The organism is Pectobacterium sp. HCp5_1, assembly GCF_032905925.1.
Lineage (GTDB): Bacteria > Pseudomonadota > Gammaproteobacteria > Enterobacterales > Enterobacteriaceae > Pectobacterium > Pectobacterium brasiliense_A.
On record NZ_JAUMIO010000006.1, the window covers coordinates 1 to 211,031 of the forward strand.

The 211,031-nt window shown below is 52.2% G+C and carries 172 protein-coding genes and 7 tRNA genes; 65 read left to right on the forward strand and 114 right to left on the reverse strand.

Annotation, left to right across the window (positions count from 1 at the left end):
* Positions 1-96 (forward strand): IS1 family transposase (locus tag Q3A88_RS06405; RefSeq protein WP_317177658.1); only part of this gene is annotated, 96 nt, incomplete at its 5' end.
* Between the two features lie 152 nt (positions 97-248).
* Here the strand turns inward: Q3A88_RS06405 and Q3A88_RS06410 are convergent.
* From Q3A88_RS06410 to abiEi, 4 genes are all read right to left on the reverse strand, one after another.
* On the reverse strand, positions 249-833 hold the full coding sequence (locus Q3A88_RS06410) for a putative adenosine monophosphate-protein transferase Fic (RefSeq protein WP_317177605.1): 585 nt from the start codon (positions 831-833) through the stop codon (positions 249-251).
* A complete protein-coding gene (locus Q3A88_RS06415) occupies positions 826-1,317 on the reverse strand; it encodes a YhfG family protein (protein WP_317177606.1) in 492 nt (163 codons plus the stop codon). Before Q3A88_RS06415 ends, Q3A88_RS06410 begins: the two co-directional genes overlap by 8 nt.
* A gap of 205 nt (positions 1,318-1,522) precedes the next feature.
* Positions 1,523-2,440, reverse strand: a complete 918-nt coding sequence (locus tag Q3A88_RS06420) for a nucleotidyl transferase AbiEii/AbiGii toxin family protein (RefSeq protein WP_317177607.1) — start codon at positions 2,438-2,440, stop codon at positions 1,523-1,525.
* A complete protein-coding gene (gene abiEi / locus Q3A88_RS06425; protein ID WP_039533896.1) occupies positions 2,424-2,969 on the reverse strand; it encodes a type IV toxin-antitoxin system AbiEi family antitoxin in 546 nt (181 codons plus the stop codon). The genes Q3A88_RS06420 and abiEi overlap by 17 nt, the downstream gene beginning before the upstream one ends.
* A gap of 389 nt (positions 2,970-3,358) precedes the next feature.
* On the opposite strand from abiEi, the gene Q3A88_RS06430 reads away from it, so the two are divergent.
* From Q3A88_RS06430 to Q3A88_RS06440, 3 genes are all read left to right on the forward strand, one after another.
* Positions 3,359-3,937, forward strand: coding sequence for a hypothetical protein (locus tag Q3A88_RS06430; RefSeq protein ID WP_317177608.1), 579 nt, complete (start codon positions 3,359-3,361; stop codon positions 3,935-3,937).
* Positions 3,938-4,305: 368 nt separating this feature from the next.
* On the forward strand, positions 4,306-5,088 hold the full coding sequence (locus Q3A88_RS06435; RefSeq protein WP_317177609.1) for a transporter substrate-binding domain-containing protein: 783 nt from the start codon (positions 4,306-4,308) through the stop codon (positions 5,086-5,088).
* 269 nt (positions 5,089-5,357) lie between these two features.
* Positions 5,358-5,984: a LysE family translocator gene (locus Q3A88_RS06440; RefSeq protein ID WP_110163750.1), complete on the forward strand. Its 627-nt coding sequence runs from the start codon at positions 5,358-5,360 to the stop codon at positions 5,982-5,984.
* 43 nt (positions 5,985-6,027) lie between these two features.
* Here Q3A88_RS06440 and Q3A88_RS06445 read toward each other — a convergent pair whose 3' ends face one another.
* Positions 6,028-6,510, reverse strand: coding sequence for a GNAT family N-acetyltransferase (locus Q3A88_RS06445; protein ID WP_039274311.1), 483 nt, complete (start codon positions 6,508-6,510; stop codon positions 6,028-6,030).
* A gap of 121 nt (positions 6,511-6,631) precedes the next feature.
* Here Q3A88_RS06445 and Q3A88_RS06450 point away from each other — a divergent pair, with 121 nt between their 5' ends.
* From Q3A88_RS06450 to Q3A88_RS06460, 3 genes are all read left to right on the forward strand, one after another.
* Positions 6,632-7,564, forward strand: a complete 933-nt coding sequence (locus Q3A88_RS06450; RefSeq protein ID WP_110163751.1) for a LysR substrate-binding domain-containing protein — start codon at positions 6,632-6,634, stop codon at positions 7,562-7,564.
* Positions 7,565-7,910: 346 nt separating this feature from the next.
* A complete protein-coding gene (locus Q3A88_RS06455) occupies positions 7,911-9,347 on the forward strand; it encodes a glycoside-pentoside-hexuronide (GPH):cation symporter (RefSeq protein WP_110163752.1) in 1,437 nt (478 codons plus the stop codon).
* Between the two features lie 52 nt (positions 9,348-9,399).
* Positions 9,400-10,968, forward strand: coding sequence for a glycoside hydrolase 43 family protein (locus Q3A88_RS06460; protein ID WP_110163753.1), 1,569 nt, complete (start codon positions 9,400-9,402; stop codon positions 10,966-10,968).
* A gap of 81 nt (positions 10,969-11,049) precedes the next feature.
* Here Q3A88_RS06460 and Q3A88_RS06465 read toward each other — a convergent pair whose 3' ends face one another.
* On the reverse strand, positions 11,050-11,475 hold the full coding sequence (locus Q3A88_RS06465; RefSeq protein ID WP_040032723.1) for a hypothetical protein: 426 nt from the start codon (positions 11,473-11,475) through the stop codon (positions 11,050-11,052).
* 391 nt (positions 11,476-11,866) lie between these two features.
* On the opposite strand from Q3A88_RS06465, the gene nifJ reads away from it, so the two are divergent.
* The 4 genes from nifJ to Q3A88_RS06485 all read left to right on the forward strand — a co-directional run bounded on the left by nifJ (position 11,867) and on the right by Q3A88_RS06485 (position 18,238).
* A complete protein-coding gene (gene nifJ, locus Q3A88_RS06470; protein WP_317177610.1) occupies positions 11,867-15,400 on the forward strand; it encodes a pyruvate:ferredoxin (flavodoxin) oxidoreductase in 3,534 nt (1,177 codons plus the stop codon).
* Between the two features lie 230 nt (positions 15,401-15,630).
* Complete coding sequence (gene cybB, locus Q3A88_RS06475; protein ID WP_039470919.1) at positions 15,631-16,167, forward strand: cytochrome b561; 537 nt, start codon at positions 15,631-15,633, stop codon at positions 16,165-16,167.
* Between the two features lie 21 nt (positions 16,168-16,188).
* Positions 16,189-16,986, forward strand: a complete 798-nt coding sequence (locus Q3A88_RS06480) for a deaminated glutathione amidase (RefSeq protein ID WP_110163755.1) — start codon at positions 16,189-16,191, stop codon at positions 16,984-16,986.
* Positions 16,987-17,170: 184 nt separating this feature from the next.
* Positions 17,171-18,238, forward strand: a complete 1,068-nt coding sequence (locus Q3A88_RS06485; protein WP_110163756.1) for a L,D-transpeptidase family protein — start codon at positions 17,171-17,173, stop codon at positions 18,236-18,238.
* 62 nt (positions 18,239-18,300) lie between these two features.
* Here Q3A88_RS06485 and Q3A88_RS06490 read toward each other — a convergent pair whose 3' ends face one another.
* Entirely contained in the window at positions 18,301-19,581 is a 1,281-nt protein-coding gene (locus tag Q3A88_RS06490) for an O-acetylhomoserine aminocarboxypropyltransferase/cysteine synthase family protein (RefSeq protein WP_317177611.1), read from the reverse strand.
* 321 nt (positions 19,582-19,902) lie between these two features.
* Here Q3A88_RS06490 and Q3A88_RS06495 point away from each other — a divergent pair, with 321 nt between their 5' ends.
* Positions 19,903-21,390 carry a mannitol dehydrogenase family protein gene (locus Q3A88_RS06495; protein ID WP_110163758.1) on the forward strand — a complete coding sequence of 496 codons (1,488 nt, stop codon included), beginning with the start codon at positions 19,903-19,905 and terminating at the stop codon, positions 21,388-21,390.
* On the opposite strand, the gene Q3A88_RS06500 is transcribed toward Q3A88_RS06495, so the two are convergent.
* Positions 21,383-21,757 carry a hypothetical protein gene (locus Q3A88_RS06500; RefSeq protein ID WP_014914225.1) on the reverse strand — a complete coding sequence of 125 codons (375 nt, stop codon included), beginning with the start codon at positions 21,755-21,757 and terminating at the stop codon, positions 21,383-21,385. The two genes, Q3A88_RS06495 and Q3A88_RS06500, sit on opposite strands and share 8 nt — an antisense overlap.
* A gap of 383 nt (positions 21,758-22,140) precedes the next feature.
* Between Q3A88_RS06500 and Q3A88_RS06505 the strand changes: the two genes are divergently transcribed.
* Positions 22,141-23,667, forward strand: a complete 1,527-nt coding sequence (locus Q3A88_RS06505; RefSeq protein ID WP_317177612.1) for an MFS transporter — start codon at positions 22,141-22,143, stop codon at positions 23,665-23,667.
* 123 nt (positions 23,668-23,790) lie between these two features.
* Here Q3A88_RS06505 and Q3A88_RS06510 read toward each other — a convergent pair whose 3' ends face one another.
* The 5 genes from Q3A88_RS06510 to Q3A88_RS06530 form a co-directional block, all read right to left on the reverse strand.
* Entirely contained in the window at positions 23,791-24,801 is a 1,011-nt protein-coding gene (locus Q3A88_RS06510) for an AI-2E family transporter (RefSeq protein WP_039274271.1), read from the reverse strand.
* Between the two features lie 170 nt (positions 24,802-24,971).
* The gene (locus Q3A88_RS06515; protein ID WP_110163760.1) at positions 24,972-25,919 is read right to left on the reverse strand and encodes a FecR domain-containing protein; all 948 of its coding nucleotides are present in this window, start codon (positions 25,917-25,919) and stop codon (positions 24,972-24,974) included.
* The gene (locus tag Q3A88_RS06520; RefSeq protein ID WP_233990952.1) at positions 25,916-26,440 is read right to left on the reverse strand and encodes a sigma-70 family RNA polymerase sigma factor; all 525 of its coding nucleotides are present in this window, start codon (positions 26,438-26,440) and stop codon (positions 25,916-25,918) included. Before Q3A88_RS06520 ends, Q3A88_RS06515 begins: the two co-directional genes overlap by 4 nt.
* A 348-nt stretch (positions 26,441-26,788) precedes the next feature.
* Positions 26,789-29,182 (reverse strand): TonB-dependent siderophore receptor, encoded by a 2,394-nt coding sequence (locus Q3A88_RS06525; RefSeq protein ID WP_317177613.1) that lies wholly within the window; start codon positions 29,180-29,182, stop codon positions 26,789-26,791.
* A 725-nt stretch (positions 29,183-29,907) separates the two neighbouring features.
* Positions 29,908-30,300 (reverse strand): hypothetical protein, encoded by a 393-nt coding sequence (locus Q3A88_RS06530; RefSeq protein WP_010282300.1) that lies wholly within the window; start codon positions 30,298-30,300, stop codon positions 29,908-29,910.
* 902 nt (positions 30,301-31,202) lie between these two features.
* Here Q3A88_RS06530 and acs point away from each other — a divergent pair.
* The 4 genes from acs to Q3A88_RS06550 all read left to right on the forward strand — a co-directional run bounded on the left by acs (position 31,203) and on the right by Q3A88_RS06550 (position 36,322).
* The gene (gene acs / locus Q3A88_RS06535; protein WP_110164231.1) at positions 31,203-33,164 is read left to right on the forward strand and encodes an acetate--CoA ligase; all 1,962 of its coding nucleotides are present in this window, start codon (positions 31,203-31,205) and stop codon (positions 33,162-33,164) included.
* A 126-nt stretch (positions 33,165-33,290) separates the two neighbouring features.
* Positions 33,291-33,602 carry a DUF485 domain-containing protein gene (locus Q3A88_RS06540; protein ID WP_107170383.1) on the forward strand — a complete coding sequence of 104 codons (312 nt, stop codon included), beginning with the start codon at positions 33,291-33,293 and terminating at the stop codon, positions 33,600-33,602.
* The gene (gene actP, locus Q3A88_RS06545; protein ID WP_110164232.1) at positions 33,599-35,257 is read left to right on the forward strand and encodes a cation/acetate symporter ActP; all 1,659 of its coding nucleotides are present in this window, start codon (positions 33,599-33,601) and stop codon (positions 35,255-35,257) included. Before Q3A88_RS06540 ends, actP begins: the two co-directional genes overlap by 4 nt.
* Before the next feature lie 168 nt (positions 35,258-35,425).
* Positions 35,426-36,322 (forward strand): Rpn family recombination-promoting nuclease/putative transposase, encoded by an 897-nt coding sequence (locus Q3A88_RS06550; RefSeq protein WP_317177614.1) that lies wholly within the window; start codon positions 35,426-35,428, stop codon positions 36,320-36,322.
* A 69-nt stretch (positions 36,323-36,391) separates the two neighbouring features.
* Here Q3A88_RS06550 and Q3A88_RS06555 read toward each other — a convergent pair whose 3' ends face one another.
* From Q3A88_RS06555 to Q3A88_RS06665, 23 genes are all read right to left on the reverse strand, one after another.
* The gene (locus Q3A88_RS06555; protein WP_317177615.1) at positions 36,392-38,122 is read right to left on the reverse strand and encodes a polysaccharide lyase family protein; all 1,731 of its coding nucleotides are present in this window, start codon (positions 38,120-38,122) and stop codon (positions 36,392-36,394) included.
* 327 nt (positions 38,123-38,449) lie between these two features.
* Entirely contained in the window at positions 38,450-40,579 is a 2,130-nt protein-coding gene (locus Q3A88_RS06560; RefSeq protein WP_110164235.1) for an HlyD family efflux transporter periplasmic adaptor subunit, read from the reverse strand.
* 2 nt (positions 40,580-40,581) lie between these two features.
* The gene (locus Q3A88_RS06565; RefSeq protein WP_110164236.1) at positions 40,582-41,937 is read right to left on the reverse strand and encodes an efflux RND transporter periplasmic adaptor subunit; all 1,356 of its coding nucleotides are present in this window, start codon (positions 41,935-41,937) and stop codon (positions 40,582-40,584) included.
* Positions 41,934-42,689 (reverse strand): efflux RND transporter periplasmic adaptor subunit, encoded by a 756-nt coding sequence (locus Q3A88_RS06570; RefSeq protein WP_010282272.1) that lies wholly within the window; start codon positions 42,687-42,689, stop codon positions 41,934-41,936. Before Q3A88_RS06570 ends, Q3A88_RS06565 begins: the two co-directional genes overlap by 4 nt.
* Positions 42,689-44,479, reverse strand: coding sequence for a TolC family protein (locus Q3A88_RS06575; protein WP_317177616.1), 1,791 nt, complete (start codon positions 44,477-44,479; stop codon positions 42,689-42,691). The genes Q3A88_RS06570 and Q3A88_RS06575 overlap by 1 nt, the downstream gene beginning before the upstream one ends.
* A gap of 118 nt (positions 44,480-44,597) precedes the next feature.
* The gene (locus Q3A88_RS06580) at positions 44,598-54,296 is read right to left on the reverse strand and encodes a beta-propeller fold lactonase family protein (RefSeq protein ID WP_317177617.1); all 9,699 of its coding nucleotides are present in this window, start codon (positions 54,294-54,296) and stop codon (positions 44,598-44,600) included.
* Positions 54,297-54,354: 58 nt separating this feature from the next.
* Complete coding sequence (locus Q3A88_RS06585; protein WP_317177618.1) at positions 54,355-55,986, reverse strand: Tad domain-containing protein; 1,632 nt, start codon at positions 55,984-55,986, stop codon at positions 54,355-54,357.
* A 194-nt stretch (positions 55,987-56,180) separates the two neighbouring features.
* Positions 56,181-56,795: a TadE/TadG family type IV pilus assembly protein gene (locus tag Q3A88_RS06590; protein WP_110164240.1), complete on the reverse strand. Its 615-nt coding sequence runs from the start codon at positions 56,793-56,795 to the stop codon at positions 56,181-56,183.
* A complete protein-coding gene (locus Q3A88_RS06595) occupies positions 56,788-57,339 on the reverse strand; it encodes a hypothetical protein (protein ID WP_317177619.1) in 552 nt (183 codons plus the stop codon). The genes Q3A88_RS06590 and Q3A88_RS06595 overlap by 8 nt, the downstream gene beginning before the upstream one ends.
* Positions 57,339-58,190 carry a tetratricopeptide repeat protein gene (locus Q3A88_RS06600; protein WP_039555606.1) on the reverse strand — a complete coding sequence of 284 codons (852 nt, stop codon included), beginning with the start codon at positions 58,188-58,190 and terminating at the stop codon, positions 57,339-57,341. The genes Q3A88_RS06595 and Q3A88_RS06600 overlap by 1 nt, the downstream gene beginning before the upstream one ends.
* Positions 58,191-58,295: 105 nt before the next feature.
* Positions 58,296-59,255 carry a type II secretion system F family protein gene (locus tag Q3A88_RS06605; RefSeq protein WP_110164242.1) on the reverse strand — a complete coding sequence of 320 codons (960 nt, stop codon included), beginning with the start codon at positions 59,253-59,255 and terminating at the stop codon, positions 58,296-58,298.
* A gap of 14 nt (positions 59,256-59,269) precedes the next feature.
* Positions 59,270-60,250, reverse strand: coding sequence for a type II secretion system F family protein (locus tag Q3A88_RS06610; RefSeq protein WP_110164243.1), 981 nt, complete (start codon positions 60,248-60,250; stop codon positions 59,270-59,272).
* 18 nt (positions 60,251-60,268) lie between these two features.
* Positions 60,269-61,672, reverse strand: a complete 1,404-nt coding sequence (locus Q3A88_RS06615; RefSeq protein WP_039282089.1) for a CpaF family protein — start codon at positions 61,670-61,672, stop codon at positions 60,269-60,271.
* Positions 61,673-61,732: 60 nt separating this feature from the next.
* Entirely contained in the window at positions 61,733-62,932 is a 1,200-nt protein-coding gene (locus Q3A88_RS06620) for a CpaE family protein (protein WP_014914205.1), read from the reverse strand.
* 14 nt (positions 62,933-62,946) lie between these two features.
* The gene (locus Q3A88_RS06625; protein WP_110164244.1) at positions 62,947-63,633 is read right to left on the reverse strand and encodes a CpaD family pilus assembly protein; all 687 of its coding nucleotides are present in this window, start codon (positions 63,631-63,633) and stop codon (positions 62,947-62,949) included.
* 21 nt (positions 63,634-63,654) lie between these two features.
* Complete coding sequence (locus Q3A88_RS06630) at positions 63,655-65,094, reverse strand: type II and III secretion system protein family protein (RefSeq protein ID WP_110164245.1); 1,440 nt, start codon at positions 65,092-65,094, stop codon at positions 63,655-63,657.
* Positions 65,095-65,174: 80 nt separating this feature from the next.
* The gene (gene cpaB / locus Q3A88_RS06635; protein ID WP_110164246.1) at positions 65,175-66,122 is read right to left on the reverse strand and encodes a Flp pilus assembly protein CpaB; all 948 of its coding nucleotides are present in this window, start codon (positions 66,120-66,122) and stop codon (positions 65,175-65,177) included.
* Between the two features lie 46 nt (positions 66,123-66,168).
* On the reverse strand, positions 66,169-66,720 hold the full coding sequence (locus tag Q3A88_RS06640; protein WP_014914201.1) for a prepilin peptidase: 552 nt from the start codon (positions 66,718-66,720) through the stop codon (positions 66,169-66,171).
* Between the two features lie 7 nt (positions 66,721-66,727).
* Entirely contained in the window at positions 66,728-66,949 is a 222-nt protein-coding gene (locus Q3A88_RS06645; protein WP_010285252.1) for a Flp family type IVb pilin, read from the reverse strand.
* Positions 66,950-67,263: 314 nt separating this feature from the next.
* Complete coding sequence (locus Q3A88_RS06650; protein WP_317177620.1) at positions 67,264-68,763, reverse strand: HAMP domain-containing sensor histidine kinase; 1,500 nt, start codon at positions 68,761-68,763, stop codon at positions 67,264-67,266.
* On the reverse strand, positions 68,741-69,451 hold the full coding sequence (locus Q3A88_RS06655) for a response regulator transcription factor (RefSeq protein WP_010285248.1): 711 nt from the start codon (positions 69,449-69,451) through the stop codon (positions 68,741-68,743). Before Q3A88_RS06655 ends, Q3A88_RS06650 begins: the two co-directional genes overlap by 23 nt.
* A 356-nt stretch (positions 69,452-69,807) precedes the next feature.
* Complete coding sequence (locus tag Q3A88_RS06660) at positions 69,808-71,454, reverse strand: Na+/H+ antiporter (protein WP_317177621.1); 1,647 nt, start codon at positions 71,452-71,454, stop codon at positions 69,808-69,810.
* Positions 71,455-71,732: 278 nt separating this feature from the next.
* The gene (locus Q3A88_RS06665) at positions 71,733-73,088 is read right to left on the reverse strand and encodes an NCS2 family permease (protein WP_180784829.1); all 1,356 of its coding nucleotides are present in this window, start codon (positions 73,086-73,088) and stop codon (positions 71,733-71,735) included.
* 411 nt (positions 73,089-73,499) lie between these two features.
* Between Q3A88_RS06665 and Q3A88_RS06670 the strand changes: the two genes are divergently transcribed.
* Entirely contained in the window at positions 73,500-73,916 is a 417-nt protein-coding gene (locus Q3A88_RS06670; protein ID WP_317177622.1) for a hypothetical protein, read from the forward strand.
* Positions 73,917-74,107: 191 nt separating this feature from the next.
* Here the strand turns inward: Q3A88_RS06670 and puuE are convergent, their stop codons facing one another.
* From puuE to Q3A88_RS06685, 3 genes are read right to left on the reverse strand one after another with little or no spacing between them, the layout of a single operon-like run.
* Positions 74,108-75,067, reverse strand: a complete 960-nt coding sequence (gene puuE / locus Q3A88_RS06675) for an allantoinase PuuE (RefSeq protein WP_317177623.1) — start codon at positions 75,065-75,067, stop codon at positions 74,108-74,110.
* 14 nt (positions 75,068-75,081) lie between these two features.
* Positions 75,082-75,819 (reverse strand): aspartate/glutamate racemase family protein, encoded by a 738-nt coding sequence (locus Q3A88_RS06680; RefSeq protein WP_317177624.1) that lies wholly within the window; start codon positions 75,817-75,819, stop codon positions 75,082-75,084.
* Positions 75,816-76,538 (reverse strand): GntR family transcriptional regulator, encoded by a 723-nt coding sequence (locus tag Q3A88_RS06685; RefSeq protein WP_317177625.1) that lies wholly within the window; start codon positions 76,536-76,538, stop codon positions 75,816-75,818. Before Q3A88_RS06685 ends, Q3A88_RS06680 begins: the two co-directional genes overlap by 4 nt.
* Before the next feature lie 151 nt (positions 76,539-76,689).
* On the opposite strand from Q3A88_RS06685, the gene Q3A88_RS06690 reads away from it, so the two are divergent.
* Positions 76,690-78,174: an NCS1 family nucleobase:cation symporter-1 gene (locus tag Q3A88_RS06690; RefSeq protein WP_014914192.1), complete on the forward strand. Its 1,485-nt coding sequence runs from the start codon at positions 76,690-76,692 to the stop codon at positions 78,172-78,174.
* 66 nt (positions 78,175-78,240) lie between these two features.
* Here the strand turns inward: Q3A88_RS06690 and lpxP are convergent, their stop codons facing one another.
* Positions 78,241-79,164, reverse strand: coding sequence for a kdo(2)-lipid IV(A) palmitoleoyltransferase (gene lpxP / locus Q3A88_RS06695; RefSeq protein ID WP_205568889.1), 924 nt, complete (start codon positions 79,162-79,164; stop codon positions 78,241-78,243).
* Between the two features lie 376 nt (positions 79,165-79,540).
* Here lpxP and Q3A88_RS06700 point away from each other — a divergent pair, with 376 nt between their 5' ends.
* A complete protein-coding gene (locus tag Q3A88_RS06700; protein ID WP_110164355.1) occupies positions 79,541-80,611 on the forward strand; it encodes a DUF1176 domain-containing protein in 1,071 nt (356 codons plus the stop codon).
* Between the two features lie 324 nt (positions 80,612-80,935).
* Positions 80,936-81,631, forward strand: coding sequence for a hypothetical protein (locus tag Q3A88_RS06705; protein WP_039496950.1), 696 nt, complete (start codon positions 80,936-80,938; stop codon positions 81,629-81,631).
* Between the two features lie 576 nt (positions 81,632-82,207).
* On the opposite strand, the gene Q3A88_RS06710 is transcribed toward Q3A88_RS06705, so the two are convergent.
* From Q3A88_RS06710 to xerD, 9 genes are all read right to left on the reverse strand, one after another.
* Positions 82,208-82,687, reverse strand: a complete 480-nt coding sequence (locus Q3A88_RS06710) for an Hcp family type VI secretion system effector (RefSeq protein WP_110164356.1) — start codon at positions 82,685-82,687, stop codon at positions 82,208-82,210.
* Positions 82,688-83,732: 1,045 nt separating this feature from the next.
* Positions 83,733-83,806, reverse strand: a tRNA-Gly gene (locus Q3A88_RS06715).
* Positions 83,807-83,887: 81 nt separating this feature from the next.
* Positions 83,888-84,571 carry a LysE family translocator gene (locus Q3A88_RS06720; RefSeq protein ID WP_233989636.1) on the reverse strand — a complete coding sequence of 228 codons (684 nt, stop codon included), beginning with the start codon at positions 84,569-84,571 and terminating at the stop codon, positions 83,888-83,890.
* A 132-nt stretch (positions 84,572-84,703) separates the two neighbouring features.
* A complete protein-coding gene (locus Q3A88_RS06725) occupies positions 84,704-85,459 on the reverse strand; it encodes an AraC family transcriptional regulator (protein WP_233989634.1) in 756 nt (251 codons plus the stop codon).
* A 282-nt stretch (positions 85,460-85,741) separates the two neighbouring features.
* Positions 85,742-87,259 carry a lysine--tRNA ligase gene (gene lysS / locus Q3A88_RS06730; RefSeq protein ID WP_317177626.1) on the reverse strand — a complete coding sequence of 506 codons (1,518 nt, stop codon included), beginning with the start codon at positions 87,257-87,259 and terminating at the stop codon, positions 85,742-85,744.
* Between the two features lie 8 nt (positions 87,260-87,267).
* Positions 87,268-88,366, reverse strand: a protein-coding gene (gene prfB / locus Q3A88_RS06735; protein WP_100068784.1) for a peptide chain release factor 2 whose coding sequence is annotated in 2 segments (ribosomal slippage) — positions 87,268-88,290 and positions 88,292-88,366 — 1,098 coding nt in all. Because the reading frame shifts where the segments join, the coding sequence is not laid out codon by codon here.
* Positions 88,367-88,471: 105 nt separating this feature from the next.
* Positions 88,472-90,232, reverse strand: a complete 1,761-nt coding sequence (gene recJ, locus Q3A88_RS06740) for a single-stranded-DNA-specific exonuclease RecJ (protein WP_317177627.1) — start codon at positions 90,230-90,232, stop codon at positions 88,472-88,474.
* Positions 90,233-90,238: 6 nt separating this feature from the next.
* Positions 90,239-90,955 (reverse strand): bifunctional protein-disulfide isomerase/oxidoreductase DsbC, encoded by a 717-nt coding sequence (dsbC, locus tag Q3A88_RS06745; protein WP_010279866.1) that lies wholly within the window; start codon positions 90,953-90,955, stop codon positions 90,239-90,241.
* A 137-nt stretch (positions 90,956-91,092) separates the two neighbouring features.
* Entirely contained in the window at positions 91,093-91,992 is a 900-nt protein-coding gene (gene xerD, locus Q3A88_RS06750; RefSeq protein WP_014914181.1) for a site-specific tyrosine recombinase XerD, read from the reverse strand.
* Between the two features lie 311 nt (positions 91,993-92,303).
* Here xerD and Q3A88_RS06755 point away from each other — a divergent pair, with 311 nt between their 5' ends.
* From Q3A88_RS06755 to Q3A88_RS06765, 3 genes are all read left to right on the forward strand, one after another.
* Positions 92,304-93,632, forward strand: coding sequence for an MFS transporter (locus tag Q3A88_RS06755; RefSeq protein ID WP_039282120.1), 1,329 nt, complete (start codon positions 92,304-92,306; stop codon positions 93,630-93,632).
* A gap of 161 nt (positions 93,633-93,793) precedes the next feature.
* On the forward strand, positions 93,794-94,312 hold the full coding sequence (gene fldB, locus Q3A88_RS06760) for a flavodoxin FldB (RefSeq protein WP_110163509.1): 519 nt from the start codon (positions 93,794-93,796) through the stop codon (positions 94,310-94,312).
* A 28-nt stretch (positions 94,313-94,340) separates the two neighbouring features.
* Positions 94,341-94,664 carry a hypothetical protein gene (locus Q3A88_RS06765; protein ID WP_317177628.1) on the forward strand — a complete coding sequence of 108 codons (324 nt, stop codon included), beginning with the start codon at positions 94,341-94,343 and terminating at the stop codon, positions 94,662-94,664.
* A 65-nt stretch (positions 94,665-94,729) separates the two neighbouring features.
* Here the strand turns inward: Q3A88_RS06765 and rlmF are convergent, their stop codons facing one another.
* The 3 genes from rlmF to sdhE form a co-directional block, all read right to left on the reverse strand.
* Positions 94,730-95,665, reverse strand: a complete 936-nt coding sequence (rlmF, locus tag Q3A88_RS06770; RefSeq protein WP_110163508.1) for a 23S rRNA (adenine(1618)-N(6))-methyltransferase RlmF — start codon at positions 95,663-95,665, stop codon at positions 94,730-94,732.
* A gap of 68 nt (positions 95,666-95,733) precedes the next feature.
* Complete coding sequence (locus Q3A88_RS06775; protein WP_010301815.1) at positions 95,734-96,108, reverse strand: protein YgfX; 375 nt, start codon at positions 96,106-96,108, stop codon at positions 95,734-95,736.
* A gap of 19 nt (positions 96,109-96,127) precedes the next feature.
* Positions 96,128-96,394: an FAD assembly factor SdhE gene (gene sdhE / locus Q3A88_RS06780; protein ID WP_005971623.1), complete on the reverse strand. Its 267-nt coding sequence runs from the start codon at positions 96,392-96,394 to the stop codon at positions 96,128-96,130.
* 235 nt (positions 96,395-96,629) lie between these two features.
* On the opposite strand from sdhE, the gene ygfZ reads away from it, so the two are divergent.
* A complete protein-coding gene (ygfZ, locus tag Q3A88_RS06785) occupies positions 96,630-97,631 on the forward strand; it encodes a tRNA-modifying protein YgfZ (protein WP_317177629.1) in 1,002 nt (333 codons plus the stop codon).
* 190 nt (positions 97,632-97,821) lie between these two features.
* Here ygfZ and trhA read toward each other — a convergent pair whose 3' ends face one another.
* A complete protein-coding gene (trhA, locus tag Q3A88_RS06790) occupies positions 97,822-98,469 on the reverse strand; it encodes a PAQR family membrane homeostasis protein TrhA (RefSeq protein ID WP_317177630.1) in 648 nt (215 codons plus the stop codon).
* 430 nt (positions 98,470-98,899) lie between these two features.
* Here trhA and Q3A88_RS06795 point away from each other — a divergent pair, with 430 nt between their 5' ends.
* The 4 genes from Q3A88_RS06795 (at position 98,900) to Q3A88_RS06810 (ending at position 104,276) form a co-directional block, all read left to right on the forward strand.
* Positions 98,900-99,508 carry an HD domain-containing protein gene (locus tag Q3A88_RS06795; protein WP_014914174.1) on the forward strand — a complete coding sequence of 203 codons (609 nt, stop codon included), beginning with the start codon at positions 98,900-98,902 and terminating at the stop codon, positions 99,506-99,508.
* 54 nt (positions 99,509-99,562) lie between these two features.
* The gene (locus Q3A88_RS06800) at positions 99,563-100,567 is read left to right on the forward strand and encodes a LacI family DNA-binding transcriptional regulator (RefSeq protein WP_317177631.1); all 1,005 of its coding nucleotides are present in this window, start codon (positions 99,563-99,565) and stop codon (positions 100,565-100,567) included.
* A gap of 209 nt (positions 100,568-100,776) precedes the next feature.
* A complete protein-coding gene (locus tag Q3A88_RS06805) occupies positions 100,777-102,921 on the forward strand; it encodes an alpha-galactosidase (RefSeq protein WP_317177632.1) in 2,145 nt (714 codons plus the stop codon).
* Between the two features lie 92 nt (positions 102,922-103,013).
* A complete protein-coding gene (locus Q3A88_RS06810) occupies positions 103,014-104,276 on the forward strand; it encodes an MFS transporter (RefSeq protein WP_317177633.1) in 1,263 nt (420 codons plus the stop codon).
* A 45-nt stretch (positions 104,277-104,321) separates the two neighbouring features.
* Here the strand turns inward: Q3A88_RS06810 and Q3A88_RS06815 are convergent, their stop codons facing one another.
* The 5 genes from Q3A88_RS06815 to Q3A88_RS06835 all read right to left on the reverse strand — a co-directional run bounded on the left by Q3A88_RS06815 (position 104,322) and on the right by Q3A88_RS06835 (position 109,463).
* Positions 104,322-105,629, reverse strand: a complete 1,308-nt coding sequence (locus Q3A88_RS06815) for an ABC transporter substrate-binding protein (RefSeq protein WP_110163503.1) — start codon at positions 105,627-105,629, stop codon at positions 104,322-104,324.
* Entirely contained in the window at positions 105,622-106,710 is a 1,089-nt protein-coding gene (locus Q3A88_RS06820; RefSeq protein WP_317177634.1) for an ABC transporter ATP-binding protein, read from the reverse strand. Before Q3A88_RS06820 ends, Q3A88_RS06815 begins: the two co-directional genes overlap by 8 nt.
* On the reverse strand, positions 106,710-107,534 hold the full coding sequence (locus Q3A88_RS06825) for a phosphodiesterase (RefSeq protein ID WP_317177635.1): 825 nt from the start codon (positions 107,532-107,534) through the stop codon (positions 106,710-106,712). The genes Q3A88_RS06820 and Q3A88_RS06825 overlap by 1 nt, the downstream gene beginning before the upstream one ends.
* A 161-nt stretch (positions 107,535-107,695) precedes the next feature.
* Positions 107,696-108,601: a carbohydrate ABC transporter permease gene (locus Q3A88_RS06830; RefSeq protein WP_317177636.1), complete on the reverse strand. Its 906-nt coding sequence runs from the start codon at positions 108,599-108,601 to the stop codon at positions 107,696-107,698.
* Positions 108,591-109,463: a carbohydrate ABC transporter permease gene (locus Q3A88_RS06835; RefSeq protein WP_205559090.1), complete on the reverse strand. Its 873-nt coding sequence runs from the start codon at positions 109,461-109,463 to the stop codon at positions 108,591-108,593. Before Q3A88_RS06835 ends, Q3A88_RS06830 begins: the two co-directional genes overlap by 11 nt.
* 526 nt (positions 109,464-109,989) lie before the next feature.
* On the opposite strand from Q3A88_RS06835, the gene Q3A88_RS06840 reads away from it, so the two are divergent.
* Positions 109,990-110,937 carry a hypothetical protein gene (locus Q3A88_RS06840; RefSeq protein ID WP_317177637.1) on the forward strand — a complete coding sequence of 316 codons (948 nt, stop codon included), beginning with the start codon at positions 109,990-109,992 and terminating at the stop codon, positions 110,935-110,937.
* Positions 110,938-110,947: 10 nt separating this feature from the next.
* On the forward strand, positions 110,948-111,577 hold the full coding sequence (locus tag Q3A88_RS06845) for a LysE family translocator (protein WP_317177638.1): 630 nt from the start codon (positions 110,948-110,950) through the stop codon (positions 111,575-111,577).
* 172 nt (positions 111,578-111,749) lie between these two features.
* On the opposite strand, the gene gcvP is transcribed toward Q3A88_RS06845, so the two are convergent.
* From gcvP to gcvT, 3 genes are all read right to left on the reverse strand, one after another.
* Positions 111,750-114,620 (reverse strand): aminomethyl-transferring glycine dehydrogenase, encoded by a 2,871-nt coding sequence (gene gcvP, locus Q3A88_RS06850; protein WP_317177639.1) that lies wholly within the window; start codon positions 114,618-114,620, stop codon positions 111,750-111,752.
* A gap of 118 nt (positions 114,621-114,738) precedes the next feature.
* Positions 114,739-115,131 carry a glycine cleavage system protein GcvH gene (gene gcvH, locus Q3A88_RS06855; RefSeq protein ID WP_233989630.1) on the reverse strand — a complete coding sequence of 131 codons (393 nt, stop codon included), beginning with the start codon at positions 115,129-115,131 and terminating at the stop codon, positions 114,739-114,741.
* A gap of 247 nt (positions 115,132-115,378) precedes the next feature.
* Positions 115,379-116,494 carry a glycine cleavage system aminomethyltransferase GcvT gene (gene gcvT / locus Q3A88_RS06860; protein ID WP_233989629.1) on the reverse strand — a complete coding sequence of 372 codons (1,116 nt, stop codon included), beginning with the start codon at positions 116,492-116,494 and terminating at the stop codon, positions 115,379-115,381.
* Between the two features lie 565 nt (positions 116,495-117,059).
* Here gcvT and fucO point away from each other — a divergent pair.
* Positions 117,060-118,211 carry a lactaldehyde reductase gene (fucO, locus tag Q3A88_RS06865; RefSeq protein ID WP_233989639.1) on the forward strand — a complete coding sequence of 384 codons (1,152 nt, stop codon included), beginning with the start codon at positions 117,060-117,062 and terminating at the stop codon, positions 118,209-118,211.
* 43 nt (positions 118,212-118,254) lie between these two features.
* Here fucO and Q3A88_RS06870 read toward each other — a convergent pair whose 3' ends face one another.
* From Q3A88_RS06870 to budA, 3 genes are all read right to left on the reverse strand, one after another.
* Positions 118,255-119,718 carry an alpha/beta hydrolase gene (locus Q3A88_RS06870; RefSeq protein ID WP_233989628.1) on the reverse strand — a complete coding sequence of 488 codons (1,464 nt, stop codon included), beginning with the start codon at positions 119,716-119,718 and terminating at the stop codon, positions 118,255-118,257.
* Positions 119,719-119,852: 134 nt separating this feature from the next.
* Positions 119,853-121,532 (reverse strand): acetolactate synthase AlsS, encoded by a 1,680-nt coding sequence (gene alsS / locus Q3A88_RS06875; RefSeq protein ID WP_317177640.1) that lies wholly within the window; start codon positions 121,530-121,532, stop codon positions 119,853-119,855.
* Between the two features lie 21 nt (positions 121,533-121,553).
* Entirely contained in the window at positions 121,554-122,336 is a 783-nt protein-coding gene (budA, locus tag Q3A88_RS06880) for an acetolactate decarboxylase (protein ID WP_205559097.1), read from the reverse strand.
* A gap of 129 nt (positions 122,337-122,465) precedes the next feature.
* Between budA and Q3A88_RS06885 the strand changes: the two genes are divergently transcribed.
* Both Q3A88_RS06885 and Q3A88_RS06890 read left to right on the forward strand, forming a co-directional pair.
* Entirely contained in the window at positions 122,466-123,368 is a 903-nt protein-coding gene (locus Q3A88_RS06885) for a LysR family transcriptional regulator (protein ID WP_317177641.1), read from the forward strand.
* A gap of 105 nt (positions 123,369-123,473) precedes the next feature.
* The gene (locus Q3A88_RS06890; RefSeq protein ID WP_039496905.1) at positions 123,474-123,764 is read left to right on the forward strand and encodes a DUF1435 domain-containing protein; all 291 of its coding nucleotides are present in this window, start codon (positions 123,474-123,476) and stop codon (positions 123,762-123,764) included.
* 135 nt (positions 123,765-123,899) lie between these two features.
* On the opposite strand, the gene Q3A88_RS06895 is transcribed toward Q3A88_RS06890, so the two are convergent.
* From Q3A88_RS06895 to Q3A88_RS06910, 4 genes are all read right to left on the reverse strand, one after another.
* Positions 123,900-123,986 (reverse strand) — tRNA-Leu (locus Q3A88_RS06895).
* Between the two features lie 61 nt (positions 123,987-124,047).
* Positions 124,048-124,134 (reverse strand) — tRNA-Leu (locus tag Q3A88_RS06900).
* A gap of 75 nt (positions 124,135-124,209) precedes the next feature.
* A tRNA-Leu gene (locus tag Q3A88_RS06905) sits at positions 124,210-124,296 on the reverse strand.
* A 103-nt stretch (positions 124,297-124,399) separates the two neighbouring features.
* Positions 124,400-125,305: a LysR family transcriptional regulator gene (locus Q3A88_RS06910; protein WP_317177642.1), complete on the reverse strand. Its 906-nt coding sequence runs from the start codon at positions 125,303-125,305 to the stop codon at positions 124,400-124,402.
* Positions 125,306-125,418: 113 nt separating this feature from the next.
* On the opposite strand from Q3A88_RS06910, the gene Q3A88_RS06915 reads away from it, so the two are divergent.
* Entirely contained in the window at positions 125,419-126,411 is a 993-nt protein-coding gene (locus tag Q3A88_RS06915) for an aldo/keto reductase (protein ID WP_039462289.1), read from the forward strand.
* Positions 126,412-126,429: 18 nt separating this feature from the next.
* On the opposite strand, the gene rsmC is transcribed toward Q3A88_RS06915, so the two are convergent.
* Complete coding sequence (gene rsmC, locus Q3A88_RS06920; RefSeq protein ID WP_233989625.1) at positions 126,430-127,473, reverse strand: 16S rRNA (guanine(1207)-N(2))-methyltransferase RsmC; 1,044 nt, start codon at positions 127,471-127,473, stop codon at positions 126,430-126,432.
* Positions 127,474-127,632: 159 nt separating this feature from the next.
* Between rsmC and Q3A88_RS06925 the strand changes: the two genes are divergently transcribed.
* The 3 genes from Q3A88_RS06925 to Q3A88_RS06935 all read left to right on the forward strand — a co-directional run bounded on the left by Q3A88_RS06925 (position 127,633) and on the right by Q3A88_RS06935 (position 129,140).
* Entirely contained in the window at positions 127,633-128,046 is a 414-nt protein-coding gene (locus Q3A88_RS06925; RefSeq protein WP_039462294.1) for a DNA polymerase III subunit psi, read from the forward strand.
* The gene (gene rimI / locus Q3A88_RS06930; protein WP_014914153.1) at positions 128,015-128,458 is read left to right on the forward strand and encodes a ribosomal protein S18-alanine N-acetyltransferase; all 444 of its coding nucleotides are present in this window, start codon (positions 128,015-128,017) and stop codon (positions 128,456-128,458) included. The genes Q3A88_RS06925 and rimI overlap by 32 nt, the downstream gene beginning before the upstream one ends.
* 202 nt (positions 128,459-128,660) lie before the next feature.
* Entirely contained in the window at positions 128,661-129,140 is a 480-nt protein-coding gene (locus Q3A88_RS06935) for a discoidin domain-containing protein (RefSeq protein WP_317177643.1), read from the forward strand.
* A gap of 196 nt (positions 129,141-129,336) precedes the next feature.
* Here the strand turns inward: Q3A88_RS06935 and deoD are convergent, their stop codons facing one another.
* The 5 genes from deoD to Q3A88_RS06960 all read right to left on the reverse strand — a co-directional run bounded on the left by deoD (position 129,337) and on the right by Q3A88_RS06960 (position 135,685).
* The gene (gene deoD, locus Q3A88_RS06940; RefSeq protein WP_010300039.1) at positions 129,337-130,056 is read right to left on the reverse strand and encodes a purine-nucleoside phosphorylase; all 720 of its coding nucleotides are present in this window, start codon (positions 130,054-130,056) and stop codon (positions 129,337-129,339) included.
* A 47-nt stretch (positions 130,057-130,103) separates the two neighbouring features.
* Positions 130,104-131,327, reverse strand: coding sequence for a phosphopentomutase (gene deoB / locus Q3A88_RS06945; RefSeq protein ID WP_039502140.1), 1,224 nt, complete (start codon positions 131,325-131,327; stop codon positions 130,104-130,106).
* A gap of 89 nt (positions 131,328-131,416) precedes the next feature.
* Positions 131,417-132,745 (reverse strand): thymidine phosphorylase, encoded by a 1,329-nt coding sequence (gene deoA / locus Q3A88_RS06950; RefSeq protein ID WP_317177644.1) that lies wholly within the window; start codon positions 132,743-132,745, stop codon positions 131,417-131,419.
* A 160-nt stretch (positions 132,746-132,905) separates the two neighbouring features.
* Positions 132,906-133,685: a deoxyribose-phosphate aldolase gene (gene deoC, locus Q3A88_RS06955; protein ID WP_317177645.1), complete on the reverse strand. Its 780-nt coding sequence runs from the start codon at positions 133,683-133,685 to the stop codon at positions 132,906-132,908.
* Between the two features lie 521 nt (positions 133,686-134,206).
* Entirely contained in the window at positions 134,207-135,685 is a 1,479-nt protein-coding gene (locus Q3A88_RS06960) for an amidohydrolase (RefSeq protein ID WP_317177646.1), read from the reverse strand.
* 187 nt (positions 135,686-135,872) lie between these two features.
* Between Q3A88_RS06960 and Q3A88_RS06965 the strand changes: the two genes are divergently transcribed.
* Positions 135,873-136,172 carry a GIY-YIG nuclease family protein gene (locus Q3A88_RS06965; protein ID WP_039462328.1) on the forward strand — a complete coding sequence of 100 codons (300 nt, stop codon included), beginning with the start codon at positions 135,873-135,875 and terminating at the stop codon, positions 136,170-136,172.
* Positions 136,173-136,196: 24 nt separating this feature from the next.
* Here Q3A88_RS06965 and Q3A88_RS06970 read toward each other — a convergent pair whose 3' ends face one another.
* Complete coding sequence (locus Q3A88_RS06970; RefSeq protein ID WP_317177647.1) at positions 136,197-136,739, reverse strand: N-acetyltransferase; 543 nt, start codon at positions 136,737-136,739, stop codon at positions 136,197-136,199.
* Positions 136,733-137,257: an SCP2 domain-containing protein gene (locus Q3A88_RS06975; RefSeq protein ID WP_205547528.1), complete on the reverse strand. Its 525-nt coding sequence runs from the start codon at positions 137,255-137,257 to the stop codon at positions 136,733-136,735. The genes Q3A88_RS06970 and Q3A88_RS06975 overlap by 7 nt, the downstream gene beginning before the upstream one ends.
* A gap of 356 nt (positions 137,258-137,613) precedes the next feature.
* Between Q3A88_RS06975 and Q3A88_RS06980 the strand changes: the two genes are divergently transcribed.
* The 3 genes from Q3A88_RS06980 (at position 137,614) to Q3A88_RS06990 (ending at position 140,678) form a co-directional block, all read left to right on the forward strand.
* Positions 137,614-138,609, forward strand: a complete 996-nt coding sequence (locus tag Q3A88_RS06980; RefSeq protein ID WP_014914135.1) for a peptidase U32 family protein — start codon at positions 137,614-137,616, stop codon at positions 138,607-138,609.
* Positions 138,610-138,620: 11 nt separating this feature from the next.
* Positions 138,621-139,499 (forward strand): U32 family peptidase, encoded by an 879-nt coding sequence (locus Q3A88_RS06985; protein ID WP_317177648.1) that lies wholly within the window; start codon positions 138,621-138,623, stop codon positions 139,497-139,499.
* 165 nt (positions 139,500-139,664) lie between these two features.
* Complete coding sequence (locus Q3A88_RS06990; RefSeq protein WP_317177649.1) at positions 139,665-140,678, forward strand: luciferase-like monooxygenase; 1,014 nt, start codon at positions 139,665-139,667, stop codon at positions 140,676-140,678.
* A 66-nt stretch (positions 140,679-140,744) separates the two neighbouring features.
* Here Q3A88_RS06990 and cptA read toward each other — a convergent pair whose 3' ends face one another.
* The 13 genes from cptA to Q3A88_RS07050 form a co-directional block, all read right to left on the reverse strand.
* Positions 140,745-142,463: a phosphoethanolamine transferase CptA gene (gene cptA / locus Q3A88_RS06995; protein ID WP_110163485.1), complete on the reverse strand. Its 1,719-nt coding sequence runs from the start codon at positions 142,461-142,463 to the stop codon at positions 140,745-140,747.
* 530 nt (positions 142,464-142,993) lie between these two features.
* Positions 142,994-144,898 (reverse strand): DEAD/DEAH family ATP-dependent RNA helicase, encoded by a 1,905-nt coding sequence (locus tag Q3A88_RS07000; protein WP_110163484.1) that lies wholly within the window; start codon positions 144,896-144,898, stop codon positions 142,994-142,996.
* Entirely contained in the window at positions 144,891-144,968 is a 78-nt protein-coding gene (gene yrbN / locus Q3A88_RS21890) for a protein YrbN (protein ID WP_099606227.1), read from the reverse strand. The genes Q3A88_RS07000 and yrbN overlap by 8 nt, the downstream gene beginning before the upstream one ends.
* A 104-nt stretch (positions 144,969-145,072) precedes the next feature.
* A complete protein-coding gene (nlpI, locus tag Q3A88_RS07005; RefSeq protein ID WP_010279700.1) occupies positions 145,073-145,957 on the reverse strand; it encodes a lipoprotein NlpI in 885 nt (294 codons plus the stop codon).
* A 140-nt stretch (positions 145,958-146,097) separates the two neighbouring features.
* Entirely contained in the window at positions 146,098-148,218 is a 2,121-nt protein-coding gene (gene pnp, locus Q3A88_RS07010) for a polyribonucleotide nucleotidyltransferase (protein WP_039496887.1), read from the reverse strand.
* Positions 148,219-148,467: 249 nt separating this feature from the next.
* Positions 148,468-148,737, reverse strand: coding sequence for a 30S ribosomal protein S15 (rpsO, locus tag Q3A88_RS07015; RefSeq protein ID WP_010279698.1), 270 nt, complete (start codon positions 148,735-148,737; stop codon positions 148,468-148,470).
* A 122-nt stretch (positions 148,738-148,859) separates the two neighbouring features.
* Positions 148,860-149,804, reverse strand: a complete 945-nt coding sequence (gene truB, locus Q3A88_RS07020; RefSeq protein ID WP_110163483.1) for a tRNA pseudouridine(55) synthase TruB — start codon at positions 149,802-149,804, stop codon at positions 148,860-148,862.
* On the reverse strand, positions 149,804-150,202 hold the full coding sequence (gene rbfA / locus Q3A88_RS07025; RefSeq protein ID WP_010279693.1) for a 30S ribosome-binding factor RbfA: 399 nt from the start codon (positions 150,200-150,202) through the stop codon (positions 149,804-149,806). Before rbfA ends, truB begins: the two co-directional genes overlap by 1 nt.
* Before the next feature lie 74 nt (positions 150,203-150,276).
* Positions 150,277-152,976 (reverse strand): translation initiation factor IF-2, encoded by a 2,700-nt coding sequence (infB, locus tag Q3A88_RS07030; RefSeq protein WP_110163482.1) that lies wholly within the window; start codon positions 152,974-152,976, stop codon positions 150,277-150,279.
* Between the two features lie 25 nt (positions 152,977-153,001).
* Positions 153,002-154,531 (reverse strand): transcription termination factor NusA, encoded by a 1,530-nt coding sequence (gene nusA, locus Q3A88_RS07035; protein WP_010279687.1) that lies wholly within the window; start codon positions 154,529-154,531, stop codon positions 153,002-153,004.
* A gap of 21 nt (positions 154,532-154,552) precedes the next feature.
* Positions 154,553-155,005, reverse strand: coding sequence for a ribosome maturation factor RimP (gene rimP, locus Q3A88_RS07040; protein WP_010279686.1), 453 nt, complete (start codon positions 155,003-155,005; stop codon positions 154,553-154,555).
* 218 nt (positions 155,006-155,223) lie between these two features.
* Positions 155,224-155,300, reverse strand: a tRNA-Met gene (locus Q3A88_RS07045).
* Positions 155,301-155,610: 310 nt separating this feature from the next.
* Positions 155,611-156,225, reverse strand: a complete 615-nt coding sequence (locus Q3A88_RS07050; RefSeq protein WP_039282236.1) for a response regulator transcription factor — start codon at positions 156,223-156,225, stop codon at positions 155,611-155,613.
* A 432-nt stretch (positions 156,226-156,657) separates the two neighbouring features.
* Between Q3A88_RS07050 and Q3A88_RS07055 the strand changes: the two genes are divergently transcribed.
* Genes Q3A88_RS07055 through Q3A88_RS07065 form a run of 3 tightly spaced genes read left to right on the forward strand, consistent with a single transcriptional unit; the run spans position 156,658 to position 158,193 of the window.
* A complete protein-coding gene (locus Q3A88_RS07055) occupies positions 156,658-157,251 on the forward strand; it encodes a DUF2589 domain-containing protein (RefSeq protein ID WP_110163481.1) in 594 nt (197 codons plus the stop codon).
* Complete coding sequence (locus Q3A88_RS07060; RefSeq protein ID WP_317177650.1) at positions 157,244-157,705, forward strand: lysozyme; 462 nt, start codon at positions 157,244-157,246, stop codon at positions 157,703-157,705. Before Q3A88_RS07055 ends, Q3A88_RS07060 begins: the two co-directional genes overlap by 8 nt.
* Positions 157,706-157,761: 56 nt before the next feature.
* Positions 157,762-158,193 carry a hypothetical protein gene (locus Q3A88_RS07065; RefSeq protein ID WP_104212546.1) on the forward strand — a complete coding sequence of 144 codons (432 nt, stop codon included), beginning with the start codon at positions 157,762-157,764 and terminating at the stop codon, positions 158,191-158,193.
* A 230-nt stretch (positions 158,194-158,423) separates the two neighbouring features.
* On the opposite strand, the gene Q3A88_RS07070 is transcribed toward Q3A88_RS07065, so the two are convergent.
* Positions 158,424-161,522 carry an amino acid adenylation domain-containing protein gene (locus Q3A88_RS07070; protein WP_317177651.1) on the reverse strand — a complete coding sequence of 1,033 codons (3,099 nt, stop codon included), beginning with the start codon at positions 161,520-161,522 and terminating at the stop codon, positions 158,424-158,426.
* A 324-nt stretch (positions 161,523-161,846) separates the two neighbouring features.
* On the opposite strand from Q3A88_RS07070, the gene Q3A88_RS07075 reads away from it, so the two are divergent.
* The 8 genes from Q3A88_RS07075 to Q3A88_RS07110 all read left to right on the forward strand — a co-directional run bounded on the left by Q3A88_RS07075 (position 161,847) and on the right by Q3A88_RS07110 (position 176,327).
* Positions 161,847-162,476, forward strand: coding sequence for a DUF2589 domain-containing protein (locus Q3A88_RS07075; RefSeq protein WP_110163478.1), 630 nt, complete (start codon positions 161,847-161,849; stop codon positions 162,474-162,476).
* 131 nt (positions 162,477-162,607) lie between these two features.
* Positions 162,608-164,119: an amino acid adenylation domain-containing protein gene (locus Q3A88_RS07080; RefSeq protein ID WP_110163477.1), complete on the forward strand. Its 1,512-nt coding sequence runs from the start codon at positions 162,608-162,610 to the stop codon at positions 164,117-164,119.
* A gap of 10 nt (positions 164,120-164,129) precedes the next feature.
* Positions 164,130-164,402: a phosphopantetheine-binding protein gene (locus Q3A88_RS07085; protein ID WP_010279676.1), complete on the forward strand. Its 273-nt coding sequence runs from the start codon at positions 164,130-164,132 to the stop codon at positions 164,400-164,402.
* A 98-nt stretch (positions 164,403-164,500) separates the two neighbouring features.
* Positions 164,501-164,773, forward strand: a complete 273-nt coding sequence (locus Q3A88_RS07090) for a hypothetical protein (RefSeq protein ID WP_233989615.1) — start codon at positions 164,501-164,503, stop codon at positions 164,771-164,773.
* A 141-nt stretch (positions 164,774-164,914) separates the two neighbouring features.
* On the forward strand, positions 164,915-170,416 hold the full coding sequence (locus Q3A88_RS07095) for a polyketide synthase (protein ID WP_317177652.1): 5,502 nt from the start codon (positions 164,915-164,917) through the stop codon (positions 170,414-170,416).
* A 77-nt stretch (positions 170,417-170,493) separates the two neighbouring features.
* Positions 170,494-174,567, forward strand: a complete 4,074-nt coding sequence (locus Q3A88_RS07100) for an amino acid adenylation domain-containing protein (protein WP_317177653.1) — start codon at positions 170,494-170,496, stop codon at positions 174,565-174,567.
* Between the two features lie 64 nt (positions 174,568-174,631).
* Positions 174,632-175,258: a hypothetical protein gene (locus Q3A88_RS07105; protein WP_039515149.1), complete on the forward strand. Its 627-nt coding sequence runs from the start codon at positions 174,632-174,634 to the stop codon at positions 175,256-175,258.
* Positions 175,259-175,310: 52 nt separating this feature from the next.
* Positions 175,311-176,327 carry an NADP-dependent oxidoreductase gene (locus Q3A88_RS07110; RefSeq protein WP_317177654.1) on the forward strand — a complete coding sequence of 339 codons (1,017 nt, stop codon included), beginning with the start codon at positions 175,311-175,313 and terminating at the stop codon, positions 176,325-176,327.
* 62 nt (positions 176,328-176,389) lie between these two features.
* Here the strand turns inward: Q3A88_RS07110 and Q3A88_RS07115 are convergent.
* The 6 genes from Q3A88_RS07115 to rlmE all read right to left on the reverse strand — a co-directional run bounded on the left by Q3A88_RS07115 (position 176,390) and on the right by rlmE (position 182,005).
* Positions 176,390-176,476: transfer RNA gene (locus tag Q3A88_RS07115), tRNA-Leu, on the reverse strand.
* Positions 176,477-176,500: 24 nt separating this feature from the next.
* Positions 176,501-176,833 carry a preprotein translocase subunit SecG gene (gene secG, locus Q3A88_RS07120; RefSeq protein WP_014914113.1) on the reverse strand — a complete coding sequence of 111 codons (333 nt, stop codon included), beginning with the start codon at positions 176,831-176,833 and terminating at the stop codon, positions 176,501-176,503.
* Positions 176,834-177,082: 249 nt separating this feature from the next.
* Positions 177,083-178,420, reverse strand: a complete 1,338-nt coding sequence (glmM, locus tag Q3A88_RS07125; protein ID WP_010302570.1) for a phosphoglucosamine mutase — start codon at positions 178,418-178,420, stop codon at positions 177,083-177,085.
* A 7-nt stretch (positions 178,421-178,427) separates the two neighbouring features.
* A complete protein-coding gene (gene folP / locus Q3A88_RS07130) occupies positions 178,428-179,261 on the reverse strand; it encodes a dihydropteroate synthase (protein ID WP_039282270.1) in 834 nt (277 codons plus the stop codon).
* A gap of 117 nt (positions 179,262-179,378) precedes the next feature.
* The gene (ftsH, locus tag Q3A88_RS07135) at positions 179,379-181,319 is read right to left on the reverse strand and encodes an ATP-dependent zinc metalloprotease FtsH (protein ID WP_317177655.1); all 1,941 of its coding nucleotides are present in this window, start codon (positions 181,317-181,319) and stop codon (positions 179,379-179,381) included.
* Positions 181,320-181,375: 56 nt separating this feature from the next.
* The gene (gene rlmE, locus Q3A88_RS07140) at positions 181,376-182,005 is read right to left on the reverse strand and encodes a 23S rRNA (uridine(2552)-2'-O)-methyltransferase RlmE (protein ID WP_012773268.1); all 630 of its coding nucleotides are present in this window, start codon (positions 182,003-182,005) and stop codon (positions 181,376-181,378) included.
* 143 nt (positions 182,006-182,148) lie between these two features.
* Between rlmE and yhbY the strand changes: the two genes are divergently transcribed.
* Positions 182,149-182,442, forward strand: coding sequence for a ribosome assembly RNA-binding protein YhbY (gene yhbY / locus Q3A88_RS07145; RefSeq protein WP_010283039.1), 294 nt, complete (start codon positions 182,149-182,151; stop codon positions 182,440-182,442).
* A 128-nt stretch (positions 182,443-182,570) separates the two neighbouring features.
* Here the strand turns inward: yhbY and greA are convergent, their stop codons facing one another.
* Positions 182,571-183,047 (reverse strand): transcription elongation factor GreA, encoded by a 477-nt coding sequence (gene greA / locus Q3A88_RS07150; protein WP_010283037.1) that lies wholly within the window; start codon positions 183,045-183,047, stop codon positions 182,571-182,573.
* A 268-nt stretch (positions 183,048-183,315) separates the two neighbouring features.
* Here greA and dacB point away from each other — a divergent pair, with 268 nt between their 5' ends.
* Positions 183,316-184,749 carry a serine-type D-Ala-D-Ala carboxypeptidase gene (gene dacB / locus Q3A88_RS07155; protein ID WP_010283036.1) on the forward strand — a complete coding sequence of 478 codons (1,434 nt, stop codon included), beginning with the start codon at positions 183,316-183,318 and terminating at the stop codon, positions 184,747-184,749.
* Positions 184,750-184,818: 69 nt separating this feature from the next.
* Here dacB and cgtA read toward each other — a convergent pair whose 3' ends face one another.
* The 4 genes from cgtA to rplU form a co-directional block, all read right to left on the reverse strand.
* Positions 184,819-185,991 carry an Obg family GTPase CgtA gene (gene cgtA / locus Q3A88_RS07160; RefSeq protein ID WP_039282291.1) on the reverse strand — a complete coding sequence of 391 codons (1,173 nt, stop codon included), beginning with the start codon at positions 185,989-185,991 and terminating at the stop codon, positions 184,819-184,821.
* Between the two features lie 259 nt (positions 185,992-186,250).
* Complete coding sequence (locus Q3A88_RS07165; protein WP_010283031.1) at positions 186,251-187,213, reverse strand: DMT family transporter; 963 nt, start codon at positions 187,211-187,213, stop codon at positions 186,251-186,253.
* A gap of 89 nt (positions 187,214-187,302) precedes the next feature.
* Entirely contained in the window at positions 187,303-187,560 is a 258-nt protein-coding gene (gene rpmA / locus Q3A88_RS07170) for a 50S ribosomal protein L27 (RefSeq protein WP_005971498.1), read from the reverse strand.
* 19 nt (positions 187,561-187,579) lie between these two features.
* Positions 187,580-187,891, reverse strand: a complete 312-nt coding sequence (gene rplU, locus Q3A88_RS07175) for a 50S ribosomal protein L21 (RefSeq protein ID WP_010283026.1) — start codon at positions 187,889-187,891, stop codon at positions 187,580-187,582.
* A gap of 256 nt (positions 187,892-188,147) precedes the next feature.
* Here rplU and ispB point away from each other — a divergent pair, with 256 nt between their 5' ends.
* Positions 188,148-189,119, forward strand: a complete 972-nt coding sequence (gene ispB / locus Q3A88_RS07180) for an octaprenyl diphosphate synthase (protein WP_010283025.1) — start codon at positions 188,148-188,150, stop codon at positions 189,117-189,119.
* A 78-nt stretch (positions 189,120-189,197) separates the two neighbouring features.
* Here the strand turns inward: ispB and Q3A88_RS07185 are convergent, their stop codons facing one another.
* On the reverse strand, positions 189,198-189,572 hold the full coding sequence (locus Q3A88_RS07185) for a DNA-binding protein (protein ID WP_010283015.1): 375 nt from the start codon (positions 189,570-189,572) through the stop codon (positions 189,198-189,200).
* A gap of 250 nt (positions 189,573-189,822) precedes the next feature.
* Entirely contained in the window at positions 189,823-190,209 is a 387-nt protein-coding gene (locus Q3A88_RS07190; protein ID WP_205604985.1) for a DNA-binding protein, read from the reverse strand.
* Positions 190,210-190,396: 187 nt separating this feature from the next.
* Here Q3A88_RS07190 and Q3A88_RS07195 point away from each other — a divergent pair, with 187 nt between their 5' ends.
* The gene (locus Q3A88_RS07195; RefSeq protein ID WP_010283012.1) at positions 190,397-190,660 is read left to right on the forward strand and encodes a helix-turn-helix domain-containing protein; all 264 of its coding nucleotides are present in this window, start codon (positions 190,397-190,399) and stop codon (positions 190,658-190,660) included.
* 69 nt (positions 190,661-190,729) lie between these two features.
* On the opposite strand, the gene mdh is transcribed toward Q3A88_RS07195, so the two are convergent.
* On the reverse strand, positions 190,730-191,668 hold the full coding sequence (gene mdh, locus Q3A88_RS07200; protein ID WP_014914106.1) for a malate dehydrogenase: 939 nt from the start codon (positions 191,666-191,668) through the stop codon (positions 190,730-190,732).
* Positions 191,669-192,137: 469 nt separating this feature from the next.
* Here mdh and argR point away from each other — a divergent pair, with 469 nt between their 5' ends.
* Positions 192,138-192,608: a transcriptional regulator ArgR gene (argR, locus tag Q3A88_RS07205; RefSeq protein WP_010283010.1), complete on the forward strand. Its 471-nt coding sequence runs from the start codon at positions 192,138-192,140 to the stop codon at positions 192,606-192,608.
* A gap of 112 nt (positions 192,609-192,720) precedes the next feature.
* Here argR and tsaD read toward each other — a convergent pair whose 3' ends face one another.
* The gene (gene tsaD / locus Q3A88_RS07210) at positions 192,721-193,734 is read right to left on the reverse strand and encodes a tRNA (adenosine(37)-N6)-threonylcarbamoyltransferase complex transferase subunit TsaD (protein WP_039274184.1); all 1,014 of its coding nucleotides are present in this window, start codon (positions 193,732-193,734) and stop codon (positions 192,721-192,723) included.
* A gap of 227 nt (positions 193,735-193,961) precedes the next feature.
* On the opposite strand from tsaD, the gene rpsU reads away from it, so the two are divergent.
* From rpsU to rpoD, 3 genes are all read left to right on the forward strand, one after another.
* Complete coding sequence (gene rpsU, locus Q3A88_RS07215) at positions 193,962-194,177, forward strand: 30S ribosomal protein S21 (protein ID WP_001144069.1); 216 nt, start codon at positions 193,962-193,964, stop codon at positions 194,175-194,177.
* A gap of 154 nt (positions 194,178-194,331) precedes the next feature.
* A complete protein-coding gene (dnaG, locus tag Q3A88_RS07220; RefSeq protein ID WP_110163469.1) occupies positions 194,332-196,086 on the forward strand; it encodes a DNA primase in 1,755 nt (584 codons plus the stop codon).
* A 153-nt stretch (positions 196,087-196,239) separates the two neighbouring features.
* Positions 196,240-198,075: an RNA polymerase sigma factor RpoD gene (gene rpoD / locus Q3A88_RS07225; protein WP_014914103.1), complete on the forward strand. Its 1,836-nt coding sequence runs from the start codon at positions 196,240-196,242 to the stop codon at positions 198,073-198,075.
* Positions 198,076-198,172: 97 nt separating this feature from the next.
* Here rpoD and mug read toward each other — a convergent pair whose 3' ends face one another.
* On the reverse strand, positions 198,173-198,676 hold the full coding sequence (gene mug / locus Q3A88_RS07230) for a G/U mismatch-specific DNA glycosylase (protein WP_039282307.1): 504 nt from the start codon (positions 198,674-198,676) through the stop codon (positions 198,173-198,175).
* Between the two features lie 140 nt (positions 198,677-198,816).
* Between mug and Q3A88_RS07235 the strand changes: the two genes are divergently transcribed.
* A tRNA-Ile gene (locus Q3A88_RS07235) sits at positions 198,817-198,892 on the forward strand.
* Between the two features lie 75 nt (positions 198,893-198,967).
* The gene (locus Q3A88_RS07240; RefSeq protein ID WP_110163468.1) at positions 198,968-199,327 is read left to right on the forward strand and encodes a YebF family protein; all 360 of its coding nucleotides are present in this window, start codon (positions 198,968-198,970) and stop codon (positions 199,325-199,327) included.
* 20 nt (positions 199,328-199,347) lie between these two features.
* On the opposite strand, the gene Q3A88_RS07245 is transcribed toward Q3A88_RS07240, so the two are convergent.
* Positions 199,348-200,250 (reverse strand): LysR family transcriptional regulator, encoded by a 903-nt coding sequence (locus Q3A88_RS07245; RefSeq protein WP_039496857.1) that lies wholly within the window; start codon positions 200,248-200,250, stop codon positions 199,348-199,350.
* Positions 200,251-200,431: 181 nt separating this feature from the next.
* Here Q3A88_RS07245 and Q3A88_RS07250 point away from each other — a divergent pair, with 181 nt between their 5' ends.
* Together Q3A88_RS07250 and Q3A88_RS07255 are read left to right on the forward strand one after the other, a co-directional pair.
* Positions 200,432-201,196: a type 1 glutamine amidotransferase domain-containing protein gene (locus Q3A88_RS07250; protein ID WP_039282323.1), complete on the forward strand. Its 765-nt coding sequence runs from the start codon at positions 200,432-200,434 to the stop codon at positions 201,194-201,196.
* 295 nt (positions 201,197-201,491) lie between these two features.
* Positions 201,492-202,880 (forward strand): 6-phospho-beta-glucosidase, encoded by a 1,389-nt coding sequence (locus Q3A88_RS07255; protein ID WP_317177656.1) that lies wholly within the window; start codon positions 201,492-201,494, stop codon positions 202,878-202,880.
* A 73-nt stretch (positions 202,881-202,953) separates the two neighbouring features.
* Here Q3A88_RS07255 and Q3A88_RS07260 read toward each other — a convergent pair whose 3' ends face one another.
* The 7 genes from Q3A88_RS07260 to Q3A88_RS07290 form a co-directional block, all read right to left on the reverse strand.
* Positions 202,954-204,633: a sulfatase gene (locus Q3A88_RS07260; RefSeq protein WP_039548149.1), complete on the reverse strand. Its 1,680-nt coding sequence runs from the start codon at positions 204,631-204,633 to the stop codon at positions 202,954-202,956.
* Between the two features lie 56 nt (positions 204,634-204,689).
* A complete protein-coding gene (locus Q3A88_RS07265) occupies positions 204,690-205,913 on the reverse strand; it encodes an anaerobic sulfatase maturase (protein WP_317177657.1) in 1,224 nt (407 codons plus the stop codon).
* Positions 205,914-205,987: 74 nt separating this feature from the next.
* Complete coding sequence (locus tag Q3A88_RS07270; RefSeq protein WP_110163465.1) at positions 205,988-207,718, reverse strand: sulfatase; 1,731 nt, start codon at positions 207,716-207,718, stop codon at positions 205,988-205,990.
* Positions 207,719-207,792: 74 nt separating this feature from the next.
* Positions 207,793-209,709 carry a beta-glucoside-specific PTS transporter subunit IIABC gene (locus Q3A88_RS07275; protein ID WP_233989603.1) on the reverse strand — a complete coding sequence of 639 codons (1,917 nt, stop codon included), beginning with the start codon at positions 209,707-209,709 and terminating at the stop codon, positions 207,793-207,795.
* 316 nt (positions 209,710-210,025) lie between these two features.
* Complete coding sequence (locus tag Q3A88_RS07280) at positions 210,026-210,388, reverse strand: DUF305 domain-containing protein (RefSeq protein ID WP_110163463.1); 363 nt, start codon at positions 210,386-210,388, stop codon at positions 210,026-210,028.
* A gap of 70 nt (positions 210,389-210,458) precedes the next feature.
* On the reverse strand, positions 210,459-210,908 hold the full coding sequence (locus tag Q3A88_RS07285; protein ID WP_317177659.1) for a GGDEF domain-containing protein: 450 nt from the start codon (positions 210,906-210,908) through the stop codon (positions 210,459-210,461).
* A 1-nt stretch (position 210,909) separates the two neighbouring features.
* Positions 210,910-211,031, reverse strand: a 122-nt coding sequence (locus Q3A88_RS07290) for a hypothetical protein (protein WP_317177660.1), incomplete at its 5' end; no start/stop codon positions are given.

Genomic DNA, 211,031 nt, shown 5'->3' on the forward strand with positions numbered 1-211,031 from the left:
CGACTGAATCGTAAAACTATCGGGTACTCAAAATCAGTGGAAATGCATGACAAGATAATCGGCACATTCATCGAACGTGAACATTATCTGCAATGACCTGATCTACATATTGAATACGTGACCAATACATTAATACATTAATACATTAATACATTAATACATTAATACATTAATACATTGATTAGTAATAACAAAACCCCAGAATGAAGAGGGTGAGCAGTTTTGTGAAAAATCTTTTTATTGGGATGTCAGAGAATACTTTTCTCAAAAATATCGACTAATGGTCGAGTATTGCCGTGGTATCCCGCCACATTAGCCGCTAACCATTCCTGAACGCCGATATTTTCGAAAGAGACACCATAGCCACAATTGATAATCATATGCTCGAACAATAGACGCTGAGAACGCCCATTGCCTTCCCGAAACGGGTGAATCACATTCAAATCTGAATAGTATTCAGCTAACTGAGTTATTAGTGCTGGACGTTCAAGGCCTTGTAAAAAATCATCATTGGATAGCTGCGTAAAAATTTTATTGGCTTCAATTTCAATACGGGATACGGTGCAAAAACGTGTTTGACCTTTAGAAATATCGATACGCCGTATTTCTCCTGCCCAATCGAATAAATCTCCGAATATTTTCCCGTGCAGACCACACCAATAATGCAGATCGTAAGGCGGTTCTTCAAATTCAATATCAAGAACGGCCAGCTCGGATAGTTGACGCTCCGCATCGTCGAATTGACTGTCATCGTTGATGCCGAGCTTATTTATTAGAACATCGCTATCAGGGTAGATATAAGGATCTTGCCCTGAGCCGTATTTATCAGACATAACCACCCGCTTTATACATGGCAATCAGGTTTTTTCTCAGCGCTTCCCTTTCCTGTTTGTCAGCGGGAAGTGGCGTATCCTCAACGCTGAATCCTTCAAGACGCATACTGTCCCGATAGTTTTTGAGTTTCACCTGATTGTAGTAATCACGCTTTTCTTCCAGCGTCACCATACGTGGGGATCGCGTTTTGTCTGGCGATGCTTTTGTCGTGATTTTCCGGTGCTGTTTAAATATCGACAAATCGGTATTTTTCAATTTCTCGATCAGCCTTTCCCCGTCGCCAAACACGCCCCATGACGAGATAGACAAGACTTGCCGTTTGCCATTTTTCTCGCGTGATATGCTGATATCCATCGTTGACTGGAGCGTGTTTAATACGTCCTGTACTTTTCTTTCAGAGATGCCTGTAGCGGTGACGATAGAGTGCGTATTAGGGGAATCTTCTTGTACCAGAGCCGCGAGTACCGCCATTTCATAGCGCATGTGCTTTCACCTTTAATCCGCATATATATGCGATAAAGAGTACCACAATTGCAGCTGGCAGTATCTTACCTGCATTGGTGATAAGTGACTTGTCGCCTGTTCACTCACTGTTAACCACTTAACCTGCTAAAAATAAAGATAAAAAATGAAAGGTGAAGAGAGTGAACAGTTTTGTGCAAAATCTTTTTATTTTGGCTACTGATGCTTACATGACGAACGGTACTTTCCCGCCCTCTCCTTTTAACGCTTGCTGTAACGCACTTAAGAGTGCTTTTAATTCGCTGCTTAAATATTGGCTAAAAGCCTCACGCCCTAACGTTCTATCAAATATTGCTTGTGGCAGGAATCGCCGCATTTCAGCGCTAAAGCGACCATCCCCCACAACCTGATCGATGCTCTGTATGCGCTGTGCCAGTAGTTCATCATAATTAGGAATGCGGTAATCCTGTACTTTCTTACGAATCAGATCGATATCATAAGTCGCGTTTTGCTGGATCAGCCACGGCAAGTCCCACACGTCACGATAGCGGGTATATCTGGTAGTGGCGACAAGAGAAACCAGTTTGTCGCACATCACTTCATTCAGCGTTTCACACATGACCAGCGTATCGGAATAACCATCGGGTAAAACCTCATAGTTACGTTTTAGCGTCATCGGCGTTCGGGTATAAGCCGGGATATTGGCGATCTCAATTTTGATCCGTTGCCTTGGCATATCGCGTTTTTCCGGTGCAGTGGTCACGGATACCTGCCATTTGTCGATGCGAACGTCCTCATAACCGGGTTCATTCCGCAATTCATTTGGCTCTTTCACGTTGACCTCAAGGCCGTACCGATTCCCCAGATAATCTTCAATACAGGCTTTCATGTTCTTCAAGTCGGCACCAGAAAACGCAACACCGCCGGCGAAATCCAAATCTTCACTGAAGCGGTTTGCGCCATGGCAAAGCCTCAGCGAGGTTCCGCCTTGAAAAGTAAGCTGCTCCAGCAAGCCTGCATTATCCAAACAATAGAGGATGTCGTAGTGCAAAAGCTCCTTCTCCACCACATTGCGCAAACCTTCAAGCTCGGATGATTCCACCGCTTTGCTGACCAATTCGGCAAAGTTAACTTTCTGATTCATGATGTAGCTCCGATTCGTCAATCAGGTGGGTATTGCGCCCAACGCGGCGTAAATCCCTCACGGCAGTTTTCTTCGTTGCTTGCCGTAACGGGGAATTGCCAAAATAGGTATCCTGCAAAATCTGCTCTGGTGGCCGCTTGGTATGGGTAAATTCAATCACCCCAAAAGGCGTTTTATGTTCTTCGGAACGTCCGGTGGTCATCACCGTGATCCGGTCAATCGGTATTTGAGAAATCACGCCATATTCAGACAAGGCGGATTCGAGGCTAAGATAGTTATATTCACCACGGCGTAGCGCTAACACGATGCGCTCAAGCGTATAGGCATCTTTGCTTTTGGCATGGTTATAAACGTACACACCGCGAATCGCACGGGTAAGAATGCCATCTTTTACTAAACGATTTAGCCCGGCATTAAACGCTCTGGGCGTATCTTCATGGAAAATCTTGGCTAAATCGCGGGAGGTGAAGACATAACGCCCTTGCTTATCGAAAGCATTTAAACGCTCAATAGCAGTGATCCTGTCCATTCATAAGTCCACATGAAAACCACATAATTGTGTTATTCACGTATACTTGAATAGAAGCCATCCGTCAAGTCTACGCCAAAACCACTAAAAAGTGACATTCACGTGTACTTATCAAAAGATTGTCATAGATTGAGGTAACAAAAAGGTGGGATTCATAGGGTGAGAACGTTAGCAAAAACCCCTATCACTTTTCTGCATTGATATACGTTTAGGCCTATGAAAAAAGTCTGAACTCAAACCTAAATATTTAATATCAATTATTTACGTTAATCATTCAGATTCCCCCTGCCCAAATGCCCGAACCATAACAAGCAACCGAGTTGATCCTTTACGCCATCAAGTCATGTAAAATACCAACAAAACACGCTATTGATACAGGTCATGGATAGATGCACCGTCTCTATAAAAAAGCGATAACCTATTTGTTGTCGAAGGATTTTCTCGTTACTCTCCTCGTCTTATCCATCATACTATCTATTTTCTGGTACATGCTTTGGGCTTCGCAGCTGTCACGTCGTACGATACTGATCGAGACATTTCCAGAACTCACTATCTACCTTACGTTTGGGATCGTGTTGGGGCTTATCTTTGCTGGCCGGGCGCTCTACTCTCGATCGGTAAAGAAGAAACTAAAGCACACATTCGAAATGTTTTTCGGAGGCTTCGTGCTGGGGTTTCTTTCCATCGTGAATATTTTTGACGTGTACGTTTATTTGTTCCCCGATGAGGTGATTAGTTACACATCCGACTATAAAATTGTTTTTCCTGGGCCATCCACAGGAAAAAGTAGTCGTTGCGAAGCCGGCATATGGGTTAAAGATGTCCATACTGGGCAATTTAAACAACTATGCACCAACAGAGAAACCCTGTTCAAAAAAAGGCGGCAGGGAATGGATGAGTTATGGATCACCGCGCGAGTCAATAAACTCGGTACGTATATTGTCGATTATCGATTTACCTACAAATAGCACTCACCTTCAAGGTCGCCAATTCCACCGTATTATTGGTACATTTAGTAAGGTTAATAAATTAAAATATCGGAAACTCGCTCAGGTCGATTTTCGGTCTGCAATGAACATCAGCACCCCGCCAAAATGAAATCATCTACTGGAATATATTTCCTGTTTACACGCTTGGACATCACCGATAGCGCAATCTTACATTCCGAAAGCAAATAATAACAATTGGTTATAATTTCAAGTGTAAATTAACGTCAGTTTTTCAAACGTGGGCTGGATGACGATGAGCGATCCAATTTACGTCCTATCACTGGTGATAATACGAATACCGAAATGTTGATATTCATTTTATACGACTAAAAAGAGGTGTTACTGCTATGTTCAGAAAATTATCTCTCCTGAAGATCGTTGTCATTTTTGCTATTTCACCCTTTGCATTTGCCAAATCGGACATACTGCGTATCGGCGTCGATTTAACGTATCCCCCTTTTCAGAGCATGGATAAAAATGGTAATCCATCGGGGTTTGAAATCGAGGTAACCGATGCCATCTGTGAATCGGTAAATGCAAAATGTGACTATATCGTCAACACATTTGATTCTCAGATTGCCGCCCTTCTCGCCAAAAAAATAGACGTCATTGCACCACTTGGCGTGACACGCAAGAGAAAAGAATCGATAGCTTTCAGTGACTATGTTTTCCACGTTCCCACCAAACTTGTCGCAAGGAAAGAATCCAATCTTCTTCCCCAGGCTGAGTTGCTGCGCGGGAAAAATATCGCGGTACAGCAAGGTACCATTCAGGAAGCCTACGCCAATAAATATTGGCTACCTGCCGGGGTGATTGTGAAAAACTATCCCGATCAAGAAGCCATTTATGAGGATTTACAATCAGGAAGAGTGGAAGGCGCACTGTGTCCGTCGGTTGCCGTCGCGTTTGGATTTTTAAAAACCCCACAGGGTAAAGATTTTGAGCTAAAAGGAGCGGAAGTCACCGATGCGGATTTATTTAGCCTCGGTTCTGCATACGGTATACGCAAAGACGATACGGAAACAAAACAGCTCATCAATCAGGGGCTGAAAGATATCGTTCAAAAAGGCATATATGCAAAAATACAGAAACGCTATTTTGGCGATATCGATTTAAGCGTGAAGGAATAATATCAGGCACGGTTTACTGATTATTTTCATGCTCAACGGATCTCCCGGCCCATCATAAGGCCGGGGGTGATTTCGTCGAAATGCCCCGTTTATTGCTGTACTCCGCACCAGTGTCAGCAACAGAATCTTAATGAAAGAGGGCGAGCGCCATTAGCCCCTTTTCTGTTACTATCACGCGTTGGAAAATATCGATATGTATGTGAATATATATCGCATCACATCACCGCTCTCAATCACGCTTTCACAGTGAACTACACGCAGGAGAAATCATGAGCCTTCACCTCTGGCTGGCTTATACAGGCATCATCATCGCCCTGATTGCCATTCCGGGCCCATCAGCCTTGATCAGCATGTCGCACGGTTTACGCTACGGCGCTTCACGCGCAACCGCAACCGTACTCGGCGGCGTCAGCGCGGCAATGATATTGATGTCCTGTTCAGCACTGGGGTTAGGTGCCATTCTCGCTGCGTCAACCACCGCATTCATCGCATTAAAAATTGTTGGTGCGGTTTATCTCATCTGGTTAGGAATCGCGTCATGGCGATCCAAGGATATGAGCACCGCGGAGCAGGACACACAGGAAGCCTCGGCTCCGGGCTGGTTTCCGCTATTTCGCAAAGGCTTTCTGGTCGGGATCAGCAATCCTAAAGATCTGCTGTTTTTCGCCGCGCTCTTCCCCAATTTTATCGATACCAGCGCCCCGCACGCCTTACAGCTCGTCATTCTCGCTGTGACCTGGGCGGTCTTCGATTTCAGCATCATGTTTATCTATGCCTGCACCGGCCGTCGTTTATCGGGCCTTTTCTCCAACCCGCGCCGCATCAAGCTGTTTAACCGCTCGACGGGCGGGATCTTTATTCTGGCAGGCACCACGTTGGCAGCGTCAACACGTTAATTGACTGGCTCCTGCTGCCGTCAGGTCAGCAGGAGCGACACCGTTACGATGCCGTGACAAAATCAGCGATCCCCTTCTCGTCCATCCGATAGCGGACCCACTCATCCTGCGGCTTCGCACCAATGCTCTTATAGAAATCGATCGCGGGTTGGTTCCAGTCCAGCACGCTCCATTCCAGCCGCCCGCACTGTCTTTCCTGTGCAAGACGCGCAACCTGCTTCAGCAGCGCTTTTCCCGCTCCCGCATTACGATACGCCTGCGCAATGTAGAGATCTTCCAGATAGATGCCGTATTTTCCCAGCCAGGTTGAGTAGCTCATGAAGAAAATCGCATAGCCGACAGGCTTGCCATCAATTTCGCAAATCAGCGTTTCAGCCGTCGCGCCCTCACCAAATAACGAGCGCTCAATATCCTCAAGCGAGGCCAGCACTTCGTGGCGCGCTTTCTCGTACACGGCAAGCTCGATAATTAAATCCAGAATCACGCTCGCATCTGATTTCTGCGCGGGGCGGATGGCTATATTCATAAAGGCTGGGTTCATAACGTCTTTCTTCTCCGGTGCTAATTTTCCAGTGCTAACCATGACCAAGGCTTGCCATGCTACCGGATTAAAAATACTGTATGAACTGCATTCTCTACAGCGACTGATGAATATCATGCATCTGGATTTGCGGCGTATCGATTTAAATTTACTGGTGGTATTTAACGGCGTGTACCAGCATCGATCCGTCGCCGCAGCGGCAAAAGAGCTGGCGATGAGCGCATCGGCGGTCAGCCACGCGCTGACGCGCTTGCGCAATACGTTTTCCGATGAGCTATTTTTTCGGGTTGGCAATACCATGCATCCGACCGTAGTGGCGGACGACATCGCGGAGCCGATCGCAGAAAGTCTGGCGCTGCTGACGCAAGGTCTGACGCCGCGTCCACGCTTTAATCCCGCTCGCAGCACGGAAAGTTTCACCTTTTCCATCACCGATTACACTGCGTTTTCGGTGTTTCCTACCCTGATGGCACACATGGAAAAGCTGGCACCCCATATCAAATTCAATCTGGTTTATTCGCCGCAGAAGGTCGCGATTACGGATTTACTGGCAGGGAAAATCGACTTTGCGTTAGGGTTCACCGACATGACGCAATCGGAGAACAGGGAAATTGAGGAGATAGACTGGATTGAAGACAGCTATGTCATCATCACCGCCGCGGATTATCTGTCAGGTAGGGCGCTTACGCTGGATGATTATCTTGATGCCCGGCATCTTGTCGTGACGCCCTGGAATGAGTCCCGCGGGGTGATTGACTACGCGCTAGATAAGCTCAACAAAAAGCGTCATATCGCACTAAAGACGCCATCCATGATGAGTGCGCCGTTTATCATCGCCGATTCAACGCTGATCATGGCATTACCCCGCAACGTCGCGACAATCTTTGCGCAATTCCTGCCGTTGCGGATTCACGCCTTGCCTTTCACCGTGCCACCCTATCGCGTGAAGATATACAGTCATCGCCGCAATAGCCGTTCGGAAGCCAGTCAGTGGATTAAAAACCTGTTACACAGGCTGGTGGCACATCCCATTAGCTAGCCTGATGCACTACCATCTCACACGGCTATAGCCACGTTTTCACCTCAATAACGAACCTAGAGAAACGCCCGTAGAGAGTTATTTTCCCGATAAATAGATCCGCAAGATAACTTGTCATACAGGTAAATCGACAAAAAAACAAATTAATCTATTGATATATAATGGAAAAAAACTCCGAATATCTTCTGCCTCACGCTATTTTCCCTGTCATTTTTTTGTGACCTGTCTAACACATACCAAGAAACGTAACCTTCTTAATAAAATCCGCAATAGTTAATCCCCACCAAGGAGATAACAATAGCCGCGAGCCTGGCAAGAAGTTCCTCAATCATCTTTGGAGTTTCCAATGACCAACAATAATAAGCTGAGCGTTGCGGAGAAAATCGGCTTTGGCATGGGTGATGCCGCCTGTGGCATCGTCTATTCTTCCGTAACCATGTTTCTTACCTACTTTTATACGGATATCTATGGCATCTCCGCCGCGGCGGTGGGGGTTATGTTCCTGGTGACGCGCGTGCTGGACGCCATCGTTGATCCTCTGATTGGCATCATTGCCGACCGTACCAAAACCCGCTGGGGGCATTTCCGTCCGTGGCTGGTCTGGTTTGCCGTCCCCTACGCCGTGATTGCCGTACTGGCCTACACCACGCCGGAACTGAACGGCACAGGTAAACTGGTTTACGCCTACATCACCTACACGCTGCTGATGCTGTTCTACACGTTTATCAACATTCCTTACTGTTCGCTCGGCGGTGTCATCACCAGCGATGAAAAGGACAGAATTTCCGCGCAGTCTTACCGCTTTACCATCTCCTCAATGGCTGGGCTACTCGTATCGGTCGGCACGCTGTGGCTGGTCGACTGGATTGGCGGTACCAACAAGCAATTGGGCTATCAGGGCACGATGATGATCATGGGCTGTCTGGCCGTCGTGATGCTGTTTTTCTGCTTTTTTACCACTCAGGAACGCATCAACCCCGCTGTAGATAAAAATCAGAACGTCTGGGACGATGTCAGAAACCTGCTGAGCAACGATCAGTGGCGCGTAGTGGCCATCATTACGTTCTTTTCCAGCATGGCAGGTGTCATGCGCGGTGCGGCGACGCTGTATTACGCAACCTACCTGATGATCGGGCCAGAGCAGGGCAGCGCCGCCGGAACGGCAATGAAATCCGCCTTTATTACCACCAGCGTCGTCGGCACCATTATTGGTGCAATGATGGCGGGCTACTTTGGCAAGCGCTTCAGCAGCATAAGCCTGTTCAAGAACATTAACCTGCTGCTGGTGTTTGTCGGCGTCATCCTGTTTATGGTGCCGCCACAGTGGCTGGCGGTCGTCTTCCCGCTCTACTTTTTGATCGGCTTCTTCCACCAAATGTATCAACCGTTCAAATGGAACATGATGGCGAATGCCGCCGATTACGGCGAATGGAAAACAGGCCGGAGAATTACTGGTCTGTCATTCTCCGGCAACCTGTTCGCACTGAAACTGGGTATGGCGGTTGCAGGTGCACTGGTCGGCTTTTCACTCGGCTGGTTTGGCTATGTTGCGGGTTCCCCCACACAAACACCGCTCGCCACTGCCGGTATTATCGGCTTGCTGAGCATCGGGCCATCGCTCTCCTATCTGGTTCTGTATTGGCTGGTACGCTTTTACAAGCTGGACGATAAGACGATGGAAAACATTCAGGCTGATTTGGCAAAACGTCACAGCACATCTGACCGCGCGCCGGAAAGCGAGCTTCCTGTCGATCAAGGCCTGACGCCAAAAGGCGCAGCCTGATCGCAAGACCTGCGGGTAGCACGCTGCCCGCCTTTACTATCAGGATTATGATATGAGTACAGCACATTCTCCCTGGAACCCAGATTTGGGCAACGGGCGTTATAAGAATCCGATTTTATGCGCCGACTATTCCGATCCTGACATCGTGCGCGTGGGTGACGACTTTTACATGGTGTCGTCCAGCTTTAACCACCTGCCCGCGCTACCGATCCTGCATTCTCAGGATCTGGTGAACTGGACGCTGATCAACCACGTATTCAGCCGATTCGATCTGCCAGAATACGAACATGTTCAGCCAGGCAAAGGCGTGTGGGCACCCAGCATTCGCTATCATGCCGGAAAATTCTGGGTGTTTTTCAGCACGCCCGATGACGGGATCTTTATGTCGCAGGCTGACGATCCCAAAGGCGAATGGAGCACGCCACATTGTCTGAAACAGGCGAAAGGCTGGATCGATCCCTGCCCGTTCTGGGATGACGACGGCACCGCCTGGTTAATCCACGCCTTCGCCTTCAGCCGCAGCGGTAAGAAACACCTGCTGCAACTGTGCAAGATGGCAGAAGATGGTCTTTCCCTGCTTGATGAAGGAAGGATCGTTGTCGATGGACGGGCAACACAGCCAACCATTGAAGGGCCAAAACTGTATAAGCGCAACGGCTGGTATTACATTTTCGCTCCAGCGGGTGGTGTTCCTACAGGCTGGCAAACCGTGCTGCGCGCACGCTCGCTGGAGGGGCCGTGGCAGAGCCGGATCGTACTGCATCAGGGAAGCACATCGGTTAATGGCCCGCATCAGGGCGGCTGGGTCGAATTAGAGAACGGTGAAAGCTGGTTTGTCCATTTTCAGGATCGCCATTCCTATGGTCGAGTCGTTCATCTACAGCCAATGCGCTGGCAGGACGACTGGCCGCTGATCGGCGAACAGCATAATGCGCAGGGAGTAGGTCAACCCGTGCTGGAAGCAGATAAACCTCACGTGAGTTCCTCCGTTAGTGTGCAGCAGCCCCCCACTTCCGACGATTTCTCTTCGGCTACGCTGGGGCGACAGTGGCAGTGGCAAGCAAACCCTGACGAGCGCTGGCTGGCGCTTATCCATCCGGGGCTTAAGCTGTTCTGTCAGCCGATGCCTACCCGTGGAGGTGAGCCTTCCTGGTATGACGTGCCTAATTTGCTGATGCAAAAATTTCCGGCCGAGGAATTTGAGTTCACCACTCAGCTAACACCCGTTCTGGAACAGGTTGGCGATCGCTGTGGCCTGATTATTTATGGCGAGCGCTTCGCTTTCCTCGGTATTGAGAAAGGCGAGGAAGGTCTTGAATTAGTAACCGGATTCGGCTGGATGAGTGATGCACAGCAGTTGGAGCAACATCAGAGACATCTGGCGGTGTTGCCCGAAAATCAGAACATCACCCTGCGTGTCACCGTGCAGCAGAACGCGATTTGCCAGTTTTCCTGGCGGGGCGATAACGGGGAATATGGTGTGCTGGATGATAGCTTCGCCGCAGGTCCGGGCAAGTGGGTAGGCGCTAAAGTGGGGCTGTACGCGCTGACGACAGCATCAGGAAATAGCGGGAGCCATGCTCGGGTTAAGGCGGTAAAAGTCGCCGCTATCGAGCAATAGCACGATAGCGGCTATAGGAAAATTACGAGTCTGGCTGTCTACTATTATTCGATACTGTTCTGGTATCGAATAGCCCTGGTATTAAATGCCGAGAGCGTCAGCAACCTGCTCACTTTCCGCTTTGGAAAAGCTCGCGTAGGTCAGCGCATCAAGCAATGCGGCGCGATCGATCGTCGGATAAATCTCTGGGCTCTGTAAAAGCTGGCCGATTTCCTGAACGGTGAGTTGGGGATAGATGGCGTGTGATGCAACGGCAATGTCGCGAGCGGCGTAACACAGTTTGCGTAAAATCACCGCAATCTGCTGGTGCGTTATCGCTTCCTGATACACGGTATAAAGCACATCGGCGATTAATGTCGACGTCAAAACCGAAATACGGGACACATCACCGGCTCGCCCACCCAATGCCTGAAGAATATGTTCGACGGCCTGTTCTGGCGTTTTTCCCTGCGCCTGTTGTGAAGCCAGTACGGAAACCAATTTATTTTTTATTTCATCGTTTGCCATCGTTCGGTTCCTTCATACATTGATTACAGATGTTATTTTAGTATAAGCACGCTACCTGTCATGGCTGTAATGAGCAAACAAAATCATGCAGCGATACCCTTCAATGGGTACAAAAAAACATCAATCCGCACCGAGGTGTATAATAACAACGCACATCTTTAGGAAACGCGGGCTGTCCTTCATACGAACACCGCGCGTAGAAGATCGCTTGAAGTATGACGGGGATAAAACATAGTTTGATACAACTCCGCCAACATCGCTCCACCCTCTTTTTTCCTGAAATGCGATAATCCTCCGATAAAAATCGTATTTTCGTTTATGCCTAATCATTTTCATCGCCCGAAAAGACCATGTAAAATGAAAGGCTTAGTGAGCAAGAAGGCTATAAGTCATGATCACCACCGACGGTAACAACGCAGTCGCCTCCGTGGCCTGGCGAACCAATGAAGTCATCGCCATTTATCCCATCACACCCAGTTCCAGCATGGCTGAACACGCGGCCGCCTGGTCGAGCGACGGCGGGCTGAATATATGGGGAGATACGCCCCGCGTTGTTGAAATGCAATCGGAAGGCGGCGCGATCGCTACCGTCCACGGCGCATTGCAGACGGGCACACTCGCCACCACGTTCACCTCATCGCAGGGTCTGCTGCTGATGATCCCCACGCTGTATAAGCTGGCCGGTGAACTAACCCCGTTTGTCCTGCACGTCGCAGCCCGTACGGTTGCGACCCATGCGCTTTCTATCTTCTGCGATCACTCGGATGTCATGGCCGTGCGCCAAACCGGTTGTGCCATGCTGTGCGCCAGTAATGTGCAGGAAGCGCAGGACTTTGCCCTGATTTCGCAAATTGCCAGCCTGAACAGCCGTCTGCCGTTTATCCATTTCTTCGACGGTTTCCGCACTTCACACGAAATTAATAAGATTGAGCCGCTGAGCGATGACGTGATCCGCCAGCTTCTGCCACAGAAATCCATTGATGCACACCGTGAGCGAGCACTCACACCGGAACGTCCGGTGATTCGTGGTACCGCCTCTAACCCGGATACCTTCTTCCAGGCGCGCGAAGCCACCAACCGCTGGTATGACGCGGCTTATGAGCATGTTGAGCAGGCGATGAACGATTTCGCCGCCGCCACAGGACGCCAGTACCAGCCGTTTGAATATTACGGTCACCCGGAAGCGACCAAAATCGTCGTCCTGATGGGATCCGGCGTCGGCACCTGCGAAGAAGTCGTCGATACGCTGTTGATGCGCGGCGAGAAAGTCGGTGTAGTGAAAATCCGCCTGTATCGTCCGTTCTCCGCCAAGCATCTGCTGGCCGTCATTCCGCAAACGGCGAAGAGCATCGCGGTGTTGGATCGCACGAAAGAGCCGGGTGCGCTGGCAGAGCCACTGTATCTCGATGTGATGACCGCGCTGGCAGAGGCGTTCTCTGCTGGTGAGCGTTCACTTATGCCACGCGTGATTGGTGGCCGTTATGGCCTGTCTTCCAAAGAATTTACCCCACAGTGCATACAGGCGATCTTTAATGAGTTAGCACTTGCCAACCCACGACCGCGCTTTACCGTGGGGATTTATGACGATGTCACCAATCTGTCGCTGCCACTGCCGGAACAGCATTTTCCAAGTAGCGCATCACTCGAAGCCCTGTTCTACGGTCTGGGCAGTGATGGCACCGTTTCTGCGACCAAGAATGCCATCAAAATAGTCGGTGAAACCACGCCGATGTTTGTGCAGGGCTACTTTGTCTATGACTCGAAGAAAGCCGGTAGCTTGACCGTTTCCCACATGCGTGTGGGTCCGCACCCGATCAACTCAGCCTACCTGATCGATCAGGCCGATTTCGTTGCCTGTCATCAGTGGCAGTTTATCGACAAGTACAGCATGGTCGAACGACTTAAGCCCGGCGGCGTTTTCCTGATCAACTCGCCGTATACCAGCGACGATCTGTGGCACCGTTTGCCGCAGGAAGTGCAGGCAGGGCTGAACCAGCGCAATGCCCGCGTGTACTGCATTAATGCCGCCAAGATTGCCCGCGAGTGTCATCTGGGTGCGCGTATTAATACCGTCATGCAGATGGCGTTCTTCCATCTGTCACAGATTCTGCCGGCCGATGTGGCGGTGGAAAAACTGCGTACCGCCATCGCCAAGAGCTACGGCAGTAAAGGTCAGGAGCTGGTTGAACGTAACTGGCAGGCGCTGAGTGCCACATTAGAAGCGCTGGCAGAAGTGCCGCGGGAAGCCGTCAACCCAGACAGCCCGCAGCGCCCACCGGTGGTTTCCGACGCCGCGCCCGATTTTGTTAAGACCGTCACGGCAGCGATGCTGGCTGGCCTGGGTGATACGCTGCCCGTCTCCGCCCTGCCACCCGATGGCACCTGGCCAACCGGCACCACCAAGTGGGAAAAACGTAATATCGCGGAAGAGATTCCGCTGTGGCAGCCACAGCTTTGTACACAGTGTAACCACTGCGTCGCTGCCTGCCCGCACTCGGCTATTCGCGCCAAAGTCGTCCAACCCGACGCGATGGAAAATGCACCTGCTTCACTGCAATCGCTGGATGTGAAAGCCCGCGACATGCGCGGCCAGAAATACGTGTTGCAGGTTGCCCCGGAAGACTGCACTGGCTGTAACCTGTGCGTGGAAGTTTGTCCGGCCAAAGACCGTCAGAACCCAGAAATTAAAGCCATCAATATGGAATCCCGTCTGGATAATCTAACGGCGGAGAAAGAGAACTTCGATTTCTTCCTGCAATTGCCGGAAATCGACAAATCCACGCTGGAACGTATTGATATCCGCACTTCTCAGCTGATTTCGCCGCTGTTCGAGTACTCTGGTGCCTGTTCCGGCTGTGGCGAAACGCCGTACATCAAGCTGCTGACGCAGCTCTATGGCGATCGTCTGCTGGTCGCGAATGCAACGGGCTGTTCATCGATTTATGGTGGTAACCTGCCTACCACGCCGTGGACTACGGATGCCAACGGCCGCGGTCCGGCCTGGGCTAACTCGCTGTTCGAGGATAACGCCGAATTCGGTCTGGGCTTCCGCCTGAGCGTCGATCAGCACCGCCAACGTGCCGTGCGCCTGCTCAACAAGCTGGCACCGCAACTGCCGCCAGATCTGGTGAATGCGTTGCAGGAAGAGTCTATTGTGCCCGACCTGCGCCGTCAGCAGATTGAACAGCTACGTGGGTTGCTGGCAACCATCAATGATAATGACGCCAAGGTGCTGGCGAGTGAAGCCGACCACTTTGTCGATAAATCTATCTGGCTTATCGGCGGTGACGGCTGGGCGTACGACATCGGCTACGGCGGACTGGATCACGTCATGAGCCTGAGCGAAAACGTCAACGTGCTGGTGCTGGATACGCAGTGCTACTCCAACACCGGCGGTCAGCAGTCCAAGGCGACGCCGCTGGGCGCGGTCACCAAGTTTGGCGAGAAAGGCAAACGCAAAGCGCGTAAAGATCTCGGCATCAACGTCATGATGTACGGGCACGTGTATGTTGCGCAGATCTCACTGGGCGCACAGCTGAACCAGACAGTGAAAGCGATTCAGGAAGCCGAAGCCTGGCCGGGCCCGTCGCTGATTATCGCGTACAGCCCGTGTGAAGAGCACGGCTACGATCTGGCATTCAGCCACGATCAGATGCGTCAATTGACGGCAACGGGCTTCTGGCCGCTCTACCGCTTCGACCCACGTCGCGCCGAAGAAGGGAAAGCCGCGCTGGTCACCGATTCTCGTCCGCCATCAAGCAACCTGAGCGAAACGCTAATGAAAGAGCAACGCTTCCGCCGCCTGAATAGCATGATGCCGGAAGAAACCGCGCAGCTCTATGAAGAAGCGGAGCTAGATCTGCGTCGCCGCTTTGACTTCCTGACGATGATGGCAGGCAAGGCGGAGAAAAACCCACAGGAATAATCGTTCCCCCCAACCGGCTTCGGCCGGTTTTTTTATGCCGTACCATCCTTACAGGCTGTTACGTTTGCCCCCTGTCAAAACGGGGTTGAATACAGAAGAATCCAGCGCGGATAGTCCAGTTTGTCAGGCACGGTAAAGAGGGGCTGACAAGACGCAAGTTACCTTATATTTTATGAGATTATTCGCTCGTTACGGTGTCAAACCGCTCTCAACGTCGCAGAGGACGAAACATGAAAGGAAAGTTCGCACCATCGCAGATTGCATTGCACTGGCTGGTTTTTCTGTTGCTCGTTGTGACTTATGCCACCATCGAGCTACGCGGATTTGCTGAACGCGGTTCGCTGCTGCGCACCGTGATGATGGTGACGCACTTTAGCTGCGGCGTAGCCATACTGGTTCTGATGCTGGCTCGCCTGTTCTTGCGCCATCGACATACTTCTCCGGCCATTACGCCAGCGCCATCTCGTTGGCAAAGTGCGCTGGGTTCGCTTACCCACGCCGTTATTTACCTGCTGTTTATCACGCTGCCGATACTGGGCGTTGCCTCGCGCTATTACAGCGGTCGGGACTGGATGCTTTTTGGTATCGGCATGCCAACCGCCGCGACACCAAATTTCGACCTGGCTGAAACGCTGATCGGCTGGCATGAAACACTGGCACCGTTAGGATACTGGCTCATTGCCCTGCATACTGCCGCAGCCCTGTTCCACCACTATGTTATGAAAGACAACACGCTGCTGCGCATGATGCCAGCCAAGCGCGATTAATCGGGCCACAAAGGAGCAAGCATGAAAGTCGCACTGGGGCAATTCGCCGTTGACCGCGAGTGGCAGCAAAACGCCACAACCATCACTGAGTTCATGTCGGCGGCACAGCAAAACGGTGCCGACCTGCTGGTGCTGCCCGAAGGCGTGCTGGCTCGCGATATCACCAATCCCAACATGGTGCTCACGGCTGCTCAACCGCTTGATGGCCCGTTTATCTCGCATCTGCTGGAAGCCAGTAAAGGCAGCAATCTGACGATCATGCTGTGTGTGCATATCCCGAATGGCGAAGGGAAAGTCTGGAACACGCTGCTGGCACTGCGTAACGGCGGGATCGTTGCGCAATACCGGAAGCTGCATCTATACGATGCGTTTTCTGTACAGGAATCGGAAAACGTACTGCCAGGCGAAGACGTCCCGCCGCTGTTGACCATCGCCGGGTTGAATGTCGGACTGATGACCTGCTATGACATCCGCTTCCCTGAGCTTGCTCGTCGCTTGGTGCTGGACGGCGCAGACGTACTCGTTCTTCCCTCCGCCTGGATTAAGGGGCCGCTGAAAGAAGCGCATTGGGAATTATTGGTGCGCGCCAGAGCACTGGAAAACACGACCTATCTCGTCGCCGTTGGCGAGTGTGGCGTCAAGAATATCGGCAACAGCATGGTGGTCGATCCTTTAGGCGTTGTCGTGGTTCAGGCGCCGGAAGCACCGGCTCTCATCTATGCCGACATTGACCCAGAACGACTGGCGTATGCCCGTCAGATTCTCCCAGTACTGGCTAATCGCCGCTTTCAAAAACCCACGTTAGACGGGGAAAATTGAGTCGTGGTTCACTCTACGCTGCTTTCTTTCTCATTCGTGCGCCAAAAAGTGTGATTAGTTACACATGTTGTTTCCCTCAGAGGCCATTCTGCACATATAATGCGCATCCGGTCGTCATGGCGACCCTAGCAGACCAGCCTCCTGATTCGGGGGGTGCATTTACCACTCAAATAAAGAAACGAAAATGAGTATTCGCGCGATCTTTACTTTAGTTCTTGCAGCCGCCGCATTCAGTCAGGCCGCTTTTGCCGTTGTTTATCCTCTGCCTGCGGCTAACAGCCGACTGGTAGGCGAGAATATCGAAATCACCGTACCGGAAGATAGCACACAGCCGTTGGAACATTTTGCAGCACAGTTCCAAATGGGCCTGAGCAACATGATGGAAGCCAACCCAGATGCGGACGTTTACCTGCCGATTCCCGGCAGCAAAATGGTCATTCCTCATCAGTTGATTCTGCCAGATGCACCGCGTGAAGGCATTGTCATCAACAGCGCAGAAATGCGTCTGTACTACTATCCGAAAGGCTCCAAGACCGTGGTCGTGCTGCCAATCGGCATTGGTGAGTTAGGTAAAGATACGCCGATTAACTGGACAACGTCTGTTCAGCGTAAGAAAGCGGGCCCAACCTGGACGCCAACCGCGAAGATGCACGCAGAATATGCAGCACGCGGTGAAACCCTGCAAAAAGTTTTCCCGGCTGGCCCAGATAACCCAATGGGGCTGTATGCCCTGTACATCGGTAACCTGTACGCGATCCACGGCACCAACGCCAACTTCGGTATTGGTCTGCGCGTAAGCCACGGCTGCGTCCGTCTGCGTGCCGATGATATCAAGTACCTGTTCAACAACGTTCCGGTCGGTACTCGCGTTCAGTTCATCAATGAGCCAGTAAAAGCCACCGTTGAGCCAGATGGCTCACGCTATGTTGAAGTTCACAATCCGCTGTCTCGCACGGTAGAAGAATTCCATTCTGATTCTCCGGCACCGATCAGCATGACGCCAAAAGTGAGCAAGGTTCTGGCCGACGCCAGCGTGAACACCAGCGAAGTCGATCAGGTAATCCAGAGACGTTCTGGTATGCCGACCAAAATCAATGGTCTGATCGAACAAGCCACGCCAGCCATTCCGGTTGAATCTGTTGCGGCACCTGTTGCACCAGAAGCACAGCCGCAAGATAGCCTCAATGCCGTGCAAAATGCCGCACCGGCTGAAGTACAGACGACGACCGCAGCTGACGCTAACCGTTCGTAATCGCGATGACGCGTTGGAAACTCATTCAGGTTTCCAACGCGTTTCTCTACTATCCCTACCGTTTACTTTTTCTGTGAGGCTTCCAGCGCCTGCGCCACATCAGCGATGATGTCGTCAATGTGCTCAATGCCGACCGAAATTCTGACCAGATCCTCACTCACTCCTGCTTTAGCCAGCTCTTCCGCATTCAACTGCCGATGCGTGGTACTTGCCGGATGACACGCAAGCGATTTGGCATCGCCAATATTCACCAGTCGTAAAATCATCTTCAGCGCATCAATAAAATGTCCCCCTGATGCTTTCCCGCCTTTAATGCCAAAGCTGATAATCCCAGACGCCTTACCCGAGGTAATTTTTTCGCAGTTTGCTTTATAAGGGCTATCCGGCAACGCGCCATAGTTCACCCAGGTAACCAGCGGATGTTGATTCAGGTAGCCCGCCAGCGCTTCCGCATTGCTGCAATGGCGTTCGATGCGCAGGCTGAGAGTTTCCAGCCCCTGCAACAGCAAGAACGTGCTATGAGGAGGAAGCGCCGCACCGGTATTGCGCAGCGGCACCACGCGGCAGCGCCCAATATAGGCCGCCGGACCGAAAGCGTCGGTATACACCACGCCGTGGTAAGACGGATCGGGCTCATTCAGTAACGGGAAACGCGCTTTGTTCGCGACCCAGTCGAACTTGCCGGAATCGATAATCGCACCGCCGATTGTGGTGCCATGACCGCCGATGTATTTGGTCAGTGAATGGACGACGATATCTGCGCCGTGCTCAAAAGGCCGGCACAGCACGGGCGTCGCCACTGTGTTATCAACAATCACTGGGACGCCGTGACGATGCGCAATCTCCGCGATTTTGGCAATATCGACGATATTTCCCGCCGGATTCCCGATAGATTCACAAAAAACAGCGCGGGTGCGCTCATCAATCAGCGATTCCAGCGTCGTAAAATCATCAAAAGAGGCCATTCGTACTTCAACCCCCTGACGCGGCAGAGTGTGGGCAAACAGGTTATAGGTGCCGCCATACAGTTGGCTGGTGCTGACGATATTGTCCCCAACCTGCGTGAGCGCCTGAAGCGAATAAGTAATTGCAGCCATACCAGATGAAAGCACCAACGCGCCAATGCCGCCCTCAATGGCCGCCAGCCGCTGTTCCAGCACCGCATTCGTCGGGTTCATGATACGGCTATAGATATTGCCCGCCACCTTCAGATCAAACAGATCGGCGCCGTGCTGCGTGTCGTCAAATGTGTAAGAGGTCGTCTGGTAAATCGGCACGGCTGCGGACTTCGTTGTCGCTTCAGATTCATAACCATGATGTAGCGCGAGGGATTCAAGTTTCATCTTACGGGCCTTTTTGTTGATCGTTGGAGTGAGGAAAATATCCAGACAAAATAGCAGACAGCGATCGGGAAACGCACTTGATGATGTAGAAGAAATGGAGATAAGTTAGTAAAAACAAGACTAAATTTCAGCGTTACATTATTACGCTGAAGCCTCCTCACAAAACCGAGCTCCACCGCTGAACCGAATCTGAAAAAGCGATAAAATTTGCGCAGAGAAAAAAACGTGCGCACCGTAACCTATCTGCGCGTCACGTATTGCACCGCCTGCAAATCACAGCTACTTTTAACGTTATAAATCCCCCCACCCGAAGCGCAATAAATGACTGATAAAATAAAAAATATCGCTACCTGCGAATTGCCTGCTAGCGTCCAATTCCCCCACTACGATCGTAAGGCGCTGAAGCCACGCATCGTCCATATCGGTTTTGGTGCTTTCCATCGCGCGCATCAGGCACTGCTCACCGATCGCGTACTGAATATGGTGGGAGGAGACTGGGGTATTTGTGAAGTCGTGCTGTTCAGCGACGACACCATGATCACGGCGCTGCGCCAACAGGATCATCTGTTTACCGTGTTGGAAAAAGCGGCGACGGAAAATCAGCCAATTGTTGTCGGTGCCGTGTGTGAATCGTTACATGCCAAAGTAGAAGGCATTGGCGCTATTATTGAGAAACTCGCCGCGCCCGAAACCGCCATCGTTTCCCTGACGATTACCGAAAAAGGCTATTGCATGGACGGGACGAGCGGCAAGCTGGATCGGACCAACAAGCTGATTCAGCAGGATCTCATCGATCCTCGTCATCCAGCCTCAGTGCCGGGGTTGCTGGCGGAAGCGCTGCGCTTGCGCCACGAACGCGGGATTGCGCCGTTCACCATCCTCTCATGCGATAACGTGCCGGAAAATGGCAAAACGGCCAAAGCCGCCGTGCTGGAATCGGCTGGGCTCAACGATCAGAGCTTGATCGATTGGATCGAGGCTAAAGTTTCTTTCCCGAATACGATGGTGGATCGCATTGTCCCTGCTGCGACGCCAGAAGCGTTGCAGGAAATTGCCGATCACCTTGGCGTCGCCGATCCCTGTGCGATAGCCTGTGAGCCCTTTATTCAATGGGTGATCGAAGATCATTTCACTGCCGGGCGTCCTGAGTGGGAAAAAACGGGCGTGCAACTGGTGCATGACGTACTGCCGTTTGAAGAAATGAAACTGCGTATGCTGAACGGCAGCCACTCGTTTTTAGCCTATCTGGGCTATCTTGCCGGTTATGATCACGTCAGCGACTGTATGAATGACGAGAACTATCGCCGCGCCGTGTCTCATCTCATGCTGCTGGAGCAGGCACCGACGCTCAGCGTGGTGGATATCGACCTGAAAGATTATGCCGTTCAGCTGCTTACTCGTTTTTCCAACCCCGCGCTCAAGCATCGAACCTGGCAAATCGCGATGGATGGTTCACAAAAGCTGCCCCAGCGCATGCTGGAATCGCTTCGCTGGCACGTGCGTAATGGAGGGGACTATCGCTGTCTGGCATTAGGCATCGCTGGCTGGATGCGTTATGTCAGCGGAAAAGATGATGCGGGCAACCCTATCGAGATCCGCGATCCGCTGGCTGATAAACTCAGACAGGTCGTTGCGGAAACGTCAGATAGCGCAGAGCGAGTCAGCGCGTTTCTCAATATTCGTTCTATTTTCGGCGAGGATCTATCAGCAAACCACGATGTCTTCAACGCTATCGCACAGGCTTATCTGAAGCTGCGCGATCACGGCGCAAAGAACACCATGGCCGCACTGGTACAAGACTTTAAATAACGATAAATCCAAGCAGCGCAAGGTATAACGCACTCTGGACACCCAGCACCAGAGTGCGACTTTTCCCCTTTGTTTCATCCAGCCACGGCAGCGATGACCAGCTCATTCCCCCACCGATGACCGCGATCACTAACATCGCCACGGCAACCAACCAGACAAGCTTGTCCAACAGCGAATTGGGAAACAGAATTTGTAGTGCGGAAACGATGAGAAACAGCGTAACGCAACGCAATACCCCGACCAAAATACCTGCACGATCTCTCAGCCCACGCGGAGCGGACGAAGGCAACCACGCCTGAAAAGCAAACAACCCAACCACAGCAATAAAAATCACATAAATAATGGCATAGACCAGCAAATGACTCACGTTACGGCTCCTGATGAGGGAATACGATAAAGTAAACTGGGCGGGATGATGACGACATTTCCTCTCTGCGGTCAATGCGTTATTTCACATCACGCTATCGATTTGTGGGGTAGCGCCCACTATCACTTCCTCGCCAATCTGCACGCGCGCCGCTTTTCCGTAATAAATCTACATATCTTGTAAATTAAGAACACAAATGCACGATCAAAAAATTATAAAAAGCAAATTAAAATATCTTATTTCATGATCTGTCTGACAGATCGTCATTAAAAGCGCGCTAAAGCGTGATCGTCAGTTTACTTTCTTTTCAATAGAGCAAATGATAAAGAAATGATAGTTCAATAGAACTGAAATATTGTTTCATCTTTGTAATTAGGCTGATCATGAATAAACCAATCTCTTTTAAACACACGTTCTGCTACGGCAGCGCGAACCTGCTTGGCAGTGGCGCGCTTGCTATCAGCGGCGCATGGCTGATGTACTTTTACACCACATTCTGTGGGTTAACATTGGTTCAGGCTGCTGCTATCTTCTCCGTTGCCAGCATCATCGATGCGATCAGTAACCCCATCATGGGATACATCAGCGATAACTTCTACAACACCCGAGTGGGTCGCCGATTTGGCCGCCGCCGCTTCTTTATTTTGCTGGGTGTCCCGCTGGTTCTGGTCTACCCCATGCTATGGGTTGAAGGCTTTGGCTTCTGGTACTATCTGGCGACGTACGTGCTGTTCGAGCTGATTTACACCTCGATCATGGTGCCGTATGAGACGCTGGCTACCGAGATGACCTCTGACTTTAAACTGCGCTCTAAGCTGACAGGTTCTAAAGCCATTTTCGGTAAAATCGCCAACTTCCTGGCAGCGTTCATTCCTGGGCAGTTTATTGCCATCTACGGTAAAGATTCAGCAACACCATTCTTCTACACCGGTCTGGTCTACGGTGCCATTATGTGTGCGGCGATGATCGCGCTGTATATGACATCCTGGGAACGTCCGGTCAATGAAATCGTCCGTGAAAGTACGTCCAGCCTGTGGCAAGCGATGAAAAAGCTGAGCGTGGATATGGTTTCCACCTTCCGTCTGCGTATTTTCCGCAAACATCTGGGGATGTACCTGTTTGGCTTCGGCGCTGAGTGGCTTTTCGCTTCCGCGTTCACCTACTTCATCGTCTTTGGTCTGAAGCAGAATACGGCGCTGGTATCACACCTCAATAGCTTCAGCTCGATTATGCAGCTCATTTCTACCGCAGCCTTCATCGGTATCTGCGTCAAAATGGGCTTTGCGCGACCATTCCGTTTGGCTCTGATGGTGGTGATTGTCAGCGTGATCGCGTATGCCGCGCTCTATTTCGCTAACTGGTCAGAAGACATGACCATCTTTGTTCTGTTCGCGATTACCGCCGTATTTGGCCTGAGCACGGGGGGGATCTACTACATTCCCTGGACGGTGTATACCTTCCTGGCCGATGTGGATGAAGTTCTGACTGGGCGTCGTCGTGAAGGGATTTACGCTGGTGCCATGACGTTTGCCGGTAAAATGGTTCGCTCTGTGATTGTCTTCGCGATGGGCTGGACGCTGAGCCAATTCGGCTTTGTCTCCGGGCAGTCAGTGCAGCCGGAAACTGCCGTACAGGCGATTGTTGGCGTGTTCTCGCTGGGTGTTATCGGTCTTGCGCTGGTTGCGATTTACTACACCACGCAGATGAAGCTGGATCGTAAAAACCACGCCATTCTGTTGGAAGAGATTGCACGTATCAAAGCGGGCGGCGCGATTGCCGATGTCCCACCTCATGCTCGTGCTGTCGCAGAAGAGCTGACAGGTTGGGAGTATGAGAAGTGCTGGGGTAACAATCCATTAGGCGTTCAGTCAGAAGAGGCTAAACCGCAGGTTGCTACTGCACAGCATTAATTGAAGACGTTCGTTTATACAGACGTTTATTGAAGACAGGTATCAGGTAAAAACAATCAGCCCAATCTCGTATTGGGCTGATTCATTTAGCGCACCGTGTCTTGATTAACCAATCGGGCAGGATTAAATCAACGCAGCTTCTTTCAATTCACTTTTCAGATAAGCGTAATATATCGGGGCTGCAATCACACCGGACAAGCCAAACGCCGCTTCAAACACCAACATCGCCAGCAGGATTTCCCACGCGTGCGCTTTGATCCTCGTCCCAACGATTTGGGCATTCAGGAAGTACTCGAACTTGTGAATCAGCATCAAATACACCAGCGCGACCAGCGCAATAGGCAATGAAAGCGATAAGCCAGACAGGAAAACGATCGAATTGGAGATCAGGTTACCAATCACGGGTAGCAGGCCGAAAACGAAGGTAAGCACCACCAGCGTTTTGGCAAACGGCAGATGGACGCCACACAGCGGCAGAGCGCCAAGAATGAAAATGGCAGACAGCACCGTGTTAACCGCAGAGATTTTCACCTGAGCGAAAACGATGTTGCGGAACGAGGCCGACAGCAGCGAAACCCGACGGAGTAACTCCGCTTTGAGTAACGGTTTTTCCGTATCTTTATCGACGTTATAAAGCGAGACAATCGCGCCAAGCACCATACCAATCAGCATCGTCACAAAGCCATGTAGAAAACTTTTCCCCATATTCTGCAACATCACAATATGCGCCTGAACCCATTGCAGCAGCTCGTGCTGGAGCTCTTCAATACTGACTGGCAGATACCCCGGTAAGTAATGGACGATCTGCTGCTGAATATCATTGAGGATATAGCCAATGCGCACATTGAAGGCCGCTGTATCCTTCATTTCCTGCATCAACAGCCCGACCAGGCTGCCAAACAACAGGCTCAACAGGCTGACGACCAACGTGCTGATCACCGCGACCACAATCCAGCGGGCGCGCTTACCGCTGATGACCCGTTGAAAATAGGGCGTCAGTAAATTCACAATTTCATACACCAAAAAACCGGCGATAAAGCAGGCCAGCAGGCGTAAAGGCAGCAAGATAAGCAGGCCACCCATAATAAAGAAAAAGCTCAACAGGCGAGCTTGTTTCAGATTCAGTAACTGCATGATGACATCCCGTATGAAGAGGCAACACCGAGGGTACTCTTTGTGGAGTATGTTACGCCTTTTTCAGTACCAACAGATTGATATATATGCGCCAGATTGACGTCTACTCTGCGAGTGATAACAAACGAGGGATATTTTTGGTGTTTTACCAACGAAATACCCGCCGTGTTTTAGCTCGGACGGATATCCACCCACCAGGAAAAACGCCGGGTCACCTTCACTGGCAGCGTCCGCGCAACGGCGTCAAGCAGGCGATCGGTTTCATGTAGCGGAAAAACGCCCGAAATCCGTAGCATCGTCACCGCAGAATCAACATGAAAATAACCGTGGTGATAGCGGGCAATTTCATTAACAAGCTGTCCTAACGGCATGTTATCCGCGACCAGTTGCCCTTTGCGCCAGCTCTGGCGGAAATTCTCAACGGGCGCGGGTTCACTGCTCCTGTCATGGGTAAAGATAACCTGCTGCCCTGCCGTCACGCGCTGCGCAGCGGGTACCGCCGTTTGTAGCAAGACCTCACCGCTAAAAACGGAGAGGACGCTGTGGGCGGACGTATAGCGCAGCGCTAATTGGCAGGAATGCGCAGAAGCAGTGAGATCGCCGTGGGGCGTGGTCAACCGGGCTGCGTGAGCCGTTCGGTTGTCCAACATCAATTCACCTTTGAGCAATTGAAACGTCAGCGGCTGAGACAACGCAGGGTTGCCCTGCTGATTCAATGCCGAATCCGTATTGAGCCAGACGGTCATCCCCGTTTCGATGTTGAGCTCACGCGTTTCGCCCGTTCCCGTGTGGTAATCCGCCGCATAGCTTTCCCACGGCAGGCTAAAGCCCACGCCTCCGGTAAGGCTGGCAATCGCCAACAGTTTGAGCATGCGCCGACGTTCTCCACCCCGCTTGCTCAGCACCGAAGAAGCTAATTGGCTGTCTACCGCATGGAAGCGGGCGTGAATCTGTTCAACCTGCTGCCAGGCAAGTCGATGGGTGTCATCCTGATGTAACCATCGCTGCCATGCCTGACGCTCGTGTTCGGAGCAGTCTTCGTCATACAGCGTGGCATACCACTCAGAGGCGGCATGAAGAACATCTTTCGGAATAGAAGAAGTAATAGAGGAAATCATAAGTCCTGACACAATAGACAATTCAGCATTGCCTGTGCCATATATTTTTTCACCATCCGCTCGGAAACGGCTAATTGTTCAGCAACCTGCCGATAGGTCAAGCCATCAAGATGCACGAGCAAGAATGCCTGACGCACTTTGCCCGGCAGCGTCGCCAGCATTTGGTCGATGGCCATCAGCGCATCAACCACCATAGCCTGCTGTTCCAGCGAGGGAGAAAAAGTAAACTCCTGCTCTGCCAGCACCTGAAGATAGGCATTCTCGATGTCTTTACGTCGCCAGTGATTGACCACCAGCCCGTGGGCAACCGTCGTTAGCCAGGCACGCGGTTCACGAATGCGATCGGCCTGATGCAGGCAGATCAAACGTAGAAACGTATCCTGAGCCAGATCCGCAGCCTGCTGAGAACACCCCAAACGCCGACGCAGCCACGCCTGTAACCAGGCATGATGGTCATGATAAATCTGCTGAACGGTTAAGGTTTCAGGCTGATTGGGGCAGACAGCGGCGGGACTCTTCACGGTATTCGCTCAATGTGACAGCAATGAAATGATTTTCATTATCATTAACAGCAAAGTCAACGACTATTCGCGGTTATCATGCTGATTACGCGAAAAAGGAGGGGCTACATGTCGTACATGCAAAAAGAAAGAAGCCCGAGGGCTTGAGGTTGCTGACAAAGTCTGTTGAGCGGTAGTAACGGATAGATCGTAAAGACGCTATAAATACATCCATGTACGCTCGGATTGCGCCATCCATGGCGCAAACGCTTTACTCTTCTATTCCGTTACTCCCGTTTTCGTTCAGAAAATAGGTTTGTCAACAGTCTGGAGCCCGAGGGCTTTTTTAGTGAGAGTCGAGAAGGAGGATTACCAGCGATAGCTGACATTCGCGCTAACGTTCCGGCCTTCACCGTAGTAGCACCAATAGTTACAGGCGCTGACATACTCACGGTTTGTCAGGTTGGTTGCATTAACCTGCAAGCGCCAGTCTTTGCTGAAATCATAGGCGATCATCGCATCCCACAGCGTATAAGCCGGAACCTTCATGTCCGCTGAATTGGCGATGTCACCGTAAGAGCTGCCCACATAGCGCACACCGCTGCCAATACTTAATCCTTCCAGCTTGCCGTTAAAGGCATAAGTCGCCCAGCCAGACACGATCTGTTCAGGCAGGCCCGGTAGGCGTTTACCCACTTCACCGACAGAACCGGATTTGGTCGTCTCCACTTCGTTGTACGTGTAGTTTGCCGTCAGCGTCAGACCGGTGTAAACCTCACCACTGAATTCCAATTCAAGGCCGCGTGAACGCGCTTCACCCGCCTGAATAGTCAGATTAGGGTTTTTAGGATCCGTCGTTTTAACGTTTTTCTGTTCCAGATTAAACAGGGCAGCAGACGCATAACCGTTAAAGCCTTCTGGCGTATATTTCACGCCAACTTCCGTCTGGTGGCCTTCTTCCGGTACATAAGGACGTTGGTAACCATCGCGACCCGACACCGGCAGGAACGATTCCGAGTAGCTGACGTAAGGGGAAATACCGTTATCAAACAGGTACATTACCCCAGCAGTCTTGGTAAATTTGGTATCGTCGGTCCGAGTATCCGCGCCTGATGAAAAATTACGGTCGCGAGACTTCGCCACGTCGTAACGTCCACCCAGCAGGAAGATCAGACGCTCGTCATACTTAATCTGGTTCTGGACATAATACCCGGTCTGATGGCGTCCAGAGCGGTGAGCGAACAGTTGGCTATCTGGTGACGTGTAGTTGCCGTAAACCGGGTTAAAAATATCGATAGGTTGGCCAAAGGAGTACAGATTCCCATCACGGCTTTGCGTATTGGCACGGCGGTAGTCGAACCCAAGCAGCAGAGTATTTTCAATATCTTCCCACTGCCATTCGCCAACGAGACGGTTATCGGTAGCCCAGTTTTGTGCAAAACCGTCACGGTAGGTCAACCCACGATTGGCTAATCGATCGCTCACAACATTCGTTACCGGATCGGTATACATGCCCAGCGCATAAGCATTGCGCAGATCCAAATTCAGATAGGAATAGTTCACATTCTGGTGGAACGTCCAGGTATCATTGAAATGATGCGTAAGTTCATAGCCCAGAGTGAACTGCCGGGTATCGTGCCGGTTCATCCCCGGTTCGCCCAGCGACGTTTTATAGCCGACTTTGCCAAACGGCGTGCCATGTAATGTCCCGTACGGCAGCTTAAAGCCGTTGGTCGTGTCGGATTTCGTATCCATGTAGCTGGCTAACACGGTCAATTCCGTGTCTTCTCCGAGGAATGTGACGCTCGGTGCCAGATAAAGGCGCTTACTCTTCGAGAAATCCATCTCACCCGAGGTATCACGCGCTAGCGCAACAACCCGATATAGCACCGAGCCGTCATCATTTAACGGACCTGCGCTATCGACAGCCAGATGGCGATAATCGTTAGAACCATACTCCAGCTCAACTTTCCCCTGCGGTAAACGCGTTGGTCGTTTGGTGATGACGTTAACCAGACCGCCCGGCGGATTTTGCCCGTACAAAACGGAGGCAGGGCCTTTCAGAACTTCGATACGCTCGACGCCGAACGGCTCAATCTGCTGACCGTAGAACCCATCTTCATTCAGCGTCGCCAGACCATTCTGGAATCGTGACTGATCGCTAAATCCACGAATCGTCACCCATTCGGCTTTATTGTCCGGCCCGTATGGCGTCGCGAGAATACCGCTGCTATAGCGCAGCGCCTGATCGATCTTTTGCGCACCGCGCTCTTCGAGCTGCTTCTCCGTCACAACCGCAACCGCACGTGGCGTCTCTGAAATCGGCACATCCAGCTTCATTGCCGTATTCGGTGGAGCAGTAACGACGATCCGATCGTTTTTAGCGGTAACAGGTGCAGAAACGGGAACGGGATCACTCGCCGTGCGCTGCACTAGCGTCACGCTGCCATCGGTACTGTACTGTGCGCTTAGGCCGCTATTGCTGAGGATCTGCTGGAAGCCCTGCTCAACGCTGTAGTACCCCTGCAACCCCGCACCGCGCTTACCCGCCACGACAGCCGGATCGTAAGACAATAATACGCCAGCCTGCTGAGCAAATTGATTGAGCACCTGATTGAGCGGGCCCGACGACACCGTATATTGCTGGACAGGTGCCGCAGACGCAGCATAGGCCGCCGCCATTGGCAGCACTGAGGCAAACGATGCCCCAAGTACCCCGGCACGTAAAGTACGCGCCAATAGGTGGGTACGGAATTTAACCATTATTTATCCCCTATCGCATAAGAAATGCATGTTTTCAGAAGCCATGCCAATTGAGGGAGTAAAAAGGGGAACCAGAAATCGAAAAATAATTAAAGTAATCCGTTATCAATCAGAAATATTAGGGAAAATACGTTGCCGCTATTGGTAAACCGATACGGTGATTAATAAAAAACTGACGTCGATTTTTATGAAAACGTGCTATCGGCGATAAGCGCTATATCAGCTAAGCTGCATCAATAATTAGACGATAGTCTACTTATTCATTTGTCAGCCTTTCGGATTCAACACGCTAAAAATAAAGAAAATTTACAGAGCTTATTGCCAGCGTTTAATAACACATAATTTCTAAGGGAATAATGTATGAACAGATAGAAAGGAATGGTGAATAGACAAGAGGAAAAGCTGGATGATATCGAAACGTTTCGCTGTTTATTTTAAAGAAGCATATTATATGCAATAAAATAGTTAACTCTCTATTTTTCTTAATTTTAACATCGTCGTCGTTAATAAAGCATGCCCTTCATTCTTCATTCACAAAAAACTAGTGCGACGTTATCGTTCTACTGGCCGTCAGCGACTATTAGAGAAATCGATTACTTGTTGAGCAAACGATGCTAACTCAGCCGCAGCAGCGTTACTAATAATAATTTTTCTTTTGTCGTTATTTTCCACTGGAAAATACACATCTCTAGTCTTCCGGCCAGATAATCTCCGATTATTCAAGCTTATGACGCTAAGTTCGTCGAAGGCTCAACCGCATCCTGGTTTAGGATCAGCAGAGAAAGCACCCGATTTTCAACGTTCAGCTTCGAAAAAGACAGCGTACTGAGCTGCTTTTTGGTAAAGCCATCAGACAACAAATCCGAGACCACGCGCGTACTCAACATGTTGGAATTCGTCATAAAATCGTGATAGGCAAACTTCACGTTGATGGGTAGTACATCATCAATTGAGACGGGCGTATTCATTTCAGCACGCAATCCAAAATGAGCGTTGAAGGCGGAATTCGCACAGACGACCTTACATTTCTCGTCAATCACCGCCACTGCACGTCTATCATTCTGAACTGGTTGAGAAAGCATGCCTAAAATCTCATTCCGGCCAAATATCAGACTCATTGTTTCCTCTGCATCATGCTATGTAAAAAGATATCTCACAGCGCGCCGTGACACCACGGCGCACCATTGATAAGCAATCAACCTACCGGAATTTAAAAGGTTTCCGGACTAATAGTGTTCTTCCCCACCCCAGAAAATCACTTAATGAAAATAGTGAATTTCGCTAACCGGAACCGTTTACACGTTCTCAGGCTACCGGGGCTCAAACAGCTGCCGCCTTACTCAGCGTCAGTGATGTTGGGTATATCTATGTTATTTATTTTTGGAAACCGGATATTTCTGAATCAGACACAAAAAATAACACTTCATTTTTCTTTTTCAGCGGCTAGCACACGGCATCTTTACGCCTTTTAGAGAGGTTCCACATCTGTGCTGTGCAACCCACCTAAAGTGTAGATTATTCACACTTATCTGTCCGTGGATAATCAGATAAGCCTATTTCATTAATAGTCTACATATAATTAACAACTGGAACAAAATTTCAACACGTAAACCACTGATGAACGCGCTAAATAGCTGGCCCATGTAGGAATATACTCTGAACAGGATTTTTACTATCGGCTGAATAAGCGGGATCTTTATGCCTTTTGATCGTAAAGGGCGATCAAAAACTTGATAACAATAGATATAATCTATTGAAAACAATGAATTGATCGTTTATTGCATTATAATAGCAGCGATAATTTTGCTGGCTGTCATATTGTGACACACATCACTTGTCGCGTTTTGGCTAACGCGAAAAAAACTGCCTGCTTTCTGCACCAAAAGACTATCTTTTAAGTAACGCCTCACTGCTTTTCCTGCATTGCGTGATCAATCGCGCAAAAAAGAAACAAAGATAACAGGTTAACTACAATTAACGATTATTTGACATAGCATTAACATGTTTAAGGAGAAGCGCTATGACACAACATAATAAACACGCTATTCCCGCTTCAATTGCGGAAAATGCCCTGATAAATGCCCAACAATACAAAAATATGTATCAGCTGTCCGTTGACGACCCCGACGCCTTTTGGGGCGAGCAAGGAAAGATCGTCGATTGGATCAAACCCTACAAAACGATCAAGAACACCTCATTTGACCCCGGCCACATCAGTATCCGCTGGTTTGAAGACGGTACACTCAATGTGGCAGCAAACTGTCTGGATCGCCATCTGGCCGAGCGTGGCGATCAAACCGCCATCATCTGGGAAGGTGATGACGCGACAGAAAGTAAAAAAGTCACCTACCGTGAACTGCATCAGTCCGTATGCCGCTTCGCCAATGTGCTGAAGTCGCAGGGTGTCAAAAAAGGCGATGTTGTTGCTATTTATATGCCAATGGTGCCGGAAGCGGCGGTGGCAATGCTGGCCTGCGCCAGAGTCGGGGCGATCCATTCGGTGATCTTCGGGGGCTTCTCTCCCGAAGCGATTTCCGGACGCATCATCGACTCCAGCGCCAAACTGATCATTACAGCCGATGAAGGCGTACGCGCCGGACGAGTGATTCCGCTGAAGAAAAATATTGATGAGGCGTTAAAGAACCCTAACGTCACCACCATTTCCAGCGTTATCGTTTTCCGCCGTACGGGTAAGATCGGTGAATGGCAGGACGGGCGCGACCTGTGGTGGCACGATCTGGTTGAAAAAGCAGACGATCATTGTCCGCCAGAAGAGATGAACGCGGAAGATCCGCTCTTTATTCTTTATACGTCAGGCTCGACCGGTAAACCCAAAGGTGTGTTGCACACCACTGGCGGCTATCTGGTTTATGCTGCGCTGACCTTCAAGTATGTCTTCGACTATCATCCCGGCGACATTTACTGGTGTACGGCGGACGTTGGCTGGGTCACGGGGCACAGTTACCTGCTTTATGGCCCACTGGCATGCGGTGCGATTACGCTGATGTTCGAAGGGGTGCCAACGTGGCCGGACGCCAGCCGCATGGCGCAAGTGGTCGATAAACATAAGGTCAACATCCTCTATACCGCTCCCACCGCGATCCGCGCACTGATGGCTGAAGGTGATAAAGCGATCGAGGGCACATCGCGTGAATCCCTTCGGATCATGGGTTCCGTCGGTGAGCCGATCAACCCAGAAGCCTGGGAATGGTATTTCAACAAAATCGGCAATGGCAAATGCCCTATCGTCGATACCTGGTGGCAGACAGAGACGGGCGGCTTCATGATCACTCCCCTGCCGGGCGCGATTGAGCCGAAAGCCGGCTCCGCGACACGCCCATTCTTCGGCGTACAACCTGCACTTGTCGATAACCTCGGCAACCCACAGGAAGGCACCGCGGAAGGCAATCTGGTCATCGTGGATTCCTGGCCGGGTCAGGCAAGAACCCTGTTTGGCGATCACGATCGTTTCGAACAAACTTATTTTTCCACCTTCAAAGGCATGTACTTCAGCGGCGACGGCGCGCGCCGTGACGAAGATGGCTATTACTGGATCACGGGTCGCGTTGACGACGTGCTGAACGTTTCTGGGCACCGTCTGGGGACGGCGGAAATCGAATCGGCGCTCGTTGCCCATCCCAAGATTGCCGAGGCCGCCGTGGTCGGCATTCCGCACCATATGAAAGGCCAGGCCATCTATGCCTACATCACGCTGAACCACGGCGAAGAGCCATCCAGCGAGCTGTATACGGAGGTTCGCAATTGGGTACGCAAGGAAATCGGTCCGATTGCTACACCGGACATCCTACACTGGACGGATTCATTACCCAAAACACGCTCCGGCAAAATTATGCGTCGTATTTTGCGTAAAATCGCCGCCGGTGACACCAGCAATCTGGGGGATACCTCAACGCTGGCCGATCCTGGCGTCGTCGAAAAACTGCTCGAAGAAAAGCAGGCTATGAGTACCGCCTCTCAATAACCCTCTGACCCGCCACTCTCTTCATTCCCGTAAGCCATGATGTGGCTTGCGGGAATGTGGGTGGCGATAAATCAGATGGTGAAGGTCGCGGTAGCACTCAACCCTACAAATTACTGGAGACTTACGATGAATGATGCCATTTATCAACGGATTGAAAGTAACCCCTTATTCAGAGAACTGGTCAACAAGCGACAGCGTTTTGCCGCTTTTCTTTCACTCATCATGCTGGTGCTTTATGTCGGCTTTATTCTGCTGATCGCCTTTGCGCCAGGCTGGCTGGGAACACCAATTAGCCCAGGATCCAGCATTACCCGCGGTATTCCGATTGGTGTGGGATTGATCGCAATCTCCTTCATTCTGACCGGCGTCTATGTGTATCGCGCTAACGGTGAATTTGATCGTCTGACCAAGCAGTTACTGGATGAGGTAAAGCAATGAAAATACGCTTTATGATGCTGTTCGGGCTTTTGGCGCTGCCTGTATTTGCATGGGCGGCAGATGCCCTCACGGGGGATGTCCAGCGCCAGCCGTTGAATATTCAGGCTATCGTGATGTTTCTGTTATTCGTCAGCGGTACGCTGTATATCACCTACTGGGCGTCGAAGAGAACTCGTTCACGTAGCGATTATTACACGGCAGGCGGTAACATTACTGGTTTCCAGAACGGGCTGGCGATTGCCGGTGACTACATGTCTGCCGCGTCTTTCCTCGGTATTTCTGCGTTAGTCTATACCTCCGGCTACGACGGTCTGATTTACTCACTCGGCTTTTTGGTCGGTTGGCCCATTATTCTGTTTTTGATCGCAGAGCGACTGCGCAACCTCGGGCGTTATACCTTTGCTGACGTCGCATCCTATCGTTTGCAACAGCGCCCGATCCGCAGCCTCTCCGCTTGTGGTTCGCTGGTGGTGGTGGCGCTGTACCTCATCGCACAGATGGTGGGTGCGGGGAAACTCATCGAACTGCTGTTCGGCCTCAATTACCACATTGCCGTGGTGCTGGTCGGTATCCTGATGGTGATGTATGTGATGTTTGGCGGTATGCTCGCCACCACATGGGTACAGATTATTAAAGCCGTCCTGCTGCTCTTCGGTGCCACCTTCATGGCCATCATGGTTATGAAATCCGTCGGGTTCAGCTTTGACGCGCTGTTCAAACAGGCGATAGCGGTGCACCCCAAAGGCGCGTCGATCATGAGTCCCGGCGGACTAGTTTCCGACCCGATATCTGCGTTGTCCCTTGGCTTAGGTCTGATGTTCGGTACAGCCGGTCTTCCGCATATCCTGATGCGTTTCTTCACCGTCAGCGATGCGAAAGAAGCACGAAAGAGCGTGTTCTACGCCACGGGGTTCATGGGTTATTTCTACTTCCTGACCTTCATCATCGGTTTTGGTGCCATCCTGCTGGTCAGCGCGAATCCTGCGTTTAAGGACGCAACGGGTGCGCTTATCGGTGGAAATAATATGGCGGCAGTGCATCTGGCCGATGCGGTCGGCGGTGACTTCTTCCTCGGCTTTATTTCCGCCGTGGCCTTTGCCACTATTTTGGCCGTAGTCGCAGGTCTGACGCTGGCGGGTGCCTCTGCCGTGTCCCACGATCTCTACTCTAACGTGATCAAGAAAGGGAAAGCGACAGAGCGTGAGGAGTTGAAAGTCTCAAAAATCACCGTGTTGGTGCTGGGTGTGGTGGCGATTTCGCTCGGTATCCTGTTTGAGAAACAGAACATCGCCTTCATGGTCGGCTTAGCATTCTCCATCGCTGCGAGCTGTAACTTCCCGATTATTATCATCTCCATGTATTGGTCGAAGCTAACCACGCGCGGCGCGATGATCGGTGGCTGGGCGGGACTGTTGACCGCCGTCATTTTGATGATATTGGGGCCGACGATCTGGGTGAAAATCCTCGGTCACGCTACGCCTATCTACCCTTACGACTACCCAGCGCTGTTCTCCATGCTGGTGGCGTTTATCGGTATCTGGTTCTTCTCCATCACCGATCGTTCCGAAGCCGGACAGCAGGAACGCGCCCGCTTCCATGCACAGTTTGTCCGCTCACAAACCGGCGTCGGCGCATCAAAAGGCAGTTCCCACTAACCTTCCTCTCTCTGGCCCGCGAAATGCGGGCCAGCTCTTCTCTGACATCCAACGCTTCGCGCTATTGAAAGATTTTTGCGGGGCGGCTTCACGATAGTTATCGGCCTTCTGTTCTTCTCTGAACGTTCCGCTAGGGTGTTTGCATAAACATCACAGGGAAAGGATGCGATGCAACCTCACGACGCCATCTTCAAACAGTTTTTGAGTGATATTGATATCGCCAGAGATTTTCTTGCCGCCCATTTACCACCCGCTATTCAGCAACAGTGCGATTTCAGTACATTGCAGTTGGAGTCTGCATCGTTTATCGAAAACACATTACGCTCACGTCTTTCAGACATGTTGTACTCACTGCAAACTCGCTCTGGTTCTGGGTATATCTATTGCGTCATAGAGCATCAAAGTCGCCCCGACAAGCTCATGGCTTTCCGGTTATTGCGCTATTGCCTTGATGCAATGCAGCAGCATTTATCACAGGGTCATCAGTCGTTACCCGTGGTTATTCCACTCCTGTTCTATCACGGCAAGCGTAGTCCTTATCCGTATAGTATGCAGTGGCTGGATCATTTCACCGATCCACCGCTTGCAGCACAGGTTTACCATCATGCCTTTCCGCTGATAGACCTGACCGTTATTCCAGATGAAGAGATCAAAACGCACCGCCGTGCCGCACTGCTGGAACTCGTGCAGAAACACATCAGAACACGGGATATGCTGGAATTGGCGCACGACATCGGGCTATTATTTGAACACTGGAATCTGTCTTTGCCACTGCGGCACGCATTATTACTGTACGTCGCGACAGTGGGCAACACGTCTGACATAGACAGGTTCATTGATTCAGTGGCTGAGCCCCTGTCAACGCATAAGGAGGACACAATGACCATTGCACAACAATTACACCAAAGGGGATTTGAGCAGGGGATGCAAGAAGGGATGAAATCTAGCGCATTGAAGATCGCCCGTCAGTTGTTGCAAAACAAGATGGAGCAGGAGCTAATTCAGCGCGTTACCCAACTGTCCGATGAAGAGATGACGCAGTTGCTCCGCAGCGAGCAGAAATAGTTTTTTATCGTGGGCTATCCCTGCCCACGATTCTGCGGAACCCCGCGCTTCACCTTGTTACCACGGAATTTATTCCTCGCTTAAGGTCACCACGTCATACATCACGCTGCCGCCTTTTAGTTGCAGCGTAATTGTGTTGTTGCCATTTTTCAGAAAGCGGGATGACACAGGGATACGGGCGATGTGATAACGACCGCTCTGTAGCGCACCGCGATAAATGGTTTTGTCATTTGCGTAAGTCAGCGTTTCCAACGTGGTGCCGTTCACCGCTACCGCCAACTGTGGCATGGTCGGTTCACTCATGCCGCTGTTGCTCGCGGCCGCCAACGCGATGTTCAGAAAATAGGTTTTCTTCTCAGGTTGCAGGGCAAAACGGATATCCCATTTTCCCGGTTTGGTTTGCGCGTAATACCAGTCACGCTGATAGTCGCTGCGGCTAATATCGAACGTCAGGTTTGCCGGAATCTCCTGCTGCCAACGGGTATTACGTGCCTCATTGCCAAAGCGGAATTCGCTCGCCTGCCGATTGGCTTGTCCAATCGCCCACACAACAGGCTCGGCCTTAGGCAGGGCAATCATAGGCAGCGCTTGCTTATTACCGGAAACGGACAGCGTTTGTTCTGCCAATATTCCCGGCTGTGTACCGCTGTTGGCGTATACCGCCAGATGGTAATTGCCCGGACGGACATGGGGAATCGCAAAATTCCCCTGAGCATCGGTGGTTGCCTGATACGAATAGCCGCGGGTTTGCACATCAAACGGTTCATCCAGCGATGACGAAAGCACGACGGTCACCGGCTGCTGGCTGGCAACGCGTCCACTCACCTGCGTGCGCTCGCGCGCATAGCGGGAATCGCCCACCCATTGGTACGGCCAACTGACGGTTTCCGTCAGCGCCTGACGCTGAGCATCCGCCAGCGTGTGTCCGGTGTCGCCCTGATTGATATACAGCAGCCACGGACCGTAGAATTTTTTCCAGCCCGGTGGGGCGACCATATCCGGCGTGCCGAAGTGCGAACCCGTCATGTAGTTCAGGATGATCGCATCCTGATGCACCAGCAGATCCTGCTTGAGCGCATCGCCGGAGAAATACTCCCGATTGCCGTGAATCAACCACGCCCCAACGCCATTACCGAAAACCCCCCAGAAAGGCGCGGCACGCATGTAACCGGCGAAATCATATTTGGAATAAATGCTGCCATCCGGTAATCGCCAGGTTTCATCCTGCACCTTCGGCGACGCTTCAAGCTGGCTGTAGAGCAGCGGTTTACCCTGACGATCGCCATTGTAGAGATGATCTAACCGGGCGGGATCGAAGCGATAGACATTACGCAGTTCACTGACTTTAACGTCCTGAGTTCCGCTATTCTCGGCTACCACATAGCTATAAAGCCCGCTAACACCGCGACGCATAATCAGGTGATATTCAAGCCGTAACAGCCCGTCCCGGTCGTCGATATAGGCGACATGCGCCATCTCACGATCGTTACGCAGCACCTCTACCCGCTCGGGGACAAAATCTTTGACACCTTTAGCATGCGCATCGTTAGTATAGTAATCGAGGTAGGCGCTACGTGTTTTACTCGGATCGCGCACCGCGCCGGACAGGTTGGTGACGATATTTTTTCCTCCCGTCACCATGCTCACCGCGCTGCCATCGTCCCCAAACGCGACCTTCAGCAAGCCGTTATCCAGCACGGTATTCAAACCAGAAACGGATAACGACACCGCATTATCCTGCGCGCTATAGCTATAGGGTGCCAGCATGGCACCCACCAACAACAAGACAGATCGCTTCACAGTCAGCCCTCTTGTGTTCCACTGTTTAGACAGAAACGTTCATCGCGATGGTTCAAGCCACGGCAAATGTCAGATATTAGGGGAAACACGGTGATGAGGTTCCCGCAGGGACACCTCGCGCCGTGGTAGCCCCGTGTATCTCGGTATGGCACCAAACCTTGTCGCTGAAATTAAAAATTTCTGCCATTTTAAATAGATAGGATAGAGATATGAGTAACAAAATAATCGAAGGGATAAGCGCCCTCCTTCACGCCACTGCCAGCACAAACAAGAATCTGGCAATAGCGGGAAGAAAGTCAGGATCGACATCGCAGAAATCAAAACTGATCAGAATGACAGTTCGCGAATCAGTACGGCGGACACCACTTTCCAGCCGCGAATCAAAAGGCTTTGCGCCTCACCGTCCATCACCACCGTGCCGCGCAGCACCTGCGGCTGAGCACGATAATCGTCAGGTAAACTGAGCAACACGCGATAAACGGCCTGTTCGGGATGCAGCTTGCGTTGTGCATCGCTCAGCGTGGCAATATCGCCGCCATAAATCGATGCCAGTTCCGGTGCGGCGTTCAGATCGCGGGTTGCCGTGCTGGCAATCTCCACAATGGTGAGCGGCAGCGACGAACGGCTCACATCCTGTAAATAAAACGTCCCCTTTGCACCCGTGCGAAGCCGCTGCCAGTCTTTTTCCGATACGAACGCTTCCACCAGCCCGCCGGTTGGCTTGGTGACAACCGCCAGCCATTCACCCTGCCCCAGCCACTCACCGGTTTCCAGCGGCGTTGTCATGTCAGCCACCACACCGTCTATCGGCGCACGCACCGTCAGTTGTTCAGACTGACGCTGCAAGACCTGTAACTTTTGCAGCGCGGCTTCGTGCTCCTGCTTTACCCGCTGGTGATCGCCAGCCGCTTCCTTGTTGAATACCTGAAAGGTGCTTTGCCAGTTCAGCGTGGCAATTTGTCGCTCTAGCTGTTTCTGTTCGTGCGCCAGCGCGTCAGACGACAGCGTAAACAGCGTTTGTCCCGCTTGTACAGGCTGACCGACCTTCACGTCAATGCGCTGAATCATCGCGGGCACGGGCATATACAGGCTGCTTTGCTGTTCCGCTCGCAGCAGCGCCGGGGCGTACACGCCGCGCTGCCAGGGAATCATCAGCAAGAGCAGAACCACGGCGCTCACAACCAGCGTTGTCGTCATATTACGGTTCATACGATAATCCTTACGGCGTTTACTCCATTCGCGCACTTCATTTACCACCGGCATCACCACGAAGTAGCCGATTTCAATCGCGAAAAGCAGCATCCCCAGTAGTTTGAACGTCATGTGGTAAACCAGAATCGCGATACCGGTAAACAGGAAGAAACGGTATATCCACACCGCGAAGGCATAGCCCACCAGCGTGCGCTGTAGCCAGCGTGGAAAGTGCTCCGGCGGCGCATCACCTAAGCCGAACAGCCATTCCCGCATCTGCCAGCGGCCGATAGCGAAGCAACGGTTTTGCAGATTCGGCATCTGCAATCCATCGGACAGCAGGAAATAGCCGTCGAAGCGCATCAGTGGGCTGAGATTAATCGCCAGCGTCATAATCCAGGTTGTCGTCGCCAGCATAAACGCGGCGCTGCGCAGCATGCCGTCCGGCAAGAAGCTCCATGCCAGCGTCGCCCACGCCGCCAGCACCAGCTCGGTCATCATGCCCGCTGCGCCAATCGCCATCCGCTGCCGGCGGCGGGTGAGCTTCCACGAGCCGGACGTATCGGTGTACAACACCGGCATCATCACCAGAAATGCGACGCCCATCGTGGCAACCCGCGCACCAAAGCGCTTGCAGGTGTAGGCGTGACCGAACTCATGCAGAATCTTGGTAAAGCACAGCGTCAGCCCCGCCAACGCTGCGCCTTCCAGCGTGAAGAAGTGCAGAAACGTATGCTTGAACGTTTCCCACTGGCGTCCGGCGAGGAAGAGCCCCAGCACGGCCACCAGCAGCGTCAGTTTGAGGAAAGTCCGGCTGAAAAATGGTTCGACCCACGGCAGCGTTGCGCCCAGAAAGCGATCGGGGTGCCATAAGGGGATGCGAAAAAACAGGTAGTTCTTCAGCAGTTTGCGCCAAATCGAAACGCGTGACTGTTCCACCTGACGAGAAAACTGCGCCAGCGCCTCATCGCCGGAAACGCGCGTCAGGCTGTTAGCCTGCAAGAAGCGATTGAAGTACTGCACATCGCTGTCATCGAGCGTCAGCGCAGAAGTCTGGTTAACGTCGGACACGATCTGCGCCGCGTTCCCCATCGACCAGCGCGATAGCATCGCCATTTCTGCCCAGCCGATACGAAAATAGAGACCACGCAGCGGATCTTCCAGCGTCCAACTGGGCGACCCGTCGCGGTTAGCCGGCCCGGCGTGCAGGATCAGTTCATCGCGCAGCGGGCTAAGCCCAGCGGCTGGCGTTGCACCTCCGGCCATCGTTAGACGCCCAGCCAGACGCGCAGAGATGCCAGCGGTTTACGCAGCAGGTAAACGAACAATACCGTGCGTTTCCCGTACAGCTTGGCGGTCCCCTTCAGGCCCACGCGTAGCTGCGGGTCATCCTGCGTAAAGCGCGCCCGCAGCCGATAGGCCATCACATTATCCGGCGTTGGCGCGGCGCGGTAGCCAATCTGCTCAAGCCGCGCGTCCTGTGCCGAATTCGGTGCAACATTGAGGAACAGACGCACGTCCGCACCATTTTCCAGCGCAATCGCATCCGCCGCAGGCAACTGGATCTCCAGCTCAACATCATGTGGATCGGCAATCATCATGATGCGTTCTCCCACCGCCACCGAGCGCCCAATCCAGTCGCTGCTATCGTCAAAAATCGCCACGCCGTCACGCGGGGAAGCGAGCTGCATGCGTTCCTGCTGACGTTGCAGAAAATCCATCTCGCTCTGTGCCTGTTCGCGGCGGCTTTGCAGCACGGCCAAACTGGCTTTGCTGTTAGCATCGAACAGCGCCTGCTGCTGTGCCTGACGATACTGAGCATCGGCGGTAGCAAAAGCCTGTCGGGCCGATTCCAGCCGGTTTTCCAGTTCGCGTACGTCCAGTCGCACCAGCGGCTGATTAGCACTGACAGTCTGATTAGGGCGAACCAGTATGTCATCCACAACGCCTGCCACAGGGGCGCGCACCATCACCGGACGATGCGCGACGATCTCCGCCGGAGCCAGCACCGACTGGCGAACCGGGATCAACAAGATCAGCACCAGCGCCACGATCGCAGCAACGATCAAACGGCGTCTGGCAGGTGGCGTTTTCGACGGACGACGACGTACTTTACACAGGCTCGACCAGGCGTGAGCGTAGGCGTCTGCCAGTTTTTCCAGCAGCACAATCTCGGCAGGCAGCCACGCGCTGTCCCGTGCTAACACCAGCACCAGCGGCGTATCGCCCTGCGGTAAACGCAGCGGCAGCCAGAGTAAAAATTCTGGCAGATGTTCCTGCCACAAAATTTGGTCATCGGCAGGCAGTTCGCGGCATTGCAGCGTCTGCGTTTGACGTCCTTCTTCCTGCCACTGGCGGCACAGGCGGCTAAATTCGGTACAAAACGGGGCGTTGTGATCGAGCGAGGCCAGCCCGGAAGCCGCCTGCAAGCGCCGTTTATCGCAGTCCCACAGCAGCGCCTGCCGATACTTCACTAAATTATGCGTCTCGTTAACGATGAAAAACGCCAGCTCATCCAGCGTCTCACGTACTCTGGCACGGCTTTGCAGCTGCAACAGCTCGGCTAGCAGCGCCAGCCGGGTGTCCTGTTCCGTTTGTACTACCGTTGTATTCCGTTCAGTCATGGTGACACGCTACCGGCATCAGGCGGTACGATTTGCGCCACGCCGCTCATGCCCGGCAGCAATCCAGCGGTAGACTGGGTAATGCGGCCAAAGACTTTTACCGACTGACTAACCGGGTCGATCGCCGAAGAGAGTCGGCTGATTTCCGCCGGATAGCTCAGGCCGGTTTCATCCAGCACGACCTGAAAGGCGCTGCCCTGCTTTAACCACACCAGCCAGCGTGACGGCACAATCATTTCCAGCTCGAACGCGCTGTCATCATAAATCGCTAACAGCTCTTTCCCTTCCGGCACAGATTCCCAACGCTTCACCTTGGTTTCCGTGACGCGACCGGAGAACGGCGCTTTAATCACACAGCGTTGCAGCATGGCGCGATTAACGCCGCTTTCGGCCTGCGCCATCGACACCGACGATCGCGCCTGATCGACATCCGACAGGCTGATCGAATTGAGCTTATCCAGCCGATCGGCAATCGCCAGCTTCTTACGCGCGGCATTCTCTGCGGCGTTTGAGTAGTTCAGCTTTTCGCGCAGCACGGTGCAGTCAAACGTCACCAGCGTATCACCCTGCTTGAAGTGTTCGCCCTCTTTCACCGCAATATCCGTCACTTTCCCGGCAATTTCGCTGGATAACACGGTATAGCGCTGCGCACTAAGCTGTACGCGAATATCTCCCGTCGTCGCAGCCTGCCCCAACAGGGGCAGACCTAACGCACTGACCAGCAACAGCGGACGCATCATGCCAAAAGCCATTAACGCGAACCTCCCGCCTGTAGAGATTGCAGGTTATCCCACATATCCGTGTTCACCACGCGATAAGGCTTACCCGCGCTAGCCGACGATGCCGTCGTCGACGAGGCAATTGGCTTCACCGCAGGCGCAGAGGATAGGGTAGATGCTGTTTTAGTCGGCGCCGTCGTGGTGGCAGGCGTAGCCGGTGTTGCCAGAGACAGACGTGGTACCGCAACGCTGCCTTTCTCAAGGTTACCCGTGGTGCGGGCAATCGAGCTGCTCAGCGCCGCCAAACTGACATCGCTCACGTTATCCGGCAGTACATCCAGCCCGGCAGCCTGATACACCGCGCCCAGCGCGTTCTGCACATCGGCAAAGCTGCGGTCGCGCGCGCGAGTCGTCAGAATGGTTTCCGTACTGACGCGCACCTGTTCCATTTGCGTTTCGGCACGATGCTGTACGCTGAGCGTGGTCTGGTTGAGGATGCCGCGCTGAATCCGCGCCAGTTCCTGATAACGGCCAAACATCTGCGTACTCTGCTGATATTCCTGCCAGGCGACGTTCACCTGCGTCAGCACCGCCATGCGCAGCGCCTGACGACGAACTTCCGCCAGATCTTCATTCGCCTGTCCGGCACGTTTCACCGATGACCACGACAGCACGTTCAGCAGGTTGCCGCTGACCTGAACGCCCGCGTTCGCCCACTGGTGATTGACCAGATAGCTGTTGCTGTCGCCGTTGATACCGGCAAACAACGACACGCCCGGCAGCAGACGCAGCAGTGATTTACGGGTTTCCAGTACGCTATTGCGTGCCAGATAGCTCTCTTCGCGCACTTCCGGGCGTTTAACCATCGAGAAGTTTTCCAGATCGTCGAGCGAGTAGGCCATCTTCGGCGCGACCAGACTGCTTTCGCTCGGTACGACGACATCGTATTTGCTCGACGGCGGCAGGTTCATCAGCGCGGCCAGACGGGATTTCGCCACCACCAGATCGCTGTCGACAATCTCTAACTGACGCACCATCTCCAGCATGTTTTTCTGGAAACGCAGTGCCTCAACCGGTGCCAGCAGACGCTGTTGTTCGGTCTGACGCGCATATTCCAGCGCCTGACGCGCCTGCGTCAGCGCGGTCGTCACTTCCGGCTGCAAGCGCTGTGCCGTTGCCGCTTCCCAGTAGGCCGTCCGCACCTGACGGGTAATATCCGCGACCACGCGACGACGGCGCTCTTCCGCCGCCAGCGATTTGTTCGCCTGTACTTTGGCGTTGAAATAGCTGATACCAAAATCCAGCACGTTCCAGCTCATCGTCAGATCGGCGGTACGCTGGGTCTGATCCTGACTGGTGGACGCTTCCAGCGACTGCCGACCCGTAGTGACCGACTGGCTGCTCGAACCGGCCACATTATCGCGGGTTTGTAGCCCCGCGCGCGCGGTCAGTTTCGGTAACAGCATGTCCAGATTCTGTACGCCCAACAGGTCATCTTCCATCGCCTGTTCCAGCAGCGCGACCCGCTGTTGCAGGTTATATTTCAGCGCACGGGCAATCGCTTCATCCAGCGTAATCGTGCCGCGCACCGGCTCCTGATTGGCGAACATCTGTGTTCTGTCGCTCAGCGCCTGTGCAACCTGTTGTTCGATCGTAACCGGTTCAGGTTTGACGGCACAGCCAGCCAGCCCCAGACAGGCAAGGGCTACCGCGATCCGTAACGCCCGGGAACCCGCGGTGCGTGGTGTAGCCTCATGTTGAACGTTCTGCTGCTGACTGTCGTGTTGCTGGCTATCCCAGAAATGCGCTATGTGCTGATTCACCCGGGTTCTCCCCATCTTCTATTTGTCTGTTCCCTTCATCTGGCAAACTCCCGCCTGCCAGCGCCAGGGTTAGTGGTTAAGTAAATAAAATCTCGTCTTAATATTCAGCCTACGTGTGCTATGTACGCAGGCTGCTCAGTTCACTGAGTGCCGCCAGCAGCGCATCCTGTTCAGGCTGATGCTGACGCAGCTGTTCGGTAAAGGCGGTTTTCCCCGCAGGCGCTAACCGCTCTGCATCGCGGTTTTCTGTGGGGAGTGCATCAGAGTGGACAGGCAGTTGCATCGCACCACGGTCAGTTGCCATCTCTGCGCCATCGCCCTGCCCGGTTTGCAGCGTAATCGGTACGATCCGGCTGCTACCGTCTGTGGCCTGTGCTTTCAGCGCCAGTTGGATCTGATTAACCTGCACCGCGCTGGCATCGGTAATACGCACCACGCCGTTGCGGGCATCGAACTGCACCCACGCAGGCAGCGGACGCCCGTTCGCCAATTGCAGCGTCAGCGTGGCATTGCCTTCACGCACGCTGAACATGCGCTGAGGCAGGCTAAAGGCGAGCGCGCCGGAGGCATCCGGCTGTAACGCCCCCTGCACGCTGCTGAAAGCCGACTCCAGCGCCGTTGTCTGACCGCGCACGCTCAGGAACAGGTTGGAATCAGCCGGACGCAGCGCGGCGTTATCACGTGTAGACGCTTCAGCGCGCGAAGAGAAGTTGACCTGCTCCAGCGTCGGCATCAGCGATGACATCACCGGATCGAGCACCCAAGGGGCATCCGACTGACGTGCCGTGTCGGCATCGCGCTGACGCACAGGTTCGGCGACGATGTTGGTTGATAGCGGTTGCGCTTCCGGGCGAGACAAATCGGCGACAATCGCTCCCAGCGGCTGGTCGCGCTCTCTTTCGCTCGAATCAACAGGCAGGCTCACGCCCTGCTGCACCAGAATCACCGGTGCCGCTGTTGCAGTGTTATCAGGATTGACTGGCTCTGTTGGGGTGCCAGGGTCGACTGGCGTTGAAGCGGCATTGATCGTCAGCACCACATTCAACGGCGTCGCGTTACCTGCGCTGTCCGTAGCGGTAATCGTCAGGTTAAACGTTCCCGCCGTTGACGGCGTGCCGCTGAACGTCCGTGTTGCACTATCAAAGCGCACACCTTCTGGCAGTTGAGCGCCATCAACGGTAAACGTCAGCGCATTATTTTCAGGGTCGGTAAATAGCGTACCCGGTAAGGTATAAGACCAGTGGGTGCCCGCCTGTGCCGTTGGCGGCGTGAACTGCTCAGCATGACCAACCGGCGGCAGATTCACCTCTCTCGACAGCGTAACGCCGAGCGCCTGCGCCGCAGAATCAGCTGCGCCGTCATTGAACACCAGCGTCAGCGAGGCCGTATTTCCCGTCAGCGGGGCGCTCGTCGCCCAGCTAATCTGGCGTGCCAGCACTGTCGCATCTGCACGGGAAATGGTGGCAGTGAAGGTCACGGTGAGCTTGCCGTCCGCCTGCGTGAAGGTCGCTACCGCTTGCCCGTCTTTGCTAATGACGCCATTCGCTAAGGTGAAACCGTTGCCCGCAGTAAAATCGAAGCGATCGCCGGCTGATGCCGTTTCACCACGCTGTAACGTGATTGAAGCATTCTGATAATTTCCCGCACCGCCGCTCAATGCATCGAGTTCCGCATCGCTGAGGACGATAGACGGTGCAACGATAATTGCCGGGCCATCGACGCGATAAACCGGCAGACGAGCGACTTCATCCAGCACCGACACACCGTTGCCAAGCGCAATCAGACCACCGTCAACCGGCAGCAGATGAGCGAAGCTCGTACCTGCGTTTTTCAGCGTATCGAGTTTTGTCAGCGTCTGGTCGTTCAACACATAGCGAGCGAGCGCACCGTCGCTTTGCGTGACGTACAGCACCCGCGCATCCGCAGAAAGCGCAATATCACTCACCGTGCCTTCTGCCGCGACGCGAGCCAGATGCGTGAAGGTTCCCGTAGCGGTATCCAGCGAGAAGGCATCAATCTGCCCTGCGTTGGCGACAAAGATGCTACGTCCATCGGCGCTGACCGTTATCTGCTCCAGCCCTGAGAGTTGTACGGTATTACCTGTCGCGTCGGTAAAGTCGCGGACATGTCCCAACGGCGTCAGTTTGCCGCTGTCGTCACGCTGATAAACGATCACCGTCGCACCATTGCTTGGATCGGTGGTGACAAATAACAGATTACCGCGGCTAAGAATACTGGTTGGGGCCCACAGATAAGGCGGATTATTCATATCGCCGCCCAGCGCCTCAACATAGGTTAACGCCCCTGTTGCGGTGTCCCGGCTGAAATAGGCTAACTGGTCGCTGTAGCTATTGATGAGGTAAAGATTCTTCCCATCATCAGACAACGCAATCCCTTTGATATTATTCAGGTTGCCATTATCAATATCATAATCACTTGCTATCGTGGCCTTATGGGTCAACTCACCGTTCGCATCCCGGCTAAACCAGACAATCGCGTTGCCGTCGGCACGCAGCGCATACACGCTGTTACCCTCGGCGGAAACCTGTAGCTGGCTTATTCCGGTCACGCCCTCTGCGGCGGCGAAGGTACGCACATAGGTTAATTCGCCGCTGTTCGCATCACGCTGGAATAAGGCAATCGCGCCTTTATCATCGCTGACATACAGCGCCAGCCCGTCTGTCGTGCGGGCGGCAGCCGTCACCGTGCCCAGCCCGCTAATTGCGGTGTATGTATTCACCAGACGCAGTTCATCGGCAGAGAGCACGGGATCGTTTGCCACGACAGGCGTGTCGTTGATCGCGGTGATTGCCACCGACAAGGCTGTGACCTGAGAATCCAGATAGCGATCGGACAGCATCACCGTCACCGCAACCTGTGCGGCAGGCGTGCGGCTGTCGCTGGCGTAGGTAATCTGGCGCAGCGTATTTTGCACATCTTCCGTGGTCGGGATCGTGCCTGCATTCGCATTGAAGCGAATCGTCAGCACACCATCCTGATTACTGACCTGACCGATGGTGACGCCGTCTTTCTGAAGCGTATCGCCGGATAGCGTCAGGCCGTTTTCGGCACTGAAGCCCAGCTTATCCAACGCTGTTTTGCCGTCGCCCAACGTAATCTTCAGCGTCGCGCCGTCGTAGTTGCCCTTGCCACCGTTGAGTTTATCCATCTGTGCATCGGACACCGTTGCGTCCGGTGCCAGCACGATAGGGTCGGCACGTTCGGTATACGTCGGCGTCGTGCCCGGAATCGTGATAACCGGCGCAGTATTGGCTTCTGCCGCAGGCACCAGCGTCAGCGTAATCGCCTGATCCAGCTTGGTTTCCGGTGCGCTGCCGTTATAATTATTTTCCTTAATCATCAGGGTAACGTGGCGTTCCCCGCTCGGATTGCTGCCCAGATAGTTGTAGCCGATGCTGTCAATAATCGCAGCGGTTCCACTCGCGTCTCTCCCGACATACAGGAGAACCGTCGCTTTACCGTCTTTAACATCAACGGAATATTGTAAACCGCTGGCGGTACGCGGCGTCCCGTTGGATTTTTCGAGCACGATCGTGCTGCCATCGACACTGATCGTCTCATTTGGCCCTGACGCATCAAATGTCAGCACCACCTGCCAAATGGTCTGCCCACTCTCAATGGTGTCGATATCGGTATCTTTAAACAGCTTAACGAACTCGCCGTTGCTCGGAATCTGTGGGTTGAGCACCGTCGTCGTCAACGTTGACGGATCATTCACACCGATGAGATTGACAGTGATATCCATGCTAGTGGTGTTATTGTCACCGTCATTCATGCTGAAGGTGAATGCTGGCGACGAGCCCGCCTGTTCAGGATCCTGACTGGTGTTGTGATAGGTGATCTGGCGCAACACGTTCTGTGCATCAGCTTGGGTTACCGCTGCGATAAATTTAACGGTCAGTTCCCCATCTACCTGGGTAAACGTGGCGATTGCGACGCCACCTTTTAGGATAGCGTCATCATCAAGCGTTAAACCGTTATCCGCCTTTAGGCCAAAGGTATCTTCCTGTTGCCCACCTTCCTGTCGGCCCACCGTGATGGTGGCACCGTTATAGTCGCCCACACCGTTATTTAGCGCATCTAACTGCGGATCGGACAGGCGGCCTGATGGCAGCAGCACCGTAGCATCATTGCCTTCGGTATAGGTTGCGCCAGCCGTACCGACATTCAGCACATGAACCTTATCGCCGCCAACCAGGTACAGTTGCTTGCCATCTGCACTCAACTCTATGTTTTGCAACGACGAGAAACTGATACCGAGTGAGCTATCCCAGCCGCTGCTAATCGTCTGTTTCAGCGTCAGGCTGCCATCTTCAGCGCGGGAGAAAATAGTGATGTTCTTCCCGATCACAAATAGCGCGGTACCATCAGCAGAAACCACCAGGTTGCTTGCCAACGCTTCACCCGAGTCGCCTCCATCATCGGCAAACGGCTCCGTCGATACCAGCGTGAGCGCACCATCGGCCCCCACTGTTATCGTATTGAGCGTATACTGAATTCCATCAGCATTAATCGCATACAGGGTTTTGCCATCAGGTGAAAGGGCAAGTGAATTGATGTAGTACAGGTCATCGCCTTCAGCACGAATCTGGGAAACCTGAGTCAACTTGCCTTCAGCATCAATACGGAACCCAGTGACACCAACTGTATCGCCTAAACCCGACACAAACAGGTAACGCCCATCTGGATCAAGCACAAGACGGCTCGCCCCAATCAGATTATCGGCCTGAGAAACCGATGTCAGTTTGCCGTCCGCTTCGCGCTTAAATACCAGCACGCTGCGGCTTTCATCATCACTGCCAGACTGGGCAACGGTGAGATAGAGGTAATCGCCTTGAGAAACGATGTGGGAACGCACATCCAGCGAACGCCCGCCCAACTCCGCCTGATCCAGAACGCCTGCTTGCGTCAGTTCACCGTCACTGCCAACGCGGAAAAGGGTCACCGCGTTGCCTTCACTACCGACTACATACAGGTATTGTCCATCAGAGGACAGAGTGACGTCTGATGCGCCAGCCAATCCGGCATGGTCCACAACCTCATCGTTTTGTTCCGTCTCTTCGTTATAAACGGATCGATAGTTAAAGAAGGTCTGCGACAGAGTGAAATTGCCTTCCTCATTGCGCACAAAGACGCTCAGCACTGCCGAACCACTCTCTGGTGAACTCACGACATAGAGCGTTTTGCCATCCGCAGAGAGTTCGCTGTCTTTCACCCCGTTAAGCACATCCACATAGCTATTGGAGTCATAACCATCAAGGGTGCCGACATTCTGCAGGGCGCTGGATTCACCGCCGATTGTCGGCATTTGTGCAGGATCGGAAGCAATACTCAGCGTCAGCGTCTGCTCTGCCTGTGCCCCCGATTCATCGCTCACGACGACGGTAATAGCAAAAGATCCTGCACCATTGAGCGCTGACGTACCGGAAATCGTACGTGTTTCAGGATCGAAGGTTAACCCAGCAGGAAGGCCGTTCACCTGCCACGTCAGTACGCCATTTTTAGGATCGCGGAACAGATCGTCAGGGAGAATTTGCTCATAATGCTGCCCGGCCACACCTGACGGCGGGGCGTACTCTACGTTATCCACCACTGGCGGCTTATTCGGCACCAGCGTCAATAGCAGACTGGTATCCTTAGCGCCATCGCTAAAGGTGACTTTCAGCGGGATCGACGAACCCGCCGTGTCGTCGCCGTTGCGGTAAGTCACCTGATGCAGAACCTGATTGGCGACCGCTTTAGTGACACTTTCGGTAAAGACAATCGTCACCGCGCCTTCACTCACGTTGAAGGTGGCAATGGTCGCCCTCTGATACTGAATCTCGCTGCCGGACAGCGTCAGATCGCCCCCATTCTGGAAAGCAAAATGGTCATTTGTCGATGCTTCACCGTTACGGCTAACGGTAATCGTCGCCCCCTTGTAGTCATCGGCAGCATCCAGTTCCGGATCTGACAACGTGACGCTCGTGGCAAACGGCATGTCCGCTGTCTGGCTATAAGGTGCATTTGCCGCCGCAGTGAGCACATTCAGCCCAGCAAAGAACGTGCTCACCCCAGCATAGATATTCTTACCATCCGCACTAACGGCGAGATGGTTGACGGTGTTAACAGAGAGCTCAACGCTATTGCGGTACGTTAACGCACCGGAATCGCTATCGCGACTCAGCACCAGCAGTAACTTACTGCCGAACACCGCAACATACAGCGCCGAACCGTCTTCGGAAATCACCAGTTCACGTAATGCCAGTGCGTTCGCAGGAATATGGCCTGCACTATACAGATTCAACGTCCCAGCGTAGGTCAACTCTCCTGAATCCGTATCACGACTGAAAACCGACACGGTACCCTGCGAGTTTGATGACACGTACACAAATCGGTTATCCGGTGAAATAACGATATCCTGCAACCCGTCAAGATAACGATCATTTTGCGGAATCTCCGCGCTGTTCGCATCAGCTGCGATCGTACTTTTATTAATCGTGGTGACATAGCTCAGGCTACTCGTCTCCACATCGCGTGACAGTACGGTAATGCTGTTATTCCCCAGGTTGGAGATATAAGCCGATTTCCCATCGCTGGACAGCACAATGCCACTTGGACTTTTCAGCGGAATCGTATCGCTGCCAACCAGTGAACCGACAAACGTCAGCGCACCCGAAGTGGTATCACGTGAGAAGAAAACGACGGCGTTTTTAGTCGTCGCGCCATCGACTGGCGTCACGCCGTTAATGGCATACAGCGAGGTGCCGTCGTCGGACAGCACGATCTCAGAAATCGCCGCATCCAGACCACTGACGCCATTCACACCTTGTGTAGCGACAATCCCGACATAGCTCAACTGTCCCGTCGTAGCATCGCGGCTAAACTGCACCAACGAGTAGGCACTTCCGCTTCCTCCCGCAACATACACGCTGGAACCATCTTTTGACTGCACCAGCGTGGTAATCGTGTTCAGACCGTTAACTTCAATCGCAGGAGTGGACGGGTCATCCTGTTCGCCCTGCGTGAAGCTTTGTAATAACGTCAATTCACCGGTTTCTGCATCACGGGCATAAACACGCAGATAGGTCTTACCACCGTTATTGTTCCCTTCACTGCCAGTGACCAGCAGCGTTTTTCCATCCTGAGAGACGCTGATCGCCGAGACGCGTTCGTTATAGCCACTTAGCGTCCCCGCGTTGTAAAACAGTGTGGCATCAGGGGAGTAGGTCACCTCGATCGTCGGCACGTCGTTTAAAGCCAGATTAACGCTGCCAGATACCGTCAGCGTCGCGGTATCACTTCCGCCATTGGCAGTGCCGCCGTTATCCTGCAACTCAGTTAGCGTAATAGTACGCAAGCCGCTGGCGCTGGTGCTCTCTTTGCTGGTTGAGTAGCTCAGGCCATCGACCAACTTCATCATCGCCATGCTGCTGATGCCCTGAGCACGGCTTAGTACCAGAGAAGACTCACCGCTTAGGGCGTTATAGGTGTAGGTATACTGGTAGCCGCTTACCGTCGTGCCCGCGCTGTCCTTACTCAGATCGATAACCGTACCATCCACCGTCAGGTATTCTTGATACGGGTTTTTTAGGCCATCAATACCGATCGACAGTTTGGTCAGCGCCTGCCCGGCTTCTCCGGTGTTAACCACGGTGTCTTTGAACAACGTGACGGACGTACCGCGCGTATCCAGCGTCAGGTTACTTCCGCCCTGACTGACCAGCGTCGGCGCACTATTCACTGTCAGCAATAGCGCGACAGTGGTCACCGTGCTGTTCAGTTCGCCATCGCTCGCCGTCACCGTCAGCACCACCGTTTCGGCAGAGCTCTGGCTGCCAACATTGCGGTAGGTGATCTGTTTCAGGACGGCATTGGCGGTTTCTTTCGTCACATCAGCGGTAAATGTCACGCTGAGCACGCCCTGATTCTGCGTGAACGTCCCAATCTCTGTGCCTAATTGCAGAATTTTTCCATCTTGCAACACCAGGTTGTTATCTGCACTGAAGCCGAATCGATCGTCTGCGGAAGGCGCTTCACGACCGATAGTCACCACAGCGCCGTTATAGTTGCCTGCACCGCCGTTTAACACATCCAGATTGCTGTCGGAAAGTGCGATATGATCGGCAAACAGTAAGTCGCTGCCGTAGAGATAAGTGCGTAATGCGCTAAAGCGCTGGATGGTCTCGCCAGCAATCAGAAGTGATTGTCCATCGGGCGACAACACCATGCCGCGTGTATCACCAATATTCGTAATCTGGCCGCTTTCCTTCAGGCCCCCCGTCGATACATCGACGCTATAGATCTGCAACTCGCCTTCGCCGCTCAGTGCATAAAGCTGGCTACCGTTGGCGTTAAAATAGATCGCATTAACGCCTGCCAGCGTTTTCGTGTCCGTGTGAACCAACGTTTTCCCATCAGTTCCGTCACGCAGTTGATAGACGCTGATTTCGCCGCTGCCAGGATCGGCAATGTAGATGAACTGCTGATCCTTCGAGATCGCCAGTTGATAATCTACCGCGCTATAACCTTTCCCAACCGTTTCCAGCGTGGCGACGGACGTTAATGTTCCGTCCTCACCCCGTTGGAAAATCGATAGCGTATGCTTCGCCCCCATTCCAATCGTGGCAACATAGTTACCGCTGCTCGCTACAATACCGCTGCGCTCGATCCCGCTGTCACTCACGCGCTGAAGAAGCGTCAGACCGCCCGTCGTCGCATCGCGAGTAAAAGTGACCATGCCGTTCCACTGCGTGGCGATATAAACCTGGGCACCATCACTGGAGATGGCCAGTCCGGTAATATTGCCGTTTTGCGAAGCAATAACTTGGGTATACACCGGCGATTCATCGCTGCCACTCAGGCGAACCACTTGTCCATTGCTATCGAGGCTCAGCGCAACGATATTGCTATTACCACTGATAGCGTACAGAGAACGGTTGTCCGCGCTCAGTACGACCTCTTTCACATCCTTGAGCGCGCTGATGCCGCTCAGCGTTTGGTTCAACGTGAGTTTGCCGTACTCGCCTACGGTAAAGACCCCCAGCGTGCCATCACTTCCGATGGCGTAGGCATAATCGCCAGTACTGGAATAGCGCACGTCCTGTGGCGACGCCATACCCGGAACAATAATGAGTTCAGCCAGTTCAGGTGCATCCGATGCGGATACCACGGGTGCCACATTGATCTTGCTGTCGATAGTGACGGTAGCGTGGATATTCAGATCGGCAGTATCGGTATCATCGCCGCCTTCATCACTCAGGCTTTTCAGCGTCACCACAACATCACCGCCAGCCACAGTGTTGTCTAATGGTTTATAGGCAATGCCGTCGATCAGCTTAGCGACGTCAGTCGGTTCAAACGCTTCAGATGAAGCAATGCTAACGGTGACGGTTGTCGTCGCGCCACTGACAGCAACGGTATAGCTATATTGACCAGCACCAACAGTCGTTTTTGCCCCATTACCAGACTCTAATGTAATTTCAGTGCCATCAATGACTAATGCCTGATTCGCGCCCGTACGGTTGACGGTAATCACCAAATCTTTCAGCGTCTGTCCGTCTTTATCTGCCGATACGCGAACGTCGCTGAACAGATCAACCGGTTGGAAGCTGTCGCTGCTGTCGGTGATGCTGACCGTCGCCTTAACCGGCGTGGCATCGACGCCGGGTGCGGTGTCCGTTGCCGCGACGGTCGCCGCCACATCCACTGCCGTGACCACAGCAGCGGCATCAAACATCATGCGCGGTTCCAATACCCACGCCTGACGCGGCGTGCGCGTTAAGCCTGAACCAGATTTTGAGCGGGAAAAAGTCATCGTGTCATGTCCTGTAATGAAAGGGGCAAATCGCGTCATTCCTGGCTACCTTCAGCGGTCATTCAACAAGCCGAACATAGCCGCCCTCGGTTTCGATCTGGCCGGCAATACGATCCAGACGTCGGATCAATTGATCCTCAACACCCTCAGCACCGAAGCCTGCACCATCGATAAAGCTCATCCGTTTCTCACCCTCGGTACAAATCAGCAGACCCGGCGTCGCTTCGGCGTCGAACAGGTTGCGGCCAAAATCCTCTGGGTCGCCGGGACGAATGCCGACAAAATAGAATTTGATGTTGCGCGCACGAAAGCTGGAACACAGATCGCGGAAGCGCTGCGCAGCAAAGGTACGGGCGGGATCCGAGCCGGTTTGACCACTGAATGCATTGCGGTTGAAGTTATAGCTATCGGTATCAAACCAATCACCGACGGTGTTAGCCATCATCACGATCACTTTTTGCCCGTCACCGTTGCCGTCCAGATTGAAATCCAGCGGCAGCGTGGCATCCCCCCAGCCGTCTGAACCGCGCATGTTGGGTGACAGCGCCGCCCCCGCCCATGACATTCCGATGGCGTAGTTCACGTTGAAGCGGGCAGAGAACTGATCGATACGCTGATTCAGCTTGCTTTCTTCATTGGTCAGCGGCATCAGCGCGGCATTCGGGCAGCCTCTGTCCGCCACGATAAAGCGGGTATCGACTGCGTCGGAACCGTTATTCCATGGATAGAGATCGGGATTGGGGCCGCGCCAGGAGATCGGTGGTGCGCCGGGGCTACCGTTTTGCGGCAAGTCGTGGCGGTAATAGATCTGGAATTGGCCGACGGGCGGTTCATCCCAGAAGAAATTTTCTTCCCGCCCCAGCCCGCGATACATGCACAGCAGGTTGGCACGACGGTCTGGGAAGCGGCGGTCAGCCAGACTACTCACCACGCCGCTGGCAAACAGCGAACGCAGCTCTGGCGGGTTCAGTGCACTCGGTGCAGACCAACGCCGAATGCGGTTGGCGTCTTCCGCGTCGTACACGCTCACCGACTGGCTATACGGCACCAGCGATAGCCACAGGTTGTCACGTTTGCCGTCTGCGCTACTCAGCATGCGCTCGACGAAACTGCGGCTAACACTTTTTAGCGAACGGATATCTCCCTCACTCATATCCCCCGTCACTGGCATGACAAAGGCAATTTCGGTCGGCCGATTGATGACTTCGGCGGTCGAGAACACTTCCTGCTTCCTCGCCCCGAGGCTCAGCAAACTGGGCTTGGTTTCGAAGGCGACGGTGACGGTATAGGTTTTACGCGTCTCGCTGTTGCGCCCTTCCGTGACGGCCACATCGCCTACCTCCAGTTTTTCACTCAGGGCCTTATTCATCCCCAGATTATTTTTGACGTAGTCATACGCCAGCTTATTGGTCTCTTCCTGACTGTATTCTTCGCCATTAATGGTCGCCTGATGTCCGACGGCCAGCGCAGCGGCATCCGTCGCGCGCTTGATTTGCGTGGCATCACCGGTTGCCGTGGAGGTATCCACGATAAAAGCCGCCGTCACCAATAACGCCATCGCACCCAGTGCATAGAATCCGGTGCCCGCGCCCTCTTCCTCCTGAATAAAGGCAGACAGGCGTTCACGCCAGAACAGAGTAATTCCGGTAGCGTCTTTTTTTACTCTTCTGTTCTGTAAGGTTTTTTTCATTCCTTCCTATCCTGTATTCCTGGATTCAGCGCGTACTCAACCCGCCCATAAAACGGGAAAATAAAAACGACATTGCTCATATGCTTATAGATTTTTTAAGTGTTTCATTATTCCGGTAACGAGAACCTCGCTGCCGTTTGCGGTCTATTGCCGCTTCTGTGTTTTGTATAAAATGTCCGGTATAAAACCCGTCGCTATTGATCTTTTTCTTCCAGACCGGCCTCTTTTCTGAGTACCTCGTCCAGTTCAACCACGTCGACAGCGACCCGGTTGACCGACGATGCATGCAGCAGACCGCCCAGCGACAGGCCACCCAGCAGGCTCACATCTTTTCCCTGACGGCAGATCTCGACCACAATCATGGAGATATTTTTGCTGCCCTCTTCACGGTCCCTTTCCGGCAGTTCAGGGAGGTATTCTTCTTCCGGCAGGGTTTCACTTTCTGCGCACAATGCCTCTGCCGTACCTCTGCTCAACTGCCAGTGCAGCTCACCCGTCTGGCGCACGTTGCTGATTAACAGCTGGTAATTACCTAAACCTTCCGTTGGCAACACCGTATCGAGCAGCCCCTGTAGTCCACTTTCATCCAGTTCCTGCTGCATCGCTAATATTGACGCGATGGCACCTGCACGCTGTTCCATACGCGTGCGCTCAAGCCCGACGGTATAGATATCCGCACACAGCGACCCTATCGCCAACACAATTGGAAACGCCAGCGCCGTTTCTACCGCGGTAGAAGCACGGCGAGAAAACCAGAAGCGGCGCATCCCGCTCAGGAAACGGCTGGTTTTCAGGAAACGATCAGTCATTGCGCAGTTCCGTCCCAAACACATGTTTGTACTGATAGCGGAAGGTGTCACCCAGCGTTAACACTTCCGGCAGCGGCGTAATAAACGCCTTTTTAATCTGTACCGTCACGGACCACACCGGCAGCGTTGTCGTTTCCTCACCGTTCGGGTTGTCCTGACTGCCATTGCCGTTCGTCAGCCCGCCAAGCTGGCTCAGATTATCGAAGTGCAACACGCTGACGGTTAAATCGTCTTCCTTGAGGTAGCCGTATCCCGCTTCAACCATGCGCGCCTTTAGACGGGTTCCCATCTGTTCCGCGCTGTCCGATGCGAGATTATCGAGGCGGAAAGCCTGCACGGCTTTATCCAGCGCGGCGCTGCCAGCGGCAATGACCAGCCCGATACGCGCCAGTTCAAACAGCATCATCACCCCGACCAGCACCACCGGCACCAGAAACGCCACTTCCGTCGCGATCACACCGCGCGTGCTGCGCCAGTGACGTTCATGGCGCGGCACGATACTTCCATCACCACGCCACGGGCCGAGATTACGAAGCCACGCCATTACTCAGGCGTACTCAATTGCAGGCGTTGACGGCTGGATAACAGCAGCGCTTCACCACGGGATTTATCCTGCTGCATCTGCTGTAAACGCTGATTCAGCTCGTCAATCAGGCCATCAATACGCTGCGGCTGTGCAATGGTCGCCAGCGCCGAACGCGCCTCATCGTCTCTGCCGCCAGAGAGGTAGGCCAGTGCCAGATTCAATCTGCCCGTCGCGTTGCTGTCATCCACCGAACGCAGCAGCGAAATCGCTTTGTCCGCGTTGCCGCTTGCCAGCCATGAGAGCGCCAGATTGTTGAGTGCCGCGACATCTGCCGGGTTTATCTGCAATGCTTTTTCAAACAGCTGACGCGCTTCGGCGTGTTTACCTGAAGCATCCATCACCACGCCCATGCCATTGAGTGCACCAGCGTCGTTCGGCTGTGCTTTCAGCGCACAGGCAAAGTCGGTTTGCGCCATCGCATTACGTCCTAATGCCAGCTGCGCACGACCCATTCCCAGACACACCGCCAACGCTTCTTCCGGCGTCATTTTGTTGGTATCACCGCCCAGCGCCTGACGTGCTCGTCCGTACAGCTCCAGCGTTTGCTGCGGTGAACGCGCCAGAGCCGCCACGCTGGCATACTCCAGCATCTCTGCGCCTTTCAGCGCATCGCGGCTGTCGAGGCGCGCGTACACTTCCGTCGCCGCTTCAACACGCCCCTGATCGCGCAGCAGACGTGCCAAACGCAGGCCTTCATCTTTACTGCCCTTAATCGCCATCGAGCTGCCGCATCCCGCCAGCACGGTACTGACAATCAGCAGTGCCAGCATGGGAGCGCCGCGCTTAAGTTTTGCTACCAGATCGACCATCTTCGATAACTCCATCGGTTGTAACCGTTGCGATTTCCGGCGCATACCGGGAATCGATGCCTGTAAAATCAATACCTTTAAAATCAATATCTTGCAAACAAAATGCTACTGCGCCAGCAGGCGGACCACTCGCACCAGTGCAGGCGACGCCATAATGGCGATAATCGGTGGCAGAATGAGTGCCATCAGCGGCACGCTCAGCTGCGCAGGCAATTTACCCGCCTTCTCTTCCAGACTCAGAATCAGCGTCTTGCGGCTTTCATCCGCAATCGTACGCAGCGCCTGAGACAGCGGCGTACCGTAGCGCTCCGCCTGAATCAGCGTCGCCACCATGCTTTCGATCTCGCTGACGCGGGTACGCTCCGCCAGATGTTTCATCGCCAGCGTACGATCCGACAGGATCTGCAATTCAGCGGCGGTGTAGTGCAGTTCATCCGCCATTTCTGGTGAAGACAGCCCAAGCTCTTTCGATACCACCTGCAATACGCGTCCGATAGGCAGACCGGCTTCGGCGCAGACCACCATCAGATCCAACGCATCCGGCACCGCACGCGCCAGCTTTTCACCCCGGCTTGCCGCACGCCATTTCAACCACCATTCCGGCACCATCGAACCGACAAAGAAGCCGATCAGCCCCGCCGCGACGCCCGTCAGGCCTGCACGGTCAGCAGGTGGCAACCATCCCCACACCAGCGCGATAGCGAGCAGCGCCCCGGCAGCAAATTTTCCCATCACCAGCCAGCCCACCGCTTCGTTGCGGCGGAGCCCGGCGAGATCCAGCAGGCGGCGCAGATTGCGGCGATCGCGATCCGATCCTGAAAGGCGCTCGCCCTGCGTGGCGAGAGGCTGCAACAGCTTTTCCAACAGGGGAGATAATGTGGTTCCCTGGCCTCTCAGGATGTTTTCCTGAGAGGCCGCCTCTATAGAGGCGCTGGGTAAATGCCCGCGCATGCGGACTTCCAGCTGTTTGTATTGCTGGATTTTATGTTGTGTACGGGCCAGATAGATTCCAGCCACCACCAGCACAAGCGCCAGCAGCAGTAAGGGATCGTCAAAAAAAGTCATGAGTGGCTCTCCCTTTACCCTATCCGTTTAACCATCACGTGCGTGATCAACATGCCGACTGAGACGCTGCACAAGGCATAAATCAGCACCGACGTTCCCACCGGATCGGAAAACAAGAAACTGAAATCCTCCGGTGACTTCATGTATAGATAAGCCAGACAGCCGGGGAACAGTGCGGCGACAATCTTGGCGGATGCACGCGCTTCAGACGTTTTGGATTGCACTTTCAGTTGCAGTTCCCGACGTTCACGCAGCGTCGCGGACAGACGCTCCAGCGTTTCCCCCAGTCGCCCACCCGCTTCCTGATTGATGATTAAAATCACCACGAAGAAACGGTATTCGGACATCGGCACCCGTGTAGCAGAGGCCTGGATCACCTGACGCAGCGGAATCCCCAGCCGCAGCCAGTGATCGATCGTCTTGAATTCATTCGCCAGCGGCCCAGTCAGGTGCTCCGCGACAATTGAGAAGGTATTCGCCACCGGTACACCGGCACGGCAGCTGCGGGTAATGGCATCAATGGCTTCCGGCAGGCTCTCGCGCAGCGCTTTCAGGTGTTTTTGCAGCGTCGAACGGAATAGCAGCATGCCGATGCTGATAAACAGCATCAGCGTAAATATCAGCCCCATCGTGAGCGGCAGCAGGGTGCGTTGTCCCAGAATCATGCCGAGAATCAGGCTCACCGCCGCCAGCGAAAGGGAGCGCTGGAGCAGGTTCTTTTTCCAGCCGATGAACGTCATCTGCGCCCAGAGGATCGCCAGCCAGCGCCCAATTACCGGGACACCCATCAGCGGCGTTCTGATCTCGTCACGCAGAATGGAATCAGACGCTACGGCGGCAGCCGACGGGCTGACCTCGTTCAAAATCTGCTGCCAGCGTTGTTCGCGCTGCATACGCTGCTGCCGCGACTTTTTCCAGGCGTTGACCGCCAGAAACAGCATCAGCACGCTGCCAAATACCAGCAGCGTGATCAGATTCAGGCGTAAATCACTCATCGGCATCTCCTCAGCCCGTTATTGCGCATCAAACAGATGCGCTTTATCGCTGTAGAACTGCGGACGCTGAATGTGCTGAACATATTCACCGGTCAACAGACCCTGTCCATCCATCCCCTGAATGTTGAAGCTGAACAGATCCTGAAGCTGAATGACTTCGTTCTCCATGCCACACACTTCGGTGATGGATACCACGCGGCGCATACCGTCGCGCATACGTTCGATCTGCACGATCAGGTGAACCGCACTGGCGATCTGACGGCGGATCGCCATCAGCGGCAGCTGCATGTTCGCCATCATCACCATGTTTTCCAGACGCTGTATCGCATCGCGCGAGGTATTGGCGTGCACCGTACACAGCGAACCGTCGTGACCGGTGTTCATCGCCTGCAACATGTCAAAACTTTCGCCGCCGCGCACCTCACCCAGAATGATGCGGTCAGGGCGCATACGCAGGGCGTTACGCATCAGATCGCGCTGATCGACGCGGCCCGTACCTTCGGCGCTGACAGGACGCGTTTCCAGCCTCACCACGTGCTCCTGCTGCAATTGCAGCTCGGCGGCATCTTCGATGGTGATGATGCGATCGGTACTGCCGATCTTCTGCGACAGCGCATTCAGTAAGGTGGTTTTACCCGCCCCCGTTCCGCCCGAGACAATCACGTTAACGCGCGCCTGCATCGCTTTGTTCAGGACATCCGCCATCGCATAGGACATGCAGCGGCGCTCTGCCAGCATTTCCAGCGACAGGTTGCGACGCATAAATTTACGGATCGAGATCGTGGTGCCGTCGATCGCCAGCGGATAGGTGATGACGTTGACGCGGCTACCGTCCGGCAGACGTGCATCCACCATCGGGCTGGCTTCGTCGATGCGACGACCCACCGCGGCGGCAATACGCTGCGCGGTGTTAAACACATGCTCTTCATCAATGAAGGTAATCGGCGACAGTTCCAGCTTGCCAAAACGCTCGACAAACACCTGACCGGCGCCGTTGACCAGAATATCGTTGACCGTGTCATCCGACAGTAGAGGCTGGATCGGCCCGATCCCGGTCATCTCATCCAGCATTTCGGCGGCGATGGCTTCCTCTTCCTGACGAGAAAGCTGCAAGCGCTGCTCATCACAGATGCGGCGGATCACCGTTTCGATCTGCACCAACAGCTTGTCGCGCCCCATCATCGCCGCTTTACCTGCGTCGATCTGATCGTAGAGCTGTGCGCGGATAATCCGACGCTGGCTGTTTCGGTTGTCCGTCTGGCGGGCAGCCGGTGCCGATCCGGAAGAGGTATTCGCCGCAGGCTGTGTGCGGTTCTCCGCAGCCGGGCGCGTTTTCAGTTCTGCCACATTGGCAGCAGGCGCAGGCTGAGGCGTGCTTTTTCCTGCTTCACTTTTTTGCAGGTTATTCTTGCGAATCAACATAGTCCTGAACCCCAAAAAACAGTCTGTAACCCTTTGAAAAACGGTGAACGCTGAACATCATCAGGCGCGTTTTAACCAACGCGAGAACCAGCGTTTTTCCGCCGGTCTAGCACGTACGCCGCAGGCCAGATCGACCAGTTGACGTAATCCCTGCTGGAAAGCGGGTGCCGCGGCCAGATTCAATGCGCCGAGCGTCAGGCTCTGCGATAACGCGTGGCCTGCATTCGGCAGCACGACATCAATCTTCCGGCCGGTAAATTGCTCGAACTGATCGCGGCTTAACGGCGCGGTCGTAGCAAAACGGCTCTGGTTATGTACCAGCAACAGACGCTGTCCTTCGCTTTCGTCGCCGATCTCATTCAGCACGCGCCGTACATTACGCGCATCCTGAAGCGTCAATTCCGTCACGATGATGCGCAGATCCGCGTAGGTCAGCACGTCGAGCGCACCGGTCGGGTAGCTGCTGGGCAGATCCCAAATCACCTGATTGAACATGCGGCACAGCGCACCGCCAAGATTCAGCACGTTATCGACGTCAACTGGGGCCAATTCTCCCAGCTCTGGCTTCTGTGCCAGCAGGTGCAGACGGGTATCCACGCGCAGCATGGCGCGTTGCAGAAGTCGGGTATCCAGTTCCTGCGTTCCCAACACCGCCGCCAAACCCGCGTCATCGGTTTGCCCCTGCAACAGCAGTTGGTCGCCGTTACGACGGTCAAAATCCACCAGTGCCACAGGCAAATGACGCTCGCCGGACAGCAGGCGGCTCAGCCCCATCGCCACAGTACTGGCACCACTTCCGCCGCTGGCGCTGACGACCGCAATCGTCCTGCCCATGCGGGCATATTCCGGTCCGGCCTGTTGGCCTTCACACTTCGCCAGCGTTGCCGCCAGCAGATCCAGCGTGAACGGCTTCACCAGATAATCCACCACGCCCGCCTGAAGCAGGGCGCGGTACAAGCCGACATCCTGTTCTTTGCCCGTCGCGATCACCTGACTGGTGGGGCCGCAAACGCTCAGCAGCTCTTCGAGTGCCGGAAGCGGCCAGTGCGCCCCTTCCAGATCCACCAGTAAAATGCGCGGCGGGACATTCAGTTCACACCATTGACGCGCCGCAGCGATACCGCCGGACATCACCGGCACATCCGGCTGTTTCAGGCGAGTAAAGAGATCGCCGATATCGGCTACGTCGCGTACGTCATTGGCGAACGCCACCAGCGGCAACGCCAGTTCTTCACCATCGTTAGGGGTAATTTCACTCATGGAATGTCACGCCCTTAATCTTCTTCAAAGTTAATGTCGATGAGCTCTTTCACTTCATCTTTGTGATAGCGTTCGATGCTATTGACCGCCGCCACGCCATCCGCACTATCCAGCACTTTGGCCTGAATCAGATCGCGTGGTTCGGCGACCATCATCGCCAGATTGTTTTGCGTGGCGCAGCCGAGAGAACCCATTGCCTCATAGGGCTTCACCATCAGTTGATTGGGGTCGTTGATCGTGCAGCGGGTGGTTTTGACCACCAGCGCCTCGGAGATCACTTCCAGATCGCCATTCTGTCCACTCGCCGTAGAACGGCGCATCTGCTTCACATTTTGTGGATTAGCACCGGCGTTTTTCAGCACGGTAGCCAGTCGTCCTGCCATCTGCTCACCGCTTGTGCTGTGCGGGATAAGCGTCAGCGTCTGTGCGGATAGCCGTCCCTGATCCTTCAGCATGATATTCAGCTGCTTCAGGGATTCAGGAAGGAACCCGCGCCCGTTCGGTGCAACCAGTAACGGCACTGATACCGATGAAGGCTGGACGGCAATCGGTTGAAGCCCAGGCTGATCGAAGCGCTGCATACGGACGTCGTTAATCGGCTTATTCCATCCGCATCCTGCCAGCAGAACCACGGCGGTAAGCACCGCCACACGCATGTGCAGTGGGCGAAGCAGAGGGTAACTGTTGTTGATCGTTTTCATGTGTTATTTCCCCTCGCGGACTCAGTAGAGATAGCCGATAGATGCAGAGCGCGGCATGGACGAATCCAGCATTTTCACGCCTTGTCCCGGCGTCTGAAGATCGCCCGCGTTAACCGGCTCAACGACATAGGCGGTCGCGATAATCACCAATTCCGTTTCTTCCTGACTGGTGGCTTCGCTTTCAAACAGGCGGCCAAACATCGGAACGCTGCTTAATCCCGGCACGCCGTTGATCGTCTGGCTACCGGCGCTACGCAGCATGCCTGCCAGCGCAAAGCTCTGGCCGCTGGCGAGCTCTACCGTGGTATCCGCACGGCGTACGGTTAAGGCCGGAATGCGCGATCCGCCTTCCAGCTGTACGGAACCGACGTCGGTTAGCTCACTAACTTCCGGTGCAATGTGCAGGCTGATGCGATTGGCAGACAGCAGCGTTGGCGTCATGCGCAGAATCACACCGTAGGATTTGTAATCGATGCTGACGCTGTTGTTGGTGATCAGGACGATTGGCACTTCACCACCCGCGGCAAACGCAGCGGTTTCCCCTGACATCGCCGTCAGGTTGGGTTCAGCCAACACGGTCGCCATGCCCTGCTGGTTCATCGCGGTTAACAATCCGCTCAGTCTGGAACGGCCGAAGTTCAGGAAGCCAGAATCCGTTGGGTTAGAAAATCGTCCGGTTGTAGCGTTGAACAGATTAAGACGCGAGCCGCTGCCTGCACTCATATTCCCGCTGCCGGTGCTCAGTGATGCCGCCCAGTTGAAGCCCAGTTCGCTGGTCAACTTGCGGGACACTTCCACTACGCGCACCTGAATATTGATTTGCGAAGGCGTTTTGATTTTGAGCTGGTTGATCACTTTGCCGGAGGATTCGCTGGAGCCTGGCAGTCTTTCGCCACCGCCTCCACCACCCTGCCCGCCACCGCCGGCGGACGCGCTGATATAAGCCTGTATGCTGTCGATCACACGCTTGGCATCCTGCGGGGTATCGACGCTACCGCGCACAATCACGCCGCTGGGAATCGAGGCTTCCAGTTGGATATCCGCACCGGGGAATTCACGCTTCATGCGTTCACCCAGCGCTTTCAAATCATGCTCGGACACCAGACGAATGGCGTTGATCACATTGCCATTTTCATCCATCGCGTAGAGCGTGGTGGTACCGACGCTTTTGGCGTAGACAAACAGGTTACCCGGTGAAGGCAGTTCGAAACTGGCAATATTCGGATCGGCTACCAGCACGCTGTCCGGCAGCTCGTTGAGTTGCAATAACCGTCCCTGGTGCACGGTCAGGTGCACCTCATCGGTTACCGGCGCTACCGATACCCCAGCCGCCAGCGTGGTTGCAGGCAACATCATCGTCGTTAGCGTGACAGGCAATACCGCATTAAACAGGCCAGCGGCCAGCAATCGTTTGCACGTACCCCGAAAGTCCGATTTCAAAAACAGCGAAAACATCGTCATTTACTTAATTTCCGTAATGGGCTTCATTTTTCCATGAGCAGCTCGCGGCTCCCCGCAGGCTGTCAGATTGCGTACTCGTTCTATCGGGAGGGGAATGTCACCACGTCTTTTTGCTCAGCACGATACGTTTTGACCTTATGACCACCAGCAGATAGCGCACCGTAGATATCCGTCGCCTGTGGCACGGTGGTCACAAGTGGACGCCCCGTCAGGGGATCGGCCGCTTCATCCGGCGTGGCGCTGCGCAGCGCCAAGTGCAGCATGCCCAGCTCTTTGGCAACAGCCAGCACTTCGGCCTGCTGCGGGGTCACTTCCAGCGTGACAGTCTGATTCATGGCCGAGCGTGAGCGGTTTCCTGTGGCGGATTCACGGCTTTTCGCCGTAGCATCAAGCACCGAACCATCTTCCGCACTGACATCCGTACGTGGGTAGATTGGCGCATCGGTTCGTTCGTTCAGCGCCAATACACGTAAGTCGCGCACGATGGTCTGCGAAGCCAGAAGCGGCATAACAAGTGGCTGGAGACGGCTTGCTGGCAACTCTGATTGCTCACCCCTTTTCATACTGAGGATGATGTCGACACGGTCGCCCGCCGCCACTAATCCGGCATTGCTGGCAACCGCGCTGGTTGGAACGGAAATGGCGCGCATGCCTTTACGCAGTACGGCAGCGACAAAACCCGGCTCATTCGGCTTAACCAATACGTTACTGGTCAGCGGCGCACCTTCCGCTATGGTTTCACGCAGCGTTGCGCCCAGCAGCAGAGTCTGGCTGTCTTTACCGCGAATAAAATTGAACGTGCGGGAAACGGGTTCCTCTGTGATCTGCCAACGCAGTGAGGCAGGATCGATAAAATCACCAGGGTGAAGATCTTTCGCCGCGACCAGAACAGCGATCGGTTCCGGCGCTTTAACCACTGCCGGAGGCGGCGCAGGGGGTTCAGAAGAGAGGTGGCTACGCACCATCAGCGCAACAATGCCTGCCAGCACGAGCGCGCCTGACAGTACGTATGTAGAGTTCACTTTCATTTCAACTTGCCTACCCTAGCGTGTGTGTCTTAAAGCTGCGACAGAATTAAAACAAGGGAAAAATCAGGACATACATCGCGCCGAACGCAATGGCGACGCCGTAAGGTATGCCTTGAGAAAGATCGGCGGGCAACGCGGGTGGCATAGGCAACCGACTCTTGAATATCCGGTTGGTGGTTTGAATGCCCATCGCCACCGCTGTGGGTACGGTATTCAGCAGCGGCAAGCTAAGCGCCAGAACACCGCCAGCCAGCGCCGTCACCATGACGAAAACGATCTGGTGCCCTTGCCCAACCCACAGGCACAGCACACTCATCAGCTTGACATCCCCGGCGCCTAATCTGCCGGTGAGGAAAAGCAAAAATCCCACAACCAGTACTGCCGCCGCGCCTGGCAGCGCCCAGAGCGTTTTCTGTAGTGCCAACATATCTAACGCACCGGATTGCAGGACATGTGAAGCGCTGAAAAACAGCCAGCCCAGCAATAAAATCAGTACCGCCTGATTCGTAATTTTGCGTACTAACAGGTCGGTACTGATACACCACAGCAGGCACCCCATCAGCAGTACCGTCTGCGGCCAGTGCGCGTAATCCGCCATCCCGTACTTATTTCGCTGCGCCGGATGTACCGCCGCTGGTGCCCGTACCGGTGATTTGATCGGCGATTTGGCTGAATTTCTCATTCAGCGCTTTCACGAAGATACCGTCACCGCCGAAAATAGCGCCGATAGCTGCCGCCATCGCCGCCGCAAGAATGCCGTATTCGATTGCCGTTACACCGCTCTCGTCACGCAGGAAAGAACGCAGTTTTGCTTTCATATTTTTCATGGGAAGACTCTCTAATCCGCAGGCAAAGAAATCATGGCCTACTCGGAAATTCGGGGGGAGCCATGATGATAATAAGATTAATAATGAGACTTATTATCAAGAGCCGCAAGCAGTAGAACATTAATATTCGTTAATCTTTCCATACAAAAAATTATCAATATAAATCAATAATTAACACACTTTACATTGCAGGAAAAATTAATAAATATTCATGTTTTTTGCAGGGATATTCATAAACAATCAAGAGAAAATCGTCGTGGTAAGCAGAGAAAACCCACTTACCACGCGTCGTATTCATCGAGGAAAAAAGAGGATTAGCAACGATTAAGGCACAGGTAAACGTTCAAGCCCGGTTCTGAAGAATCCAGATAGAGTTTGCCACCGTGCAGGTCGGTAATTGCCTGAACCAGAGATAATCCCAGCCCGTAGCCAGACTGAAACCAGGTATCCAGCCGCTGAAAGCGTTGTAGCGCTTTGGCATGCAGCGCAGGCGGAATCCCCGGACCACGGTCAGCAACGCTCAGGGCGATCCAGCCACGGTACAGCGTCACGCTCAGCGTGATGTATTTTCCCTGCGCCGCGTATTTCAGCGCGTTCTCTACCAGATTGGCCAACGCCTGAAACAGCAGCGCCCGGTCGCCAAAGAGCTGAATTCCGGCTTTGATTTCAATCTTCAGGCGACAGCCGCGCTCTTCCGCCAGCGGCTGATAATATTCGGCAATTTCTTCCAGCAGTTGGCGCGCTTCAATGTTCTCGAACTGGTGCACACAGCGCCCACTTTCGATTTCACCGATGCGCATCACGGTACGGAATAGCCCGAGGATTTTATGCACCTCGTCCACCGCCAGATTCAACTCATCACGAATGTCGTTATCCAGCCCTGCCCGCTCCGTCAGATTGAACAGGCGATTTTGCAGATGCGTCAGCGGCGTACGCAGTTCGTGCGCAACATGGCTGGAGGTGCTGCGCACCTGCTCCATCAGGCGCTCAATGCGTTCCAGATTCTGGTTAATATCGGCACTCAGGCTGTCAAAATCATCGTCGTAAGGCGACAGCGGCATACGTACCTGCTGTTCACCGCTGCTGTAGCGATGCAGCGCCGCACGGATTTTCTCCACGCTGCGCAAACTGCGTAAGCTGAAATGGCGGCTGACAAACAGGCAAAAGAGCAGCACGACAAACAGTCCCGCCCCCGCCACGAGCGGGATGGTTCTCACCCGTTCTAACATGGGCCGAATGTTGTAAGCGGTAAACAGCACGCCCCCGTCATCCAGCATGACGGACAACCCAATCAGATTCGGGTCGTCAGGGCTGGAAATTTCGGCTTTAAGACAGCTGACATCCATCTGGCAATCAGTATGCTGCCGCATTTCCAGAGGGTGTGAGTTTGCAGCATGGGGAGGGAGTAGATGCGTTCTTAATGGATGATTGTGATACAGAATATCACCGTGTTTATCCATCACCAGAAACAGCGGTAATTCATCCCCTTTCGCGCGATTATCCTGCCGTAATTGCATAATCAGGCTATCGGCATTCGTTAAACGCGACTGCATCGAATAGTCGTAAATATTACCCAGAATAACTTCGCGGACATGCGTTCTAATCAGCGTTTCACTTAATGAACTGAAGCCGACAATACACATCAGCATCATCAATAAGAACAGAAAAACAATGGTTATTGCCTGGCGAAAATTAGAGGTGCATAAAAAGCCGGGATATTGACTTGCCCCCAGTAATTGCCAGTGTTTTATTTTTACCTGCCAGCGCTGCCCGAGCTTCTTTATTTTTATTTTATTCAGCGTGGCTGCCAACATCGGTTTTGTCCTTATCTACCGCGCCTAATGCGTAGCCCATCGCTCTTAGCGTTTTAATTAATGGACGCGGGAAGCCTTTATCAATTTTTGCCCGCAGTTTTGACATATGAACGTCGATCAGATTGGTCTGCGGATCAAAATTGTAGCCCCATACGCGCTCTAACAGCATCGTACGCGTAATCGCCTGACCCGGATTTTCCATCAATATAATCAGTAACTTGATCTCTTTATCGGTCAAGTCGATGCGCTTGCCGCCACGCCATGCAACGCGCTGCATACGGTCAAGCTGCAGGTCTTCAAAAGTCAGCATGGAAGGATTATCGACATGGCGTTTACCGCGCCGCGCCATAATATCCAGACGTAATCTAAGCTCATTAAAATTAAAAGGCTTGCCGAGATAATCCTCCGCACCAAGCTCTAACCCCATCACCCGATCGACATCACGATCCAGCGCCGAGAGCAACATAATAGGCGGATGACGTGAGCCTTGTAATTCACGTAATACCGTAAATCCATCCATGATGGGTAACATTCTGTCTAACAGAACGACATCATAAACTTCATCCTTGATCGCTTTTAATGCGTGTGCGCCATCGTGCACCATTCGGCAAGAATGGCCGTGGGAATGTAATTTAGACCCCAGCCAATGGCACAGCACAGAATCATCATCAACCACTAATACACGCATAATATTCCCCTATAAACGTGGCTTATTACCTAATTAATTTAGGGTTAATGTCCGTTTATTTTATCTGGTCCTTCAAACAGCCATTCACCCCACACGATGTTGATACCGTGCGGGCCGTTTTGTGCTTCTGGTTTTTTAGTTTTCTGTTTTTTACTGCTCTACTTTTCACTTATGAGAAAAGCCCTACGGATAATAACAATCATTATCATTTAGTGACAAGCAGTTTACAATCGCCTGACGTCGTTCTTAGGCTGGACGCATAAAAAACATCCCCATCGCTTACGCCATGGGGATGCAGAGGAAGAAAGGAGAAGAGAAAGAAATCAACGCGGTAACGGGGATCGTCTCACCGCGTCTTACTCATTTTCGATCAGAAGCGCTTCCATCAGATCGAGGTCGCGCAGCATTTTTTGCAACGTCTCATTGCTGATTTGCTGCGTGGCACGCAGGTGATACAGCTCCGCACGTTCGGAATTCAGCGCAGTCAGACGAAAACGCCGCTCCAGATTCTCAATCAGCAGACCATTTTCAGGATCGTCTTTATCGATGAGCCGTCGGCGCAGATTACCAATGACACGCGCGCTGACTTCTTTCAGCACCTGCTCATCAATGTTCTCCTCTCGATCGGCGGCCAGACGCTCCTCCATTTTGTGCATACTTTTGATCGCCACTTCTGCCACCGCCATGCGCGCCATGCGGATTTCTTTGGCATGCGCGGCCTTGTCCGCGACCACCACACCACGCAACAGAAACGGCAACGCCAGCACGCCACACAGTAGAGAAAACAAAATGACGCCCGTAGCGATAAGCACCAGTTGATAGCGTGACGGGAATGCGGTGCCGTCCGTCAGCAGCAGCGGAATAGATAGCACACCCGCTAGCGTAATCGCCCCTCGCACGCCAGCAAAGGACGCGATCCACAGCTCCCGCGTGGAAAATTCGGCAAAGATCATCGGGCGCTTTTTCTGGATGTGTGTGCTGTATGTTTTCATCACCCACAGCCAACAGAAACGCAGCAGCAGCAAAGCACCATAGATAATCACGATATCGGTAAACAGCATCCAGGTTTCAATCGTTGGGTCCAACTCCGCCTGCGTCACCGAGGTTTCCAGAATGCCCGGCAATTGCAGGCCCAACATGATGAACACCATGCCGTTAAACACGAACTCCAACATCGACCACACGCCGTTCGCACGCAGCCGCATTGTCAGCGGTGCGCTACGAATGACGCCCGATTGACCCATCGTCATCCCCGCGGCTACCGCGGCCAGAATGCCCGACACACCGATGTGTTCGGCAATCAGATACGAGGCGAAAGGTAGCAGCAACAGCAGCACAATCTGCGTTGCGGCATCATCACCGCTCCAGCGGCTGATAGCGCGCAGCGATTTACCGAATAGCCAGGTCACGCCGACGCCCGCCAGCAGCCCGCCCAGCGCAACCTGCATGAATTCCAGCGTCGCACCGGAAACCGTAAACACCATCGTGCCCATCGCAATCGCGACAGCAAATTTCAGCGACACCAGACCGGACGCATCGTTCATCAGCGCTTCGCCCTGCAAAATGCCCATCAGCTTTTTCGGAATACGATCTTCACCCACGATACCAGACAGCGCGACGGCATCCGTTGGCGACAGCACGGCGGCCAGCGCGAAGGCCGCAATCAGCGGCATGCCCGGCACCATCCAGTAGATGAAATAGCCGATGCCCACCACGGTAATCAGGACCAGAACCAGCGCCAGACCAATAATTTCTCGACCGTGTCTCAGGAACTCACGCGTCGGCGTTTTCCAGCCGTCGGCAAACAGCAGCGGCGGAATGAAGAGCACCATAAACAGCTCGGGATTGAAATCAACGTGCAAACCAAAATGGGGCCAGGCAAGGATGGCACCAAGCGCGATTTGCATTAAAGGCAGAGGGATTTGAAAAGGTAAAATGCGGGTAATCACCCCAGACAGAGATACAACCAGGGTCAAAATAAGAATCGTAAAAAATATTTCCATGCTTTCCTTAGACGTACTCCTAAATCAAAAAATTCTGCCTGCTAGCGAGCAGACTGCTCTTCCATATTTAACGCATTTAGCTCGGTATGAAAATGGATTTCTGGTCGAAATCAAAATTAATAACAATATTGATTATCACACAAGTAACATCAACCCAACGCCAATAAAAAGACACATAAAATCGCATTTAGCGTGGGAAATGATAAGAAGGGAAGGAGGAAGGAAAGACGAGGAATGACAGACCTTCTGGACGGCACCAGAAGGTCTATTGGAAAGAATTACAGCGCCCAGCCGCCAGCGTAGAACACCACCAGCGCGACAGCAATCACCACGGTGCCGATGTTCAGTTTACGCCATTCGCCGGAGAAGATGCGGCCTAATACCAGCGCGCCAAAGCCCAGCATGATACCGGTCACGATGTTACAGGTCAGCACGATGAATACGGCACAGACCAAACCGGACATGGCATCGACGAAGTCATCAAAGTTCAGTTTGGAGACGTTGCCCAGCATCAGCAGGCCGACGTACATCAGCGCGGGTGCGGTGGCATAGCCAGGCACCAGATACGCTAACGGAGACACAAACAGCAGCAGCAGGAACAGGACGCCGACAACGGTTGCCGTTAAGCCTGTTTTACCACCGGCTGCCGTACCCGCTGCGGATTCGATGTAAACCGCTGCCGGAGACGTCCCGACCAGGCTGGAGAAAATGCTGCTCACGGAGTCTGCGGTCAGGGCTTTACCACCGTTGATGATTTGTCCGTCTTTATCCAGCAGATTAGCCTGTCCGGCTACCGCGCGGATCGTACCCGTGGCATCGAACACGGCGGTCATCACCAGCGCCAGCACGCTCGGCAGAACCATCGGCTGCAATGCGCCCATGATATCCAGACTGAAGATCAGCGACGAACCGTCAGCCGCCGTCAGGCTTGGCAGCGCAAAGAAGCCAGCGTATTTTACATTCGGGTCAAAAATCAGCCCCAGAATAGAGATCGCGATGATAACCAGCAGAATACCACCCGGTACGCGACGCTTCTCTAAACCGATAGTCGCTGCCAGCCCCAGCAGGGACATAATGACAGGGAAAGAAGTGAAATCACCCAGCGCGACTGGCAGGCCGTCAATCGGGTTTTTTACCACCAGACCGACACCGTTGGCGGCAATAATCAGCAGGAACAGACCGATACCAATCCCCGTACCATGCGCCACACCTATCGGCAGGTTACGCAAGATCCAGGAGCGGATGCCTGTGACGGAAATGATGGTGAACAGCACACCCATCAGGAAGATCGCTCCCAGCGCCACAGGAATGCTGATTTGTTGCCCCAGCACCAGACTGAACGCGGTGAATGCCGTCAGCGAAATCGCACAGCCAATCGCCATTGGCAGATTGGCCCACAATCCCATCAGCAGCGATCCCAGCCCGGCAACCAGACAGGTTGCAACGAACACGGCTGCCGGCGGGAAGCCGGCCTTGCCCAGCATACTCGGCACCACAATCACGGAGTAAACCATCGCCAGGAACGTCGTCAGGCCAGCTAACACTTCCTGACGCACGTTACTGCCGCGCTGTGTAATTTTGAAAAAAGCATCAAGCGAGCCTTGTGAGCCTGCCTGACGGGTGGTGTTTGACATGGTGGTATCCCCTGAAATGCCATTATTATTTAAGATCGATTCTGACGGTTCCCGCGGCCTTGCTCCGCGAATGCACCAGCATCGCTGGCGCATCATGAACCGTATATACCCGTCATTCTTCAAGCTGCACGTGTGTTGGCTGCGTTCAGTCACCCGAATCACTTACTCAAGTAAGCTCATCGGGATTAAATGAGAGACATCCTGTCTCTCACCGAAGGCCAGCCTTTGGCTGGTCAAATTCGTTCCCGACGAATTTGTCCCTCGCTTGCCGCCTTCCTGCAACTCGAATTATTTAGGCTATAGCCCCGCACGCAAACGATTAACTCGCTGGATGCAAAGCTGGAAAACGTTGCTATATCAAGACACTGCTGTATCAAAAACAGGCTGAGCTAAAACAAGCTGGATAAGACGGTGTCAGGCAATGTGAAGCGCGTGATTATCCCGCTTCACCCGCGCTTATTTCAACTGCTAATCGAGACAATTTACCTATCTCACGTCATCTGTCCGATAACGAAGCGCACAGCCAGTACAGGTAATGCTCAATCAGGCCACTCGCTGAAAATGGGTCAGTATGAAGAAAAAGCAGAAAGGGTTCTTAGACGGAAATCAAAACAGCGGTTTACTCCTCACAAACTGATCGTTCATTTTTTTGTGATTCGCATCACAAAAAAGTTGACCACCCGTATCAGTGCGAGTATTCTTAAAAACGTGAACAGCATCACAGAAAACAAATCAACTAACAACGAGGAAATGACCATGAAACTGCTGAACAAAATCATCGCTATGTTTGAAAACATCAACATCAACTTTGGTACTTTCAACCAATAATTATTTAAGAATCGTGGGGATAAAAAAGATGCGCGTTGTCCGCAAAATCAATCAAATATTAAAAGCGTTGGGCAAAACCTATCGCGGTGTTAACCCCCACGCTATCTTCCGTTAATCGTACTCAAGTACGTTAACCACCCTAAAATGGCTGCCATCCGGTAGCCATTTTTGTTTCCGGTATTCTCTGAGTTTCACGGCGCGACATACGGATGATGCTGACGCCAATGCTCGGCGATATCCTGACGGCGGCAAATCCATACTCGCTCATGCTGTTGAACGTAATCCAGAAAACGCTGTAACGCCCGAAAACGGCCTGGCCGCCCTAGCAAACGACAGTGCATCCCGATGGATAGCATTTTAGGTGCAGTTTCACCTTCCTCGTAGAGCACATCAAAGCTGTCTTTCAGATAGGTGAAAAACTGATCTCCGCTGTTAAACCCCTGTGGTGAGGCAAAACGCATATCATTAGTCTCCAGCGTATATGGCACGATCAGATGCGGCTGCACCTCACCATTGCTTTTTTTGACCGGCATCCAGAATGGTAGATCGTCACCGTAGTAGTCGCTGTCGTACCAAAAGTTCCCACTATCGACGACCAACTGGCGGGTATTGGGACTGTCGCGGCCGGTATACCAGCCAAGCGGAGCCTGACCAAATAACGTCGTCAGCACAGTAATGGCTTTATGCATGTGCTCGCGTTCAGCGTCGATATCCATATGCTGGTAATGAATCCAGCGCCAACCGTGGCTCACCACATCATAGTTAGCCGATTTGATCGCCTCGACCACCGCGGGGTTGCGCGCCAATGCCATTGCCACACCGAATACCGTCAACGGCAACCCGCGACGCTGAAACTCATTATGGATACGCCAAAAACCGGCACGTGATCCATATTCATACAGCGAATCCATCGACATATGACGATCGGTATAACTCGCCGCACCAATAATATCGGACAGAAATTGCTCGGATCCGGCGTCACCATGTAAGACGTTATTTTCCGCACCTTCCTCGTAGTTCAATACAAACTGCACGGCAATGCGTGCATTTTCAGGCCAGTTAGCATGCGGGGGCTGTCCCGCATATCCAATCAGGTCACGCGGATAATCGCTCTCAATGCCGTACATCGTTGCAGCAGGTGCTGTGATCATGTCCTTCCCTTCTTTCAACGCAGCGTACTAAACATGCCGCTCAGCGGCTTGGCAATCGGGTAATCCAGATCACCCTGTTTACTGGTCGTCAATCCCAGTGCCGACAATGACTCAATCAGCTTGACGGCAGCACTGACGCCGTCGATCACAGGAATCGACAGTTCTTGCGTCAGTTCCTGCGCCAGATCGGCCATTCCACCACACCCAAGTACAATCGCTCCCACGCCATCCTGACGCAGAGACTGTATACAATATTCACGCACCTTGTTCTGTGCGATCCCGCTATCCTGTTCCAGCGCAAGCACCGGCAGATCGATCGCGTGCAGTGCAGCACAGTGATGTTCAAAGCCATAACGCTGTAGTAAATGGCGGGCGATGATGACGGTGCGCGGTAATGTGGTAACAATCGAGAAACGCGTTGCCACCAGCGTCGCCATATGCATGGCAGCTTCGGCGATGCCGATGACCGGCTTGCTGGCCACTTCACGGGCCGCGAGCAGGCCTGGGTCGCCAAAGCAGGCAATAATGTGCCCGTCAACGCCCTGCGCTTTCCCCAGCTTCACCTGTTCCAACACGCCAATCGCGGCTATCGCTTCGTCAAAATGCCCCTCAATAGACGGCGCCCCCTGCGAAGGACACACCGCGACAATCTCAGTTCCTGCCGATGCCACAGCGCGAGCCGCGGCACCGATCGTTTCGGTCATGGCAAGGCTGGTGTTGGGGTTAATCACCTGAATTACGCAAGGTTTCACGCGAGCTTCTCCCTGATATGGCCGAACAGTCGGCGGAAATCCGGCTCCACGTTGTCATCCCGGTCGAAACGCAGGCTGGCAACAATGTCATCAAAATGCTGCGTCATCACTTCAGCTAACCCCGAGACATTTTTATCCCGTAGTAACGCCAGCAGATCGTGGTGATCGTGGCATCGGCACCCCTGCTGCCACGGCGTGCCATAGGCTGCGATAACCAGTGATGAGCGCAACGTCAGCTGCGACACGATTCCTGTTAGCACGGTATTGCCAGAGATCGCCTGGAGTTGAATATGGAATGCGGCAGACAGGCGGATCGCTTCTGCGCCGTTTTGGTCTGCGTGTGCCTGCTGCTCTGCTGCGATCAGCCGCTCTAACGCCGTCAAGTGAGGAGACTGGCAGTGCAGCACCACTTCAGACAGATTGGCACACTCAATAAAGCGGCGAGTCTGGAAAATTTCCTGCGCTTCTTCAACGGAGGGGGTCGACACCTGCGCACCACGTTTGGGCGTTAACGTCACCATCTGCACCATAGCAAGACGTTGTAAGACTTTTCTAATTCCCGTTCGACTCACATCAAACACCTCTGCCAGCGCTTCCTCCGGCAATTTGGTGCCCGGCAGTAATTGGTGTTCGACGATAGCGTTGAGCAGAGCCTGATAGATAACATCATCTTTTTGCTGCAAAAACTGCTCATTTCCCAGTCCGTAAGTGTAGTTCATTCGCTCTTCTCGTTGTCACATTCTCATCAAATCGTACACAGAAAATATAAAATATGTATACAAGAAATTAATTTTGGCCTGATTAATGCAACTCCTTTTTTACATACATAACGTCATTCATTTCACGACTAGGGTAAAAGGAGCAGATTCCATGCCAGAAAAAATGATTACAGGTAATGGTAGCAACGCGTACAGTCCAAAACTCTGCAATGAGGATCTGGCACCGACACGTACTCAAACCTGGTCTTGGTACAACATCTTTTCATTCTGGATGTCAGATGTGCACAGCATGGGCGGATACGTGGTTGCAGCCAGCTTTTTTGCACTGGGGCTGGCAAGCTGGCAGGTGTTGCTGTGCCTGCTTGTGGGCATCTGTATTGTGCAGGTCTGTGCAAATTTGGTCGCGAAACCCAGCCAGATGAGCGGCGTTCCTTATGCAGTGATTTGCCGTCAGGCATTCGGTGTCTTTGGCGCAAATATTCCCGCCGTCATCCGTGGCCTCATCGCTTTTGCCTGGTACGGCATTCAGACATATCTGGCCGCGCATGCACTCATGCTGGTTCTGCTGAAGTTTTATCCTGCGCTCTCCCCACTGACACAGAGTCACTGGCTCGGCCTGTCAGCGCTGGGATGGATCTGCTTTGGCATCATGTGGTTCCTGCAGGCTCTCGTGTTCTGGCATGGCATGAACGCGATTAAACGCTTTATCGATTTTGCAGGCCCGGCGGTTTATGTGGTGATGACGGCGCTTGCGATCTGGATTGTTTATCAGACAGGATGGGAGAATATTTCTTTTACGCTGACCAGCAAAACACTTACAACCAGCGAACAACTTTGGCAAATGCTCACCGCCACTGCGTTGGTCGTTTCCTACTTTTCCGGCCCGCTGCTGAACTTCGGTGACTTTTCCCGCTACGGTAAAAGCATGCAGGAAATCCGTCGTGGCAACCGCTGGGGTCTGCCGTTCAATTTTCTGCTGTTCTCTATTATCACCGTGGTGATCGTTTCGGGCACACAGTCATTATTCGGCCGCATGATTACCGATCCGATTGAAACCGTCTCGCATATTGACAGCGGCTTTGCCGTCGCGCTTGGCGTGCTGACTATGATTATCGCCACCATCGGGATCAATATTGTTGCTAACTTCGTCTCATCAGCGTTTGATTTTTCCAACTGTTCACCGCAGCGTATCAGCTTCCGCACGGGCGGGATGATCGCCGCAGTCGGATCCGTACTGCTCACGCCGTGGAACCTCTTCAACTCACCAGAGCTGATTCACTACACGCTCGACGTACTCGGTGCCTTTATCGGCCCGCTGTTCGGCATTCTGCTGATGGATTTCTATGTCATCAAAGGAGGGAAAGTCTATGTGGACGATCTGTTCGACGCGACGCCAAAAGGGAAGTACTGGTATCGAAACGGCTTTAATCCGAATGCGATAATGGCGTTAATTCCCGCGGTGACCATTGGGCTGATTATCACCTTCACGCCACAGTGGCGCGATGCGGCCAACTTCAGCTGGTTTATCGGCGCATTCCTTGCTGCTGGCTGTTACCGCTATCTGGCACGCCGCGAATGCGTTGGCGCAATGAAAAAATCCTTCGCTCCACGCGGGCTACTGTTAGAAAAAGAATAAAACACCATCAGCAACGCCGCACCGCATGAAAACCGGTGCGGCATTTCGCATCAGGCGCAGTTCTCATCAGGCATAGAGAGATACTTCCCCTGCCGGACGGGTTTTAAAGCGACGGTGCAGCCAGAGGTACTGTTCGGGTGCACGCATGATTTCTTTCTCAATCACCTTATTCATGTAACACGCCGCAGCCTGTTCATCGTGATAAGGATAATCCTGTAATTCAGGCTGAATCACCAGTTGATAACCCAAGGCATTGGGCTTGCGAATCAGCACTGTCGTCATCATCGCCGGTTTTGCGAGACGGCTAATCGTGTACGTGCCGCTCGTGGTTGCCGCATTTTTCACCGCAAAGAACGGGGCAAAAACGCTGCCTTTAGGGCCGTAGTCCTGATCGGGAGCGAACCATACCGCCTCACCCCGTTTTAGTGCTTGCACCATGCCACGCAGATCTTTACGGTCGATCATCGCTTTGTTGGAACGAGAACGTCCCCAGGTTTGTACCATTTCCATCGCTTTATTATTGTGCGGACGGTACATCGCCATCATCGGTCGACACAGCCCCATCGCCCTACCGCCCAGCTCCAGCGACATAAAGTGAATACCAATCACCATTACGCCCTGACCTTTTGCGGTCGCGTGCTGTAAATGCTCCAGCCCTGAAACATCAAACCACTGGCGCACGCGGCGATCGGACCAGAACCAGGCCATACCGGTTTCAACCAATGCCATTCCGAGCGAAGCAAAATTGCTGTCGATCATCGCTTCTCTTTCGTCGTTGGAGATTGTAGGGAAGCACAATTCAAGATTGCGTCGGGCAATCGACACCCGGCGTTTAAGAAAGATACGAGATAGACGACCTGCACTGCTCCCGAGTTTCATCAGCAGCGGATAAGGGAGTTGAACTAATAAAAACAGCACGCCAAGACCAAACCAAGTCGTCCAATAGCGCGGGTGGAGTAATGCCCTGGTAAATGTTTGCTTAATCTTCATGATACTCGTCTTTAAGTGATTAACAGCGTACCGCATAAAGAGTCGTTCTCATCGCGCTACATCTATCATGACACTTTTTTATAGGGATCGTTTCAACTGTGTGGAAAACTGTTTCTGGCCGTTATCACGCGTGAGGTTAAAAAGCAGAATAAACATGCTGATAACACAGAGGGGATTTTGAGCAGCCGATGAACGGTTAACGGCAGCGGCATCATACCCGATTCACGCTGAATAAAGGAGTGGTCGGACAAGAAATATTCGCAATATCACGCCGTCTAACGCTAACATCTTGGTATATGTCAAAAAAGTGACGGGCTTTGTTGCAGCCAAAATAGGCCGGCGGCAAGCCACAACATAATCAAGGACTTGATGGAAAATGACTTTTTCTCTCCCTTCCCGCCTCTCTATGCTAACCGCACTGATCACGGGGATTCCTGTTCTGGCGTTTGCCACAACCTTCGCTGATAGCACTTTCTTTCATAAAGACTGGGAAGTGGTCTGTGATAACACGCTAACGTGTCGGGCTGCCGGCTACTCGCCAGAAGAGCAGTACACGGGCGAAGAGGAAGATATTCCCAGTGTCTCACTGCTTCTCACGCGTCATGCCGGGCAAAATACGCCAATAACGGCTGAGGTTACACTCGCTGAGGTAGAAAAGGAAATTCCTAAAGGCACCAAGCTCACGCTAACCGTTGACGGTGTCGATAAAGGCCTACTCACCTCAACCGGAGACAATCTCTGGCAGCTAAATGAGAAGCAAATTCTTGTCGTCCTACAGGCTCTAAAAGGAAGCGGGAAAGTAGCTTTTCATCACAATGGTGTCGTTTCCGAACTGTCCGGGGCGGGTGCCTACGCGGTACTGCTAAAGATGGATGAGAAACAAGGTCGCATCGGGACAACGGATGCCATCACCAAAAAAGGAAATAAAAGCAGTGAATTACCTGCTGTAGTTGCCCCCGTTATCTATGCAGCAATCACTAAGCAGGAGGCATCGCGGACTCTGACGGACGCGGAACAGTCGGCTATCCAGAAAAAACTGCTTAAGACGTTAAAAGCAGATGACTGCGACAGTTTCCCACCGCAAGATTATCAAGAAGCAGAACCGATTGAACGCATTCCATTGAATGACAGTATGTCCCTACTCAGCACGCTTTGCTGGCGCGCCGCTTACAACGAAGGCTATGCTTACTGGGTTATCGACAACGCCATGCAAACCCAGCCGCAGCTTGTGACCACAATCGGAGTAGGCTACGAAAACGGTGAAATTACCTCTGCGCATAAAGGACGCGGACTCGCGGATTGCATGAGCTATAATGCATGGATATGGGATGGCAAAGCATTCCAGCAGAGCAGTGCATCGTTCACAGGTTCATGCCGTATGATCCGCCTGGGCGGCACCTGGGATTTACCCTACTGGACGACGACGGTGGTGAAACCGGGCAAATGATAGTGAACAAAAGTGATCTCTTCCCTTTGTTCAGTTCCAGTGCAAGTGAAATTAAGAGTGGAGTATTTTAAATAAAATACAGTCCAACATCAGGGCAAGCATGAGCCCGTAGTTTAATTGCTACGAGCTTTCGTCACATTCGACAACCACTAAATTTTATTTATATAAGGATATATTGTCGTCTTTTCTAAAAAAACAATACTTTCACTCTATAATTAGTAGGATGCAAATTACCAGCCCAGCAAATACATTGAAGTCATGCCTGTTATTCGGGTAAACTATCTGCACAAAAGGAGAGGACAGGCCTAATAAAAGGGACATAATATGCAACTATCAGAATATTTAAAATATAAAATGGAATCTGAAAGAGTTCTCGCCACTCACCTGGACAGTATGGCAGATAAAATTAAAGATAATACAATAAAACTTAGTGATGATTTATATAGTGGTATAGAAAGAGCAACATGGTATTCATCCTGCTTTATAGAAAAATATAACTCTGACTGCCAGCAACTAAAATCTGAGAATGAAAGAATGTATCTTGCTATAAAACAAATATATAAAAGAAGAGATGTGATTTTTGACATTTTAGTTGAATACATAAAAATTCTATTAAAAGATACCGAAGAAAGAGAGCAGAAATTAATAGCTAAAGCGATATTAGGTGTATCAATTGCATCAGACATGACTACAGATCGGACAATAAAAATGTCAGTCGCTTATCTGCTTGCAAAGCATATTGCAACCTCGTTGAATTTTTCACTATCAATTCGCAGGTCGATTAATAAATACTCACTGATAGGGCTGAGTGCTCTCGCATTTCATGGAAAAGTCCAAAAGGCTGCAATGTCTGCACGACACCTGCATGACGTATGTCCGGAGCTATACTGGTCTCTCTATGCTATGCAAGTTGAGATGTTATACTTCGTATTTGAAGAGCGCCTGTCTCCTTACGTGCCTAAAAGCTCCTATGACAAAATCGATATCACAGAAGCAATAAACGGAATGCTAAAAAAATGAACTTAAAAAAAATAATTTCTTATGCCGTTAAAGAATTTATTAATACCTATACCACAATGGCATTAATGATTGTTTTGGGCATTTTATTCTACGAATTCATCCCTGAACATTGGGGGAAGCTGACTATTCTCTCGATTGTCATTATTGTTTATGTAGACGTAAAATTCCTTTCAAAAAGATCAGGCCTAAAGTAAATCGGCCTTTAATATAATCTCAATAGGCTACATTCTGCTAAAGCATGTAAGCACTTGTTCTTGCAATAACATGATCCCATTCAATAGAAGCAAATTTGAATGATACACTTTCCTGTAGTTTAACTTCGTTATGTGTCAGTGAATTAGGGTAGAAAAATCGTATATATGAATTTAAAAAAGATGCTAAAATTTATGATAAAAAATTTTATAATCACTGAGGTTTTAGTTCTTATAACCATAGCATTATGGTTTTTTTATGTTTCGTTTATTCCAGAACACTGGATGAAACTGATGTTGCTTTCAATTGTAATAATCATATTTATCAACATAAAATATGGATCAAAAAAATCAGGCCGAAAGTAAATCGGCCTTTAGTATAATATCAATAGGCTACATTTTGCCAAAGCATGTAAGCGCTTGTTCTTGCAATAACATGCTCCCATTCAATAGAAGCAAATTTGAATGATACACTTTCCTGTGGCTGAACTTCATTGTGTGTCAGTGAGTTAGGATAGAAAAAACGGATATTGCTGATAAGTGCATCCCGAAGTTTCATCTTAAAATAAAGTTCATTTCCACCAGACTGAGCCGTTCGATAGAAAGAAAGAACACACTCCAGTTTTTCCTTATCATTGATTGCCTGAGCGAACAATGGCGTAGCTTTATCAATTGGCTTTCTGATTTCTACAGGAAGCATTGAAATATGCTCTTCCCGACTAATGTTATTCACCAACTCATAAACAAAAATTTCATTCTCATGGGCCGATTGATACTTGTTGCCAATAGAGTCCAGAGATGAACATCCTGCTGATATCAGTCCCTGTTTTTCCCCGGTAACGCTAAGATAAATAAGATTGGACATTATGCCTCCATACAAAGAAATCCCATTCTACGGTTTGGAACCGTAGTCTCTGTTGCATGGATATAATACTCTCTCATGTGAAATTTTAAAACCACACAAAACCGTTATTTATATATAAACGTTTTATTTACATGGGAATGGCCTGAGCACTTTCACGGTCATAGTAACATATAATGAAATGTATCATCTAAAGGATAACCGTTACATGAATATATTAGAACATACACCCACTCTTCCTAACCCTCGTTGAATATTTTATCTACCTAATTACGTTATACTTAATTTTCCATTAAAAAACCGCCATTCCCTGACATCATTATTCAGAATAAACCTGACGATGGAGAGAAATATTTTACCCAGACGAACCTTACCAATTAATTCATAACTAATTTATTATATAACAACAAGATAAAAAATAGAGCCATTTTTTAAATAACATAATTTTATTTTCCAATGAAACTTAATGTAAAATCCATAAATATACATGACCATTAGATTACGCCTGTATTTGAAAAACCGCTTTAGTTATTTTTATACCCCTCACGTGATAGCGAATACCTCTCTATGAAAACCTTGTATTTAAGAAATACATATTTCTTTATGAAAATAGGGGGATTAATTATCAAATTAAAAGAATAAATTTTAAAAAACTTAAACTGTATCATGACGTTTACACAAAACACATTAATTTAGTAAAGATGAATTAAAGTTATGATAATTTTATTTCATTGTTCCCAATATTTAAAATGATATAAGAGCAATAATCGCTGTACAATAAATGGGAAAATATTTTCCTCAAAAGTATCACTGTCCCTACTTAACCAGTTTTGGCTCTTTGCACACTGCACTATGGTTGATGCCAGAGGCATGGGTATAGTTTCCTACTGTATTGAGGCGAATGTGTATAGGATTTCGAGTGTCATCATACGTGAGATCGCGATTTAGATAGGCGATTAATTTATATAACCCACTGAAAAATTAGTGATAAACCCAGCTATTACTAGATTTGGCGGACTTGTTGGGTAAACGATGAGAGAAGTGTAATTGGAGCGAGTGAAGGGAATCGAACCCTCGTATGCAGCTTGGGAAGCTGCCGTTCTACCATTGAACTACACTCGCACACAGAAGCGACTGGCATTATAGCGCTATGCCGTTGCCGAGCAAGTAAAAAACCCGGCAAAGTGCTGATGTTTTAGCCGGTTATGCGGCTGTGGAGAGCGGTAGAAACAGCGTCTCATAGCCATTGGAAATGACGTGCCAGGCAAAGTAGGCAAATAGCAGCGCAGAAATCAGGCTGCAATAGAATGAGATCCGTTCTTTCAGCAGGCGCTGACCGTACTTCACCAGCGCCGCAAGGAAGAATGTCCACAGCACGCCGCCGACGAAAAAGCCCAGCAGAAACAGGCCGATCATGAAAGCAGAGCCATCGGTAGACTGCGCGATAATCGTGCCGCCAATCGCAGCAAACCACAGTAACGCCGTCGGTGACGCCAGCGCCATGCCGACGCCGCTGAAAAACTCGGTATAGCGGGCTGGGGGCGCAGTAAAATCCGCCGTATTCGCTGTCGCAGACAGGTCGGCGAAGCGTTTAACCTGATAGTCACGCCAGGCCGCGCGCGCCATGCTGAACGTCATCCAGACCAGAATCAGCCCGCCGCCAATCCATAACACCCAGCGGACGGGCGTCAGGTTAAAGACCACCGCCAGACCCAGCACTGACAGCGTGGCATAAAACAGATCGCCGAAACAGGAACCCAGCCCGATATAAAACGCCGAGCGCGCCCCGTGCCGCAGCCCACGGTTAATAATCGCGGTATTGACCATTCCCAGATCGAGACAGAGTGACAGGGATAGCAGCATCCCCGTGAAGACAACTAACAGCATGGTATTCCCTTCGAGCATTAAGCAATAAGCAATAAGCAATAAGCAATAAGCAATAAGCAATAAGCAATAAGCAATAAGCAATAAGCAATAAGCAATAAGGCGAGTGTAGAGCCGAAGGGAAAGGCTGTATTGTCAAAAATTGATACGGCGGAATTGCCCCGGCGTCATGGCGTTATAACGGTTGAAAGCCTTCGTGAAATGCGCCTGATCGGCAAATCCGACATCACCCGCAACCTGACTAATCGCAGCGCCCTGCCGCAGCAGCTCCCGCGCTTTACACATGCGTCGCTGCATCAACCACGCCAGCGGCGGTAGCCCAACTGCCTGATTAAACGAGCGCACCAGATGTGCGACCGACAGATTTTCCTGCTGTGCGAGCTGGTCGAGCGTGGGGACATCGCTGAGATCGTTCAGCAACCCATCTTTGATCCGCGTGATCCGCTCTGTTTCTTTGACCTGACCCTGAGACGGCATAGGATGCTGGTTTTCCATCAACCCCGCCAGCAACAGGATAATACGCTCCTGACGCGTGCTGTCGTCCAAATCAGAGGTGACGAGCTGTTTTAACTCAGACGCCAACTGCGCCGACGGATTCCAGCCCCGTGAGAACCGAAAGGTTTGGTGGAAATAATGTTCAAATGCCTGCGGGTGAACGTACAAGGATGCGCACTGCCAGCGGTCAAATTCATTATCGCTGCCTTGTAGCTGATTGGGATTGTAGGTCGTCACCATATCGTTGGTGGCAACAAAGGTCTCTCCATCCAGCCAGACCGTTTCCAATCCGCTGAGATTGGCGCTGATGACAAACTCGTCGTGCGTATGCCGTGGAAAACTGCGGCCATTAGTTAACAGCGCCAGCTCGAACCAGGCATCGCGGTACGTCATCATGAGGGTGTTCCGGCAGTGAATGAATGCCTGAAAATAGCATCTTCCCCCGCTGGGCGACAATCACAGAATGACGGCAAGAATGCGGAGATAAAACGAGATGATAATACTATCGAGGTGAGATCGAGATACGCGGGGCTACCACGGTGCGAGGTGTCCCTACGGGAATCTCATCCTCGTGTTTCCCCTAAAATTTGCATTGTCGATAATAAAAAAACCGGTGCAATTGCACCGGTTCAATAAAGTATGACGACAACGTCAGGGTTATTTTTTACGCCCTGCGTCTTATTTCTGCGGACGCATCGCCGGGAACAGGATCACGTCGCGGATGGTGTGGCTGTTAGTGAACAACATCACCATACGGTCGATACCGATACCCAGACCCGCTGTTGGCGGCAGACCGTGCTCCAGTGCAGTCACGTAGTCTTCGTCGTAGAACATCGCTTCGTCATCGCCTGCATCTTTAGCGTTCACCTGCTGAGCAAAACGCTCTGCCTGATCTTCGGCGTCATTCAGCTCGGAGAAGCCGTTACCAATTTCACGGCCGCCGATGAAGAACTCAAAGCGATCGGTGATTTCTGGATTCTGATCGTTACGACGCGCCAGCGGTGACACTTCAGCCGGATATTCGGTGATGAAGGTCGGTTGAATCAGGCTGCTTTCTGCCGTTTCTTCGAAGATCTCGGTCACGATGCGGCCCAGACCCCAGCTTTTCTCGATCTTGATCCCCAGAGACTGGGCGATAGCAGTCGCTTTCTCCAGATCGTCCAGATCGGCAACGTTGGTTTCAGGACTGTATTTGCAGATCGCTTCGCGCATCGTCAGCTTCTCGAACGGCTTACCGAAGTCGAATGTCTGGTCGCCGTATTGCACCGTCGTCGAGCCCAGTACGTCCTGCGTCAGCGTACGGAACAGGTTCTCCGTCAACACAATCAGGTCTTTATAATCGGCATACGCCATATAAAGTTCCATCATGGTGAATTCAGGGTTGTGACGCGGGGAAACGCCTTCGTTACGGAAGTTACGGTTGATCTCGAACACACGCTCGAAACCACCCACAACCAGACGCTTCAGATACAGTTCCGGCGCGATGCGCAGGTACATGTCGATGTCCAGCGCGTTATGGTGCGTGATAAACGGACGCGCAGACGCACCGCCGGGGATCACCTGCATCATCGGCGTTTCGACTTCCATGAAGCCGTGATCGACCATGAAGCTACGGATCGCCGCCATCACTTTGGAACGAATACGGAAGGTATTGCGAGATTCGTCGTTAGCGATCAGATCCAGATAACGTTGACGATAACGCGTTTCCTGATCGGCCAGACCGTGGAATTTATCTGGCAGCGGACGCAGCGCTTTGGTCAGCAGACGCAGTTCGGTACAGTGGATGGACAGCTCGCCCGTCTTGGTTTTGAACAGCTTGCCGCGTGCGCCCAAGATATCGCCCAGATCCCACTTCTTGAACTGCTCGTTATAGATGCCTTCCGCCAGATCGTCGCGGGAAACATACAGCTGAATACGGCCACCGACGTCCTGCAAGGTCACGAAAGAAGCTTTACCCATGATGCGACGGGTCATCATACGGCCCGCGACAGTCACTTCAACGCCCAGTTCTTCCAGCTCTTCGTTCTCTTTGGCATCGAACTCAGCGTGCAGACGATCGGACGTGCTGTCACGGCGGAAATCATTCGGGAATGCGATCCCGGTTTCACGCAGCGCCACCAGCTTTTCACGGCGCGTTTTTAATTCGTTATTCAGATCTTGCGCCTGATCGGCACCCTGTGATTGTGATTCAGCCATGTGAATTCTTATAACCCCGCTTTTAAACTTGCTTCAATAAATTTGTCCAGATCGCCATCCAGTACCGCCTGAGTGTTACGTGTTTCCACTCCGGTACGTAAATCTTTGATGCGCGAATCATCCAGAACATAGGAACGAATCTGGCTGCCCCAGCCGATATCAGATTTGTTGTCTTCCATCGCCTGTTTCTCAGCATTTTTCTTTTGCATCTCAAATTCGTACAGCTTCGCTTTCAGCTGTTTCATCGCCTGATCTTTGTTTTTATGCTGGGAACGGTCATTCTGACACTGCGTGACAATGTTGGTCGGAATGTGGGTAATACGCACCGCGGACTCTGTCCGGTTAACGTGCTGACCACCCGCACCAGAGGCACGGTAAACGTCAATACGCAGGTCGGCCGGATTGATTTCGATATCAATATCGTCATCCACTTCCGGGTAAACAAACGCGGAGCTGAATGAGGTGTGACGGCGGCCGCCGGAATCGAACGGGCTCTTACGCACCAGACGGTGTACGCCCGTTTCAGTACGCAGCCAGCCAAACGCATAGTCACCGATGATCTTGATGGTGGCGGATTTCGTACCGGCCACGTCACCGTCTGACTCTTCAATAATTTCGGTTTTAAACCCTTTGGCTTCCGCCCAACGCAGGTACATACGCACCAGCATGCTGGCCCAGTCCTGCGCTTCCGTCCCGCCAGAACCCGCCTGAATATCCAGGTAGCAATCCGCACTGTCGTACTGGCCGGAGAACATGCGACGGAACTCGAGCTGGCCTAATTTATTTTCCAGCGCGTCCAGTTCTACCGTGGTGTCATTGAACGTCTCTTCGTCGTCTTCTTCCACCGCGAGCTCAAGCAGGCCGTTCACATCTTCCAGACCCTGAGTCAATTGATCGATGGTATCGACGATAGCTTCCAGCGAGGAACGTTCTTTTCCCAATGCCTGAGCGCGTTCAGGCTCATTCCAGACATCAGGCTGTTCCAGCTCGGCGTTTACTTCTTCGAGGCGTTCTTTCTTGGCATCATAGTCAAAGATACCCCCTAAGAACGGCACTACGTTCAGACAGATCCTGAATGCGGTTTTTTACCGGATTAATTTCAAACATGATTTTTTATATTCTTACGTTAAGTCGTTGACAACGGAATGGTGTAACCCGCCATTCTAGCGGATAAAAGGCCCATTTTATAGACTTTCTGCCCGCCGTATTCGGTTAGCGCGGCCAGAGATGTTGGATCATCAATTGCACCGAGCGTTTACCGCGAAACTCGTTAATATCCAGCCGGTACACCATTTCCACTTCTTTAATACTGGGATCTGGCCAGATGGTGGTATCGATATTGAACGCGATACCGTCTAGCAACGGCACCTGCCCTATTGCACCGATCGGCTCAAACATCGCTTTCAAATGGCGCTCTTTGAGTAGGCGGGGTTGCAGAATGCGGAAGCAGCCATCGAACGTCGGTTCGGGGAACGCCTGTCCCCATGGCCCCGCGTAGCGCAGCATTTCTGCCGTTGAGAGCAGATCCAGTTCCGGCAGCATCAGTTCGCCATCAGACCAAACGACGCCTTCAAGCTGAGACGGATCGAGCCATTCGCCAACCAGTTCGCCGAAGCGCTGACGAAAATCCTCAAAACGGTCTTCATGCAGCGATAGCCCTGCCGCCATCGCATGTCCGCCGAACTTATCCATCATGCCGGGATACAGCGTATCCAGCCGCTCCAGTGCATCGCGCAGATGCAGGCCGGAAATGGAACGCCCCGACCCTTTCAGCATACCGTCGCCCGCAGGTGCAAAGGCAATCACCGGACGATGAAAACGCTCTTTAATACGCGATGCCAAAATGCCGACAACGCCCTGATGCCACTCTGGATGATACATTGCCAGACCGTAAGGTAATTCGGTGCGGGTACGTTCCAGCGATTCGCACAGGCGCAGCGCTTCGACCTGCATCCCCTGTTCGATCTCCCGACGATCCTGATTCAACGCATCTAAATCATTAGCCAGCATGCGCGCCTGAGTAATATCGTCACTCAATAACAGCTCAACGCCGACCGTCATATCATCCAGCCGTCCGGCAGCGTTCAGCCGTGGGCCTAACGCAAAGCCTAAATCGCTGGCGACCAGTTGGCTGGCATCGCGGTTCGCCACTTCCAACAGCGCCCGAATGCCCGGACGACACTCGCCCGCACGAATGCGGTTCAGCCCCTGTGCCACCAGAATGCGGTTGTTGGCATCCAGCGGCACCACGTCAGCCACCGTGCCCAATGCGACCAGATCCAGTAATTCGGTGAGATTCGGCTTCGCCAGCCCCTGTTGCGTAAACACGGGTTGCGTAAACCAATTGCTATCACGCAGGCGCACGAACAGTGCCATCATCAGGTAAAACGCGACGCCTACGCCAGCCAGCGCCTTGGAGGGAAACTGGCAGTCAGGCAAATTGGGATTAATCATCGCGTCAGCGTCAGGCAAGATTTCGCCCGGCAGGTGGTGATCGGTCACCAGCACCGTGATACCGCGCCGGTGCGCATCCTCGACACCCGCGTGAGAAGAGATCCCGTTATCCACGGTCACAATCACTTCAGCACCCAGCGCGGCAGCCTGCGCCACTACTTCCGGGCTTAGCCCGTAGCCGTTTTCAAAACGGTTCGGCACCAGATATTTCACGTTCACGCCGCCCATACTGCGCAGCGCTAATACGGTGAGCGCCGTGCTGGTAGCACCATCGGCATCAAAGTCACCAACGATGACGATGCAGCGCTTTTCAGCTAGCGCCTGTTGCAGCAGATCAATCGCTTTATCAATGCCGCTGAGCAAACGGTAATTGAGTAAACCACTCAGGCTACGTTCCAGCTCTTGCGCACCTTTCACGCCGCGCTGCGCATAAAGGCGACGCAGCAAAGGCGGAACGGTGTCAGGTAAATCAATGTCCTCCACCAGCGGACGCCGGCGGAGTTGGGTAATCATATCCACGTAGCATTAACCGCCGGTTTTCTTCGAGGCTTTATGTGCTTCCAGCATCGCCAGCATTTCTTTCGGCCCTTGATATCCCGGTACGACCATACCGTCTTGCAGCACGATGGCAGGGGTGCCCTGCACGCCAAACTGGATACCCAGTTGGTAATGCGCGGCGATATCGGTTTTACACGTTGCTGCCGAGATCGCGTCGCCCTTCATCGCGCTATCAAACGCTTTATTGCGATCGGCCACGCACCAGATGGACTGCATATCTTTTGCTGCCGGCGATTTCATACCCTGACGCGGGAAGGCCAGATAGCGCACGGTAATACCTAGCGCGTTGTAGTCTTTCATCTGTTCATGCAGTTTGTGGCAATAGCCGCAGGTGATGTCGGTAAACACGGTGATAACGTGTTTTTCCTGCGCGGCTTTATACACAATCATCTGTTCCTGTAGCGCATCCAGCTTGCCGATCAGGATCTTATTGGTCGTGTTAACCGGCATGGTACCGCTCACGTCATAAAGCGGGCCTTGCAGTAAATGCTTGCCGTCTTCGCTGATGTACAGCACGCCGCTATCGGTAATGACGGTTTTCATGCCCGCCATCGGCGAAGGCAGGATTTCCGCCCCCTGCATGTCCAGACGCGTTAACGTCTGCTTGATCGCGGCATCATCGGCGTGCGCAAAATTGGTCGCCGTCGCCACCAGCAAAGAAAGCAGTAATAACCCTTTTTTCATTTCATCAATCCTGTTTTTCGCAGCATGGTCCGTAGCGAAATAGCATTGTACCCATGCGCTGTGATAGTGAACGGGGTGTCCCGTCAGCCAGATAACGTCCTGTTACTCTGATAGTGACTCGATTGGTTATGTTATCCCTATGCGCGCGGATGGTGCTGCTGATGCAGCTGTTTCAGCCGCTCCGTCGCAACATGGGTGTAAATCTGCGTCGTGGAAAGATCGCTGTGCCCCAAGAGCATCTGTACGACCCGTAAATCCGCGCCGTGGTTCAATAAATGGGTTGCAAACGCGTGACGCAAGACGTGCGGCGAGAGCTTTTCGCTGTCGATGGACGCCAGTACCGCATAATGCTTGATGCGGTGCCAGAACGTCTGGCGCGTCATTTGCCGTGCGCGATTGCTGGGAAACAGCACATCCAGCGTCTGCCCATTCAGCAGCCACGGGCGACCATGTTCCAGATAATACTCGATCCAGTACACCGCTTCTTCACCCAGCGGCACCAGCCGTTCTTTATTGCCTTTCCCCAGCACGCGTACCACGCCCTGCCGCAGGCTGACATCGCTCATCGTCAAACTGACCAGCTCGGAAACACGCAGCCCCGTCGCATACAATACCTCAAGCATGGCCTTATCGCGTAATTCCAGCGGTTGTTCAATACTTGGGGCGTTGAGCAACGTATCAACCTGCGCCTCGCTCAAATCTTTGGGTAGACGCTGCGGCAGTTTTGGCGATGACAGCACCGCACTCGGATCGTCGCTGCGACGCTTTTCCCGATAAAGGTACTGAAAGAAGCGGCGCATCGCGCTCAACAAACGAGCCGAGCTGGTGGCCTTGTAGCCCCCTTCAACTCTGTCAGCGAGAAATGCCTGAAGATCGAGCGACTGTGCCTGCAACAAATCGTTGTCATGATGCGCAAGCCACTCTGCCAGCGTTCGCAGATCCAGCCGATAAGAGGCCAGCGTATTCTCTGCCAGATTTCTTTCCAGCCACAGCGCATCGAGAAACTGTTCGATAAGCGCCTGATCGTGTTCTTGCATCGCTGTGTCCTTCTTCACTGATTGACAATATTATGCCGATGAAGCGGCGACTTTACACCTTCATCAAGTCCGCATTCTCTCGCAAACAGAATTGTGTGCGATCTCACATATTCCGTGAACATCAACATCGCCATAACATTCTCCGGCAAAAATAAGGCCGTGGCACATTATATTTTATGTATCGTCAATATAGCGGAACAGGCTCCTTGAAACCGCATGTCTACTGGCATTGACCTTACTTAATCAACGTTGAAAAGCCGATTTTTCTGTGCGTAGAATGGCCGTTCGTGTTGTTAAAATAAAGAAACATTATGCAAGCCACCACCATCACTCCCACTCTCGATGCCGAAGCGGAAGCGCCACCCGTAAACTCACGCAATAAAGTGATTGTTGCGTCATTAATTGGCACCGCTATCGAATTTTTCGATTTTTATATCTACGCCACCGCCGCGGTGCTGATTTTCCCGCACATTTTCTTCCCACAGGGCGATCCGACTGCCGCAACGCTACAGTCGCTGGCAACCTTTGCGATTGCCTTTGTGGCTCGCCCGATTGGTTCGGCAGTCTTCGGTCACTTTGGCGACCGCGTCGGACGTAAAGTCACACTGGTCGCTTCTCTGCTGACCATGGGGATTTCAACCGTTCTGATTGGGCTGCTACCGACCTACGAAACCATTGGTATTTTTGCCCCGATTCTGCTGGCACTGGCACGCTTTGGCCAGGGGCTGGGTCTGGGCGGTGAATGGGGCGGAGCGGCGCTGCTGGCGACCGAAAATGCCCCGTCCCATAAACGTGCGCTGTATGGGTCGTTCCCCCAGCTTGGCGCACCGATTGGCTTCTTCTTCGCTAACGGCACCTTCCTGCTGTTGTCCTGGCTGCTGACGGAAGAGCAGTTCATGACCTGGGGCTGGCGCGTACCGTTCGTCGCGTCTGCCGCGCTGGTGCTGGTTGGCCTGTATGTCCGTATCTCTCTGCATGAAGCTCCCGTCTTTACCAAAGCGGTCAAAGCCGGCAAGCAGGTACGTATGCCGCTGGGCACGCTGCTTAGCAAGCATATGAAAGTCACGATCCTCGGCACCTTCATCATGCTGGCGACCTACACGCTGTTCTACATCATGACCGTGTACTCCATGACGTACGGTACGGCGCCAGAACCTAAAGGGCTTGGCTTCTCGCGTAACAGTTTCCTGTTGATGCTGATGATCGCGGTGATCGGCTTTGGTCTGATGGTGCCGGTTGCTGGCTATCTGGCGGATGCTTTTGGCCGCCGTAAGACCATGATTACTATTACCTGTCTCATGATCGTCTTCGCCATGCTGTTCCCTTATATGCTCGGTTCAGGTAATCAGGCGCTGGTAATGGGCTTCCTGGTGCTGGGTCTGAGCATCATGGGACTGACATTCGGCCCGATGGGTGCGCTGCTGCCGGAGCTGTTCCCGACGGAAGTGCGCTACACCGGCGCGTCATTCTCGTATAACGTTTCGTCGATTCTGGGTGCATCGGTCGCACCGTATATCGCGGCGTGGCTGACGGCCAACTATGGCCTGTTCTATGTCGGCGTTTATCTGGCAGCCATGGCGTCGCTGACGCTGATCGCGCTGCTGGCGACCAAAGAAACGCGTCACCAGTCTCTGGGATAATGTCCCTTCAGTGAGGGCTACGGCCCTCACTGCGCCTTTCCTTACTTCCGTTCTCCTTTTAGAATACTGGCATCCGGCGGCATCATTCGCCTGTCACGTCCTCTCTGTGACCTGAAGCGAACGCGCTATTCTCGATAGATATCGTTTATAAAGAACTGAATATGAAAATCGGTCTGTTTTACGGCTCAAGCACCTGCTACACCGAAATGGCGGCGGAAAAAATTCGCGACATTCTGGGCGAAGAACTGGTGGATCTGCACAACCTTAAGGATGTCGACCCTCAACGTATGGAAGATTACAGTACGCTGATTCTCGGCATCCCCACCTGGGATTTCGGTGAGATTCAGGAAGACTGGGAGAACATCTGGGGTCAATTAGCGACGCTAAACCTCAAAGGCAAAGTCGTCGCGCTCTACGGTATGGGCGACCAGCTTGGCTATAGCGAATGGTTCCTTGATGCGCTTGGCATGCTGCATGACCAACTGCTGCCGCTGGGTGTCACATTCGTTGGATACTGGCCGATAGAAGGCTACGAATTCACCAGCCCGAAACCGCTAACCGTCGACGGCAAACACTTTGTCGGACTGGCGCTGGACGAAGTGAACCAATACGATCTCAGCGATGAACGGCTGGAACAGTGGTGCGAACAGATTCTGCAAGAAATGGCGTCATTACTGTAAACAGTACGACTCAACAGAGGTAAGCACGATGAAAATGTTACTCATAGCGGTTACAGGATTATTGCTTGCCGGTTGTGCTCAAACAGGCACAGAGGAATACGCCAGAAACCTGGGCGGGAAATGCGATGTGCCGCAGCATTACGCGATCGATTTCTCAAGGTTTGACGAGACAGCGCAACAAATCGCGCACGCAACAGGCTGTGGCATCATCACCGATACCACGTTGACCGGCGCGATTAAACCCCATCCCGTCACAGGCTATCTGACCCGACGGGAAGCGGTGTTTATGGCGATTCAGGGAACGTCGTTAAAGGTGACCCAACAGGAACCGGATACGATTACCGTCGAGTAACACGTTCACGGATACCGTTGTGACCGGTATCCGCGAAGATTGATATTCGTAGACGTTGGGGTGGCTTAGCGCTTTTGTAACCAGCGGGTACGCGCAGCGGTATCAAGGAAACTCCACGCGACAAAACGGCTTTGCTTCTGGCCTTGCGCCATATCTATCGTTCTGACCTTCTCCGCATCAACCGCTTCCAGCGCACGATAAATCTCCGGCAGGTTCTCTTTGCGCGACACCAGCGACGTAAACCACAGGCACTGACGGGCAAAACCGGCGCTCTCTTTGATCATCTGACCAATGAAAGCGGACTCGCCGCCTGCACACCACAGCTCATCCTGCTGCCCGCCAAAATTCAGCGGTGAGCGCTTATCCAGCCCCAGATTATGCAGTTTGCGCTGCGATCCCTGACGCGCATCCTCCGCAGACGCATGGAACGGCGGATTACACATGACGGCATCAAACGTGTCGTTCTTGTGAATAATCCCTGCCAGTATCGCTTTGCTGTTCTTCTGACGACGCAGGCGAATCGACCGATTCAAGCCGGGGTTCGCCTCAATCGTCTCATTGGCGGCTTTCATCGCTTGCGGATTGATCTCGCTGCCAGTAAAACGCCAGCCGTACTCACGATGTCCAATCAGCGGATAGATACAGTTGGCACCACAGCCGACATCCAGCACGGACGCATCGCGCGGCACCACCGAACGGTTATCTTCCGCCAGCAAGTCGGCCAGGTGGTGGATATAATCGGCGCGACCAGGAATTGGCGGGCACAGAAAGCCCTCTGGAATCGTCCAGTGCTCAATCTGATAAAAATGCTGCAACAGCGCCTGATTCAGCGTTTTCACCGCCTCAGGATTGGCAAAGTCCACGGACTCATCACCGTAGGCATTCACCTTTACAAACGGGATCAGCGCAGGATAACTCTGTTTGAGCGCGGGAAAATCATAACGGTCGCGATGGCGATTACGAGGGTGCAGACCATTTTTTTGCACTGCGGGCTTAGTCATCAGTTATATCCAATCAATTTCAAAGCACGGCCAAACGATGACCGAATAAAAACATGTCCAACGCGCTGCTATCTTGCCCAGTGTTTCTGCTGCAAAAGAATTTGGCGCAAGTGGCGCCATTCGTCATCGCCCATGCTGTCCGATGCCAGCCACAGCTGTTGCTTGTCTTTACCGTTAACCGCTTGCAATGACAGTAATACGCCATTCTTCAGCAGCCACGGTCGTTTAACGATCTGCCATTCCTGCTGCCGCCAGTTCAGGGTCGTTTCGCTGAGCAGAACGATTTCCCCCTGTCGGGATTTAATATTCCGTTGGCTACGGATAAAACCGAACATCACCATCGTGACCAGGCATAGCCATAGCCACGCATAGCCGTCCGGCCACGGTGCCAGCAGAATGAGCAATACTAATAGGCCATGCACAACCAATGATAACAGTTGCATGCGCCAGGAAACGCGAAGGTCACATCGCCACTGGGCCACGATCTTTATTTCGCGTCTGAATAAGGGAAATCATGCGTTTCAGCTCTCCGTCCTCCGGTTCACCGTGGTTCATCAGCCAGTTGAATAAATCGGGATCGTCGCTTTGTAACAAGCGTACAAACGTGCGCTTATCAGTGTCATTAAGTGTGTCATAGTCATGCTCAAAAAACGGCATGATCGCGATATCCAATTCGCGCATACCACGGCGGCATGCCCAATGAATGCGTGATTTATTATCGATTTCCATATTTCATGTCCACCTTGTTATCGCTGCTTGCCGCTAGTGTACTCTGATTCCGGTAGCGGGTATCAACTAATAGTAACATTTTGACATAGTTTACTGGTGTGCGCCGCGCCGAGTGCGCTCATCAGCATCAGGATGTGCTCTGCAATAACGCAGCGTGAATAACCACTTGCAAACCCTGAGCGCTCTTTTACCATTAGGTCATTCGGGTATCGCCCTTAGCGCAGGATTGTACTATATGGTTAATCAACATACGGCTCATCAACGCCCTTTTGCATCACAACCCCCATTTGCTTCCGCTCAACTGGCCGCTACGCTCATCTCTCTGGATGACTGGGCGCTGGTCACGATGGTCGGGCCGGATACCGTCAAATATCTTCAGGGGCAGGTCACCGCGGATGTCGGAGCGCTGCCTGACGATGGGCACATCCTTTGCGCCCACTGCGACGCAAAAGGAAAAATGTGGAGCAACCTGCGTCTGTTCCATCACGGCGAAGGCTTTGCTTTTATTGAGCGTCGTAATCTACGCGACGCCCAACTTAACGAACTGAAAAAATACGCCGTTTTCTCGAAAACGACCATCGCGCCAGACGACAACGCCATCCTGCTGGGCGCGGCGGGTGCCGGTATCCGCGAACTGCTGGCCTCTGTATTTAGCCAGCTTCCAGACGCTGAACACCCTGCTGTGCAGCACGAAGGGGCTACCTTACTGCATTTCGCCCATCCTGCAGAACGCTTCCTGCTGGTACTGTCTCCTGAGTACAGTGCATCGCTGCTTGAACAGCTCGGCGATAAAGTCAGCCTGAATGACAGCCGTCAATGGCTGACGCTGGATATTGAAGCAGGTCAGCCCATCATTGACAGCGCAAACAGTGCGCAGTTCATCCCGCAAGCGACTAATTTACAGGCATTAAATGGGATTAGTTTCAGCAAAGGGTGCTATACCGGTCAGGAAATGGTCGCTCGGGCAAAATATCGCGGGGCCAACAAGCGTGCGCTTTATTGGCTGGCGGGTAAGGCGAATAAGGCACCGCAGGCGGGGGACGATCTCGAATTGCAGCTCGGTGAGAACTGGCGTCGTACCGGTACGGTGTTGGCAGCCAGCCAATTGCAAAACGGTGACGTGTGGGTACAGGCGGTGCTGAATAACGATCTCACCGCAGAGAACGTTTTGCGCGTCCGTGACGATGCTGAAAGCCAGCTCACGGTTCAGCCCCTGCCGTATGAAATAACGGATTAATTCGACACGTTAAGCCACATCATAAAGATGGCAAATTTCTTCTCAGAACGATAACAGTGATAATGGGATAGAAGAGTAAAGCGTCCGCGACAGGGATGTCGCGGCTCGAGCGTACAGGGAGGTATTCACAGCGTCTTTACGATCTACCCATTATCACTGCAAGCCGTACGTTGCTGGCAATCATGTAAGGTTAAATATAGAGATAAATCGCCAGAAAATGGCAAACGCTGCCGCCTAAAACAAATCCATGCCAAATCGCGTGATTATAGGGAATGCGTTTGCAGACGTAGAAAATCACCCCCAGCGTGTACACCACGCCGCCCACCGCCAGCAGCGTCACGCTCCCCGCCGCCAGCTTCATCACCATCTGGTAAATCACCACCAGCGATAGCCAGCCCATCACCAGATAGGTAATTAACGACAGCACTTCAAAACGGTGAGCAAACGCCAGTTTGAAGATCACGCCCAGCAGCGCCATGCTCCAGATGACGACCATCAGGCCGTGCGCCAGCGGTGAATTCAGCCCTACCAGCAAAAACGGCGTATAGGTTCCGGCAATCAACAGATAGATGGCGCAGTGGTCAAATTTCTTCAGCCACGGCTTAATACGCTGAGACGGAATCGCGTGATACAACGTCGATGCCAAAAATAGCAGAATAATGCTGCCGCCATAGAGGCTGTAGCTGGTAATCGCCACGCTGCCAGCATCATTGTTGACCGCCTGCACCAGCAATAAAACCAACCCCACAATCCCGAAAATCACACCGATTCCATGGCTTATGCTGTTCGCAATTTCCTCTGCCAGAGAGTAATCCGGCATTTGTTCATTTTTTGACATCAATCGATTCCACAGTATTCAACAGTACACGTCGTGTGCTGACGTTATCCACCTTGCCTTTCCCCTTTTCACGCAGGGATGCAGACGCAGGTGTTTAACCTTTGAGCAGATTAACTGAGAATAGTTTCAGTGTACACGTGTAAGCTAAAATATTTACACTCACCTGACTTTCGGCTTTCTCTCTCACTTAGCGTGTAATCATTCATGTCAATCTCGGGCGACATCCCCTACAATGATCGACGTTGATATCTCCCTGTTTTTTTGAAGGGCTCTGCCGTTTTTACCGGCTATTCGCATTAACGGTCATCCGGTTCTGACGCTCACAGCGCCTTCCTGTAGTTTTCACTACATGTCGTTTTGGTTTTCACTACATATCGTTTCACTGCATGATTTTTACTGCATCGTGTTCACTGCAAGAGGTAAGTTTTTCATGTCATCTGCCCCATCTACTCTGAATTTCGGCTCCATGACCGATGTCTTCGGCTTTCTGATAGAAATCGATAAATTAAAAAGCGTGCAGCGCCGTAACAAAATTATCGGCAGCGAACGTCACGAAGATTCTGCCGAACACAGCTGGCACTTTGCCGTCGCGGCCATGGCGCTGGCGCCTTATGCCGGTGAAGGCGTGGATATCCAGCGCGTGATCCAAATGGCGCTGATTCACGACATCGTCGAAATCGATGCAGGCGATGTGCTCGTTTACGATCTTTCCGCTCGTCTGGCGATTCACGATCAGGAAGTCGCCGCCGCCGCCCGTATTTTCGGCCTGCTGCCCGAGCCACAGCGTCAGCAATTCCACGATCTGTGGGAAGAATACGAAGCGAATGAAACCCCCAGCGCCCAGTTCGCTCTGGTGCTTGACCGCGTCATGCCGATGCTGATGAACCTGTCTAACGGCGGCCAAAGCTGGGTAGAAAACGGTATCCGTCTGGAACAGGTTCTTGACCGCGCCGAGTTCATCGCCACGATCAACCCGGAACTGTGGCAATACCTCCAGCAACATCTGGAAGACGCCAAAGCCAAGGGCTGGTTGCTATAATTCGGTTTTCTCGCTAGACGCCCCGTCGCCGGGCATGCACGTCAGGAGAGGGTGATGTCTTTAAAAACAATCGCAAATAACCTGGGTTTGTCGGTGGCGGCGGTGAGTCGTGCGCTGAACGGCCATCGGGATATCTCCGACGCCACGCGCCAGCGTATTCAGGAAGAAGCGGCGCGTATTGGCTATCGCCCCAATACGCACGCACGCCGCCTCAAAATGGGCAAAAGCAACGCCGTCGGGCTGGTCTATCCCTACGCCTCTTCCCTGAGTAACGATATCTTTTTCGAGATGATTGGCGCGATCAACCGCAAACTGGCACAGCATGAGGTCGATTTTCTCCTGCTTGCTGACGAGCAAGACGCCTGTCAGGGTGCCGCCCGGTTGATCGCCAGCCGCCGTATCGACGCGCTGATCGTGGCGCATACATGCGAGCAGGATGCACGACTGACCTTACTGCAACATAACAACGTCCCGTTTCTGGCGCTGGGGCGCAGCCAGCTCCCCCACCCTTACGCCTGGTTCGACTTTGACAACCGCGCAGGCATGGCGTTGGCAACCGAACACCTGATCGCGCTCGGGCATCGCCGTATCGCCATGTTAAGCGAAGATCACCCGCAGGCGTTTATCATGCAGCGTCGTCAGGGCTATCGCGATGCCCTGCAACGCCACGGTCTGCCGTTTCAAGACGCCTATCTGCGCTGTGTGAATCCCTCGCGCCGCGCGGGCTATCAGGCCATGCTCGACCTTCTGGCGCTGTCTGAGCCGCCCACCGCGATGGTGATGGATGGCAACGTCCACGGCGACGGTGCCGTTGCGGCATTGCAGCAGGCGGGGCGGCTTTCCGGTTCACACCCCATCGCATTAGTGATGTATGACGGCCTGCCGCAAGACAGCCTGACCGACATCACCGTGACCGCCATCGAACAGGCAACTCGCGAGCAGGTTGGCGAACAGATTGCCAGCATGATGCAGGCGCTGATCGCGGGCGAAGCCGTAGAAAACTTGCAGGTGTTATGGCAGCCAACGTTACGCCTCGGTAACACGAGCTTTCCCGCCTAATCTATTCCGTTATCGACCACGTTTAATAAAGTCATCGGTTGGTTTGCTACACCAACCGTCAGCAAGATGATCTTCACCTCCTCATCGCAACCTTTTTCCATTTTCTAACGATTATTTTAACAACATCACATTTCTTAAACGTTTAAGTTGATGACTTAAACGTTTAAGTTTTCACTGAGATCCACTATTCGTAATTTGGAATCCTCCTCATGATGCGTGATATTGTTCAATTAACCAGCGCACAGTGCGATGTCATCGTACGCTGCGCCCCAGCGGCAGAAATTCTTTACTGGGGGCCACGGCTGCGCGGTTTTTCACCAGAAGATATCGTTTCTCTGCAACGCCCCGTCGCTAATGGTCGTCTGGATGTGGATCTTCCTCTGACGCTGGCGATGGAATACGGGCGTGGTCAGTTCGGTTCGCCGGGTATTGAGGGGCACCGTTCAGGCTATGACGCTGCGCCGATCTTCACGACGACGCAGGCTGAGGTTCAGGACAATACGCTCACCATCACGGCGGAAGATGCACAGGCCGGGCTTCGCCTGATCAGCGAACTGCGTCTGGATCCGCAGACCGACGTCCTGCAACTGCGCCACACGCTAGAGAATCTGCGTGCGGATGCCTGGCAAGTACAGCGCCTCGCCGTCACGCTGCCCGTCCCGGAACGGGCGAACGACGTCATGGCGTTCCACGGCCGCTGGCTGCGTGAGTTTCAGGCTCACCGCCTCACGTTGCAGCACGGCGGTTTTATTCAGGAAAGCCGTCGGGGAAGAAGCTCCCATGAATATTTCCCCGCCTTTATCCTCGGCGAGTCCGCGTTCAGCGAACAGCATGGTGCCGTATGGGGCGTGCATTTAGGCTGGAGCGGCAATCACCGCCTGCGTGCCGATATCAAAACGGATGGCCGTCGCGTCGTCCAGGCGGAAGCCCTGTATCTGCCGGGTGAAATCACGCTGGCGCAGTCGGAATCCCTCACGACGCCGTGGGTCTACGCCGCCTTCTCCGATGCCGGTTTAAACGGCATGAGTCAGCGCTATCACACCTTCTTACGTCAGTCCCTGATCCAATTCAGCGACGATAAACCACGCCCGGTACACCTCAATACGTGGGAAGGGATCTATTTCGATCACTCCCCCGAGTACATCATGCAGATGGCGAGCAAGGCCGCCGACGTCGGCGTGGAGCGCTTCATTATCGATGACGGCTGGTTCCGTGGGCGTCACCACGACCAAGCCGCGCTCGGCGATTGGTATCTGGACGAGGAAAAATACCCTAACGGACTGATGCCGGTGATTGAGCATGTCAAAGCCCTGGGGATGGAGTTCGGCATTTGGGTCGAACCGGAGATGATCAACCCCGATTCCGACCTGTTCCGTGCACACCCTGACTGGGTGCTGCAATTGCCCGGCTACACACAGCCAACAGGCCGCTATCAGTACGTGCTGAATTTAAACCAGCCCGAGGCCTTCGCGTATCTGCTGGAGCGGCTGAGCTGGCTACTGGATGAGCACCCGGTCGATTATGTGAAGTGGGATATGAACCGCGAACTGGTACAACCCGGCCATGAAGGGCGTCTGGCCGCCGATGCGCAAACCCGACAGTTCTATCGTCTGCTCGATACCCTGCGCCAGCGTTTTCCCCATATCGAATTTGAATCCTGCGCCTCCGGCGGCGGCCGCATCGACTACGGCGTGCTAGAGCGTACCCAGCGCTTCTGGGTGTCAGATAACAACGACGCGCTGGAGCGCCAGACTATCCAACGCGGCATGAGCTACTTCTTTCCACCAGAAGTCATGGGGCAACACATCGGGCATGCTCGCTGCCACGCTACCTATCGGCGTCATAACATCGCCTTTCGCGGCCTGACCGCCCTGTTCGGCCATATGGGCATCGAGCTGGATCCGGTGAAGGCCGATGACGACGAGCTGGAAGGCTATCGCCATTACATCCAGCTACATAAAACGCTGCGCCCGCTGCTGCACAGCGGCACCACCTGGCGGGTCGAGATGCCGGACGATACGGTGCAGGTCACCGGTGTGGTGAGCAACGATCGGCAGCATGCCGTTTTCCAGGTAGCTCAGCTACGCATGCCGGCTTATTCGCTGGCGGGTACGCTCCGCTTCCCCGGTCTACAGCCCGACACTCGCTATGAAGTCACGCTGCTGGATGGTCCGGAAATCAAAACGGTGCGTGAAGGCGGCGGCACTATGCGTGAGCTTCCACCGTGGTTACGTCAGCCAATCGTGGTTTCCGGCGACTGGCTGATGCAGGCCGGTCTTGCCCTCCCCGTTCTGACGCCGGAGACCGCCATTCTGATCGGGCTTTCCGCGGTGCCGGATACCGTCAGTAAATAACCTTTTCTTTGCCTTACCAATACACAACACGACCGCGCGGGACAGCATTGTCCCGCGTCATGATAACGTCTACCCCTTGGGGGGAAATACAGATGCCTACTACCTCGTGCTACTACAAAAACAATCGTAACTTCTGGATTTTCGGCGCGTTCTTCTTTCTTTATTTTTTTATCATGGCCACGTGCTTTCCGTTTTTACCGATCTGGCTGGCCGACGTTATCGGGCTTAACAAGACCGATACTGGCATCGTTTTTTCCTTCCTGTCGTTGTTCGCGATTCTGTTTCAGCCTTTCCTCGGCATTCTGTCCGACAAGCTAGGGATGAAGAAACACCTGCTCTGGGTGATCTCGGTGCTGTTGCTCTTTTTTGCCCCTTTCTTTCTGTATGTCTTCGCTCCGCTATTAAGAATCAACGTGATACTAGGTGCGTTAGTCGGCGGCCTGTATATCGGGTTCTCTTTCAGTGCGGGAGCCGGAGCCATTGAAGCCTACATCGAACGCATCAGCCGACAGCACCACTTTGAGTACGGTAAGGCGCGCATGTTTGGCTGCTTTGGCTGGGGAATTTGTGCTTCAACGGCAGGTATGCTGTTTAATATCAATCCCGATATCGTGTTCTGGATGGGATCCGGCTCGGCGATTATCTTGATCGTGTTGCTGTGTCTGGCGAAGACGGAAAGCAACCCGACCGCTGCCGTTATGGACTCGCTCGGGGCCAACGCCTCGCCTTTTAGTGTGAAGCTGGCGTTAGGTTTGCTGGCCAACCGTCAGTTCTGGCTGCTGGTGCTGTACGTGGTCGGCGTCGCCTGCATTTATGACGTCTACGATCAGCAATTCGCTAACTTCTTTAAATCGTTCTTTAGCTCGCAGGAACAGGGCAACCAGATCTTTGGTTTTGTCACCACCGCGGGGGAAGCCGCAAATGCGCTGGTGATGTTCTGTACGCCGTGGCTTATTAACCGGATCGGCGCTAAAAATGCGCTGCTGGTGGCGGGAACGATTATGTCGATCAGGATTTTGGGATCGGCCTGTGCCACGTCCGTCACGGAGGTGATCATACTGAAAATGCTGCACGCCTTCGAAGTGCCGCTGCTGCTTATCGGAATTTTCAAATACATTGCCAATACGTTTGATTCACGCCTGTCGGCCACGATTTATCTGGTGGGCTTCCAGTTCGCCAAGCAGTTCATGGCGATATTCCTCTCCTCCGCGGCGGGCAACCTGTACGATCGTATTGGCTTCAACCAGACTTACCTTATTCTGGGCGGCATCGCGCTTACCTTCACTGCAATTTCCGCCTTTACGCTGTCATCGTCACGCAACACGGCGAATATGCGTTCTCAGGCTGCGCATTAATATTATCGCGCCCCGCTGGCGGTTAAGCCGTGGGGCGCGATGTGACTATTTCACGTCCCGCAACGCCGTTTTATCCACATAAGGCTTCATGATGCCGTCCGCCTCTTTTTGTGCAGCGGCAGCGGCGTCATCGACCTTTTTCGCCGGATCGTTTAGCAGCGCCGCCAGCTGATTTTCCATCGCTTTACGCACCGCAACCGTTTCATAGGTGGCGTACCACGGATGCGCATATTGCAGCTGTGACAGCGCAATGGCCGCACGCGGATCTTTCGCCAGATAGTCCTTCATTTCCAGCAGATCGTAGGCCGCCATGCGCGGGGCGAAGTAGCCAGTAAAACGACTCCAGTTTCCGCTCACTTCCGGGCTGACCAGATAGTTCATAAACTGCCAGGCCGCTTTCTTCTGATCTTCGGAAATCCCTTTGAAGCTCACCAGACTTGCTCCGCCGATGGTCACGCCACGACGCTCTTTTTCCGGCATCATCGCCACGCCAAGCTGGAAATCTTTGGTATTTTCACGCATAAAGCCCAGCGCGCCGGTACTCAGCATTGTCATACCCAGCTTGCCGGAGAAAAATGCGGCGCTGATCTGCTTGGAATTCAGCACGCCAGCGGGCATCACTTTGTCGCGATACACTAAGTCGCGCCAGAACTGGAGCGCGCCTTTGGTTGATGCGGTGTTGTAATACACTTCGCCCGGATAGTCGGCATTGTAATACGCCCCGCCGTTGGCACGCGTCAGCGCAGACAGCATCCAGCCGCCGTAGTCATCGTTCGTGGACGGAATCATGATGCCCCACTGCCCTTTCGCCGGATCGGTCAGCTTCTTCGCTACCGCAATCACTTCATCCCAGTTCTTCGGCGGTTCGTTGAATCCCGCTTTCTTCAGCATGTCTTCGTTGTAATAAAGGATCGGCGTCGAGTTGTGGAACGGGATCGCGTAAGTCACACCCATCACCTGCGCGTTCTGATGCAGCGCAGGCCAGAAGTTTTTAGTCAGGAAAGGCGTGGCCTTTTCGTTGCCGTATTTGAATAGCTCGTCCATCGGCAGAATTTCATCTTTGATGACCAAATCGGCGGTAAAGTTGGCCGACATAATCACCAGCGCCGGCGGATCGCCCGCTTTGGCGGCCGCTTCCGCTTTCACCTTGGTTGTGTCGTAATTGCCGGTGAAGATCCCACGCACTTCAACCTGATCCTGCGATTGGTTGTACTCCTTGATGATGCGCGTCATTTCCATCGTCAGCTTGCCATCAACCGGCGCGGGGAACATGAAATCGATACTCTCTTTCGCCAGCGCAGGGCCAGACATCAGCAAGGCAATTGCCAGCGCCATCATACGGGGCTTACGCATTTCTTTTCTCCTGGGATAAATTACGGGCGGTTTGCCCGGAAAACCAATGACAATCCTGCGGTGAAAAATGAAGCACAATGGAGGCACCGACATCCGGCACGCCATCGCGATTTGGCCGACGGTAGCGAATATTCCCCAACGGCGTATCCACATGAATCAGATACTCCGCGCCAAATAGCTCCCGTTGCTTCACCGTTCCCGACAATGACAAGTCGCCGTCTGACGCGGCGTGTTCGGTAATATGCTCAGGGCGGATCCCGAGCAGCACACTGTTTAATGAACGCGTTTCTTCACTGGCGGGCAGCGCCACGGGCAGCGTCTGTAAAATCGCGTGGCCGTCGGTGCAGGGCAGCGTCACGAGATTCATCGCGGGCGTACCGATAAACCCGGCGACAAAGACATTAGCCGGGTGCGAATACAACTGCGCCGGTGTGCCGACCTGTTGCAAGATTCCGCGATCGAGCACGGCGATCCTGTCCGCCATCGTCATCGCCTCAATCTGATCGTGCGTGACGTAAACGGTGGTCGTTTTCAACTGCCGGTGCAGATCCATAATGCCGTCCCGCACATCGCTGCGCAGACGGGCATCGAGATTCGACAGCGGCTCATCCATCAGAAATAAATGCGGATCGCGCACGATCGCCCGTGCCATTGCCACACGCTGGCGCTGACCGCCGGACAGTTTCCCCGGCTTGCGTTTCAGTAGCGGCTCAAGCTGGAGCAGGCTGGCAACGCGCTGCACGCGCTGTGGATACTCAGCTTTCGGCTCACCGCGCATCCGCATCCCGAACGTGATGTTCTGCTCAACTGTCAGGTGCGGAAACAGCGCATAGTTCTGGAAAATCATCGAGAAATTACGCTGCTTCGGGCTCCACGTCGTAATGTCGTCATCACCCAGCAGGATTTGTCCGTCGCTTACGTCTTCCAGTCCGGCCAGCATACGCAGCAGCGTACTTTTGCCACAGCCGGACGGCCCGACCAGCACCAGAAATTCGCCGTCAGCAATATCCAGCGATAACGATGCCAGCGCCTGCGTATGCTCAAAGCGTTTGCTGATATTACGTAACTGAATCACGGCCATTACGCATCCACCGGACAACTGATACGCGGATCGTAGAGGTAAGGCCCGGAGTTCGAGGCGATCGACTGGCTGTAGCTCACCAGCCCGGTGACCGGCACATAGCGGTGCATGACCACGCTGGCAGGCTCCAGGTTGTAGTACGAGGTATCGTCATAGTAGAAATACGGCACTTGATGGACGGTGCCCGGCACGGTGGCAATAATCGCCTGCCGATGCTGCGTCATAATCAGGCGGTGCGTATGTCCACAGAAGATCCGTGTCAGCTGCGGGAAACGCTCGATCAGCGTCAGCAGTTCACTCCCGTTTTCGCAGGCGATCCGATCCATGTGCGCCGATCCCAGCGGGAGCGGTGGATGGTGCATGAAGATCGCCGTTTCACGCGTTGAGTGATCCTGTAATTGCTGCTCCAGCCAGCCCAGCGTGGACGGCGTCAGCCAGCCTTTCGCCTGCCCAGCCAGACTGGTGTCGATGAACAGCAGGCGCATCGGGAAGTCATCCACCGCATAGCGGATGTTCTCAGGATCATCGCCTAACTGCGGGCAAAGCGGGCGCATCGCGTTGAGGAAATGCTGCTTGTCATCATGATTGCCCGGAATCACATACATCGGGTAATCCAGCATCTGCAACACGCGCTGTGCAACCTGATACTCCTGCGGGCTTCCGCAGTTGACGATGTCGCCGCTAATCACCACTGCGTCCGGCCGCTCGCTCAGCGCGTTTAGCTGGTTAATGACCTTGGCGTTTTCTCCGTTAATATCAATAAATTCATAGAGCTTGCGCCCCTCACTGCGAAAATGCAGATCGGAAATCTGTGCCAGCAACATAACCACCACCTCTATCGTTATTTCGCCCGTTGGCGAACGCCGATCGTTTAAGGATCGAGATACACGGAGCGACCACGGGGCGAGGCATCCCTACGGGAACCTCATCCCCGCGTTTCTCCTAAAAACCAGGCTTAATTAACCCGCATTAACCCATTCGCGATTCACTTAATGCCCGAGAAGCCGAAGCTGCTCAGGAACTGCTTCTGGAACACCACAAAAGCCACCATCAGCGGCAAGCACACCAGCAGCGTGCCCGCGCAGATCAATCCCCACTGCCCGCCGGACTCTGCGCCCATGGCGAACGAGACCAGCCCGATGGTCAGCACCTGTTTATCGGGGTCATTGAGCACCATCAGCGGCCAGAGATATTCGTTCCAGTGGTAGGTAATGCTGACCGTAGCGAAAGCCAGAATTGACGGCCAGGTCATCGGAATCAGGACGTGAAACACCACCTGCCACCAGCGACAGCCCTCCATCAACGCAGCCTCTTCGATCTCTTTGGCGATATTGAGAAACGCCTGACGCATCAAAAACACGCCAAACGCCGAGGCGAAATACGGCATCATCACGCCAGTCAGAGTGTTAAGCAGGCCGAGCTGTTTGAGTGTCATCATGTTCGGCACCATCATGACGACGGGCATGATCATCATCTGAATCAGCAGGAGGTAGAACAGCAGCGTTTTGCCGCGAAATTCGTGATAGGCAAAGATGTAGCCCGCCGTGGTGATCGTCACCAGCTGTACCAGAAACGTGCCGACCGCAAAGATCAGCGTGTTGGTGTAAAGCCGTAACCAGTCGGCGCTATCCCACGCATCGCGGAAGTTATCGAGCGTCAGCGGGAGACGCGGCAACAGCGAGGCCATGTCCACGCCAAAGCTGCTGGTGCTGACGGAAGCAGACAGCATCCAGATAAACGGGCTGACCCACAGTAACGCGGCGCACATCAGCAACAGCGGCAGCGTGAACCGCGTCGTGATGCGAAGCGGATGGCGATTAGCAACGCTGCGGTTTGCAACATGCCGAGCGTTAACGCTTAGGCTCTCAACATTCGGGTGATCAACGCTCATAATGCGCCCCTTTCTCCAGCACTTTCAGATTCATAATGGAAAAGGCGAACAGCATCGCCAGCGTCAGGAAGGTAGCCGCAGAGGCTTTACCCAGATCGTGCGTGTCATTCGCCAGATCCTGGATGTAATAGAGCAGCACGGTCGTCGCATTATTCGGCCCGCCGCGCGTCATCACGGCGACATGGTCGATCTGGGTAATGGCGTAGATAAAGGCGATGGTGACCACAAAGGCGATGGTTGGCCGCAGCAGCGGCAGCGTGACGTAGAAAAACACCTGACGCCGTGAAGCCCCTTCCATCAGCGCCGCCTCGCGTGCGGAAGCCGAAACGGCTTGCAGACCAGCGAGAAAAAACAGCATGTAGTAACCGGCGAATTTCCAGATACCAATGACGCTCACCGCCACCAGCGCGCTGTCACTCATGCCGAGATAGTTGTTGTTCATCGGGCCGAACACTTTCGCCAGAGAGTAATCCAGCAACCCCAGCCCCGGCATAAAAATGAACAGCCACAGCGTCGCGGCGCTCACCAGCGGAATAATCATCGGAAAGAAGAAAGCGGTACGCAGCCAGCGGTTAACCCGCGTGTTTTCCCACAGCAGCACTGCCAGCAGCAACGCCAGTAGCACACCGGGCACCACCGTCATCAGGATATACAGCACGTTGTTCAGCAGGGCCTGCCAGAACACCGCGTCCTGCACCAGACGCACAAAATTATCCATCCCGACAAACAGCGGCGTATCGGCATTCAGCCGGGTGTCATACAGGCTGTCGATGACCGAGCGCAACAGAGGGAAATAGGTGAAGGCAAGCAAAAAAACCAGCGTCGGCAACAGCACAAGATAGGGAAAGCATTTTGCACGCATAACTCAAAGGCCGTTCAGTGTGAAACACAGAGGCCTTACCCTAGAACGCTAGCGTGTCAGTGGGGCGTCAGTTTAATGACAGTTTGTTTTCGAAAGTAAATAATTCGCTGGCTAAGTTGGAGAGACGGCCAGTTAGGAAAATTGAATTACCCTTGATTCTCTATATTATTTTTCAAATCAATCAATGAATGAATGAAAGCTGAAAACCCGTTTGGCGTATTCCCCAGATATTTGATATCAAAGGATTTATACCCGCTATACTTCAATTTTCATGAACGTTGGCAATACTCAAATTATTTATAATATAGCTAATAAATATGGCATTTAATTATACCAACAAGCCTTACAGTCACCATTAGTAAACATTTAATACTGAATTATCATACTTCGATGAATTGTGAGATGGCAAATGTAACTGAGCAGGAAGAACCTCATGACAATATAAGGATGAATTTTTTTCACTTGCCATATAAATTACAGTAATGTAATAGTATATAAATTCATATCGATTACACGGAAGTTATATATGGATGATTTTATCAAATCCTGTAAAAAAGCGCCTCGTATTAACGCAATGGCTAACTTCTTTTCCAACACAGCTTCAGGTGAAAACAACCGACCCTATAAGGATGTAAAACCAGACACGAGACTATTTTGTAATAAAGAAATAGAACATTTTAGCCAACAACTGATTAATAACAGTGGGTCATTCGTAAAACATTACTTCGCAAGTATTCCTTACAGTCTTGAAGAAGAGTGCCGACTGGGGAATGCAATTATTAATTTTGCGAGAAAAAATTCAAAAAAAATTAATGTTTACTGTCTTGGAATGGCTGAAGGAGCAATGGCGAGAACGATCAGCCAGGAATCTAAAGAAATGATAACCACATTAACAACCAGCCCTACAGCCGCCAATGAATCATCTTTCTATAAAAATCACACGCCTAAAAATGCATATTTTATCTGCACCCCGTTTTTTATGGTAGATAAAAAACTAACCGAAGATAAAAAATATACAGTATTCAATGACGGATTTGATATTATCATAGAAGACACTACTTTCCAGATGTATTCCCCAGATAGAGATGCTCAGATAAAATTCACTATTAAATTATTAAAGAAAGATGGCCTTTTTATTTTTACGGAAAAATTTAAGTGCGATGAAGATGAGTATAATGCGAGGGAAATACAGAAAGACATGTCATTTAAACGAATATTTTTCACAGAAACGCAACTCGACAGTAAGCGTAATGATGTTCTTCGTGTTATGTCGACTAATGAAGTAACTATTGAAGAAATGAAGGAAACATTAGATAAATACTTTAAATATAAAGCCATATATTGGAATTCCGGCAATTTCTATTCTATTGTAGCTTCGTCATCAGAAAGTAAAATAAAACAATTCCTATCCTTATTTTCTACACCATGCATACCATCAGAATATGTATATTGTGATTTACCAAAGTATCTTTGATGGTATATAGATGATGAATCACCATACCTTATTCATTTTTTGCATTATTACATTAACTCAAACTTTTTCGATTGGCCCTGCTGTAGCACTTTTACTCACTAATTACTTTAACAATGGTCTTAAGTCATCTTTATCACTAAGCATTGCATTTAGGTGCGGAGAAGTCGTCACATTACTTACCGCATTTTTAATTACATCATTAATTCACTCATCTGTGATTTTTTTTAATTTTATGAAAGTAGCCGGGGGAGCATACCTTATATTTCTTGGCGTCAAAGGACTCATAAAACTGATAAAAAAAAGTAATAACACCAAAGAAACCCACATCACAGATACTAAAATTGGATTCTTATCAGCATTTCTAGTTCCACTAACAAACCCAAAGGCATTAGTGTTTTTCACCAGTTTTATCCCCTCTTTCATTTCTATAAATGCTGAATTTAGCTATGGCAGCCAGTTTTTCATTCTCAGCACTATCTTTGTCTTTCTCTCTTTTATCTCTGACATAATGTTTTTATCAATCGCTTCAATCGCTAAAAGAATATCTGGAAGCAAACTCCCTTACATCATCAATTTAATTAGCTCTATTTTCCTTGTGGGGACAGGTTTATTTTTTGTTTTAGATACCATATCAATTTAAGTAAAAAATAATTATAGAGAAGGATTTACAACCTCATGAAATATAGCGAAGGAATATATTTAAAACACTCCACCTCAACGTAAAACATTAAAATATCGACATATTTCCTAGTAATAAATCCTGATATCACACATATTAAATATCGTGCAATATCAGGATAAACATTATCTAATTAATAATCGCTCATCGGCACACACGAGCAGAACAGGTTACGGTCGCCGTACACATCGTCCAGACGCTTCACGCTCGGCCAGTATTTGTGTTCGCTGCCTGCCGGGAAGACCGCCAGCTCACGGCTGTACGGGTGCGTCCAGTCGGCCACCAGCTCCGCCTGCGTGTGCGGTGCGTTGACCAGCGGATTGTCATCCAGCGGCCATTCGCCCTGCGCGACGCGGTTGATTTCGGCGCGGATCGCCAGCATCGCATCAATAAAGCGATCGATCTCTACCTGACTTTCCGATTCCGTTGGCTCTACCATCAGCGTGCCCGCGACCGGGAATGACATGGTCGGCGCATGGAAACCGTAGTCGATCAGACGCTTGGCGATATCCATCTCGCTGATACCCGTGCTCTCTTTGAGCGGACGAATATCCAGAATGCATTCGTGCGCCACGCGACCGTCACGGCCGGTGTAGAGCACCGGATACGCCTGCTGCAAGCGCGTCGCGATATAGTTGGCGTTCAGGATCGCCATCTGACTAGCCTGTTTCAGCCCTTCCGCGCCCATCATGCGAATGTACATCCAGCTAATCGGCAGAATAGAAGCACTGCCGAACGGTGCCGCCGAGACCGCGCCCTGTTCCGTCAGCACACCCTCGATTTTTATCACCTGATGACCCGGTACAAACGGTGCCAGATGCGCTTTCACGCCAATCGGCCCCATGCCCGGCCCGCCACCGCCGTGCGGAATACAGAACGTTTTATGCAGGTTCAGGTGCGAGACGTCTGCGCCAATGTAGCCCGGCGTCGTGATACCGACCTGCGCATTCATGTTCGCGCCGTCCAGATACACCTGACCGCCATATTGATGCACGATCTGGCACACTTCGCGGATCGTCTCTTCATAGACGCCGTGAGTGGATGGATAGGTCACCATGATGCAGGAAAGCTGTTCGCCCGCCGCCTGCGCTTTCTCACGCAGATCGTGCAGATCGATATTGCCCTGCTTGTCACAGGCGACCACCACCACGTCCATCCCCGCCATCTGCGCCGATGCTGGGTTCGTACCGTGGGCAGAGCTAGGAATCAGACAGAGATTTCGACCAGCTTCATTGCGGCTTTCATGATAGCGACGGATCGCCAGCAGCCCCGCGTATTCCCCCTGCGCCCCTGAGTTGGGCTGCATGCAAATCGCGTCATAGCCCGTCAGCTGCATCAACCAACCCGATAGCTGTTCGATCATCTGGCGATAGCCCAGCGCCTGTTCCGTCGGGCAGAATGGATGCAGCTCGGCAAATTCCGGCCAGGTAATCGGCAGCATTTCCGCCGCCGCGTTGAGCTTCATGGTGCAGGAACCGAGCGGGATCATCGCCTGATTCAGCGCCAGATCCTTACGCGCCAGACGGTGCAGGTAGCGCATCATCTCGGTTTCGCTGTGATAGCGGTTGAACACCGGATGCGACAGGATCGCGTCGTGGCGCACCAGCCCGGCGGGGATCGTTGCCGCTTTCTGGCCGATGGCCGCATCAAGCGCGTCGATATCCAACCCGTGATCGTCGCCTAACAGCACCGCAAATAGCGCCAGCACATCTTCACGCGTGGTCGCTTCATCCAGCGTGATGCCCACGGCGCTTGCCAAATCGCCGCGCAAGTTAATACCAAAACTTAATGCCCGACTCAGCACCGCGTCTTTGTCCGCGACTTCGATAGTCAGCGTGTCGAACCAGCTGCGATGGCGCAGCAGCAGCCCGCCCTGCGTTAATCCCGCCGCCAGAATATCGGTCAGACGGTGGATGCGCCCGGCAATACGTTTGAGTCCTTCCGGCCCGTGGAATACCGCATACATCCCCGCAATGTTGGCCAGCAGCACCTGCGAGGTACAAATATTGGAGTTCGCCTTCTCGCGGCGAATGTGCTGCTCACGCGTCTGCATCGCCATGCGCAGCGCGGTGTTGCCTGCTGCATCGCGCGACACGCCGATGATACGTCCAGGCATAGCACGTTTATGTTCATCACGGCAGGCGAAGAACGCCGCGTGTGGCCCACCGTAGCCCATCGGCACGCCAAAACGCTGTGCGGAACCGAAGACGATATCCGCGCCCTGCTTGCCCGGCGCGCTCAGCAATACCAGCGCCATGATGTCCGACGCCACACAGCTGACGACCTTGCGCGCTTTCAGTGCCGCCATCAGGTCGCTGTAATCGTGCAGTTCGCCCGTTGTCCCCGCCTGTTGCAGCAGAACACCGAATACTGCATCGTCTTTCAACGCGTCTTCAGCCTTACCGACAACAATTTCAAAACCGAAAGTTTCCGCACGAGTACGCACCACGTCCAGCGTTTGCGGATGCACGTCGTCGGCGACGAAGAAACGTTCGGCCTGTTTGAGTTTGCTGATGCGCTTCGCCATTGCCATCGCTTCCGCCGCTGCGGTTGCTTCATCCAGCAGCGAGGCAGAGGCCAAATCCAGACCGGTTAAATCCTGTGTGACCTGCTGGAAATTCAGCAGCGCTTCAAGACGCCCCTGAGAGACCTCCGGCTGATACGGCGTATAGGCGGTGTACCAGCCTGGGTTTTCCAGCAGGTTGCGTAAAATCACCGGCGGCATCAGCACCGCGCTGTAGCCCATGCCGATGTAGCTTTTATAACGTTGATTGCGTCCTGCAATGGCCTTCAGCTCAGCTAACGCCTCATGTTCCGTCACCGCCTCTCCCACCGCTGGCGGGCTAGGCAATTGAATGTCCACCGGGACAATCTGGCGGATCAGCGCATCCAGCGACGTCGCGCCGACCACCGACAGCATATGCTGCTGTTGGCTGACGGAAGGACCGATATGGCGCTCGATAAACGCGCCGTCATGTTCGAGTTGACTGAGTGTCTGGGTCATTACAGTAATTTCCTGGATCAATCGTGCCTGCATCAATCGTGATCGCTACCGCGCTGAAAGACGACGCGGGCGAATAAAACAAAACGCCCCCGGTTCAGCAAAACCGGGGGCGTGATAACTACTCGTCTTCTTCTAACGACGCCTGATAGCCTTCGGCATCAAGCAATTCGTCCAAATCAGACTCATCAGAAATTCTGATGCGAAACAGCCAACCATCAGTATAAGGCGCGCTGTTGACCAGCTCAGGGGCGGATTCCAGATCTTCGTTAACTTCCACGATCTCACCGCTGATGGGCGCATAAATATCCGACGCCGCTTTTACCGATTCCGCCACCGCGCAGTCATCACCTGCGGCGACGACCGTGCCCACTTCCGGTAAATCGATAAAGACCATGTCACCCAGAAGCTCCTGCGCGTGTTCGGTAATGCCCACGCTGTAGATACCGCCGCCCTCGTGCAGTACCCATTCGTGCGACGTGGTGTATTTTAATTCTACTGGTACGTTGCTCATTGCATCCCCTTTCCTAAAGTCGTTAATCCCGTGCGCTACCCGTCATACTTCAAGCTGCATGTGTGTTGGCAATACTCGGCTCATCTCTGAGCCTCGCCCTGAAGGGCCGCCGCAAGCGGCGTTCAAATCGGCTAAGCCGATTTGTCCTCGCTCACCCCAGTCACTTACTTGTGTAAGCTCCTGGGGATTCACTGTGTCGCCGCCTTCCTGCAACCTGAATTATTTAGGGTATGACATAAGAAGTTATTCAATACTGAACGATGGCTTTTCCGGCGCGGACAAAGCCGGGTTTGGTCACGTGGACAGGCAGTTCGCGGTTACGAATCTGCACAATCGCCTGCTCACCAATCCCCACCGGAACACGCGCCAGCGCGATGCTCACGCCAAGCGTCGGTGAGAACGATCCGCTGGTGATGACCCCTTCTCGCACCACGCCATCACTATCAGTAAAGCGCACAGGTAAATCATTGCGCAATACGCCTTTTTCCGTCAGCACTAAGCCAACCAGTTGATCGGTCCCTTTTTCACGCTGATGCGTTAATGCTTCACGCCCGATAAACTCGCGATCCTCCGGCTGCCAGGCGATTGTCCAGCCCATATTGGCGGCCAGCGGCGAAATGCCCTCATCCATATCCTGACCGTACAGGTTCATCCCCGCTTCAAGCCGCAGCGTATCGCGTGCGCCCAGCCCGCATGGCTTCACGCCAGCTGCCAGCAGCTGTTGCCAGAAGTCGACCACCTGCTCATTCGGCAGCGCAATTTCATAACCGGCTTCGCCCGTATAACCTGTTGTGGCAACAAAGAAATCGCCCGCCTGCTTACCAAAAAACGGCTTCATGCTGGCGACAGCAGCCACGTCTGCATCACTCAGGCCTTTTGCCTTCAGGATTTCTTGTACTTTTTCCTGCGCCTGCGGACCTTGCACCGCGACCAGCGCCAGATCGTCGCGCTCACGGATTTCAATCCCGAACGGTGCAGCGTGCTGCCCGATCCAGGCGAGATCTTTCTCGCGAGTCGCGGAGTTCACGACCAGCCGGAAATGGTCTTCCGTGAGAAAATAAACGATCAGATCGTCGATGACGCCGCCGGAGGCATTCAGCATGCCGGTATAAAGCGCTTTGCCCGGCTGTGTGAGTTTGGCGACATCATTCGCCAGCAGATAGCGCAGGAATTCACGCGTTCTCACGCCGTGCAAATCGACGATGGTCATGTGGGAGACATCAAAAATGCCGGCTTCCCGACGCACAATGTGGTGCTCATCCAGTTGGGAACCGTAATGCAGCGGCATCATCCAGCCGTGAAAATCCACCATTTTGGCGCCATCGGCCAGATGTTGTTGGTACAACGGGGTCTGCTTTGCCATTCTTCATCCCTCTTAAGCGCATGGCGTTCAGGCGATAAAACACACTGCGCAAACGATATCTTATGACTGAACTTACCACCGACGCGCAGGTTAAACCACTCTCTCAGACATAAGATAAATTATATATAAGACAAAGAAAGTCGAGCCGCCCACAAAAAACAAAGCAGCGTAATATTCTTAATAATTAACAAAAATAAGCACGTAAATTATTTAAATCAGCATAAACCACAAATTAATGACATTAAAACTGGCTAATGCAGGCATTGACACCCAACTGAAAACACCATTCGGATTAGATAATATAATGATAAAAACAAACCTAAATTAGATTTTCTCAATCAAAAACCAACAACGAATCCCAACCTGACTCCCTACCTTCCACCATCATCATCATCACGATTCTGTGAACCGTTTCTCAGGCGTCTTTACTTCAGTGCCAGCAAACAAGATGACATGGCACCTGACGGAAGGCGCTGAGAACCGACTTATCCCACACTAATAGCAAGGAATTGCGCGACATGCATTTTTCGCTTTATCAAAATCAAACGTGATTAGGAGATAGATGATGGCTAACAGAATGATCCTTAACGAAACGTCCTACTTTGGCGCGGGCGCGATTGCCCACATTGTCGATGAAGTGAAGCGGCGAGGGTTCAAAAAAGCGCTATTGGTGACGGACAAGGATTTGGTTAAATTTGGCGTCGTGACCAACGTCACGGCGAAGCTGGATGCGGCAGACTTACCCTACGATATCTACGATGAGGTGATGCCCAACCCAACCATCGCCGTGGTGGAAAGGGGCGTCGAGCGCTTCAAGGCATCACAGGCCGATTATCTGATCGCGGTTGGCGGCGGTTCACCGCAGGATACCTGTAAGGCTATCGGGATCATTATCAATAACCCTGAGTTCGCCGATGTCCGCAGTCTGGAAGGCGTTGCTGCCACCCGACGCGCTGCCGTTCCGATTATCGCGATCCCGACCACCTCCGGCACGGCCGCAGAAGTCACCATCAACTACGTCATCACCGATGAAGAAAAACGCCGCAAATTCGTGTGCGTCGATCCGCACGACATCCCGATTGTCGCCATCGTCGATCCCGACATGATGATGAGCATGCCTGCCTCGCTGAAAGCCGCTACGGGGATTGACGCCCTGACGCACGCCATTGAAGGCTTCACCACCAAAGCCGCCTGGGAACTGACCGATACGCTGCACCTGAAAGCGATTGAAATTATCAGCCGTTCACTGCGCGATTCCGTCGCCGGGAAGCCGAAAGGCGTGGAAGAGATGGCGCTGGGACAATACATCGCTGGCATGGGGTTCTCGAACGTCGGACTTGGGCTGGTACACGGCATGGCGCATCCGCTCGGCGCGTTTTACAACACCCCGCACGGCGTTGCTAACGCGATCCTGCTGCCGCATATCATGGCCTACAACGCGGATTATACGGGTGAAAAATTCCGAGACATCGCCGTGGCAATGGGGGTAAAAGGCGCGGCTGAGATGCCGATAGCCCACGTGCGGGAAGCCGCGATTAACGCCGTGCGGCAGCTTTCCCACGATGTGGATATTCCACCGAGACTGCGTGATGTCGGAGTAAGAGAAGAGGATATTCCCGCACTGGCACAGGCCGCCTTTGACGATGTCTGCACCGGCGGCAACCCGCGCGATACGAATATCGATGAGATTAAAGCGCTGTATCAGTCGATTTATTGAAGTACGCTTAGCACCACCCGCAACGCACTGCGGGTGGTATTCGCTATCGTGGGATCTTCTCTTCAACACGCTGAATCAGGTAGGGATAAAACGGGTTCGAAGACAGACGCAGCAGCGTATCCAGATCGACCACCAGCGCGGAACGCTCTCCTCTGGGGGTAATTTTTCCCAGCGGTAGTCCAAACTCGGTGGGATTCTGTGAGAAACGGCCATACAGCGAATCCGAATCTGGGAACGGCAGCGATACGTGCGATAACGAATACACATCCGATGGATAGTCCATCCCCAGCTCGCGAGTCTGTTCCTGCATCGTCCCCGCTGCAACATCAAACGCCACGGCATGAGAACTGTTCGGCGCAGCGTTAGAAATCACCGTTGTATCATAATGGCGTGGTGTGGCGGGCAACAGCTGGCTGACAGCACCATTCGTCGATTCACGCAGAAGCGGGCCAAAATTGACGGTACGATTGACATCAAAGAGAACCAACTGACTCCCGTTCGCTGGCAGCAAGTTATAGAACGCCGTAATGACCGCACGCGTGCTAACGGTGAAATCCATCACCGATTGGAACGTCAGCACTGGCGGTAAATCAACCAAGGTATTCGCTTGCGCTTTCCGGCTTAACTGACTCTGAAGCTCATGGGTTAACAACCAAGATTGCCGCGCACCATTTACCGGAAATGAGTTGTACTTGAAGGGATTAAATTCCGGCAAGATGCCCAACCAGGCAGACTTGGCAAAGGCCGGAAAGATAGCCGGTAGCCCTGCCAGCCCCGCAAAGCGTGCATAGCTGGTGATGCCGATCATAGGGGAAATAAGGATAAGCCGATCGGGACGCGCCAGCGCAGGATTATCCAACGTATCCAGCGTGTACTTCAGCGCCAGCGCCCCGCCGTTGGAAAAACCGACGATATGTAGCGGCAGCCTTTGGCCCTGTTGTACCGTCAGGTGCGATGTCGCCTCACGTACGGCCAGACGCGTGGCGGCCAGCCAATCTTCCCATTGCACATCGGTCAGCGCCCCCGGCACCGTCCCGTGCGCAGGCAGACGAATTCCAACAACGAAAAAACCACGCTGACGATAGCGTTCCGCGATATGTCTCAAACTGTAGGGGGAATCGGTCAGGCCGTGCAACATCACCACCGCGCCTTTCAGTTCCCCTTCTGGCGATAGTTCATAGGATCGGTTCCAGTCATGCTGGAATTTCCCAGGATAAACTGGGCTACCCGAAAAATAGCGGTTAACCGGGCGCTGTTCATCCTCATCCAGTTCCTGCGTGACATGCTGATTGACCTGCTGAAAGATGAGCGCTTCCTGCTTTAAATACGCAGACCAGTCGCTTTTATCCAGCTCATCAGCCGACAATTCATCCGGCACATAAGTGTGCCAAGGCGCAAGCGGCGGCCCGCTTTGCGTATCATAAACACGAATAGCCAATAGCGTCATCGCGATAACGCCGCTGACGATAAGGCCGCGTCTGATGAGTCGCCGTACAGATTTCAGCATGGCGTTTCCCTTCCCGTTACCGTGTGACCATGCCGGTGATTCTAAATAAAACCATACGGCTACACACTGTATTATTCAGAGAAACACTACACAAAACCGCCCGATATCGCACGGGCGGGTAACCCATTTAACGGTTAGATCAACACGCTAATATTCAGATTCTCCATCAGCCAGTGGTTGTCGGAATAATCAACCGGGATCGCAATGACGGCGGTGCCGTCAACGTCCATCGCCTGACGGAGTTTGCTGACCAGTTCATCCGCAGATTCAACCGCAAACCCTTTTGCACCGAATGCTTCCGCATACGCCTTGAAGTCAATCGGCCCAAACGACACGCCCGCCGGACGGTGGTATTTGTGCAGTTGCTGGATTTCTACCATGTTGTAGCCGTTATCCACCCAGATGATATGCAGGAGATTGCTTTTCAGTCTCACCGCCGTTTCCAGCTCCATACTGGACTGCATAAACCCGCCGTCACCGGAGACGGACACCACTTTTTTGCCGGGCTGCACCAGCGATGCGGCGATCGCCCACGGTAGCGCCACGCCCATCGTCTGCTGGCCGTTGGTCATCAGAATCTGTCGCGCCCGGAAGCTATACAAGTAACGCGCCAGCCAGATATGGAAACTCCCCATATCCACACACAGCGTGACATCCTCATTCACGATATCCTGCATCGCCCGCACCAGACGCAGAGGGTGGATCGCAAACCCCGCCATGTCGATCGCGCGCGTACTAAGATCGTGACGCTGGCGTTGACGATCCTGCAATACGAGCCGTGTATCAGCAGACAAGATAAACGGCTCGCTGACGCAGGCATTCAGCGTGTCCACCGTCATCGCGATATTCCCCAACAGCTCGATATCGGGACGATACGCACTGTCGATCTCCGCCCGCAGCACATCGATGTGGATCAGCGTCGCCTTACCGCTATTCCACAAAACCGGATCGTACTCAATCGGGCTGTAACCCACGGTCACGACCACGTCCGCCTGTTGCAGTAGCTTATCGCCGGCCTGATTGTTGAATAATCCGACACGTCCGGCAAAGTGATCGAACTGCTGCTGATCGATCACGCCAGCAGCCTGATACGTGCTGGTAACGGGGAGTTTGCTATGGTGAAGGAAACGACGCAGCGCCTGTGCATTTTCCTGCTGGCTAGCCATTAATCCGAGCAGCAGCACCGGATTTTTAGCCTGCCGCAGCCGCTTAGCGGCTTCGGCAACGTCACTATGTGGCGCGCCATTTAGCAGCGGCAAATTCGGACACGCCAGCACTGGACTAATAACCGGTTCATTGACGATATCCTGCGGCAGGCTGACAAACGCCGCCCCCGGACGCCCGCTTTCCGCCGCCCGAAACGCATTCGCCAGCACTTCCGATATGGCAGAAGAAGCCGTGATTTCCGCACTGAATTTACTGACTGGCTGAAACAGGCTAACGGTGTCCAGACTCTGGTGCGTCAGCTTAAGTTTATCCGCTCGCTTAACTGCACCGCCCAGCGCCACAACGGCATCTCCCTCTGCGGTCGCCGTTGCCAGCCCGGTCACTAAATTTGAACAACCGGGACCGGATGTCACCAGCGTCACCCCCGCTTTCCCCGTAAGACGCCCTATCGCCGCCGCCATAAACGCGCCGTTCGCCTCATGCCGTACAGGGATCGTTTGGATCGTCGAGTCTTCCAGCTCATCAAACACGCGATCGATTTTTGCGCCGGGAATACCAAAAATATGCTTCACGCCCTGCGCTTCCAGGTGTTTTACAATCAGCTCGGCTCCGCTACTCCAGCTTTGCTGTTCGGTGGACTTTTCCATGACATGACTCCGATGAAATGACTAGCTCTCTACTGACTTGATAACGCTGTTGAGGTTTTCTGAGGACAGGTCGGCATTGAGAAATTCCCGATCCTGAGGCAGATCGATGATCAGTTTGGCAATCACACCAAACGTCAGCGTGCCGTGGTCGACGTCATAATTCAGAATATGGCCGCCGCCCTGGCGATCGTCAGTAATGAAATGTTCGTGGTAACCCGCGACATTTATTCCCTGAGTGTAAGCTGGACTACGAAAACCAATAACGCTGCCGCTACGGTGTTCAAAATGAAATGTTGGTTGCCCTTCAACCGCTTCCTGCATCGGTTTATAAGGTCGGCACTGCCGGGGGACGGTACGGGTTTCAACACAGCGAAAATTCCCGTCAATGCGCAAGGCGCAGAACAGGTTATCCGTTCCCACAATCTCATCGATCTGGCGATGCACGTCTTCACGCGAAGTCCAGCGATCAAAACGGATCGTTTCTGTCGGACGAAAGAACGTCATGACCGCAAACGGCGTTTTCTGCTCCGGCTTCGCCGCCCGTGCGCTGCCGTCGGATAACAGCTGGAAAATCTGGCTATTCAAGGCAACCAGTTCCCCATCCAAACTATTAAATGTTCCTAATCCAAAGTCACCATGCTCCAATAATTCAGCCATCGTTCGGCCACCTTCGTATACGCCATTTATTAGTCCACTCATTAATGAGGTTTGATAAATAACGCTGTCTGCATGCTGTCGCCGAAAGTCATAGGCGTAGCTAGCAAAGGCTTCTTCACAGGATTGATCAACGATATTCGTTTTCATACCTTCCTTCTCACCGCACCACTTACTTAAACATTATTAATATTTAGATAAAGATTGACGCGGAAGAGGACAAAATTCCAATATGCAATGAAGGTCATTTCAAGATCGGAAACATATGGAGTTACGTAAATGGAGCTACGTTATCTGCGCTATTTTGTCGCCGTTGCACAAGCTAAGCATTTCACGCGTGCGGCGGAAAATCTGGGGATGTCACAACCGCCCCTCAGCCAGCAGATCAAGAAATTCGAGCAGGAGATCGGTACACCGCTGTTCAAGCGACTGACGCGCGGCGTAGAAATGACGGAAGCGGGACAAGCGCTGTATGAGGATGCTCGTCAGATTTTGCAGTTGACCGATTCGGCCATCGCACGGACAAGAAGCATTGCGCGGGGTGAGAAAGGTAGCATGAACGTGGGGTTTTCGCCGTCGGCCATGTTCCACCCAACCGTGCTGGCGCTGCTGCATCGTTACTGTCAGCAGCATCCACACGTTCAGCCGCTGCCAAAGGAGGAAAATCCGGCTGCGCTCATCACTGCGCTGCAAGAACGTAATATCGACATCGCATTTCTGCGCTTACCCTGCGATCTCAGTGATGAGATTAACGGGGAAATTTTGGCCGAAGAGCCGATGAAACTGGTGTTACCCGCAGGACACGTGCTTAGCCATAAAGCGCAGGTTTCACTCAGCGAACTGCGTCAGGAGCCGCTGATTATTTTCCCGCGCGAGGTGTGTCCAGGGCTGCACGATATGATTATCCGCACCTGCTATCTGTCAGGCTATGGCCCCAGACCTAGCCCCTTTGCTCCGCAGTTAACGGCCACTATCGGGATGGTCGCCGCAGGCTTCGGTATCACGCTTGTGCCGGAATCTCTCGCCTGTATTAAGGCGGATAATGTGACCTATCATGATATCGGTATGCCCGAAATCCATACACAAATTGCGGCTATCTGGCGCAAACATGAGCGATCGCCCGCTATCGTGAATATGATCCACCTGATCCGCCAGTATTTGAGCACTCAACATCCCGATTAACGCGCCTAGGCAGAAAATTCCAACCATCTGCTCGTCAAAAAGCTAGTAATTGATATAAATTCTTATATGATATTAGTTATCATTATCACTTTGACGGGTGGAAAAATGCTGACAGCAATGATCACAGCCTGCGGGCTATGGAGTGTGAGCTGGTGTATGGGGAAGCATCTGTCCAGTGCCTGGGGCGTGCTGCTGCCTTGTGCCATAATGCCGCTATTGGCGCTGCTCAACCTAAACCTGACGCATCTGAAAGTGATTATCGCCATCGCCCTGCTGGCGACGCTTGTCATGCTGTTCCATCAACGCTTACGCCACTATTTACTGCTGCCATCCTGCATTGCACTGGCTGGCGGTTTAGCGGCGCTGTCCGTCACGTTTAATCTCACGACGCTGTAAGTGCTCGTGGATAAAGAAAAGAGAAAGGGTACACAAAGCCAAATAGGTAAATGAACGCGGAAAAGCGCTGTAGCCAGAAACGGGATAAAAGAGAATAAATAGGGAAGAAAATCAGGAGAGTACAGAATAAATCTGTGGTGCGAAGAGAGGGACTTGAACCCTCACGTCCGTAAGGACACTAACACCTGAAGCTAGCGCGTCTACCAATTCCGCCACCTTCGCACTGAGAACGTTGTTTGTCTTATGCAGTAAACCTATCTTACACGCTAGATCTATCACGACATGGTGCGAAGAGAGGGACTTGAACCCTCACGTCCGTAAGAACACTAACACCTGAAGCTAGCGCGTCTACCAATTCCGCCACCTTCGCAATTCTGTCATGCAATCTATCATGTAACACTGATTACTGCTTCGGTTCGACAAACCAGAACCGCTGTAGTGATGTTGGTGCGAAGAGAGGGACTTGAACCCTCACGTCCGTAAGAACACTAACACCTGAAGCTAGCGCGTCTACCAATTCCGCCACCTTCGCAACACTGCTTTACGCAATATCACTACGGGGGCGAATTCTAGAGGTTTTCGCGTTCACGTCAATGATTATTTCCTCTGGAATGCGGGGTTTGCTGCAAAAATCATCATCTCGCTGCGGCGTTGCGCGTAAAGAGCTCATCGAGCCATTCGATAAACACCCGAATCCGTGGCGCGAGAAAGCGACCGGGCGCATACATCACGTAAAGTGGCATCGCAGGCGGCGGCATTTCCGGCAGGATCTCTACCAGTTCTCCGCTTTCCAGAAACGGGCGCAGGCCGCGACGCGGTGCCTGAATAATCCCCAGTCCGGCACGCGCGCTGGCGATGTAGGCATCGGTGCCGTTAACCTGCAACGCACCGGGCAGCATACGCGTAATGCACTCATCACCCGACATGAATTCCAGCGGATAACGGTGTTCGGTACGCAAAGAGAAATAGCCGACCATCTGATGCCCCGACAGCTCATCGAGCGAACGTGGCACGCCGTATCGCGCCAAATAGTCGGCCGACGCACAGGTAATCTGCGGCATTGACGGCAAATGGCGGGTCGCCAGCGTTTCATCGTCCGTCTGCCAGGCGCGCAGCACACAGTCAACGCCTTCACGCAGCACATTAATCGCCGCATCGTTGGCGCTCAGCATCAGCGTCACCTGCGGATAACGCGCGTAGAACTCGCCCAGCGCCGGAACGACGATCTCACGCGCCAGCGAGTGCGGCATATCCACCCGCACTTTACCCACCGGCTGCTGCTTTTGCTGCGTGAACAGCGTGTCGATCTCTTCAATCTCCGCGAGCAATTGCAGACAGCGTTCATAATAAACGCTCCCTTCATCGGTGATCTGCACCTGACGGGTCGTGCGTTGCAGCAAACGTACCCCCAGCCGTGCTTCAAGCTGTTTGATGGTGTTGCTCACCGTCGCGCGTGGCAGCGTCAGTCGCTCCGCCGCGCGGCTGAAGCTGCCCAGTTCGACAATACGCACAAAAACTCGCATCGCCTGAATGTGATCCATCGCCGCCACCATTGTTAGTTATTTTTGAATAGTGTTGCATAAAAAGCGGTATTTATCTTTGTTAGATAAACAACCAGACTGCTTTCACTGCCAACGAGATGAGGAAGATGACAATGCAACAACGCAAATTAGGCGCGAACGGCCCGCAGGTGTCGGCGATTGGGCTAGGCTGCATGGGAATGAGTGATTTCTACTCCACTGCGCAGGATGAAAAAGAATCCATTGCCACGTTGCATCGCGCACTGGAGCTGGGTGTCACGCTGCTGGATACCGCCGATATGTATGGCCCCCATACCAACGAGCTGCTGCTCGGCAAAGCGATAAAAGGCAAGCGTGAGCAGGTCTTCCTGGCGACCAAGTTCGGTATCATCCGCGATCCGGCAAACCCTAACGCACGCGGCGTCTGCGGTAAACCGGACTACATCCGCCGCGCGGTGGAAGGCAGCCTGACGCGACTCGGCACCGACGTTATCGATCTTTACTATCAGCACCGCATTGATCCAACCGTTCCCATTGAAGAGACGGTCGGCACGCTGGCCGAGCTGGTTCAGGAAGGCAAGATTCGTTACATCGGCCTAAGTGAAGCCTCCGCCACCACGCTGGAACGCGCGCATCGCGTGCACCCTATTACGGCGTTACAGAGTGAATACTCACTGTGGACCCGCGATATGGAAGCCGAGATTCTGCCCACCTGTGAGCGTCTGGGTATCGGGTTTGTGCCTTACAGCCCGCTGGGGCGTGGTTTCCTAACCGGTGCGATTCGCAGCCCGGACGATCTGGCTGCAGACGATTTCCGTCGTACCAATCCACGTTTCTCGGGGGAAAATTTCGGCAAAAATCTGCAGTTGGTAGAGAAAATTAACCAACTGGCACAGGAAAAGCAGGTTACGCCCTCACAGCTGGCACTGGCGTGGGTATTGGCACAGGGTGAACATATCGTGCCGATTCCGGGCACTAAACGCCGCCGCTATCTGGAAGAAAACGTCGCGGCGCTGGATGTCACGCTGACGAAAGAGGAACTGGCCGCCATTGATGCCATCTTCCCGCCCGATGCCGCAGCAGGTGAACGCTACGGCAAGGAGAGCATGGCGGCACTTAATCAGTAAAAGGAAGTATCAGTAGGATTATCGACGACCTTTACCTGTGCGCGGCGGACGACCCACGGTGGCCTGATACACCTTAAAACGTCCGGTCTGCGCCAGCACTTCATGGCTACCAAAGGCGGCATCTAACAGCGCCGGATACGGTAGGAAAGCATTAGCGACGATACGCAACTGTCCGCCAATCGGTAAATGAGTCACCGCACCACGAATCAGCATTTCCGCGGCTTGCAGGCTAGTCTGCAAGCCGTCATGGAATGGCGGATTAGACACGATCATATCGAAGCGGCCATTAATGTCGGAATAGACGTTACTCGCAATCACCTCGCCTTCCAACGCATTCGCCGCCAGCGTTGCCTTGCTGGATTCGACGGCGGCTGCGCTGACATCACTCAACGTCAGGCGGATTTTCGGTGACTGTTTCGCCAGTACCGATGCCAGCACGCCTGCGCCACAGGCGATATCCAGCACTTTGCCTTTCATATGCGGCTCAAACGTAGACAGCAGCAGTCGGCTACCCGGATCCAAGTCATCACGACTGAAGACGCCCGGAAGCGTTTTGACGGTCACACCGTCCGTCACATACTCGTCCCACCAGTCATCCAGCGTGAAGCTGGCCTGCTTGTCAATCCGACCGTGGTAAAGCCCACAGCGGCGCGCGCTGTCGATTTTTGCCAACTCAACAAAGTCAGACAGCACGGGTTCCGCGCTGCGCACGCCGCTGCGGTTTTCACCAACAACGAAGATTTCCGCACCGATCGGCATCAGGGACAGCAGGTTACGCAGTTGGAATTCCGCTTCCTGTTTGCTCTTCGGCCAGTAATAAATCAGCGTGTCGCTATCCGCCACCAGCGCCGCATCCGCAACCAGACCATATTGAGCATTATCCCCAAGTGGCTTTGCCATCTGTTGCCAGTGGTGATATTGGTTGCAATGGACACGCACCGACGCCGCCTCAAATTGTGCGGGCAGAGTATCCTGCAAATCACCGGCAAACAGAACTCGGCGTGAAAGAAATTCGTCACTATGGCGCAGTATGACTTCACTGGCGGGGGTTAATGCGGACATCGGGCTACGGCTCCTTAATCATTGAGCGGGGGATTATATACGCTTCGTCCCCGAAGTTGCAGAGCGGAGAGGAAATAACCGCACCGACGTTGGCGCAGTCTGACGGGGTTTGTTAGCATAGGCACGAATCATTTTCTCGCACGCCAGACAGGATAACGCATGGAATCAAGACGTGACAGGCTGCTACAGCAACTGGGGATTACGCAGTGGACATTGCGTCGCCCGACGGTGCTGCAAGGCGAAATCGCCGTCAGTCTGCCCGAGCAGGTGCGTCTGGTGATCGTCTCCGCCGAGCCGCTGGCAGATGATGAACCGCTGCTAACTGACGTGCTGCACAGTCTGGCTCTCACGCCTGCGCAAGCCTATCGCCTGACGCCACAGCAGATCGACATGCTGCCCGCCGATGCACGCTGCCATAGCTGGCGGTTGGGCATCGCGGAACCTATTGCTCTACAGGGCATTCAGCTTTCCAGCCCTCTGCTTTCCGAACTTTATCAAAATGCCGACGCCAAACGGGCGCTGTGGCAACAGATCTGTGAACATGAACACGATATCTTCCCTGACGCCAGCTGACCTGGCACAAGCCTTTAAAATTGAACAAGTCAGCCACGCCTTTCCCTGGTCGGAAAAGACGTTTATCAGCAATCAGGGTGAGCGCTATTTCAACCTGAAACTGGAACATGATGGGCAGCTTGCCGCTTACGCCATCACGCAGGTCGTGCTGGATGAAGCGACGTTGTTCAATATCGCGGTGCATCCCGATCATCAGCGTCAGGGGTTGGGTCGCCAACTCTTAGAACACCTGATCGACGAAATGGAGCGACGCGGCATTCTGACGCTGTGGCTGGAAGTCCGCGAGTCAAACGCACGAGCCATCGCGCTGTATGAGAGTCTGGGATTTAACGAAGTCTCCGTGCGCCGCGATTACTACCCCACGGCACAAGGTCGGGAAGACGCCATTCTCATGGCGCTGCCGCTCGGCTAACCTCTTTATCTATACTCCTCGTGGCAAGACGGGTGCCATAATGTGCGCCCCGTCCCGCTCTGCCTTTTTTCCTGACAGAAAAATCCCCGCAACGTGATCGCCATAAATAAAACCTCGTTTCTTTTTTATCACAATAAGGTTCCATTTCATGTTTCTGGTTTGCAGGCATGCCATGGTTTATCCGTTATCTACGAGGAATAATATGAAAAAATACACTCTGGCTACGACGCTTCTGTGCGGCTTATTCTCTCTTTCCGCTTACGCGGTACAAGTAACGGCGGTGACAGCTTCCGCTTATGATTCAGACAAGGGCCACAAACCTGCCAACATTGCCGATGGCGACGTAAAAACCCGCTGGGCGGCAAATGGTGAGAGCTGGGTTCAGTTAGAACTGGATAAAGAACAATCGGTTGAGAACTTTGTCCTGGTTCCTTTCAAAGCGGACGAGCGCAAACTGAAGTTCTCCGTGTCCTACTCCACCGACGGGAAAACCTGGCAAAAACTGGCTGAGAATCTGGTCACCTCCAACAACGCCAAAGACGGTGAAAAATTCACCTTCCCTGCGGTGAAAGCGAAATTCTTCAAGCTGGATACGTTTGGTACCGATGTGAACAAATGGAGCGCCATCAACGAGATCAACTTTAACAGCGCTGCACAGGTTCCGGCTCAGGCCATTAAGTAACGTGTCGGGATGACCTGGCATTCAGACCAGCCTCTCTCCGTGTTGCTGAACACACCACGTCCAATGCTACGCTAGGGCACTACCAGTCTGTTCGGTGCCGTGCTGACCTGTTTCAGGCAGTAGGCCGATTACGGAAAGATGTGAAGGTAAAAACAGGAAAAACCAGCCCGGAGCGAACGTCCGGGCTGATGTGATATTACTCGTTATCGCCCAGCAGAACGGATTCCAGCGCGATTTCGATCATTTCGTTGAAGGTGTTTTGACGCTCTTCTGACGTGGTCTGCGCACCGGTACGAATGTGGTCAGAAACGGTACAGATGGCCAGCGCTTTCGCACCGAACTCAGCCGCTACGCCGTAGATACCGGCCGCTTCCATTTCTACACCCAGAATGCCGTATTTTTCCATCACGTCGAACATCTGCGGATCCGGCGTGTAGAACAGATCGGCGGAGAAGATGTTACCGACGCGGACAGAAACATCGCGTGCTTTGGCAGCATCAACGGCATTACGCACCATGTCGAAATCGGCAATCGCCGCGTAGTCGTGATCTTTGAAACGCATACGGTTCACTTTGGAATCCGTACAGGCACCCATGCCGATCACCACGTCGCGCAGTTTGACATCTTCACGTACCGCGCCGCAGGAACCCACGCGGATGATCTTCTTCACGCCGAATTCGGTGATCAGTTCTTTTGCATAGATTGAGCAGGATGGGATGCCCATACCGTGACCCATGACCGAAATTTTACGGCCTTTGTAAGTCCCCGTGAACCCTAACATGCCACGCACGTTGTTCACTTCGCGGGCATCATCCAGAAAGGTTTCTGCAATGTACTTAGCGCGCAGCGGGTCGCCTGGCATCAGTACAACGTCCGCGAAGTCACCCATTTCTGCATTAATATGTGGCGTAGCCATGCGTTTATTCCTTAATTAATCAAGTTTCACGTAAAAAACGGTGTGTTTTACAGTATCGATTTGCCGTAGTCCATAGGCGACAGGCCAAAGTAGGCCGCGACCGTTTGCCCGATATCGGCGAAGGTTTCACGGTGGCCGTATGACCCCGGCTTCACGTTCGGCCCATAGATCAACACCGGGACGTTCTCGCGGGTGTGATCGGTGCCGTGCCAGCTCGGGTCACAGCCGTGGTCAGCCGTCAGAATCAGGATGTCGTCACCCTTCACACGGGACAGCATTTCCGGCAGGCGGCGGTCAAACAGCTCGAGCGCGGCAGCGTAGCCCGGAATATCGCGGCGGTGGCCGTAGGCGGAATCGAAATCAACAAAGTTGGTAAACACGATGGTGTTGTCGCCCGCGCTATCCATTTCTTTCAGCGTGGCATCAAACAGCGCATCGATGCCGGTAGCCTTCACTTTCTTCGTGATACCGACCTGCGCGTAGATATCCGCAATCTTACCGACGGAAACCACTTCACCACCTTTTTCATCCACCATTTTTTTCAGGATGGTCGGCGCAGGTGGTTCAACGGCCAGATCGTGACGGTTTCCGGTACGCTCGAAGTTGCCGGGTTTGTCGCCGATAAACGGACGTGCGATCACGCGCCCGATGTTGTAGCCGCCTTCGGTCAGCTCTTCGCGGGCAATCTCACACAGCTCGTACAGCTTATCCAGACCGAACGTTTCTTCATGGCAGGCAATCTGGAATACGGAATCCGCAGAGGTGTAGAAAATCGGCTTGCCGGTTTTCATGTGCTCTTCAGCCAACTGATCCAGAATCACCGTACCGGAAGAGTGACAGTTGCCCAGATAGCCCGGCAGATTGGCGCGTTTCACCAGTTTTTCCAGCAGTTCCTGCGGAAAACTGTTTTCTTCATCTTTAAAATAGCCCCAGTCGAACAGGACAGGCACACCGGCAATTTCCCAGTGACCAGACGGCGTATCTTTGCCCGAGGAGATTTCGCTGGCGTGCGCGTAAGCACCGATGATGTCCGCGTTTTCATCCAGCCCAGGCGGGAACGTTCCCGTTGAGGCCTCGGCGGCTTTACCCAGCCCCAGACGGCTCAGGTTCGGCAAATGCAGCTTGCCACTGCGTCCTTTATCCGCCGTCCCCGCGGCACAGGCCTGAGCGATATGGCCCAGCGTATCCGAACCGACATCGCCAAAACGTTCTGCATCAGCACTGCTGCCGATCCCAAACGAGTCGAGAACCATAATATATGCACGTTTCATTCTTTTTCTCCTGCGCAGCTATGCGCTAACACCCTGCCGATAGGCAGGGGAAAATCAATTCAAGACGACCACTAAGCAGCCCTGTGCGATCACGCTTCTACGCTCACCCGACGATAAACCATCGGGGTCTTTTCTGGCGCGGAGTCGCCCAGTTGGATCGCAGCACGGACTTCATTCGCCGCCTGTTGCCACTGCGCTTCCGTATTTGCGTGGATCACCGCCAGCGGGCGCTGCGCATCAACGCGCTCATCCAGACTGATCATGCTATCCAGACCGACGCTGTAATCGATCGTATCCGTGGCCTGACGGCGTCCGCCGCCCAGCGAGACGACAGCCATGCCCAGCGCGCGGGTATCCATCGCGGTCACGATGCCCTCACGCGTCGCGAACACCGGCTTACTTAATGTCGCGACCGGCAGGTACCGATCGTAGTGTTCGACAAAATCGCCCGGACCACGCTGTGCGGCGACCATGCGCCCAAAGACTTCAGCAGCTTTGCCGTTATCCAACACGGCTTGCAGACGTGAATGTGCGTCGTCCGCCGAACTTGCCAGTCCGCCCGCCAACAGCATCTCACCACATAGCGCCATAGTAACATCATACAGGCGCGGATTGCGGCTCTCTCCCGTCAGGAAACGCACGGCTTCCCGCACTTCCAGCGCGTTACCTGCGCTAGAGGCCAGCACCTGATTCATGTCCGTCAGCAATGCGCTGGTGCGGCATCCCGCGTTGTTCGCTACGCCGACAATCGCCTGCGCCAACTGCTCGGACAGTTCATAGGTCGGCATAAACGCCCCCGATCCCACTTTGACGTCCATCACCAGCGCATCCAGCCCTTCAGCCAGTTTCTTCGCCAGAATTGACGCGGTGATTAGCGGGATGGAATCGACCGTGGCGGTAATGTCACGCGTGGCGTAAAAGCGTTTATCCGCCGGAGCCAGCGAGGAGGTCTGCCCAATAATTGCGACGCCAACCTGCTGGATGATACGGCGAAAATCTTCATCGTTCGGGAAAATATCCAGCCCCGGAATCGCTTCGAGCTTATCCAACGTGCCGCCGGTATGCCCTAAGCCACGCCCGGAGATCATCGGGACGTAACCCCCGCAGGCGGCGACCATCGGCCCCAGCATCAGCGAAGTCACATCCCCGACGCCGCCGGTAGAATGTTTATCCACCAGCGGACCGTTCAGGTTCAGACTCTTCCAGTCCAGCACCGTGCCAGAGTCACGCATTGCCAGCGTCAGCGCCACGCGCTCGTCCATCGACATGTCGTGAAAATAGATGGTCATCGCCAGCGCCGCAATCTGGCCTTCGGAGACAGTATTGTCACGAATACCGTTGATAAAGAAGCGGATCTCTTCTTCGCTCAGAGCTTTTCCGTCACGCTTCTTACGAATAATTTCTTGAATCAGAAACAAGGTCTGTACTCCTGATGAATTCTGATGTGGTTCCGCAGCCTGTTGCTGCGATCACATTTGCTGTGGTGATCCAACGCAGTCATGAATACAAATGCTTTATAAACAATATGTTGTCACGAATAGCGTTGTCACAAATAAAATAGTGCACCTGTACGCGTGCTTAGTAGCCGCCCTGTGGAGCCGCGGTTCCGTGGCCAAGCGTGGTCAGCAGGCTCGCCAGCAGACTGGACGCACCAAAGCGAAAATGCTGTGCAGTCGCCCATTCCGCGCCCATGATATCGTCCGCCAGTTGCAGGTAGATGGCGGCATCTTCCGCGTTACGCACACCGCCGGCCGCTTTAAAGCCAACGCGCTCGCCCACACCTTTATCGCGGATCGCCTTCAGCATGATCGCCGCACTTTCTGGCGTCGCGTTCACCGGCACTTTACCGGTCGAGGTTTTAATGAAATCGGCACCCGCATCAATGGCAATCTCGCTCGCCTGACGGATCAGCGCTTCCTGTTTCAGCTCGCCCGTCTCGATGATCACCTTCAGCAGCACGTGAGCATCCTGACACACGGCTTTACATGCCTGCACCAGCTCAAAACCAATTTGCGTGTTGCCTGCGATCAGTGCGCAGTAAGGGAATACGACATCAACTTCATCAGCGCCGTAGGCGATTGCAGCCTTGGTTTCCGCAACCGCAATTGCCACATCATCATTGCCATGAGGGAAGTTGGTCACCGTTGCGATGCGGATATCCGGCGTACCCTGCTCACGCAGGATCTTTTTCGCCAGAGGGATAAAACGTGGATATATACAGATAGCAGCCGTTTTTCCGGCCGGGCTGTTTGCCTGACGGCAGAGTGCCGTCACTTTTTCATCCGTATCATCCCCATTCAGCGTGGTTAAATCCATCAGCGCCAGCGCGCGTTGCGCGGCCGTGGTCAGCTTGGTCATACAACACTCCAACTCGTCAGCCGGTCTAACCGGCCCTGAACATTAACTGGTGCAAAACCAGCACGTTTGGCGAGCGGACTTGGTTCCTTGAAGATAGCGCCCAGGCGAAACAACCTGTAGCGGCACCGAGATCCTTCTCACCGCAATCAGCCTTTCTCTACCCTTCATTCTGTGATTATTTCAACACCGAAAGAATGACATCGAAAGAAACCTATTCATCAGACATTGGAACACGCCATGCCGGACTATTTTGTGCATTCATTCACACTTGATGTAAGAGAAATGCAATAGATAGTAATTATATGTGATTTTTATCACACATACTGCCCTGAATAAGGTCCACCCGATGAATTAACCGTGACAGCCTTGTCGGTCAGACGATCTGTTTATATCGGGAAAAAGAGAGCACCAACCACGAGCAACGAGTGGGATAGAAACCGCCTGCTGCAGGTTTATGCCATAGAGTAAGCATAGCGGTTTCTCTCTAACCACAGGGAGAAACCGCTGGCAGTGCAGGAAAATTATTTCCCTGCGGAAGGTTTACGGTAATCCAGCGCGGGTTTCCGATCGCCCAGCAGCGGCTTATAGTGGAAGTTCTCGCCACGACTCTTGTCGAACTCCGCTTTCGCCTGTTGAATTAATGCAGGATCGCTCAGTAGTTTCGCTCCTGTGACGGCCAGCGTTTTGGCTGCAACGTCCATGCCTTTATAGCCAATCGCCATGCCGCCGGATGCCACCGCTTGCCAGCTGTGCGCAGGTACACCCGGCACCCAAGTCGCGGTTCCCAGCCCGACCGTCGGCACCACCCAACTGACATCGCCCACATCGGTCGACGCATAGCCCGTTTCACCAAAATGGTACGGTGCGACCTGACCGGCACTGGAAAGCGGCGGCAGTTTGGCTTGATCCAACGTTTTCTGTAGCGCGGTAGCAAAATCCGTATCCGCCTTATCCCACTGCGGTGCCCCAACGCTTCTGAGGCTGTCATCCATCACTTTTCCCAACACGTTATTCGGCAACAGGCTGTACACGCCGCCAAGAATTTCAAATTCATAACGCGTTTCGGTTCCCAGCGCCGCGCCTTCCGCCGCTTTACGGATGCGATCGGTCACGCTGGCGACCACGGCCGGATCGGGATGACGCACGTAGTAATACACTTCGGCGAAGTCCGGCACCACGTTCGGCGCTTTACCACCATCGGTAATCACATAGTGAATGCGCGTTTCCTGCGGCACATGCTCTCGCATCGCGTTCACCATAAAATTCAGCGCCTCCACGCCGTCCAGCGCGGAACGCCCTTTCTCTGGTGCCATCGCGGCATGTGCAGAACGGCCATAGAAACGGAACTTACCGTTCACGTTCGCCAGCGAATAATCTTGCGAAGCGGAATTCTCGTCGCCGGGATGCCAGTGCAGCATCACATCCACATCCTTAAACAGCCCCTCACGCGTCATATAGACTTTACCGGAACCGCCTTCCTCCGCTGGCGTGCCGTATACCCGGATTTGGCCCGGTTTACCCGTCGCTTCCAGCCACTGTTTCAGCGCAATCGCCGCGCCCACCGATCCCGCGCCAAACAGGTGATGCCCACAGGCATGACCGGCCTCAATACCCGCAACCGGCGAACGCTCCGGCGTTGCAGCCTGAGAGAAGCCCGGCAGCGCGTCCATCTCGGCCAGAATACCGATAACCGGCCCGCCGGGTTTCCCCGCCGTCGCCACAAACGCGGTTGGGATGCCCGCGACACCCGCTTCAACGCTGAACCCAGCGGCTTTCAACTCATTCTGTAGCAGTTGGGAGGTGTTGGTTTCCAAATAGCCCAATTCAGGCTTTGACCATATCTGTTGAGCAACGGTCGTCATCTGGCCCGAGTAATTCGCGACGGCGTTCACTATCGTTTCCCGATCTTTCTCTGCCAGTTCAGCGGCATAGCCCAGTGGGAGGAAACAAGAAGAGAACGCCACGGCCAGCGCGGGCGGTATATATCGTTTCAGTGTCATACGTTTTTCCCTATCCGTAAAAGAAATGCACGTCGGTGAATAACGGCTATTGATGTAATGCCGTGCCCGTTCTTTGAAAGGCAAGAGCTTTGAAATGCTAATTGTTTGAAATACCATTGGTATGAGGTGCTATTTATGTTTAGCTGTGCAGAGCGGCTTTTTCAAAAAATAATTCACAGACAACACCATGACCGAACATGCCGAAGACTCCCACTGGTATCTGTACATACTGCGCACGGTCGCTGGGGCGCTGTACACGGGTATCACAACGGATGTCAGCCGCCGCCTGAATCAGCATCAAACGGGAAAAGGGGCAAAGGCGCTGCGGGGAAAAGGCGAGTTAACGCTGGTGTTTCACTGTCGGGTGGGCAATCGCTCAGACGCACTCAAACTGGAATATCGCATTAAACAGTTGAGCAAAAACCAAAAAGAAAGGCTGGTACAAGACCAGCCCAGGACGCTATGCATTTCAGACACGATGTATTGATGCGCTATCGGTTAGCAAGTCGCGTTAGAGAAAGCGGTTAAACGGTTCGGCGTACTCCACCAGCCCGCTCGCGCTTTCAAGCCCGCTTTCTCCCTCAGGACTTCCCTCACCGACAACATGATTATCTGCCAGCGGATAGACCTGAAAAACCGATTCACTGTCTGGCCAGCGACAATGTAGCTGCTGTTCTACCGCCGGAACAAAGCCAAAACGGGAGTAATACGCAGGGTTACCCAAGACCACAACAGCGGTGTAGCCAAACTCATTCAGCGCATCCAGCCCTTCGTAGACCAGCTTCTCCCCTACGCCCTGTCGGCGCAGGCTGTCATCTACCGCCAACGGCGCAAGCGCCACCCACTGGCGATCCTCACCGTCGATCAGCACTGGGCTGAATGCCGCGTAGCCCACCACGCCACCTTCATCGTCAGTCGCCACAACGCCGAGCGTCAATAGGCCATCTTCACGCAGTTGATGAACCAGATCCGCTTCCGCGCCCGTTGGAAAAGCACGGCGCAATAAGTTGTCGATCCCTGCGGCATCAACGGGAATTTCCACCCGAACTAGCATGATACTGGCGCGTGATTCGTTGGTTGCACTGCGCCCTCCTGTAAGCCGGCTTCAACAAAGTTCGCCAGTTGCAGCAGGCCAATGCGCAGCGGCGCAGGCATGGCTTCCAGCTCAATGGCGTCCATCAGGTTCTTCACATACAACCCTAATTCGGTATCACCCTCAATGCGCAGACGACGCTGGAAAAAGAGCGTATCGGGATCTTCTTTACGCGCCGCAATCAAAATCAGATCGTTCGCATCTGCGCTGAAACTGACATCCGGCGTCTCAGCGTCGCTCACCACCAGACGACCATCACGCAGCGTCATAAACCACTGCAAGCCGACATCACGCACCTCAATTTTCAGCCAGCGGCTTTCGAGAAATGCCAGATCGCCCTCTTCCAGCGCCTGACGGAACTGCCAGCCCAACATCTGTTCCAAAACCTGACGCTGTAGCGCAAAGGGAGTGAACTTGAGTGGCTTACCTAATAAGCTCGGCCCTTGACGCACAATCTGCGCTCGTAGTTTTTCCAACACTGGCGTACTCCTCTTAAAGCAATCTGACTGTTCAGATAATCTGCAAGCATTTTGCCACATCCACCGCACGCGGCAGAGGTCTATGTCAATAATTTAGTCGGTTATCCGATTATGCCCAACAGATTTTGTCCTTGCGCGACGATTAGCACCATAAACTGCCTTAAATCAAAGTCCTTACCGATTTGGTTAATTAAGATTCCCAATCGTTAACAACATTCATCGACTGATAAAAAATCGCTTACGACAACCCGCAAGGGTGAGAGGCAGAATGCCCGTCATAAACGCGAGCGTCAGTCTGAACATCATTGATCGTACCGAGCAGCTACGGCCCCGAAGGGATTAATGAAGGATTGTGTATGGAACTGCTTTGCCCCGCTGGCAACCTGCCGGCACTGAAAGCTGCCATCGATAATGGCGCAGATGCGGTCTATATCGGCCTGAAAGATGACACCAACGCACGTCATTTTGCCGGGCTTAACTTTACCGACAAGAAGCTACAGGAAGCGCGCGAGTACGTGCATCGTCATCGGCGTAAGCTGCATATCGCCATCAATACGTTTGCGCATCCGGACGGTTATCAGCGCTGGCAACGCGCTGTGGATATGGCTGCGCAGATCGGGGCCGACGTGCTGATCCTCGCCGATCTCGCCATGCTGGAATATGCTACCGAACGCTATCCTCACATTGAGCGTCACGTGTCGGTTCAGGCTTCCGCGACAAACACCGAAGCGATCCGTTTCTATCATCGCCATTTCGATGTCTCACGCATCGTACTGCCGCGCGTATTGTCCATCCATCAGGTGAAGCAAATCGCCCGCACCAGCCCCGTGCCGCTCGAAGTGTTCGCGTTCGGCAGCCTGTGCATCATGGCGGAAGGCCGCTGCTATCTCTCTTCTTATCTGACCGGTGAATCACCGAATACCGTAGGTGCCTGCTCACCGGCGCGATTTGTACGCTGGCAGCAGACGGAAAACGGCATGGAATCACGCCTGAACAATATCCTGATCGACCGCTATCAGGACGATGAAAACGCCGGTTATCCCACGTTGTGCAAAGGGCGTTATTTAGTCGATGGGCAGCGCTACCACGCGCTGGAAGAGCCAACCAGCCTGAACACGCTAGAACTGCTGCCTGAACTGATGGCTGCCAATATTGCTTCCGTGAAGATAGAAGGCCGCCAGCGCAGCCCGGCTTACGTCAGCCAGATTACGCAGGTATGGCGACAGGCTATCGATCGCTGCCGTGCCAATCCTGAGACATTCGTTCCCACTCAGGCCTGGATGGATGCGTTAGGTGCGGTGGCTGAAGGCACACAAACCACGCTCGGCGCTTATCACCGCAAATGGCAGTAGCAGGAGAACACATGAAATACGCATTAGGGAATATTCTCTACTATTGGCCGAAAGAGGATGTTGAGACGTTTTATCAGGCCGCGGTGAACAGCAGCGCCGATATCATTTATCTCGGTGAAACAGTGTGTAGCAAGCGCCGCCTGATGAAGGTGGCAGACTGGTTCAACGTTGCTCGTGAGGTCGCCAACAGCGGAAAGCAGGTGGTGATCTCTACCCTCGCGCTCTTACAGGCACCGTCTGAACTGACGGAGCTAAAACGCTACGTGGAGAACGGCGAGTTCTTGCTGGAAGCAAACGATCTGGGCGCAGTTAACATCGCCGCCGAACGCAATCTGCCGTTTGTCGCCGGACACGCGCTCAACTGCTACAACGCGTACACCCTGCGAGTCCTGCATAAACAAGGCATGGTGCGCTGGTGCATGCCAGTTGAGCTCTCCCGAGACTGGCTGCAAAATTTGCTGAATCAATGTGACGAGCTTGGCTTTCGCCATCAATTTGAAGTGGAAGTACTCAGCTACGGCCATTTACCGCTAGCCTATTCCGCCCGCTGCTTTACCGCTCGTTCAGAAGATCGGCCGAAGGATGAATGCGAAACCTGCTGCCTCAGCTATCCACAAGGCAGAAAAATGCTGTCACAGGAGAACCAGCAGGTGTTTGTCCTCAACGGCATTCAGACGCAAAGCGGCTATTGCTACAACCTCGGTAACGAACTGACATCAATGCAGGATCTGGTCGATATCGTCCGGCTGTCCCCGAACGATATCAGCACGCCGGCGATGCTGGATAAATTCCGCGCCAACGAACAAGGCAATGTGCCATTAACGCTGGAAAATCAGGTAGATTGCAACGGCTATTGGCGTCGCGTCGCTGGCCTTGAACTCGTTCAATAACGCATTTCCTTTCAGGGCGGCCAGCCGCCCTTTCCTTCCTAAGCGCACCTTTGAACTACGTATAACCGCGACATTCCCGCATACTGATCTGACTTTCATCATTGACTGACGGCGTTAGCATCCACCGAATGGGTGGAGTCAGTGAACAACAAAGTGAGCCATATTATGTCTACGTCTTCTCAACCCACCGTGTTTTCCGTCCTCGATCTTGCGCCGATTCCGCAAGGTGCAACAGCGCGTGACGCCTTCCATCGCTCGCTGGATCTGGCGCAGCACACAGAAAAATGGGGCTATCATCGCTATTGGCTGGCGGAACACCACAGCATGACGGGTATCGCCAGCGCAGCAACTTCCGTGCTTCTCGGCTATCTTGCTTCGGGAACACAGCGCATTCGTCTCGGTTCCGGCGGCGTGATGCTACCGAACCACTCACCGCTCGTCATCGCCGAGCAATTTGGTACGCTGGAATCACTGTATCCCGGCCGTATCGATTTGGGATTAGGCCGTGCGCCCGGCACCGATCAGCGCACCATGATGGCGCTGCGTCGTCACCTTAATGCCGATATCGAAGATTTCCCACGCGATGTGCAGGAATTGCAACGCTATTTCGCCGATGCACAGCCGGGTCAGGGAGTGCAAGCCGTCCCGGGACAAGGCTTACACGTTCCGATCTGGCTATTAGGTTCGAGCTTGTATAGCGCACAGCTGGCCGCGAGACTGGGGCTACCTTTTGCCTTCGCCGCGCATTTCGCGCCCGATATGTTGCTGGAAGCATTCCGTCTCTACCGTAAAAACTTTGTCCCTTCTGCCACCCACGCCAAACCTTACGCGATGGTTTGCGTCAATGTGGTAGCGGCCGATAGCGATCGCGACGCGCGCTTCCTCTTCACCTCAATGCAGCAGCAGTTCATCAATCTGCGCCGTGGTACACCAGGCCCGCTGCCCACGCCGGTAGAAAACATCGACACGGTCGGCTCACCTGCCGAGCAGTTTGGTGCGGAGCAAGCACTGCGGCTGTCGATTGTTGGCGATAGCACGAAAGTCCGTCATGGATTGCAGAGCCTTTTGCGTGAAACGCAGGCGGATGAAGTGATGATCAATGGGCAAATCTTTGATCATCAGGCGCGAAAAGATTCTTTCGAGCGGATTATGCAGATACGTCAGGACGTGATCGGGTAGCACAATCCGCTAGGTCGAATACGGTGGAGAAAGTGCCTCTTCTCCACCCTAGTTATTACTTGGGGATTATTTGCCGTCTGCGGTGTAAGGCAAGCTGTCAAAGGTACTCAATCCTTTCTTGCTGTACGGGTTGCCTATCCAACGCTCTGATTCACGGAATGCAGGGCTAACCAGACTTTTTTCGGGCTCCTGAAGATCGTAGCTGAGCCCCGCCAAGGTGGACCAAGTATGCAGCAGGTGCGCATTGCTATATTTCCGATCAACATAGGGAGAATAATCGATCGGATGATCTTTCTGCCACTGAGGTGAAGTCCAGAGAATAAACGGCACGGTATACATAGTACGCGTCGGTGCTGTCTCATTTCGTCCCAACACGTTATGCGGCGGCGTCTCGTAAACATCTTCACCGTGATCCGAGAAATAGAGCAGGAAGCCATTCGGCTGCGTTTTTTCAAAGGTTCGGATCAGTGTTTCAAGAACGTAATCGTTATATAACTCAGCATTATCGTAGTCATTATAGACTTCAACATCGCTGTCGTTCACGCCTTCAGGAATCCCTTCTCGCCCAACAAATTGAGTCGCCTCCTCTGGATAGCGAAATTTATATTTCATGTGAGTGCCTAACAGGTGCACAACAATAAATTTCTTTTCAGCCGGATCGGCCAGTACCTTTTCAAACGGTGCGAACACCACGTCATCATATTGCCGCGCACTTTGAGTGCGCTGATTATTCATATAAAACTGTTCATCTGTTTGCTGGGAGAACACCGTCAGGAGCGTATTACGTTTGGTCATCGTCTGCTGATTGGTAATCCAGAACGTTTTGTATCCAGCCTGTTTCATCATGTTCATCAGCGAAGGCTTGCTCAGATAGAGATCCGGTTGCTGCTCATCAGCGAACGTCAGTGCCTGCTGCAAGATTTCAATGGTGTACGGACGTGAGGTCACTACATCGTTAAACACCACCAGATTGGGATCGCTTTTACGCAGTGCATCCAGTCGCGGCGTGGTCTGTCGACCATAGCCATAAAGGCTCATGCGACTGCTGGTGGTTGATTCACCGATTACCAATACCAGTGTGCGCGGCGTATTACCGTTCGCATCTTTCAGGTTTGCCAAAGGTGGCAACGCTGCATTCTGCTGGAGCATATTGGTCATACTTTCCAGTTGCTGGCGGTACTCCACATAACCAGCAATGTACTGCCATGGGGCAGTAGTGGACATACGACTTGCCAAATAGCCGCTTGCTTCTGCCAACGTCTGCCCCTCATTGTGCATTTTTTTATAAAGGGGAATACCAAACAGCACCACAACAATTAATGAACAAGCCGTCGCTTTATATTTAAACGGTAAATAAACTGGCCGTAGTTTACGCCACAGAAACCAGACGATCGCCGTATAAAAAAACAATATCGCCAAGACTCCCAGACTGAAATATTGACTTACATACTCACCTGCTTCTTTGCTATTAGACTCGAACATCACAAACATCACGCTTTGTGAGAACTCTTGTTTATAAATCGAGTAATAACCCAGTGCAATCAGGGATGTACTCCATAACAGAATACCTAATACGCTGCTGATGATTCTGGTTCGAGTAGGGAAAAGAAAAACAGGAATCAGCCACAGTAAACTGTAGAGTAGCGAATCACGTAATCCCGTGGTGCCGCTATGTCCAGTCAGAACAATGACAAGCTGTAATGCGCAGGAAAAAAACCAAAAATAGAGCAAAAGCCACCCAAGCGAGCGCCAACTAAAACGTTCTTTAGCAAAGAGTTCAGACATGTTTAATTCCACACAACGTTGTTATTTTTTATGCAGCGCCAAATATCAGTATTATCCGTTTAGAACCTAATAAATACAGATAATAAATGTAACACTCGGTTTGGACTGACTGGGAGTGAAGATGCCGATAAGTTATCTCATTCTTCCTACCGAAGACGCGCGAGTAACATGAATTATAGACAGCTAAAGCAGTTTACCCTGAGAACGGTGTCGAAAGAAGAGTTAAAACGCTATCAGAGTGACTGAACCGTAGTGCTACGTAAGTATATTGAGTTCATACAGCCGTCGAAAGTGTTCGAGGTATTGAGAATGGTGACTTAATGTGCACTTCGGAGTGAATTCTTCCTTAAGATAAAATTAAGATAGGATGCTGAGTCATAACAATAATCGGCCCATCATCATCGATGGGCCGCTTATTATAATAAAATACAAAAATAAATGTTGCGTAAAGCACTATTTCGTTATTTGAAGCGAAGTATTTAATCTCGCCCTAAACCGTAACCCAATACGCTCATTACTCAATGTTAGTTTTATTGACCCGCGTCAGCAGGACGACGACGTGGAGCGCGTGAAGCGCCGTCACGGTTATCACGGTTGAAAGAACGCTCACGACGCTCACCGCCGTTACCGTTACCTTCACGGCGTTCGCCACCGCCGAAAGAGCGGCGTGGTGCTGCGCCATCACGACGTTCGCCACCAGGACGACCACCGCCACGACGTTCTGGCTGTGCAACTGCATCACCCATCAGTTGCATATTCATTGGTTTGTTCAGAATACGCGTACGGGTGAAATGTGATAACAGATCGCCCGGCATACCTTTCGGCAGTTCAATCGTCGAGTGAGACGCGAACAACTTGATGTTACCGATGTAGCGGCTGCTGATGTCACCTTCGTTGGCAATGGCACCAACAATGTGGCGAACTTCAACGCCGTCATCACGACCCACTTCAATGCGATACAGTTCCATCTCGCCAGCATCACGACGCTCACGACGTTGTGGACGGTCACCGTCACGGCTGTCACGAGAATCGCGAGGATCACGACGACGATCGCCACGTGAATCACTGCGAGACTCATCACGATCGCGGAATTCGCGACGAGGACGGAATACCGGATCGGGTGGCAGAATCAGAGGACGTTCACCCTGCGCCATTTTCAGCAGCGCAGCAGCCAGCGTTTCGACATCCAGCTCTTCCTGCGGTTGCAGTTTTGTCAGCAGTGCACGGTACATGTCCAGATCGCTGCTTTCCAGCTGTTGCTGTACTTTAGCGGCGAATTTAGCCAGACGGCGTTGACCCAGCAATTCTGCATTTGGCAATTCCACTTCAGGAATGGTCAGCTTCATTGTGCGTTCAACGTTGCGCAGCAGGCGGCGTTCACGATTTTCGACGAACAGCAGAGCGCGGCCCGCACGACCTGCACGACCGGTACGACCAATACGGTGGACGTAAGACTCGGCATCCATCGGGATATCGTAGTTCACTACCAGACTGATACGCTCAACGTCCAGACCACGCGCCGCAACGTCGGTCGCGATCAGGATATCCAGACGACCATCTTTCAGACGCTCCAGCGTTTGCTCACGCAGCGCCTGATTCATGTCACCGTTCAGCGCGGCGCTGTTGTAACCGCTACGCTCCAAGGCTTCGGCCACTTCCAGCGTCGCGTTTTTGGTACGAACGAAAATAATCGCCGCATCAAAATCTTCCGCTTCCAGGAAACGTACCAGCGCTTCATTTTTACGCATACCCTGCACCGTCCAGTAGCTCTGGCTGATGTCTGGGCGCGTAGTAATGCTTGATTGAATGCGAACTTCTTGCGGATCTTTCATGAAACGGCGCGTAATGCGGCGAATCGCTTCAGGCATGGTCGCAGAGAACAGCGCAGTCTGATGTTCAGCAGGGATCTGAGCCATGATGTTTTCAACATCTTCGATGAAGCCCATACGCAGCATTTCATCAGCTTCGTCCAGCACCAAACCACTCAGGTTGGACAGATCCAGCGTACCGCGTTTCAGGTGATCCAGCAGACGGCCCGGCGTACCTACAACGATCTGTGCACCACCACGCAAAGCGCGCAGTTGCACGTCATAGCGCTGGCCGCCGTACAGTGCGACGACATTCACGCCGTGCATATGTTTGGAGAAATCATTGCAGGCCTCTGCTACCTGCACCGCCAGCTCGCGGGTCGGTGCCAGCACCAGAATCTGTGGTGCTTTAAGTTCAGGTTTCAGATTGTTCAGTAATGGCAGAGAGAACGCTGCTGTTTTACCGCTACCGGTCTGTGCCATACCCAGCACATCGCGACCGTTCAGCAGGTGAGGAATACATTCCGCCTGAATCGGAGACGGTTTTTCATAGCCCAAATCAGTCAGGGCATTAAGGATAGAGGTGTTCAGCCCTAAATCGGCAAAAGAAGTTACTAAATCAGTCATGTACACGTGCCTCATTAAACATGGCGGCCAGTCTACATAACTCGTCGTGAAAATTTTCAGTCATTTTCATTGAAAAGTGTGAACCGGCTCAAATTGGATTAAAAAGCGAACAAAAAAGCCCTCACCCGTGAAGGTGATAACCGAAGTTTTTCAGGCTGATTAAGTGTTCGTCAGCTATTGCTGGTCCGATCCTGATAGGTCGTCTTGCTCTTGGCCTAATAGCGCCAATTCCAACAATGCATAGCGGTGCTCAACAAAGTTATGAACGTTGTTGGCAACCGTCAGCTTGAACAGCGCCAAGGCGGTGTTCTTGTCCCCCAGACTTAGGTAGTGCTTACCTAAATAGAAGTCAGTTTCACTGAGATGCTCAGCGAGCGAAGTGTTATCCGTAGCTTCTACCTGTAAACGCTGCATCAGTGTTTTTTCACTGATACTGCCCAGATAGAATTCGACAATATTCCATCCCCAAGGCCCTTTCTTGGCGTCGTCATAGCGTTTCTTCAACGCAATTTTGGCCGTCTCTGGATTGATTTCTCGCTCCACAAGATACAGCCACAACGAACGGAAAGGATCATTCGGATCGTCTCGATAAAACGCCAGCAGATCATCCTGCGCTAACAGGTAGCGACCGCCATAATACAAAGCGATGCCCCGGTTTAAACGCGCGTAATTGTAAGTTGGATCAAGCTCTAGTACAGAATCAAACGCTTCATAGGCAGCATCAAAATTGCCTGCCTGCGTTAAATAGATACCCAAATAGTTAAAAACTTCTGGAATATCAGGGCGGATCGTCAGCGCTTGTGAAAAATCATTCCGCGCCAATGCCCGTAACCCGAGACTATCATACAGCACTCCGCGCTCATATAATAGCTGTGCTCGCTCATCATCGGTTAATGCCCGGCTTGCAAGGATTTGTTCCATGCGTGCCAGGATCACTTCCTGCTGCAAAGTAGGCTGTAACGGAATCGCCAATACTGCGTCTTTACGCCAATCCGTGTTGCTGCATCCTGCCAGCATGAGTGCTGTTGCAACATAACACCAGCGCAAGAAAGGCTTCATTTCCCACTCCCGAAGACAAACATTGGATGAACATCCTGTCCCGGACCGCTCAACGCAAGGTCATCCATTCCCTTACGATACACGCAGCACCTTGCCATGATAATCAGGCAAGGTGCCATAAGACCGTTATCTAACAGTCGTTATTCCTCAGAAGACGGTGCTGCAGCTTCCTGAGTTTGCGCAGTTGCTTCTTTGATGCTTAAGCGCACGCGGCCCTGGCGATCAACTTCCAGAACCTTGACCGGCACTTCCTGACCCATTTGCAGGTAGTCAGTCACTTTCTCTACGCGCTTATCGGCGATCTGAGAAATATGCACCAGGCCTTCTTTGCCGCCGCCAATAGCGACGAAAGCACCAAAATCAACGATGCGGGTAACTTTACCCTGATACACGCGGCCGACTTCGATTTCGGCAGTGATCTCTTCAATGCGACGAATCGCGTGTTTCGCTTTTTCGCCGTCGGTTGAAGCGATCTTCACAGTACCATCGTCTTCAATTTCAATAGTCGTGCCGGTTTCTTCCGTCAGCGCACGAATCACAGAACCACCTTTACCGATCACGTCTTTAATCTTATCGGTACTGATCTTGATGGTGTGAATACGCGGTGCGAATTCAGAGATATCGCCACGTGGCGTGCTGATCGCCTGCTCCATCACGCCCAGAATGTGCAAACGTGCACCTTTGGCCTGATTCAAAGCAACCTGCATGATCTCACGGGTAATCCCTTCGATCTTGATATCCATCTGCAGCGCGGTGATACCTTCACGGCTACCAGCCACTTTGAAGTCCATATCTCCCAGGTGGTCTTCGTCACCCAGAATGTCAGACAGAACAACAAAATTGTCGCCTTCTTTCACCAGACCCATCGCGATACCCGCAACGGCTGATTTGATTGGCACGCCCGCATCCATCAGTGCCAGAGAAGCACCACAGACAGACGCCATGGAAGAAGAACCGTTGGATTCCGTGATTTCAGACACCACACGCACAGTGTACGGGAATTCGTTCGCCTTCGGCATAACGGCCAACACGCCACGCTTAGCCAGACGACCGTGACCGATCTCACGACGCTTAGGCGAACCGACCATACCGGTTTCACCGACAGAGTACGGAGGGAAGTTGTAGTGCAGCAGGAAGCGATCGGTACGTTCACCGGTCAGTTCGTCAATATTCTGCGCGTCACGCTCAGTCCCCAACGTTGCAGTGACCAACGCCTGCGTTTCACCACGGGTGAACAGTGCGGAACCGTGGGTACGCGGCAGCACGCCAGTACGTACATCCAGACCACGAATCATGTCTTTTTCACGGCCATCGATACGCGGTTCGCCAGCCAGCACGCGGCTACGTACGACATTTTTCTCAACGTTACCCAGAATTTCCTGGATATCGCCCGCATTCAGCGTTTCGTCTTCGGCTTGCAGAGCAGCAACAACATCAGCTTTGATGACGTCAACTTGTGCATAACGCTCTTGTTTTTCAGTGATGCGGTAAGCGTCACCCAGACGTGCTTCAGACAAAGCCTGTACACGCTGCTCTAAAGAAACGTTAACTTCTGGCGCATGCCATTCCCACTTCGGTTTGCCTGCTTCAGCAACCAGAGCGTTGATGTTCTGGATAACGATCTGCTGTTGCTCGTGACCAAATACCACAGCACCCAGCATCTGATCTTCACTCAGAATGTCGGCTTCGGATTCCACCATCAGAACCGCGCCTTCCGTACCTGCAACCACCAGATCCAAACGGCTTTCTTTCAGCTCATCCATCGTTGGGTTCAGGACATACTGATCGTTCAGGTAGCCGACGCGCGCAGCACCGATAGGGCCGCCGAATGGAATACCAGACAGGCTCAACGCCGCAGAGGCACCAATCATGGCAACGATGTCAGGGCTAACCTGTGGGTTAACAGAAACGACCGTCGCAATCACCTGAACTTCATTCAGGAAACCTTCTGGGAACAGAGGGCGGATTGGGCGGTCGATCAAGCGAGAAATCAGCGTTTCACCTTCGCTTGGACGGCCTTCACGACGGAAGAAACCACCAGGGAAACGCCCAGCAGCGTAAGTACGCTCCTGATAGTTAACCGTTAATGGGAAGAAACTTTGGCCGGGTTTGGCGTTTTTCGCGCCGACCACAGTAACGAATACTGCGGTGTCATCCATGCTTACCATCACAGCGGCGGTAGCCTGGCGTGCCATCATACCGGTCTCTAACGTGACGGTATGCTGACCATATTGGAACTTACGGACGATCGGATTCAGCAAAATAATATCCTTAGCTGGGGCGCGCTACACGTATTCAAGATAAACGCGCCAGTGAACTCCCGACCTTTACACTACATCCTCACGACTAATGACAACCCTTATCTTGCTTATGCAGATAAAGCCTCTCATTAGCCGCGCGAACCTCTGTAATGAAAGATCATATTAACAACAATACACTACTCTGTTTTGCTAACGCTTCCTAGAAGAAAGGGGCCAAAAGAGGCCCCTTCCCACTGAAACTCAGAAGACTTAGCGACGCAGACCCAGACGCTCGATCAGGCTGGTGTAACGTGCTACATCTTTACGCTTCAGGTAGTCCAGCAGCTTACGACGCTGAGAAACCATACGCAGCAGACCACGACGGCTGTGGTGATCTTTTTTGTGCTCAGAAAAGTGGCCTTGCAGATGGTTGATCTGCGCAGTCAGCAAAGCAACCTGAACTTCAGTAGAACCACTATCGTTAGTGCCACGACCGAAGTCTGCTACGATTTTAGCTTTAGCTTCAACACTTAGAGACATTGTAATACTCCAAACATTATAGATAAAAAAACAGGCGCCGATCTCTAATTCAGCCACCCAATAGTCAAGCCGCGCTATTCTACCCTCAGCGTTCTGCGATAGCAAGGCAGCAACAGGCGGGTTTACACCGGAAACTCAACAACCAGACGACGCGGCGCAACACGGCCATCGCTATCGATTTCGCCCATTCCGATAAATTTGTGTTCGTCACCTTCGGTGATTCTCACCATGCCGTTCGAGGGCACATTCGCTGCCTGAACCGCTTGCCCCAGCTTCAAATAACCCGCGACAACCGGCGTCAGATTCACCTCAGGAAAATCAATGACTGGGCTTTCCATCGGCATAAGCAGCGGATCGAGACTCTTCGAAAGTGGGAGCTCTTGTGTTTGAGCCTGCTCGGACAAAGCCGCTAGCTGCTCCAGCGTCACCATTCTTTCGGTAGGATAAGTGGCAACCTGTAAACGACGCAGGTAAATCACATGCGCGCCACAGCCCAACTTTTCGCCCAAATCGTCAATAATGGTGCGGATGTATGTGCCTTTCGAGCAGTGAATCTCCAGTTCTAGCTCATCACCTTCCCAGCGAATGAACTGCAGTTCGTACACGGTGATTTCACGCGCTTCACGTGGAACCGTCAGACCCTGACGCGCATACTCATACAGCTTACGCCCCTGATATTTCAGCGCCGAGTACATGGACGGCACTTGCTGCGTGGTACCACGAAAGCCTTCCAGCGCCTGCTCCAGATCGGTAGCAGAAAAACCAATCGCACGCTCTTCAATCACGTTGCCATCGGCATCAGAGGTGTCAGTCCGTTGCCCAAGTCGGGCAATAACACGGTAGCGTTTATCAGAATCCAGCAGATACTGGGAAAATTTCGTCGCTTCCCCAAGGCAAATCGGCAACATACCGGTGGCTAATGGATCCAACGCCCCCGTATGGCCCGCTCTGTTGGCGTTAAAAATCCGTTTTACCTTCTGCAAAACATCATTAGACGACACGCCCTGCGGCTTATCTAATAGCAATACGCCGTGTATATCACGGCCACGGCGACGAGGACGACTCATTAATCCTCCTGATCTTCGCCCGTAACAGAACGACGTTCCGTATCGTTTTTGATCACATTGGTCACCAGATTGGACATTCTCATCCCTTCAACCAACGAGTTGTCGTAGGAAAATGTCAGTGCTGGGACAACACGCAGGCGCATTGCTTTGCCAACCAGGGTACGGATAAAACCAGACGCATCCTGCAGTGCTTTGATTGCCGTTTGAACTTGCTCTGGTTCGTTATCATTCAGGAAGGTCACAAAAACCTTGGCATACGCCAGATCGCGAGACACTTCCACACCGGATACGGTCGCCATGCCGATACGCGGATCTTTCACTTCACGCTGAATGATAATGGCGATTTCTTTTTGCATTTCCTGCGCAACGCGCTGGGTGCGGCTGAATTCTTTTGCCATGATAAATTCTCCAGTAAAAATCGGGGGGCACTAGGCCCCCCTTACGAATCACTTACGTCGTCGCTGAAAACGGATTACGCGATCGTACGTTTGATCTCAATCGTTTCAAAGACTTCGATCATATCGCCAGGGCGAACGTCGTTGTAGTTCTTCACAGCGATACCACATTCCATGCCGTTACGGACTTCGTTAACGTCATCTTTGAAGCGGCGCAGAGATTCCAGTTCGCCTTCATAGATCACCACGTTGTCACGCAGTACACGGATCTTGTTATGACGCTTAACGATACCCTCAGTCACCATACAACCGGCGACAGCACCAAATTTCGGTGATTTAAAGACATCACGCACTTCAGCCAAACCGATGATCTCTTGCTTATATTCAGGCGCCAGCATACCGCTCATCGCCTGTTTCACTTCGTCGATCAAATCATAGATGACGGAGTAATAACGCAGATCCAGACTTTCCGCTTCTACTACGCGGCGAGCTGATGCATCTGCACGAACGTTAAAGCCAAGGATAATCGCATTCGATGCTGCTGCCAGCGTGGCGTCCGTTTCTGTGATACCGCCCACACCGGAACCGACGATCTTCACTTTCACTTCATCAGTAGACAGTTTCTGCAGTGAATCGGAAATCGCTTCACAAGAACCCTGAACGTCAGATTTCAGAACGATGTTCAGCTCAGAAACTTCACCTTCTGTCATGTTGGCAAACATGTTTTCCAGTTTAGATTTCTGCTGACGAGCCAGTTTAACTTCACGGAATTTACCCTGACGATACAAGGCCACTTCACGCGCTTTCTTCTCGTCACGAACAACTGTCGCTTCGTCACCTGCGGCAGGTACACCAGACATACCGAGAATTTCTACAGGAATAGAAGGACCCGCAGACGTAATTTCACGACCTAATTCATCACGCATCGCACGAACACGGCCATATTCGAAGCCGCACAGAACGATATCGCCTTTATTCAGCGTACCTTCACGTACCAGTACAGTTGCAACCGGGCCACGACCTTTATCCAAGAAGGATTCGATCACGACACCGTTCGCCATGCCGCTACGGACCGCTTTCAGTTCCAGAACTTCGGCCTGCAACAGAATCGCATCCAGCAGTTCGTCGATACCAGTACCGGCTTTAGCAGATACGTGAACAAACTGAGATTCGCCGCCCCACTCTTCCGGCATGATGCCGTACTGAGACAGTTCAGTTTTCACACGATCTGGATCAGAGTCAGGTTTATCGATTTTGTTGACTGCAACAACAACCGGAACCTGAGCCGCTTTCGCATGCTGGATAGCTTCGATGGTCTGAGGCATCACGCCATCATCCGCAGCGACAACCAGTACCACGATATCCGTTGCCTGAGCACCACGAGCACGCATTGCGGTAAACGCGGCGTGTCCCGGCGTATCCAGGAACGTGATCATACCGTTGTCGGTTTCAACGTGGTAAGCACCGATGTGCTGGGTAATCCCACCCGCTTCACCTGCTGCTACTTTGGTTGAACGAATATAGTCAAGCAGTGAGGTTTTACCGTGGTCAACGTGGCCCATGATGGTCACGACTGGCGCGCGGGATTCAGCCGCAACACCCGTATCACGGTCGCTCATTACCGCCTCTTCCAGCTCGTTTTCACGACGCAGGATAACTTTATGGCCCATCTCTTCCGCGACGAGTTGCGCGGTTTCCTGGTCGATGACCTGGTTGATGGTTGCCATTGCACCCAGTTTCATCATCGTTTTGATGACCTGAGAGCCTTTAACCGCCATTTTGTTAGCCAGTTCAGCAACGGTAACCGTTTCGCCGATGATCACATCACGGTTCACTGCCTGAGCGGGCTTATTGAAGCTCTGCTGCAGTGTACTTGGCTTACGTTTACCTTTACCACCACGGGTAACAGCACGCGCTTCTTCACGGTCAGCCTTGGACTCAGACTGGCGATTACCTTTCTTCTGCTTGGTGACTTTGGCTGCGCGAGTACGGGTACGGCGCTCGCCTTCAACCTGACGGTCGTTTTCATCTTCCGCTTCGCGGGCATGATGAGAGGTCGTCACATGATAATCGGCAGATTCTTCAGGTTTAGCGCTTTCCGCTTCCCAACGCCCGGCATTTTCTTCAGCCATACGGCGAGCTTCTTCAGCAATACGACGCGCTTCTTCTTCAACCTTAAGACGTGCAGTTTCTTCTGCTTTACGCTTAAGTTCGGCAGCTTCCGCTTCACGTTTCGCTTTCTCAGACTGAGCCGGCTTGGTCATATTTTCGTTTTGTTGGTTCGTCACTTTTTCTTTTTCCGCTACATCACGCTTAGCTTTTTCAGCGGCCTCACGTTTGGCTTGCTCGTCGGCAGCACGCTTCGCTTTCTCAGCAGCTTCGCGCAGATCAGCCTCGCGCTTAGCCTGCTCTTCAGCGGCACGTTGTGCCTGTTCTTCCGCTTCACGCCGTGCCTGCTCTTCCTCTTCAGCCTGTTGGGCATCAATCGGATCGCGTTTTACATAAGTGCGTGTCTTGCGGACTTCGATCTGCACCGACTTACTTTTTCCGCCAGTGCTAGGGATATTTAACGTGCTGCGCGTTTTGCGTTGCAGCGTCAATTTACTCGGCGCATTACCGCGATCGCGGTTCAGATGCGCCAATAATGTTTCTTTTTCATGCTGGGTCACAGAGTCTGATGCAGACTTGGTCATTCCCGCATCAGCAAACTGCTGTATCAGGCGGTCAACCGGAGTCTGAATCTCTGCGGCTAACGATTTTACGGTTACATCTGTCATGCTGTTCCTTTCCTGCTACAGTTCGTTATTCGTTGTCGTCGCCAAACCAACAGATATTACGTGCGGCCATAATCAATTCGCCCGCTTGCTCATCATTGAGCTCTTCAATATCTGTCAGGTCGTCAACACCCTGTTCAGCAAGATCTTCCAGCGTACAAACACCGATCGCAGCAAGCTTGAATGCCAACTCACGCGACAGCCCAGGCAAGCCAAGCAAGTCTTCAGCAGGTTGACCGTCACCTCGGCTTTCTTCATGCGCCAGTGCCAGCGTTGTTAATGCGGCTTTCGCACGCTCACGCAATGCTTCAACGGTTTCTTCATCAAGGCCTTCGATGGCCAACAGTTCCTTGATTGGCACGTAAGCCAGTTCTTCAAGGGAGGAGAAACCTTCTTCAACCAGCACGGTGGCAAACTCGTCATCAATATCAAGGTGCTTGGTAAAGACGTCGATTGCAGCATGTGCTTCAGCCTGATGCTTGGCTTGAAGATCTTCCACTGTCATCACGTTCAGTTCCCAACGATCGTCTGAACGATGCTGTTTCAACAGTTGGGAAGCCAAACGTACGTTCTGCCCGTTTCGACCAATCGCCTGAGCCAGATTGCTCGACTCAACAGCGATATCCATCGTGCAAGTATCTTCATCAACCACGATCGATACCACATCGGCAGGTGCCATGGCATTGATGACAAACTGCGCAGGATTATCATCCCACAGAATGATATCAATACGCTCGCCGCCCAGCTCGCTGGAAACAGCCTGCACACGTGCACCGCGCATACCGACACAAGCACCGACGGGATCGATACGTTTGTCATTCGTCTTCACTGCAATTTTTGCACGTGAACCCGGATCGCGGGCCGCTGCCTTAATCTCGATAACTTCTTCACCGATTTCTGGCACTTCAATGCGGAAGAGTTCAACCAGCATTTCCGGACGGGAACGGCTGACAAACAGTTGAGCACCGCGAGCTTCAGGACGAACAGAGTACAGCACGCCACGAATACGGTCGCCAGGGCGGAAATTTTCACGAGGCAGCATATCTTCACGGCCAATTACCGCTTCTGCACTGGTGTTAGAGCCATCGATTGGTCTGACTTCAAGCGAAATATTATCACGGTTCACCTTCTTCACGACACCGGTGATAATCTCGCCTTCTTGCTCACGGAACTGATCAACAACCATCGCACGTTCTGCTTCACGAACTTTCTGTACGATAACCTGTTTTGCCGTTTGCGTCGTAATGCGGTCAAACGTTACGGATTCGATTTGATCTTCAACGTAACCGCCGACATCAAGAGCAGGATCTTCAAACTGTGCCGCTTCAAGCGTAATTTCGCGGGTTGGCTGAGTGACTTCATTCACCACTAACCAACGACGGAAGGTATCAAAATCGCCCGTTTTGCGATCGATACTGACGCGGACATCAATTTCCTGCTCATATTTTTTCTTGGTCGCTGTCGCCAGTGCGGTTTCCAGCGCTTCAAAAATCTTCTCGCGCGGAAGGGCTTTCTCATTGGAAACTGCTTCAACAACAGCCAGAATCTCTTTGTTCATCCTAGTTGCCTCATCCAAACTTTAAAAGTGGGGTACAAGATTCGCTTTCTGAATGTTGCTCAGCGCGAATACTTCATCTTTGCCTTCCACTGTTATGGTGATCATTTCGCCGTCAACAGCTTTGATCACACCCAACCATTTACGGCGATTCTGGACTGCCATACGCAGCACCACTGTGACTTCTTCACCGACGAAATGCAGATAATGTGCTGCCGTGAATAAGGGACGCTCAAGCCCTGGAGACGACACCTCCAGGTTATAGGCGACAGTGATTGGATCTTCTACGTCCAATACCGCACTGACCTGGTGGCTGACATCAGCACAATCATCAACAGTGATCCCATCTTCACTATCAATATAGATACGCAGCGTCGATTGGCGACTGCGGATGAACTCAATCCCAACCAATTCGTAGCCTAACGCGGCAACAGGTGCTGAAATCATCTCTGTTAATTTTTGCTCTAATGTGGACAAGTCCACCCCCAAGACATAAAAAAAGGGCCTAATAGCCCAGTTGTTTGTTGCCAAATAACAAAAAACCCCGAAAAATCGGGGCTTTATGCAACTGGACCCTAATACCGCTAACCAGCGCGGCATAACTTTCGGTGAAGGATTTTTTCAAAAATCACTGCAAAAAGAGATAGAAATTGAGTGAAGAACGTATTTGAAAAAACACTTTACTGGAAGTTAAGTGGTTGCGGGGGCCGGATTTGAACCGACGACCTTCGGGTTATGAGCCCGACGAGCTACCAAGCTGCTCCACCCCGCGTCCGAAATCGTGGCAAATACTACGCTGACAACTGCATAAATGCAAGTCATCCATAGGATTGGTTCGAAGGCGATTTTTATACGTGTAATACGCTTTTTTGTCAAGAACCATAAAGGGCGTAGAAGCGGCCATCGCGATGATGGGCATTCCACTGTAGGAAGCAGATCTTGTGTCGTCACGCTAGCTGCAAAGCGGGCCAACCGTTGCAAAAAGGCACGGACGCCAGAAATAGCGGAAAGAGGTGACGCTGTGGGGGATTCCCTGATGCTTAAAAATCAAACAATAACTGAATAATATAATAGGATAAAACTTATCTTCGTTCTTCTTCTAATAGTACGATCGCAGCTTGTGTTCTGTTACGCACATTAAGCCGCCTGAAAATCGACTCCAGGTGTGACTTCACGGTGCCTGCACTGATGTTTAATGTTCGACTGATTTGTTTATTAGAAGCCCCTGACGCAATCAGTTGCAGAACCTCATGCTGCCTTTCACTGAGTTTGCCTTTTACACTGTTATCGACACTCCACCCCTCATAGATCACCCCATCATCCGGCAAACAGACCATACCCATCGACACCGTTTTTAATGCCTGAGCAATAGAATCAACTGGCGATGTTTTAAGAATGACGCCCATCACATGGTGTTTCAGATAGTTATTCAAAATATGTCTTTCAATCGCATCAACCATAATAATCACACTGACGTTAATATATTTCTCATGCAGTGCTTCCAGGAAAGAACTGTACTCGCCACTTTCTTTATTACAATTGAGTAAAATAAAAGCGTTGTTCATCTCCTCAAGGAAAGGCCATACATCGTCAATGTCTTTTACGCCAACAATATTGGCATTGTGCATAAAATCATTCAGCCCAACAGATAACCCCTGAATGAAAATAGGGGATTTGTCAATAATAACAACATTCACTGTGCAATCTCCATTTACCTTTATTTTATTAAAAATGCCCTCTAAGAAGTTTTAGCCTATCTTGAAAGATATGATGTCACGCCATTTGGCATATGCCGTTTACCTTATAGACACGTCTATATTTATTCGAACATACTGACATGATAACCTCAGTCAAAAACCCTCAAAGAGGAATATCATTAGCAATGAAAGATTATCTCAAAATAACATCTAAGAGCGTAATGATTTCATAAACACACTAAATATTTATTGCCAATTTAAAACAGAAAAAATAAAAGAGAGGGATATGGCCTATGTCATATTACATTATATTTCTAACACAATGACTGATACGCACCACCCTTATTATCTGTTAACGTTTTCTCAAATTATCATTTATTTAACCCCAGGCTATTCATGTCTATTGCCTGAAGAATAAGATAAGGAGAACGTATGTCATTTAAGAGCTGGATAACGGGGGAAAATAAAAAAACAGACAAGGGTGATAATGTCCAAGGGAAAAATCCCCATGTCACACAGAACGATAACATGGCGTCATCAAAGGCAATGACGCTAGCAGACATTGCTCGCGGTATGCAGCATGCTGCCACCGCCGCCAATCAATTTATCGCTCATCAATATCAACAGACTCTCGAACCTTTTTTTGAACGTGACGCTGATGGCGTGTTAACCCCAAAGACGGTTGCGATTCAACTCGATCCCCGGCACCACGTCGAGCTGCCACTGGTTGCGCTTTCTACGCCAAGGGGGTTGATGCTGGAAAAAATGAAAGTGCGAATGACAGTGAGAACCGATGCGGTCAGCCAGGACAAAATCACCTCATCTTTAGACGATCATAACATCACTAATTTTCACGTCAGCATGTCGCCTTCAGGCAAAAACAAAAAAGGCAGAAATAGTCAGCACGTCGATATAGAAATGCAATTCACTGCGCTGGATCCTCCAGAAAGTATCATGCGGTTAATTGATGAATACACCAATCTCGTTCTCCCCCGAATAACGCAAGAGGAAAAAAACAATGGCTAATATTCCAGACACGATCAATGAAGCGGGTCTCTCTCTGATTAAGAGTTTTGAAGGTCTGAAATTAACAAAGTATCGTGACACCGCAGGTAAATGGACGATTGGATATGGACATTTAATACTGCCGAATGAAAACTTTGATAATGGAATTACCCTCCAGGAAGCGGATTTATTGTTACGGCAGGACTTAAAAACGGCGGAAACGGGTGTTCAGCATTATGTGAACGTTGATCTCAACGGAAATCAATTTGGTGCATTAACATCATTTACCTATAACCTGGGAGTCAATAGTCTGAAGACGTCGACATTATTACGCCTGCTTAACCAAGGTGACTATGCCGGCGCAGCCGATCAATTTCCACGCTGGGACAAAGATGGTGAGCAAGTCGTGGAAGGACTCCTTCGCCGTAGAGAAGCAGAGAAAGTCCTTTTCCTACAAGCCATCACACCAAATTAATAGTCAACAGAAGTTAAAAAACGCTATTTCACAGAGTAAATCATCGTGGATATATTATGGATACATCACAACTCCCTATCATTTATGACATTCTGATCAGTGATATTATTGCATCAGTTGCAGGACTATTCGGCGGCCTCAGTATTTCCTTTTTTTGGCGACCGCAGAAACTGAATAATTACGACAAGTTCATTGCCGCATTAATCATTATCATCATCAGCATTTCAGCTGCCTTCTCACTGGTAGGGATTATCGCCGAATTGCTGCACGTTAATATTAGTAAAATGGAGAACGCAATAGGATTAGGCTATCTGGTTGGCGCTATTAGCGTAGGGCTGGTTACGCTGCTGGCAAATTTCTTCAGCTATCGAGAGAATAACGATATTCTGGATGTCGCATCGGAAATAAAACAGGCCAGGAAAGGCGTTCATTTGATTAATGAGGCCCAGAAAAAAACGCCCGATGACAAAACCCCATCAGACCCTTAAGAGATTGTTCTTAAAGGTCAATGCTCTTGAGAGCAAATGTTCTTAAGAATAAGGGCTTTCAACCGCACATCGCCCGTATGGCAGAAAGGCACCTCGTTGCCTTTCTGCTACTGCTTTCCCTTTTCTGACATGTTCATCCCCCCAGTCAATGCCTTGCCAATAAAGCCAATCCTATATGCGGGGTTCCTCAACGAAGGTGTCTCAATTCGGGACACCTTCGTTAGCGTTCTCTACAGGTTACTGCACAAGAGAGCCGTATTTGGCTGTACGACATCCAGCAGAATTTGGTGGTACTGATGGGACAGCGCAGCAATCTCTTCCGCGTTAAAAGCCGCCTGCTGATAATTAAAACACAGCGCCAGAGCCTCATCGTCATAAACAGAGAGCGTTAAATCCAGCCGAGCCTGATGATTAGCAATATCCGTAATCTGATAGGCAGTTTCATTGATCTGTACGGCTGGCGGCATGGCCGTCAGATAGTTAAAACTCACAGGAAAACGCAGCTTATCAGACCATCCTTTAGCCCGGACATCGGCCATTAACACATCATAAGGCAACGTCTGATTGTCCAAAATCGCATGGATCTTATTCTGGCTGCGGATCAAAAGCGTGTGGAAGGATTCCTGAGCCGGCGCATCATCGTAGTAAGCCACCATGTTAACGAAACAGCCTATTGTGGTGGCGTTTTCCGTCAACATACGGTTCGACACCGGAATACCGATGGGAACATGGCGATAGTTTGTCGTTTTGAGCAGCTGGGTAAAAGCGGTCAGCATGCAAACAAACGGCGTCGTGCGATGCTGTTGGGCATAGTGCTTTATCGCCTGCGTCAGCGTATCTGACAAAATGCACCAATAATTTTCTCCGTCCAGGCTGTCACTGAGCGGGAATGCCGTCGCATCGGCTCCTGCTGCCAGGTAATCCTCCATCTTATCCAGCCAGAACTGCCGCTCTCTCAGATAGCATTGATCTTTGGTGCACCGTTGCTGCTGCCGATAGCGCAGATAGCGCTCTTCACTGCCTATTCGATAGCTGCGATCGCCGGCGCTATAAGCACGGACGTAATCAACGAACTGATGGAAGAACAACCCAATAGCATCATGATCGAATACCGTATGGTGTACACGTCCCAGCAGAATATGCCGTTGCGTTGTCAGCGAAATCAGATGAAAACAGATGAGCGGCGAGTGTTCTACATCCATTTCCGGCGTACTGATCAGCTCCAGCAGCCGTCGGTCACTCAGTGTATTCTTTCCCCCATCGGGAGAGAACGCCGTCAGCCGTTCAATCGGGATCGCCTCGATCGGATAATCCCCTTCAAGGCACTGTAGCCGATCCAGATCGAAGCGGGTTCGCAGCACCGGATTACCTTCCAGAATACGCCGAATACTCCACTCCACGGCAGACTCATCCAGTGGGCCCTTTATCGTCAGACGGAAAGCCAATTGATAGGCCGACGGCTCCGGACTGATCTGATCCAGCGTCAGAAAATAACGCTGCTGCGATGAGGGGGAGAGTGCCTCGATATCCGCGTTGTTCTCGTTAAACGCTGGCTCGTCATCGTTCACATAGTAAGGGACGATGAAAGCCAACAGATGGGGCGTCGCGTTGTTGAAAAATAACGGGTAATCAATTTCACTAAATAGCCTTTTTCTAATCAGTAGTCGGGCTTTCATCGCCTGAAGCGAATCGCCCCCTAAATCGAAAAAGTTATCGTTGGCGCCGAGTTCACGAAAGCCAAGCACCTCTTGCCAGATATCGATCAGTTCCTGTTCCAGCTCATTACCTGCGGTTTTAACCGGATATCCCAACTCAGGGCGCTGCGGACAAGGCTCTGGAAGCCGGCTCACATCCAATTTCCCGTTAGGCAATTTGGGCAGGGTTTCCAGCATAATAAAGTGGGACGGATGCATCGCTCGCGGCAGTTTATCCTGCAAGAAGCGGCGCAGATCGTTCGTGGCAAGCGACGGGTTACGGCTCACCAGATAGGCGACCAGACGCTGACGCCCGTTTTCCTGAATCGGCCGCACCAGCGCCTTGTCGATATCGCCATGCTGACGTAACACAATTTCAACTTCTTCAGGCTCGATACGAATGCCATTAATCTTAATCTGGCGATCGATACGTCCCAGATACAGGATCTCCCCTTCTGGCGTCATTTTCCCTAGATCGCCGGTACGGTGCCCCCAAGAGCGTTTATCAGCCCGAACATGGGTGAAGAAACGCTGCTGCGTTAATTCATCGCGGTTAATATAGCCACGGGCGACGCCTTCACCGAATGCGCAAATTTCCCCTTCTTCCCCTTCAGCCACGGGACGTAGACTCTCATCCACGATCATAATTTCGCTGCCACGCAGTGCCTTACCGAGCGTCACATTTTTCCCCGGCTTTAATTCAGCAAATGAGCAGTTGGCAGTCGTTTCCGTCGGGCCATACAGATTAAAGAGCCTGACATCAGGAATCTGCTGGAACGTACGCTCTTTTAAATCAAAAGAGACAGGCTCGCCGGAGAGAAAAACTGTTTTAGGTAATGCCCACGCGTGAGAAGAAGATGCCTGATAGCGCAACAGCTCATCCCAAACGGTCGGCACGCAATAAATGGCGCCGTCGGGATGTTGCTGATGCCAGCGTAATAAAACCTCCGGCTCATTCAAGCTGTCGGCAGGCAAAATAAACAGGGTGTCGCCGCGTAATAAAGGCGCATAAAGCTGCGTCACGGCAGCGGCAAAGCTGAGTGTTGATGTCAGAGGGAGCGTCGCACGGGTCTCTGGCCACACATCCTCATTGAACCAGTTCAGGTAATAACTCAGGTTCCGGTGCTCAATGGCCACCCCTTTTGGTTTCCCTGTAGAACCGGAGGTATAGAGAATATAAGCAAGATCGTTTTCGCAAACGGGTGGCAGCGTCATCACTGGCGATGCAGGATAATGGATATCCTCTACTACCAGCGTAGAGGGAAAAACCTTATCGATAGCCGTTTTATTTAACATCGCTCGCGTGGAAATAAGTAAAAATGCCGAAGAATCATCAAGGATCTGCATAATTCTTTCTGACGGATGAAAATGCGAGAGCGGAACATAGGTATGTCCTGCTTTTAAAATAGCCAGCAAGACCACGGGCATCATCACACCAGGTTCAAGATAAACGGCGATTCTGCCCCGTTTATTATCTGGATAATGTGATAACAAATAATCTGCCAAACGGCACGACTGAGATTCTAGTTGTTGATAATTCAGCCTGTCGCCATTAAATTCCACCGCCGTTTTATCGGGACTTTTCAGTGACCATTCAGAGATAATTTCAAAGACCGTTTTTCTATTCTTCATCATTTTCCTTCCATATTGTAAAAGGATGCTTTTTTCGGGAATGGTTATAACGCGACTTCCGGTATCTCACGCGGTGAAAAATTAATGCTGTAAAAATAAGAACACGTAATGATGGGTTCGTCATGCTAATACCAGGAAAGACACATGAAATAACGCGTATGCCTGAGTATGGGTTTAACAAATAAAAGACAGTATTGCCTATATCCCAAAAGGACTATGCCAGAATGCGAAAGTCCCCCCGTACCCTGACGGGTATTATTTTCCCTTCCCTTTGCTATTTTTATTGACAGTGCATCACACCCTATCCGCAGATAATTGGAGGCTCCGATGGATTCACAATTTATCGGTTCTGTTATTAATGCGCTACCGCTGGAAAATATGATTAGCGGGCCATTACAAGCAATGATTAACGCACAGGTTCAAGCCAGCAAAGCCTATACGGATTTTTTATTATCCGTATGCATTCAGAATAATAAAGCGGTCGCCATCCAATTCGACTACGACGAAACGCTTATTGATGAAAGCGGCGTCGCAAAAGGTGCCGTGACAAAAACGATGCGCATACCGCTCATTGCCGCGATTACCCATCCGATTATTTCTATTGAAGAAGGGACGATCGATTTCGAGCTTGAAGTCACACAGAGTGAATCTTCATCCGATGATACCGGAGAAGACGGCAATCTGGCGGCGTCACTGGGATGGGGGCCATTCAAAGTCAAAATGGCCGGTCGGGTATCACACAAGTCAGCGCAGACCCGAGCGACGGACACGCGTGCCAAGTACAGCATTCACACGCAGGTAAAACGTCAACCCGCGCCTGAAGCGCTCATGCGCGTCATCGATTTTCTGACCGATGCTGCAATCAGACCCAGTATTCCCGCAGAGAAAAGCGCACCGCAGGTAGCGGAAAACGCCGCACCACAAGCACCTGCGGAGCAACAAGAAGCGTCATCATAATCAAAGCATATTGTTCAGCAGCAATATTACTCAGCGGCAATTACTCAGCGGCATAGTGCATGTGTGCCGTACCTGCATAACGCGTAAAAGGATGCCCGGCGTGACCCCTGGCATCACCAGAGGATCAGACCATGGCATCGGCAAGAGTGCTCCACACCTTATTTGAACAGCAGCGGCATCAAACGCCGGACGCCATCGCCCTGAGAAGCGATACAGAAACGTTGACCTACCGGCAATTGGATCAGCGGGCAAACGCAATGGCGAGCGATCTATTGCAGCGAGGCGTAAGGCCGAAGGATGTTGTCGGTATTTATTTGAATAAAAGCCCGAATCTGATCGTCAGCCTGCTTGGCGTATTGAAAACCGGTGCCTGCTATTTACCGCTTGATCCTTACTATCCGCACGAGCGCCTGGATTACATGGTCAATCATGCCGATGCGCGTCTGGTCATTACCGACAATGCCCACGCGCTTACGCTGGCACCAAGCCATCGTGAGATCGTTGACATCAACCAGATCGATCTGAGCGTTCAGGCTACTCACACGCTTCCCTCTGTCAGTGAAGAACAGCTTTGCTATGTGATGTACACCTCCGGCTCCACCGGAACGCCAAAGGGCGTCATGGTCAGCCACAGGACAGTGGTCAATTATCTGGCGTGGATGCAAAGCGCCTTCGTGCTACAGCACGACGATGTGGTCCTTAACCAGTCCACGTTCAGCTTTGATGTCTCAGTGTGGGAAATTTTCTGGCCGCTGATCGCTGGCGCAAGCTGTGCGGTCATTACCGAGGATGCCAAGTACGATCCGCAGCTGCTGGCTGAATTTATGCACCGTCATCAGGTCACGGTCGCACAGTTCGTACCGACGGCACTGCGCGTCATTGTGGATGCGGAGGTGCTATCTCGCTGCACCTCTCTATGCCATATTTTTTCTGGTGGCGAAGCGCTCGATCAAACGCTGGTCAACGATCTCTCCCTGCAATATCCGGGAAAGATCCACAATCTCTACGGCCCGACGGAGGCAACAATCTTTGCCTGCCATTGGCTCTGCCAGCCGGGAGCAGAAGAAAAAATTGCCCCGATTGGCAAGCCCATCCCGCACGCCATCGCTTATGTATTAGATGAGGCGCAACAGCCAGTCGATGTGGGGGAAAGCGGTGAGCTTTATCTGGCAGGGGATATTCTGGCAAAAGGCTATCTGCATGCGGAAAAGCTGACGCAGGAGCGATTTGTTGATGACCCGTTTAGCCGTCAGACCGGGCAAAAAATGTATAAAACCGGCGACTGGGTTAAGCAGCGCGTCGATGGCGTTCTGGAGTTCATTGGCCGAATAGACAGTCAGGTTAAATTGCGCGGACACCGTATTGAGCTGGCGGAAATAGAAACGCACATACAGGCGCTGCCGCAAATTAACCATGCTGCCGTTATTCTCGAAAAGCGCTCGGAAAACGCGGCGCCATCACTCTCAGCATTTTATGTATTACGGCATCAAAAGCATATCGATATTCAAGAGATAAAAGCGCACCTTGCCAAGACTCTGCCTTTTTTCATGGTGCCCTCTCATTTCGTTGCGTTGGAAAAAATGCCAACGCACCCCAATGGAAAAATTGATAAATCCAAGCTGTGTTCCTGCATAAATAACTAATGGTGAAAAAATGTCAAACGACAAAGCAATATTACCTTCCGAGATAGAGAAAAATATTATTTCTATCTGGCGGACCGTACTCAATAATCCAAAAGTCTCTATTCAAGAGAACTTCTTTGATGCAGGAGGCAATTCCCTGCTGATGTCCAAGGTTTATCGCGAAATAAAAAACAAAATGGAGTCACCTATCTCTATTGTTGATTTATTCCAATACCCAACGGTACAGATGCTAAGCAAGCGTATTAGCGAAGTACACGCGGGGAAATCAAGCAGCAAGAAGTAATTACGCCAAAAGCGTATTTATCCTCCAGGGGAATAACCGCCCAACAATGGGCAATGTGTTTCATCATCCTTATTTCACTGATAATAGGTGGTAATACCATGTCTGCAAATCAATTGAACGCTGCCTCGGCAGTCAAAGCAAAAGTGGCTTCGGCAATTAAATTTGTTCTGAGTCACCAAAATTCATCCAAGCCCGCTCACTACTATGCGATTGGCCAGAAAATTCTTCCTAACACCAAGAAATACTGGAGTGCGAAGTCTATTCCAGCCATTCCTGTTTCAATCAAAGCATCATTGCAACACCCGTCGGCCTCTAACCTGCAAAGCCTAATCAGCCGGGTTACTGCTGGCTTTGCTGGTAGCAAAAAGTAATTAACTTTTAATGTAGCTGTCCCTTCTATATTCACGGCGTAGGACGTCAACCTTTCTTCCTCTGGATAGTATTCGGAGAGAGAAGGTTAGCGGCCTGCGCCGTGAAATAGGAGGCGAATATATTCACGGTGAGGTAATGAAATGAAACAGCAAGAACAGTTCCGCGATAAGGATATTGCCATTGTAGGAATGTCGGCTCGCTTTCCCGGTGCAGAAGATACCGCAATATTTTGGCAAAACCTGTTGGACGGCGTGGAGACGATCAGCACATTCAGTGAAGAAGAACTGAGGGAGTCAGGCATTGAAGAAGAGATGATCGCCTCGCCCAACTATATTCGCCGTCGGGGGATTCTGGGTAACGCACAGCACTTTGACGCTAATTTTTTTGATATTACGCCCCGCGATGCCGAAATTATGGATCCACAGCATCGTGTCTTTTTGGAATGCTGCTGGCACGCGTTTGAAGATGCTGGCTACGTCCCTGCCACCTACCCTGGAAAAGTGGGCATATTCGGCGGAACGGGAACCGCCTGGCATTTGAGTAAAGTGAATGCCCATCCTGAAGTGCAGAAGTACGCCAGCGGTGCGTCGGTCGTCACCAACAATGATAAAGACTACGTAACGACCCGAGTGTCTTACAAGCTCAACCTCAAAGGGCCGAGCGTTAACGTACAGACCGCCTGTTCAACCGCGATGGTCGCCGTCGTGATGGGCATGAACAGCCTGCTGAACGGGGAAAGCGATCTGATCGTCGCGGGTGGCGTTTCCGTGGACACGCCAGAACGCCGGGGTTACCCCTACATGCAAGGCGGTATGGAATCCGCTGATGGCCGCTGCTATGCCTTCGACTCGCGAGCCAACGGCACAGTGTTCAGCCGCGGTGCTGGCGTCGTATTACTGAAACGACTGAATGACGCCGTACGCGACGGCGACCATATTTATGCCGTACTGAAAGGCGGTGCAGTGAATAACGACGGTAACCTGAAAGCCGGTTTTACCGCGCCGAGCATCGACGGGCAAATCGCCGTTGCCAAACAGGCGATCGCCAATGCGCAGCTCGATCCCGCCACGATCAACTTTGTTGAAGCTCACGGCACCGCGACGGCGCTGGGCGATCCCATCGAATTCACCTCGCTCACACAGACGTTTCAGGAATACACGGATAAAACCCAATATTGCCGTCTGGGATCGGTGAAAACCAACATCGGCCATACGGACGCGGCGTCAGGCATGGCCAGCCTCATCAAAGCGTCACTGGCGCTGGAAACCGGCAAACTGCCAGCCTCGCTCCACTTTGAATCGCCAAACCCTAACATTGAGTTTGAAACCAGCCCGTTCATCATGAACACCGAACTCAGTGAGCTGGAACCGTCAGAAACACCGCATCGTGCGCTGGTGAACTCTTTTGGCGTCGGTGGCACCAATGCCTGTGTCATTTTAGAAGCCGCACCGTCGCTAAAAGCGGGCGATACCCATGACAACAGCCTGCTGGTTTTGCCTTTCTCCGCGAAAAGCCGCACGGCGCTGGAAGACATGAAACATCGCCTGCGTGACTATCTCAATGCGCATGACGATGCCAATCTGGCTGATATCGCCTACACCTTGCAGGTTGGGAGACAAAAGTTCTCTCACAGCACGGCTATTATCGGGAAGGATCGCGATTCACTGCTGGCCAAGCTGGATCAACCTTCACTAGTGGTGACGCCGCAGGGAAAAAACCAAAAATCCGTCGTGTTTATGTTCCCGGGACAGGGCAATCAGTACGTAAATATGGCGCGTGAACTGTACGACACCTACGATGTTTTCCGCGCGAGCCTGGATCAATGCTGTGACTATCTGGAGCCCATTCTGGACGTCAATCTGACGTCGATTATCTTTCAGGACAGCGATAATATCGCCGAGTCCCGCATCAATGAAACCCAGTTTACCCAGCCCTCCCTGTTCGTGATCGAGTACAGTCTGGCAAAATTGTGGATGTCATGGGGCATTCAGCCGGATGTCATGATCGGTCACAGCGTGGGGGAATACGTGGCAGCCTGCCTGTCCGGCGTGTTCTCACTGGAAGATGCGCTGAAAGCCGTCGCGATGCGGGGCAAGATGGTACAGGCATTACCCGCGGGAGATATGCTTGCCGTCCTGCTCGATGAAGAAAGCCTGAAGGCTAAACTTCACGGTAGCAAGCTGGAAATTGCGGCGGTTAACTACCCTGGATTATGTGTCATCGCCGGTGCTTCAAACGATGTCGCGCGTTTCCAACAGCAGTTGGAAGACAGCAATATCTTCTGCAAACATCTGGATACTTCGCATGCTTTCCACTCACACATGATGGAACCCATGCTGCCCGCCTTCAAAAAGGTTATTGATAGCATCACGCTGCACGCGCCGCAGATCCCATTTGTTTCTACCGTTAACGGCGAATGGGTGACGGAAGAACTGGCGAAGAACAGCGACTACTGGGTGCGTCACGTACGCAATCCGGTGCTGTTCTCCCACGCCTTCAAAACGCTGATGGCTGAAGAACATCATGATTTCGTGTTCCTTGAAGTCGGACCGGGACGTTCGCTGGAATCGTCCGCCAAGCAACATTTCAGCGCAGAAGACGGCGCGTTGATTTATGCCTCCCTGCCAACGGCGAAAGACGTGGCCTTATCCGGCGAGCATCTCCTGTCGACGCTCGGTGCGCTTTGGGCAAGCGGCGTAAACGTTCCCTGGCAGCAGCATCATCCAGAACAGCACCGTCGCCGTATCCCGCTGCCGGGCTACCCTTTCGAGCGTAAACGCTTCGCCCTGCCAGCCCTGTCGTCAGCCAGTCATGACATGCAGAATGAGCAATCCGTTAAGGCTAAAAAGCGGAAACAGGCGGACATCGGCGATTGGTTCTATATGCCGACCTGGAAGAAAACTATTCCGGCGAAATATATGGCGGGCAAACGCGTTGAAGCAGAGAACACCTGCTGGCTGCTGCTGACGGATACGCTGGGTATCGCCGAACGTGCGAAACAACTGCTGGAAAAGGACGGGCATAAGGTCTTTTTCGTCAGCCCGGGAACGCAGTATCAGGAAGCGCTTTCTGAAGGCCGATACACCCTCGATGCATCCTCGCGTGCCGACTATGTCCGGCTGCTGAAAAGCCTGACAGAACAAGGATTACGCCCATCACGTATCCTGTATTTATGGAACCTGACGGCGGCGGAACAGGTCCAGCCGCTTGACTACACCTATCTCTCCTCACCGCTGAACACGTTCTACCCTGCCCTGTATCTCCAGCAGGCGCTGGTGAACGAGAATTTGCTGGACGATCTGCATGTGACCTTCGCCACCAGCAACACGTTCAGCGTGATGGGTGAGCGCATCGCGTCACCAGAGAATGCGTTACTGGTTGGGCCTTCGCGTGTGTTCTATCACGAGTATCCTGAAGTGCAATGCCATCTGGTGGATATCGATCTTAAACAAAATGCCGAACAGCTTGATGAGTTTGCCCACAGCCTGATTGCAGAAAGCCATATCGCCACACACGGCAATCTGGTGGCTTACCGCGGAAACCAGCGCTGGGAAGAAAGTTATCAGGCCGTACATCTGAAGCAGGATGCCCTCGGTTTACCTGCGGAATTGAAAGACGACGGCGTCTACCTCATCACCGGCGGCCTCGGCGGATTGGGGATACTGCTCGCCAACCACCTGTCTGAAAACAGTAATGCGGCGATCATCCTGACTTACCGTGCAGCGTTACCGCCGCGCGAAGAGTGGCAAGCCTGGATCCAACAGCATCCGGTTGACGATCCTATCAGTGAAAAACTGGCGAGCGTTTTACGTCTGGAAGCCCGTGGCAACACGGTACATCTGGCACAGGTCGATGTGAATGACTATCACGGTATGCGCGAGATGTTATCCGCGTTCCCGCAGGTCGATGGCGTGTTCCATACGGCAGGCGTGGCTGGCGGCGGTATCATTGCTCTGAAGAATGACGCCGATTGCGCCAGCGTGCTTGACCCCAAAGTGGCAGGATCGCTCATTCTGGATGAGCTGCTGCAGGACAAACAGCCTGACTTCTTTATTTTATTCTCTTCTATTACCTCCATCGTCGGTGACGAAGCCCGCATTGATTACTGCTCGGGTAACGCGTTTATGGATGCCTTTGCGCATTATCGCAACCAGCATCGTCGTGGGCGTACCGTCTCGCTGAACTGGGGAAAATGGGGCGATGTGGGAATGGCTGTCCGTTGGGGCAAACAGCTGCAGGAGAAGAAAAACAGCAAGCTGGCTGCCGTTGAGGAAACCAAAGGCGACCTGCTGACGCACCTGGAACGTGAAGGCACGCAGGAAAGCTATCAGGTCAATCTCACCACGCAGGACTGGGTTATCGATGAGCACCGCCTTGCGAAACAACCTTCACTGGTGGGGGCGACAATCTTATCGCTGCTGCATGAATTCATGACGTGCTTTAAGCCTCAGGAAAGCCTTCAGGTCAAGAACCTGATGCTGACCAAGCCGGTGATCTATACCGATGCCTGGCCGCGTCAGATGAGGCTATTCACCACGCCAGAGGGGAAAGGCTATAAGTTCAGCCTCAAGACTCGGGGCGTGCTTGAGCTGGCATGGCAAGAACACGCGTTCGGAAGCATAGGCCATGGCGCTCCAACGGCTGACCTCACGCCACAATCGATTGACGCCATCAAACAGCGCTGCACCACGCAGGTTCCCTACGCGCCGTTTATCACCGAGCTGGGTAATGCCAACACAGGCGAGAATTTCCTGTCGTTTAGCCAGCGTTGGAACAACCACCGCGAGATTGTTCAGGGCCATAACGAATGGCTGATCCACAAAGTGCTGGGAAGCGAGTATACGCACGATCTTACCCGCTACTCGTACCATCCCGCAGTGATTGATGCTACGGCCATCTCCTGCCTGTCATTGATTACACAGGAGAATTTCCTGCCTATCAGCTATGGCAAGATGACCTTCTTATCGCCACTGGGGCAAGAGTGCTACGTCCACGCCAGGCTCAAGCAGGCTTATCAGCCGCAGGATAACGCCATCGTCATGGATATCACGTTCCTTTCACCAGAGGGCGTTCCACTGCTGATCCTGGAAAACTACACACTGATGAAGATGACGATGGGCAATCAGCTCGCTACGTCAGAAAACACATCAGCGGCAGCTACAGCAGCAGTAAAAGTGAATCTGGCAGATAAAGACATTCTGTTGCCAGAAGGGCTGGATGCAATAAAACGCCAGCTCGCGCATCTGGAATTTGAACAGTTAGTCGTCGTCACCAGCGATCTGGATCAGCTCATTTATGAGTCGATCCCTGAACAGGAAACGCCGGAATTCATCTTGCAGGATAGCGAAGCAACGGAAGGGTATGCCCGGCCGGCCCTCTCAGTGGATTACGTTGCGCCAGAAAACGATATCGAGAAAGAGATCGTCAAAGTCTGGCAGTCCATTCTGGGGATCTCGGGGATCGGGGTTAACGACAGCTTTACTGAACTGGGCGGTAACTCGCTGCTGGCAGTACAGGTCGTTTCTACCGTTTCCGGCATATTTGAAATCGATATTCGCGTTGATCTGTTTTACCAGAACCAGACCGTGAAAGGGTTAGCAACGCTGATCCTTACCGAGCTGGAAGCCTTATTGCAGGAATAAGGGAACGGCCGCCTTCAGTATGCATCTCGAAGGCGGCCGCTAATGTAAAACCGAATGTCACAAAATGAGACTCGATAATGACGCAGCTTCCCACCGCAAAACTGACCTCGCTTAGCCTGGATGAACTCAAAAAGCTAGCAAGAGAAAAGAAGAAAACAGGCAACGCAGCCTCAGGCAAAGCCATTGTTCCGCACGCGACACCCGGCAGAGTACATTTCCCCATGACCAGCGCGCAGAAGCGCATCTGGATGCTCTCCCAATATCTTGACGATAGTCAGGTCTACAATAATCCCTATGTGCTTGCCTGCAGGATCGAGCACGACATGGAGCCGCAGCGAGTACAGCAAACGCTCGACTATCTGATGCAACAACATGACATTCTGCGTACGACATTCCGGCTGGTCGATAACGACGTGTGCCAGTGCGTTGCTGACGACATGTCTTTCACGTTCAGCTTTGAAGATATCTCCGCATTCAGCGAAGAAGACATTGAAAAATATGTCTCGGAGACGGCCAAAGCGAAAGGGAATATTGTTTTTGATCTGGAAAATGGCCCCTTGGTTTATCTCCATATGGTCAAAACCCATCAGTACGACTATGTGCTGTTCCTGACCTTTCATCACATTATTTCCGACGGGTGGACGGTCAATGTGTTCTTCAAGATGCTCATGGAAAACTACTTTCGTCTGCTACAGGGCGGGACATTACCCAGCGAAAAAACGCTCCAGTTCACCGATTATGCACTGGCAGAAGATCGATGGTATACCGAGGGCGAATACCAGACCGGGCTGGCCTACTGGGCGAAGAAGTTGGATGGCATCACAGGACAGTTAGATCTGGCGACGGATTACCCGCGTCCAGCCAAAATGAGCACCACCGGGGGAATCGCCAGCCAGTTCTTTGATGCGGCTTTCTGCCAACGCTTACAAACCTGTGCGACACAGCATCAGGCGACACAATTCCACGTTATCCTCACGGCATACCAGCTCCTGCTGCATAAATACAGCGGGCAGCAGGAAATCATCATCGGCGCACCGTTTGCCAACCGAAATTTACCTGCCACGCAAAACATGATGGGGCTATTCATGAATACCCTGCCATTACGTTTTGATATTGATCCTCATGCCAGTGTCGCCTCCCTGATTGAGGGCGCGCGCGCCGAGTGTGAAGAAACCTTGAGATACCAGGATGTGCCGTTCAATTATATTCTGGACGAGATTACCTATGTGCGTAATCCCCAGATCAATCCCATCTTTCAGGCAATCTTGACGTATCAGGTCTTCCCCCATTTTCACAGCAGCCATGGCGGGTTCAAATATAAGCCGTTAAAAGTGGATTACGGCACCGCAAAACTGGATCTGAATTTATGGGTAGAAGAAGACAAGGATAGCGACGGCCTGCTGTTCACCATGAACTACAGTAGCGCATTATTTTCCAGCAGCACCATCCAGCGCATGCTGAACGATCTGCGGACGGTTCTTGAAACCTTAATCACCCAGCCGCAGTTAACCGTTCGGGATATCTCACTGTTAAGCGACGAAGAACGCCGCGCGACAATCGCACAATGCCGCCCGACCGCTAACACATTCCCGCCAGCGGTTCATCATCAGTTTGAACAACAGGCACAGCAACATCCCGATGCCATCGTGGTTCGCTGTGAAGGCCGTACGTTCAGCTATGCTCAGCTCAATGAACGGGCAAACCAGCTGGCTCATCAGCTCCAGAAAGACGGCATTGCTCATGGCGAGTGTGTCGCGCTGTTCATGCCGAAAAGCGAGTATTACGTCGTCGCGATTCTGGCCGTGTTAAAGGCAGGCGGATGCTATGTTCCCATCGATATCGATCTCCCTGAACAACAGGTTGAGTTCATCCTGCAAAATTCCGCCGCCCGCTGTGTCATCATCGACGAACAGGCACCCGGTGACGGGCTCCCCTGCCTCTACGTCAGACAAAATCGCAGCATGATGCCGGTAAGCAACCCATCGCAGCCACAGGCTACGGATGGTCCGGCTTACATCATTTATACCTCGGGCAGTACCGGTAAACCGAAAGGCGTTCGTGTCAAACACTCGCAGTTTAGCCACTACTGTCAGGCCATTCGGCCCGTTCTCAACCTGCCGCCCGATGCTCGCTACGGCATGTTTTCATCCTTCACCACCGATTTGGCACACACGGTACTGTTCCCCGCACTGATTCATCAAGGTCAGTTAGACGTGATCAGCACCGAATTACTCCGCTCCCCACAGGAGCTGTTCGCTTATCTGGCACAATACCCAGTCGATTGCATAAAGATTACGCCGTCGCATTTAGCGACGTTATTGACGTCACCGCAGGCTGAGGCGCTGTTGCCTCGCCAGTTATTGGTTATCGGCGGAGAACGTGTTCCTCTGTCACTCATCAAGCGTGTACGCGAGTTCCAAACATCTTGCCGCCTCCTCAATCATTATGGGCCAACCGAATGCACCGTCGGCGTCACCACCTATCCGGTGCCGGACGATCTCAGACTCCTTTCAGGCGACTATTTGCCTATCGGTAAACCTCTGTCTGATAGCCATGTTCTGCTGCTCGATCCTTACCACCAGCTCGTTCCGGCTGGATTACCAGGAGAAATTTATCTGGGCGGTTCGCATGTCGCAGAAGGGTACATCGGCCTGCCAGATCAAAATAACGCGCGCTTCATTCCTCACCCTTACCTTGAGGGCGAGCGACTTTATCGCAGCGGTGACAAAGGCCGTTTCCTGCCTGATGGCAATCTTGAATTTATGGGGCGTTTGGATCGTCAGGTTAAAGTGCGCGGCTACCGTGTTGAGCTGACGGAGATCGAACAGGCATTACAACAGGTTGCTAATGCGACCCACGTTGCTATTAAACAAAACACGCTGCCTCACGGGGAAACTGTCTTAACCGCGTACCTGTGCGGCATTGATGAACCCAGTCAGGCCACAGTAAAAACGGCGCTGCAAAAAAAGCTGCCAGACTATATGCAGCCAGAACGCTGGGTATGGCTAGACGCGATGCCATTAACCGCCAGCGGTAAGATAAATTATGCCGCGTTACCCCTGCCTTCAGCAGAAAAACGCGTAGCATTCCATGCCCCGGAAAATCAGCGTGAACACGACCTGCATGAAATTTATCGCGACATTTTACAAAGCGAGACGATTGATACGCAGGAGAGCTTCTTTACCCTTGGTGGGAATTCTCTCAGCGCATTAAAGCTCATCCTGAGCGTTAATCAGCACTTTGGGACATCCCTGTCTCTGGGGCAGCTGTTCGAAAACAGCAGCATTGCCCAGTTGGCCCGCGTGATTGAAGACAAGGGATCGCAGACTCAAGCCGCAAGAGTGACGCTCAATCGTGGGCAGCCTGAAGATAACCCCACTTTGCTTCTGATCCATCCCGCTGGCGGTAACGTGCTGTGTTATTCCGGGCTGGCGCGTGAACTGGGCGAGCGCTACCCGATCTATGGCATTCAGGTGCCGGATTTCAGTGTTAACCAGCCTTATAACGCCGATATCAAAGCGCTTGCCGCTTTCTATCTCTCAGAATCAGGCGACATCGTTCATCGCTCCCGTCTGGTACTCGGAGGATGGTCTCTCGGTGCAACTATCGCTTTTGAAATGGCGCAGCAGCTCGCGAAAAAAGGCATAACACCGACGGTGTTAGTGTTGGACCAGCCTGCTCCAGAGATCAACATTGATGGCTCAGCAGACATGAACGAGGCGGAACGTCTGGCGTATTTTGCGCATAAAGTGGCTTTGTTTACCGGTGCATCTTTCGATCTTTCAGAGCAGTCGCTTGCAGACATGAGCAATGCGCAACGAACGTCGCGCTTTCTGGCCGAATTTAAACGTGTGGGGCTGGTGCCTGAGTCGATTGGGCCTGGAGAATTTCAGGACTTTATCAATATCCTGCAAACCCATATCTATGCGACGGATGCTTACCGTGGCGAGCGCTACTCAGGTGATGTGTTGATCGTCGAGGCAGAAGATATTTTACCCGGTCGTATCCGCCTGCCAGAGTCAGGACTGGGGTGGCGTCGCCTCACTTCAGGTTGCCTGACGGTACTACCGACGTCCGGCGATCATATCTCAATGATGAACGCACCGCACATTTCCCGCATAGCCGAACAGCTCAAAAAAGTATGGCAATAACACATTCGCCGTCTGCGGTTTCAAACGCAGAACGGCGATTTTATGACGTAAGTGAGGAGAAAACATGGGCCATCCCCCGTCGTTAACCGTTTGGCGATATCTGGTATCGCGCGATGCGCTTCTGACCATCATCATACCGGTCGTTATGTATAACATCGCATTTTTACAATGGGGGGCTGGCGTCGCGCTGTTAATAACCGCGATCTATTCCGGTGTACTGCAACTCATCAGCCGTTGGCAAGGTTATCTGCCAATCATTGCTCTCATTCTGGTATCGGGGCTTAGCCACTACCTTTATCTGGAAGGCGTCATCTTGTTTGATATCCATCAAGAGAGCGTCTTTTTGTCGGTCAGCGGCGCAATTTCAACCGTGATTATTTTTACCATTTACAGCATCAAGGGGCGTCCGGTCATACAAACATTGGCGGAACAAGCCACGCCAGCGCTTAAGACACTCCCCGTTTATGGCACACCGCAGTACGTCCGCGTCTGGAACGAGGTATCACTGGTCTGGATTCTGGTTTACCTGGTGAAAGCCATCATTATCTACCTCCTTTCCCGTCAGCCTGGTTTGCCGATGGATACGCTTGTCCTCATCAGCGGATGGCCTCTTACGCTACTGCTGGTGATCTTCAGTTTCCGATGGCCAAAGTATCGCTGGTCGTCACTTGCACACGATAACGCTGCCTGATCAGCGCTGCAGGTAGTGCATAACATCATGAATGCTAAATATAGGGAATATTATGAACCCGTTAGAAAACAAGCTGATTGTACTGAATCGTCATCCTGATGGCCCCGCACAGTTAGAGGATTTCAGGCTCGAAGAACGCCATATCAATGCACTACAGCCCGGCGAATATCTGGTTGAAAACAAATGGCTATCCATTGACCTTTATACACGCCCACGGCTTAACAAGAACACAGCCTATGTGAGCCCAATCAAACAGGGAGAAGTGATTCAAGGTGAAACGGTAGGCTACGTCGTGGCAACGAAGAACCCACACTTTAAGGTTGGAGATTGCGTGTTCACGTTTTCAGGCTGGCAGAAATACTATGTCGGCACGCCTCAGGATTTTATTACGCATCGCCTGCCGCCAACGGCTCTGTCACCCTCTATTTTTCTCGGCGCGGTAGGCACACCGGGACGTTCCGCTTATTTTGGCATGAACAAAATTGCCAAACCCAAAGCGGGAGAGACGCTGGTGGTATCCGCCGCATCAGGGGGCGTTGGTTCCGTCGTCGGTCAGTTAGGTAAACAGGCTGGATGCCGGGTTGTCGGTCTGGCTGGAAGCGAAGAGAAATGTCGCTATGTCATTGAGACATTAGGCTTTGATGCCTGTGTTAACTATAAAGAAGATGACTTAAATCACGCCTTGCGGGCTGCCTGCCCTGACGGAATTGATATCTATTTTGAAAACGTTGGCGGCAGGGTTTCACTTTTTGTGGCCAAACTGCTTAACGAAGGCGCAAGAGTCCCCGTCTGTGGCAGTGCGGCACAATACAATCAAGATCCTGACGTTGACGCATCCAGCACGGTAGCATTTTTTTCTTCTCTGCCCGATGCCCCGCTAAGCCGCTTTTTTCTTGTGACGGAATGGTTCAAAGACTATGCGGAAGCAAATATCTGGCTATTGGATGCCGTGGAGAAAGGGCAGTTAAAATATCGAGAGAACATTATTGAGGGAATAGAGAATGCGCCTCAAGCCTTTATCGACTTATTAGACAGCAAACACTTTGGCAAGCAGCTGGTGCGCCTGTAAGGCACTGAGACAGTAAATTAAAGACAAAAAAATAGACGTCTATTGACGTCTATTTTTTATGTTGGTACCGAGGACGGGACTTGAACCCGTAAGCCCAATCGGGCACTACCACCTCAAGGTAGCGTGTCTACCAATTCCACCACCACGGCATCACAATTACTGCTTTAAAACGCTTACTTCGGAATGTCACTCGCCGGCGTTGAAGGCGCAGCAGGCGTTGTCGTCTGCTCGGCTTTTTCTGGCTGGCTTAGGTTATCCCATGCACCGCCTCTTTTCTGCAGCGAACTTAAGTTGCCCAGAATGAGACTGATAATGAAGAACAGGGTCGCCAGTATCGCCGTCATGCGGGTCATGAAATTACCAGAGCCGCTCGAACCGAACAAAGTGGCAGAAGCACCTGCTCCGAACGACGCTCCCATATCAGCACCTTTACCCTGCTGCAGCATGATCAAGGCAACCAGCCCGATCGATACTAACAGGAAAATCACTAATAGAGCTTCGTACATAGTCGTACCCGTTAACCGTTTTCCCCATGATTCATGGAGATGCTATATTCTGGCGGTAAACCGCGTGTCATTCCGCGAAGCAGGATGTAGAACATCCCTTATCAAGCGGGTCTGAATACTAACCAAAGGATGTAGCGTACGCAAGGGTAATTTAGTCACCACAGGTTGATTGCAGAAAAAAACAGCGGCTTTCGACGCAAGATACCTATCGAAAGCCTTATCTCCCTGATTGGCGAATCAAAAACGCCCTCAACCAGCGGCTTTTACCGCATCGGCAATACGGTTCGCCAACGCGATTACCGTCTCTTCGTGTTCACCCTCAACCATAACGCGAATGAGTGGCTCAGTACCGGATTTACGCAGCAATACCCGCCCGCGTCCGGCCAATTCTTTTTCCACATCCTGCGTAATCTGCTGCACGTTTTTGTCTTCCAGCGGATCGTGTTCCCCTGTAAACCGCACATTGACCAGAATCTGTGGAAACAGCTTCATACCGCTGCATAAATCATGCAGGCTCATATGGTTTTTCACTATCGCGGTAAGAACTTGCAAACCGGCAATCACACCGTCGCCCGTCGTGGTTTTATCCAGCAGGATCACATGGCCGGAGTTTTCTGCCCCGATGCGCCACCCTTTTGCCTGCATCATTTCTAATACATAGCGGTCGCCCACTTTGGCACGAGCAAACGGGATACCCAGCTGCTTTAACGCTACCTCAAGCCCCATGTTACTCATCAGCGTGCCCACCGCGCCACCGCGCAGTTGCCCCTGACGTAGACCTTCGCGGGCGATGATATACAGGATCTGATCGCCATCAACCTTGTTACCTAAATGGTCGACCATGATGAGCCGATCGCCATCGCCGTCAAACGCCAGCCCAACGTCCGCTTTCTCAGCCAGTACGCGCGCCTGTAGCTGTCTGACGTCCGTCGCCCCGCATTCTTCATTGATGTTCATCCCATCAGGCTCACAGCCAATGGCGATGACTTTAGCGCCAAGCTCGCGCAATACGCTAGGGGCGATGTGATAGGTAGCGCCATTGGCACAATCGACGACGATCTTTAAACCGTTAAGGCTCAGTTCGCTCGGGAACGTTCCCTTACAAAATTCGATGTAGCGTCCAGCAGCGTCAACAATGCGGCTAGCTTTGCCTAATTCAGCCGACTCAACACACGTCAGCGGTTTTTCCAGTTCAGCCTCGATCGCTTCTTCTACGTCATCCGGCAGCTTGGTGCCGTCAATGGAGAAGAATTTAATACCGTTGTCGTAATACGGGTTGTGAGAAGCAGAAATCACGATACCCGCTTCAGCACGGAACGTACGGGTCAGATAAGCAACCGCAGGCGTCGGCATCGGGCCGGTAAAAGAGGCCGACAAACCCGCAGCTGCCAGCCCGGCTTCCAGCGCAGACTCCAGCATATAGCCAGAAATACGGGTATCTTTGCCGATGATAATCTTACGAGAACCATGCCGCGCGAGAACTTTCCCAGCGGCCCAACCCAGTTTAAGCACAAAATCAGGGGTAATCGGCGTATCGCCAACCTTGCCACGTACGCCATCGGTACCAAAATATTTGCGGTTACTCATCTCGTTTTTATTCCTTCGCAGAAAGGGTGGCCTCAACAATGCGCATGGCATCAGCCGTTTCTTTAACATCGTGCACGCGAATAATCTGTGCTCCCTGCATCGCCGCAATCACTGCGCAGGCGATGCTGCCGTGAACCCGCTGCGCAGGCGGCACATTGAGGATCTGTCCAATCATGGATTTCCTCGACATGCCAACCAGAAGAGGCAGTTCAAAACGATGTAATTCGCTCAGACGAGCCAGAAGCGCATAGTTATGGGCAAGATTCTTACCGAATCCGAACCCAGGATCCAGCAATAGCTTACTTTTCGGAATATTGGCGCTCACACAGCGATCAATCTGCTGCTGCAAGAAATCGCCAATGTCCTGCATCAGGTCATCATAATGCGGTTTGTGCTGCATAGTTCTCGGCATACCCTGCATATGCATCAGGCATACTGGCAAACCTGTTGCCGCCGCCGCCTCCAGAGCTCCGGGCTCTTGCAAAGCGCGGATATCATTAATCAGATGTGCTCCCGCCTGCGCCGATGCTGTCATCACTTCTGGCTTTGAGGTATCGACCGAGATCCATACGTCAAAGCGTTTAGCAATGGCTTCAACCACGGGTACCACACGGTTCAGCTCTTCTTCCGTGCTCACCTCAGCCGCTCCGGGACGCGTCGATTCACCGCCAATATCAATCAGGGTCGCACCAGCGTTAACCATCTCCTGAACGTGCAGTAATGCCGCATCGAGCTTGTTGTGTTTACCACCATCGGAAAAAGAGTCCGGCGTGACGTTAAGAATGCCCATGATGTGTGGGCAGGAAAGATCCAGCGTTGAGTCTCTGGCGACCAGTTGCATGATTTACCTCCGCAGTCTGGTGTAGTTAGCATGAAATGTGGTTCGAAGAACACTCCCAGTAAAAAACCCCAGCCTGAGCTGGGGTTTCGTAAGTTACAGATGTGAATCGCAGGCGGATTATTTGTCGTCCACTTGCTCAGACATCGTATTACCAGGATTAGGCGTCTGCGGCTCATCTACTGGCGTAGGGGCTTTAGGTGTACCGCCACCGTTACCAGAATCGTTGTCAGAACGAGACTCTTCCCAACCTGCTGGCGGACGTACTTCTTTTTTACGTCCCATCAGGTCATCGATCTGCGGCGCATCAATGGTTTCATACTTCATCAACGCATCTTTCATTGAGTGAAGAATGTCCATGTTTGCCATCAACAGTTCACGAGCACGCACATAGTTACGTTCAATCAGCGATTTTACTTCCTGATCGATAATACGCGCGGTTTCATCTGACATATGCTTGGCTTTTGCCACGGAACGACCGAGGAATACCTCACCCTCTTCTTCCGCATAGAGCAATGGACCAAGTTTTTCAGAGAAGCCCCACTGCGTCACCATGTTGCGAGCAATCGAGGTTGCCACTTTGATGTCGTTGGACGCGCCCGTAGAAACATGTTCCACGCCATAAATAATTTCTTCGGCCAGTCGACCACCGTACAGCGTAGAGATCTGGCTTTCCAGTTTCTGACGGCTGGCGCTGATCGCATCGCCTTCAGGCAGGAAGAATGTCACACCCAGCGCACGACCACGCGGAATGATCGTCACTTTATGAACTGGATCGTGTTCTGGCACCAGACGACCAATGATGGCGTGCCCCGCTTCATGATACGCCGTCGATTCTTTCTGCTTCTCAGTCATTACCATGGAACGGCGCTCTGCACCCATCATGATTTTGTCTTTCGCTTTCTCGAACTCGACCATCGAAACAACGCGTTTGTTGCCACGAGCGGAGAACAATGCGGCTTCGTTAACCAGGTTAGCCAAATCCGCACCAGAGAAGCCTGGTGTACCACGTGCAATCACTGACGCATCGATATCTGGAGACAGCGGTACGCGACGCATGTGAACTTTCAGAATCTGCTCACGACCGCGAACATCTGGCAGGCCAACCACAACCTGACGGTCAAAACGACCTGGACGCAGCAACGCTGGGTCAAGAACATCAGGGCGGTTAGTTGCCGCGATGACAATAATGCCCTCGTTGCCTTCAAAGCCGTCCATCTCAACCAGCATTTGGTTCAGCGTTTGTTCACGTTCATCGTGACCACCGCCCAAACCTGCGCCACGCTGACGGCCAACGGCGTCGATTTCATCGATAAAGATGATACAAGGCGCGGCTTTCTTCGCCTGTTCGAACATGTCACGGACACGAGAAGCACCGACACCGACAAACATTTCAACGAAATCAGAACCGGAAATCGTAAAGAAAGGCACTTTCGCTTCACCGGCAATTGCTTTTGCCAGCAGCGTTTTACCGGTTCCCGGCGGGCCGACCATCAGAATGCCTTTCGGAATTTTACCGCCCAGTTTCTGGAAACGGCTAGGTTCGCGCAGGTACTCGACCAGTTCGCTAACCTCTTCCTTCGCTTCGTCACAACCCGCTACATCAGCAAACGTCGTCTTGATCTGATCTTCAGTCAGCATACGCGCTTTGCTCTTGCCGAAGGACATAGCGCCTTTACCGCCGCCGCCTTGCATTTGACGCATGAAGAAGATCCAGACGCCAATCAGTAACAGCATCGGGAACCAAGAAATAAAGATAGAAGCCAGCAAGCTCGGTTCTTCCGGCGGCTCACCAACGACTTTCACGTTCTTCGTTAGCAGGTTATCCAGTAGCTTGGGGTCATTGACAGGAATGTAAGTCGTGTATCTGTTGCTGTCTTTTTTGATAACACTGATCTCACGCCCGTTAATACGTGCTTCACGGACCTGATCCTGATTCACTTCAGTCAAGAAGGTTGAATAATCCACCCTACGGCCATTCGACTCGCTGGGCCCAAAGCTCTGGAAAACAGACATCAGCACCACTGCGATGACTAACCAGAGAATTAGGTTTTTCGCCATGTCACTCAAGGGATTAACCTCATATTACAACTGTGTTAAAAAACAGCGTTAGGGTACTACAGTTTCCGCCCTGTCGCTACAATATACACTTCACGAGACCGGGCACGTGAGGCGTCTGGTTTACGAATTTTCACTTTCGTAAACAGGGAGCGAATTTCCCGCAGGTATTCATCAAAGCCTTCTCCCTGAAACACTTTCACCAGGAAACTTCCGCCTGGCGCTAATACATCCCGACACATACCAAGTGCTAATTCAACCAGATACATCGACTTCGGAATATCAACGGCTGGTGTACCACTCATGTTAGGGGCCATGTCAGACATCACCACCTGAACTTTGCTATCGCCAACCCTTTCGAGCAAGGCTTTGAGGACCAGTTCATCACGAAAGTCCCCTTGCAGGAAATCGACGCCAACAATCGGATCCATCGGCAAAATATCACACGCGATAATTCGACCATTTCCACCAATTTGCGTGACCACATACTGTGACCAGCCGCCCGGCGCAGCGCCTAAATCCACAACTGTCATACCGGGTTTAAACAGTTTGTCGCTCTGCTGTATTTCGTCAAGTTTAAACCAAGCACGCGAGCGCAGCCCTTTTTTCTGGGCCTGCTGCACATATTTATCGCTAAAGTGTTCCTGCAACCAGCGACTGGAACTTGCAGAACGCTTTTTATTCGCCATCGATTTTCCAACTATTCTCAGTAACACGCTCGTGGTGGGGAGAAACTTCTCACATATTACCAATCAGAACAGTCAAATTGGTTATAATCATGAGATGGCGGTAGAATGACCCGTTTTCAATCCCAACCTAAGTAAAAAAGACAATGAACCTAAGTAATAAACAAAAACAACACCTGAAAGGCTTGGCACATCCGCTAAAACCGGTTGTCATGCTGGGCAATAACGGTCTCACCGAAGGTGTTTTGGCTGAGATCGAACAAGCATTGGCGCATCACGAGCTGATCAAGATAAAAGTAGCGACAGAAGACCGCGAAACCAAAGCCTTGATTGTTGAAGCGATTGTTCGTGAAACGGGTGCTGCTAACGTTCAGGTTATCGGCCATACGTTGGTGCTCTACCGTCCTGCGAAAGAACGTAAAATTGTGTTACCACGATAACACTTTTTATTTCTGGATACTCGGTTTTAACGGAAAGGTGCCATGCCTCTCGGTTAGAGAAAAGGCCGCAAGCGGCCTTTTTCTTTTCTTTACAATTTTTGCTGTTTTAATCAACAATACGGCAAAATTTACAGATATTCGACCTTCAGGATCTCATATTCCACGTCGCCGCCCGGCGTACGGATAACCACAACGTCATCTTGCTCTTTGCCGATCAGACCACGCGCGATGGGCGAATTTACCGAGATCAGATTCTGTTTAAAATCTGCTTCGTCATCACCAACAATCCGATAAGTTTGCTCTTCATCGTTATCCAGATTCATCACCGTCACGGTGGAACCAAAAATAACACGCCCGTTCGCAGTCATCTTCGTAACATCGATAACCTGTGCGTTAGATAATTTAGCTTCAATGTCTTGAATACGTCCTTCACAGAAGCCCTGCTGCTCGCGTGCGGCATGATATTCTGCATTCTCTTTCAGATCGCCGTGCTCACGCGCTTCGGCAATCGCCGCAATAATTTCAGGTCGACGCACAGATTTCAGGTGGTCAAGCTCTTCGCGCAATTTTTCAGCACCACGCAACGTCATCGGAAATTGTTTCATATTGTCTATACCTCTAAAAAAGTCCGTAAGACTCAAATAATCGTCATCCTGACGCGCTAAAAATCAAAGGCGACGGAGTCTCTGCAACGTGCCAGTCCTCACTGGACATAAAACAAAAGCAACCAGCCCCGGAACAAAATTTCCAGGCTAGCAGCGGTTTTGCATTTTGATACGTATTTTACCCCAGAGTTCAATGAGGGTCATCGTTTACTTTAGACCTTGTTGCGCCGTAGTATGACCACACGTTACCCCGTTATTAGCTGAGATTATGCGTTTTTCATCGATTGTTACCGGACTTGCCTGCGCTTTTGTTCTGCATGCCAATGCAGCTTCTGTTGAGGATCATCGCCAATATTTACCAGACGGTGCCAATTTGGCGCTATTGGTACAAAAAGTTGGCGCAACAACACCCAGTATGGCCTTCAATAGCCAGCAAATGGCGCTTCCAGCCAGTACGCAAAAGGTGATAACCGCATTAGCTGCATTACTGCAATTAGGTCCAGATTATCGGTTCATCACCACGATGGAAAGCCACGGACCTGTTACCAGCGGTATTCTGAACGGTAATCTCATCGTACGATTCAGCGGCGATCCTACGCTTAAGCGCCAGCAAATACGGAATATGGTGCAGGAATTAAGAAAGCGCGGGATACAGGAAATCGCGGGGGACGTGCTGATCGACACCTCAGTGTTCGCCAGTCACGATAAAGCGCCGGGCTGGCCCTGGAACGATATGACACAGTGCTTCAGCGCCCCGCCGGGTGCCGCGATTGTCGATCGCAACTGCTTCTCCGTCTCACTCTACAGTGCGCCTAAAGCGGGTGATAATGCGTTTATCCGCGTTGCATCCTATTATCCGGTGCAAATGTTCAGCGAAGTCCGCACGCTAGCTAAAGGTTCAGCCGATGCCCAATACTGCGAATTGGATGTAGTCCCCGGGGAATTAAATCGCTTTACGCTTACCGGCTGTCTGGTTCAGCGCACAGAACCGCTTCCGCTGGCATTCGCGATTCAGGACGGGGCCAGCTATGCCGGCGCTATCGTTAAAGATGAGCTACAGCAGGCTGATATCCGTATTAAAGGCAGCCTTCGTCGCCAGACGCAGCCTGGTCCGGCAGGAAGCGTACTGGCTCAGACACAGTCAGCACCACTGCACGACCTGCTCACTATCATGTTGAAAAAATCAGACAATATGATTGCCGATACGGTCTTTCGTACTATTGGCCATGAGCGTTTTAGCGTGCCGGGTACGTGGCGCGCGGGTGCAGATGCCGTGCGACAAATTCTGCGTCAGAAGGCGGGTGTAGATTTAGGAAACAGCATTGTTGTCGATGGTTCAGGCCTGTCGCGCCATAACCTGATTTCACCGGAAACGATGATGCAGGTCTTGCAGTACATCGCACAGCACGATAATGAACTGAATTACATCACGATGCTTCCGCTTTCCGGCTATGACGGCACGCTGCGTTATCGTGGCGGCCTGCATGAAGCTGGCGTGGATGGCAAGGTTTCGGCTAAAACCGGGGCATTGCAGGGCGTATACAATCTGGCAGGCTTCATTACTACCGCGAGCGGCCAACGTATGGCATTCGTCCAGTTCCTGTCTGGCTATGCCGTACCGCCAGAAGACCAGCGCGCACGTCGCGTCCCTCTGGTGAGATTTGAAAGCCGTCTCTATAAAGATATTTATCAGAGCAATTAAAAGAACAACGCGGGCTTACCCTGATGGGATAAGCCCGCGTATGTAAGACCTGACTAACAGAAGAACGCATTACTTTTGATAGATGATCTCAACACCTTCATCATCTTCATCGTCCCAGTCATCATCCCACTCTTCTTCGGCTTCTTTTTCTATTTCAGCCAGCTGTTCGCGGTGATAATCATCCCACATGAACTCAACTTTTTCCGGTGCGCTTTCGGCAATTGCCGTTACTTTCGGATTGGCTTTCAGGAAATTCATCACATCCCAGCAAAGTGGGTTGACGCCTTCACGGTTCGCTGCAGAAATCAGATAGTATTTATCATCCCAGCCAAGCGCAGCCGCAATCTCTTTGGCACGTTTTTCCGCTTCAGCCTTGTCGATCAAATCAACCTTGTTGAAAACCAGCCAACGTGGTTTTTCTGCCAAACCCGCGCCATACTGCTCTAACTCGTTGATAATGATTTTGGCATTTTCAATTGGGTCTGACTCATCAATCGGTGCTAAATCAACCAGATGCAACAGTACACGGCAGCGTTCAAGGTGTTTCAGGAAGCGAATCCCTAACCCAGCCCCTTCAGATGCGCCTTCAATCAAACCAGGGATATCCGCCACAACAAAGCTCTGCTCGCTATCCATACGGACAACGCCAAGGCTTGGTACCAGAGTGGTAAACGGATAATCAGCCACTTTCGGCTTCGCCGCTGATACTGCGCGGATAAAGGTCGATTTACCTGCGTTAGGCAGGCCAAGCATACCCACGTCAGCCAGCAACAATAGTTCCAGCGTCAGCTCACGCTCTTCGCCTTTCGTGCCGCTGGTCTTCTGACGAGGGGCACGGTTGACGGACGATTTAAAACGCGTGTTACCTAAACCATGCCAGCCGCCTTTCGCCACCATCAGGCTCTGCTGATGGCGGGTCATATCGCCCAGCACTTCGCCGGTTCCCTGATCCAGAACACGGGTACCAACAGGGACTTTAATCGTAATATCTTTGCCGCGTTTGCCCGTACAGTCACGACTTTGCCCGTTTTGTCCACGCTCAGCGCGGAAGGATTTTTCAAAACGATAGTCGATCAGCGTGTTCAGGTTTTCGTCTGCCAGCAGATAAACGTCACCGCCATCGCCGCCGTCACCACCGTCCGGACCGCCGTTGGGAATATATTTTTCACGGCGAAAGCTGACACAACCGTTACCGCCATCGCCTGCCACAACGAGAATTGTGGCTTCATCTACAAACTTCATTGATTCTCTCCGCAAAAAACCAATAGAGAATATCTACGTGTTTTAGGCTTGTTATTGGTTCTTCTTGGCGTAACTTTTTGATTTTACGGCATGTAGCGTATTTCTACTCACCATTAAAAAACTGACGCACCAGAACGCATTCCAGCAAAGGAGCGGATTGTACCTGCCTGCTCCAATAATTTCATCTGTATTAAAAATAAACAACACATGCAGAATGTCAAAAGGCGGCCGTGACCGCTGCAATACGCTTTCTTTTAGGCTACTTCTGCACCATCAATGGCGGAACGGGTTCTTTCTTGCCGGGTAAGAGGCGATGCCCGATAGCGGAAAACATAGCGCCCGCAACAACGACAAAAGCGCCCACATAGCCGACCCAATTCAGTACTGGCGCAGCAAAGAAAGTCGGCCATCCTAATGCCAATAGATCGGAAAACAGCAGCGTAAACAACGGCGTCAACGTAATGACCGCACTAACCTGTGATGCCTGCCAGCGAGCCATTGCCTCCGCCAGCGCACCATAGCCAATCAACGTATTCGCACCACAAAAGAGCAGGCAAATAAGCTGCCAGTTACTCAGTTGAAAAATAACCTCAAGCTTGGCAAAAGGCGTGATAAAGACGACGCACAGCACATATAACAGAAACAGAATCTGCTGCGATGTCAGGCGTCGCAATAGGACTTTCTGCGCTACGCCATAGGATACCCATACTGCCGAGGCACAAACACCCAGCAACACGCCCAGCGTGTAGTCAGTCAGTCGGGTAAAAATCTCAATCAAGCTGGTATTAAAAAACAGGATCAGACCGCAAATCAGCATGATCGCGCCAATGACCTGCGTGCCGCGCATCTTTTCCTTTAGGATAAGTACGCTGGCGAACATCATGCCTACAGGGGAAAGTTGCCCGATAACCTGAGACGCTGTCGGGCTCAGATATTGCAGAGACGAGCTAAAGAAAACAAAGTTACCCAGCAGTCCAGCCGTCGCAATCAGTAGCAGAACCCACCAACGCCGATGCCGGAAAACCCGCATTGGCGGCAACGTCTTACGGGATGACAGAATAATGCCGAGTCCAATCGACGCGATAAAAAAGCGATACCAAACAATCGTATAAGGTTCCATCACTACCAGAACCTGTTTCATGGCTATCGGTAACGCCCCCCAGCAAACTGCCGTAGTCAGCGCCAGACACAGACCGATACCCGTCTGTTGTTTAGTATTCATACTTATCCAGATGATTTACTCAGAATCAGAATGTAAAAAGCCCCGCAAAGAATTGCGGGGCTTAAATCCGTAAGACCTAACGCGAAAAATTATTCAGCAACGATGCTGATAAATTTACGGTTTTTCGGGCCTTTAACTTCAAACTGAACTTTACCATCAGTCAAAGCAAACAGAGTATGATCTTTCCCGCAGCCAACGTTAGTTCCTGCGTGGAATTTAGTACCACGTTGACGAACGATGATGTTGCCAGCCAGAACACTTTCGCCGCCAAAACGTTTTACGCCAAGACGTTGTGCGTTAGAGTCACGACCGTTACGGGTTGAACCGCCAGCTTTCTTGTGTGCCATTTAATCCGCTCTCCTAATCTTAAGCGCTGATGCCGGTAATTTTCACGTCAGTGAACCACTGACGGTGGCCTGCTTGCTTACGGTAGTGTTTACGGCGACGGAACTTAACGATCTTCACCTTTTCGCCACGACCATGAGCAACAACTTCAGCTTTGATTTTACCGCCATCGACGAAAGGAACGCCGATTTTGATTTCTTCACCGTTGGCAACCATCAGAACTTGGTCAAACTCAACGGCTTCACCAGTTGCGATGTCCAGCTTTTCCAAGCGAACGGTTTGACCTTCGCTTACTCGGTGTTGTTTACCACCACTTTGGAAAACTGCGTACATATAAAACTCCGCTTTCCGCGCACCCGTTAATAGGTTTCAGAGCGCGCTATAAATATTCATAATAGGGCGCGAATTCTACGCAAAAATACTGAGGATGACAAGTGCATAATCAACGGATGTGAAGAAAAAGAATACAACGTATCAACTGCCGTTTATCTATCTCATTTTTCAAGTACAATCGGCGCAATAAGTTCCGTCTTGCCGATATGCAACAGCAATCTTACGGCAGTGTTGAAGACATACGTTGGCACAAACCATGAATCTAGAACAAATTACAGCATTGACTGCACAGGATATGGCGGCTGTTAATAACGTCATTCTTGAACAGCTGAATTCCGACGTCGTTTTGATAAACCAGCTTGGACATTACATCATCAGCGGTGGTGGAAAACGTATACGCCCGATGATTGCTGTACTTGCAGCCAGAGCCCTCGACTATAACGGTGATAAGCATGTCACTGTCGCCGCACTGATCGAATTTATCCACACCGCAACGCTGCTACATGATGATGTGGTAGACGAGTCCGACATGCGCCGGGGTAAAGCGACAGCAAATGCCGCCTTTGGCAACGCAGCAAGCGTGTTGGTTGGGGATTTCATCTATACGCGCGCCTTCCAGATGATGACCAGCCTCGAATCATTACGTGTGCTGGCGCTGATGTCAGAAGCGGTGAACGTGATTGCTGAAGGCGAAGTCTTGCAGCTAATGAACTGTAACGACCCGGATATCACTGAAGAAAGCTATATGCGCGTCATTTACAGTAAAACGGCGCGTTTATTTGAAGCCGCCGCGCAATCTTCATCCATCCTTGCTGGTGCGACGCCAGAGCAAGAAAAAGCGCTTCAGGACTATGGCCGCTATTTGGGCACCGCATTCCAGTTAATTGACGATCTGCTAGATTACAGCGCAGACGGCAAAACGCTGGGTAAAAACACGGGCGATGACCTCAATGAAGGCAAGCCAACGCTGCCGTTACTGCATGCGATGCGTCATGGAAATGCAGAACAGAGTTCGCTGATTCGCAAGGCCATTGAAGAAGGAAACGGGCGTCATTTGCTGGAACCGGTTCTTTCCGCCATGCAGCAATGCGGTTCACTTGATTATACGCGGCAGCGTGCCGAAGAAGAGGCAGATAAGGCAATTAGCGCACTACAGCAACTGCCGGAAACACCATACCGTATGGCGCTCGAGGGCCTTGCCCATTTAGCCGTACAGCGCGATTTCTAACGTGGTGTAAGGTTCTTATCTGATAAGATCGTTAATTCATAAGTAGCGCTGTCTTGCAGCGCTACTCGTTCGCCAGACTTAGGCAGTCTGGTCGATTGTGACATCATCCAGCCGAGACAGCATCGCTATTGTCCCTTCACGCAAGATGAAATTAATCAGCCGGGTTCGTTCATCAACGGAAAGTTGATGGAAAATATGCACCCACGATGACAGCAGGGTCGGCTCATTATCGATACGATAATATTCGGTTGGCGGATTCTCTTTTACCAGTAGAGAGTTCCTGACCTCATTCGGCAAACTGCGAATAGAATATTCGACACCGCGCCCTTGAACCCCTTTCCGCCTGCGCTTTTCCCAACCGTCGTCTCGCGCCCGCTTGTTCAACCCCTGCGGTGACTTAGGCAATCCACCTACGCCAACCAGCTCACTTGTTGCAAACCATTCTTTGTCCATACTCGTCACTCCCTTGTTTGTTTTGAACAGGCATTACGTCAACTCGCCCAAAAGTTTCCATATAATAGACTATAATTACCTAAACCGCTAACTTTTACGCGTTACCGACACACCTAAGTAATAAAGAAATGATTAAATCCAGCGCGATGCTGAAACATCGCGGCCAGAAGCAATACGGTAAAGCGAAAGAAAATACAGGTCCCTTTTTACCACCAACGTCAGCAATTTAAGAGATTGCTCTCGGTAGCTCTCAGTCAATTTCCATTGATGAGATTGGCTCCTCATCTGATGGCCTAATACCCAACTGACTCAGCGTGGAGGACACTCCGACTCGCAGAATATAAGCGATTAGATCATCTCTTTCTTTTTCAGATAGTTGCTGATAAATCTGCATCCATACGGCCAGTGCCGCAGGCTGTTTCGCCGAGTAGGCGGAAGGCTCGATTTCGAGTAATAGGGATTTCTTTACCGTATCCGGCAAGCTGTGAATTGAGTACTCCACTCCTCTTCCCTGGACGCCTTTACGGCGACGCTTCTCCCATCCATCCTCGCGGGCGCGCTTATTTAATCCTTGTCTTGATTTCGGAAGGCCGCCGACTCCAACCAATTCGCTGGTAGCAAACCACTCTTTTTTCATTGCCTTTCATCCTGATAGTGCCATCCCTAACAAAAACGCGCTTATTTGGAAATTAATTGAGAATTTTAAGGAAAATTAATGCTATATTATTTCCAAATAATAATGTCATGTTAGTTCGGCATATAACTAACATCCGTTATTTATACCACTAATCGACAGTCGTCTTATAGCAAATAAGGGAAGGATTATGATTTTAAGGAAACAAGACTGGCATCCCGCTGATATCATTGCTGCACTGCGCAAGAAAAACACGACGCTGGCGGCGGTATCGCGAGCGGCCGGATTAAGCTCATCGACGTTAGCTAATGCGCTCTCACGCCCTTGGCCCAAGGGGGAATGGCTGATTGCCGATGCGCTGGGTATTCACCCCTCAGAGATTTGGCCAAGCCGGTACTACAATCCAGAAACCAATGAGCTTATCGACAGAAAAAGACTCATCCGTCCCGATTAAAAAAGAAAAGCCGGAGATATCGATCTCCGGCTTTTTATTCAACGCTACGTATTACAAGAATCTCAATGATTAATTCTTGATGAACGTCTCGCCTAGCTCAATATCCTGCTTCAGCGTATCCAGCATGCTGTTAAGCGCATTTTGCTCAAAAGCGCTTAATGTGCCGATGTCTTTACGCTCAGCGACGCCGTCTTTGCCTAACAGAATCGGTTGAGCGAAGAAGCGGGCATATTTGCCATCACTTTCAACGTATGCACATTCCACCACACCGCTTTCGCCTTGCAGCGCGCGAACCAGAGACAGACCAAAACGTGCCGCAGCCTGACCCATCGACAACGTAGCCGATCCGCCACCTGCTTTGGCTTCAACAACCTCGGTGCCCGCATTCTGGATACGCTTGGTCAGATCGGCCACTTCCTGCTCGCTGAAGCTGATACCAGGAACCTGAGACAGCAGAGGCAGGATCGTCACACCAGAGTGTCCGCCGATAACAGGCACATTAATATCCTGCGGCTGTTTGCCTTTCAGCTCAGCAACGAACGTGTTGGAACGGATGATATCCAGCGTGGTGACGCCGAACAGTTTGTTTTTGTCGTATACGCCCGCTTTTTTCAGCACTTCGGCTGCAATGGCAACGGTCGTATTCACCGGGTTGGTGATGATACCGATACAGGCTTTCGGGCAAGTAACCGCAATTTGCTCAACCAGGTTACGCACAATGCCAGCATTGACGTTGAACAGATCGGAACGATCCATACCAGGTTTACGTGCCACACCTGCGGAGATCAGCACGATATCTGCACCAACAAGCGCTGGTTTAGCATCTTCACCGCTATAGCCTTTGATCTTCACTGCTGTAGGAATGTGGCTCAGATCGACGGCAACACCCGGCGTTACTGGGGCGATATCGTAAAGGGATAGTTCTGAACCTGAAGGAAGCTGGGTTTTGAGGAGGAGTGCGAGTGCCTGACCGATACCACCTGCTGCTCCGAGAACTGCAACTTTCATCCTAAACTCCTTATTATCATAAAATAAAAAAGTGCCGTGAATTCATTTGGTTATAAACAGAATATAAAAATGGGGATACGAGCAACCTACTTATCTTTCTACAAATGACATGAGAGACAAAAAATACGCTATGTCTCTAATAATAAATCAAAAACAACCATTCGTTTGAAAGGTAAGTAAAGTTAATAAGCTATTGAGCTATAACGCGGTGTTCATTCACGTGCGATTAACCTGTGCGCTACATTACACCGATCGATGGCGTCCAAACAACATCATTCTGATAACATTTGATTTACTTTTATGTGACGCAGGACGCATTTTTCGGACTACCCGAGAGTCGATTTTTTTTGAAAACAGCGACTAACGCATATCTGATGAAAGGGACTGGAATTATACGCGACTTAATTGCATAAAAATTCACACAACTGCATAATAGGAAGATTAACCATAACAATTAATCCGGTGCAGAATGCGAAATTCGACAAAACAAGAAGACCTCGTTAAAGCGTTCAAAGCGCTGTTAAAGGAAGAGAAGTTCAGTTCTCAAAGTGAAATTGTTCAGGCATTGCAAGACGAAGGATTTGAAAATATCAATCAATCCAAAGTGTCACGCATGCTAACGAAATTTGGTGCCGTACGCACGCGCAATGCCAAAATGGAGATGGTGTATTGTCTCCCTGCTGAACTTGGCGTTCCGACGACGTCCAGCCCGCTGAAGAATCTTGTGCTGGACGTAGATTACAATGATGCCGTTGTCGTGATCCATACCAGCCCTGGAGCCGCGCAGCTCATTGCTCGCCTGCTGGACTCACTTGGGAAGTCAGAAGGTATTCTCGGCACCATCGCAGGGGATGACACCATCTTCACCACCCCAGCAAGAGGCTTCAGCGTCAAACAGCTTTACGAAGCTATTCTGGTGCTATTCGAACAAGAGCTGTAACCCGCTCGTCCGCTATCGCTTTTTGTCATTCGTTCTTTGCTACGTATTTTTTACTACGTTTTCTTCGCTACGTGTAGACCCGCTACACGTAGCGACTATTGCGCTTAAGGCCTCACACCGCAGGCAGTTCAGCCAATGGCCAACGTGGCCGAACGGATACGCCCAGCGTCTGGCTCGCACCATGAACCAGACGTACACTGCCCGCATAAGCAATCATTGCCCCGTTATCTGTGCAGAATTCGGGGCGTGCATAAAACACTTCACCACCGCGTTTCGCCATCACTTCACCTAAGCGCTGGCGCAGCGTCCGGTTTGCACTCACGCCCCCCGCCATGACTAGTCGTTTAAAGCCCGTCTCATCCAGCGCGCGACGACATTTTATCGCCAGCGTATCTACAACGGCATCTTCAAAGGCACGTGCAATATCGGCACGCGTTTGATCGTCATCGCCGTTGCTACGAATCGTATTAGCCGCAAACGTTTTTAGCCCAGAGAAGCTGAAATCCAGCCCCGGCCGATCGGTCATCGGGCGCGGAAACGTGAAGCGTTGGGAATCCCCAGCCTGCGCCATTTTCGATAGCATTGGACCACCGGGATAATCTAATCCCAGCAATTTCGCCGTTTTATCAAACGCCTCACCCGCCGCGTCATCAATCGACTCGCCCAGCAGACGATATTCACCAATACCTGTCACGCTGATGAGCTGCGTATGGCCACCAGAAACCAGCAGTGCCACGAAGGGAAACGCTGGCGGGTTATCTTCCAACATCGGTGCCAGCAAATGCCCTTCCATATGATGCACAGGAATCGCCGGCACACCCCAAGCGAATGCCAATGACCTACCAATCGTCGCACCCACCAATAACGCACCGACCAAACCTGGACCAGCGGTGTAAGCCACACCATCGATATCGTCAGCCTGTAGCCCAGCTTCGCGCAGCGCCGCCTGAATTAACGGAACCGTTTTGCGCACGTGATCGCGTGAGGCGAGCTCAGGCACTACGCCGCCGTAATCAGCATGTAATTTGACCTGACTGTATAACTGATTAGCGAGCAAACCGGTCTCTGTGTCATAAATGGCCACGCCGGTTTCATCACAGGATGTTTCGATACCCAATACGCGCATTGCTGTTCCTACTTTGATGACGATACAAGCGCCCGTTGAATGCCGCTTGCTTCAAACTGTGGATAGTCTACCATAAGCGACCTGATTTCTGCTCTGGCCGCGGTTGGGTGTTTTATGATCACCGCAATGCTTTACAAAGGCGTCACGTTTGCAGTAGAATTCCGCACCATTTTGAAAAGGCTGGCACAAGGCCAGCGGCAAACCGAATTTATTGAGGTGAGAGGCACATGCCGGTAATTAAAGTACGTGAAAACGAGCCGTTCGACGTAGCTCTGCGTCGCTTCAAACGTTCCTGTGAAAAAGCAGGCGTTCTGGCTGAAGTTCGTCGTCGTGAGTTTTATGAAAAACCAACGACCGAACGTAAGCGCGCTAAAGCTTCTGCAGTGAAACGTCACGCGAAGAAATTGGCTCGAGAAAACGCACGCCGCACTCGTCTGTATTAATTTTCAGGAGGGTTTCCCTCCAACGCGTGATTAATCCGCAGACTTAGCAGTTGCATACGTAAGGCCGTGCTTTCCGAAAGGAAGCGCGGCTTGTTGTCGTTTATAAGCTATATCCAATGTAATCACCTTACAGAAGGGTATACACCAGGGGCTTATGGCTGGACGAATCCCACGCGTATTTATTAATGACCTGCTGGCTCGCACCGACATCGTCGATCTCATTGACGCGCGCGTCAAACTGAAAAAGCAGGGCAAAAACTATCATGCGTGCTGCCCGTTCCATCACGAGAAAACCCCCTCATTCACCGTAAACGGTGACAAACAGTTCTATCACTGTTTTGGCTGTGGCGCACACGGCAACGCCATAGACTTTTTGATGAATTACGATCGTCTAGAATTCGTTGAAACCATTGAAGAACTTGCCACCCAATACGGCCTCGAAGTGCCTTATGAAACCGGCACTGGCCCAACCCAGTTAGAGCGTCACCAACGGCAAAGTCTGTACGAATTGATGGGACAGCTCAGTGGGTTCTATCAACAAGCACTAAGCCAATCAGTCGGTACGCCAGCGTTGCAGTATCTGCAACAGCGCGGTTTAAGCGCAGAAGTGATCAGCCATTTTGCGATTGGCTTCGCTCCGCCCGGCTGGGATAACGTTTTAAAGCGCTTTGGCCGCAATAATGACGACCGCAGCACATTGAACGATGCCGGCATGCTGGTGACTAACGATCAGGGTCGAACGTATGACCGCTTCCGCGAGCGTGTGATGTTCCCAATCCGCGACAAACGGGGACGAGTCATTGCCTTCGGCGGACGCGTATTAGGCGACGGTACACCAAAGTACCTTAACTCGCCGGAAACAGAAATTTTTCATAAAGGTCGCCAGCTGTACGGCCTGTATGAGGCGCAGCAAAATCACCCAGAACTCAAACGACTGCTGGTTGTTGAAGGTTATATGGACGTGGTGGCGCTGGCGCAATTTGGTATTGATTATGCGGTGGCATCGCTGGGTACCTCCACGACCGCCGATCACATTCAGTTACTATTTCGCGCCACCGATCTGGTGGTGTGTTGTTACGACGGAGACCGTGCCGGACGTGAAGCGGCATGGCGCGCGCTGGAAACTGCGCTACCCTATTTGAACGATGGTCGCCAGCTACGCTTTATGTTCCTGCCAGACGGTGAAGATCCCGACACGCTGGTGCGTCAAGAAGGCAAAGTCGCTTTTGAACAGCGCATGGAACAGGCTCTGCCGCTGTCGCAGTTTCTGTTTGAGACGCTGCAACAGCAGGTGGATATGAGTTCACCCGATGGCCGCACCAAGCTCAGCACGCTGGCACTGCCGCTGATAGGCCAGGTACCGGGAGAAACGCTGCGGCTGTATTTGCGCCAGCAGCTCGGCAACAAGCTAGGTATTTTGGACGACAGCCAGTTGGACAGACTGCTCCCAAAAGTGGCAGAGCAGGCTCAATCCTACCAGCCGCCGCAACTAAAAGTCACAACTATGCGTATACTTATAGGGCTTTTAGTACAAAATCCAAGACTGTCAGCAGAAGTGCCTGACCTCGCGCTGGAAGGCATTGAAGAAGACAAAGTGGCTGGTTTATCCCTGTTTCAGGACTTGGTGAAAACCTGCAATGCCAGCCCTGGGATGAACATGGGTCTGCTGTTGGAAAAATATCGCGACAGCAAGTACCGCAAGCAGCTTGAAACTATGGCTTCATGGAACCATATGATCGTAGAGGAAGAGCTCGACGAGAAGTTCAGAATCAGTCTGGCAGAGCTCTACGATCAGCTGTTGAAACAGCGACAAGAAACATTGATTGCCCGTGACAGAACGCATGGGCTCAACGCCAAAGAAAAAAAAGAGCTTTGGTCGTTGCAACTGGCGTTGACCAGAAAACACTGATACAGAGGCTTAATTGCCGATAAATAGCAGGGTTGAGCCCTGCAAAGAGCCGCTACAGGGGCGCGGCGATAAGAAAAATACCCCTAATGCTATTGTTAGCGAACTACGCTGACCGACACCAACCCAAATACTCTGAAGTGTGGATACCGTCTTATGGAGCAAAACCCGCAGTCACAGCTGAAGCTGCTTGTCACCCGTGGTAAGGAGCAAGGCTACCTGACCTATGCTGAGGTCAATGACCATCTGCCGGAAGATATCATCGACTCGGATCAGATCGAAGATATCATCCAGATGATTAACGACATGGGCATCCAGGTGATGGAAGAAGCACCGGATGCAGACGATCTGTTGCTAGCCGAAAACACCAATGATGCCGACGAAGATGCGGCAGAGGCTGCTGCGCAGGTTCTATCCAGTGTTGAATCGGAAATTGGTCGCACCACCGACCCGGTTCGCATGTACATGCGTGAAATGGGTACCGTTGAACTGCTGACGCGCGAAGGCGAGATCGATATCGCCAAGCGTATTGAAGACGGTATCAACCAGGTTCAGTGCTCTGTTGCGGAGTATCCTGAAGCCATTACTTACCTGTTGGAACAGTATGACCGCGTCGAAGCGGGCGAAAGCCGCCTGTCCGACCTGATTACTGGCTTCGTCGATCCTAATGCGGAAGAGGACATTGCACCTACCGCGACTCACGTTGGTTCTGAGCTTTCGAGCGAAGAAATGGACGATGACGATGAGGAAGAAGACGACGAGGAAGAAGAAGACGACAACAGCATCGATCCTGAGCTGGCACGTGAGAAGTTCACCGAACTGCGTGAGCAATATGAAACGACCCGTCAGGTTATCAAAGCCCACGGTCGTAGCCATGCGCTGGCAGCACAGGAAATCCTGAATCTGTCCGAAGTCTTCAAACAGTTCCGTCTGGTGCCAAAACAGTTTGATTTCCTGGTTAACAGCATGCGTTCCATGATGGATCGCGTTCGTACTCAGGAACGTTTGATCATTAAGCTGTGTGTTGAACAGTGCAAAATGCCGAAGAAAAACTTCGTCACGATGTTCACTGGCAATGAAACCAACAATACTTGGTTTGCCGCAGCAGTCGCCATGGGCAAGCCATGGTCTGAAAAGCTGAATGATGTTGAAGAAGACGTCACCCGCAGCCTGCAAAAACTGCAGCAGATCGAAGAAGAAACTGGCCTGACGATCGAGCAGGTTAAAGACATCAACCGCCGTATGTCGATTGGTGAAGCGAAAGCGCGTCGTGCCAAGAAAGAAATGGTGGAAGCTAACCTGCGTCTGGTTATTTCTATCGCGAAGAAATACACCAACCGTGGTTTACAGTTCCTCGACCTGATTCAGGAAGGTAACATCGGTCTGATGAAAGCGGTAGATAAGTTTGAGTATCGCCGTGGCTACAAATTCTCGACCTATGCGACCTGGTGGATCCGTCAGGCGATCACCCGTTCTATCGCCGATCAGGCACGTACCATCCGTATTCCGGTACACATGATTGAGACGATCAACAAGCTGAACCGTATCTCTCGTCAGATGTTGCAGGAAATGGGTCGTGAGCCGACTCCGGAAGAGCTGGCTGAGCGTATGCTGATGCCGGAAGATAAGATCCGTAAAGTGCTGAAAATCGCGAAAGAGCCGATTTCAATGGAAACCCCGATTGGTGATGATGAAGATTCACATTTGGGCGATTTCATCGAAGATACGACGCTGGAGCTGCCGCTGGATTCCGCCACGTCGGAAAGCCTGCGTTCTGCGACACACGACGTACTGGCTGGCCTGACCGCGCGTGAAGCGAAAGTCCTGCGCATGCGTTTCGGTATTGATATGAACACCGACCATACGCTGGAAGAAGTGGGCAAACAGTTTGACGTTACGCGTGAACGTATTCGTCAGATCGAAGCGAAAGCACTGCGTAAACTGCGCCACCCAAGCCGTTCCGAAGTGCTGCGTAGCTTCCTGGATGATTAATTCACTCCTCAGCTAATCAACACTTCAGATAACTACATGATAAATAGCCCCGGTCCGCCGGGGTTATTTTTTGCCTGTCAAAACGCTCAGATTGGTTTCACGCCTTATTCTGCAACGCCTGATGCAGTTCCTGATACGACGCCACCAGCGACTCCAGCGTCGCACGATTCAGCCCGCTAGGGTTCGGCAGTACCCAAACCTGCGTCTCGCCAATACGCTGCTCCTGACGCCCCCACGAAACCTTCTTGATACCAAACGCCTGACTGAACGCCTGCTTCCCTAACACCGCCAGCGCACGCGGCTGATAGTGCGTCATCTTCTCGACAATCGCATTGCCGCCTTGCAGCAGCTCGTCTCGCCCCAGTTCGGTGGCTTCAACCGTTGGGCGCTCCACCAGCATGGTGATGCCGCATCCGGTATCCAGCAGATGCTGTTCTTCCGCGGGTGTCAGCAAACGTTCGGTAAAGCCTGCCTGATAAATCACTTTCCAGAAGCGATTACTGGGATTCGCAAAGTGGTAACCATGATGGGCAGTGGACAGCCCAGGGTTGATGCCACAGAAAACAACCTGAAGATTCATAGCCAGAATATCGGTAATCATGTCTTTCCCTACTTCCGTTGACTACAGCCATCGTAAATTCTGATAAGAATAACAACAAGCTATCTTGAGTATAAAACCACCACCCGGCAGATAGGCTATAGACCTTCCCCCGCACATTACCGTATAATCATCGCCCATTCGGCCCCTTAGCTCAGTGGTTAGAGCAGGCGACTCATAATCGCTTGGTCGCTGGTTCAAGTCCAGCAGGGGCCACCAAATTCAAGGAGTTGCGTTAATAGCGCAGCTCCTTTATTTTTGGGCGTCGGTTTATGTTTATCAGGAAGAAGCGGGATGGGATGGAAAACCAAAACGGCTGGTTGCGTTGCGGCAGCGGTCATCGCCTTAGCGGGCTACAATTATTACCTCAAGCATAGCGGCCCATCCTGTCTTGAGGTGACGTATGAGCAAGCCATCGACTATGTGAAGCACGATTTCCTGACACTCCGCATTCCACGCTGGGTTAAGTTCCAACCCGAACACCTCGGCACCGCAACACCTGTGATTGCTTTTGATAAAGCTGCCTCACCCACGTTATCCGATCCCGAGGTTTACCTCCTGGCATTCACCGTCTACGGTCCACAGAAAACACACTCGCTGTTTGCCATGTACGAATGTAAAACAGGTTCAGTTGAGTATGCTTCGAAAAACTAACGGATGAATAAGCCACGCATTCACGTCTTAATTATCTGCGAACACACGTCGATAAACGCGCGCAATTTCGGTTGATTCCTCGCGGCTCTTGAGAAATAAAGAAAGAGGCCGTCATTTCCGGGTGAGAGATCGAGTAATGCGGCTTCCAGCGTGCCGTTTGCCAGCTCGCGTGAAGTATGGAAAGTGGATGAGTAAATAAGCCCAACGCTCCTGACCGCGAGGCTACGCATGAGCTCGCCATCGTTCACGGTAATTGTACCGGCTGGCTCAACTCTTACAGTTTCTTTATTTTCGACAAACTCCCACCGATAAATATCTCCCTTTTCAGGGCGACGAAAGCGAATACATTCGTGATGATCGAGATCGCGCGTCGCTTTAGGCTTACCGTTCGCTTTGAAATAGTCCGGCGAACCGAATACCGCCCACTTAAATGGTGGGGAGAGCCGTACTGCAATCATATCCTGTTCGATGTATGAACCGATCATAATGCCAGCATCATAGCCTCCAGAGACGAAGTTATCGTGACGATTACTCACCGTGATATCGATATTCAAATTCGGCCACGCCTGACGAAATGCAGGGATGAGCGGCTCGATAACATGGGGCAATGCTAATCGCTCGACGATCAGCTTCAACGTCCCCGATGGTTTTTTTGCCGATTGAGCCACATCTTCAAAACCCGTTGCAATAACGTGTGCCGCAGGCCCGATTCTTAGCAGCAGCTCTTCCCCTGCTTCCGTCAATGCCATCTTGCGCGTCGTGCGGTGGAAAAGTAGCACGCCGAGGCGATGCTCCAGTTTCTGGAGCGACAAGCTCACCGCTCCCGGCGTCTTACCCAGATCGAGCGCGGCTTTGCGAATGCTCAAACGTTTCGCTATAGCCAGAAATTCTGCCAGTCCATCAAAACTATCGGATTGCCCCATCAGGGTTCCTCATCGTCATGCAACACAGGGATCATCAAACGCATTTTACGATAATTTATCACGACAATATAAAGTGATTACATCGATTTTTTAAACAATACGTTCCGTTTTTACCGTCTGTTTTCAGCCAATTATCACGGATATAGTGGCGACCATCACCACCTGCTGAAAGGAGTTTTTTATGTCAATCATCAAGCGCTGTGCTGGTCTTATCGCCGCGATGGCTGTGTTTGCCGCAGCCTCCCCTGTTTTCGCCCAGGCCAATTTGAAAGAAGAGAAGGTATTAATCGTCGTCTCCAGTCTGGATAAAAAAACCCCCGATCTCGTTGGCGGCTTCTGGTTCCCAGAACTCACTCATCCGGTCGAGGTTTTTGACAAAGCTGGGCTGGATTACGATATTGCGAGCCCCAAAGGCGGGATGCCTCCGTTTGACGGATTCGATCTCAAAGATCGGGCAAGCCTGGATTTCTGGACTAACCCGGAACACCGCAACAAACTGGCTAATTCAATCCCGCTGGCAAAGGTTGATCCCGCGAAATATAGCGCGATCCTGCTGGTTGGAGGACATGGACCAATGTGGGATTTCGTCAACAATCCTGAGTTGATCAACATCGTGCGTACCATGTACGAGAAAAATGACATCATCAGTGCCGTTTGCCACGGTCCGGCAGGCTTGCTGAATGTGAAGCTCAGCAATGGTGAACTGTTGATTAAAGGCCGTCGCCTTACCGGTTTTACCGCGGAAGAAGAAGTGTCCCGTAATTACGACAAGATCGTTCCGTTTGAACTTGAAGCGGCACTGAAAAAGGATGGCGCAACATTTGAAGAAGCCCCAATCTTTGAAAATAAAGTCGTCGTTGATGGACGACTGATCACTGGCCAAAACCCAGCATCCGCTCAAGCGCTGGGCGAAGCCGTCGTCAAAGCACTGAAAGCGAAAGCGTAATTACCGTATCAGCAGGCGTTAGGGGAAAACACCTAACGCCTGTCGGCGCGAATCATGCCAGCAGAGATGCCGTGACTCGCGTCACATAACCAGACGGGGGCATTGCCGCAGATATTCAGGATTGTATAGTGTTCTAACAAGACGTTACCGCCAATGGCGGGCGAGACTTGGGCAGAGGTGAGTAGTGATACTCTCTTCTGCCCAAGTTTTTTTTTGCCTGTCGTCCGGCGGTTCCCAGCGCGGAGCCAAAGCCCGACGCAGCGTAATGATGTAGAAAACGATAAGGAGAAATACCATGAAAGCATTCCCCGACGGATTTTTATGGGGCGGTTCAGTCGCAGCAAACCAGGTTGAAGGCGCATGGAATGAAGACGGTAAAGGCGTGTCGACCTCCGATCTTCAGCTAAAGGGCGTACATGGTCCGGTGACGGAACGCGATGAGAGCATTAGCTGCATCAAAGATCGGGCCATCGATTTTTATCATCAATACCCACAGGATATTCAGCTGTTTGCCGAAATGGGGTTCAAGGTGTTACGCACCTCGATTGCCTGGACGCGCATTTACCCAGAAGGTGATGAAGCGGAACCTTGTGAAGCCGGTCTGGCCTTCTACGATCGCCTGTTCGATGAAATGGCAAAGCACCAGATTCAGCCGCTGATTACGCTGTCGCACTATGAAATGCCTTACGGGCTGGTGAAAAAGCTGGGGGGCTGGAGCAACCGTGCCGTCATCGACCATTTTGAGAAGTACGCCCGTACCGTTTTCAGCCGCTATAAAGACAAAGTGAAGCACTGGCTGACCTTCAATGAAATCAATATGGCGCTGCATTCACCCTTTACGGGCATCGGGCTAGACGGTGAACCTTCAAAACAGGATATTTATCAGGCTATCCACCACCAGTTGGTTGCCAGCGCACGCGCGGTAAAAGCCTGCCACGACATTATCCCGGATGCCAAAATCGGCAACATGCTATTGGGCGCGGTACGCTACCCCATGACCTGCCATCCGAAAGATGTACTGGAAGCGCAGAGCAAGAACCGTGAATGGCTGTTCTTCGGTGATGTGCAGGTACGCGGCACCTATCCGGCATGGATTCAGCGCTATTTCCGGGAAAATGGTGTCGAACTCACCATTACCGCGCAGGATAAAGACGACCTGAGCCACACCGTAGACTTTGTCTCCTTCAGCTATTACATGAGCGGCTGCGCAACCTTCGAGCCGGAGAAATATCAGTCCTCACGCGGCAATATCATCCGTCTGATTCCTAACCCACACCTTGAAGCCTCCGAATGGGGCTGGCAGATCGACCCCGAAGGCCTGCGCTTCCTGCTGAACGAGCTGTATGACCGCTATCAGAAGCCGCTGTTCATCGTGGAAAACGGTCTGGGTGCACGCGACGTGGTGGAAGAGGACGGCAGCATTCACGACAGCTACCGCATTGATTACCTGCGTCGCCATCTGATTCAGGTGCGTGAAGCCATCGACGATGGCGTCGAACTGCTGGGCTACACCAGCTGGGGACCGATCGATCTGGTCAGCGCGGGGACGGCGCAGATGTCAAAACGCTACGGCTTTATTCATGTGGATCGCGATGATGACGGTAAAGGCACGCTGGAGCGTCGGCGCAAAGACAGCTTCTACTGGTATCAGGATGTGATTAACAGCAACGGAAAATCGCTGTAACCCTATAGAACATAAGATGATAGAGAAATCAGACGGCGTATTCACACAGCGCCGTCTGATTAATGATGATGGATTATTTATCCATCAGCTCTTTTAGCTGAGGGGCGCTCTTCTTCACGGCTTCATTCGACGCTTTCACCTTCGCTTCTTTACCGACCTGATCGGGGATAAATCCGGCGAGAATCTCCTCGTGGTTATATCCTTTCAGCCATTCGCGTGGGAACGGCGCAAGCTGCTCACCGGTGCCTTCATAGCGATAGACCTGTCCTTGCCCTGTGCGTTGGTTATACGGGATCACATTTTTCCCCTGCCGATTACTCAGCTCTTCATACAGCTTTTTGCGCAGCGCGATTTTGACATTCACGATCTTGTCATCGGTCGAATCGATCAGGTTGTGCTTCTCTTCCCGATCGTTCTGCATGTCGTAAAGCTCTTCTTTATCCCACACGCCGTAATATTGGATGTATTTGTATTCCGGCGTGCGGATCGCAAACGTGGTTGGCGTCTGCGGGAAGCTGTATTCCCAGAAGTATTCATAGACGAAGTAGTCTTTGCGCTTCGGCACGGTATAGCCATCCAGTCCCAGACGCCAGAAGCTCTGCCCGTCGTAATGCTTCGGCGCGGCAACGCCGGCGGCTTCCAGAATGGTGGGGGCCACGTCGATGTTTCTGACGATGTCTTCCACCACTTTGTCTTTGGCGAAGCCCGGCCCGGAGGCAATCAGCGGCACGCGGATCGACTCTTCATAGGCATTACGCTTATCGATCAGCCCATGTTCGCCGAACATAAAGCCGTTATCCCCCATCACCATGATAATGGTGTTCTTATCCAGACCCTGCTTTTGCAGCCAGTCGCGCACGCGCCCTACGCTGTCATCCACCGAGCGCAGCGTTTCATAGTAGTCGCGCTGATACTGCTGAAGATCCATATCCGTGTTGTAGGGATAATCCACGCCGTGCCAGCTGTTACGCTGGTTCTTCACCCACATCGGTTTACCGGCATAGTTTTCCGGCGTATCGGCATAGGTATCCGGCACTGGGAAGGTCACTTCTTTCATGCTGCCACGGTGGCGTTTGGCGGGCAGGAAATCGGAGTGCACACCTTTATGCGACAGATACATCATGAACGGCTTTTTCTTATCGAGCGTGTTCAGCCAGTCTACGGCGTAATCCGTCAGTTCATCGGTGATGTAGCCTTTTTGCGGCACCATCTTGCCATCAATATTGAGCATGGTCGGCTTGCCGTAGCTATCAATCGGATAATAGCTACCTTGCCCCAGCAGCCCTACCCAGCGATCGAAGCCAGCGAAGCCTTTCGTGGCCGTTTTATCCGCGCCGCCGAAGTGCCATTTGCCAAAGAAACCGGTCTGATAGCCGTTGTCGCGCAGCAGTTCCGGGAAATAATTCAGATGAGAGAGATCGGACGGATTGTTATCCGATACGCCATGATTATGCACGTACATCCCCGTCAGGATGCTGGCGCGGCTGGGAGAGCACAGCGAAGTGGTCACGAACGCATTCTTAAAATACGTCCCTTCTTTGGCGATGCTATCCATATTCGGCGTGTGAATAGCCGAATTCAGGAAGCCGAACGCGTCGTAACGCTGATCGTCAAGAATGATGTAAACCACGTTGGGTTGTTTGCCATCAGCCGACGGCGTAGTCGTTGCAGGGGAAGTCGCCGCGGCAGCCTGTCCCCCTGCCGCTTGCATACAGGCCAGCGTAATCGCGGCCAGAAGTCTGTTTCTTTTCATCGTTTTTCCTTTTATGCCATCCCTTCCCAGAGCGCTCGAAGAGTATTCGGCATCGGTTAATAAAACTCGGCTTTTATATTCCTTCTTATTTTCTTCATTGATTCCTGGCGTCCCAATTGAGAGAGCAAGGCATTCATGCGTGGTAACACATGGAATAGGTGCGTTTTAAAGCCATCGCAGAAATAGTTTTTATTCGGTCGCCCATCGCTGGAAATTTCAAACCGGTGCTTCGGGCAGCCGCCATGACAAACCGCTTTCACTTCACAGGTCAGGCAATCTTTGCTGATGTTTTTTCGCTTATTTTCGCCAAAGGCGAGGTTTTGCGGCGAATTCACCAGCGACGCCAGATCGTCCTGATTAATATTGCCGAGCTTATTTTCGGGATAAACGAAATGGTCGCAGGAATACACGTCGCCGTTCGCTTCCACAATCAGATTGCCGCCGCAGGTTTCGTTGATGACGCAGGCGCTAAGCTGCCCGGTCATTTTGGTCAGCGTTTGTTCAAAATTCATAACAAACACATTGCCCAGATCGTGCTGAACCCAATGGTCAAAAATCGTATTCAGGAAACGGCCATACGCGTTGGCAGGCACTGACCACTCCGTCACGCTGCATTGACCCGAAAAGTCCGGCTGAATCAGCACCAGTCCGTTGTCATCCGGCTGAGCCGCGCGGCGTTCCACCAGCGGAATGAACTGCATGTAACGGCTGCCGATGCGTTTCAGAAACTGGTACACATCCAGCGGGCGTTTCACGTTTTCCGCATTCACCACCGTCAGAGTATTAAACTCGACCCGATGACGCTTCAGCGCTTCCAGCCCCTTCATCACGTCATCAAAGGTGCTTTTCCCTGCCCGCGTGAGGCGATGCGCATCATTGCTGATACGGTCACCGTCAATCGACAATCCCACCAGAAACTGGTTCTCTTTCAGAAAACGCGCCCAGTCGTCATCAATATTGGTGCCGTTGGTCTGAAAGAAATTATTGATCTGCTTTGTGCCACGGTATTTATTCTGTAGCCGCACCGCTTCGCGGAAGAAATCGATACCCAGCAGCGTCGGCTCGCCCCCCTGCCACGGGAAATCAACAACGGGTGCCTGCTGACTACTGATGTTCTTTCGTACATAGTTTTCCAGCGTGTCGCCATCCATCTTCCAGCGGCTTTTCCGCTCGGGATAAAGATGTTCCTTCTCCAGATAAAAACAGTATGAGCAATCGATATTGCACACGGATCCTGAAGGCTTGGCCATCAACTGAAAATTAGCAATAGATTGACTCATTGGCACCTCGACTTAACTTACCGACTCACGATGTTCTCTTTCCTGCGGGAATGAATAGATTCACAGGCCTATTTTCACGGCTGAACGGCCAACGTCCCGACCGGGCTTTCCTGCCAGCCATAGCGAATCGCCTTGAATTGCAGCTGTGATGCGCTCTTCAGCGGCGTGATGCTGCCCGTGTACAGCTCCCACTCTTTGCCATCCCAGCTGTAGCCAATGGACGCATCCTGCGTACGGTTAGCCAGATAAATTTTGTTGCTGACCGCATCCCACTGCGCCACTGGCGTCAGCGTGGCGCGCTGCTTGCCCTGCTCATCCAGCAGATCTGCCACCATCTGATCTTCCGCGATCAGATTCATGTCGTTCGCACGGTTGCGCCAGCGATCCATCTCCTCGCGCATCCGCACCAGCACGGCGTGTTGAGCCGGATCGGCCGCCAGGTTATGCAACTGCAAAGGATCGCGTCGCAGATCGTAAAGCTCTTCCGCCGGACGATCGGCAAACCAGCTTTGCTGCTCGGCGCTCAGTTGCTGCTGCTCACGCGCCGCATTCAAATCCTTCATCGAGCCGAGCGCGTTGCGGAAAGCAATGCCGATGCCCCCCGGTGTGGTCGCCAGATTACGGACATATTGATAGTCACGATCCCGGACAAAATAGGCGCGCATGTCGTATTCATCCATCCGCCCGCGCACGCCGTAGACAAACTGGCGCTGCGGCGCGAAGTCCTGCGCCAGACTGATACCGCGCATATAGTCAGGCTGTTTGATGTCGGCGAACCCCAGAATGGTCGGCGCCAGATCCTCGAAAGACACCAGCCGATCGCTCTTGCTCCCTTCCGCCAGCCAACCTGCCGGACGATATTTTTCGGGGATATGCACCATCAGCGGGACATGAGTGCCGGAGTCGTAGCCCTCACGCTTATGGCGCGGAATTCCATCACCGTTATCCGCCGTGAAGATGACGATGGTGTTATCCCACAGCCCGTCTTTTTTCAGCCCGTCCAGCAACTTACCGACCTGCATATCCATAATATGAATATTGTCGTAATGCTGCGCCAGTTCGCGCCGGGTTTGCGGCGTATCCCGCAGATAAGGCTCCAGCGTCAGACGTTGCGGATCCGTTGGCGTATAACGGTATTGCTGGCGAAAGGTATCCCACTGTTTGACGAAGCGCGATTGGCCCGCCGGGTGGTTTTCCGCCGTAAAGAGCGCCGATTCATGCGTAATCTGCGGGTTGAAATTCATGAAGAACGGCTTGCCCTTCAGATCATAATTACGCCAGGCCAGTTGAATATGCAGATCGTCCATGCTGCTGTACTCCCCGTGGCGCGTCCACAGGGTGAAAGGGCCAACATCGGCATGACCTTTCGTAAACTGGTAATCCGTCTTGGTGTCGTTATAGGTGAAGTAACCACTGCGGCGCAGCAGTTCGGGATAGCCTTTCACATAAGAAGGCGGCACGCCTAAATAGCCGCCTGCGGGTCGGGTCGCCGTGCGCATGTGCTGCAACCCGGTCGTATGTTGAAACATGCCGGTAATCAGCCCCGCTCGCGACGGGGCCGATACGCCCGCCATCGTGAAGGCTTGCGTAAAGACAACGGACTCTTTTGCCAGCGCATCCAGATTCGGCGTTCGCGCCTGTGTATCCCCGTATGCGCCCAGACGGGGATTCATGTCCTCCGCCACAATCAGCACCACATTCGGACGCGGACTGGCGATCTGAGCGGAAAAATCGGCACTCACCGCCTGACCAGACAGCGAAAGTGCCGCCAACATCGCCGCGACCAGAGGTGTCTTCTTCATCATTTAGGTTTCCTTAGACGTCTTGAGCCGCACGCCGCCACGTGTTATCTGGCGGCGATGCCCTATCATTCACCGTCCTACGCCAGCGCAATAACCGTCTCTCCGGCCTGCTGCTGACGTGCCGCACCCAGGCTGAATACGCGGTATTCTTCCGCATTCGTGATCACCATCGGCGTCACCGTGTCGTAGCCCGCCTTCTGGATCGCGTCCAGATCGAACTCCAGCAGCAGTTGGCCTTTTGTCACTTTATCGCCTTCTGCAACGTGCATCTGATAATGCTGGCCTTCCAGCTGTACCGTGTTGATGCCGACATGAATCAGAATCTCCGCACCCTTTTGCGAGAGAATACCGACGGCATGGCCGCTTTCGAACGTGCTGGCAATCATGCCGTCCACCGGCGAATAGATACGACCTTCCTGTGGCAGAATGGCGACCCCCTGCCCGACGACGCCGGAAGAGAACACCTTGTCATTTACCTCTTCCAGCAAGATCAGTTCACCTTTTGCTGGCGACCCCAGCTGTTCCGCCGTCTCCGGTGCGTCTTTCAGCGGTAGAGGCACAGCATTGGCCTGCTGGCGCGATACTGGAGCCGCCGGTGTCGTGGTGGGTGAATGCGTTGGAGCAGGCGTGCTTTCGGCTGGCTGCGTCGGTTCATCGAACCCAACGATAACCGTCAGTACAAAACTGGCCACGAAAGCAATCGCACAGCCGATGAGGAAGCCGATAAAGCCCTCGCCGTAGAAAATCGGCAGCGTCAGCAAGCCGGGCATCCCCATGGAGATCGCCGAGCTTTTCGCGTAACCGACGATCGCGCCCCCCAGTGCAGCTGCGATCACCGCACAGATAAACGGTTTTTTCAGCTTCAGCGTGACGCCGTAAACGCCGGGTTCCGTGATGCCAAACAGCGAGGCGATAAAGGTACTGCCCGCCAGTGCTTTGAGCTTTTTATCTTTGGTGCGCACCATGACGCCCAACAGCGCACCAGACTGAGCGAAGACCGACGGGCTGGATGCCGCTTTGAGGTAGCTGTGTCCCATGACCGACAGGTCATTAATAAATACGGTCACGAAGCCCCAATGCACGCCGAAGATCACTAAAATCTGCCACGCCGCCGCAATCAGCGCCCCGGCAATAATCGGGTTGAAGCTATAGATACTGACAAACACCGACGCAATCAGCTTACTGGCCGAGATACCAATCGGCCCGATGGTCATTAGCGTGAGCGGCACCATCAGCACCAGCAGGAAGAACGGCGTCAGAATATTGCGTACGCTTTCGTGAATATGGCGATTCAGGAAACGCTCGATATACGACATCAGCCACACGCTGAAGATAATCGGAATCACCGAGGAGGTGTATTTCATCATGACGACGGGCAGGCCGAAGAACGTCACGGGCTGACCGGCATCAAATAGCCCCTGAATCGTCGGGTAAACCAGCGCACCGGCAATCGACACCGCCACGAAAATGTTGGTTTCAAATTTACGCGCGGAGGTAATCGCCAGCAGCATCGGCAGGAAGTAAAACAGGCTGTCAGACGCGGCATGCAGGATGACATAGGTGCTTTCTTTGGTATTCAGCCAGCCGAGCGCAATGACGATAGCCAGCGCCCCTTTTAGCACACCTGCCGCCGCCATCGCCCCCAGCAAGGGGGTAAAGATTCCGGCAACCAGATCGATCAGCCGCCCCATCGCAGACGTTGATGCCTCACTTTCTACCGCCTGACGTTTCCCGTCACCGTCCTCCAGCAATTTGGAGATCGCACCAAACGCGCGATATACCTCCGGCACGCGGTTCCCGATCACCACCTGCAATTGTCCTGATGCGTTGATAACCGTAATAACGCCTTCTAGTGCCTCAAGCGCAGCCACATCCACCTTACCGTGATCGACAATCTTAAAGCGCAAGCGTGTTGCACAATGCACCAGAGTCGAAACGTTCGCCTCTCCCCCGACCAACCTCAGAATATTTTCAGCGAGCACTTTGCTATTCATAATGACTTCCCGTTTCGTCAATGGCTGCAACTGCCTGATACACGTCATCCCGCTTGTTATCCGCTGGCCAGCTGGAAAATAAGCAAAAAAAAACCTGGATAAAGCAGCGTGCTATACGCTGCTTTATCCAGGTCTCGCCCAGAAAATTCTGGTGACGTCCTTTGCTGTTTTCTAACAAGTTCACGCGGAGAAAGCTATCTCTACGTTTTATTCTGTGAAAACAGTCACTAAATTTTTACCAATCGTGCGAAGCCGCCCACTCCACGGCCTGGTAAAAACAAAATGACGCCTCTCAGAAGAAGCGCCATGGGTAAATTTACGGCTTGTTCTGCTTCTTCAACCAGGCTTCCATTTGGTCGATCTCCGGCTGCTGGGCTTTGATAATCTCTTCCGCCAGCTTACGCAACTCCGGGTCTTTGCCGTATTGCAGCTCCGTTTTTGCCATATCAATCGCGCCACGGTGATGCGCAATCATCCCTTTGGCAAAGGCAATATCAGGGTCGCTGGACTGCATCCCTTCCATCATCTCGCTATGCATCGCATCCATCCCTTTCATGTACGCCTGCTGGGAGGACGACGCGTCGTTTGTAGCACCGTGGCCGCTATGCGCGCTGTCGGCCGCGAACGAGAGAAACGGAACCAGCAACGCTGCCGTTAATAACAAATGGACTTTCTTCATCACAACCCCTCAATCAGTCACAGTAACTTTGAGGGTAGACGTTCCAGTAAGGGGAAGGTCAAGGGAAGAGTCAGACCTCTTCGACCAGACGCATACAGACGCGATTACGCCCCTGTGCTTTCGCTTTATACAACTGCTCGTCCGCCAGCCCGATCAGATCGTAAATATTGCCGCCTTCATGTTGGGGAAACATGGCAACGCCAATACTGGCCGTAAAATGGATTTTCCGGCCGTCGGACAGCGTCAGCGCCGTGGATTCCGTAAGGTGCCGCAGCGCTTCAGCCATGGCTTCGGATTGCTCAGCCGTCAGGTCATAAGCCGCAATCACGAATTCCTCCCCACCCCAGCGGCAAAGGATGTCGCTGGGCCGAATAGCGGCGCTCAGCATACGGGCAAAACTGGCGATCAATTCATCACCGCTGGCATGACCGTAGGTATCATTGACCTGCTTAAAATAATCGATATCCAAAAACAGCAACGTTAACGGGTAATGCCAGTCAGTTAAGCGACTGACTGGCAGTTTATCTACGGGCCTTACTGTATTTTTGGGGCCTTTCTTTTACTATTCGTGGGAAGGCCCTTTCCCTTCTTATCGGTAATTTCACCAGTTGTCCCTGGCTTTCAAGATCACGCATTAGTTCCG

Coding starts and splice junctions, on each gene's coding strand:
- alsS (WP_317177640.1), bottom strand. CDS start 121,532: ATGGAAAAGTCCACCGAACAGCAAAGCTGGAGTAGCGGAGCCGAGCTG.
- Q3A88_RS06990 (WP_317177649.1), top strand. CDS start 139,665: ATGTCTACGTCTTCTCAACCCACCGTGTTTTCCGTCCTCGATCTTGCG.
- Q3A88_RS06455 (WP_110163752.1), top strand. CDS start 7,911: ATGACCAACAATAATAAGCTGAGCGTTGCGGAGAAAATCGGCTTTGGC.
- Q3A88_RS06815 (WP_110163503.1), bottom strand. CDS start 105,629: ATGCGTAAGCCCCGTATGATGGCGCTGGCAATTGCCTTGCTGATGTCT.
- Q3A88_RS06590 (WP_110164240.1), bottom strand. CDS start 56,795: ATGACTGATCGTTTCCTGAAAACCAGCCGTTTCCTGAGCGGGATGCGC.
- Q3A88_RS07280 (WP_110163463.1), bottom strand. CDS start 210,388: ATGAAGAAAGTCCATTTGTTATTAACGGCAGCGTTGCTGGTTCCGTTT.
- Q3A88_RS06765 (WP_317177628.1), top strand. CDS start 94,341: ATGAAAATGTTACTCATAGCGGTTACAGGATTATTGCTTGCCGGTTGT.
- Q3A88_RS06665 (WP_180784829.1), bottom strand. CDS start 73,088: ATGTCAAACACCACCCGTCAGGCAGGCTCACAAGGCTCGCTTGATGCT.
- Q3A88_RS06525 (WP_317177613.1), bottom strand. CDS start 29,182: ATGGTTAAATTCCGTACCCACCTATTGGCGCGTACTTTACGTGCCGGG.
- Q3A88_RS06795 (WP_014914174.1), top strand. CDS start 98,900: ATGTCATCTGCCCCATCTACTCTGAATTTCGGCTCCATGACCGATGTC.
- gcvH (WP_233989630.1), bottom strand. CDS start 115,131: ATGAGCAACGTACCAGTAGAATTAAAATACACCACGTCGCACGAATGG.
- Q3A88_RS06870 (WP_233989628.1), bottom strand. CDS start 119,718: ATGCTGAAATCTGTACGGCGACTCATCAGACGCGGCCTTATCGTCAGC.
- Q3A88_RS06820 (WP_317177634.1), bottom strand. CDS start 106,710: ATGGCCGTGATTCAGTTACGTAATATCAGCAAACGCTTTGAGCATACG.
- rsmC (WP_233989625.1), bottom strand. CDS start 127,473: ATGTCCGCATTAACCCCCGCCAGTGAAGTCATACTGCGCCATAGTGAC.
- infB (WP_110163482.1), bottom strand. CDS start 152,976: ATGACAGATGTAACCGTAAAATCGTTAGCCGCAGAGATTCAGACTCCG.
- deoC (WP_317177645.1), bottom strand. CDS start 133,685: ATGACCAAGCTGACCACGGCCGCGCAACGCGCGCTGGCGCTGATGGAT.
- gcvP (WP_317177639.1), bottom strand. CDS start 114,620: ATGACCCAGACACTCAGTCAACTCGAACATGACGGCGCGTTTATCGAG.
- xerD (WP_014914181.1), bottom strand. CDS start 91,992: ATGCAAGAACACGATCAGGCGCTTATCGAACAGTTTCTCGATGCGCTG.
- Q3A88_RS06415 (WP_317177606.1), bottom strand. CDS start 1,317: ATGCGCTATGAAATGGCGGTACTCGCGGCTCTGGTACAAGAAGATTCC.
- Q3A88_RS06485 (WP_110163756.1), top strand. CDS start 17,171: ATGAGTATTCGCGCGATCTTTACTTTAGTTCTTGCAGCCGCCGCATTC.
- cgtA (WP_039282291.1), bottom strand. CDS start 185,991: ATGAAGTTTGTAGATGAAGCCACAATTCTCGTTGTGGCAGGCGATGGC.
- fucO (WP_233989639.1), top strand. CDS start 117,060: ATGGCTAACAGAATGATCCTTAACGAAACGTCCTACTTTGGCGCGGGC.
- Q3A88_RS06585 (WP_317177618.1), bottom strand. CDS start 55,986: ATGAAAAAAACCTTACAGAACAGAAGAGTAAAAAAAGACGCTACCGGA.
- Q3A88_RS06845 (WP_317177638.1), top strand. CDS start 110,948: ATGATGAATCACCATACCTTATTCATTTTTTGCATTATTACATTAACT.
- rpmA (WP_005971498.1), bottom strand. CDS start 187,560: ATGGCACACAAGAAAGCTGGCGGTTCAACCCGTAACGGTCGTGACTCT.
- Q3A88_RS07260 (WP_039548149.1), bottom strand. CDS start 204,633: ATGAAAAGAAACAGACTTCTGGCCGCGATTACGCTGGCCTGTATGCAA.
- Q3A88_RS06460 (WP_110163753.1), top strand. CDS start 9,400: ATGAGTACAGCACATTCTCCCTGGAACCCAGATTTGGGCAACGGGCGT.
- Q3A88_RS06530 (WP_010282300.1), bottom strand. CDS start 30,300: ATGAGTCTGATATTTGGCCGGAATGAGATTTTAGGCATGCTTTCTCAA.
- nlpI (WP_010279700.1), bottom strand. CDS start 145,957: ATGAAGCCTTTCTTGCGCTGGTGTTATGTTGCAACAGCACTCATGCTG.
- acs (WP_110164231.1), top strand. CDS start 31,203: ATGACACAACATAATAAACACGCTATTCCCGCTTCAATTGCGGAAAAT.
- fldB (WP_110163509.1), top strand. CDS start 93,794: ATGAAAATCGGTCTGTTTTACGGCTCAAGCACCTGCTACACCGAAATG.
- lpxP (WP_205568889.1), bottom strand. CDS start 79,164: ATGAAGATTAAGCAAACATTTACCAGGGCATTACTCCACCCGCGCTAT.
- Q3A88_RS06960 (WP_317177646.1), bottom strand. CDS start 135,685: ATGACACTGAAACGATATATACCGCCCGCGCTGGCCGTGGCGTTCTCT.
- rlmE (WP_012773268.1), bottom strand. CDS start 182,005: ATGGCGAATAAAAAGCGTTCTGCAAGTTCCAGTCGCTGGTTGCAGGAA.
- Q3A88_RS07080 (WP_110163477.1), top strand. CDS start 162,608: ATGGCATCGGCAAGAGTGCTCCACACCTTATTTGAACAGCAGCGGCAT.
- Q3A88_RS07245 (WP_039496857.1), bottom strand. CDS start 200,250: ATGGGGCAATCCGATAGTTTTGATGGACTGGCAGAATTTCTGGCTATA.
- Q3A88_RS06935 (WP_317177643.1), top strand. CDS start 128,661: ATGAAAAAATACACTCTGGCTACGACGCTTCTGTGCGGCTTATTCTCT.
- Q3A88_RS06840 (WP_317177637.1), top strand. CDS start 109,990: ATGGATGATTTTATCAAATCCTGTAAAAAAGCGCCTCGTATTAACGCA.
- Q3A88_RS07110 (WP_317177654.1), top strand. CDS start 175,311: ATGAACCCGTTAGAAAACAAGCTGATTGTACTGAATCGTCATCCTGAT.
- Q3A88_RS06925 (WP_039462294.1), top strand. CDS start 127,633: ATGGAATCAAGACGTGACAGGCTGCTACAGCAACTGGGGATTACGCAG.
- Q3A88_RS06650 (WP_317177620.1), bottom strand. CDS start 68,763: ATGTTGGCAGCCACGCTGAATAAAATAAAAATAAAGAAGCTCGGGCAG.
- Q3A88_RS06615 (WP_039282089.1), bottom strand. CDS start 61,672: ATGTTGATTCGCAAGAATAACCTGCAAAAAAGTGAAGCAGGAAAAAGC.
- Q3A88_RS07000 (WP_110163484.1), bottom strand. CDS start 144,898: ATGACTGATTTAGTAACTTCTTTTGCCGATTTAGGGCTGAACACCTCT.
- greA (WP_010283037.1), bottom strand. CDS start 183,047: ATGAAACAATTTCCGATGACGTTGCGTGGTGCTGAAAAATTGCGCGAA.
- Q3A88_RS07075 (WP_110163478.1), top strand. CDS start 161,847: ATGGATTCACAATTTATCGGTTCTGTTATTAATGCGCTACCGCTGGAA.
- cpaB (WP_110164246.1), bottom strand. CDS start 66,122: ATGAAAGTGAACTCTACATACGTACTGTCAGGCGCGCTCGTGCTGGCA.
- Q3A88_RS06725 (WP_233989634.1), bottom strand. CDS start 85,459: ATGATGACGTACCGCGATGCCTGGTTCGAGCTGGCGCTGTTAACTAAT.
- Q3A88_RS06515 (WP_110163760.1), bottom strand. CDS start 25,919: ATGATTTCCTCTATTACTTCTTCTATTCCGAAAGATGTTCTTCATGCC.
- Q3A88_RS06985 (WP_317177648.1), top strand. CDS start 138,621: ATGAAATACGCATTAGGGAATATTCTCTACTATTGGCCGAAAGAGGAT.
- Q3A88_RS06720 (WP_233989636.1), bottom strand. CDS start 84,571: ATGCTGTTAGTTGTCTTCACGGGGATGCTGCTATCCCTGTCACTCTGT.
- Q3A88_RS06605 (WP_110164242.1), bottom strand. CDS start 59,255: ATGACTTTTTTTGACGATCCCTTACTGCTGCTGGCGCTTGTGCTGGTG.
- sdhE (WP_005971623.1), bottom strand. CDS start 96,394: ATGGAAATCGATAATAAATCACGCATTCATTGGGCATGCCGCCGTGGT.
- ygfZ (WP_317177629.1), top strand. CDS start 96,630: ATGGTTAATCAACATACGGCTCATCAACGCCCTTTTGCATCACAACCC.
- cptA (WP_110163485.1), bottom strand. CDS start 142,463: ATGTCTGAACTCTTTGCTAAAGAACGTTTTAGTTGGCGCTCGCTTGGG.
- rimI (WP_014914153.1), top strand. CDS start 128,015: ATGAACACGATATCTTCCCTGACGCCAGCTGACCTGGCACAAGCCTTT.
- Q3A88_RS06440 (WP_110163750.1), top strand. CDS start 5,358: ATGAGCCTTCACCTCTGGCTGGCTTATACAGGCATCATCATCGCCCTG.
- Q3A88_RS07065 (WP_104212546.1), top strand. CDS start 157,762: ATGGATACATCACAACTCCCTATCATTTATGACATTCTGATCAGTGAT.
- Q3A88_RS06610 (WP_110164243.1), bottom strand. CDS start 60,250: ATGAGTGATTTACGCCTGAATCTGATCACGCTGCTGGTATTTGGCAGC.
- Q3A88_RS06560 (WP_110164235.1), bottom strand. CDS start 40,579: ATGGCCGGAGGTGCAACGCCAGCCGCTGGGCTTAGCCCGCTGCGCGAT.
- Q3A88_RS06805 (WP_317177632.1), top strand. CDS start 100,777: ATGATGCGTGATATTGTTCAATTAACCAGCGCACAGTGCGATGTCATC.
- rbfA (WP_010279693.1), bottom strand. CDS start 150,202: ATGGCAAAAGAATTCAGCCGCACCCAGCGCGTTGCGCAGGAAATGCAA.
- nusA (WP_010279687.1), bottom strand. CDS start 154,531: ATGAACAAAGAGATTCTGGCTGTTGTTGAAGCAGTTTCCAATGAGAAA.
- Q3A88_RS06490 (WP_317177611.1), bottom strand. CDS start 19,581: ATGAAACTTGAATCCCTCGCGCTACATCATGGTTATGAATCTGAAGCG.
- rpoD (WP_014914103.1), top strand. CDS start 196,240: ATGGAGCAAAACCCGCAGTCACAGCTGAAGCTGCTTGTCACCCGTGGT.
- Q3A88_RS07185 (WP_010283015.1), bottom strand. CDS start 189,572: ATGGACAAAGAATGGTTTGCAACAAGTGAGCTGGTTGGCGTAGGTGGA.
- rpsU (WP_001144069.1), top strand. CDS start 193,962: ATGCCGGTAATTAAAGTACGTGAAAACGAGCCGTTCGACGTAGCTCTG.
- Q3A88_RS06540 (WP_107170383.1), top strand. CDS start 33,291: ATGAATGATGCCATTTATCAACGGATTGAAAGTAACCCCTTATTCAGA.
- Q3A88_RS06705 (WP_039496950.1), top strand. CDS start 80,936: ATGCAACTATCAGAATATTTAAAATATAAAATGGAATCTGAAAGAGTT.
- Q3A88_RS06620 (WP_014914205.1), bottom strand. CDS start 62,932: ATGAGTGAAATTACCCCTAACGATGGTGAAGAACTGGCGTTGCCGCTG.
- Q3A88_RS06685 (WP_317177625.1), bottom strand. CDS start 76,538: ATGAACTACACTTACGGACTGGGAAATGAGCAGTTTTTGCAGCAAAAA.
- Q3A88_RS06800 (WP_317177631.1), top strand. CDS start 99,563: ATGTCTTTAAAAACAATCGCAAATAACCTGGGTTTGTCGGTGGCGGCG.
- Q3A88_RS07270 (WP_110163465.1), bottom strand. CDS start 207,718: ATGATGAAGAAGACACCTCTGGTCGCGGCGATGTTGGCGGCACTTTCG.
- Q3A88_RS07165 (WP_010283031.1), bottom strand. CDS start 187,213: ATGAATACTAAACAACAGACGGGTATCGGTCTGTGTCTGGCGCTGACT.
- Q3A88_RS06625 (WP_110164244.1), bottom strand. CDS start 63,633: ATGAAAACGATCAACAACAGTTACCCTCTGCTTCGCCCACTGCACATG.
- Q3A88_RS06690 (WP_014914192.1), top strand. CDS start 76,690: ATGCCAGAAAAAATGATTACAGGTAATGGTAGCAACGCGTACAGTCCA.
- Q3A88_RS06710 (WP_110164356.1), bottom strand. CDS start 82,687: ATGTCCAATCTTATTTATCTTAGCGTTACCGGGGAAAAACAGGGACTG.
- Q3A88_RS06580 (WP_317177617.1), bottom strand. CDS start 54,296: ATGACTTTTTCCCGCTCAAAATCTGGTTCAGGCTTAACGCGCACGCCG.
- dnaG (WP_110163469.1), top strand. CDS start 194,332: ATGGCTGGACGAATCCCACGCGTATTTATTAATGACCTGCTGGCTCGC.
- Q3A88_RS07240 (WP_110163468.1), top strand. CDS start 198,968: ATGGGATGGAAAACCAAAACGGCTGGTTGCGTTGCGGCAGCGGTCATC.
- glmM (WP_010302570.1), bottom strand. CDS start 178,420: ATGAGTAACCGCAAATATTTTGGTACCGATGGCGTACGTGGCAAGGTT.
- Q3A88_RS06980 (WP_014914135.1), top strand. CDS start 137,614: ATGGAACTGCTTTGCCCCGCTGGCAACCTGCCGGCACTGAAAGCTGCC.
- ftsH (WP_317177655.1), bottom strand. CDS start 181,319: ATGGCGAAAAACCTAATTCTCTGGTTAGTCATCGCAGTGGTGCTGATG.
- Q3A88_RS06890 (WP_039496905.1), top strand. CDS start 123,474: ATGCTGACAGCAATGATCACAGCCTGCGGGCTATGGAGTGTGAGCTGG.
- Q3A88_RS07085 (WP_010279676.1), top strand. CDS start 164,130: ATGTCAAACGACAAAGCAATATTACCTTCCGAGATAGAGAAAAATATT.
- Q3A88_RS06630 (WP_110164245.1), bottom strand. CDS start 65,094: ATGACGATGTTTTCGCTGTTTTTGAAATCGGACTTTCGGGGTACGTGC.
- puuE (WP_317177623.1), bottom strand. CDS start 75,067: ATGATCACAGCACCTGCTGCAACGATGTACGGCATTGAGAGCGATTAT.
- deoB (WP_039502140.1), bottom strand. CDS start 131,327: ATGAAACGTGCATATATTATGGTTCTCGACTCGTTTGGGATCGGCAGC.
- abiEi (WP_039533896.1), bottom strand. CDS start 2,969: ATGGACAGGATCACTGCTATTGAGCGTTTAAATGCTTTCGATAAGCAA.
- Q3A88_RS06600 (WP_039555606.1), bottom strand. CDS start 58,190: ATGGTCGATCTGGTAGCAAAACTTAAGCGCGGCGCTCCCATGCTGGCA.
- Q3A88_RS07190 (WP_205604985.1), bottom strand. CDS start 190,209: ATGAAAAAAGAGTGGTTTGCTACCAGCGAATTGGTTGGAGTCGGCGGC.
- Q3A88_RS06640 (WP_014914201.1), bottom strand. CDS start 66,720: ATGGCGGATTACGCGCACTGGCCGCAGACGGTACTGCTGATGGGGTGC.
- mug (WP_039282307.1), bottom strand. CDS start 198,676: ATGATTACCGATATTCTGGCTATGAATCTTCAGGTTGTTTTCTGTGGC.
- Q3A88_RS06775 (WP_010301815.1), bottom strand. CDS start 96,108: ATGCAACTGTTATCATTGGTTGTGCATGGCCTATTAGTATTGCTCATT.
- Q3A88_RS06420 (WP_317177607.1), bottom strand. CDS start 2,440: ATGAATCAGAAAGTTAACTTTGCCGAATTGGTCAGCAAAGCGGTGGAA.
- Q3A88_RS06510 (WP_039274271.1), bottom strand. CDS start 24,801: ATGCAGTTACTGAATCTGAAACAAGCTCGCCTGTTGAGCTTTTTCTTT.
- folP (WP_039282270.1), bottom strand. CDS start 179,261: ATGCAACTGGTCGCCAGAGACTCAACGCTGGATCTTTCCTGCCCACAC.
- Q3A88_RS06480 (WP_110163755.1), top strand. CDS start 16,189: ATGAAAGTCGCACTGGGGCAATTCGCCGTTGACCGCGAGTGGCAGCAA.
- Q3A88_RS06450 (WP_110163751.1), top strand. CDS start 6,632: ATGAATATCATGCATCTGGATTTGCGGCGTATCGATTTAAATTTACTG.
- Q3A88_RS07070 (WP_317177651.1), bottom strand. CDS start 161,522: ATGATGAAGAATAGAAAAACGGTCTTTGAAATTATCTCTGAATGGTCA.
- Q3A88_RS06435 (WP_317177609.1), top strand. CDS start 4,306: ATGTTCAGAAAATTATCTCTCCTGAAGATCGTTGTCATTTTTGCTATT.
- dsbC (WP_010279866.1), bottom strand. CDS start 90,955: ATGAAAAAAGGGTTATTACTGCTTTCTTTGCTGGTGGCGACGGCGACC.
- Q3A88_RS07095 (WP_317177652.1), top strand. CDS start 164,915: ATGAAACAGCAAGAACAGTTCCGCGATAAGGATATTGCCATTGTAGGA.
- Q3A88_RS06550 (WP_317177614.1), top strand. CDS start 35,426: ATGCAACCTCACGACGCCATCTTCAAACAGTTTTTGAGTGATATTGAT.
- Q3A88_RS06970 (WP_317177647.1), bottom strand. CDS start 136,739: ATGCTAGTTCGGGTGGAAATTCCCGTTGATGCCGCAGGGATCGACAAC.
- Q3A88_RS07100 (WP_317177653.1), top strand. CDS start 170,494: ATGACGCAGCTTCCCACCGCAAAACTGACCTCGCTTAGCCTGGATGAA.
- Q3A88_RS06430 (WP_317177608.1), top strand. CDS start 3,359: ATGCACCGTCTCTATAAAAAAGCGATAACCTATTTGTTGTCGAAGGAT.
- Q3A88_RS06830 (WP_317177636.1), bottom strand. CDS start 108,601: ATGAGCGTTGATCACCCGAATGTTGAGAGCCTAAGCGTTAACGCTCGG.
- Q3A88_RS06885 (WP_317177641.1), top strand. CDS start 122,466: ATGGAGCTACGTTATCTGCGCTATTTTGTCGCCGTTGCACAAGCTAAG.
- yhbY (WP_010283039.1), top strand. CDS start 182,149: ATGAACCTAAGTAATAAACAAAAACAACACCTGAAAGGCTTGGCACAT.
- tsaD (WP_039274184.1), bottom strand. CDS start 193,734: ATGCGCGTATTGGGTATCGAAACATCCTGTGATGAAACCGGCGTGGCC.
- Q3A88_RS06465 (WP_040032723.1), bottom strand. CDS start 11,475: ATGGCAAACGATGAAATAAAAAATAAATTGGTTTCCGTACTGGCTTCA.
- Q3A88_RS06965 (WP_039462328.1), top strand. CDS start 135,873: ATGACCGAACATGCCGAAGACTCCCACTGGTATCTGTACATACTGCGC.
- actP (WP_110164232.1), top strand. CDS start 33,599: ATGAAAATACGCTTTATGATGCTGTTCGGGCTTTTGGCGCTGCCTGTA.
- Q3A88_RS07275 (WP_233989603.1), bottom strand. CDS start 209,709: ATGAATAGCAAAGTGCTCGCTGAAAATATTCTGAGGTTGGTCGGGGGA.
- ispB (WP_010283025.1), top strand. CDS start 188,148: ATGAATCTAGAACAAATTACAGCATTGACTGCACAGGATATGGCGGCT.
- Q3A88_RS06570 (WP_010282272.1), bottom strand. CDS start 42,689: ATGGCTTTTGGCATGATGCGTCCGCTGTTGCTGGTCAGTGCGTTAGGT.
- Q3A88_RS06755 (WP_039282120.1), top strand. CDS start 92,304: ATGCAAGCCACCACCATCACTCCCACTCTCGATGCCGAAGCGGAAGCG.
- truB (WP_110163483.1), bottom strand. CDS start 149,804: ATGAGTCGTCCTCGTCGCCGTGGCCGTGATATACACGGCGTATTGCTA.
- Q3A88_RS06655 (WP_010285248.1), bottom strand. CDS start 69,451: ATGCGTGTATTAGTGGTTGATGATGATTCTGTGCTGTGCCATTGGCTG.
- Q3A88_RS06565 (WP_110164236.1), bottom strand. CDS start 41,937: ATGACTGAACGGAATACAACGGTAGTACAAACGGAACAGGACACCCGG.
- Q3A88_RS06915 (WP_039462289.1), top strand. CDS start 125,419: ATGCAACAACGCAAATTAGGCGCGAACGGCCCGCAGGTGTCGGCGATT.
- Q3A88_RS06825 (WP_317177635.1), bottom strand. CDS start 107,534: ATGTTGCTGGCACAGATTTCCGATCTGCATTTTCGCAGTGAGGGGCGC.
- Q3A88_RS07105 (WP_039515149.1), top strand. CDS start 174,632: ATGGGCCATCCCCCGTCGTTAACCGTTTGGCGATATCTGGTATCGCGC.
- nifJ (WP_317177610.1), top strand. CDS start 11,867: ATGATCACCACCGACGGTAACAACGCAGTCGCCTCCGTGGCCTGGCGA.
- Q3A88_RS06410 (WP_317177605.1), bottom strand. CDS start 833: ATGTCTGATAAATACGGCTCAGGGCAAGATCCTTATATCTACCCTGAT.
- Q3A88_RS07060 (WP_317177650.1), top strand. CDS start 157,244: ATGGCTAATATTCCAGACACGATCAATGAAGCGGGTCTCTCTCTGATT.
- Q3A88_RS06645 (WP_010285252.1), bottom strand. CDS start 66,949: ATGAAAAATATGAAAGCAAAACTGCGTTCTTTCCTGCGTGACGAGAGC.
- rplU (WP_010283026.1), bottom strand. CDS start 187,891: ATGTACGCAGTTTTCCAAAGTGGTGGTAAACAACACCGAGTAAGCGAA.
- deoD (WP_010300039.1), bottom strand. CDS start 130,056: ATGGCTACGCCACATATTAATGCAGAAATGGGTGACTTCGCGGACGTT.
- yrbN (WP_099606227.1), bottom strand. CDS start 144,968: ATGAAAATGACTGAAAATTTTCACGACGAGTTATGTAGACTGGCCGCC.
- Q3A88_RS06505 (WP_317177612.1), top strand. CDS start 22,141: ATGAATAAACCAATCTCTTTTAAACACACGTTCTGCTACGGCAGCGCG.
- Q3A88_RS07250 (WP_039282323.1), top strand. CDS start 200,432: ATGTCAATCATCAAGCGCTGTGCTGGTCTTATCGCCGCGATGGCTGTG.
- Q3A88_RS06595 (WP_317177619.1), bottom strand. CDS start 57,339: ATGGCGTGGCTTCGTAATCTCGGCCCGTGGCGTGGTGATGGAAGTATC.
- trhA (WP_317177630.1), bottom strand. CDS start 98,469: ATGTCAAAAAATGAACAAATGCCGGATTACTCTCTGGCAGAGGAAATT.
- cybB (WP_039470919.1), top strand. CDS start 15,631: ATGAAAGGAAAGTTCGCACCATCGCAGATTGCATTGCACTGGCTGGTT.
- Q3A88_RS06495 (WP_110163758.1), top strand. CDS start 19,903: ATGACTGATAAAATAAAAAATATCGCTACCTGCGAATTGCCTGCTAGC.
- Q3A88_RS06700 (WP_110164355.1), top strand. CDS start 79,541: ATGACTTTTTCTCTCCCTTCCCGCCTCTCTATGCTAACCGCACTGATC.
- Q3A88_RS06910 (WP_317177642.1), bottom strand. CDS start 125,305: ATGGATCACATTCAGGCGATGCGAGTTTTTGTGCGTATTGTCGAACTG.
- budA (WP_205559097.1), bottom strand. CDS start 122,336: ATGAAAACGAATATCGTTGATCAATCCTGTGAAGAAGCCTTTGCTAGC.
- rpsO (WP_010279698.1), bottom strand. CDS start 148,737: ATGTCTCTAAGTGTTGAAGCTAAAGCTAAAATCGTAGCAGACTTCGGT.
- Q3A88_RS07265 (WP_317177657.1), bottom strand. CDS start 205,913: ATGAGTCAATCTATTGCTAATTTTCAGTTGATGGCCAAGCCTTCAGGA.
- Q3A88_RS07195 (WP_010283012.1), top strand. CDS start 190,397: ATGATTTTAAGGAAACAAGACTGGCATCCCGCTGATATCATTGCTGCA.
- lysS (WP_317177626.1), bottom strand. CDS start 87,259: ATGGCTGAATCACAATCACAGGGTGCCGATCAGGCGCAAGATCTGAAT.
- Q3A88_RS07090 (WP_233989615.1), top strand. CDS start 164,501: ATGTCTGCAAATCAATTGAACGCTGCCTCGGCAGTCAAAGCAAAAGTG.
- Q3A88_RS07055 (WP_110163481.1), top strand. CDS start 156,658: ATGTCATTTAAGAGCTGGATAACGGGGGAAAATAAAAAAACAGACAAG.
- Q3A88_RS06445 (WP_039274311.1), bottom strand. CDS start 6,510: ATGAATATAGCCATCCGCCCCGCGCAGAAATCAGATGCGAGCGTGATT.
- gcvT (WP_233989629.1), bottom strand. CDS start 116,494: ATGGCAAAGCAGACCCCGTTGTACCAACAACATCTGGCCGATGGCGCC.
- Q3A88_RS07255 (WP_317177656.1), top strand. CDS start 201,492: ATGAAAGCATTCCCCGACGGATTTTTATGGGGCGGTTCAGTCGCAGCA.
- Q3A88_RS06660 (WP_317177621.1), bottom strand. CDS start 71,454: ATGGAAATATTTTTTACGATTCTTATTTTGACCCTGGTTGTATCTCTG.
- rlmF (WP_110163508.1), bottom strand. CDS start 95,665: ATGACTAAGCCCGCAGTGCAAAAAAATGGTCTGCACCCTCGTAATCGC.
- secG (WP_014914113.1), bottom strand. CDS start 176,833: ATGTACGAAGCTCTATTAGTGATTTTCCTGTTAGTATCGATCGGGCTG.
- mdh (WP_014914106.1), bottom strand. CDS start 191,668: ATGAAAGTTGCAGTTCTCGGAGCAGCAGGTGGTATCGGTCAGGCACTC.
- argR (WP_010283010.1), top strand. CDS start 192,138: ATGCGAAATTCGACAAAACAAGAAGACCTCGTTAAAGCGTTCAAAGCG.
- Q3A88_RS06810 (WP_317177633.1), top strand. CDS start 103,014: ATGCCTACTACCTCGTGCTACTACAAAAACAATCGTAACTTCTGGATT.
- dacB (WP_010283036.1), top strand. CDS start 183,316: ATGCGTTTTTCATCGATTGTTACCGGACTTGCCTGCGCTTTTGTTCTG.
- Q3A88_RS06835 (WP_205559090.1), bottom strand. CDS start 109,463: ATGCGTGCAAAATGCTTTCCCTATCTTGTGCTGTTGCCGACGCTGGTT.